This is a genomic window from Pseudomonas vranovensis DSM 16006, from assembly GCF_000425805.1.
Classification (GTDB): domain Bacteria; phylum Pseudomonadota; class Gammaproteobacteria; order Pseudomonadales; family Pseudomonadaceae; genus Aquipseudomonas; species Aquipseudomonas vranovensis.
In genome coordinates this window covers 60,976-223,858 of sequence record NZ_KE384458.1, presented here as the reverse complement: position 1 = coordinate 223,858, position 162,883 = coordinate 60,976, and the positions used below count along the sequence as shown (strand labels likewise).

Below are 162,883 nucleotides of genomic sequence, written 5' to 3'. Positions count from 1 at the left end.
AGCGGCCTGCTGTTGCTGGAGGCCAGCCTGTTGCTGTTGCAAGGGCGACGTGACGACAAGGATCGGCGCTTCTGGAGTGAAGTGGCTGCGGCGGGGTTGACCAGTGTGGCGGCAGGACTGGAACTGCTGGCAGTGGGTACCGGGCAGGCGCTGGCGAATGTCGGGCCGAACAGCGCCACCGCACGGGGGCGCAGATCAGCCTGGGGCGGTATCGGCTGTGGGGGGCGGGGATGGCGGCTGCGGGGGGGTTGGTGAGTATCGGGTGGGATGTGAGTGATAGCGTGGATGCGCTCAATAGAAATTCAGAAGTACAAAGCACCCGTAAGTACCCTTTGGCAGCAACCTACTTTGTTCGAGCTTCCGCCACCTTAGCGCTACTTGCAGGGCAAGGTGGAATTGCCTTTTCCCAAGCAACCGCGTACTTCAATTGGCTTACCATGCAAGCTCGAAGCGGAGGACAGCAAGCATTCTTTTTAACGCTGACACAATGGTCCACACGCTTGGCCGCTAACCAAGCCGCCATGCTCTTGTTGGGCCGTATGACCTGGATGGGTGGAGCGTTTGTACTAGGCGCTACGATTGCACTCCTGATGTTCGATGATAATGCCCTGGAAAAATGGTGTGACCAGTGCTGCTTCAGTCGCACTCCCGAAGCGCAGCGTTATAAAAATGTTAGCGACGAACTCGGCACACTGTTTGCCGCCATCAGCGAGGTGATGTGATGTACTTCTTTGAATGGGGCTGTTGGAAAATGCAATTGGAGCCAGAAGAAGCCCGTAAAGACGATCACAAACTTGAAAAAAAACTGGGGATAAAAAGAGATCTACCTTTTGAGAGTGAGGACGATGAAGAGCAGGTTGCTGCACGCGCCTGCGTTAGCCAGACACCTAAAGCCCGAGGGCCAGTTTATGTGTTTAACGACACAGTGCTTGAAATACGCTCCGGCATGTTTGAAGCGAAGCGCGGCCTTATCAGCATACTCTCATGCGCGCTAATCATTTTTATCACCACCACTACGGCAACCGCAACAGTACACCTCGCAAGGTCAATTAATGAACTTTTAAATAAAAAAATCATCCCTGACATCGGCCTGCTACTTGTATTGCTACTCTACTTTACAATCGCCGCAGTATTTTCTTGGTTCTATTTAAAGTATGGTTTTCGCTTCACTCGCTTGGAAATGTTCACCTCCCGTCATCTACTGATCCGCTTCAACCGCAAAACCCAGCAAGTCTACCTGCATCGCCCCAGCTACTGCGGTGGCATCGTGACCTTGCCCTGGAAAGGCGTGACCTCATCAGGCGCCAGCGAAAAGACTGCAATAGCAGGCGGCATCGGCGTACCCCTATTCCTCTATTGGTCACCGCGCGTCACAGGTACTCTCCATCCCGAAAGCGCCTGGGTCGGCAAGGCCGGCAACAACCAGGCCGAGCTACGCGACGAATGGGAGTTCATCCGTCGCTTCATGGACGAAGGCCCCCAAGGCCTGCCGCGGCCCCGCATCACCTCGCATTTCCCCTGGCCCTGGCAGGCCTTCACCCCTCAGTTCGAAGGGCTCACCCACTATTTTCGTCGTGCCTCCCGAACAACCAAGGTAGGGCTGCTGCTGATCTGCCCTGCCTTCCTGATCATCGGTCTCGGCCATTGGCTAAGCCTGCTGCTGTGCTGGAAACCGCGCTGGCCGAAACTGATCCGCCAGGCCGGGCTGCCTGGAAAACCCATCCCACCGCTGACCACTCTTGCCGATCGCCCCCCGCATATCCAGGAACGCTTGCGGGCTAATGCACACCTATGGGCGATACGCCCAGGCAAACGCCCTGAAAAGAAACTATGTGCACGTCCCAAAAAAACCGAATCCAAATCGAATTGACCAAGGAGGATGAGAACTCTATAAAACTCAAAATACTTGTCGGACATGACTGCCCGCTTCATGGACGTGGCTAAGTCGTCTCGGCACTTCGACCCATAGGATAAATGAATCAATTGACAAAAAATTGCTCGCACCAGTGAGGCCGCCTGAATGAGCAGTAAAATCAATCGATTATCTAAAAGTCTTCGCTTCGGCGGCACCTCTCTCCACCCTCATTACTCAACAGGCGAGCCCCCAGTCGTATACGGCATACGACGTATAAACACCCAATGCAGTGAGCTGGAGACGCTCTCCAACCTAAACAAAATCGACTCATCGCTTATAGTTGGTCAGTTCATTGTTATTGCAGTTATAGATACAATCCTAATGCTCCAGGTCATCGACAACATAACCCCTGAGATAACAATTACAATATTATTGTCTGCGTCGCTGCTCCCACCATTGGGATGTGTTTTTTACTTGCTAGGCGGCAACCACCGCACCCGCAAGGTGTACTACATCTTCCCCGGAAAAAAACACCTGCACATTCTCGACTGGGACCAACTCGAAATCCTCGCCGGCTACATACCCATTGTCAGTGGCACGATCAATACCAGCCGCCATTCTCTCTACCTGATCGGCGTCGACTACGGTCAGAAGACACCCGGAGAGGTTTGCCTCATGTGCGGCAACCTGGGGGTATTCGACGGTGATCGCTCAGCCAAGTCTCTGTTGACCTACCTGCAACTCTTCATGGCCAATGGGCCGCAGGATATACCTGAGCCTCCCCCCTCCAGCCTCGTCTGACTCGCCGGCAAACTACCTTGCGCCGATTTCATGAATGGCGGCACTCGTTTCGCAGCAGCTTGACCAGCACACGAGGCAAGTTGTGGGCCCCCATCATGGTTCCGCTTCGGTTGCTCTGGCTGATCTGGGATGTCTTTCCGGAATGCCTGGCCGAATTCATTCAGTACAACGTGCCCTACACCACCTTCCCCCGCGCTATCGACGAGCTCTGCGGCTTTGCGGAAAAACGCAAGCCCGTCATTCGCGTCAATGGGAAGATTGTCGACCGGTGACCATGGAAAAGTAACTGTATACCTTGCAGTGCCATCTAAAACTCGCGTGCCACTCAGTCTGCTCGACTCTCACGCCCATCCTCAAAAAACGCCTTGCGCCCATCCACCTGGCTCGACGCCCGTGGCAGGTTGGCTGCATCCCCCGTTGGCGTTTCCACGTACCAGTAGCAGTGTTTCGCCGCACGGGTGATCGCAACGTAGGCCAGGCGCAACACTTCATCCTTCTGTGCATTGTCGAAGGCCAACGGGTCGCCAGCGCGCCCCAACCCTGCCTGGCGATAAACCTGGTTCTTGTAGGGCGAACTGGTCAGATGCTGGCAATCACCCAGCATGAATACCGCATCCGCCTGCAAACCCTTGGCACTGTGATAAGTCAGTTGCCGGAAGCGTCGCTGGCTCGCCGGCAACCCGGCCTCATGGTTTACCAGTGGCTGTATATGCTCTGATATCAATGATTTATCGCTACTTTTTCGAAATAACATCATTACCGACTCGCCGCGGCGGTAGTGCTCCATCAACGTCTGGGCCAGGACGGCTTCGTCACGCTCAAGGACTTTGACCGGTATCGCTGCCTCTGCCGCCGGGCCGCAGGCCTTGGCTTTTTTACCGCTGATGGCTGGCGCTGGCTTCACGATGTGCTCGGCCGCGTCGATGATGTGTTGGTGGCTGCGGAAATTGTCGGACAGCATCACCCGGGTATTGCTCGGTGAGATGAACTCCTTGGTGTATTCCATGAAGTACTTGGGCGAGCTGCCACGCCAGCCGTAGATCGACTGCCAGTCATCCCCCACACACAGCAGCGAGGAATGCTGGGCCACCCTGCCGACGTGCATGGCCGGGCCGCGACGGCGGATTTCGCGCAGGCAGGCGCGCAGCCAGGAAACGATCTGTGGCGAGACGTCCTGGAATTCGTCGATCATCAGGTGCGCCAGCGGGCGCAGCAGCGGGTCGGGCAGCAAGCGCAGGTTCTCGGGATTGTTCTCACCGAAGAGAGCGAACATACGGTTGTAGCTCATGATCGGCGGCGACTGCCCGAGCAAGTGCGCCTCCAGCGCCTTCCAGTACAAGCTCAAGGCCTCGAAGAACAGCGCGTCGCTGTCGCCGGCGGGGAAGCTCATGGCGCCTACCGCCTTGTTCACTTCAAGCCCGAGATTCTCGATAAAACCTGCGGCGCCGACGAAGGCGTCAAGCAACGGGGCTGCCGACAGTTCACCCTTGATCTTGTAATCAAAGCCGGGACCGGCGACGGCATCGCCAGCCAGCGAGGTTGTGAGACGTTTGGCCGCTGCATAATTTTCAAGCCAAATCACAGGCTTATCGCAGAAAGCTTGAAACAGGGTGCGCTTTATTACCCACTCAGCCCAAACCGGAAGCTTGGCGCCGGGACGCTTGTATTGCTGGTTTTCACCCGGATCGAAGCCCAGCACGACCCAGGCATCCAGTTCCTTGATATGGCCGTGGAAGTGGAAGCGGCTGCCGTTGATTTCCACCGTCTCGCGGCTTGGCTCGATTCCCTTGATTGGCCAGGCTCCAGCAGAGAACCAGAGGTCTTCGAGGGTATCGCAGAGTTCTTCGTCGCGGCTGGCCGATAGCTGGGTTACCGCCACTCGTTTTTGCACGTCCGGGTGATCGCGATCCAGGGCTTTGAGCTGCAGTGCTTCACGGCGCAGGCTGGCAATCAGTTCGGCAAAGCGAGCGCTGTGTTTGAGCAGGTCGCGGTAGCACAGGTTCAACTGCTGGCGCTGGGCATCGTTGATACGCAGGTCAAAGGGGTTGCTCTCGGCACTGGCTTCACTGCCGCTGGGCATCTCGCTGCCCAGGGTCTCGAACGCGCGCACCTGGCTGAAGCCTGGCAGGCTCCGCACCAATGGCAGGATTCGCGAGTGGAAGGTGCGCACCAGCTCACGGGCCTGGGGCGGGCTGAGTTCCAGTTGCCAAAGGCCGAAGACCTGTACCAGGCGGGCGATGAAATCCTTGCGTGACTCGCGGGTAAAGGTCACCACAGTCATGGCGTCCAGCTCAAAACCCAGGTAATGACGCAACAGCAAGATGCGCAGTACCAGCGAGGTCGACTTGCCAGCACCGGCCCCGGCGATAACGCAGGTGGATGGCGTATCGCTGAAGATCATCTTCCACTGTGCAGCGCTCGGCTGGGCGTGTGCCGGCAAGCGCTGGGCAACGTCACCTTTGAAGCGTTTCTTGAGCTCGCTGGTCAATGGCAGGCGCCAGTCGTCGAACAGGCAGTCGTCCTGTCCCGGCACGCCGTGGCCATCGGGACGTGTGTCACGGATCACCAACACCTGGCGCCCGGCTTCGTAGCCGTCCACCCGCCCTTCTTCATAGCCCTCGCGTAAACCATCGGCATGGCCGGTACGTTGGCCGCTGGCGTGCCCCTGGAACCAGGAGTCACGGTGCTGGGCCTGCAGCCGGCTCAGGCCGCGGCCTAGCACACGCGCTGCCAGGCGTCTTATCCAGGGCAATTGCGCAGGGGGAGTCAACTCCGGGGGTAGCTTGGGACGCTCTTCAGACACACCGACTCCAACACAAATAATCCAGCATGCATGTTCGCTCTAACAGACAAAAATCACCAGCCGAATGCTTGAAGATCAGTCAATTAGACGATGAAGCGTATAAATCACCCTAGCTATTGGTATCTAATAATTAGATCAATATCAGCCGAAATTTACGCTTATTTTCGATTATAGATTCAGCGATGATCGTTCCATCAAACGACTCACCAGGAGAGCCCGTCATGCTGCAACTGCGCCCATTCAAGAGCCTTGGCCACGCCGACCATGGCTGGCTCGATGCCCACCATCACTTCTCTTTTGCCGAGTACTACGACCCGCAACGGATGAACTGGGGCAACCTGCGGGTCTGGAACGACGACCTGATTGCCGCCGGCAGTGGCTTCCCACCGCACCCGCACCGCGACATGGAAATCATCACCTACGTGCGTGAAGGTGCCATCAGCCACCAGGACAACCTGGGCAACAAAGGCCGTACCGAGGCGGGAGATGTACAGGTGATGAGCGCCGGTACCGGCATTACCCATGCCGAGTACAACCTGGAAAACGTCGATACGCGGATCTTCCAGATCTGGATCGTGCCCGAGAAGGTCGGCCAGGCGCCGTCCTGGGGCACTCGGCCCTTCCCCAAGGGCGAGCGCGAAGGCTTCGTGACGTTGGCAAGCGGCCGTGACGGTGATGAAGACAGCCTGCGCATTCGTGCCGATGCACGCCTGGTGGCCGCGACCCTGCTGGCTGGGGAAAGCGCCGAATACCGTTTCGAGGCTGGCCGACGCGGGTACCTGGTGCCTGCCAAGGGGATGGTTGAAGTCAACGGTCTGCGCGCCGAGGCCCGTGACGGGGTGGCGATCGAAGATGAGCAAGTGCTCAGGGTGATGGCGCTGGAAGACAGCGAGATTGTCCTGGTCGATGTAGCTTGAAGCTGATTGCGGGCAAGCCCACTCCCACAGGTAGTGTAGGAGCGGGCTTTGCCCCGCGATGCGCTACCGTTTACGCAATCGCCGCATCCACCAGCGCCTGGGCCTCAGCCACCAGCCGCTGCAGGTGCTCCTCGCTCACAAAGCTTTCCGCATAGATTTTGTAGATATCCTCGGTGCCCGAAGGCCGCGCGGCGAACCAGCCGTTGGCGGTCATCACTTTCAGGCCGCCAATGGCCTGGTTGTTGCCCGGCGCATGACTGAGGATGTGCTCGATCGGCTCGCCGGCCAAGCGGGTGGACTTGACCTGCTCCGGCGCCAGCTTGCTCAGCAATGCCTTTTGCTGTGGGTTGGCCTTGGCCTCGACGCGGGTGGCAAAGGGTTCGCCCAGTTCAGCGGTCAGCTGCGCATAGGCCTGGCTTGGATCGCGGCCGGTGCGCGCGGTGATTTCCGCCGCCAGCAGCGCCGGGATCAGGCCGTCCTTGTCGGTGGTCCAGACGCTGCCGTCCTTGCGCAGGAACGACGCACCGGCGCTCTCTTCGCCACCAAAGCCCAGGCTGCCGTCAAACAGGCCATCGGCGAAGAACTTGAACCCAACCGGTACTTCGTACAGGCGACGGCCCAGACGCGCAGTAACACGGTCGATCAAGCCACTGCTGACCACGGTCTTGCCCACGGCGGCATCGCTGCGCCACTGTGGTCGGTGCTGGAACAGGTAGTCGATGGCCACGGCCAGGTAGTTGTTCGGGGCCAGCAGGCCACTGGGGGTCACGATGCCGTGGCGGTCATGGTCCGGATCGCAGGCAAAGGCCACGTCGAAACGCTCGCGCAAGCCGATCAGGCCTTGCATAGCGTGTGGCGAGGACGGGTCCATACGGATCTGACCGTCCCAGTCGACGCTCATGAAACGGAAAGTCGGATCAACTTCAGTATTGACCACTTCCAGGTTCAGCTTGTAGTGCTCGGCAATCGCCGACCAGTAGCGCACCCCGGCCCCGCCCAGCGGGTCCACGCCCAGGCGCAGGTTGGCGCTGCGGATCACGTCGAAATCGATTACGTTTTCAAGGTCGGCCACGTAATTGCCCACGTAATCGTGGCGATGGGTCGTGCTGGCCGCCAGTGCCTGTTCGTGGTCCATGCGCTTGACGCCGTTCAGGCCCGCAGCCAGCAGTTCGTTGGCCTTGGCTTCGATCCACTTGGTGACGTCGCTGTCGGCCGGACCGCCATTGGGCGGGTTGTACTTGAAGCCACCACTTTGTGGCGGGTTGTGCGACGGCGTGATGACGATACCGTCGGCCAAGCCACTGCTGCGCCCACGGTTGTAGCAGATGATCGCGTGGGACACCGCCGGCGTCGGGGTGTACTCATCGTCTTTCGACAGCATGACCTGAACACCATTGGCCGCCATCACCTGCAGGGCACTGGCCGCCGCCGGGGTCGACAAGGCATGGGTATCGGCGCCGATGAACAGCGGTCCGTCGATCCCTTTGCCCTGGCGGTACAGGCAGATGGCCTGGCTGATTGCCAGCACATGGTGCTCGTTGAAACTCAGGTCCAGCGAGCTGCCCCGGTGCCCTGACGTGCCGAACGCAACCCGCTGGGTGGCGATGCTGACATCGGGCTGGCCGGTGTAGTAGGCGGTCAACAGGCGTGGGATATCCACCAGCACGGAGGCCGGAGCCGGTTTGCCTGCCAAAGGACTGAGCTTCATGCAAAACCTCAAGAAAGGATGTACGGGGTAATAAAATCACGGAGTTTACTGGCACTTTGACCTGCACGCGACGCCAATGCTCCCTGCCCACGCGATTATTTCTGCCGGGGCGCCCACCAAGAGGGGAACATGGCCTGCACCCGGGGCTCGGCGAAGCGGTCGTCGATGAGCATGACCATACCCCTGTCACCGGTGCCACGAATCACCCTGCCGGCAGCCTGAATCACTTTCTGCACCCCAGGGTATAGGTAGGTGTAGTCAAACCCGGCACCGAACAAACGGTTCATTCGCTGTTTGATCTGCTCATTCACCGGGTTGACCTGGGGCAGGCCGAGGGTGGCGACGAAGGCGCCGATCAAGCGCGTACCCGGCAGATCGACGCCCTCGCCAAAAGCACCGCCGAGCACGGCAAACCCCACGCCTCGCCCCTGCACCACAAATCGATCGAGAAATGCCTGGCGCTGCGCTTCATCCATGCCCGATGCCTGGCGCCACTGAGGTATTTCCGGGTGCTCGTTGGCCAATCGATCCGCTACCTGTTGCAAGTACTCGAAGCTGCTGAAAAACGCCAGGTAATTGCCCGGTTCAGCGGCATATTGTGTAGCGATCAATGCAGCAATCGGCGCCAGGGAAGCAGCACGATGCTGAAAACGGGTCGAGACCTGGTTCACCAACTGCACGTTCAACTGTTCGGCCGCAAACGGCGATGCCACCTCCAGCCACCCGGTATCCGCCGGCATGCCCAACAGATCGGCGTAATAGCGCCGGGGCCCCAGGGTCGCGGAAAACAGCGTGGTGCTGCGCGCCGCCGCCATGCGCGGGCCGATCTGCGCGGCCGGCACCACATTGCGCAGGCACAGGGTGGACAGGCTGCGCTTGCCCGGCCCCTCGCGCGTGCTGATGTCGAACAGGAAGTGTGCGTCATACAGCTCGCTTATCCTCACGAACTGCAACGCCTGAAAGAAGAACTGCAGCACCGTCGGGTCGATACCGGCAGGTTGCTGGTTGAGTTGTTCCTGGATCTGGCCGATGCACTGCTGCAGCGCCTTGAGAAACGCCTCAGGCAGCTCATCGACCACCCGATAAGGCACCACCTGCGCCTTGTGCAGCGCATTCCATTGGCGATTGAGACGATCCAGCGTGCTACCGATACCGGCCGGCTTGCTGCGACGCAGGCTCTGCAGTTGCCACTGGTCGAGGCTGGCGCTGTACATCTGCCGCGCCCGCTCCACCAGGTTATGGGCCTCGTCGACCAGCACCGCCAGGCGCCACTGGTTGAGCTGGGCCAGGCCAAACAACAAGGCGCTCTGGTCGAAGTAGTAGTTGTAGTCGGCTACCAGTACATCGACCCAACGCGCCATCTCCTGGCCCAGGTAGTAGGGGCAGACCTGATGCGCCTGGGCAATCTCGCGCACGGCCGCCTTGTCGAGGATGGCCACCGCCTGTGCGACCTGGCGCGCTGCCGGCAAACGATCGTAAAAGCCTTTGGCCAAGGGGCAGGCCTCGCCATGGCAGGCGGTACCGGGAAACTCACAGGCTTTGTCCCGCGCTACCAGCTCCAGGCTGCGCAGTGCAAGATCCGGGGCACTGGCATGGACCTGTTGCAGGGCCTCCAGTGCCAGCGCACGCCCTGGGGTCTTTGCAGTGAGAAAGTATATTTTGTCCAGTTGTTGTGGCACCACGGCCTTGAGCAACGGAAACAGGGTGCCGAGCGTTTTGCCAATGCCCGTGGTGGCCTGGGCCATCAGGCAACGGCCGGTACTGACGGCCTTGTACACGGTTTCGGCGAGTTCTCGCTGGCCACGGCGGAATTGCCCATGGGGAAAGGCCAGCGCTTGCAGTCCGCTGTCGCGCAGGGCCACCCGTTGCGACTGTTGCTCGGCCCAATGCAGGAACCGCGCGCACAGGTCGTTGAAGAACGCCTCCAGGTCCGCGGCGCTGCAGGGTTGCTCGATCACGGTCTGGGTGTCGCTGTCCACATCCAGGTACACCAGCGCCAGGTCGATAGCGGCAAGCTGGCGCTGCTGGCACAACAGCCAGCCATAGACCTTGGCCTGTGCCCAGTGCAGTTGCCGATGGTTGTCGGGCTGCCGGGCAAGGTCGCCACGGTGGGTCTTGATCTCTTCCAGACGATTGAGCCGTGGATCATACCCATCCGCCCTGCCCCGCACCTGCAAGGGACCAAACCGCCCTTCAAGGGTGATTTCTGCCTCATAGTCCAACCCACGCCTGCCCACCACCCGCTGATGGCCGCTGATGCCTTCCTGCGCGGTGGGCGATGGCGTGAAGCGCAGATCCAGATCACCCACCTTGGCGCAGAATTCGCACAGAGCCCGCACCGCCACGCAATAACTCATGGTGACTCAAGCCCCCAGCGTACCTGGCACACCTCGACTGGCAGACCGTGTTCGGCACAGAAGTCTATCCAACGCAGCTGGTTGTCTTGCAAGCGATCACCCGGCCCTTTTACTTCGATCATCCGATAACCCTGTTGCTCGGGCCAGAACTGGATCAGGTCGGGCATGCCGGCACGGTTGGTCTGGATATCGTCGAGCAGGCGGATAAAGCACTGCTTCAAGTGCTGTGCCGGCAGGCAGGCCAAGGCCTGTTCGAGCAAGGTGTCGCTAAGCACTTGCCAATAGACGAAGGGCGATTGCAGGCCCTGCTTGCTGGCGTAATGGCTGCGGATGGTCTGCCGGTAGCGGCCATCGTCCAGCTGGGCCAGGCAGTCGGCGAACAGGCTGGCGCGGCGCACCTGGAACTCGGGGTCGTGCAGGTCTTGAGGCGCGCTTTGGAACGGATGGAAAAATGCCCCCGGCAGAGGCGCAAACACCGCTTCCCAGCACAGCAGGCCGAACAGGCTGTTGAACAGGGTATTTTCCACGTAGTACACCTGACCGCCCTGCGCCTGCAGGTGCAACTGGACCGCTTGCTCCACTCCCAGCACAGCCTGTTCCAGCGGCAACTGCAACTCGATCAGGCCTATGGCCGGCTTGCTTCGCCGCGATTGCGGCGGCCCGCCCAACTTGCGCTGCAAGCGTGGCAGCATCCGCGCCAGGGCCTGGACCTCGAGGGGCCCTGCCGGTTGCCCGGCAACCTCCAGGGCCAGTGCGTGCGCCTGCGGCCATTGCTCGCTGCGCTCAAGCACCCGGATACGCCGAATGCGCGCTTGCGGGTGCTGGCTATGGGGGTAGACCTGCAGAGCCAGGTCCCAGTCCCCCAGGCGTTCGCAATGCTGGCCAAGCTGGAACAATACGCGGGACCGTCGGCGCAGCAGCCAGGGATTGTCGCTGCTCACCGTCTGGATCTGTGCCAGCACCTGGTGTACTGGCGTGCCCTGCTCGAGCAACTCGGCACAGCGATGCAGGGCCAGGGCCATATCGATATCGCTGCGCTTGCGCAGGGCTCGCGAATCGTCACTGAAGGCCACCTGCTCGTAGCGCAGCAGGCCCAGGTCGGCCAGGACGAACTCCGACCAGTCCTGGTACAGGTTGCCGAAAAACAGCAGGCGCAAGCGATCACACAGGGCCTGCAACTGCAGCGTGATGATGGGTTCGGTGAAGCCTGGCAACCAGTCGCGCAAAGGCCGAGGTGACGGCTCCAGTGCCTGCAACTGGGCGTAAAGCTCAGCCTTGGCGGCTCGCGGGCGGGCCAGTTGCACGGCAAATCCGTTGGCGATTTCATCTTTGCGCAGCACCTGGAACAGCTGTTCCAGGCTCAACACGCTATCGTCTGTGACCCAGCCTTTTTCAAGCAGCGGCTGCAACGCCTGCAATGGCGGCCCGATCTCGGCATAGACAAGTTTGCTGGGGCGAAACAGTTCGCCCTTGCGCATCACCATGCGTACCAACAATGCCTGGGAAGCCCGTGGCAAGCAGGAAAACTGCTCGATGAACGCTTGCTCGCTACCCTCAAGCAAATCGGCATAGCGCTGCTCGATCCAGTGGAGCACCTGCTGGAAGTTGGAGAGGTAATAGAACGGCTCGTCGACGGAATGGGCAATCACGGCAAGGCTACTGGCAGGCATCAATGGCACTGGTTATACATACAGACCCCTCCCGTTTGCAACCTGCCTGTCGACCACTGATCGATCCGCGGCCGCCTCACGTCTGCTGGCACGCCCCAGCTGCGCTGCTCAACTACTTTCAATGACACCCGTGAAGCCTGTGCTTCTGCGCTTGATCGTTCCAACCATGGAACACAGAAGCCCGGCGGTGGGGGCTACACCCCTACAAGGAACCCATTAAAGTCGCAGGCTGTTCGCATAAACCACAAGCTTGCGAGGTATTTCAACCTGGTGCCGTACCACTGCTGGAACAGCACCACTATCCGGGGCAACAGACTGATGAACCGAATCATCCCTTGTCGATGGCCACTGGTCCTGGTCAGCCTGGTGTGGGTCTCCACCAGCAGCCTGGCGGACAATTCCCTGGGCCAGCGGGACAATATCAACCTGGACCTGACCCAGCGCCAACATGCCGAACTGGCCATCGCCCCCGGCCTTGCCAGTGGTTCGAGCCTCAATGGCCTGCTGCGCAACTATTACTTCGGCCGCGACAACCATCACACCCCGGCGCGCCGCGACCAGCGCGAATGGGCGCAGGGCATGCTGTTGTCGTTTCGCTCTGGCTACACCGACACCTTGATCGGCATGGGCCTCGATGTGCATGGCTTCAGTGCCGTCAAGCTCGACGGTGGGGGCGGCAGCGGCGGCGCCGGCCTGATGCCGCTGGACAGTTCGGGCCATCTGGAGGATGAGTTTTCGGCCGCCGGGGCCGCCCTGAAGTTTCGCGGCTTCGGCAGCCTGCTCAAGGTCGGTGACCAGTTGCTGGAAAATCCGCTGATTGCCAGCGGCAGCAGCCGTCTGTTCCCCCAGAGTTATCGGGGCGTGACGGCAAAGAATTTCAGTATCGAGCGGCTGATGTTCGATGCCGGTTGGGTAGAGTCGACTCGCTTGCGCAACCAGAGCGGTCACAGCAATTTGCAAAGTGCCTATGGCAACGGCAACCGTGCCGGTGTCGCCCCCGACAGGGAAAGTTCACGCATGACCTGGCTGGGGGCCACCTACGGTGCGGCTCAAACATTGAACCTGACCTGGTACAGCGGTCGCCTCCAGGACCTCTGGGACCAGCACTACCTGGGCCTGAGCCAGACTTTCAGCCTGCAGCACGAACTGCGCCTGACTCCGTACCTGCACTATTTCAAGACCCGCGACCAGGGCAGCAGCCAACTGGGCAGCATAGACAACGATGCCTACAGCGCCGGCCTCACCCTGGCTCGGGCGGGGCAATCGCTCAGCCTGGGGCTGCAGAAAGTCGACGGTCGCACACCATTCGACTTCCTCGCCCAGAACGATCGAACCTTCCTCTACCTGAACAACGCGATGCAGTACGCCGACTTCAACGGCCCCGGGGAAAAATCCTGGAAGCTGCAGTACCAGACCAGCCTGCAGGCCCTGCAGGCGCCGAACCTGCAACTCAGTGTCGGCTATACCCGTGGCGAGGCCGACCTCACCCGGGTCGATCCAGCCAGCCCCGGCTATGGCTACATCTACAACCCCGAAGGCAAGCACGCCAAACATTGGGAACGCGACATCGCCCTGCGCTACGCCGTGCCCGACGGTACGGCCAAAGGCTTGAACCTGACGCTGCGCTGGGCCAGCCATCGCCCGGGCGATGGTTACACCGCCCCAGGCAATACCCGCGGCAACGCCAGTGCCGACGAATACCGAGTGATTCTCGACTACCCCTTCAACCTGCTTTGATCAATACCAGGAATTAAGACCCTACCATGCGTGCAGCCCCCCTACCCGCCCTTGGCCTGCTCTGGCCCTTGATGTGCCTCGACGCCCAGGCCGACAGTGTCACCCTGCCCCCCATGCCGCTGGGCAATACCAGTTTTCTGGACGGAATCTCCCTGCCCGGTACGCTGTTCGAGCTGCCAGTCCAATACAACCGCAGCAACCAGGCCGTCGACGCTGACGGCCACTCGGTGCCGGGCCGCCAGCGGGTGCGCACTGCCACTGTGCTGCCGCACCTGGCCTACATCAGCGAACACCGGATTGCAGGTGCCTACTACGGCGCGGAAATCCTCTTGCCACTGGTGCATCTGGACCTGGATATCGACAACGGGCCTCAAGGCACCCGTACACGCCAGGGCGACCTGGTGGTCAGCCCGTTGCTGCTGCAGTGGGATCCGGTCACGTTGTTCGGCAGGCCCTTCTGGCAACGCTTGAACTTCGTCTTCACGCTGCCCACCGGGGATTACGATAAAAACGCGCAGATCAACACCGGTAGCAATGTCTGGACCTTCAGCCCCCACTACGCCTTCACCTGGCTCGCCAGTGAGCGCCTGGAGTTCAGCGGGCGCCTTCATTACGCCTGGAACAGCCGTAACGACAGCCCGGCCGAACGACTGCAGGCTGATGACATCCAACCGGGTCAAGCCGTACACAGCAACTTTGCAGCCTCCTATGCCGTGGACGATCACTGGCGCGTGGGGCTGGCTGGCTACCACCTCAAGCAGATCAGTGCCGACCGGATCGACGGCCACCGCCAGCAGGACTCCAAGGAACAGGTAGTTGGCATCGGCCCAGGCGTGCGCTACAGCAGCGGTGGCCACAGTGTGTTCGTCAACTATTACAGCGAGTCGGGAGCACGCAACCGTGCCGAGGGCGACCAGTTGACGTTTCGCTACCTGCTGGTCTTCTGAGCCCGCCGCAGTTCCTCGTGCAGCACACTCAAACCCTGCTGCAGGTCACCTTGTTGTCGTGACGGCCATCCCAGGCGCATGTGCTGGCGATAATGACCCTGAAGGCTGAACAACTCACCCGGCGCAATCACCAGACCCTGCTCGAGCAAGCGGTGAAACAACGCCCGGGTATCCAGCGGTGCTTGCGCCTGCGCCCACACCGTTGCGCCCCCGGCCGGCATCTGGAACTTCAGTTGGCCACCGAGCTGCACCTGCATCTGCCGGTGCAGGCACGCCACCGACTCGCGCAGGTACAGGCGCAACTGCTCGAGATGCACATCAATACGTCCCTTGGCATACAAGCGTGCCACTGCTTGCTGGCGCAACGGCGGCAAGCGAAAGCCGCGTGCCAGAAACTCGCGCTGCAACTGCGCCTGGCAGTTGCGCGACAGCAGGTAGGCATAAGGCGCCTCGGCGCCCACCGTGCGTTCGAGCGAGGACATGATCAGCAGCCGCTGGGGATCGACCAATTCGCGCAGGCACTGCCTTGGCCGTTCGAAACACCATTCGGCATCCAGGTCGTTTTCCAGCAGCCACACACCCTGGTGGTCCAATAGCCGGGCGATACCGTGACGCTGCTCGTCGGACATCACACTGCCTTGAGGGCAATTCAGATGCGAGGCCAGCATCACCAGGCGTACCGACTCTGCCGAGAGTACGGCGGCCAGTTGCTCGAGGTCCACTTCGCCCCGATCCCCAAGAGGCAACTCGACAACCTGAAGGCCAGCGGATTGCAGGATCCGCAGCAGCCGCCAGGAGCATGGAGTGGTGACCAGAACCTTGCAGCCGCGCAACTCCAGCGCCGCCACCAGCATGTCGACCAAGGCACGCAAGTCACCCGCCAGGTACACGTCCTCGGCGCTCCAGTACAACTGCGCCGAACGCGTGTAGCGGGCCGCCAATACCGTGCGCAGTTCCAGTTCCCCGCAAGGATGTACGTTTGCCACAGGCCGTGGGTACTGGCGCAACAATTGACGTTCCATACCCAGCAACGTTGCCTCCAGCGAGGGTAACGTCGGCCCTCGGCCGCTACTGAGTACCAGCATCCGCGGACGGTTGGCGTGATGCTGCAGGTCATGCAGCAAGTCCCCTGCTGCACCGGTCCGTATTCCGGTATCCGGGCCGCAGGCAAAATAACCGGACTTGGGCACCGATTGCACCCGCCCTTCATGTTCGAGCAGCGAATAGGCGTACTGGACTGTCGAGATGGATACATTCAGGCGCTGGGCCACGTCACGCAGCGAAGGCAACTTGCAATAGCTGCCCGGCGCCATCTGGGCGATCAGCTCAAGCAGGTACCCATAGACCGCCTGGTAGGCAAAGCGGCTGTGCTTCTCGTGTTTCATCAACGCGCGCCAGGCTGCTCGACCCTGGCCAGGCCCTGCGTCGATGCATGTACCTGCAGATGCCGCAGGTCTGCACCGCGACACTGCAACCCGAGCAACAAACCTTCGGCTACCGCTTCTCGGCGATAGAGCGTCCGCAGGTGCGTCAGCGACAGGCCGCTGATATCCACCAACCATTGCGCCACGGGCTCCGGCGCCGGCTCACCGCGCAGGGCTTTGTGCAAATAGGGCAAGGCCACCAGCATGCCGGGATGACAACGGTTCAGAAACAACTCAAGGCGCCGCCCCTGGGCCACAAAGGGGCTGAACACCAGGCACACCAGTTGCGTGTCGCTCAAACCGTAGTGCTTGAGGGCAAACGCACTGGCCTCGGCACGCCACTGCTTCCACGAATCCCGTTGCCAACGTTCCCGCGCGGCAGCCGGCAAGGTAGCGGGCAGCCTATTGCGCGGTTCAAGGGAACGTACCTGGCACAGATGGTCCTCCATACCCTCGACGTAAGTACTGCTGCACAGGAACTCGGCACGCAGGCCTTGCAGATGCGCCAACAGCATCGGGTTGGCCATGCCGGTACGCGGCGAGGAGAACACCTGGTCGTCCACGCGGTAGCCGAGAAAGCCATCAAGGCGCTCGCCCGGCGAGTCGCGATCCGACACCAGGTCATCGATCGTGACAAAGCGCAGTGCCGGCCGGCTGGGGTCCATCTCCTGAGCCTGTCCCTGCAAGCGCCCGTGCAGTTGATCCAGGTAGCATCTGCGCAACCCGCTCAGCCCTTGCAGCAAGGTACTGGCGCAGGCATGAAGCGGCCGCGCGCCCAATAGCCGGGCCTGGCGCAGCGCCCGTCGGCTCCAGGCCAGAAAGCGCTTGCGATCCGACAACGTGTCGGCACTGATCACCGCATCGACCCCGCCCTCCCAGTACGACGCCAGGTAAGCAAGCTCTGCCAGGTGCAGGTAGCCATGGCTGGCAAAGTTGACGGTGGCCCGCGGGTCATCCAGCACGTGCCCACACAGCAGCCACTCCTGGCGCTCGGCTTGCTGCTGGTCAAGCGAAGGCAGGCGGCGACTGTCAAAGGGCAGTGGCTGTTGATCATCGAACACCAGCAGTTCGATACGCGGGTCGTCGTACAGGAACAAGGCAGAGAAACTACCGTCGAGGTTTGCCCGTGTAGTGGCACTCATGCCGGCCTGCCAGGCGGTGACGATGCGCAGCTGGAAGGTTCCGGGGGAACGGGCAGCGATGCTCAATTGTGCAGCCCTGAGGCAGGCCAGGGCGTGGGTCGATGATCGACTGGCATCAAACACGAACAGAAGACGCATACCCCTTACACGCTCGATACCACCGGCCGACACGATCAATCGCTGAACCAACAACTGCAATGAAGCGCGTTGCGCCTGTGACAAATGCTCAAGCAAGCGCTGCAACACTTGTTGATAGATATATTGCATCGCTTGCTCGTGAATGCTGCCCATAACACCACCTGAATATCAGTAACAGCCGACTGAAAGTTATCGCAACCGCGAACCTTTCAACTAGAACCCTCCCAGAACCCAACCTCGTAGTCCTAGGAAACTTCCCACGCTTGCTTATGGCGTCGAACCTTATTGTTTAGCCGCATGATTCGTCGCAATCGCCTCGCCTCGACCTTACCCACTGCTCTACCTACACTGCGCATGATCATGACTCACTCCCTGAGCACACATATGACCCGCTATTATCGAGCGTTGGCCGATGATTAAAAGATACAGAACAGATTAAAAAACCCGTTCAGTGCCATTCCGCAAGCGACTAACTTACACACAACACCCCACGCGTTTTCGCGCCACTTAAACATAAAGGAAGCCCCTGCTACACACAGATTAAAGTTGTGTTTGAAACTTCCTAAAGCGTGCCGGAAAACGCCCACAAAAAAGCCCGAGCGATACTCGGGCTTCTTTATGGGCGCCTGGCTTCAGGTTCAGCTGCTGGCCAGCTCAAGCACCAATCGACCACCGCAAGGACATTCATCCATGTACCGATGGGCTTCGACCACACGCTCGAACGGATACACCTTGATGATCTGTGGTGTCAGCAGCTTGTCGGCGGTGAACTGGTTGATATCGCGCAGTGCCCGGTGCAACGCTACCTGGTCCTGGCTGATACCCAGTTCCGGCTTGCCGGTAAAGTTGCCGATGCAGTGCACGAAAAACTGAATGTTCTTCTGGAACGCGGCGCAGGCCGGGAAAGGTGTCTGGTTGCCCCCCTGCAGACCGTAGAGCACCAGACTGCCACGCGGCGCCAGGACATCACCGAGCAACGACATCTGCGGGCCACCCAGACCATCGAGGACCATGTCGACACCACGGTTGTCGGTGTACTTGTTGATCTGCATGAGCAGATCCTGCTCCTCGGTGACGATGACTTTATCGGCCCCCAGCGCCAGCAGGTAATCGCGCTCATCGGCCTCCTTGGTCGCGGCGAACACCTTCAGGCCCAGCGCCTTGCCCATCTGCACGAAGGCCGGCCCGGCACAATGGCTTGCGTCGGTCACCAGGGCTGTCTGCCCGGCCTTGGCCCGGGCCAGGTCGACAAAGGCAAAATAGGCGATCAGCAATGGCGTGTAATGCACGCTGGCTTCGATCGGGGTGAGCACCTCGGGGTAACAGGTGACGGCATTGCGCGGCAAGACAATGACTTCTCCGTACACCGGATGGTCATTGGCACTGCAGGCCGGAAAGCTGGCGACCTTGTCGCCCACGGCCAAGTCCTCGACGCCCTCGCCCACCGCCGTGACCACACCCGCCATCTCATGACCCATGCCGGCCGGCAAGCGCGCCTGGGACGGTGCCAGGTTCTGGCGCCAGAGCACGTCGTACCAGCTGATACCAATGGCCTGGACGCGGATCTGGACCTCGCCGGCAGCCGGCTGCGGCTCGGCCTGCTCTTCGATCTTGAGCACCTCGGCCGGGCCGAACTTGTGGAATCGGATCATGCGGGACATCGCAAACCTCGCCTAGTGAAACTCTATTACCCTGAACTCTATCCGGGCTTTTACGGTTAGACCATCAGTGGCCATTAATAGTCAACATGCCTGTCATTGATTGAGGGTAATGCCGCTCGCATCAAATTATGCGGTGCAGGGTAGCAGCCTTTCCCCGTAAGATTCACCCCTGCCCCATCCGTCCAGTGAAGCCGAGCCGATGAACCGTAACGACTTGCGTCGCGTCGACCTGAACCTGCTGATCGTCTTCGAGACCCTGATGCACGAGCGCAGCGTGACCCGTGCTGCAGAAAAACTGTTCCTCGGCCAGCCTGCCATCAGTGCCGCGCTGTCACGCTTGCGCAACCTGTTCGATGATCCGCTGTTCGTACGCACCGGGCGCAGCATGGAGCCCTCCGCGCGGGCGGTGGAAATCTTCGCCCTGCTCTCGCCGGCGCTGGACTCGATCTCCACCGCCGTCAGCCGCGCCGCCGACTTCGATCCTGCCACAAGTACCGCCGTGTTTCGCATCGGCCTATCGGACGATGCCGAGTTCGCCCTGCTGCCGCAGTTGCTCAAGCGGGTGCGCGCCGAAGCCCCGGGAATCGTCCTGGTGGTGCGTCGAGTCAACTACCTGCTGATGCCGGCGCTGCTGGCCAGTGGAGAGATTTCGGTCGGCGTGAGCTGGACCAACGACCTGCCTGCCAACGCCAAGCGCAAGGTGCTACGACGCAGCAAACCCAAGGTGCTGCGTGCCGACAGCATGCCGGGAAGCCTGAGCCTGGACGACTTCTGCGCCCGGCCCCACGCACTGGTGTCGTTTGCCGGCGACCTGGGCGGGTTCATGGACGAGATCCTGGAAAAGCTCGGGCGCAAGCGCCATGTGGTGTTGGCGGTCCCGCAGTTCAACGGCCTGGGCAGCTTGCTGTCGGGCACCGATATCCTCGCTACCGTGCCCGACTACACCGCCGAGGCGCTGACCGCAGCGGGCGGACTGCGCGCAGAAGATCCGCCGCTTGAGGTGCAGAGCTTCGAGTTGCACATGGCATGGCGGGGGTCGCAGGACAACGACCCAGGGGAACGGTGGTTGCGGTCGAGGATTCAGATGTTCTTCGGGGATCCGGAGAGCCTGTAAAAAATAGCTAGCTCGGTCGGAAAGGCCATTTGCATACTCATTGCCGCCCGTGATGCCAACTCAATACACGGAAACTTGGCAGAATCTGACCTTGCGGGCTGCCCCCTGAATCTGTTCGTGAATGTGCGCTGCGACGTCCAAGAGAAAAACCTTGTGCCCGCCGAGCAACGCCTGGAAGAACGCCTCAAGCGCGTCGCGTAGTATGCCCACGCCGGCGCTGACAGATTGTTCGCCGCCAGAGTGATCGAGCATCATGAAATCGCGCGGCGTGCCGGGAACCGAGTTTGCCGGTCAACCTGTTTTGCGCACAGGCCTCGCCGCTCCCGACGAGCTGCAACGCCTTGGCGTCAGGAGTCTGGGGCTGGCTCAAGTGCAGTGCTAGCACCAGCAGCCGTGCAGTAACATACCGTCCTCAACCGAAGAGTGACGTCGGGTCAGTACGAGTCAAGGTCCAAGGTCATCATCTATGCATGGGTCAACACGGAAATACCCTCATGCTGGGATTTATCAGGGATCACCATTCGCGATCGCTCGCATATCCAGTGCAGTTGGGCGCAATAATGGCGGGAAAATGTCCAATTTTCTCTGCCTGAAACTGCCGTTCCAGGGGCAAGTCAAACGGCCCTAGAGCCCTGTCCAAATGTTCTTCGGCAGCGCTGACAACCTTTAGCGACTGAGCGCTATACGAAAAGAGCCTAAAATATGGCCGGATACCATTAATTGATAAGGAAAGCACCATGGCCCTACCTGATACCCTCCGTCTAGCTGTACTCATTGACGCTGACAACGCTAGCTCTTCGGTCGTGATGGAACGCTTAGAAGACGTTTCCTTTGCAGCATCAGTATTTGAAATCGGCAGCTCAAAGAAGGCTGGGTAGACCATCAGTTGGGGAGTGTACAAACGCTGCGGCATCATCAGTAACAGTGTCGAGACCTAAACTATTTTCAAGTGTCAGGCGTAGATTATTCACGAACGCTGTTGGCGCAAACTGCATCAACCCAACAAAGTTTTGGACACTTTGCTTTCGGTCGCCATGGAGTGATGCCAAATCGATTGCAACTTCCATAATCCCAATGCGAGGGAAATCAAGCGACATTCAGGTGTTGCTCCGCGTCTGCCAGTTGCTGTTTACGCGCGCTGTACGCACGGTGATCGCGCGCCAACCAGCAATACACCGTGGGCAGTACAAACAAGGTGAACACGGTACCGACCAACATGCCGCAGACTATAACGACACCCAGGCCGAAGCGGCTGTTGGCACCGGCACCACTGGCAAACAGTAGCGGCGCGACGCCCAAGGTCATCGCCGCCGTGGTCATCAGCACCGGACGCAGTCGAATCTGTGCGGCACGCATGATCGCCGCGGCCCGATCAAGGTTCTCACGCACCTGGATTTCGTTGGCAAACTCCACCATCAAGATGCCGTGCTTGCTGATCAGGCCGATCAAGGTGACCAGTCCGATCTGCGTATAGATGTTAAGCGTGGCCCAGCCCAGCACCAACGGCAGCAGCGCACCGCAGATGGACAACGGCACAGTGACCAGAATGATCAACGGATCGACCAGGCTTTCGTACTGAGCGGCGAGTACCAGGTAGATCACCACCATCGCGGCGAGAAACGCCAACACCAGCGCATTGCCCTCCTGTGCATACTGACGCGACTCCGATAGCCAGTCGTGGCTGAATCCCGCTGGCAACTGCTCGGCGAGCGCTTGCAGAAATGCCACCGCCTGCCCCTGCGATACACCGGGGGCGGGGATAGCCTGCAGGGTGCTGGCGTTCTGTTGGTCGAACTGCAACAGCCGGTTGGGCGCTACGGCCATGTTCAGGCTGACTACGGTAGACAGCGGGACCAACTCGCCGCTATCGGTGCGCACATACTGCCGGGCCAGTGCCTCCGGCGTCAGGCGCTGATCGCGCGTGCTTTGGGGGATCACATCATAGGAACGTCCATACAAGGCAAAGCGGTTGATGTACTGCTCCCCTACCAGTACCGCCAGGGCATCACCTATGTCCTGCATGCCAATGCCCAGGCTCGCGGCCTTGGCGCGGTCGACAGTGACGTTGAGCACCGGGTTGTTGTAGTCGAGGTCACTGTCTACGACGGCAAACAGTCCGCTGCTGCGGGCGTGCTGCTTGAGGGTTTCCATGGTCTGGTAGAGCACCGGGTAGTCCTGTGCGCTGCGCAGCACCATCTGCACCGGCAAACCGCCACTGGACCCCGGCAACGACGCCACCTGAAAGGCAAAGATGCTGCTGCCCTCGACATCGACCAAGGCTTGCTGCAACTGGGCCTGGACCTGATCGGCCGACCGTTCGCGCGCCTGCCACAGGCTCAGGTTGATCCCGCCGAAACTGGCCGCTGGCCCATCGGTACCATTGATGATCCAGGTATCGGTGGTTTCCGGAAGGCTCTTCATGACCTGATCGAGCTTGCTTGCAAAACGCTCGACGTAGTCGAGGTTGGCGTACTGAGGTGACTTGATCGCCGTCAGTACCGCCGCCTGATCCTCTGGCGGCGCCAGCTCGCGTTGCGGCAGCAGGTACAACCACGGCAAGCTCAGGCAGACCAGCAGCACGACCGCACCACTGATCCAGCGCCGTGACAACGAGCGGGCCAGCCCCCGCCCATAAGCAGCGGCCAGGGCTGCGAACAGCCTCGTTGCCAACTGGCCCAAGCGCCCCTCCTGCTGCCCGGCCTGTAACAGCAGCGAACTCATCACCGGCGACAGGGTCAGCGCGACTACGCCGGAAACGATTACCGCCCCCGCCAAGGTAAGGGCAAACTCGCGGAACAGCGTGCCCGTCAGTCCACCGATCAAACCGATGGGGGCATACACAGCCGCCAGCGTCAGCGTCATGGCGATCACCGGCCCGGCGATCTCGCGGGCACCTACCAGCGCGGCAGCCACCGGCGACAGTCCCGCTTCAATGTGACGGTGCACGTTCTCCACTACCACAATCGCATCGTCCACCACCAAGCCGATGGCCAGCACCATCGCCAATAACGTCAGCAGGTTGATACTGAAGCCAAAGAGCAGCATCAGGCCGGTTGCGCCGAGAATCGACAGCGGAATCGCCAGCACCGGAATCGCCACGCTACGCAGGGATCCCAGGCACAGCCAGATCACCAGAACCACGATCAGCACCGCCTCCAGCAACGTCGTCATCACTTCGTCGATCGAGGCCTCGATAAAGCGCGCAGTCTCATAGGCCAAGGCAACCTTCACCCCGGGTGGCAGGGTTTGCTGGATCTGCGGCAGCAACGTGCGGATTCCGTCGACAATCACCAGCGGGTTGCCAGCAGGTGTGGGATACAGCCCCAGGTGAACCGCCGGCTCACCGTTCATCGAAGCGCTGGTGTGGGTGGCCGAGGCACCTAGCTCGACGGTGCCGACATCGCGCAGACGCACGAGCGCAGTCCCGTCGTTGCGAATGATCATGTCGCGGAAGGTCTCGACGCTGGTCAAGTCGGTATCGATGCTTATGTCGGCGAGCACGAACTGGCCGCGCACCTGGCCTGGCGTAGCCTGATAGTTGTTGTGGCGAACCGCTTGCGCGACATCAGCGGCGGTAACACCCCGCCCGGCCATTCGCTCGCTGTCCAGCCACAAGCGCATCGCCAGGTTCTGGCCACCAAATCGCTGTACTTTGGCGACGCCCTCAATGCCCGCCAACTGCGGCTCCACCACGCGCGACAGGTAGTCGCTCAGTTCGGGAATAGACAACGTCTCACTGGCAAATCCGACATAGGCAACAGCGGTGGAGTCGCCTGCAGACAGTTCGACCACAGGATCGTAGGCATCGTCGGGCAGGCGATAGCGCACCTGATTGACCTTGGCCATGGTCTCGGTCAGTGCCTGGGTCGAATCACGGTTCAGGGTCATGCGCAGGGTCACAAGGCTGCGCCCTTGTACCGACGATGACGACAGGTAGTCGATGCCTTCGACCGAAGAAACCGCCTGGGTGATCGGCTGGGTCACAAAGCCCTGCATCAATTCGGCAGAGGCGCCGGGGTACTCGGTGCTGATCGTGATGGTAGAGCTTTCCAGCAACGGGTATTGACGCACCGGCAGCTTGCCCAGGGCGAACAACCCCATGAGGACAATCAAGCTGCTGACCACCAAGGCGAGCACAGGACGACGAACAAAGATGTCAGTGACCTTCACGAGGCGCGCCCCCCGGCCACAGCCTGCAAGCTGTCCTTATCTACCGCTTCGACTGGCATACCATCGCTCAGTTTGAGCTGGCCCGAGACGACGACCTGATCGCCAGCTTTCAACCCCGAGGTGATTTCCACTTGGCCCTTCCAGCGCTCTCCCGTGGTGACCTGGATGCGGCTGACCGTCAGGCTGTGATTATTGCCTTGGGTAGCCAGGAATACGGTTTGTCCGTAGGCGGTATAGGTAACAGCGGTTTCCGGCACAGCCATGACCCTCGTCGGCACCGCTGCGGCAAGACGCACACTGGTGTACATACCGGCCTGCAGCTGGCCGTCCGGATTGGCAAGCGATGCTTGAACCTCGACCGAACGCGACTTGCCGATCATTGGGTCGATGGCATTGACCTGAGCAGACAGCGCGCGCTGGGGTAACGCGTCGACACTCAATGCAACGGCCTGCCCGACGCGAAGATCAGCGGCGGCTTTCTCATGCAGCGTGAAATTCACGTGCAGGTGCCTGGCGTCCACCAGGCTGACGACCGCCTCGCCTGCCTGCACATACTGGCCTTGATGCACGCGGCGAATACCGACCTTCCCTGCAAAGGGTGCGCGGATGGCCTTTTGCGCAATCAACGCGTCGATCTTCTGCAGCTCTCCCCTGGCCATACCAAGGGCCGCCGTGGCGTTGTCGAGCACCTCCTGGGAAACGGCATTTTTCGCCCGCAACTTATGCGAGCGTTGAAACAATGTCCGAGCATTCACCAGCGCAGCCTGCAAGCGCAAGCGCTCGGCTTGCTCCGGCGCGTCGTTGAGCTGTACCAGCAGTTGCCCTGCCTTGACCACTTGTCCGGACTTGAAGGCGATTTGAGTAATGCGCCCCGGTGTTTCTGCCGCTACTTGCACCTGATGGGCCGCCTCCAGCTCTCCTGCGGCAAAAGCCTCGCGAGGAGCCTCCGTGTGCATGACTGTGGCCAGCGCCACTTTGGTCAACGGCCACGCCGTTGCCTGGGTTGAAGCGTCCTTCGCTGGCTGCGCAATGACGATGGCCATTGCGCCTAGCACCGCGACGCCCACACCCACGCCCCACAACATCCGTTTGCCCATGCTTGACTCCATTCGACTGTGGTGTGCTCACCGCACGGCGGGTTGCGCACTGGCGGCGGAAAACTGTTGCAGGAAAGTCCGGGCGAGACTATAAGACCTCAACTTAACTTGAGGTCAACACGCATGGCAGTTGAAAAAAAACTTGATGGCCTGCGCTCGCTCTCGGTCGGCGAAGTAGCCAGGCGCAGCGGCGTTGCGGTCTCTACCCTGCACTTCTACGAATCGAAAGGCCTGATCGCGAGCACACGCAGTGCCGGTAATCAACGGCGTTATCCCGCCCTGGTACTGCGCAGCATCGCTATCATCAAAGTGGCGCAGCGCACCGGCATCCCGCTCGAGGAAATCAAGAGCGCGCTGGGCCGCTACCCCCCGAACAGTAAACTGAGCGCCGCACAATGGCGCGAAATGTCGTCGGCCTGGCGAGATAGCCTCAACGCCAGAATCAGGACACTGGAGGCCTTGCGCGACAGTCTCGACGACTGCATTGGCTGCGGCTGCCTGTCGCTGGAGGATTGCCCGCTGCGCAACCCTGGCGACGCCTTGGGCAAGGAGGGATCGGGACCGAGGATTCTCGAGGGCCCCGGTATTAACTGATGCTGCCTGTAGTGGCCTGGTATACAAGCATCAATGCGAACGCCATCAGCAGAAACGCCGAGGCATAGTCGATGCCTCTCAGCCACGTAGGCGGCAGCCGCCTTACCACGAGTGAACACGTGCCGGCGAGCGTCGCCCACCACAGCGAAGAACCAAGAAACACGCCGACGACGAGCCAAAGCCCCGACGCGCTGTCTGATTGGCCGACACCCAGTCCGGCAAAGAGCGTTACAAAGCCCAGGACCGTCATCGGGTTGGACAAGGTAAGCAGACAGGTTGTCGAATACATACCCCAGACATTTCGCGCACTGGATGGCGCAGCGCTCAGGTCGGCTTTTTTCTGGACCGTTTTCCATGCCAGATAAGCAAAAAAAATCGCCCCCAGCACTCTGAGGTAACCACTGTCGTTGACCAGACTGAGTATTCCGGCGAGTCCAAACAGCGCCGCGACTGCATAAAGAGCGTCTGCGGTCGCCGCCCCCATGCCGGTGAAAAATCCAGCCCTGAATCCACCTTTCAACGTGTTCTGGATACTGAGCAAGCCGATCGGGCCGACCGGAGCGGCGATGGCTAAACCGAGCAACATTCCTTTGAGTAACATGGCGGCGCTCTCGATGGGTGGGTTAAGCTAGTTTCAATGGCTTGCCACCGTGCGATCCATGTCGATTTGACGTTTTTACAGGCACCTTTCTTAACGATTCACTCTTTCTTTTGAAGCCCCCCATGAGCGAACGACCTTTGGACCGCATGGACAAGCGCCTGTTGGCCGAGTTGCAGGTAGATGCCCGGATGAGTTTTGCCGAGTTGGGTCGCCGTGTTGGCTTATCGACACCCGCTACCGCCGAACGCGTGCGCAAACTGGAAGAGCGCGGCGTGTTGCGCGGCTATCGAGCTGAAATCGACAGCCACGCCATTGGATATCCGGTTACCGCGTTCATCCGCCTGTATGTTCCGGCACAAAGCTATGCCAAGGTGCTGTCGGTGCTGGAAGAAATGCCCGAGGTACGCGAAGCTCATCATGTAACCGGGGATGCGTCATTTGTACTCAAGGTTGTCGCGCAATCATTGATTGCGCTGGAAACCATGATTGCGTCATTTGATGCGTTTGGCAGGACTGAAACCTCAGTGGTGCTTTCGACGCGGCTGGCCATTCATGGGTTGCCCGTAGCACTGTAACAGGCTGAGGCAAACCGCCACGCCGCGCCTAGCGGGCCGTGTGCATGGCTTGTTGGTCCGCATGATAGGACGAACGCACCAGCGGCCCAGACGCCACATTCCTGAACCCCATCGCCAAGGCTTGCTCAGCCAACCAGGCAAAGGTGTCCGGGTGCACGAAGCGCTGCACCGGCAGGTGGCTGCGTGACGGCTGCAAATACTGCCCCAGTGTCAGCATGTCGACCTGATGTTCACGCATGCGCAACATCACCTCGATCACTTCGTCATCGCTCTCGCCCAGGCCGAGCATCAGCCCGGACTTGGTCGGCACCGCCGGAACACGTTGCTTGAAGTTCTCCAGCAGGTCCAGCGACCACGCGAAGTCAGACCCCGGCCGCGCCGCCCTGTACAGGCGCGGTACGGTTTCCAGGTTGTGGTTGAACACATCCGGCGGTTCTTGCTCGGTGATCGCCAGGGCCACGTCCATGCGCCCCCGATAGTCAGGCACCAGGGTTTCCAGGCGAATACCCGGCGACCGTGCGCGGATCTCGCGCAGGCAATCGACGAAGTGCCGCGCACCACCGTCGCGCAAGTCGTCGCGGTCCACCGAGGTGATGACTACGTATTTCAGGCCCAGCTCGGCAATGGCAATGGCCAGGTTCCTGGGCTCGTTGACGTCCAATGGCTTGGGGCGGCCGTGGCCGACATCGCAGAACGGGCAACGTCGGGTGCAGATGTCGCCCATGATCATGAAAGTCGCCGTACCACCAGAGAAGCACTCGCCCAGGTTTGGACACGATGCTTCCTCGCAGACGCTGTGCAGTTTGTGCTTGCGCAGCAGCGCCTTGACGCGCGCCACCTCCGGTGAGGTTGCGATCTCCACGCGAATCCACTCGGGCTTGCGCGGCACGTCGTCGGTGGGCAGGATCTTCACCGGGATACGCGCCACTTTCTCCGCACCGCGCAGTTTTATCCCGGCCTCGAGGGGCTGTGGCCGAGGGGTGACAGACAAGGGTTCAGTCATGCTCATGCTCCGGCAGTCAGGTCTTCAGCCACGGTAGTAACGTTGCGCTACGAACGGCGTGCGGGCCACGACCATCGGCACCAGTTTGCCGCGCACCTGGGCAAAGACCTCGGTCTCCAGCGCCGCATACTCGCTCTGCACATAGCCCATCGCCAGTGGCCCCCCGAGACTCGGGCCGAAACCGCCACTGGTCACGCGGCCGATCACCTGTGCGTCGCCATCGACGATCAGCGCACCTTCCCGTACTGGCACCCGCTCCCTGGGCAGCAGGCCGACGCGCTTGCTCAAAACACCGTCGCGTTGCTGGGCAAAAATGCGCTCGGCACCCGGGAAACCACCGGCACGTACGCCATCCACACGCCGGGCCTTGGAAACCGCCCAGGTCAGGCTGGCCTCGACCGGCGTGGTGCAGCGTTCCATGTCATGGCCGTACAGGCACAAACCCGCCTCCAGCCGCAACGAGTCACGGGCACCCAGGCCGATAGCCTCGACCTCGGCCTCGGCAAGCAGCGAACGGGCAAGCATTTGTGCAGCCTCTACCGGCACGGAGATTTCGTAACCATCCTCACCGGTGTAGCCGGAGCGGCTGACGTAGCAGTCGACGCCGAGCAACCGCAGGTTGGCAAATTGCATGAACGTCATGGAACCGACCTGAGGCGCCAGGCGTGCCAGTACCTTGGCTGCCGCCGGCCCCTGCAGGGCGAGCAAGGCACGGTTGTCGAACAGTGACTCGACCTCGCATTGCCCTTCCAACTGCTGCTTCAAGTGGGTCAGGTCCTGGTCCTTGCAAGCGGCGTTCACCACCAGGAACAGCTCGTCGTTGCCCGGGTTGGCGACCATCAGGTCGTCGAGGATGCCGCCTTCGTCGTTGGTGAACAATGCATAGCGCTGCATACCCACCGGCAGGTCGATGATATCGACCGGCACCAACGCTTCCAGGGCCTTGGCAGCGCCTGCCCCCCGCAGGCGGATCTGGCCCATGTGCGAAACATCGAACAAGCCGGCCTGCTCGCGAGTGTGCAGGTGTTCCTTGAGCACGCCCAGCGGGTACTGGACCGGCATCGCGTAGCCTGCGAACGGCACCATGCGCGCGCCCAATTCCAGGTGCAGGTCGTGCAACGGGGTATGTTGTAGTTGTTCTGTGGACATGGATGACTCCTAGCACTCGATAATATTGACCGCCAGCCCGCCGCGGGCGGTCTCTTTGTATTTGCTTTTCATGTCGGCGCCGGTCTGGCGCATGGTGCGGATCACCTTGTCGAGCGAGACAAAGTGCTGGCCGTCCCCGCGCAGGGCCATGCGTGCGGCATTGATGGCCTTGACCGAGCCCATGGCATTGCGCTCGATGCACGGCACCTGGACTAGCCCGCCAATCGGGTCGCAAGTCAGCCCGAGGTTGTGCTCCATACCGATTTCAGCGGCGTTCTCCACTTGCTGCACGGTTCCGCCAAGCACTTCGCACAACGCGCCGGCCGCCATCGAACAGGCCACGCCGACCTCGCCTTGACAGCCAACCTCGGCACCGGATATCGAGGCGTTTTCCTTGTACAGAATACCGATCGCGGCGGCAGTCAGCAGAAAGCGCACCACCCCGTCCTCGTTGGCTCCCGGCACGAAACGCGTGTAGTAATGCAGCACCGCCGGGATGATGCCTGCCGCCCCGTTGGTGGGTGCGGTGACCACCCGCCCGCCACTCGCGTTTTCCTCGTTGACCGCCAGGGCATAGAGGTTGACCCAGTCGAGCACCGAGAGGCTGTCGCGCAGGCCGGCTTCAGGGCTGGCACTCAACTGGCGGTGCAGTGCCGCCGCACGGCGCTTGACCTTGAGCCCGCCAGGCATGGTGCCCTCGGTGCGGCAACCGGCCTTGACGCAGTCCTGCATCACCTGCCAGATGTGCAGCAAACCCTGGCGCGTCTGCTCCGGGGTGCGCCAGGCCGTCTCGTTCTCGGCCATCAACTGGCTGATCGAGAGCCCGTGCTGGGCGCACTGTGCCAAAAGCTCGCGCCCGCTCAGAAAGGGAAAGCGCAACGGCGTGCGGTCCTCGACGATGCGATCTACCCCTGCCGCCGCCTCGTCCACCACAAAGCCGCCGCCTACCGAGTAATACTCGCGACTGCACAGCTGCAGCCCGGCCGCATCGAAGGCACGCAAGACCATGCCATTGGGGTGATAGGGCAAGGGCTTGCGGATCATCGCCAGGTGCTCTTTTTCAACGAACCGTATGCGCCGCTCACCCAGCAGTGACAACATCCCGCTCTCGCGGATCATCCGCAAGCGATCGGCCACCGTTTCGGTCTCGACCGTATCCGGGTACTCACCCTCGAGCCCCAGCAACACCGCCTTGTCACTCCCGTGACCTTTGCCAGTGGCGCCAAGCGAGCCATACAGCTCGGCGCGAACGCCGTGAACCTGGGCCAGCAACCCCTGGTCCCTGAGCCCTTCGACAAAGCGCGCCGCTGCGCGCATCGGGCCGACCGTGTGGGAGCTGGACGGGCCGATGCCCACCTTGAACAGATCAAAAACACTCAGCGACATACGAGCCTCCGCCAGCAGACCCGGGAATCAGGCCGAATACACAGGGAACAACTTGCACAGCTCGGCGACTTGCCGGGCGACCTGGGCCTCGACGTCGGCATCGCCGAGGTGGTCGAGAATGTCGCAGATCCATGTCGCCAGGGCGCGGCACTCCGGCACCTGGAAGCCACGGGTCGTCACCGCTGGGGTACCGATGCGCAGGCCCGACGTCACGAACGGCGACTGTGGGTCGTTGGGGACGGCGTTCTTGTTGACGGTGATGTGCGCACGGCCAAGCGCGGCATCGGCATCCTTGCCGGTAATGCCCTGGCGGATCAGGCTGACCAGGAACAAGTGGTTGTCGGTCCCCCCGGAGACCACGTCATAGCCACGCTGACGGAAAATTTCCGCCATGGCCTGGGCGTTGTTGATGACCTGAAACTGGTATTCCTTGAAGCCGGGATCCAGTGCCTCCTTGAAGCAAACGGCCTTGGCGGCGATCACATGCATCAGCGGCCCACCCTGGCCCCCCGGGAACACCGCTGAGTTGAGCTTCTTCTCCAGTTCAGGGTCGGCCTTGGCCAAAATCAGGCCACCTCGCGGCCCGCGCAGGGTCTTGTGGGTGGTGGTGGTGACGACATCGGCGTAGGGCAGTGGATTGGGGTACAAGCCCGCCGCGACCAGGCCGGCAACGTGGGCCATGTCGACGAACAGGTAGGCACCGACCTTGTCGGCAATCTGGCGAAAGCGTGGAAAATCCAGGGTCTTTGAATAGGCGGAGAAGCCCGCCACGATCATCTTCGGCTTATGCTCGACGGCCAGGCGTTCAACCTCGTCGTAATCGATCAGGCCGTTGGCATCGATACCGTATTGCACCGCGTTGTACAGCTTGCCGGAGGCGCTGACCTTGGCCCCGTGAGTGAGATGCCCGCCATGGGCCAGGCTCATGCCCAGCAGGGTGTCGCCGGCCTGCAGCAAGGCCAGATAGACCGCCGCGTTGGCCTGGGACCCTGAATGGGGCTGGACGTTGGCATAGCCTGCGCCGAACAGCGCCTTGGCACGATCAATGGCCAGCTGTTCAACCACATCGACGTGCTCGCAGCCGCCATAGTAGCGCTTGCCCGGGTAACCTTCGGCGTACTTGTTGGTCAGCTCGGTGCCCTGGGCCTGCATCACTGGCGGGCTGGTGTAGTTTTCCGAAGCGATCAGCTCGATATGGTCCTCCTGGCGTTGTGCCTCGCGGCGGATGGCGCTGGACAGCTCAGGGTCGAAATCGGAGAGGGACAGGCTTTTATGAAACATGTTTTCAGTTCCTTCTTGTTCGGAGGTCAGACAAGGCCCGGACCGCGTCCGGGCCTGTGCGATCAAGCGTCTTGATACATCGACATCGGTGGGCAGGCGCACGCCAGGTTGCGGTCGCCGTAGACGTTGTCCACGCGCCCCACGGGGGGCCAGTACTTGCCCTCGCGCAACGCTGCCTGCGGGTACACCGCCAGCTCCCGGCCATAACGGTGAGGCCATTCGCCGACCAGCTCGCTGGCGGTATGCGGGGCGTTTTTCAGCGGATTGTCGAGCCTGTCCAGGGTGCCGTTTTCCACCGCGCGAATTTCCTCGCGAATGCAGATCATGGCGTCGCAGAAGCGGTCCAGTTCCTCCTTCGACTCGCTCTCGGTCGGCTCGACCATCAAGGTGCCGGCCACCGGGAAAGACATGGTCGGGGCATGGAAGCCAAAATCGATCAGGCGCTTGGCCACGTCCTCGACGCTGATGCCGCTGCTCTCCTTGAGCGGGCGCAGGTCGAGAATGCATTCGTGGGCAACCAGGCCGTTCTCGCCGGTGTAGAGCACCGGGTAGTGCTCCTCCAGGCGCCGGGCGATGTAGTTGGCGCTCAGGATTGCCAGCTGCGACGCGCGCTTGAGCCCTTCCCCGCCCATCATGCGGATGTACATCCAGGTGATCGGCAGGATGCTGGCGCTGCCGTACGGTGCGGCACTGACCGCGCCGTGCTGGCTCTCCATATGCGCGTGCCCCGGCAGGAACGGCGCCAGGTGCGCCTTGACGCCGATCGGGCCAACGCCTGGGCCGCCACCACCGTGGGGAATGCAGAAGGTCTTGTGCAGGTTCAGGTGTGACACGTCGCCCCCAAACTTGCCCGGTGCGCAGAGACCGACCATGGCGTTCATGTTGGCGCCGTCCAGGTACACCTGGCCGCCCTGTTCATGAATGATGTCGCAGATGCGGGTGATACCGTCTTCAAATACGCCGTGGGTCGAGGGATAGGTAATCATCAAGGCCGCCAGCCGAGTGCAGTGCTGCTCGGCCTTGCTTTGCAGGTCTGCCACATCGACGTTGCCGCGCTCATCGCAGTTGACCACCACCACGCGCATGCCCGCCATCTGCGCCGTGGCCGGGTTGGTGCCATGAGCCGATGATGGAATCAGGCAGACATCACGCTGTGCCTCGCCACGACTGGCATGGTAGGCGCGGATCGCCAGGAGGCCCGCGTACTCGCCTTGAGAACCGGCATTGGGCTGCAGGGACATGGCGTCATAACCGGTGGCCGCGCAGAGCATGGCCTCCAGTTCATCGGTCAGTTGGCGATAACCCAGCGACTGCTCGGCCGGGGCGAACGGGTGCAAGGCGCCAAATTCGGGCCAGGTGATCGGGATCATTTCACTGGCGGCGTTGAGCTTCATGGTGCATGAGCCCAGGGCGATCATGCTGCGGTCCAGGGCCAGGTCCTTGTCGGCCAGGCGGCGCAGGTAACGCATCAACTCGGTTTCCGAATGGTAGCGGTTGAACACCTGGTGCTGGAGGAACGGCGTGTCGCGCAGCAGGTGCAATGGCAGGCAATCCCCCGTGTCGGCAGCCAAGTCGGTAAAGTCCGGAAGTGCCAGGCCGGGCATGCTGAAGGCTTGCCACAAGGCCTCGACGGCGCCCTGCTCGCAGGTTTCATCCAGCGACAGGCCAACCCGTTGCGTATCGATCAGCCGCAGGTTCAGCCGTGCGGCATGGGTGGCTGAGAGTACTTCGGCCACAGGGCGTGCGGTGGTCACGCTGACGGTATCGAAGAAGTGCTGCTGTTCGACCCGGTGCCCGAGTTGCTGCAACCCCCGCACCAGAATCGCCGTCAGCCGATGTACACGCCGGGCGATCTGCACCAGGCCTTGCGGGCCGTGATAGACCGCGTACATGCTGGCGATGTTGGCCAGCAGCACCTGCGCGGTGCAGATGTTGCTGGTGGCCTTCTCACGGCGAATGTGTTGCTCGCGGGTTTGCATGGCCAGGCGCAAGGCCGGCTTGCCGAAGCGGTCGATGGACACCCCGACCAGGCGCCCGGGCATGTCACGCTTGAAGCTGTCACGCGTGGCGAAGAACGCCGCGTGCGGGCCGCCAAAGCCAAGCGGAACGCCAAAACGCTGGGCACTGCCCACGACCACGTCGGCACCGAACTCACCCGGTGGCGTCAGCAGGGTCAAGGCCAGCAGGTCAGCGGCCACCGCCACCAACGCGCCGCTTGCATGGGCGCGCTGCACCAACGCACGATGGTCGTCGATAGCCCCGGTACTGGCCGGATACTGCAGCAATAGGCCGAAATAGCCGTCCAGGTGCTGGTTCGCCAGTGTCGAGGCATCGCCAATGACCACCTCGATGCCCAGTGGCTCGGCACGGGTGCGCAGCACATCGAGCGTTTGCGGATGACACTGATGCGAGACGAAAAATGCCGGGGCCTTGCTCTTCGCCAGTCGCTTGCAGAAGGTCATGGCTTCGGCCGCTGCGGTGGCTTCATCAAGCAATGAGGCGTTGGCAATTTCCATACCGGTCAGGTCGCTGATCAGCGTCTGGAAGTTCAACAGCGCCTCCAGTCGGCCCTGGGAAATCTCCGGCTGGTACGGTGTGTACGCGGTGTACCAGGCCGGGTTCTCCAACAGGTTGCGCAGAATCGGCGTTGGTGTGTGGCAAGGGTAATAGCCCTGGCCGATGTGATTGCGAAACAGCAGGTTCTTCGCCGCGATGGCCTTGAGTGAAGCCAGCGCCTCGGCCTCGCCCTGCCCTTTGCACAGCTCGAGCACGCTGCTGCCCTTGATGCTGTCCGGGATCACGCTGTCGATCAGGCCGTCGAGAGTGTCATGGCCGGTCAGCGCCAGCATCGCGTCGATGTCGTCCTCGCGCGGACCGATGTGACGGGCGATGAACTCGTTTTCCGTATTCAGCGGGATGGATACATGCGTCATGTCGGCCCCCTGGCTCAGACGTTGTCGGCCAGGAAACGGTCGTAGCCATCCTGGTCCATCAAGGTGTCGAGGTCGGCAAGGCTGTCCAACTGGATACGGAAGAACCAGCCGTCCTGCATGGGTGAGGCATTGACCAGTTCGGGATCATCGGCCAGGGCCTGGTTGACCGCCACCACGGTACCGGCCAGGGGCATGCTGATGTTGCTGGCGGCCTTCACCGATTCCAGCACCGCGACCTCATTGCCCTCCCCGTACTCGCCCAGGTCCGGCAACTGTACAAACACCACATCACCCAAGGCTTCCTGCGCGTAGGTGGTGATGCCAACGGTCAGTTCGCCATTCAATTCCAGGCGTAGCCATTCATGTTCGGGAGTAAAACGCAGCGTGCTCATGGATCTTCCTCTCTTGTTATCAGGGGCGCCCTGGTGCAGGACTGATTGATAGAAGAGCAAGGGCGATGCCAACTTTATATTTGTCTTATTTTTCAGTGTGTTGCACCTAATCTGCAGGCAATCTGAAACCGTGGTGCTGGAGCGAAACCATTCCGCTTGATGAACCCGGCAGCCAGCCCACACGGGGTGGGCCAATGAAGCCGCGGCGTACGCCCGACTGGAGCACAATCACTCCAGTGGAGCGTATCCAATCCAGGTCGGGCATCAGACCCGGCTGGCGATGCCGTACTTGCGCAAGCGCTGGCCGATGGCCGTGTGGGACGTCTGCAGCCGCACCGCCAGCAACCGGGTCGAGGGATAGGCCGCGTACATCGTCTCCAGCAGCGACTTCTCGAAGTCCTGCACGGCCGCTTCCAGGCTGGTGACTTGCGGGGCATCGGGCTGCAGGTTGTTCAGGGCTGTACCTGCCAGTTCCAGATCATCGCAGTCGATCACCTCCCCCTCACTGATGGCGGCTGCACGGAAAATCACGTTCTGCAACTGACGCACGTTGCCCGCCCAGCGATTGCCCAGCAGCAGTGGATGGGTAGCCAGTGCCAGTCGGCACGGCGAACGCTGTATCTGTGTGCAGGCCTGACGCAGGAAATGCTCGGCCAGCATGAGTATGTCCCGTCCGCGCTCACGCAACGGCGGCACCATCACATTGAGCACGTTGAGGCGGTAATAGAGGTCTTCCCGAAAGGTGCCTTCGACCACCATGCTTTCCAGGTGCCGGTGCGTTGCGCAGACCACCCGTACATTCACCCGCACCTCGCCGCCGCCACCGACCCGGCGAAAGCTGCCGTCACTGAGAAATCGCAGCAACTTGGCCTGCAGGTAGGGAGACATCTCACCGACTTCATCCAGGAACACAGTGCCGCCGTCGGCCAGTTCCAACAGGCCCGGCTTACCGCCACGCTGGGCGCCGGTGAAAGCGCCGGCGGCGTAGCCAAACAACTCGCTCTCGGCCAGGCTCTCCGGCAAGGCCGCGCAGTTCAAAGCCAGGAAGGACGCATCGCGACGCGCGCTCAATGCATGGCAGGCACGCGCCACCAGTTCTTTGCCCGTCCCGGTTTCGCCCTGGATCAACAACGGTGCCTCCAGACTCGCCACTTTGTGCAGGCGCGCCTTGAGTTCCTTGAGCGGTGCCGAGTCGCCCAGCAGCGCCTGCACCCCTTCGGCATGATCGTGCAACAGCGAAGCCAGGCGCTCACCAATGCGGCTTGGCGGATACAGCGTCAGCAGGCCACCCACCAAGGCATCCGCCCCGCCACTGATGGGCGTGGCTTCGAGCAACAGCGCCTGGCCCTGCAAACTCACCTCGCACATGGGCAGGCGAAAGCCCTTGGTAATCAGGGTCTGCGCCAGGTCGGGCTCGGCGAATAGCCTGGACAGCGGCTCTCCAGCCGGCTCGCGGCCCACCAGGCTGACCAGCGTGGGATTGGCCAACAGCACGTGGCCACAAGGGTCCACCGCCAGTACCGGATCACTCATCGCGGCCAACAAAGCGTCCAACTGCAGGTGCCGACGCTGACCGGGGAGAAAGTCTACGAGCTCCACTGCCTGGACTCCGATCACCCGCAGCAAGGCGTCGTTAAGCTCGTCCAGCACAACCTGTGACAACGCGGGTGCATCGATATAGACGTTGGGCGGAATCATCTCCACCGCGTCCAGGTTGAGGTTCCGCGCGCCTAGCAATGCCAGGATCTCCTGGGTGATGCCAACGCGGTCAATGAAAGTGACGTGGATGCGCATGACGACTCCCTCGTGGTGCAAAGACGACGGGGGGACAGCCCGCTTGTGCTGTCCCCCCGAGTGAATTCCTGGATACAGTGATCAATCCGCGTCGTAGGACAACTGCACGCCCTCCGTCTTTTTCTGGCGGATCGACCGGTAGGCCAGGCCGAGGATCACGAACCACACTGGCACGAACACCAATGCTTTGCGGGTGTCGTCTTCCAGCGCCAGCAAGACCAGCATGGCAACGAAGAACACCAGGCAGGCCCAGCTCATGAAGATGCCACCCGGCATCCGGTACTTCGAGGCGCGGTGCAGGTGGTCACGCTGTTTGCGGTACGCCAGGTAAGACAACAGGATCATCGACCAGACACACATGAACAGGATCGCCGACACCGTGGTGATCAGAGTGAAGGCATCGAGCATGTTCGGCACCAGGTAGATCACCAGCGCCCCGACCGACAGGCAGACACAGGAAAAAATCAGGCCATTGGAGGGCACGGCGCGGCTGGACAATGCCTTGAACTTGCCGGGCGCATCACCATCCACCGCCAGGCCGTAGAGCATGCGGCTGGTGGAAAAGACGCCACTGTTTGCCGAAGAGGCGGCAGAGGTAAGCACCACGAAGTTGATGATCCCGGCAGCCGCCGGCAGCCCAGCCAGCACGAACAACTCGACGAAGGGGCTCTTGTTGGCAACGACATCACGCCACGGCGTAACCGCCATGATTGCGATCAGCGCAAATACATAGAAAACGATGATGCGTAGCGGAATCGAGTTGATCGCCCGGGGCAGATTGCGCTCGGGGTTTTTGGTTTCTGCCGCCGTGGTCCCTACCAGTTCGATCCCGGCAAAGGCAAAGATCGCGATCTGGAAACCGGCGAAGAAGCCCATGGCGCCATGGGGAAACATGCCCCCGTCATTCCACAGGTTGGCCAGCGACGCGACGTTGCCAGTCGGCGACTGATAGGCCGCGACCACCATGTAAAGGCCGGTGCAGACCAAGGCACAGATGGCCACGATCTTGATCATGGCAAACCAGAATTCCAGTTCACCGAACATCTTCACCGTCAGCAGGTTGAGCGAAAGCAACAGGCCAACACAACTCAGTGCCGGCAACCATTGCGGGATATCCGGGAACCAGAACTGTGAATAGGCAGAGATCGCGATTACATCGGCAATACCGGTCACTATCCAGCAGAACCAATAGGTCCAGCCGGTGAAAAATCCTGCCCAGGGTCCGAGGAGATCAGCGGAGAAGTCGATGAACGACTTGTAGTTGAGATTGGACAACAGCAACTCGCCCATTGCCCGCATGACAAAGAACAACATGAAGCCGATGACCATGTAGACAAAGATGATCGAGGGCCCAGCCAGGCTGATGGTCTTGCCAGAGCCCATGAACAGGCCGGTACCGATGGCACCGCCGATGGCGATCAGTTGGATATGCCGGTTGGAGAGATTTCGTTGGAGTGCGTGCGCTTCGCTGTCAGGCGGACCCGGTAGTGTTTTTTTCATTAGGCTTTACCTTGCTAGTTTAATTGTTTTTATAACGTCACAAGTTCAAACACCTCAGTCCGTGCGGCTGAGTCCTCATGAAAGAGCAAGGTCTATGCCAAGCGAAAATGCGTGGTTTTATTCGGGGTTGCAGTGATCGGGTGTAATGAAGTCACTCCATGAAAAGTGGATATTCAGGCATCCCAGCGGAGCTGAAGCGTCATAAACCCTGCGCTCGGGGTCACTGTAGCGGTTTCGTTCCAATGGAACGCATTCAGTCCGCCTTGGTTGGGCAGGTGTTGGCTGAGCACGACCGCTGCGCGGCCGATCGCAGGCTATCGCCAGCGACTACGGGGCTTGTAGCCGCTGGCGATAGCGATCAGGCGCGCACCTTGCGCTTGGGCGCACGACTGCGCTGCTCTTTCTCCCACCCTTCGACCAGGCCTACCTGAACATTGGCCGCCGCCAGGGGCTCGCGCCCGCGCACCAGGTCTGCGGCACGTTCGGCGAGCATGATCGTCGGTGCATTGAGGTTGCCATTCGGCTCGCTGGGGAACACCGAAGAATCGATCACCCGCAGCCCCTGCAGGCCACGTACGCGCAGTGAGGAATCGACTACGGCCATGTCATCCTCGCCCATGCGGCAGGAGCCGCAGGGGTGCATGGTGCTTTCCATGTTGGCACGCACGAACGCGTCGATCTGTTCATCGGTCTGTACCTGCGGCCCCGGCGCCAGCTCCTCGCCGCGGAACCGGTCCATGGCCGGCTGGGCGATGATTTCCCGCGTCAGGCGCACGCAGCGGCGGAAGCCCTCGCGATCCTCTTCACTTTCCAGGTAGTTGAAGCGGATTTCCGGGTGCTGATAAGGGTCCGCCGACAGCGCCCGTACATGGCCACGGCTCTTGGGCTTGTTGGGCCCGGTCAGCACCATGAATCCATGCCCCTTGAATGGTTTGTCACCGTCGTAGCGCATGGCTGCCGGCAGGAAGTGAAACTGGATGTCCGGCCAACGCAGCCCCTTGGACGAGCGAATGAACCCACCCGCCTCGAAGTGGTTGCTGGCACCCAGGCCGTCTTTGAACAGCAGCCAGCGCAGACCGATCAGCGCCTTGCCCAGCAGGTTCATCTTGCCGTTGAGCGTCACCGGCTCCTTGCAAGCGTACTGGATGTAGATTTCCGAATGGTCCTGAAGGTTCTCGCCAACCCCGGGCAGGTGGTGGCGTACCTCGATTCCGGCTTTTTCAAGCACCGCTTGCGGACCGATGCCAGAGCGCTGCAACAGATGCGGCGAACCGATCGGCCCGGACGATACCAGCACCTCGCGGTTGCAATAGACCTTGTGGGTCACGCCACCTTCGTCGTACTCCACGCCCACCGCACGCTTGCCGTCGAGGAGAATGCGCCGGGTCATCGCATGGGTGACAACGGTCAGGTTGGGGCGGGACATGGCCGGGCGCAGGTAGGCGTTGGCGGTGGACCAGCGCACACCGTCCTTCACCGTCATATGCATGGCCCCAAAGCCTTCCTGCATGTAGCCATTGCAATCGTCGGTCTTGATATAGCCCGCCTCGGCACCGGCTTCCACCCAGGCGCCGTACAACGGGTTCTGCATGTTGTTGCCGTTGTTGGTGGCCAGCGGCCCCGCGCCGCCGCGATAGTCATCACCACCGAACTTGTAGGTCTCGGCACGCTTGAAATAGGGCAGGCAATTGCGATAGCCCCAGTTTTTCGCGCCCAGGCTCTCCCATTCGTCGAAATCACAGGCGTGGCCACGGATGTAGACCAGGCCGTTGATCGAGGAGGATCCACCGAGCACCTTGCCTCGTGGGCAGTGCAGGCGCCGACCGTCCAGGTGCTGTTCGGCGACGGTCTCGTAGCGCCAGTTGTACTTCTTGGTATTCATCGGTAATGAAAAGGCGCTGGGCATCTGGATCAGCACACTGCGGTCGCTGCCGCCAAATTCCAGGACCAGCACCGAAGTACCGGCGTCCTCGGTCAGGCGGTTGGCCAGAACGCAGCCGGCAGAGCCTGCACCGATGATGATGTAGTCATAATGCTTGTTCATGGTTTTAGTCCTTTGCGCCGAAGCCTGGGGCCTCGATGTTGCGTTCATTGCCCTTGGGATAACCGCCCCAGCCCAGTCGCGTTGCCAGCAGCCGGGTCAGGCCGTAGTGAACCAGCCCCGCCAGCAGGCAGGACGGCAGCGATGCCGTAGCGAAGGTGAAGAAGTTGGTGTAGGCCAGCGTCTGCGGGTTGAACACCACCACGTAGATTGCGAATCCCGCCACCAGCGCCAGCAATGCGATAGGGTTGAACCCCCCGCAGAAACGCACGGGTGATGCGCCTTGCGCGGCATAGACATGGCGCAGGTTCACGCGCTGGTGACGCAGGAAGAAGTAATCGGCAATGCCGATCCCCGCCAGCGCACTGTTCAGCGCAGAGGTCCATACCAGAAAGATGAAGAAGCCGTCGTAGATGCCCGGAAAGCACAGCACGATGATGACCGGAATCACGCAGAACAACCCGATCAGTGCCCCCCAGCGCACGCTGCGCAAGCGCTCCCCTGCCAGTTGTCGCAGGCCGATGACCGCCGTGTAGAGGATATTGACCATACCGGTCAAGTTGGCCAGCGCCAGGAAGCCCAGCGCCACCACGCCGAACCCCACGCCACCGGCCAGGCGCATCCAGGTGGTAGGGTCGCTGCTGCCCAGGGTGGAGGCGGCGAACAGGCTGACGGTTTCGCCCAGTGCAGCGGCGCCGAAGATGCCCACCAGGTTGGGCCAGAACGCAGTACGCTGGTTACTGCACAACCGCGACAGGTTGCCGATGTACGGCCACCAGGAGAACCCGGCTGCGATATTGATTTCCACGGCGATCATGAAGTTGATGCGCTGATCGGCAAAGGGCGGCTGCAATGGCGGCATGGCCAGCAGTTCGGCGAAGCTGAAGCGTTGGGAAATGAAGTACATCAGCGCCAGCATGATCAGGATCAGGCTGGGCGCGATCACTGCGCTCAACCGACGGATCATGTCCGGCCCGCGCATGGCGACCAGCGCCGCAAGGACGATGGCCAGCAAGGCGCCCGCCGTCACCAGCCAGCCGTCGCCGTCAGGCTGGTTGTGCTGCACCAGGGTCTCCAGGTTATCCAGTGCCCGCCCGCACATCAGCCCCAGCACCGCCAGCCAGCCCATGGTCAGCACGACCACAGCCAGTATGTAGACCAGGCGGCTGCCGTTGAGGCCGAACATGCTGCGCAAGTAAGTGAACTGCTCGACACCGTACTTGCCGCACGGCAGGCAGGTGGAAGACGCTGCGAGAATCACGCCGATGATGTTACCGATGACGATCGCACTGATGCCCTGCAAAGGCCCGACAAACAGCGCTGTCGCACCGCCGATCAAAAACACCCAGGTGGCCACAGCCAACGCCGAGTTGGCATAGGCGAAGCCCCAGAAGCCCCACACCCGCTCATTGGGCAGCAACGGCGTATCGCCACGCTCGGCACCGAGGCGAAATTCCTGCTCTCTGGACGGGTTCATGGATGGCCTCCCACAAAGTAGGCACCGGCAACCATCACCAGCGTCAGCAGTGCCAGTGCGACGAAATCGCCGGCACTCAGCGCCCCGGGCCAGTCGGCCCTCCTCTCCAGTTCTTCATAGGCGCGTATGCGCCTGTCCAGGTCTTGCGCACGCTCTACATCCACTTGGCTGTTCATGGGCATCACCTCGATAGGTTCTTGTTCTTGAAATACGATGCATGTGAAAAGCCCGCGCCGCCCGCCAACCATCAGCGGCGCAGGCTTGCCCTGTTCCTCAGGGCAAGGTGATCCAGACCGCCTTGGTCTCCAGCAAGAACTCCAGTTGTTCGGCGCCCATATCCTTGCCATAGCCCGATTGTTTGTAGCCACCGAACGGCATGGAGGGGTCAAGTGTGCTGTGGGCATTGACGTATACGGTTCCGGCACGCAATTGCGGAATCAATCCGTGGACCCTGCCCAGGTCATTGGAGTAAATCGCCGCTGCCAGGCCGAACGCGGAATCGTTGGCCAGGGCCAGGGCCTGTTCCTGACTGTCGAAAGGCATGGTCACCAGCACCGGCCCGAAAATCTCTTCGCGCACGATACGCATGGCGTTGTTGCAGTCAGCAAAGATCGTCGGCTGCACGAAGAAACCAGGGCCCTCGAGCGGTTCACCACCGTAATACAGCTGCGCCCCTTCGGCCTTGCCCAAGGCGATGTAATCCAGCACCCGCTGCTGTTGCTGACGCGACACCATGGGGCTGATGAAGCAGTCCGGGTCCAGGCCCGGGGCAATCTTCAAGGTAGCCGTGTACCTGGCCAGCGCTTCGAGGAACGCCGGATAGATACTGCGCTCGACATAAGCGCGGGTCCCCGCATCGCACACCTGCCCCGAGTTGAAGAATACGCCGTTGGCGACCGCCTCGGCCGCCGCCTCGATATCGGCATCGGCGAAGACGATCACCGGCGACTTGCCACCGAGCTCGAGTGTCAGACGCTTCATCTGATCCATCGCCGCCTTGCCCACCGAGCACCCCACCGGCGTGGAGCCAGTGAAGCTCAGCTTGTCGATGCCCGGATGGCTGGACATCGCCGTGCCCACCACACTGCCGCGCCCGGTAACGATGTTCAGCACGCCATCGGGAATCCCTGCCGCCTGGACCAGCTCGGCGAAGCGCAAGGCGGACAACGAGGTCAACTCAGCCGGTTTGACCACCACCGTGCAGCCGGTCGCCAGGGCCGCACCGAGCTTCCAGGCCATGGTCTGCAACGGGAAGTTCCAGGGCACGATGGCCCCTACCACGCCCACCGCTTCTTTGCGGGTGTAGGCCAGGTAGTTGCCTGGCAGCGAGGGTTCGACGGTACGGCCGTGAATCTTGCTGGCCCAGCCGGCAAAGTAGCGCAGCGTATCGACCGTGCCCTGGATATCCACGGCACGCGCCTGGACGACCGACTTGCCCATGTCGATGGATTCGATCTGTGCAAGTTCCTCGGCATTGGCGTCGATCAGATCAGCCAGTCGATGAATCAGACGTTCACGCTCCAACGGCTTGAGCTGGCTCCAGGGGCCGCCGTCGAACTGCGCGCGGGCGGCACGCACCGCACGGTCGAGGTCTTCGCCGGTGCCCATCGGGATTCGCGCCAGCACACCCTCGGTGGAAGGCTCGATGACCTCGGCACTGGCGCCGTCACTCGCCTCGAGCCAGGCACCGTCGATGAACATGCGCTGGGGCTTGGAGAGAAATCGTTGGGTCGCCTCGGAAACGCCGAAGGCCTGCAGGTAGGCTTTTACCTTGTTGTCCACGGGAATTCTCCGGATCAGCGGGCATTGGCGCGCGCGTGGAAGATGAAACCGATGCTATTCATCAGCAGTTGCGCCGCCAGGATCGAGGTGACCCCCGCCGGATCGTAGGCCGGCGCCACTTCCACCAGGTCCATGCCGACGATCCGGCCCTGGCTGCGTCGGGCCAACGCCTGGATGATTTCCAGCACTTCGTAGTAATAGAAACCGCCATGACTCGGCGTCCCCGTGCCGGGGGCAATGGACGGGTCGAAACCGTCGATGTCGATGGTGATGTAGTAATCACGCCCCTCGGGGATCTTCGCCATCACCCCTTCGCAGCCCAGGCGCCGCACATCGCGCACCGAGAGGATCTGTGACCCGGCTTCGCGGGCAGCATCGTAGTCGTCGCGATTGGAGGAAGACACGTTGCGGATGCCCATCTGGGTCATGCCAACGATATGATCCAGCTCCGAAGCGCGGCGCAGCGGGCTACCGTGGCCGTAGCGGACACCGTGGCGCTCATCGACAAAGTCCAGGTGCGCATCGAAATGCACGATGTGGATCGGCCCGCGACCTTCAAAGGCCTTGATCACCGGGGCGTGGATCGAGTGGTCACCGCCCAGGACCACCGGCATGGCACCTGCCGCGAGGATCTGGCGCACAGCCGCCTCGATATTGGCATTGCTGGTGGCCATGTCGGTGTGAACGATATCGGCATCGCCGACATCGACCATGCGCAACTGGTCATCGGTCAGGTAGGTGGCGTCATCTTCAAAGTCGTAGGCACCGGCATGGCCGAACGAGAACAGCGTCGAGGCCTCGCGGATACCGCGTGGTCCGAAGCGTGCCCCAGATCGCCATTGGGTCCCCATGTCGTTGGGCGCGCCAAGGATCGCCACGTCGGCATCAATGGCTGCCCAATCTGTGCAAATGGGCGACTTGGCGAAGGTGCAATGGCCCACGAAGGGCAGGTTCAGACGGCCGGATTCATAACCGTGCTTTGCCATGTTCGAGTTTCTCCACGTTATTGTTCTGGTCAGGAGACGGGGCGACTGCTCGACCTCCGTTGCAACCACTATGGCGGCAGGCCAGACATGGAAAAATCCGCAAGTGCAGATGCATACATCGGCGAATCCGAAGTATTCGAATGAATGAGGGTTATCGGCAAATCACCCACACTGGTACCCGGTGCATTTTCAGAAACCAGGCATTGCGGTCGACCCATGCGCGTGGTTAGCTTGAAAAAAACAACAAAGCCGGTGCGTTCATATCAGCTGTCACGATGTGATGCCCAGTCGGGAGGCGATGGTGATTCAGCTCCACGATGTCGACCTTAAATTGCTCAGGGTTTTCACCACCATCGTCAGGTGCGGTGGCTTTTCCGCGGCGCAGGCCGCGCTGAATGCCGGTCAGTCGACGATCAGCGAACAGATGACCCACCTGGAAACCCGTTTGGGGGTCAAGCTGTGCCAACGCGGGCGCAGTGGCTTTCGTCTGACCGAGCAAGGCGTGGCCATCCATGAGGCCACCGTGCGCCTGCTTAGCGCGGTCGAGAGCTTCTGCCTGGACGCCGACGTCCTCAAGCAGCACATCAGCGGCAAACTCAACCTGGGCATCATCGACTCCACCCTGACCGACCCCGACTCGCCGTTGCCTCGTACCACCCAGCGCTTTGTCTCGCGCGGCCACGACGCCCACCTGCACATCTACATCGGTGCCCCTGCCGAGCTGGAGGAGCGTGTGCTCGACGGTCGCCTGCACCTGGCCATCGGTCACTTCCCCCTGCGCGTATCGGGGCTGTCCTATCTGCCCCTCTACAACGAAGCCCTGGGACTCTACTGTGGCCGTCGCCATCCGCTGCACGCCAGCAAAGCATCGAACGGCCGCCTGCTCGAAGAAGTTCGCGCCTGCCGTATCGTCGTGCGTGGCTACATGCATGAGTACGATCTGGAGCAACTGGGCATGACCAAGGCCGCGGCCACCGTCGAGAACATCGAGGCGGCGGCGATCCTGATCATCTCCGGTGCGTATATCGGCTTCCTCCCCGTACATTTCGCCGAGCAGTGGGTCAAGACTGGAGAAATGCGCCGCCTGGGCGCCAGCACACTGGACCTGACATCACCGTTCGACGTCATTACCCGTCGCGGCGTAACGCCACCACCGATACTGCGCGCGTTCCTCGAAGACCTGAACGCCTGCACGCAGCAGCCTGGGCACGCCTGAACGCACTGAGCAGTTACACTCAGCTCTACCCTGTGCAGACACGGGCCTTGCAAAGAGGACACAGCATGACCTTCCACCCGTCACTCAGCGGCTCGTCACTGCTGATCCCCTCCCTGCTCGCCATCAGCCTTGCATTGACGGCAGGCTGCTCCAGCAAACCACCCAAGGCCCGCTACCTGGCGGCCAACGCAGGTTCGGCCTGCTACGCCAAAGCCGTGCCCACTGCCGGCGAGGGCGGCCTGGCCTGGGGCAACACCCTGCCCATTGCCCGACAAAAATCGCTCAACAACTGCATACGCTATGCCGGGCGCTCGGGTGGTACGCCACGCACCTGCAAGGTGGTATTGGCCGAGTGCAAGTAAGCGCAGCAGTCGCCAGCGCAATGGTCCTGAAGGCACGACCGCTGCGCGGCCGATCGCAGGCTGGCGCCAGCGGCTACAGCGGTTTGCCGTAACCGCTGCCGAGGTACGAGGCTGCGATAGGCTGCGCAGCAGTCGTGGTTCAGGCAGCTCCATTCCGGTTCCTATCATTCCCAGTGATAGTTACCTTCGCCCCGTTCGATTCGTTGTTAATAGTTACAAATCGCAGAATCCGCCCATTCTCAATAAATTGGCGGATTACCCCATGGAACAGTCACTCAAACCTTTGCGATACCCCCTGGCTCTATTGGCAGTACTGGTGATGAGTGCCTGTGGTCGCACCCCAGAGGCCGTTCAGGCCCCGACGGCGACCAAGGTCAGCGTGGCCAAGGTGCTGGAGCAACCGATCAACGAATGGGACGAGTTCACCGGTCGCCTTGAGGCACCCGAAACGGTAGAAGTGCGGCCACGCGTCTCCGGCCAGGTCGACTTGGTCGCCTTTACCGAAGGCGCCCAGGTCAAGAAAGGCGATCTGCTGTTCCAGATCGACCCGCGCCCATTCCAGGCCGAGGTCCGCCGCCTTGAAGCCCAGTTGCAGCAAGCCCGCGCTACAGCAAGCCGCAGTGAAAACGAAGCACGCCGCGGTGAGCGCTTGCGTACCAGCAACGCCATCTCCGCCGAGCTTGCCGAGTCGCGCACCAGCGCAGCCGCCGAAGCCCGCGCCGGTGTCGCCGCCATCCAGGCCCAATTGGACCTGGCTCGTCTGAACCTCAGCTTTACCCGCGTCACCGCGCCGATCAGTGGCCAGGTCAGCCGCGCCCAGTTCACCGCCGGCAATATCGTCACCGCCGACGTCACCCCACTGACCAGTGTGGTATCCACCGACAAGGTCTACGCCTACTTCGATGCCGACGAGCGCGTATACCTCAAGTACACCCAGCTGGCCCGCGACGGTCAGCGCGGCCAGAGCACCCCGGTGTACCTGGGCCTGTCCAACGAAACCGGCAATCCGCACCTGGGCCAGATGAACTTCGTCGACAACCAGGTCAACCCCAAGACCGGCACCATCCGGGGCCGCGCGGTGTTCGACAACAGCAACGGCGAGTTCACCCCCGGCCTGTATGCGCGCCTCAAGCTGGTGGGCAGCGCCACCTACTCGGCGGTGTTGATCAACGACGAAGCCGTGGGCACCGACCTTGGCAAGAAGTTCGTGCTGGTGATGGACAAAGACAACAACGCCGCCTATCGCGCCGTCGAATTGGGTCCCAAGCTCGAGGGCCTGCGTATCGTGCGCAGCGGCCTGAGCAAAGAGGACCGCATCGTGGTCAAGGGCCTGCAGCGTGTACGCCCAGGCTCACCAGTCGACCCGCAGGACACCCCGATGGCCAGCGAAGCGACCATCGCCGCCCTCGCCCAGCAACGCCAGGCGCTGGAAGCCAGCAACCCGGGCAAACCTGCTGCCCCTGCCACCGTCAAGCTCGCCAGTGCCTCGGCACCGCGCGGTTAAGGAATCGGTCCGATGAATTTTTCCACGTTCTTTATTACCCGGCCGATCTTCGCCGCGGTGCTGTCGCTGCTGATTCTGATTGCCGGCAGCATCTCGCTGTTCCAGCTGCCGATCAGCGAATACCCGGAAGTGGTACCGCCCACCGTTGTCGTGCGGGCCAACTTCCCCGGTGCCAACCCGAAGGTGATCGGCGAAACCGTCGCAGCGCCGTTGGAGCAGGCCATCACCGGCGTTGAGAACATGTTGTACATGTCCTCGCAGTCCACCGCTGACGGCAAGCTGACCCTGACCATCACCTTCGCCCTGGGCACCGACCTGGACAACGCCCAGGTGCAGGTGCAGAACCGCGTGACCCGAACCCAGCCCAAGCTGCCCGAGGAAGTCACCCGTATCGGTATCACCGTCGACAAGGCCTCGCCCGACCTGACCATGGTCGTGCACCTGACCTCGCCCGATAACCGCTACGACATGCTCTACCTGTCCAACTACGCCATTCTCAATATCAAGGACGAACTGGCACGCCTGGGCGGTGTCGGCGATGTGCAACTGTTCGGCATGGGCGATTACTCCCTGCGGGTATGGCTGGACCCGAACAAGACCGCTTCGCGCAACCTCACTGCCAGCGACGTGGTCGCCGCCATCCGCGAGCAGAACCGCCAAGTGGCCGCCGGCCAGCTCGGCGCCCCACCCGCGCCCGGCAGCACCAGCTTCCAGTTGTCGGTGAACACTCAGGGCCGCCTGGTCAGTGAAGAAGAATTCGAGAACATCATCATCCGCTCCGGCGCCGATGGCGAAATTACCCGCCTCAAGGACATCGCCCGGGTCGAATTGGGATCGAGCCAGTACGCCCTGCGCTCCTTGCTCAACAACCAGCCGGCCGTGGCCATCCCGATCTTCCAGCGCCCGGGCTCCAATGCCATCGAGATCTCCGATGAAGTGCGCTCGAAAATGGCCGAGCTGAAGAAGGACTTCCCCGAAGGCATGGACTACAGCATCGTCTATGACCCGACCGTGTTCGTGCGCGGCTCCATCGAGGCGGTGGTCCACACCCTGTTCGAAGCCCTGGTGCTGGTAGTACTGGTAGTGATCCTGTTTCTGCAGACCTGGCGCGCCTCGATCATTCCGCTGGTGGCTGTACCGGTTTCGCTGATCGGTACCTTCGCGGTAATGCACCTGTTCGGTTTCTCTCTCAACGCCCTGTCGCTGTTCGGCCTGGTGCTGGCCATCGGCATCGTGGTGGACGACGCCATCGTGGTAGTGGAAAACGTCGAGCGTAATATCGGCCTGGGGCTAAAACCCCTGGAAGCCACGCAAAAGGCCATGGGCGAAGTGACCGGGCCGATCATCGCCACGGCCCTGGTGCTGTGCGCCGTGTTCGTGCCGGCAGCCTTCATTTCCGGCCTTACCGGGCAGTTCTACAAGCAGTTCGCCCTGACCATCGCCATTTCGACGGTGATCTCGGCCTTCAACTCGCTGACCCTGTCGCCTGCGCTAGCAGCGGTACTGCTCAAGGAACACCACGCGCCCAAGGACCGTTTCTCCCGGATGCTGGAGCGCCTGTTCGGTGGCTGGTTGTTCGGCCCGTTCAACCGCTTCTTCGACCGTGCCAGCCACAGCTATGTCGGCGCCGTCGGCCGGGTCATCCGCAGCAGCGGCATCGCCCTGTTCGTGTACGGCGGCCTGATCGTCATGACCTGGCTGGGCTTCTCTTCGACGCCGACCGGTTTCGTGCCGGCGCAAGACAAGCAGTACCTGGTGGCCTTCGCCCAGTTGCCGGACGCGGCCAGCCTCGACCGCACCGAGGCGGTGATCAAGAAGATGAGCGAGGCTGCCCTGAAGCAACCCGGTGTCGCCGACTCCATCGCATTCCCGGGGCTCTCGATCAATGGGTTCACCAACAGCCCCAACAGCGGCATCGTATTCGTCTCGCTCAAGTCGTTCGACCAGCGCAAGGACCCCAGCCAGTCGGCTGCGGCGATTGCCGCCACACTGAACGCGCAGTACGCCGATATCCAGGAAGCCTATATTGCTATCTTCCCGCCGCCACCCGTACAAGGGCTGGGCACAATCGGTGGTTTCCGCCTGCAGATCGAGGACCGTGGCAACCTGGGTTACGAAGCGCTGTACAAGGAAACCCAGAACATCATCGCCAAGAGCCAAAACGTGCCGGAGCTGGCCGGGTTGTTCACCAGCTACCAGGTCAACGTGCCGCAGGTCGATGCCGCCATCGACCGGGAAAAGGCCAAGACCCATGGTGTGGCCATCAGCGATATCTTCGACACCCTGCAGATCTACCTGGGTTCGCTGTACGCCAACGACTTCAACCGTTTTGGCCGCACCTACCAGGTCAACGTCCAAGCCGAACAGCAGTTCCGTCTCGACGCCGAGCAGATCGGCCAGTTGAAGGTGCGCAACAACCAGGGCGAGATGATCCCGCTGGCGACCTTCATCAAGGTCAGCGATACCTCCGGGCCTGACCGCGTGATGCACTACAACGGCTTTATTACCGCCGAGATCAACGGCGCCGCAGCCCCGGGCTACAGCTCCGGCCAGGCGGAACAGGCCATCGAGAAACTGCTCAAGGAAGAATTGCCCAACGGCATGACCTTTGAATGGACCGAACTGACCTACCAGCAGATCCTGGCCGGCAACACCGCGCTGTTCGTGTTCCCGCTCTGCGTACTACTGGCCTTCCTGGTGCTGGCGGCCCAGTACGAAAGCTGGAGCCTGCCACTGGCAGTGATCCTGATTGTGCCGATGACCCTGCTCTCGGCGATCACTGGGGTGATCCTGTCGGGCGGTGACAACAACATCTTCACCCAGATCGGCCTGATCGTACTGGTGGGGCTGGCGTGCAAGAACGCCATCCTGATCGTCGAGTTTGCCAAGGACAAGCAGGCCGAAGGCCTCGACCCGCTGGCTGCGGTGCTGGAAGCCTGCCGCCTGCGCCTGCGGCCGATCCTGATGACCTCGATTGCCTTCATCATGGGTGTGGTACCGCTGGTGTTCTCCTCCGGTGCCGGTGCCGAAATGCGTCATGCCATGGGTGTGGCGGTGTTCTCCGGGATGATCGGGGTGACCTTCTTCGGCCTGCTGCTGACGCCTGTGTTCTTTGTACTGATCCGCCGTTATGTCGAACGCAGCCAGGCCCGCAAGGCGGCCCGTGTGCTGAAGCTGGAGAGCCACGCATGAACCACCTGAAATTGATGGCACCCAGCCTACTGGTGCTGGCGCTGGCGGCCTGCGCCGTCGGCCCGGACTACAAGACCCCGGACACCGCGGCGGCGCAATTGACCGCTGCCAACGAGCCAAGCGCCAAAACCGCTTTCGACCGCAGCCGCTTTGAAAGCATCTGGTGGAAGCAGTTTGACGACCCGGTGCTCAACCAACTGGTCAGCCAGTCGCTGCAGGGCAACCGGGAACTGCGCGTGGCCTTTGCCCGCCTCAAGGCCGCCCGGGCGATTCGCGACGATGTCAGCAATGACGCCTTGCCCACCGTCACCAGCCGGGCCAGCAGTGAGCTGGGCAAGGGGCAGATTCCGGGCCAGACCGAGGATCGGGTCAATAGCGAGCGCTATGACCTGGGCCTGGACATGGCCTGGGAGCTTGACCTGTTCGGCCGCATCCAGCGCCAGCTGGAGGCCAGTGAGGCCCAGCAGGACGCCGCCCAGGCCGACTTGCAACAACTGCAGGTCAGCCTGATCGCCGAACTGGTGGATGCCTACGGGCAACTGCGCGGTGCGCAACTGCGCGAGAAAATTGCCCTGGCCAACCTCAAGACCCAGCAGGATTCGCGTGGCATCACCGAAACCCTGCGCGATGCAGGAGTAGGCAACGACCTCGACGTGGTGCGTGCCGATGCACGCCTGGCGGAAGTGGAAGCCACCGTACCGCAGTTGCAGGCCGAACAGGTACGCGCACGCAATCGTATCGCTACCTTGCTGGGCCAGCGCCCCGACGCCCTGGGCGTCGACCTGTCGCCCGCGCAGCTACCGGCCATCGCCAAGGCGCTGCCGGTTGGTGATCCGGGCGAGCTGCTCAAGCGCCGCCCCGACATCCGCAGCGCCGAGCGCCAGCTGGCAGCAGCCACCGCCAACATTGGCGTGGCCACCGCCGACCTGTTCCCACGGGTCAGCCTGAGCGGGTTCCTCGGTTTTACCGCCGCCCGTGGCTCGCAACTGGGGTCGTCTGCCGCACAAGCCTGGGCCCTGGGCCCGAGCATTACCTGGGCGGCCTTTGACCTGGGTAGCGTGCGGGCACGCCTGCGCGGCGCCAATGCCGATGCCGAGGGCGCGCTGGCCAACTACGAGCAGCAGGTGCTGCTGGCCCTTGAAGAGTCAGAGAACGCCTTCAGCGACTACAGCAAGCGCCAGCAACGCCTGCTGGCCCTGCTGCGCCAGAGCGAAGCCAGCCGCAAGGCCGCCGACCTTGCCTCGATCCGCTACCGCGAAGGCACTGTGGATTACCTGGTACTGCTCGACGCCGAGCGTGAACGGCTGAGCGCCGAAGATGCACAGGCCCAGGGCGAGGTCGACCTGTACCGCGGCATCGTCGCCATCTACAAGGCCCTGGGTGGTGGCTGGCAGGCTGAAAGCGTCGCTGCCGTGAACTGATTCAACGTCTCCTTTGGTTGGTTTCTGACCGGCCCTTTGCCCCGCCTGCTGCCGCTCGCGGGGCTTTTTTGTGCCAGGGCCCTGTGCTTGGGTCGCCATTGCCGCCAAGCTGTGGCCACACGGTTGGCACCGCTGATTTGACGCCAGCCGCCCACTGACACAAGCTGACACCTTTGTTCGCCGCGTGTCCCGGATCCATCCATGTCGAAACAACGCCAATACGCCCTCGCCAGCCTGGTCCTGCTCGTTATCCTGGGCCTTGGGGGGTATTTCTGGCGTGACGACTCGCCGGCGCCAGCCCCAACACTCAAGCACAGCTATACCAAGGCACTGGCCATGGCCCACAACGGCCAGCCCGGCGCGGCCAGGGTGCTGTATCAACAGCTGGGGCGCAGCGACCTTTCGGCCATTCGCCGTGCAAGCCTGTATGCCGAATTACCCAACTACCCCTCGCCACTGGCGCTGAAGCTGGCCAGCCGCGACGTGCAGCATGACGACCCGTTGGTGCGCCGCGCCGCTATCGCCAGTATTCAGGCGATGCTGCCCGGGGCCCAGCGCAGCCTGGTGCTTGGCCCCATGCTCGACGATGAAGATCAAAGTGTGCGCTTTGCCGTGGTCGATGCCCTGCTGGGCCTCGGCCCGGACGAAATCGGCCTGTACTTCGGCCCGCTGCAGCATGCCCTGGTGCGTTACCAGCAAGCGCTGGCGCAAAAAGCCGACGATACCGCGGCGCAACTTCACCTGGCCCGACTGTACCTTCATGACAACAGCTACCAGGAGGCCGCCGGCGCGTTGGACCGTGCCCTGCAGCTGGACCCTGAAAACCTGCAGGCCCTGGCCACCCAGGTAGAACTGCTGGAGCGCCAGGGGCAGACCGACGCCTCGCGCCAGGTGCTGGCCAAGGCGTTGCAACAACGACCGGACTCCGCCTTCCTGCAGCACGAACTCGGCCGCTGGCTGCTGCGGCACGGCCAGGACGAATATGCCCTGCTGGCGTTCGCCCGCGCCCTGGAGCTTGAACCCGACAACAACGACTACCGCTACACCCTGGCCACCAGCCTGCACCAGCTCGAACAAGTGGATGCCGCGCAGAAGCAGCTGGAAACCATCCTTGTCCACGACCCGGCCAACCGCAAGGCCCGGGTGCTGCTGATCGAGTACTGGAAAGAAACCGGTCAGTTGCAGAATGTCCAGATCCTGCTGGCCCAGCTCGAGCAGTTGAATCCCGATGACCCACTGGTGCAACAGGGCCTGTAGACAGCCCGCAACCATCGGGCATTTCGGTTGAACCCCCTCATCGCCCCTGTGGTCCAGTGATAGTGCAGCGAAATAACCGCAACCGCGGCGGCTGCCTGTGCCCTGTCAAAGGAGATCCCTGTGGCCGATTCAATGCCCTACGGAGAACGAGCGCTGATTCTGGCACCCGCCCAGTTGAGCCGGTTGGCCTTCGACCTGCTCGACAAGGCGGGTATCGAGACCCTGGCCGCGCAAACCATGGACGAACTGGGGTCTGCGCTGGGGCAAGGTGCCGGGCTGGCCATCGTTGCTGACAGTGCCCTGGATGGCAGCACCCAATCCCCCCTGCACCAGTACATTGGCCAGCAACCGGACTGGTCGGATCTGCCCGTGGTCTTGCTGACCGGCCCGAGCGACTCGCAACACCCTCCCGCCCAGGACACCCACAGCGCCCTGGGCAACCTGTTCTTGCTGCCCTGCCCGTTCGACCCCGGCTCGTTGCTGGCCTTGACGCAATCCTCATTGCGCGCCCGTCGCCGCCAATACCAGGCCCGAAGTCACGGGCTGGCGCTGAGTGGCCTGCAAAGCCGGGTGGAAGAACAGTTGCGCCAGCTGCGCGAAGACGAGCAATACCTGCGCCAGGCGCAGAAGATGGAAGCCATCGGCCAGTTGGCCGGTGGCGTTGCCCACGACTTCAACAATCTGCTCACCGGTATTGGCGGTAGCCTGGAGCTGATCGGCAAACGCCTGCAGCAGGGCCGCTTCGATGCGTTGCCCACACTGCTTGAACTGAGCCAACAGGCCGTGCGCCGTGCCGCCAGCATGACCCATAGCCTGCTGGCATTCTCCAGCCGACAGTCGCTCGATGCCCACACGGTGCAACTGCCTGACCTGCTGCACAGCGAGCGGCTCACGTCATTGCTGGGCCAGCACACTACCTTGACGGTCGAGTGCGAACCGCAGTTGTGGCCCGTCCAGGTCGACCCGCTGCAATTGCAAGAGGTCGTCAACAACCTGTTGCAGAACGCCCGCGATGCCATGCCCAACGGCGGCGAATTGACCATCAGGGCCAGCAATCAACACCTCGATGGTACCCAGTTTGGTGGCCACGCCCTGCCCGCCGGTGACTATGTACGCCTGAGCATCGCCGACAATGGCTGCGGCATGCCGCAAAGCACACTGGACCGCGCCTTCGATCCGTTCTACACCACCAAGCCCATCGGCCAGGGCACGGGCCTGGGGCTCTCGATGGTGTACGGCTTCAGTAAACAGTCGCGGGGGCATGTCGCCCTCTTCAGCCAGATTGGCCATGGCACGCGGGTCGACCTCTATCTGCCCCGCCCGGACGAACCGCAGTCTCCAGCAGGCAAGCCCACGCCAGCCCCCTTGGTGAACAAGGAACCGGGCGGCAAGGTACTGATCGTCGAAGACGATGCCACGGTACGCATATTGGTACAGCAGGCCCTTGAGGAACACGGCTACCCCTGTGTTGCTGTGGACACCGCCAATGCAGCCCTGGCGCTGTTGCGCTCCGATGCTGCAGTAATGCTTCTGGTCAGCGATGTCGGCCTGCCGGGCATGAATGGACGGCAACTGGCCGAGATCGCCCGCAAGCTGCGCCCGGGCCTCAGAGTGCTGTTTATCACCGGCTATGCCGAGAACGCCCTCGCCCGGGGCGGTTTTCTGGACCCCGGGATGCAGATGATCAGCAAGCCCTTCGCATTTTCCCAACTGGCAGCCAAGGTCACGCAGATGCTGGGCAAGGTGTCCCCACCATGAGTCAGGCGCAGCCCAAGGAATCGCTGGCTGCGGCCCCGGCCGTAGACCATGTGCGGGTGCTGACGGTAAACGTCCACAAGGGCTTCAGCGCCCTGAATCGTCACTATGTACTGCCCGAACTGCGCGAAGCCGTGCGCAGCGAAGATGCCGACCTGGTGTTTCTCCAGGAAGTGCTCGGCAGCCACCGTCGACATGGGCGCCGTCACCGCAACTGGTCGGATGTACCGCAGTACGAGTTTCTCGCCGACAGCCTATGGCCGGTGTTCGCCTACGGGCGCAATGCGGTGTATCCCGATGGCGAGCACGGCAACGCCCTGCTGTCCAAGTACCCGATCGTGCGCCACAGCAATCTGGACGTGAGTGTCAAAGGCAGTGAGCAACGTGGCTTGCTGCACTCGGTGCTGACACTGCCCGGCGCGATGGAGCTGCACGCCATTTGTGTGCACCTGGGCCTTGACGAACGCCAGCGCCAGCAACAGGTACGCCTGTTGTGTCAGCTGCTCGATAGCCTGCCCCCGACGGCACCGGTCATTGTTGCCGGCGACTTCAACGATTGGCGCCGGCGTGCGGATGCAACCCTGGCAGGCTGCGGCCTGCATGAAGTCTTCACCCAGGCCTATGGTCGCCCGGCCCGCAGCTTTCCAGCCCGTTGGCCGCTGCTGTGCCTGGATCGTATCTACTTGCGCAACGCTCGGGCCCATGCGCCCAAGGTCATGGCCCGCAAACCCTGGACGCACCTGTCCGATCACTTGCCCCTGGCCGTGGAGGTGCGCTGGTGAACGAGCAATGGCGTACCGATAACCAGGTCCGGTTGTTGATCAATGGCGAGGACTATTTCCCCAGTGCCTTCGCCGCCATTGAACAGGCGCGCGAAGAGATCCTGCTGGAAACCTTCATCATTTTCGAAGACAAGGTCGGCCGCCAACTGCAGCAGTTGCTGATCGACGCCGCACGCCGTGGCGTACGGGTACAGATGCTGGTTGACGGCTATGGCACCGCCGACCTCAGTCACGATTACCTCAAGGCCCTGTACGATGCCGGCGTGCAGCTGCTGGCATTCGATCCACGTCCCAAACGCCTGGGCATGCGCACCAACCTGTTCCGTCGCTTGCACCGCAAGATCCTGGTGATCGACGGCGAGGTCGGCTTTGTCGGCGGCATTAACTACAGCGCCGATCACCTGGCCGACTTCGGCCCCATGGCCAAGCAGGACTACGCCGTACAAGTCCGGGGCCCCATCGTGGCCGACTTGCGCCAGGCCACCCTGACGTTGCTGGCCGAATCCGCCCAGTTGCGGCGTCGCAGCCACCGTTGGTGGCAACGCGCCCTGCCCCTGGCCGCCGACAGCACCCAGGCCAGCATGACCTTGAGCATCCGCGACAACCTGGACCACCCCAACGACATCGAGCGCCACTACCTCAAGGCCATTGGCGCCGCGCGCGAGCGCATCATCATTGCCAATGCCTATTTCTTCCCCGGCTATCGCCTGCTGCGCACCCTGCGCAATGCCGCCCGACGCGGCGTCAAGGTCACCCTGGTGCTGCAAGGCATGCCGGACATGCCGCTGGTGCGCCTGTGTTCGCGCCTGCTGTACAACTACCTGCTGCGCGACGGCGTGCGGATCTTCGAGTACTGCGAACGACCGCTGCATGGCAAGGTGGCCGTGATCGACCACCACTGGTCAACGGTGGGCTCAAGTAACCTCGACCCCTTGAGCTTGTCGTTGAACCTCGAGGCCAACCTGATGATCCACGACCAGGCCCTCAATGAGCGTTTGCACGAGCACCTGCAGGAGTTGTGCAGACACCGCTGCAAACCGGTGAGCCTGCAGCGTGTCCTGCGCGGCTACTGGTGGCGTGCGCCACTGATCTTCCTGAGCTTTCACTTTATCCGCCACTTCCCGGCCATGGTCGGCTGGCTACCCGCACACGTGTTGCGCCTCAAGGCCTGGCCAGCCGATCATCAACCCGCAGGCAAGACGACATGAACATGCACGGCAAGCGCTGGCAACTCGCCCGAAAAGCCCTGACCCTGGCGTTCTTCATCCTGGTGCCGGTGTTGCTGTTCTCTTTGCTCAAGAATCTGGACTGGCAGGAAGTGCGCCACGCCCTGGTCGCCTACCGCTGGCAGACACTGGCGTTGGCTGTACTGGTCAGCGCCTGCAGCTTTGCCCTGTTCAGCTGTTTCGATCTGATCGGACGGCGCTACACCGGCCATTCGCTACCGGCGCGCCAGGTACTGCCGCTGGCCTTCGTGTGCTATGCGTTCAACCTCAATCTCAGCGCCTGGGTGGGAGCCATTGCCTTGCGCTACCGCCTGTACTCGCGTCTTGGCCTACCGGTGGCCACCATCACCAGGATTCTCAGCCTGGGGCTTGTCACCAACTGGCTCGGTTATTTCATCCTGGCCGGCGCCTTGTTTGTCTGCGGTTTGCCGCGCTTGCCTGCGGGGCTCGAAATCGGCAGCAACGGCCTGCGCCTGATCGGTGTGCTGTTGCTGGTGCTGGCCGCTGCCTATCTACTGGCCTGCCGCTTTGCACGGCGTCGCACCTGGCAACTGCGCGGCCACGAGATCAGCCTGCCATCGCTGAAGATGGCAGCACTGCAGGCAGTGATGGGCGCCTGCAACTGGGCGCTGATGGCTTGGGTGGTGTACAGCCTGCTCCCGGACAAGGTCGGTTATCCGACGATCCTGGCGGTGTTGTTGATCAGCAGTATCGCTGGGGTGATCACCCATATACCGGCGGGACTGGGTGTACTGGAAACGGTGTTCCTTACCCTGCTGCAAGGCAGCTTCAGCAAGGGTACCCTGCTGGCAGCACTGATCGGCTACCGGGCGGTGTACTTCCTATTGCCGTTGATGGTGGCAGGCCTGGTCTACCTGGTGCTCGAACGCCTGGCCAGTCAGCGCACCCGAGGGGCGCGCTCAGGCAGCACTGGCTGAGCACGCGCGGCGGGGGCCGGCGCTAGCGGCCGATGTCTTCGTCCCAGAGTTCGGGACGGGCGGCAATGAAATCATTCATCATGCTGATGCAGGCCGCATTGTGCTGCACTTCAAGGCTCACGCCCCGGGACTTGAGCAGATCTTCCTCGCCCATGAACGTCTGGTGCTCGCCCACGATCACCCGCTTGATCCCGTACAGCAGGATGGCGCCGCTGCACATCGCACAGGGTGACAAGGTGGTGTACAGAGTTGACTCGGCATACACCGTGGCCGGCTGGCGACCGGCATTCTCCAGGGCATCCATTTCGCCATGCAGGATTGCACTGCCGGATTGCACCCGACGGTTGTGCCCACGGCCGATGATGCGCCCCTTGTGGACGATCACTGAACCGATCGGAATGCCTCCTTCGGCCAGTCCCTGGCGGGCTTCGTCGATTGCCGCCTGCATGAATTCATCCGTTTGCGTTGCCGGGTTGCTCATAGTGGTTCAACTCTCGCGTTCATACGTTGGACGGGTGAAGGCTAGCATAGCGTCCGAGCAATGGCGTCCAGGCCAGTCACTACTATGCTGTAGAGGTTTTCCTCGGTGATCCGGGCGTACCGGGTCCGATCCAGTGAAGGGAGCCTGGTGATGAGCAAGAAAATGCTGGTAGTCCTGACCAATACGGCCAAATACCCGACGCTCAAGCGCCCCACCGGGCTGTGGCTGGGTGAAGCCGTCCATTTCGCCGATACAGTCGAAAAGGCGGGCTACAAGGTCGACTACGTCAGCCCTGCGGGCGGCTATGTCCCCATCGACCCGCACAGTCTGAGCATGGCCCAGGATATCGACTGGTCCTGGTACAACGACAAGGCGTTCATGAATCGCCTGGGCACGACCCTGAGCCCCGGCCAGGTCAAGGCACAGGACTACGTGGCCATCTACTATGCCGGCGGCCATGGCGTGATCTGGGACTTTCCGGAGAACACCGGCCTGCAGGAGCTGGCCCGCAAGATCTTCGAGGCCGGCGGCGTGGTGGCGTCGGTGTGCCACGGCGCTGTCGGGCTGCTCAACATCAAGCTCAGCGACAATACGTTGCTGGTCAAGGACCGCGAAGTGACCGGGTTCTCCAACGTCGAGGAGCAACTGGCCGAGCTCGACAAGGTCGTGCCCTACCTGACCGAAACCGAGCTGGGTGCCCGGGGCGGGCTTTACCGCAAGGCAGAAGATCCCTGGCAGGCCTTTGCCATTGCCGACCAGAAGGAAGGCCGCCTGATCACCGGTCAGAATCCGGCCTCAGGGGGTGCAGTGGCGAACCTGGTGGTCAAAGCGCTGGCAGGGGCAAAGCCCAGCTGACGACAACGCTGCGCTTACAAAGACTACAAGGACCGACAATGGTGCCTACAGGCGGCCCATTGCCTGTGACCTTATGCTCAGGGCTTACACTTTGGCATGAAGGCGAAACGTCCATGGTTCCCCACTCCTACGCCGGCCGCAGTCTGGTCGAATTCCTGATAACGCTGTTGATTGGCCTGGCCCCTGTTGCCTGTGGCTTGCTGGTGCTTGCACTGCAAGTCGAACGCAAGCAGGATGAAACGATCGAAGTCACTGCACGCGAAGCGATTTACGCCATTGATCACGTCATGAGTACGTTGCATGCGGCAAGTAGCCAGGCACTGGCTCTGGCCCAGGAGTCGTGCGACACCGCCCTGCCCGAGTTGCGGCAGACCGCAATCAGGCAGCCCAATGTACGCTCGCTGATGCTGGTAAAGGAAAACCGCGTTTTTTGCAGCACGTTGTACGGCGATTACCAGCGGGTGATCGATCCGGGCAGCTTTCTCGATATGCGCCTGCGCGTAGACCCCAGCGGAGAGGCCACGCCTGACGCCGGCGTGCTGATCTATCGACTGCAGGAATACCCCTACGGCGTGCTGGCGCTGGCCAACCTTCAAGTGTTGCAACGTGAACTGCTGGGCTTCCAGAACGAGGTGGTGCTGAACCTGCAGTTCGGCCCGCAATATGTCTGGGCTACCGGGAACGGCACATTCGAGCAAACACCGAATCATGAAGAAGACACGCTGCAGTTGGTTTCCAAGCAATACCGCTATACCGTGCATGCCGGCTACCCGGACACCTACACCCGACGCTCGATACAACAGGCGGTTACAGCGACTTTGCCCTCGCTGCTGCTGGTTGGCATCATGACCTCTGCCGTTGCCTATTGGGCCATGTTCAGAAGAAAACGAGCCCCTGCACCTCGCCCGCGGTGAGGTACAAAAAAGGCCATTGAGGAAACCCTCAATGGCCTTTTTGTCTATCGGTGACGCTTACTCGGCGTTCAATACACCGCGACGTACCTGGTCGCGTTCGATCGACTCGAACAATGCCTTGAAGTTGCCTTCGCCGAAGCCATCATCGCCCTTGCGTTGAATGAACTCGAAGAATACCGGCCCCATCAGGGTTTCCGAGAAAATCTGCAGCAACAAGCGCTTGTCGTCCGGCTGCGAAGAGCCATCGAGCAGAATACCCCGGGCCTGCAGTTCGCCAACCGGTTCGCCATGACCTGGCAGGCGCCCTTCGAGCATTTCATAGTAGGTTTCCGGCGGCGCCGTCATGAAGCGCATGCCCATCTTCTTCAGCGCATCCCAGCTCTTGAGCAGGTCGTCGGTGAGGAACGCCACGTGCTGGATGCCCTCGCCATTGAACTGCATGAGAAACTCTTCGATCTGCCCGGCGCCCTTGGACGACTCTTCGTTGAGCGGGATACGGATCATGCCGTCTGGTGCAGTCATCGCCTTGGAGGTCAGGCCGGTATATTCGCCCTTGATGTCGAAGTAGCGGATTTCACGGAAGTTGAACAGCTTCTCGTAGAACGCCGCCCAGTAGGCCATGCGCCCGCGGTAGACGTTGTGGGTCAGGTGATCGATGATCTTCAGGCCCGCGCCTACCGGATGACGGTCGACACCTTCGATGAAGTTGAAGTCGATATCGTAGATCGAGCTGCCTTCTTCGAAACGGTCGATCAGGTACAGCGGCGCACCGCCGATGCCCTTGATCGCCGGCAAGCGCAGCTCCATCGGGCCGGTCTCGATCTCCACCGGCTGGGCACCGAGTTCCAGTGCGCGAGCGTAGGCTTGATGAGCGTTGCGAACGCGAAAGGCCATGCCACAAACCGACGGGCCATGTTCGGCGGCAAAGTAGGAGGCGATACTTTTCGGTTCGTTGTTCAGGATCAGGTTGATACCGCCCTGACGGTACAGGTGTACGTCCTTGGAGCGGTGGGTCGCGACCTTGGTAAAGCCCATGATTTGGAAGATCGGCTCAAGGGCGCCAGGGGTGGGCGATGCGAACTCGATGAATTCAAAGCCCATCAGGCCCATCGGGTTTTCAAAAATGTCAGCCATTACTCGTTACCTCATCATCAAAGCGCTAAAAACAGTGATTACTTGCTATCGATGTCGAGCGAAGATGGCGGCGCGCAGGAGATGCCCCTCACACTGCGTGCGAGGTAGTCACCATAGATCAGCTTGAACCCAAGACACTTCATAGGGACCCATTCTCGGCGGGTTGATTCCTCAAGGCGCGAGGAACCTTATTATTGTATGCGTAAGGTGATTCTACAGTGCGTAATATGATTTGTCGCACTTTAAGTTCGATGGCGAGGCCGACGAACGGCTATCCTCTGCACTGGAGTGTTCTTTCAGGTTAGTCGCCATGCCCCTTTCGGTACAACGCCGCCCTCGCCGCCCCTTGCGCATTGCGCTGCCCTGGCTGGTGGGTGCGCTGCCTCTCATCTGCGGCTTGCTGATCATGCACTGGCAGGCCGAGCGAGAACTGCAGAGCCGAAGCGAAAGCAGCGCGCGGCATGCCGTAAACCAGATCGAACGCATCCTCGACGATATCTCTGCCGCGGCCAAAGAGCTGCTCCCCCTGGCCGGCCGGCCATGCCTGGCCGAAAAACTGGCCCTGCGAGACCAGGTAACCCGACGCGCCTTCGTGCGCTCCACCAACCTGGAGTTCAAGGGCGAATTGTATTGCAGCTCGCTGTTCGGCCCTTTCACCGAGCCGGTCAACCCTGCTGACTACACCCAGGGCATGCTCTGGCTGATGAGTGGCAACTCGGTCACCCCTGGGCATCCGCTGCTGGTGTACCGCATCCACGAGGGCGAGCGTGGCGCCATCACCACGGTGGACGGCGAACACTTGCTCAATATCCTGCGTTTGCCGGACATCGATAACCACCTGGTGCTGCAAGTAGGCCGGTACTGGATGGATCGTAGCGGCAAGGTGCAGGACAGCCAGCCCCCCATTGCCGACATTGCACCCGCCGCGCTGACTTCGACGCGCTACCCGTTCTCGATCCACAGTGGCTATGGCCCGGACAAAGTCGGCCAACTGATGCGCAGCGAGTTTCCAGCCCTGCTCGCCTTGCTGGTAATACTCGGTGCCATTGCCGGCGTGACCTGCTTTTGGCAACTGCGCCGCGCCGGCTCGTCGCGGGCAGAGCTGCAGCGGGCCATGGAAGCCAATGAATTTGTACCCTACTTTCAGCCCGTAGTGCGCGGGAGCGACTACCGCTGGGCCGGCGTCGAAGTATTGATGCGCTGGCAGCACCCGCGCGAAGGCCTGGTGCGGCCGGACCTGTTCATCCCCTTTGCCGAGCACAGTGGCCAGATCGTACCCATGACCCGCCAGCTGATGCAAAACACCGCCCGGGCGCTGGCGCCATATGCCGAGCTGCTGGGCGAGGACTTCCATATTGGTATCAACATCACTGCCGACCATTGCCAGGACCTGGCGCTGTACGAAGATTGCCAGGCGTTTCTCGCCACCTTCCCCAAGGGCAAGGTCCATCTCACCCTGGAGCTGACCGAGCGCAAACTGGTCATACCCACCGACGTCACCCGTGTACTGTTCGCCAAGCTGCATGAACTGGGAGTGATGATTGCCCTGGACGACTTCGGCACCGGCCAGTCAAGCCTGGCCTACCTGCGTCAGTTCCAGGTCGACTACCTCAAGATCGACCAGAGTTTCGTTGCCATGATCGGCGTGGACGCTCTGTCGCTACACATTCTGGACAGCATCATCGAGCTGTCGAGCAAGCTGGGCCTGGGGATCGTCGCCGAAGGGGTGGAAAACGAAACACAGCGTGACTACCTGGCCCGGCACAACGTCGACTTCCAGCAAGGCTACCTGTTCGCCCGGCCGATGTCGGCCCGGGACTTCATCCTGGCCCTCGAAGAGCAAGTGCGACAGCACAACATTGCCTCCTGAGGCCGGGGGCTGAGACCATTGGCGGCTGACTGCCCCTCCCTAATTCCTGCTACAGAGGCCCTCGTGTCCAAAGGCATTGTTTCATCGGTTATGGCCTCGTGCCTGTTTGCCGTGATGTACTTCTATACCTCGCTGATGACGCCCCTTGACGGCGAGGAAGTGTTTGGCTGGCGCACCCTGCTCACCCTGCCCTGCCTGACCGTCTTCCTGCTGCTGAGCAAGGACTGGAAACTGGTGACCGGCTTGCTGGCACGCATCCGCGACAATCCCCTGCTGCTGTTGGGCCTGCTGGGCACTTCGTCGATGCTGGGGGTTCAGCTCTGGCTGTTTCTCTGGGCGCCGCTGCACGGGCGCAGCCTTGAAGTATCGCTGGGGTATTTCCTGTTGCCGCTGACCATGGTACTGACCGGTCGCCTGGTCTATGGCGAGCGCCTGTCACACCTGCAAAAAATCGCCGTGGCTTGCGCCGCCACCGGCGTGGGCCACGAGTTGTACCAGCACGGCAGCTTCGCCTGGGAGATCCTGGTGGTCGCCATCGGCTATCCGCTGTATTTCGTCCTGCGACGCAGATGCCGCACCGACCACCTGGGCGGCCTGTGGGCCGACATGTGCCTGCTGGTGCCCGCTGCACTGTACTTCGTCATCCAGGGCCCGATGAGCGCCCAGGACCTGGCCGAACACCCTGCCCTGTACGGCCTGATTCCATTGCTCGGGGTTATCAGCGCCCTGGCGCTGATCTGCTACGTATTGGCCAGCCGCCTGCTGGCGTTCAGCCTGTTCGGCCTGCTCAGCTATGTGGAGCCGGTGCTGCTGGTAGGCGTAGCCCTGTTACTGGGCGAGACCATTGGTCCCGACCAGTGGCTGACCTACTTGCCGATCTGGCTAGCGGTGCTGGTGCTGATCCTCGAAGGCGTCAAGCACCTGCTGCGTCAGCAACGGCGTTCGGCCTGAGGCGCACCTCGCGCACTCGTCTATCCTCCACGGCGACCACCTCCAGTTGCCAGTCATTGCACTGCAAGTTGTCGCCGACCACCGGCAAGCGATCCAGCAAACTCATGACCAGCCCGGCAACGGTCTGGTAGTCCTCGGTGGGCTTGGCCACAAAGCCGATGCGCGCCTGCACCTGACTCAGGTTCAGGGCGCCGCTGACCACATAGCCCTCGCCGTCTTCGACAATTCCCGGACCCTCGATTTCGCTGGCATCGGGCAACTCGCCAGCAATGGACTCAAGGATGTCGGTCATGGTCAGGATGCCGGTGAAATCACCGAACTCGTTGACCACAAACGCGATGTGGGTCGACTGGCCGCGCATCTGCTCCAGGGCATTGAGGATGCTGAAGCTCTCCAGCAGGTTCAGCGGCGTGCGGATCAACGTTTCAAGGTCGGGCTCGTTGCCTGCCAGCAACTCCTTGAGCAACTCCTTCTTGTGTACGAAGCCCAGCGGCTCTTCGATGCGGCCACCGCGAATCACCGGCAGACGCGAATAGGATGAGTGCATCAGCGTCTTGCGAATGATCTCGGGCGGCTGCGCCAGGTCGACGACATCGACTTTGGCGCGCACCGTCATCAGCGTCTTGATCGGCCGCTCGGCCAGGTTGAGCACGCCACTGATCATCACCCGCTCACGGCGATCGAACAGCACCTGTTCCTCTGCGCCCTCGACCAGATCGGCGATCTCCTCACCCACTTCGTCAGCCTCGACACGGCGGCCACCGAGCAAACGCATGACCGCATGGGCAGTGCGCTCACGCATCGGCCGGTGCTGCTGCATGCTGCGCTTGCGCCGGGCACGGGCCAGCTGGTTGAAACTTTCGAGCAGAATCGAGAAGCCGATGGCCGCATACAGGTAGCCCTTGGGAATATGGAAACCCAGGCCTTCGGCAGTCAGGCTGAAACCGATCATCAACAAGAAGCCCAGGCACAGCATGATCACTGTCGGGTGATTGTTGACGAAGCGGGTCAACGGTTTGCTGGCAACAATCATGATGCCGATGGAGAAGATCACCGCGATCATCATGATCGACAGATGCTCGACCATACCCACCGCCGTGATGACCGCGTCCAGCGAGAACACCGCATCCAGCACCACGATCTGCGCCACGATGGGCCAGAACGCCGAATGGCGCGCGCTGCCGCCCGCATGGGCCACATGCCCTTCAAGGCGCTCGTGCAACTCCATGGTGGCCTTGAACAGCAGGAACACACCGCCGAACAGCATGATCAGGTCACGCCCGGAGAAACTCTTGTCGAACACCTCGAACAGCGGCGCGGTCAGGGTCACCATCCAGGAAATACTGGCCAGCAGACCCAGGCGCATGATCAACGCCAGCGACAGGCCGATCACCCGCGCACGGTCGCGCTGATGCGGCGGCAGTTTGTCGGCGAGGATGGCGATGAACACCAGGTTGTCGATACCCAGTACCAGTTCGAGCACAATCAGCGTGGCAAGGCCCAGCCAGGCCGTAGGGTCGGCTAGCCATTCCATGCGCAAGTACTCAGTCGGTCAAACAGGGGGGAAGCGTCACAATGACGGAAGGAAGGCCGGGAAGGCCAGGTACTGGGGGGCTCCGAGAACGAAGTCATATCAACCTGAAATCAATTGGGGGGAGAATCCTATAATTTCAGCAGGCTTTTCACCCAGCGTGAAAATGTTTCAAATTCTGTAGGAAATCGTCCGTCCACCAGGGTGATTTTCTTCAATACCCATCGCCTTTGGGCTATCAGACTGGCCCCCCCCCATACCACGGACCCCTCCCATGAGCCTGATGCTTTCAATGGCCGCCTTTGCCCTGGCCGCCTCCATCTCCCCCGGCCCGGTCAATATCGTTGCCTTGGGCAGCGGCGCCCGGCATGGCCTGCGTGCCAGCCTCAAGCATGTCACCGGCGCTACCCTGGGCTTCAGCCTGCTGTTGCTGCTGACCGGCCTGGGCCTGCACGAGCTGCTGCGCCATTGGCCAGCCTTGGCTCGGGTACTGCACGGCGGCGGAGTGGCGTTTCTGCTGTACATGGCCTGGAAGCTGGCCAGCGACCGAGGCGAACTGGGCAGAAACACCGACGCTGACGCCCCGTCGATGCTCGCCGGCGCGACCTTGCAGTGGCTCAACCCGAAGGCCTGGCTGGCCTGTGTAGCCGGAGTCGGTGCGTATGTCGGAGAAGGTGAGACAACCTTGCTGTGGCAGTTCACGGCGATCTACTTCGTCATCTGCTACCTGTCGATCGCCAGTTGGGCCTGGGCCGGCAGCGTAATCAGCCAATACCTGCGCAACCCTCGTCGGGTACGGTTGTTCAACCGCATGCTGGCCGGGCTGCTGGTGGTGAGTGCGATCTACTTGCTAGTGGGCTGAACGATAGTGCCCCGGCGTCGCTGCCAGGTGGCGCTTGAAAGCACGCTGCAGGTGCGCCTGGTCGGCAAAGCCTGCTTCAAGTGCTACCTCGGCGATCAAGCGTCCGCGCCGCAGCTGTGCGCGGGCGTACTGTACGCGCTGGTCCAGCAGGTAGCCGTGGGGCGTCAGGCCGAATTGCTGCTTGAAGGCCCGGATCAGGTACGAGGTCGACAGGCCTGCTGCCTTGCCGATGTCCTCCAGGCGCAACGGCTGGGTGCAGTGATCACGGATGAACGCGGCAGCGGCCAGCAAACGTGGGTTGCCTTGCGTCGCCCCAGGGCTGCCGGCACTGAACTGCTGGATCAACTCGCCGAAGAAAATCCGCAGCGCCGCAGCTTTGCCGACGTTGCTGCCTTGCTCGTCCAGCAGCGCCTCGAACAATTGGCACAAAGCCTGGTACAGGGCTTGCGAGCGGCTGCTGATTGCCTCGAACGGCTGGAAGCCCAACGCCTGCAACCAACTCAAGTCGAGGTACAGCATCAGGTACGACCAAGGCTCACCGTCAATGGGGTTGCAGGTATGCACGACGCCGGGATTCATCATCACCACAGTGCCTTCCGACACCTGCTGATGGTTTTCACCGCTCACATAAGTGCTGCGTCCGCCAGTGATGGCGCCGATGGAAAAGCCTTCGTGGGAATGCGGCGCATAGCAGACCTTGCGTCCATCCTCGACCCTGCGCGCCTCGATGAACGGCAGCGCCGGGTCACGCCAGAACCGCGAGTGGCTGCTCATCACTGCCCTTCGGCGTCGTGGACCACTACCAGCAACTGGGCCTGTACCTCGCCGAGCGAGCGCAGGCGGTGGGGCGTCTGGGCGTTGAAGTACAGCGCATCGCCGCGTTCGAGGATGACCCGCTCGTTCATGAAATCGACTTCCACCTGCCCTTCATGCACAAACAGGAACTCCTCGCCCAGGTGCTCCTTGAAGGTCGAGTCGCTGAAGTCCCGCGGGGGACTGATGATAAAGGGCAGCAGGCTGCGGCTGCCGATATGACTGGCCAGCACTGCATAGCCTGGGCCCTGGGCGCTGCCCGACAGCGCCTGGCGTTCGCCACAGCGCACCAGGCTGTAGCGCGACTGACCGGGTTCATCCTCGGCAAACAGCTCCTCGACATTGACGCTCAGTGCTCGCGCCAGCTTCAGTGCGGCGGCGATCGAGGGGGTGTTCAGGCCGCGCTCGACCTTGGACAGGTAGCTCTTGGTCATGCCGGACTTTTCGGCCAGCACTTCAAGGGTAATGCCCAGTTTTTTTCTTAATAGTTTCAATCGGATAGACATGCGACGCGATTTTCCCAGTGCCACGGGCAAGTTTTTTCTTGCTAATGACACATTGTGTCATTTAGCCTTGTTTGTGTCATCACGCTGAGCAACCCGCCACCTTCCAAGTAACCGGGCAACCCAGCGCTGACATTTTTCCCACCACCGAGGATATCCCCATGGCCAAGACAATGGCATTGCCCAAGGACCAACTGATCAAGCAGGCCCTCACACAGATGCAAGGCTCGCTTGCCGATAATACGTGGACTGTGCGCGAAAAGCTGGCCCTGACCTGCCGAATTCTGTTCGACAACGGCCACGACTCGGGCCTTGCCGGGCAGATCAGCGCCCGCGGCCCGCAGCCTGGCACCTTCTACACCCAACAACTGGGCCTGGGCTTCGACGAAATCACTGCCAGTAACCTGCTGCTGGTCAACGAAGACCTGGAAGTCCTCGAAGGCAGCGGCATGCCCAACCCGGCCAACCGCTTTCACAGCTGGGTGTACCGGGCACGCGGGGACGTCAACTGCATCATCCACACGCATCCTACCCACGTCGCCGCCCTGTCGATGCTCGAAGTACCGCTGCAGGTGTCGCACATGGACCTGTGCCCGCTCTATGAAGATTGCGCGTTTCTCGAAGCCTGGCCGGGCGTACCCGTGGGCAACGAAGAGGGCGAGATCATCAGCGCGGCCCTGGGCGACAAGCGCGCCATCCTGCTCTCGCACCACGGCCAGCTCTCTACCGGCGCCAGCATCGAGGAGGCCTGCGTCATCGCCCAACTGATCGAACGCGCTGCCAAGCTGCAACTGCTGGCCATGGCCGCCGGCGAGGTCAAACCGATCGAGCCGGCACTCGGTCGCGAAGCCCACGACTGGATCTCGCGCCCTAAACGTCACAGTGCCGCCTTCAACTACTATGCGCGACAGTGCCTGCGAGTGCATGCCGACTGCCTGAACTGATCGTTGCTTTTTTCGCCCTATTTGCCTTACTTGCGGAGTTCATCATGTCCACGACTTTTCACGGCATCATCGGCTACACCATCACCCCGTTCAGCCACGATGGCGAGCAGCTCGACCTGCCCGCGCTGGGTAAATCCATCGACCGCCTGATAGCCGGTGGCGTACATGCCATCGCGCCGCTGGGGAGCACCGGTGAAGGGGCTTACCTCAGCGATCTGGAATGGCAGCAGGTTGCCGAGTTCAGCCTGGCGCACATTGCCAAGCGAGTACCCACCATTGTCAGCGTTTCGGACCTGACCACTGCCGGAGCCATCCGCCGTGCGCGCTTTGCCCAAGCCCACGGCGCCGATGCGGTCATGGTGCTGCCGGCCGCCTACTGGAAGCTCAGCGAAGCCGAGATCATCCAGCACTACCGCGCCATCGGCGCCAGCATCGACGTGCCGATCATGCTCTATAACAACCCGGCCACCAGCGGCACCGACATGTCAGTGGAGCTGATCCTCAAGATCGTGCGCGAAGTCGACAACGTCACCATGGTCAAGGAGAGTACCGGCGACATTCAGCGCATGCACAAGCTGCAGATGCTGGGCGAAGGCCAGGTGCCGTTCTACAACGGCTGCAACCCCCTGGCCCTGGAGGCGTTCGTGGCCGGTGCCAGCGGCTGGTGTACGGCAGCGGCGAACCTGATTCCCGACCTCAACCAGCAGCTGTACCAGGCGGTGCTCCGAAACGACCTGAAAACCGCCAAGGCCGTGTTCTATCGCCAGTTGCCACTGCTGGACTTCATCCTCAAGGGTGGATTGCCCGCCACCATCAAGGCGGGCCTGGCCATGACCGGGCTTGAGGTGGGTGAGCCCCGGCGGCCGGTATTCGCGCTGGATCAGTCCGGGCAGGACTACCTCAAGGCACTGCTGCAAACGTTGCGTTAAGCCCCGGCCCTACCGCGAGGCGGCCATGCGCAGTCGATAATTGCCGGGGCTTTCACCGGTCCACTTCTTGAAGGCCCGGTGAAACGCACTGGATTCCTGAAAGCCGGTGCGCTCGGCGATCTCGGCAATGCTCATGTCAGTCTCGCGCAGGCATTCAAAGGCCGTGGCCCGGCGCACCTCATCCTTGATCTGCTGGAACGAGCGCCCCTCCCGTTCCAGCAACCTGCGAAAGCTGCTGGCGCTCAGGCCCTGGCGCTCGGCCATGGCCACCAGCGTCGGCCACTGTCCCTGCTCGCGTTCGCGCAGATAACGGTACACCTGGGCCACTTGGCCATTCTGGTTGCGATAGCGGATCACCAGCCATTGGGGGGCGCTGCGCAAGAAGGTCTTGAGCCCGGCCAGGTCCTGGATCACCGGCAGACGCAGGTAATCGGCAGCAAACTCGATCTCCGTGCGCCCGGCCCCCAATTGCAGGTTCGGCCCCCACAGCAACGGGTCGTCATCCTGGACCGGACGTTTGTCGGCCAGCGCCGTGCGATCGATCACCAGGCGTTGCCCACCCAACCAGCACAACAGGCTGATCACCAGCGCCAGGAAGGTTTCTTCGGCATACACCCGGGTGACCGGATCGTCGATGTTCGAGCGCAGGCCGATCACTGCCCGCCCGCCCTTGAGCGTCACACTCGCGCGCATGTCCCGCAGGAACAGTGCGAAGTTGCCCAGGCACTGGCGCAAGGCTTTTTCCAGCGTCGGCTCCTGGATCAGGCCCCGGCAGATCAGGGCAAAACTGCCCACCGGCATGCCGTGGCTGTCGAGGTTGAAAAACTCGTCGTTCAGGTCCTGGATCAATAGCAGCCACAGCCGCGCAAAAGCCGACGCCGGCACCCGCACACCGGGCGCACCGAGCACTGCCGGGTCGATGCCGGCTTCACGCAGCAACGCCTCGGCCCGCAGTGGCTGATCGCGCAGGGAATGGAGCATGGAATGGACGAAATAGACCGCGACTGTATCGTTTTCCCGCATGGCGGATTCCGCAAGGGTATGGCAAAAAATACCAGTTTCGCTGAGCAGTTATGGCATAGGCCCGGCTGCAGCCTTTGCCTAGACTCGATGACTACCTGAACCTGGCCCGGTGTGCATTCTGGCAGAGCCTGCCTGTGCCCCGCCACGCTTTCGCCTATGGAGTCGATCATGAATACCCCAGAAATCTACGTCGTCAGCGCTGTGCGCTCGGCAATCGGCAGTTTCGGCGGCACCCTCAAGGACCTGCCGCTGGCTGACCTCGCCAGCACCGTGACCCGCGCCGCCATCGAGCGCGCCGGTGTGGCACCTGAGCAGATCGGCCATGTGGTCATGGGCACCGTGATCCCGACCGAGGCACGCGATGCCTACCTCGCCCGCGTCGCCGCCATGAACGCTGGCATCCCCAAGGAAACCCCGGCCTTCAACGTCAACCGCTTGTGCGGTTCCGGCCTGCAGGCCATCGTTTCGGCAGCCCAGAGCCTGCTGCTGGGTGAAGCCGAAGCCGTGGTCGCCGCGGGCGCCGAATCCATGAGCCGTGGCCCGTACCTGTTGCCCCAGGCTCGCTGGGGGGCGCGCATGGGCGACCTCAAGGGCATCGACTACATGCTCGGTGTGCTGCATGACCCTTTCGCCGGTTTCCACATGGGCATCACCGCCGAGAACGTCGCCGAACGCAATGGCATCACCCGTCAGATGCAGGATGACCTGGCTCTGGTCAGCCAGCAGCGCGCCGCCCGTGCCATCGCCGAGGGCCGCTTCGCCAGCCAGATCGTGCCGATCGATATTCCGGGCCGCAAAGGCACCGTGCGCTTTGAAGTCGACGAGCACGTACGGGGAGAAGTGACTGCCGAGCAACTGGCCGGCATGAAGCCTGCATTCAAGAAAGACGGCACCGTCACCGCCGGCAACGCCAGCGGCCTGAACGATGGCGCCGGCGCCCTGGTGCTGGCCACCGGTGATTTCGTCAAGCGTCACGGCCTGCAGCCACTGGCTCGCCTGGTGGCCTACGCCCACGCCGGCGTCGAACCTGAACTGATGGGCCTGGGCCCGGTACCTGCCACCCGCAAGGTGCTGGAGAAGGCCGGTATCAGCGTTGCCGACCTGGACGTCATCGAATCCAACGAAGCGTTCGCCGCACAAGCCTGCGCCGTCTCCGGCGAGCTGGGCTTCGACCCCGAGAAGGTCAACCCCAACGGTTCCGGCATTTCCCTGGGTCACCCGGTGGGTGCTACCGGCGCGATCATCGCCACCAAGGCCATCCACGAGCTGCAGCGCATTGAAGGCCGCTACGCGCTGGCCACCATGTGCATCGGTGGCGGCCAGGGCATCGCTGTCGTCTTTGAACGCGTCTGAACCAAGGAAATATCACAGTGAGTATTGAAAACATTGCGGTGATCGGCGCGGGCACCATGGGCAACGGGATTGCCCAGGTGTGCGCGGTGGCCGGTTACCAGGTGACCCTGATCGATGTGTCCGACGCTGCGCTGGAGCGCGGCGTGGCCACCCTACGCAAGAACCTAGAACGCCAGGTCAGCAAGCAGACCCTGGTCGCTGAAGACGCCCAGGCGGCTGTAGCGCGAATCCGTACCAGCACCGACTACGCCCAGTTGGCCTCGGCGCAGTTGGTGATCGAAGCGGCGACTGAAAACCTCGACCTCAAGCTGCGCATCCTCAAGCAGATCGCCGAGAGCGTCAGCAGCGAGTGCGTGATCGCCACCAACACCTCGTCGCTGTCGATCACCCAACTGGGCGCGGCCATCGGCAACCCTGAACGCTTCATCGGCGTACACTTCTTCAACCCGGTACCGATGATGGCCCTGGTGGAGATCATTCGCGGCCTGCAGACCAGTGACGCCACCTATGCCAAGGCCCTGGCGCTGACCGAGCAGGTCGGCAAGACGCCGATCACCGCCGGCAACCGGCCAGGCTTCGTGGTCAATCGCATCCTGGTGCCGATGATCAACGAGGCGATCTTCGTGCTGCAGGAAGGCCTGGCCAGCGCCGAGGACATCGACACCGGCATGCGCCTTGGCTGCAACCAGCCAATCGGCCCGCTGGCCCTGGGCGACCTGATCGGCCTGGATACCCTGCTGGCCATCATGGAAGCCTTCCACGAAGGCTACAACGACAGCAAGTACCGCCCTGCCCCCCTGCTCAAGGAAATGGTCGCCGCCGGCTACCTGGGTCGCAAGAGCGGTCGCGGTTTCTACACCTACTGAGGGCCCGACCATGGACGCCGCTTTGCGCTGTACGAACTTCGAAGAGCGGCGTGACAAGGCCTTGGCGCTCTTCGCCGAGAAGGGTTTTGGCCAGGTCAGCATGCGTGAGCTGGCCAGCCACCTGGGCCTGACTGCGGGGTCGTTGTACCACCACTTCCCCAGTAAGCAGGACCTGTTGTACGACCTGATCGAAGAGTTGTACGAAGAGCTGCTCGCCACCCTCAACCAGGGGCGCCGCGCACATCAGCAAACCCTGGCTGAGGTGATTGCCGCACATTGGGCGCTGCATGCCGAGCGCCCCCTGCAGTTTCGCCTGGCCGAGCGGGATCAATGCTGCTTGAGCCCGGATCAGCAGGCGCGCATCGGCCAACTGCGCCAGCAATATGAAACCGCCCTGCTTCGGCTGCTCGTGCCCAAGGCCACCTTGCGTGGCAAGGCACTGGAAGCTACGGCGCATGTCATCGCCAATCTGCTCAACAGCCTGCCCGGTTGGCTGCAAGCCTCAGCGTTGCCGCAAGCCCAGGGCCTGGCCTTGATGGAAAGCATGCTGATGGGCGGGATCGAACGCACGTTACGCGGTGAAAGCCTCAACTCAATGGCCTGAGCCCGCTGCCGCGCTCTCGGGTGCGGGTCATGCATGAGCCCTCGCCCGGCCCTAGCGCAACAGCGCCTGGATCTGATCGCGAAGGGTATCGAGGTCGAACGGCTTGGCCAGGATGGGCGCCTTGAAGGCAATAGGGCTTCCCGATTCGCGGATCTCTGCCGGGTATCCGCTGATGAAGATCACCTTCAGGTCCGGCCGCAACTTCAGGGCAGGCTCGGCGATCTGCACGCCGGAGATTCCGCCCGGCAGGCGAAAATCGGTGACGATCAGGTCCAGGTGCGGTTTGCTGGCGAGGATTTCAAATGCTTGTTCACCGTCCTCGGCCACCAGCACGTGGTAGCCCTCACCCGCCAGGTAATCCCTCAGAACCATACGAATGGTGTCGTCGTCTTCAACGACCAGCACCACATCCTGCGCATCTTCACTCATGCCAACGCCTTGTTTTTCAATAAGTGCCAACTACGACCCCAGCCTCAGGCAGAGGTTGCCTGTTGATGGTCCGCTGCTTGCGGCAGGTCAGTCAATGGCAGGCGAACGGTAAAGGTCGCCCCCTGCCCCTCGATACTGTGTACACCAATGCTGCCGCCATGGGCCAGCACGATCTGCTCGGAGATATACAGCCCCAGGCCCAGCCCCGCACTGCTCTGACTGGACGCCACGCGTTCGAATTGCTGGAAGATGCGCTGCTGGTTCTGCTCGCTGATGCCGATGCCCTGGTCCTTGACCTCGATGCAGGCCATGCCCTGCTGCTCGAACGTACGCACCTGTACCGGGCTTTTCGCCCCGTAGCGCAAGGCATTGGTCAACAGGTTCGCCACCACCTGCTCGATTCGAAACTCGTCCCAGACGCCGCTCAACGCCGCCTCGGCGCTGAAATTGATCGACGACTGGGCGGCGATGGCCTGGGCGGCGAAGTTCTCGATCAGGCCACCGACCAACTGCGACAAGTCGAACAGGCTGGGGCGGATCGAAAGCTTGCCGGTGCGTATCCGTGACACATCGAGCATGTCTTCGATCAAGCGGATCAGGCTGTTGATCTGGCGCTCGTCACGCTCGACCATGGCGCGCATCTTGTCCAGGGTGAACGCATCGGCATTGTCGCGGGCCAGGTGCATCTTGCGCAGCTGGGTCTCCAGGATCAGGCCGTTTAGCGGCGTGCGCACTTCGTGAGAGACGATCGACATGAAGTCATCGCGCATCTGTACCGCGCGCTCAAGTTCCCCGCGGGTAACCTGCAGCTGGGCCAGCAACTGGGCCTGCTCTTCACGGCTGCGCTCTATGGCTTCGAGCTGTTGCTTGAGCGCCTTGCGCTGACGGAACAGGTCGATGAACACTGCCACCTTGCTCTTGACCGCGTGAGGGTCAAGCGGCTTGTGCAAGAAGTCCACCGCCCCGCTTTCATACCCCTTGAAGGCATAGTTCATCTCGCGCCCGGCCGCGCTGACAAACACGATGGGGATGTTCTTGGTCTTCTCCATGCCACGCATCAACTCGGCCAGCTCGAAGCCGTTCATGCCGGGCATCTGTACATCGAGAATGGCCAGGGCGAACTCATGTTCGAGCAGCAACGACAACGCCTGGTCGGCCGATTGCGCCTGATGCACTTCACAGTCGCTACCCTTGACCAAGGCCTCCAGTGCCAGCAGGTTTTCCGGCAAGTCGTCGACGATCAGCAGCTTGGCTTGTATATGACTCAGCATTCAGGGGGCTCCAGCTTGGCGAGCAATTGCCCGATGCCATTCAAAGGCAATATATGGTCAGGACGGTGCAAGGCCAGCGCCGCTTGCGGCATGGTCGCGACCTGGGCTTCCCGGGGGTCCTGGACGATGGTGTGCCCGCCCAGGCGCTTGATGTGCGCAAGCCCTGCGGCACCGTCCTCATTGGCGCCGGTCATCAGCACACCCAGCAGCGCCGGGCCATAGGCGTCGGCGGCGGACTCGAACAACACATCGATCGATGGACGGGAGAAATACACCCGTTCCTCCTGGCTCAGGGAAAAACTGCGGTCCTGCTCCACCGACAGGTGGTAGCCGGGACCGGCGAAATAGATCATGCCCGGGGCCAGCGCCTGCTTGTCCCGGGCTTCGCATACAGGTCGCTTGAGCCTGCGGCTGAACACCTCGGCCAGTTGGCTGTGACGGTCATCGGGCAGGTGCAGCACGCACACCAGCGGAATCCTGAAGCCCTGCGGCAGGCTATGCATCACATGCAGCAAGGCGCTGACGCCGCCAGCCGAGGCGCCCAGGGTAATCGCCTGGATACCGTTCATGATTTGCGGTAAATCCGTTCAGGCTTGACCAACGCCTCGAAGCGGTCGGCGTAGGCGGAAAAGTCCAGCGATTCCTTGCTCCCCAGGACCAGAAAACCCCGGTGGCACAGCGACTCGTGGAACAGGCCGAAGGCGCGATCCTGCAAGGTCTTGTTGAAGTAGATGAGTACGTTTCGACAGGAGATCAACTGGGTTTCGGAAAACACGCTGTCGGTGGCCAGGCTGTGGTCGGCGAAGGTCACGTTGTCGCGCAGGCTGCTGTCGACGATGGCATTGCCATAGGCCGAGGTGTAGTACTCGCTGAAGTCTCGGCGCCCGCCGGCCTTGCGGTAGTTTTCGGCATACGCGTGCATGTTCTGCATCGAATAGATGCCTTGCTTGGCTTTTTCCAGGGAATTGGGATTGATATCGGTGGCATAGATGATGGTGCGCTCCAACAGGCCCTCTTCGCGCAACAGGATCGCCATCGAATAGACCTCCTCGCCCGTGCTGCAGCCGGCGATCCAGATCTTGAGTGACGGCCAGGTGCGCAACAACGGCACCACTTCGCGGCGCAGGGCGAGGAAGTGCTCCGGGTCGCGAAACATCTCGCTGACCGGAATGGTCAGGAACTGCAGCAACTGCATGAACATGCCCGGATCGTGCAGCACCCGCTCCTGCAGCGCCGAGACCGTCTTGCAGTCGAACTGGCGCAGGGCGTGCTGGATCCGGCGCTTGATCGAGGCGCCGGAGTAGTCGCGAAAGTCATAGCTGTACTTGAGGTAGATCGCCTCGATCAACAGCCGTATTTCAATGTCGGTGTTACGTTCGATAGTCAAATTCGCTCCAGTTGCGGCAGCCATACACGGATCAGCGAGAACAGGCGGTCAAGTTCGATGGGCTTGGCCAGGTAGTCGTTGGCCCCCGCTTGCAGGCAACGCTCCTGGTCGTCCTTCATCGCCTTGGCGGTGACCGCGATGATAGGCAACTTGCGCCAGCGCGGGTCCTTGCGTATCAGCCGGGTGGCTTCATAGCCATCCATCTCCGGCATCATCACGTCCATCAGTACCAGGTCGACGTCGGTGTTCTGCTCCAGTCGCTCGATGGCTTCGCGGCCATTGCGGGCGATCTCGACGACAGCGCCTTTGTGCTCCAATGCGCTGGTCAGGGCGAAAATGTTGCGCACATCGTCATCGACCAGCAGCAACTTGCGCCCCTCGAAGACCTTGTCGCGACTGCGTGCAGTCTTGAGCATGCGCTGTCGTTCATGGGACAGCGTCGACTCGACTTTGTGCAAAAACAATGTCACCTCATCGAGCAGGCGCTCCGGCGAACGGGCGCCCTTGATGATGATCGAGCGCGAGTACTTGAGCAGGTCTGCCTCTTCGTCGCGGGTCAGGTTGCGGCCGGTGTAGACAATCACCGGCGGGAACGAGCGGATGTCTTCGGCCGACATGCGCTTGAGCAGCTCGTTGCCGAGCATGTCGGGCAGCTTGAGGTCGATGATCATGCAGTCGTAAATGTTCTCTCGCAGCAGCTCCAGGGCCTGCTGGGCCATGCCCACGGCGGTGATCTCGATGTCGTCGTCGCCGATCAGGCGGGCGATGCTTTCGCGCTGCAAGTCGTCGTCTTCGACCAGCAGAATGTGCTTGAGCTTCTGCGTAAGCTTGGCCTCAAGGCGGGCGAACACCGCCTTGAGCTCGTCGCGGCTGGCGGGCTTGACCGCATACCCGACCGCGCCCATGTGCATGGCCGCCTCCATCCGGTCTTCAACAGAAATGATATGCACCGGTATGTGCCGGGTACTGGCCTTCTCCTTGAGCCGCTGCAGTACCGTCAGGCCCGAGTGGTCCGGGAGGCGCATGTCCAGCAGGATCGCGTCGGGGATGAAGTTGGCAGCCAGCTCGAAGCCTTCGTCGGCCGCCTGGGCGACCAGGCAGCTATACCCCAGTTCATGCGCCAGGTCGAAGAGGATGCGGGCAAAGTTCGGCTCGTCCTCGATCACCAGGATGCAGCGGTTGCTGAAGGGTGCCAGCTCGCGATCATCGGCAAAGGCCGGTGCGCGACGCGGCGCGACGGCCACGCTGACAGGCGCCTGCGGCTCGGGCTCGCTGACCGGCACCAACGGTTGATTGATGATTACTGCCGGGCCCTGGCTGGCCACCGACTCGTAGTGTTCCGGCAGGATCAGGCAGAACACACTGCCCTTGCCTTCGCTGCTGTCGACGCTGATCTGCCCGCCCAGCAACTGGGCCAGGTCGCGGGAAATCGACAACCCCAGGCCTGTACCGCCATAGCGCCGGTTGGTGGTGCCATCGGCCTGATGGAAAGCCTCGAAAATACTCTGTTGCTGGTCGGCGGCGATACCGATGCCGCTGTCGCGTACCGAAAAGACAATCCCGGTGCCCGGCTGTGCGCTGACGGTAAGGCTGACCTGGCCTTTTTCGGTGAACTTCACCGCGTTGGACAACAGGTTCTTGAGAATCTGCTCCAGGCGCTGGCGGTCGGTGTACAAGGTTGCCGGTACCTGCGGCTCGATCACCACCTTGAAACCCAGGCGCTTTTCGCTCGCCAGCGGTGCGAACAAGGTCTGCAAGCCTTCAACCAGACGCGCTACCTGGGTGTTTTGCGGCCTGACTTCAAGCTTGCCGGCCTCGACCTTGGCAATATCGAGGATGTCGTTGATCAAGTTGAGCAGGTCGTTGCCGGCCGAGTAGATAGAATCGGCAAACTTGACTTGTTCTTCACTGAGGTTGCCCTGGCTGTTTTCTGCCAGCAGCTTGGCCAGGATCAGCGAGCTGTTGAGCGGCGTACGCAGTTCGTGGGACATATTGGCCAGGAACTCGGACTTGTACTTGCTCGAACGCTGCAGTTCTTCGGCACGCTCCTGCAGCTCGCCCTGGGCGCGATTGAGCTCGCCGTTCTTGTGATCCAGCGCATCGCGTTGCTGGGCCAGGGCCTCGGTGCGTTCGGCCAATTGCTCGTTGGTCTGCTCAAGCTCTGCCTGCTGGGTCTCCAGATGAGCCTGGGACTCCTTGAGCACCCGCGATTGCTCCTCGAGCTCTTCGTTGGCGGTTTTCAGTTCTTCCTGTTGCACCTGCAGTTCTTCATTGAGCTGCTGGGTTTCCGCCAGCACTTCCTGCAGGCGTTGGCGGTAGCGCGCGCTTTCGATGGAAGTACCGAGGTTGTCGGCGACTCGCTCGAGAAACTCGATGTCGCGCTCCGTCAGGGCGCGCAGGAAACCCAGCTCGACCACGCCGTTGACCTGCCCGTCGTTGCTGGCCGGCATCACCAGCACACTGCGTGGCAGACCTTCTCCCAGGCCCGAGGCAACCTTGAAATAGTCTTCGGGCACGTTGTCCAGGCGCAGCAGGCGACCCTGGCTCACGGCCTGGGCCAACATGCCTTCCTGATGCCCGATCACCTGCTCGCGCTCCTGCTGCTCACGGGAAAGGCCATAGCTGGCCACCCGGCGCAAGCCGCCGTGCTCGTCGCGCACGTAGAGCGCTGCGACCACGCTGCCCAGGTAATTGGCAAAAAAACGCAGGATATTGTTGCCCAGCATCGGCAAGGTCAACTGGCCCAGCACCTGTTCGGCCAATTGGGTCTGGCCACTGCGCAACCAGGCCTGCTGTTCCAGTCGCTGGTTGGCGCGTTGCTGGGCCTCGAGGTTGCTGGAGTAGCTGGCCGACAGTGCCAGCAGGTCCCGACGCCCGAGGAACGCCAGCAAGGCACTGAGGAGGATGACGAAGATCAGGTAGGCGGAAATGGCCACCACCGTGTTGCTGCTGACCTGCTCGTTGCGCGCCACCCGCAACTGGTGCTCCATGGCGATGAAGGCATCGAACTCCTTGCGGATTTCATCGGTGATGCGCTTGCCGCGACCGCTGCGAATCGGCTCGCTGTAGTCGCCGGCCTGGCGACGCAGCGTGATCATGTCGCTGGCAAAGGCATTCCACTCCTGTTGCAGCCCGATCAGCCGGTCCAGCCGGTCCAGCTGTTGCGGGTTGTCCGTCACCAGCTGCTTGAGGCCATTGAGCCCGGACAATACCTGCGGCTTGGCCAGTTCATAGGGTTCCAGGAAGCGCTCTTCACCGGTGATCAGGAAGCCACGCATGCCGGTCTCCATGTCGATCGACAGCTTTACCGCTTCATTGGCGTTGTTGATCACCCGGTCGGTATGTTCAACCCACTGGATGGCCGACAACAGGTAACTGATCACCGCGACGAACACCAGGGCGCTGAGCAGGCCGACCCCCAAAGGCAGTCCGATGTTGCGGCTCAGCAACTTGCGAAAGCTTTGCTGATCTATCGAGGCGGGTTGAGTCATTGCAAAAAGTCCAGGCAAGTGAATCAAACAAAAGAGTGTGGCGGATTTTTCGAGTATTTGTTCTATTTTCCGCGACGCCGGCCGCTGCGGGGCCTTCTTGTCATGAAGTCTAAACAGCTTTGCCACTTCTGGCAGGGCATTTAGCCAGCATTTGAGACCTGTGTACGGCAATCGTTCCCTGCCGGGGCACAGATCGCTATTCTGCAGAACACGCAGGGAACTTCAGGCAACGCCCGGCATACAGACTATGAACACACACCTGCACAGGACCCTTGCCATGCCCTCTCCTACCTCGCCCCTGCTGGTCGTCGAAGACGACGATATCGTGCGCATGCTGATCGTCGAAGTGCTGACAGAGCTGGGTTACGCGGTGATCGAGGCCCAGGACGCCGCCGCCGCCCTGACGATCCTTGAAGACGACGGCCAGTCGCTTGCGCTGATGATGACCGATGTCGGTCTGCCGGACATGGACGGCAAGGCACTGGCGAGCAAGGCGCGCGAAGCCAGGCCGTTGCTGCCGATTCTGTTTGCCAGTGGCTACGCCGAAAATATCCAGGTACCCGAAGGCATGCACCTGATTGGCAAGCCGTTCAGCATTGATCAGTTGCGCGACAAAGTACAAGGCATCCTGTAGAGGCGAGCTTGCCCCGCGACCGCGGTCGCTCAGTGACATCGCATCGCGGGGCAAGCCCGCTCTTACCTGGAATCTGGTTTAATACGCGTTTTTTGCCAAGGCCCTCAGCACTCATGCCCACCCTCAATGTCCTGGTCATCGGCTACGTCTGGCCCGAACCCCGCTCTTCGGCCGCCGGCGGGCACATGATGCAGATCCTTGAAAGCTTTGTGCAGCGTGGCTACCACGTCACGTTCAGCAGCCCGGCGACCGTGGGCGAGCACAAGGCGGACCTCGCAAGCCTTGGCATCGCCGAGCGGGCAATCGCCCTCAACGACAGCAGCTTCGATCGCTTCGTCAGCGAACTGGCGCCGGATGTCGTACTGTTCGACCGCTTCATGATGGAGGAGCAGTTTGGCTGGCGCGTGGAGAAACACTGCCCCAATGCCCTGCGCGTACTGGAAACCTCCGACCTGCAAAGCCTGCGCGATGCCCGCCAGCAACTGCTGCGCCGGCGCTTGATCGAAGGCCTGGACCCGAATGACTTTCGCGCCCTGTTCGCTACGCCCGGCCCCGAGCTGTATCGGCAGATGGCCTCGGCCGACGTCACCCTGCGCGAATTGGCGGCCATTTACCGCAGCGACCTGAGCCTGATGATTTCAGACGTCGAAATCGACCTGCTGATCAACGGCTTCGGTGTACCTGAACACCTGCTGCACTGGTGCCCGCTGATGGTCGACATTCCCGATGAGCCGTGCAAGCCCTACGCCGGGCGCGCCAACTTCCTCAGCATCGGCAATTTCCGCCATGCACCCAACTGGGACGCGGTGCTGTGGATGAAGAACAGCCTCTGGCCAATGATCCGCCGCCGCGTGCCCCAGGCCCAATTGCACATCTATGGTGCCTACACACCGCCCAAAGCGACAGCGCTGCACAAACCGGCCGAAGGGTTCCACATCATGAACTGGGCCGAAGACGCCCTGGAGGTGATGAGCAACGCGCGTATCTGCCTGGCGCCGCTACGCTTCGGAGCCGGTATCAAGGGCAAGCTGACCGATGCCATGCTGTGCGGCACCCCCAGCGTCACCACGCCAATAGGTGCCGAAGCCATGCACGGCGCCCTGCCTTGGCCAGGTGCGGTGGCCAGCACTGCCGAAGGCCTGGCCGAGGCCGCAGCGCAGCTCTACAGCGACGAGTCGCGCTGGCTGCAGGCCCAGCAACAGGGCCTGCAGCTGATCGCTGCGCGCTATGACCGCCGCCAGCACGCCACTGCCCTGGTGGAGCGCATCGAGTACGCACTCGGCGATCTGGACCAGCACCGTCTGTTCAACTTCACCGGGGCCATGCTGCGCCATCACCAGCACAAGAGCACCCAGTACATGGCCCAGTGGATCGAAGCCAAGAACCGCCTGGCTACAGAGGCCGACGCAGCAGGTAAGTGTCCATGATCCAGCCTTTGCGCGCCCGCGCCTGGGCGCGCTGCTCAAGAATCAGTGCCTTGACCTGCTGCAAGGGGCCACTGATGAGGATTTCGTCGGCACTGCCCAGGTAGGCTCCCCAGTAAATGTGCAGCGCCGGATCATCCAGGTCGGCAAATGCGCAGCCCCCATCGAGCATCACCACCAGGTTGTCGATCTGCGCTTGTTCAGGCAGGCGTCGGCCCGGCAACACGGTCAATGGCTCGCCGATGCGGTTCAGCGGGATACGATGGCGCGCAGCCAGGGCCTGGACGCTACTGATGCCGGGGATCACCTCAAGCTCGAATGCCACCCCCCGGGCCTGGACCAGGTCAAGAATGCGCAACGTGCTGTCGTACAGTGTCGGCTCACCCCAGAGCAGAAATGCCCCGCACTCCCCTTCGGCAAGTTCGGTTTCAAGCAGGCGGGCGTAAAGCGCCGCACGCTGCTGGTGCCAGTCATGCACCGCACCGACATAGTCGCTGGCGGCCTCCGCCCGCCGCGGGTCGTCGACCTGTACCACTCGAAACCCTGGCTGGCGGATGTAGTGCTCGAGGATGTTTTTGCGCAGTTGCAGCAGTTCGTCCTTGACCGCGCCCTTGTCGAGGACGAAAAACACCTGAGCACGGTTCAGGGCATCGATGGCTTCTACAGTAATCTGGCGCGGATTGCCCGGCCCGATTCCGATCAATAACAGCTGTTTCATTGCACTCAGCCCATTGTTCGTCCGACCGACATTGTCGGCCGGGCGAACACCTGTAGCAATGTGCGGTTTACCAGATCGAGAAGTTGTAGCTGACGATTACACGAGTCTCATCCATGTCGCGCGCGTACTTCTCGTAGTTGCTACGGAACGTCGAGTTACGCAGGCGCACGCTGACATCCTTGAAGGTGCCGCTCTGTACCTGGTATTTGAACTCGGTATCGCGTTCCCACTCCTTGCCCTCGTCCAGGCTGCCCGGCACCTTGATGTGGTCACCGTTGATGTAACGGGTAAAGAAGGTCAGGCCGGGTACGCCCAGGGCCTTGAAGTCATAGTCGTAGCGCAACTGCCAGGAGCGCTCCTGGGCAGCGGCAAAGTCGTTGACCTGTGCGTAGTTGACCAGGTACGGGTTGCTGCCATCCAGGTACGGCATGGCGTTGTCGCCATACATGCGCTGCCAGCCAGCGCTGACCTTGTGACCGCCCAGGCTGTAGCCGAGCATGCCGCTGAAGGCGCGGTGATCGATGTCGCCCGCCCGCGCATTGCCGATGTCGTCACTCTTGATCAGGCGCAGGTCCGCCGACAGGCTACCGACGTCCAGCGGCTGGCTCGCCACCACACCGAAGAAGTGCTGGCGGTAGATGTTCTCAAGCTTGGCCACCTGGTACTGGGCGCTGAGGCGGTCGTTGAACCTGTAATCGACGCCGGCCATGTCGAAATGATCAGCCGTGATATCGCAGGCATAACGCTTGTTCTTGCAATGCACGCGAATGTCCTGGCGATCGGTGGAATCACGTGCGGTGTATTTGTCCAGGCGAGCCGCATGGAACTTGAGGTTGTTGACCTCTTCGGACGTCAGCATCGCGCCTTGGAACATCGTCGGAAGCAAACGGCCATCGTTGTATTTGAGCAGCGGCAGGTCGGGCAACATCGAGCCGTACTTGAGGACGGTTTTTGAATAACGCAGCTTGCCGGCCACACCCAACTTGGCATATTGATCAACCGAATGACGCGGGTCGCGCCCGCTGGAGGGCAGTAATCCGCTATTGCTGTCGGCCGGGCTGGAGTCGAGTTTGACACCCACCATACCCAGGGCATCGATACCCACGCCCACGGGACCTTGGGTATAACCGGACTGCACATTGAGGATAAAACCCTGTGCCCATTCTTCGCGCTTTGAAGCGCCCTGGCTGGAACTGACATGGCCATCGCGAAAGTCGCGATTGAAATAGACATTGCGCGCTTCGAGTGTGGCACTGCTGTCTTCAAGAAAACCGGCAGCCTGAGTCGAAGTGGCAGCCAACATCGCGAGCAGGCCAGTGAGCCTGCGCCCGGGCGCGAGAGGGGGTGGGGCAAACATGAGAAGCACAATCCGAAAGAGTGACAAAAACAACCGGCAGCCATCCAGATGCCGGTAATGCGGCCAGCGCCAACGAAGGTCAAGGCTGACCGCTCATCATCTCGCAGCCGCTCTGGAACGGGCCATTGGACCATCGTCTAGGGTACAACCCAGCCTGCTGCTTAGTTTGTTCGCGGTAACGCGCGCGCAAATAAGAAAGTTCCATAAAAGCGCAATTAAACGTTAATTGTTTACCCGCTGCTTTGAGACTACTACACTCTTTATTAGTGTGATGTTGTGCCCAACCCGGTGGCGGCTGCGTAATTCAGATTACTCCACGTGTACACGCATGCCGGGCCACTTCAGACATAAAGGAGTGATGACAGTGTCCAGACTTGCAGAGTTTCGTGCTGCCGAAAAAGCGCTTCAAGAACAGATGGCGCAACTGGAGGCGCTGAAGAAGGACGCCGGCCTCAAGCGCGAAATCGAGTTCGAGCGCAAACTAGTCGACCTGATGAAAACCTACGACAAGAGCCTGCGCGATATCATTTCCATCCTCGACCCCAAAGCCACGGCCAAAGGCCCCGCTACTGCGCCCAAGACGCGCCGCGCACGGGTGGTCAAAGTGTATGAAAACCCCCATACCGGCGAGCTGATCGAAACCAAGGGTGGCAACCACCGCGGCCTCAAAGCCTGGAAAGAACAGTACGGCGCCAAGACGGTCGACAGCTGGTTGCGTTCGTGAGGTTACCCTTCACACTTTTTTCACATCGACTCTATCAGGATGGAGGCTGCTAACGGACTAGCGCCCCATACGCCCGCCTCGGCGGGCTTCTAATTCTTGCGCCTCGCCCCACCCGGCGGGGCGCAAACCGTTTGCGCTATCGCATCAGTTCCGTATCATGTCGCCCTGACTGTTTTTTGCTGGCCACGCTGCCAGCTTCTTATGCGGAGTGCCCATGAGCCTGAACCATCTCGACACCCTCCCGGGTGTGACCGCGCAACCGGATGCCGCGACCCAGAACTTCGTCTTCAACCACACCATGCTGCGGGTCAAGGACGTTGCCAAGTCCCTGGACTTCTACACCCGCGTGCTGGGCTTCAGCCTGGTGGAAAAACGCGACTTCCCCGAAGCCGAATTCAGCCTGTACTTTCTGGCCCTGGTCGACAAGGCACAGATTCCTGCCGATGCCGCCAAGCGTACCGAGTGGATGAAGTCGATCCCCGGCATCCTCGAACTGACCCACAACCACGGCAGCGAGAACGATCCGGAATTTGCCTATCACAACGGCAACACCGACCCACGCGGCTTTGGCCATATCTGCATTTCGGTCCCGGACATCCGTGCTGCCTGCGAGCGATTCGAGCAACTGGGCGTGACCTTCCAGAAGCGCCTGAGCGACGGCCGCATGAAGCACCTGGCCTTCATCAAGGACCCGGACGACTACTGGGTCGAGATCATCCAGCCTACCGAGTTCTAAGTACGCTGCACAAAAAACGGCCGGTTATCCCGGCCGTTTCTGTTTCTGTTTCGCGGAGGATGACGTTCGTCGCCCCCAGGCGCCTGCACGCCCTTGCTGTGGTATACCCGAAAGAGCAGCCCAGCCTGCTTACCCTGAGCGAGGATACATTCGATACCACTGCAAGCGAGGTCAGGACGATGAAAACCCTTCAATGCGTGCATCGCAACCATACCATCACCGCCAGCGTCGAAACCCACGACGGCATTCCCACCCCCTTTGCCGCCGGCTGCCTGATCACCGATCCCGAGGGCCACACCAGCCGGCGCCTGCCGCTGCCGCTGAAGATGGCCTTCCTCGCCGATCTTGAGAACGCCCAGCATGCCTCACTGGCCCATGGCAAATGGCTGGTCGACCAGCAACTGGACAACCGTCAGCACCTGTTCTGACTGAATGCCTGCCTGGCCGCCCGAACTACCCGGGGCGGCCATCGGCTGCCGGGTCTTCAGCGCTTGGCGGCTCGATGCCCCATTCGCCATGCAGGTACCAGTCGTCGCCGAGCATTTCGGCAGGATGCATGGTGCGATCGGCACCGTTGCCACACGCCAGCGCGCTGGCTGCACAATAGCGGTCGCAGCCCCAGCAGATGCGCTCGGGATGCCTGGGATTGATTGGAAAGGGCTTGGTCATGGCAAGCGGCCGATTGTTGGATGAGACCAACATACCGCGTTACCGGCAGCTTTCCTTGATGCAGGTCAGCCAGACTCGCTGAAGCCCGGGAAGGTAGCGGATAGCGCCGGATGATCAGGCACAAAAAAAGGACCCGAAGGTCCTTTTTTTGGGGTGCCGCAAGCTTGAAGCAAACCTGCAGCACCAGATATGGAGCGGGAAACGAGACTCGAACTCGCGACCCCGACCTTGGCAAGGTCGTGCTCTACCAACTGAGCTATTCCCGCGTTTTGGTGATAGCCATTCTATAGGATCAACAAATGGCGTCAAGCCTTTGATTCAAAAAACTTTTATGAAGTTGGCCATGGCCGCGCGATCGTTTGCAGCACGCCAGGGAGCGAAACCTCCCACGCCCTTCTCAGATTTCTGCCATTGCCCATGCTGCCCACTCTGATTAGCTTCGCTTCCCCACTGTGCAAGGAAGCTATCATGACCCTATTATTCAGAAACCTGGCGCTCTGCCTGATGCTCATGATCCCGGCAAGCGTGCCGGCATTGGAGCGCCCCAAGCTCACCCTGGCGGTCGGCGGCCACGCGCTCCTCTACAATTTGCCACTGGCGGTCGCACTGCAAAAGGGCTACTTCGAAGAACAAGGACTTGAGCTTGAGGTGGTCGATTTCAGCGCCGGCGTCAAGGCGCTCCAGGCCATGATTGCCGGTGACGCCGAGGTCGTCAGTGGCGCCTACGACCATACCCTGAGGATGCAGGCGCGCGGGCATGCCCTGCGCGCCTTTGTACTGACCGCCGAGGCACCACAGGTGGTCGTGGCAGTCTCTTCCCGGTCCCTGCCCGAGTACTGCACGGCGAGCGACTTGCATGGCAAGAAAATCGGCATCAGCTCCGCAGGCTCCTCGACCCAGATGCTGGCCAACCTGATCCTGGCCAAGGCTGGGGTACGTGCCGATGAGGTTACCTTCGTCGAGGTGGGCGCCTCTGCTGATGCCGCGCAGGCCTTGCACAGCGGCAAGGTCGACGTCATTGCCCACACCGAACCGGTCATCAGCCTGCTGGAAAAACAACACGGCCTTCACATCATCGCCGACACCCGTCACCCCCAGGGGACGCGAGCCCTGTTCGGCGGGCCGATGCCTGCCGGTACGCTATATACAAAGGTCTCTTTCATCGAGGAAAACCCCAGGACCATCCAGGCCTTGACCAATGCGATGGTCAAGGCCTTGCACTGGCTGCGTAGCGCCAGCGCCGAAGATGTCGCCGCCCTGGTGCCAACCGACTACCTGCTCGACGATCCCGACCTGTACAAACAGGCCTATCGGAATATCCAGCCAGCGCTCTCGAGCAACGGGTTGTTTCCCGCACAAGGCCCGGCCCTCACCCGACAAGCCCTGCAAGCCTTTGATCCGACCTTGCGGGAAATGGCGTTGAGCCCTGCCGGCACCTGGACCAACGATTTCGTCAACGCCGCCCTGCAGGCGATGAAGTAATCGGCTGCACGGGAAACCCAGCGCCAAAAACGAAAAAAGCGACCTCAAGGTCGCTTTTTCACCCACAACAATGTGCTACTTCTTTTCCGAACCTTCCCGCAAATGCGGCCAGGCAGCGCGCAGGTAGTGCACCATCGACCACAACGTCAGGCCTGCAGCGATCATCAGCAAGGTGTAGCCCACTACCACCCAGAAACTCAACGTGGCCGGATTGGCCAGCAGAATCACCAGGGCAAGCATCTGCGCAGCCGTTTTCCATTTACCCAGGTTCGACACTGCTACATGCGCCCGCGCACCCAGTTCGGCCATCCACTCACGCAGGGCCGATACCACGATCTCGCGACCGATAATGACCACCGCCGGCAAGGTCAGCCACAGGTTGGCATGATCCTGCACCAGCATTACCAGGGCCACGGCGACCATCAGTTTGTCGGCCACCGGGTCCAGGAATGCGCCAAATGGCGTGCTCTGCTGCAGGCGACGGGCCAGGTAGCCGTCAAGCCAGTCAGTCGCCGCAGCGATGGCGAACACTGTACTTGCTGCCATATAGCTCCAGTGATACGGAACATAAAACAGCAAAATGAAGATCGGAATGAGCAGGACGCGAAGAACGGTAAGCAGATTTGGGATATTCATCGGCACAACTGGCTGCAAAGTGAGCGGGCATTCTACTCGCTATGCAGGTTGGCATAAATCGACTCGGCAAGCTTTTTACTGATTCCCGGTGCTTTGGCGATTTCCTCGATGCTGGCGCGGGACAATTCCTGCAGGCCGCCGAAGTGTTTGAGCAGGTCACGACGCCGTTTTGGCCCCACGCCGGCCACATCCTCAAGGCTTGAGGTCCGCCGGGCCTTACCGCGCCGGGCACGGTGCCCGGTAATGGCAAATCGGTGCGCTTCGTCACGGATCTGCTGGATCAAATGCAGCGCGGGCGAGTCCCCCTTGAGGGTGAACTCATGGGCCACATCATTGAGGTAAAGGGTTTCGAATCCGGCCTTGCGGGTCACGCCCTTGGCCACACCGATCAGAATCAGGTCAGGGACGGCCAGTTCCTGAAGCACTTCCCGAGCCATGTTCAACTGGCCTTTGCCGCCGTCCACCAAGAGCACATCCGGCAGTTTGCCCTCGCCGTCCTTGATTCGCCCGAAACGCCGGGTCAAGGCCTGGTGCATCGCGGCATAGTCATCTCCCGGCGTCACGCCCTCGATATTGAAGCGTCGGTAATCGGACTTCAACGGCCCCTCCGGGCCAAACACCACGCAAGAGGCTACCGTCGCCTCACCGCTGGAATGGCTGATGTCGTAGCACTCCAGGCGTTGCGGGGTTTCATCCAGGTCCAGCACTTTGGCCAGTGCCTCGAAGCGCGAGGCCATGTGTTGACGGTTGGCCAGGCGCGCCATCAGCGCCTGCTCGGCATTGGTCACCGCCAACTGCTGCCAGCGCGCCCGGGTGCCACGCACCCGGTGGCTGATGGTCAGTTCGCGACCGCGCAAGCTTTCGATGGCCGCACTGATAGCCTCGAAGTCTTCATGAACCACGTTGACGATCAGCTCACCCGGCAGGTCGCGCTCGGCGTTGCCGATGTAGTACTGGGACAGGAACGCAGCCATGACCTCGGCCACCTCCTCCTCGATTCCAACCTGGGGAAAGAAGTTCTTGCTGCCCAGTACCCGTCCACCGCGCACACTGATCAGGTGTACACAAGCGCCACCCGGATTGACGAAAGCGGCCACCACGTCCACATCGCCGCTGCCGCCTTCCATGCTCTGCTGGTCCTGGACCCGGCGCAACAAGGCGATCTGGTCGCGTAACTCGGCCGCCCTCTCGAACTCAAGGGCCATGGCGGCCTGCTCCATCTCGGCATTGAGCTCGTTGGTCAACTGGTGACTGCGCCCCTCGAGGAACATCACCGAGTGACGCACATCGATTGCGTATTCCTCGGGCTCCACCAGCCCGACGCACGGCGCCTTGCAGCGTTTGATCTGGTACTGAAGGCATGGCCGCGTTCGATTGCTGTAGTAGCTGTCCTCGCACTGGCGCACGAAAAACGTCTTCTGCAGCAGGCTCAGGCTTTCCCGAATGGCGCCCGCACTGGGGTAAGGGCCGAAGTACTTGCCCTTTTGTTTCTTGGCGCCACGATGAATCCCCAGACGGGGAAATGCACCGTCCGAAAGAAACACATAAGGGTAGGACTTGTCGTCACGCAGCAGGATGTTATAGGGCGGGCGCCATTCCTTGATCAGCGTCTGCTCGAGTAGCAGCGCTTCGGTCTCGTTGGCGGTAATGGTGGTTTCGACCTGCGCGATCCTGCCCACCAGGGCAGCCGTCTTCGGCGCCAGGCCCGTTTTGCGAAAGTAACTGGCCAGGCGCTTCTTGAGGTTTTTGGCCTTGCCGACATACAGCAGCCGGGCGTCGCCGTCGAACATCCGGTAAACGCCCGGGCGACCGCTGCAGGTCGCCAGGAAGGCACTTGAATCGAACACAGGGGTCATGAGCTCAGAGACTGGCGTCAACCATGCCATGGCGGACCGCCAGCAGCGTCAGTTCGACGTCGCTGGTGACCGAGAGTTTTTCGAAGATCCGATAACGGTAAGTATTGACCGTTTTCGGTGACAGACACAGCTTGTCGGAGATGATCTGCACTTTCTGGCAACCGACGATCATCAGGGCGATCTGGATTTCCCGCTCTGACAACGCATCGAAGGGTGAGCCCTGGGGCTGGAACGACTTGAGCGCCAGCTGTTGAGCGATCTGCGGGCTGATGTAGCGCTGGCCGGCAAACACCAGGCGAATGGCCTGGACCATTTCGTCCAGGCCTGCGCCCTTGGTCAGGTATCCAGCGGCGCCGGCCTGGAGCAGGCGCGTGGGAAACGGGTCTTCTTCGCACACGGTGACGGCCACGACTTTCACATCAGGGTGGCTGCGCAACAACTTGCGCGTGGCCTCGAGACCACCGATCCCGGGCATCTTCACATCCATCAGGACCACATCGGGCTTGAGTTCACGCGCGACCTTGAGTGATGCCTCGCCGGAGTCGGCTTCGCCCACCACCTGCAAGTCATCGATATCGGCCAGCATACGGGTGATGCCCGTACGCACCAGATCGTGATCATCGACCACCAGGACCCTAATCAAGCAGACACCTCGCACGACGGCGAAAAATTGGATCCGGCCACCTTAGCAAAAAATCGCGTGGTAGAGCTAACGGAACGCATCTTTGTGCGCCACCCGGCTTCATTTTCCCGACAGCCGCCCGGCCAGGGTGTGCTCGGGTCCACCGATCGGCGCGCAGGCCCTTGGCAGTGGATTGGCGAGGCTGCCCAACAACTGCCGCACCGCTGCCTGGTCAGCCGCAGCCAGGCTGCGAAAACACCCCAGTAAGCGATCTTCTTCAGCGCTCAGGCTGCCTTGCGGTATCGGCGTGCGCACGCCGCTCAACACATACAGGCTGTCGACGCCGCGAGCCGCCACCGCCGCCAGGTAGTCGGCCTTGGGCGTTCGCTCACCGCTTTCGTACTTACCCTGGGCATTGGGTTCCACACCACCGATATCCCCGAATACCCGCTGGGTCATGCCCAGGCGCTCTCGTTCTTCCCTGAGCCGCGATCCGATTCCGTTCATGCGATTTCACTGTCTCCCGTACATCGTCCGAACGGGCCGGCCTCAAACCACACCGGCCCTTGAAGACCGGCACTATGCACGGGTTCACGACAACGACACAAGCCAGCAGCCCCGTGAGAGTGCGCTAATCGACCAGCCTTTGCATGCGCACAAAGCACTCATCTTCGCCCATGGCAACGAAACCTGCGCGTCGGTACAAGCCCTGGGCCGGGTTGCTCTTGAACACCGTCAGACGCACCAGGGGCAAGCGTCGCTCACGAGCCCAATCGACCAATTGCGCCAGCACCTGGGTACCGAGGCCCTGCCTGCGTGCCGACTCGATCAAGTGCAGTTCGCGAATGTACAGGGCCTGGCGATCCTGGCTCAGGCTGCAAAACCCCACCACCCGGTCGTGCTCGACGACCAGCCACTGCTCGCGCCAGCTCCAGGCCTGGTTGAAGGCCTCCTCGATCCAGAGCAGGTCGAACTCGTGGTAGTACGGCAGCATCGCCCGCCGGGTCAGGTCGCGGGCGAAGGGGCAATGCTGATCGGCGGCGGGGGTCAGGATCATCGTTCTTCATTCCATGCTACAGATAGCAGACCGGCGAGGCCGACGGGCCACGCCGCTCCAGTTCATCTTCCAGCCACGCCGCCAGCACCTGCGCATTGTTGTGCTCGGTGTCCTTGCCGGCATAGAGCAAGGTCACCTCACCCTGCTCGGCCATGCCCAGCAGTTTCCACCAATGCTCTGGCCGGGCGGCCAGCTCCTGTCGGTAGCGTTCGGCGAAGCCGGCGAAGTCCACTTCACCGCCATGGAAGGCCTGGCGCAAGGCGGTCGAAGGCGCAACTTCCGGCAGCCACAGTGCCTGCAACTGGGCCTTGCGTTTATTGCGTGGCCATAGCCGATCGACCAGCACGCGCTGTCCGTCATCAGGTGCCAAGGGATCATAGACTCGCTTGCAACGGATCATCGGATTTCTCCCATTCATCCTGTCAGCGTAGAGGCATTTATTGACCGAGGTCACGTCGACGTCATGCACAGTTCTTATGCTGGACGCCTGAGGTAACGTAACCCGGAGTCATCATGACTACCCCGACGCTGACCAGCCACCCAACGCTGGCCACAGCCGATCCACGGCCGCGCCTGCACCACAAGCCCGGCCGAAATACCCTGATCCTGTTCTTCGGCTTACTGCTGGGCGGACTGTTCTATACCGCCTGGAGCCTGTTTCGCGACATCGACGCCACCGGTACGGTGATCACCACCTGGACACCCTTCCTGCTGCTCGGGGTGGCCCTGCTGATCGCCTTGGGCTTTGAGTTCGTCAATGGCTTTCACGACACGGCCAACGCGGTGGCCACGGTGATCTATACCCACTCGCTGCCCGCCTCGGTGGCCGTGGTCTGGTCTGGCTTTTTCAACTTTCTCGGGGTGTTGCTTTCAAGTGGCGCTGTCGCCTTCGGCATCATTGCCCTGCTGCCGGTCGAGCTGATCCTCAAGGTCGGCTCCTCGGCAGGCTTTGCCATGGTGTTCGCCCTGCTGTTGTCGGCCATTATCTGGAACCTGGGCACCTGGTGGCTGGGGCTGCCGGCCTCGTCCTCACATACCCTGATTGGCTCGATCATCGGCGTCGGCGTTGCCAACGCCTTGATGCACGGCCGTGACGGCACCAGCGGTGTGGACTGGTCCCAGGCGGCGAAAGTCGGTTATTCACTGTTGCTCTCGCCTCTGGTGGGCTTTGCCTGCGCCGCGCTGTTGCTGCTGGCGCTGCGCCACCTGGTCAAGCGCCAGGACCTGTACCAGGCGCCCGTGGGCAATACGCCTCCGCCCTGGTGGATTCGCGGCCTGCTGATTCTGACCTGCACCGGGGTGTCGTTTGCCCACGGTTCCAACGATGGCCAGAAAGGCATGGGCCTGATCATGTTGATTCTTGTGGGCACCCTGCCCATGGCCTACGCCCTGAACCGCACCATGCCGGCGGAGCAATCGCTGCAGTTTGCAGCAGTCGCCGAGGTCACCCAGCACGCCTTGCAGCGAAGCGCCCCCCAACTATTGACGGCAGACCCACGCCAGACCTTGAGCGACTTCATTCGCCAGCCCACCGCCAGCCCTGAGCTGGTCCCGGCCCTGGCTGCCCTGGCGGGCTCGATTGGCGAGGAAGTAAAAGGCTACGGTTCCCTCAACCGCGTGCCCGCCGAGGCGATGGCCAACGTGCGCAACGACATGTACCTGACCAGCGAAACCATCCGCCTGATCAACAAACACCAACTGGTCACGTTCACACCCGATACCCAGGACAAGGTGCAACTGTTCAAGCGCCAGCTCGATGACGCCACCCGCTACATTCCACTGTGGGTCAAGATTGCCGTGGCCATTGCCCTGGGCCTGGGCACCATGGTGGGCTGGCGACGGATCGTGGTCACAGTCGGGGAAAAGATCGGCAAGACCCACCTGACCTATGCCCAGGGTGCTTCGGCAGAATTGGTAGCGATGTGTACCATTGGCGTGGCGGACATGTACGGCATGCCCGTCTCGACCACCCATGTGTTGTCATCAGGGGTGGCCGGGACCATGGTTGCCAATGGCTCGGGGCTGCAGATGCGCACCATCGTCAACCTGATGATGGCCTGGGTACTGACCCTGCCTGCGGCGATCGTGATGGCCGGCGGGCTGTACTGGATTCTGCGCCAGGTGTTCTAGCGGCGCCGGAACAGCGGCCTCGGTTCGATGACCGAACGTCCGTACAACACGCTCATCCCGGCCAGGCCCTTCAAGGCATCCTCGGCGCACTTGTCTTCGCGCACCGCAAAGCTGTCGAAGCCGCATTGACGCATATGGCTGAGCTGGTCGCGCAGCACATCGCCCACCGCCCGCAGTTCGCCGTACCAGCCCAGGCGGCTGCGCAGCAGATACGCCTGGCTGTAACCGCGCCCGTCACGAAAGCTTGGAAAATCGATGGCAATCAGCGGCACCTGCGCCAACCACGGCTCCAGCGCTTCGATCTCATCGTCCGGTCCCAGCCACAGGCCGTCGCGGCCGGTGGGCTGTCGCGCTTCACGCTCCAGCCAGTCGGTAAAAGGCAGAATCAGCAAGCCGTCGGGCAGCGGCTGTTCAACGTCGCGCAGCAACTGCCAGCCGTCCTCGGCCAGCAGCTGTGCCTCGCCATTGCGCAAGGCAATCACATTACGCATATGAGCTCCTCCGGGCGCTTGGCGTAGACCCGCTCCTTGAACGGCTCCAGCCCTACCCGGCGCACAGTATCGACGAAGGGCTCGTCCAGCTCGCGATAGGCGCAGTAGGTGGCGATGATCTGCTCGATCACCCGCGGGATCTCGGCGGCGCTGAACGAGGGGCCGATCACCTTGCCCAAGGTACTGTGTTTGCCCTGGGCGCCGCCAAGGGTGACCTGGTACCACTCGCTACCATTCTTGTCGACGCCCAAGATGCCAATATTGCCGATGTGGTGATGGCCACAGGCATTGATGCAGCCCGAGATGTTCAGGCTCAGCTCACCCAGGTCGTGCAGGTAGTCCAGGTCGTCGAAGCAGCGCTGGATCGACTGCGCAATGGGGATCGACTTGGCATTGGCCAACGCGCAGAAGTCTCCACCCGGGCACGCGATGATATCGGTCAACAGGCCAATGTTCGCCGTCCCCAGGCCACGCTCGCAGGCCAACCGCCAGAGCGCGTGCAGGTCTTGCTTGCGCACATCCGGCAGAATGAGGTTCTGCTCATGGGCAATGCGAATCTCGCCAAAACCGAACTGCTCCGACCAGTCCGCCACCGCCTCCATCTGGGCGGCCGTCAGGTCGCCTGGCGGCGAGGCCTCGCCAGGCTTGGTAGAGAGCACCACACTGGCGTAGCCCGGCACCTTGTGTGGCTTGACGCAGCAGGCCACCCAGCGGGCAAAGGCATGGTCCTGGGCGAGGTGGGTTTCATAGTCCAGTGCTTCGTCGACCACGCTGGCGTAGGCTGGTGGCTCGAACGCCGCAGCCACGCGTTGGAACTCATCTTCGGTCAGTTGCGCCGGGCCATCCTTGATGTGCTGCCACTCCTGCTCCACCTCACGGGCAAAGGCTTCGATCCCCAGGGCCTTGACCAAGATCTTGATACGCGCCTTGTACTTGTTGTCGCGGCGGCCGTGGCGGTTGTACACCCGCAGGATGGCCTCGACATATGACAGCAAGTGCTGCCAGGGCAGCCCCTCACGGATCTGCAAGCCCAGGATCGGCGTGCGCCCCAAGCCACCGCCGACCATCACCCGCAGGCACATCTGGCCCCGAGCGTCGCGGTACAGGTACAGGCCGATGTCATGCATCATGATCGCCGCCCGGTCTTCTCGGGCAGAGCAGATGGCGATCTTGAACTTGCGTGGCAGGAACAGGAACTCGGGGTTGATAGTCGACCACTGGCGCAAGATCTCGGCCAGCGGGCGTGGGTCGAGCAGCTCGTCGGCGGCGACTCCGGCGAAGGCCTCGGTGGTGATGTTGCGCACGCAGTTGCCGGAAGTCTGGATGGCATGCATCTCGACCTCGGCAAGGCGTTGGAGAATATCGGGCACCTGGGCCAACTCGATCCAGTTGAACTGGATGTTCTGGCGGGTGGTGAAATGCCCATAGCCGCGGTCGTACTCACCGGCGATCAGCGCCAGAGTACGCATCTGACGCGCGCCAAGAGTGCCGTAGGGAATCGCCACCCGCAGCATATAGGCGTGCTTCTGCAAGTACAGGCCATTTTGCAGGCGCAGGGGCAGGAACTCTTCTTCAGACAGCTCACCGCCCATGAAACGTTGCACCTGATCGCGAAACTGCGCCACGCGCTCGAACACCAGCGCACGGTCATACTCGTCATACTGATACATGGTTCGGACCTCATCACGAAGGCCCTTACTATGGCGTTCGGGTGTACTGAGTTACAGATTCAGGTTTGGGGGATTTATACGGATCAGGGGCCTACAGGTTTTAGAACTGCACATCGAGAATGACGCTGTCCTGATAAGCCCCGGCCGGCGGCGTGGCCTGGTCGGTGTAGAGTTTGGCGTTGTAGTTGAACACCTGGCTGCCATTACCAGTACCGGCACCGGGATTGATGTCGGCGTCAGTACTGGCTCGCCGCGCGCTGGCGAGTTTGCCCCACCGCACATTGCCGGCACTTTTGAAGATGTCGTAGGCCAGGTAGTTGTTGGCCGCCGACTTCATCCGCCGTCGGCCCACCGCGACGTTCTGGCCATCATCCAATCCCACGGTGTAGCTGCTGCCCTTGGTACAGGAAATGTTTACGTTACCGTTGACGGTGCCAAAGCCCGCCACCACCGGGGCGCTGCCAAAGCTGATGTTCGGTGTGGTGATCTGGCAGTCGTTGGTCACTGTCAGGCTGATAGTGAGGTTCATCGTGCCTTCGAGTTTCTGCCGCCCCAGGCAGAGGTTTCCCACACCAATGCCCCAGCAGTAGTCGATATCCCAGTACACCGACAGGGTTTCTTGATAAAGGCCGGCCGCAACGTTGGCTCCGAGCTGCGTCTTCAGGTAGATCGGCACCGACCGCGGCGTGGTCCCGCCCAGCAGCCCCAAGGCATCGATGATGCCGTTGCGGGCGAAGTCATAGGCCAGATTGCGGGTGATGGGGAAGCTGATGCTGTTGTTGGCGTACAAGGTGTACGGGATGACATCGCCGCTCGGCCCGACGAGCCCGGTGGTGTTGCCGACCGGGCTGAACGTGGCGTAGAAGTGGTCATTGTTGCGCAGCAGTGTCAGCAGCGAACCGGTGCATTGCAGGCCGGCATTGGTGGTCGAAGCGGACTGCACTGCACTGAGCACCAGGGAGGAACTGACCGAGCCGAAGCTTGCCGGTGCCGTCGCCACCACTGCGCACAATCCATATGCCTGGGCACTGGTCAACAGGGCCAGGGCCGCCAGCAGGCGTTTCATCGGCATACCAGCGGCCCGATCAGCGGCACCTGCTGCTGATTGCCGTCCATCTTGAACTGCACCCGACAACGACCACCGCTGGCCAGCGCTACCTCAAGACTGTTGTCGGGTGACAGCCCTTCCAGGTAGACCAGCCCGTCCCAGCCCACCACCGCATGTGCGCCACTCTGCTCGTGCCGCACCTGGCTTCCCAACGGCAGGTCGTTGTGGCTGGCATCCACCAACTGGAGACTGGCCGCCACCACATTGTGCATCGGGAATTCCAGCAAATAGCCTGTACCACGACGCACTGCCACTTTCTGTTCGACCTGCTGCACCTGCACGGTGCTGGGCAGCTCCATCGGGTCGATTTCATACTTGCCCCGGTAGTAGCCGCTGCTCCAGGGCACCAGCAAGTGACCGTTCTTGTCGGTACGACCCACCCGTTGGTTTTCGTAGTTCACCGGCACATCGGCAAAGCCGTCGGTGCTGACGACCACAAAGGCATCGTCGATGCGGTTGGCGGCGAACACCCCGGCATCCATCCACACCAGCGAGCCACTGGCATCGGCCCACCGGGTCATGTTGCCGCCGCTACCATATACTCCGGCCTGCAGTTGCACCGACTGCAGGCGCCAGGTCAGGTCGGCCTGTCGGTAGGCCTCGCGGTCGCCATCGGCGTAACCGAGGTTGTAACCCACGCCGCCCTGGCTCGGCACCGCACGACTGTAGTTGACCCGCTGAAGGTTTTCCCCGGCCTGGTTGCGCTCCACACTCATGCTCAGGGTACCGCGCAGGTCGAACGGGATCACCCATTGCGCCTGCACCGCCCACTGGCTATCGCCGATCTCGCGGTTGGCCGACAGATACAGGCTGCTGTTGGCCCACAGCGACTTGCTCCAACTCAGGTTGAGCAACCGGGTGCGACTGTTGTCGCCGGCGCGCACGTCGAAATAACCGGCCCCCAGGCTGCCGTACTGGTCCAGGTTCAGGCTCAGCGTGGCTTGCTCGCTGCGCTGGCTCAGGCGCGCGTAGGGGCTGTCGACCAGCGACAAGTCGGCGTAATCGCCGTGGCGTTGCAGCCGCTGGTAGTTGAAACCCAGGCGCCGGCTGTTGAACTGATACCCCAGGCTCACTTGCTGACCGCTGCGGCTGTCAAGGCTGCTCTGGCTCACCGCGCCGTTGACCACCCCCCAGTTGCCCACCTGCACGTTCGCACCCAGCCCGCCCAGGGCCAGGGACTCGGCCGCCTCGGCATGGCTTTCCAGGGTAATGACGTCGCTGAGCCCATAGCGCAGGCTGGCGGCAGCCACACCCGGGCCATAGGCAAAATCACGGATCGCGTAGTCACGACGCAGGTTGCCGGCGGCCACCGAGAAATCCGCCAGGCCTTTTTGCAGCAATGTGCTGGTGACATAGAACGGCAAGGTGGTCGACACCTGCCGGCCGAGGGCATCGGTAGTCACCACCACCGCCTCCCCTGCACCGTTGATGAACGGCACGTTGGTCAGGGTATAGGGCCCCGGCTGCAGGTCGGCGCTGGCGCTCTTGTAGCCGTTGATGAACAGGTCCACCGATGAAGGCACTGCTGCTTCACCAGCGAAGGCTGGCAGCGGATAGGTGACCAGGTCCGGGCGCACGCCAAAATCGCGTGAAAGCTGCAGGCCGCCCAGCCGCACCGAACTGGTCCAGGGCAAGGCGCCACTGAGCACGTCACCGACTTCCAGCGTCAGCAGACGCACTTCATCGGTGTAGCGCCAGGTGGTGTCGTAGCGGCGAAAGCCTTCCTGGCTGTCGTCGAATTCGTTGCCGCCCAAGGCCTGGCGCCATTGCCCGGTGGTCGACAGCGTACCCCAGCTGTCGAACAGGCGCAGTTCATTCCAGGCGGCCAGGTAGCGGCCGCCATCATCGGTGTCGTTCAGGTACAGGTCATAGTTGAACAACGCGCCGAAGCTGCTTCGCGCTTCGCTTGCCGGTGACAGTTGGCGGTTGCCGATGCGCTGGGTCGGCAGCCAGGCCGCCGGCACCTGCACCACCAGCCGCTGGCCCTGGCTGTCGTAGTCGCTGTGCAGGCCCGGGATACTGTCCAGTGCAACTTCAGTGCCGTGCTCGCCGGGCAGATCGATGCCTGCAGCCCGCAAGTCGACGGTGGCCATGTACAGGCGCCCGGCGCGTTGCTGCACCGGCACCAGCTCAGGGCTGCTCATCTGGTTGACCACCAGTTCCAGGAACAGCGGCGCGTCGGCGACCGCTTCCAGGCTGGCCGGGGGCGGCGGCAGCTCGCCGCCGAACAGCGGCGCACAGCCCAGCACGGTCAAGCCGCAAGCCCTCAGTGCCAGGCGGCGTGTCGCGGCCAGAAGAACACTCACACACAATATCCAACCATTGCCGGGTCCTCCCTGGCCCCTGTTGCGGTGCTACTTGCTGGTGTTCATTGGCCCTGATTCAGGGCTTGCGCCGGTTCCTGTCCGTTGACCCGGCCCTTGAGTACAGTGGCTGCCGTCATCGGCTGCGGTGCCGGCCAGCGCATACTTGCGCCGGGCAGCACGTAGCCCAGCAGGCCATCCACCAGCGGCCGGCTCTGACCGCCCTGCTGCAGCACCACGTCGGTCAGGCGCGCATGCACCGGTCCCGTGTTGCGGATTTCCACATAGGGCTTGCCCTGCACCGATACCTGTCGCCAGCTCAGCGCCGGCTTGCCGACCCCGGCGGCGCCGCGCTGGCCACTGGCATCGGCCTTGCCCCACAAGCCTTCGCCATAGACGAACAGGGGCACCGAATAGCGCATCTGGAAGCGGATTGCCGCTTGGGGTTTGTCGGCGCTGGCCGCAGGCGGCAACGCGGAGGGAATTTCATCGATGATGATGCGGTAGGCCTGCTCCTGGCCTACCGGTGAGGTACCGGTGCGGGTCAGGCGGATCAGTTGCTTTTGCCCCGGCGCAATGTTGGCCACGGGCGGGCTGCCGATGATTTCGCGTTGGGCCTGGTACTGATCGTCGAACTCGCCCTGGCGCCAGGCGAACACCCGTACCTGCAGGTTGGCCGGCTCGTTGCCGCGGTTCTCAAGCCACAAGGCGCCTGCCTTCTGGCCCGCCTCAAGCACCGGGTCGATCGGCCAGATCAACACCGAAGTAGCCGCCTGCAGCGGCACACTGCTGAACAATGCCAGCGCACAGGCCAATCCGTTGATTCGTTTGCGCATACCGTCAGCGCTAGCCCCCATGCCTTGCTCCTTGTTGTTGTAGCGTCCACTTTCCGGGCGTTAAAAGGTCAGTACCACCTGCACCACATCGGTGTAATTGCCGGCGGGCAGGTTGCCAGTCAGTTGGGCCCGGGCGTACACCGGCAGCTTGATGATTGCCGGATTGCTGTAGCTCACCGGTACACCCTGATTGATGCCCAGGCTTTGACTGAAACCGGCATCGCGAAACAGTTGATAGGCCACCAGCGAAGAACCGCTGCTGCGCTTGAGGTTGCGGGTACCGCTGGCGCTGTTCTGGCCGGCATCCACACTCATGCTCAAATTGACCCCGGGCGTGCACTGCAAGGTCACCGTGGTACCGCCGAGCGCAGTGGTCACGCTGCTGGTGGACAGCGCCGAGTAACTGCCGAAATCCAGGCTGCCGTAGTTGCTTGCGCCCCCCTCCACCAGGCAACCGGCGACCACCGTGGCACTGACCTGAAAGGTGCTGGTGAGCGCCGCATCCAGCGGCGAAGTTACGCTGCACAGCAGCAGTGCCAGCAACCTGGGCAACGCCCGGCGCACGGTTCAGAAGCTCAGCTCGACCGCCACCGTGTCGGTGTACACCCCGGCCGGCAGGCCCGGTTTGCCAACGGCCTGGCCGTAAAGGTTCACCGTCTGCGCCACGCCGGTGCTGGTCGGCAGGGTAATCACCCCATCGATAGCCAACAACTGGGTATGACCTGCGTCGGTATAGAAGTCATAAGGCACGTAGTTGCCATTGCCGTCGGCCAGGGCCCGGCTGCCGCCGTCGGACTGGTTGTCATTGGTCCCGGTGCTCACCTTTATCGCCGGTATGGTGCCGCTGGAGCACAAGATGCTCATCGCGCCACCGGCACCGCCCAGCACCTGCGCATTCGCGGTAGTGAACAAGGCTTCCTGGCTGCCGAAATCCAGGGTGCCGAAGTCCTGTCCGGTGGCGCCGCTACCGCCATTGACCTGGCAACTGGCGATCAGCGTCAGGGTGGCGTTGATGTTGCCGGTCACGGTGGCCGCCTGGGCCTGGCTGCACAGCGCCAGGCCGACGCCGGCGAAGATAAAGCGGGAAATATACGGATGCATGAGTCACTCCTTGCGTATTACCAGTCCAGGGTCACCATCAGGGTGTCGCGGTAAATGCCGGCCGGCAGCGCCTTGGGATGGGCAACCAGCGCGCCGTAGATCGGAATCGGTACCTGCGCGCCGCTGCTGACCGAAAAGTTCAGCGTCTGGCCAATGTCGTAGCGGGCCCGCCCGGTAGGGTCGGCAGACAGCTCGTAGGGAATCAGCACCCGGCCATTGCTCAGGCGCCGGGTAGCGCCATCGCCATTGGCGCCGCCATTGATACTCACGGTGAAGGCGCGCACGGCGGGGTTGCAACGTACCTGCAGGGTGCCATCACCCGCCGATTCGTCCAGGTGCGAGCGCAGCGGCGTGGTCCAACTGGGCCCCTGGCTGCCAAAGTCCAGAACCCCGGCACCGGGCGACTCGACCACCCCGGCACCTGGATCGCCGCTGATCTGACAGGCGCTGCTGATCACCAGCCGGGCCTGGATATGCCCGCTCATCGCGGCGAAGGCATCAGGGCTGACCAACAGCAATGGCGCAGCACTCAACAGCAGGAGTCGTTTCATACTGCCAGTTCCTTTAGCAGGCGCCGTTCCTGGCCTTACCAGGTCACGGTGACTTTGAGCAGGTCCGAGTAACCGCCCACGTGCGGTACCTGGGCCAAGCGGTCGATACGCGCGTACAGCGGCAAGTCCACCGAGCCTGAATCCGGTACTCGGGCATGCTGGGCAACATTGACCGGCAAGGGCATTCGCCAGGCCGGATCCTGAAACAAACGGTAGGGAATCGGCCGCGCCGAAGGTTGATCGCTGGCCAGGTAGCGGACTTCACCCACGCCACCGTGCTGACCGCCATCGACCTTCACCTGGTAAGCGGTGTCGGGGTTGCATTCAAGGCGGGGTGGGCGCTGGGCGAGCATCTGGCTACTCAGCGGCCCCTCGGGGTCATCCAGGCGCGCCGCGGCGCCAAAGTCCAGCACGCCCAAGGCCTGGGCGCCGGCATCGCGGGGCTGATGGATCAATACACAGCCACGCTGCACATCCACTTTGACTTCAACCATGAAATCGGCGGCGGCGGCGCGGTCAGCAACGACCAGCACGAGCGACGCGGCCAGAAAGTGTCCCTTCACCTTGTCTTCCTTCGACGCGGGATAAATCTGAAGTTCAGGGTAGCAGTGGACGAAAAACCTGCCAGCGTGCAGAAGAATGTACAAGTCCTGTACACCTTGTCCGGACGGACATTCACGGCCAGACAGCGCTGGCCGTTGCCGGTACGATTGGTTAAATTAGCCCCGCTCGCTCAAGCCGATGCTTGAGTCCGCAGCCCCTCAAGGAGCCCTGATTGTTGACGTTGCTGCCTTCCTGGATACGTTCGCTGCGCCCGTTTCGCAACCGCAGGCTTACCTCGTCACACGACGCCGCCGGGGTTGCCGGGACCGTTCGTCAGCATTTTCGCCAAAAGGCTTCGGCACAGGGATACACCCTGAGTCACGGACAGTTGCAGGTGATTGAACACTTCGCGGCCCAGGCGGCCCTGATCGATAACGGACAGGCCCGCAGCCTGTATCTGCATGGGGCGGTCGGTCGCGGTAAAAGCTGGCTGCTGGACGGCTTCTTCCAGGCCCTGCCCCACACGCACAAACGCCGACTGCACTTTCACGACTTTTTCGCCCGCCTGCACCAGGGCATGTTCGACCATCGTCATCAGGACGACGCCCTGGGCTGCACCCTCGATCAGTTGCTCGATGGGTGCCAGGTCCTGTGCTTCGATGAGTTCCACGTCCACGATATCGGTGATGCGATGCTGATCACCCGCCTGTTCCAGGCATTGTTCGCGCGGCGCATCTTCCTCTTGGTGACCTCCAACTACGCACCTGAAGGCCTGCTGCCCAACCCGCTCTACCACCAGCGATTCAAGCCGGTGATCCGCCTGATCAACAGCCACATGCACGTACTGGAGGTCGGTGGCGAACAGGACTATCGCAGCCTCCCCACCCACGCCAGCCAGCAGCGCTTCACCCAAGGGCACTACCTGTGGCCTGGCAGCCTTGCCCAGCGCCAGGCAATCGGCTTGCCGCCCTTCACTGAGGCACCCATCGATATTCCCGTGGGCAAGCGTGAATTGACCGCCAGGCTAAGCCAGCAAGGCACGGTCGGCTTTGATTTTGCCGAACTCTGCGAACAACCCACGGCGGTGATCGACTACCTGGAATTGGCCAAGCGCTTCGATCACTGGATTATCGACGGCCTGCCACGCCTGGAAGACTGCTCGATTGCAGCGCAGCAACGCTTCATCAACCTGGTGGATGTGCTTTACGACCAGGACAAACACCTGGTGCTAGTCGGCGCCGAGCCACTAGTACAAAGCCTGGGCGGCACAGCGGCCGACCTTGCACGCACTCGCAGCCGCCTGGGGCAGCTCCGCCAGCTACAGGCCTCGGCCTGCCCGACCTGATTACCGGGCAGGCCGAGCAGTTCAGCCGGCCCGGGCGAGACTGGCCATGACCGCTTCGATTTCCCCCAGTACCGCGGGATCATCCAGGGTCGAGGGCGGCGTATAGGGCTGCTGGTCGGCGATCTTGCGCAACACCGCCCGCAGGATCTTGCCGGAGCGGGTCTTGGGCAGGCGCTTGACCACCCGCACCCGGTTGAAACACGCCAGAGCGCCGATCTGCTCGCGCACACTGGCCACCAGCTCGCTCTGCAACGCCGCTTCGCTGATGCCCTGACCATCCTTGAGCACCACCAGTGCCAACGGCACCTGGCCCTTGATCTCGTCGTGCACGCCAATCACCGCGCACTCGGCCACGGCTGGGTGACGGGCAACCAGGTCTTCCATTTCGCCGGTGGACAGGCGATGACCCGAAACGTTGATGACATCGTCGGTGCGCCCCATGATGTAGACGAAGCCGTCTTCATCCAGATAACCGCCATCGCCGGTGTGGTAATAGCCCGGATACGTGGTGAGGTAGGCGTCCAGGTAACGCTGGTGATCGCCCCACAGGGTTTGGCTGCAGCCTGGCGGCAATGGCAGGGCAATCACAATGGAGCCCTGCTGGTTGGCGCCGAGCAGTTGGCCTTCGTCGTCCAGCACGCGCACGTGATACCCCGGCACTGCGCGGTTGCTCGAACCGGGTCGCGCCGCGCAACCGTCCAGCCCGACACAGGGCGCAGTCACCGGCCAGCCGGTTTCGGTCTGCCACCAGTGGTCATGCACAGTCTTGCCGCTGGTGTTCTCCAGCCATTGGTGGGTACTGGAGTCGAGCTTCTCGCCGGCCAGGAACAACTGACGCAGGGAGCTCAAGTCATAGCGGCGCAGCAGTTCGCCTTCAGGGTCTTCCTTGCGGATCGCGCGCATGGCCGTTGGCGCGCAGAACAGCCCATTGACCCGGTACTGCTCCACTACCCGCCAGTAGGCACCGGCATCCGGGGTGCGAATTGGCTTGCCCTCGTAGAACACTGTGGTGCAGCCATTCATCAACGGCCCGTAGACGATCAGTGAATGGCCGACCACCCAGCCCACATCGGAGATGCCCCACCACACATCACCGGCCTGCATGCCATAGATATGGCGCATGGCAAAGCCCAGGGCCACGGCGTTGCCGCCATTCTCGCGCACGATGCCCTTGGGTTTGCCGGTGGTGCCGGAGGTATACATGATGTACAGCGGGTCGGCGGCGGCCAGCTCGACTGGCGCCACCGGGCCGGCCCCGGCCACCGCTGCCTGCCAGTCCAGGTCGCGGCCTTCGACCAGGTTGGCCTGGACCTGTGGGCGTTGCAGCACCAGCACCTGACGCGGTTGGTGCTTGGCCAGCTGCAGTGCGCGATCTACCAGCGGCTTGTATTCGATGACCCGATCGAACTCCAGCCCGCAGGAGGCCGTGAGCAGCAACTTGGGCCGGGCATCGTCGATACGCAGCGCCAGCTCATTGGCGGCAAAGCCGCCGAATACCACCGAATGCACGGCGCCGATACGGGCACAGGCCAGCATCGCCATGGCTGCCTGGGGCACCATGGGCATATAGATGATCACCCCGTCACCCTTCTCCACGCCGAGCGAGCGCAGCAACCCAGCCAGGCGCGCGACTTCGTCGCGCAACTGCGAATACGTGAACGATTGCTGGCTGCCGGTTACCGGCGAGTCATAGATCAGCGCCGTCTGCTCGCCGCGGCCTTGCTCGATCTGATGATCCAGCGCCAGGTAGCAACTGTTCAGGCGCCCGTCGGCGAACCACTGGTGGGTGCCATCGGCGTTTTCACTGAGGGTATTGAGCGGTTTGCGGTACCAGGCCAGGCGATCGGCCTGTTCGGCCCAGAAAGCGGCGGGGTCGGCAATGGAATGGGCGTGGCTGTGCTGATAAGTCATCGTTACTGAACCCTGGGCTTGTTGTTATTAAAAAGGGCGAATAACGATTATGGCCATCAACGGCCTGGGTGCCAGGCGACTTAAGTCTCATCAGACATGCACAAATGTCGCGGCCGAAAAAATCGCGGGGCAAGCCTGCTCCTACCGGGGTAGAAGCGGGTTTGCCCCGCGATAAACCTTCAGGGTCGAATCAACCCGCCAGGCCTACATACACGTTCTGCACATCGTCATTGTCATCAATGGCATGCAGGAACGCCTCGACCTCGGCCATCTGCTCATCGCTCAAACCGCCGACCGGGTTCTTCGGCGTGTAGCCGATCTTGGCCGAGCTCACGGTGAAGCCAAACTCCGGCAGCGCCTTCTGCACGGCATCCAGGTCCGTGGTGTCAGTGATGAACAGGGTCGCCCCTTCTTCTTCACCTTCCTCGAAATCCTGCGCACCGGCTTCGATCGCCGCCATTTCCGGGTCGGCATCAGCGCTGGCCGGGGAAGCCTCGATCAGGCCGACGTGGTTGAAGTCCCAGGCCACCGAACCCGAAGCACCCAGCTGGCCCTTGCGGAACAGCACACGAATCTGCGCCACGGTTCGGTTGACGTTGTCGGTCAGGCATTCGACGATCAGCGGCACCTGATGCGGGGCAAAGCCTTCATAGGTCACCAGGGTGTACTGCACCGCATCGCCATCCAGGCCAGCACCCTTGCGGATCGCCCGTTCCAGGGTCTCGCGGGTCATCGAGGCCTTTTTGGCCTGCTCGATCGCAAGGCGCAAGCGCGGGTTCATGTCCGGGTCAGCGCCGGATTTGGCAGCGATCTGGATCTCTTTGGACAGCTTGCCCATGATCTTGCCCTTGGCGTTGGCTGCTGCTTCTCTATGCTTGGCTTTCCACTGTGCGCCCATCTCGACTCTCTTGTTTCAGGTGCCGGTTCAGGTAGCGACCGGCAAAGTGGGTGCAGTTTATACATCCTCGTTGTGGCAATCGACAAAAAAACTGCTCAGGCCTTGTCGGCTTTGCCCGCCGCCGCGGCAAAGCGGGCCAGGCGTACATCCAGGCGGCGCGGCCGATGGCCGTGGTCTTCGGCCTGCTCCTTGCGACGAATGGCATTGCGCACCATCAACGACCCCAGGTAGCGGATCGGTTCGGGCGGAAAATACCCGAGCGGACCGTTGACCAGCGGTGAGCGAGTCCAGGCGTTGTCCACGCCCATTACCAGCGACGAGAGGATCTGCCCGCCCATGTGGCAGGGGCCCACCCCGCTGCCCGAGTAGCCAAAGCCGTAGAACACATTGCCCTGGGCGCCGAGCGTGCCAAAGAACGGCAAGCCCGTGACGGAGCGGTCGGACGGACCATTCCAGGTGGCTGCCACCGGTACCTGGGCAAGGCTTGGGAAAAACTCGGCGAGGCTGCGGCGCAACAACCCTTCGTAGGGTGAAGGCTGGTCGAACACCGGCAGCATCCGTCCGCCGTAGGCGAAGGTATTGCCGCCCTTGCCGAGCATCAGCCGGCCATCGCTGGTGTTGTGGTAGTAGTGAACGAAAATCCGAGAATCGAGCACGCTGACACCGCTGGTAAGCCCCATCTGCCCCAGCAACTCCGGCCGGGGCTCGGTGATGATCATGTCGCTGGAGACAATCGCCACACTGCGCTCGAACTGCGGGAAGGCTCGCGCCATCCAGGCATTCAGGGCCAGCACCACGCGGTCCGCACGAACGGCGCCGCGGGTGGTTTCCACCACGGCCTGCGGCCCTTCCTGCAGGCCGGTCATGGCAGTGTTTTCATGAATTCGCACGCCCTTGTGCAAGGCAACCCGGCGCAGGCCGCGCACCAGTTTGCCGGGCTGCACCGTGGCAGCGGCCGGCGAGAACCAGCCTTCCAGGTGCTTGGCCGAGCCCGCCATGCGCTGCACCTGCTCCACTGGCAAACGCTGGAAGGAGTTGATGCCCTGGCGCTCAAGTGCGGCGATCACACCGTCGGTGGCGCCCATCTGGGCACGGTTGGTGGCGGTATAGAGGGTACCGTCCAGCCGGTAATCGGCATCGATGCCATGGGCGCGGCAAAAGTCGCCGATGGCATAGATGCTCTGCTCCGACGCCTGCACCAGGCGTACCGCCTCCTGCAGGCCAAACAGTCGTTCGAGGGTGAAGTACTTGGCCGACCACGACAACGCACAACCGCCGTTGCGCCCACTGGCCCCGGCACCGCAGATGTCGGCTTCGATCAGCACGACGTCCAGGGCCGGGTTCTGTTCCTTGAGCATCAGCGCGGTCCACAGCCCTGTGTAGCCACCGCCGACGATGCACACATCGGCACGGGTGTCGGCGGCCAGGGGTGGGCACGCGGGCGCATCTTCCTGATCCAGCGCCTGTTGCAGCCAGAAGGGTCTCATGGTCGGTTTCCTCGAAAGTCTCAGGTACGCAGGGGTTTGATTGCCATGGCGGTGTTGGGCGCGACCGCCGGGGTATGCTCGGCCGAGGCCGGCCGGCTGTTCCAGTGCGGCACCAGTACCAGCGCCGAGAACAGGGCACAGGCGGCAAACACGATGAACACCGTGACGCCGTCAAAGTAGCCCGGCAGCAGGCCACCGAGGATCGCCCCCACCGAACCGCAGCCGTTGACGAAGCCTGCCGCCGTGGCGCCAGCCTTGGCCGTGCCGAAGTCGATGGCAGCGGCGCCGCTGATCATCGAGTCTGGCCCGTACAGGGTCAGGCCCATGACGAACAGCAAGGCCACCACCAACAGCACGCTGCCGCTTTGCATCGCCCCCATGAACAGCGCCAACACCACGGTGAGTACCAGCAGGCTGATGACGCAGGCCGGCATGCGCCGGGCGCCGAAGAGCTTGTCGGAGGCCAGGCCGATCATGATCGGGCCCAACAGACCGGCCAGTTCAAAAGCGGTAGGGATAATCGCCGCACCGACCTTGCCCACCGAGGGCATCTGTTCGAAGACGATGACCGGGCCCCACAACAAGATGGCGTAGCGCGCTGGCTTGAGCATGAAGTACGCAAGGCCCAGGGTCAGCACCGTGCGGTTGCGCAGGATCTCGCGCAGTGGCGCCCACACGCTGCAGATCGTAGTGCCGGGCACCATGCTTTCAGGCTCTGGCTCTACCGCCGGCAGGCCGACGTCTTCAGGCTTGTTGCGCTGGAGGAAAAAGAACAGCACCGCCACCACCGCCACCACCGCGGCACTGGAGAAAAACGCCGCATGCCAGGTGCCGATCAGGGTGTACGCCCACCACCCGGCAAACGGTGAAGCCACCAGGCCGCCGAAGGCATAGCATGAACTCCATAGCCCCAGTACCCGTCCGCGTTGCGACGAGGGGAAGAAGCTGCCGATGTTCTTGCACAGCCCCGCCCAGCCCGTGGACTGCGCCAGGCCCTGGACCAGCATGCAGGTCGCGAAGATCGGAAAGGTGGCGTAGCTGCCCATGACCAGGGCCGCGGCCGCCGAGATGATCAAACCGCCCAGCACCACCACCCGTGGACCGAAGCGGTCGGCAAGCATGCCCCAGGTGAACTGCCCAACCGCATAGGCCGCCAGATAGATGGCGTCGAGGTTGGCCATGGCCATTTTGTCGAGGGTAAAGCTTGGGTCTTCGCCGATGCCGAGCTTGGCCACCGAGAAAGCTTTGCGGGTGAAGTAGAACGCGGCGTAGGCAATCCAGGTGATAGCAAAGATCTGCACGCGCCAACGCTTTATATCTGCACTGTATTTGTTCATGGTGACTCTGACCTCGGAGCTTGAGTGTGCCGGCAGAATTTTTAAAAACGCCTGTGTTTTTCTTGTGTTGCGCACTGCGTGACGACCGGTCAGGGTCGACACCTGGTCAGATGGAACCTGGAGCATGCGGGTATTGTTATACGTTGTCAGCCAGGCCCATGACCCGCTGGTCACTGCAAGAGACGCACCGGGCTGAAAGAGATAGAAACAATTACTGACTGATAAATAAAATCGATTTATCGTATTTCACAAATAAGCTCAGCTTGTAACAGGTGCTGTGATGTCGGTTTCCCACGCTCAGTTGAAAGCCTTCCATGCCGTCGCCCTGCACGGCAGCTTCACCCGCGCCGCCGAACGGTTGTTCCTGACTCAGCCGGCGATCTCCGATCAGGTGCGGAAACTGGAGGAGCGCTTCGGCGTTTTGCTGTTTCACCGCAATAAGCGCTCGGTGCAGTTGACCGACCTGGGCGAGCGCCTGCTGGCCATCACCCAGCGCCTGTTCGTGTGTGAGGCCGAAGCCCACGAACTGCTCCAGGATTCACGCGCGTTGCAGACCGGCACCCTGGTGCTGGCGGTGGATGCGCCGGTACACGTGCTGCCGCAAATTGCCCAGTTCTGCCAGCAGTACCCCGGCATTCACGTCAAGATCGAAACCGGCAACACCGACGAGTCGCTGCTGCGGCTGTTCAACTACCAGGCCGACCTTGCCCTGCTGGGCCGCGATGTGGATGACGAGCGCCTGCTGTGCGTGCCGATGCGCAGCGACCCGATGGTGGCGTTCGTGTCCCATAACCACCCCTGGGCCAGCCGTGGCTCTATCAGCCTGGCTGACCTTGATGACACGCCGATCGTCCTGCGCGAGCCGGGCTCGGTGACCCGCCAGACCCTGGAAGAAGAAATGCAGCGGGCCGGCCTGCGTATCCGCCCGGCGATCCAGGTCGAAGGCCGGGAGGCAGCGCGCGAGGCGGTAGTGGTGGGGATTGGCGTGGGGGTGGTGTCGGCGGCCGAATTCGGTGCCGATGCGCGGGTGTGCGCGTTGCCGATCGTGGATTGTCAGCGGCGGATGACCGAGACATTGGTGTGCTTGCGCGAACAGAGTTCACGGCGCCTTGTGGCGACGTTCTTGCAGATGGTTCGGGACAGTCTTTGAGATCACCATCGCAGGGCAAGCCACCGGTAGGCGTAAGTGCCTAGCCGCAACCTGACAACATTTGATTGGTGATTGTTCGCGGGGCAAGGCCGCTCCTGCAGGAGCGCCCTTGCCCGCGAAAAACCGCTACGCTGCCTCCCTCCCCCGCGCCACCGCCTGGGCCGCCGCCAGCATCGCGCGCAACAACACCGCGCATCCATCGGCCAGGTCCTCGGGTGCGGCATTCTCGATTTCGTTATGGCTGATCCCGCCCTCGCACGGCACGAAAATCATCCCCGCCGGCCCCAGCTCGGCCAGGAAGATCGCGTCATGTCCCGCTCCGCTGACTATATCCATGTGCGACAGCCCCAACCCCTGCGCCGCACTGCGTACCGCCTCCACACAGCCGTGCTCGAAATACAGCGGCGGAAAGTCGGCCGTCGGTGTCAGGGTGTGGCTCAAACCATGCTGTTCGCAGGTACTGGCAATGACATCCTTGACCTGGGCAATCATCGAGTCCAGCCGAGCGGGCTCCAGGTGGCGGAAGTCCAGGGTCATGCGCACCTCGCCCGGAATCACGTTGCGCGACCCTGGATACGCCTGCAGGCAACCCACCGTGCCACAGGCATGGGGCTGGTGTTCCAGGGCCACGCGGTTGACCGCCGCCACCACTGCGCTGGCACCCACCAAGGCGTCCTTGCGCAGGTGCATCGGGGTCGGCCCGGCATGGGCCTCGACACCGCGCAGGGTCAGGTCGAACCACTTCTGCCCAAGCGCTCCCAGTACCACGCCGATGGTCTTGCGCTGGTCCTCAAGGATCGGCCCCTGTTCGATATGCGCCTCGAAATACGCCCCCACCGGATGGCCACTGACCGCGCGCGGCCCGGCATAGCCGATGGCGTTGAGCGCTTCACCGACCGTGATTCCCTCGGCATCGGTCTTGGCCAGGGTATCGGCCAGGGTGAATTTATCGGCAAACACCCCGGACCCCATCATGCACGGCGCAAAGCGCGAGCCCTCCTCGTTGGTCCAGACCACCACTTCAAGCGGTGCCTCGGTTTCAACCTTCAGGTCGTTGAGCGTGCGCATCACCTCTAGCCCGGCCAGCACCCCGAAGCAACCATCGAACTTGCCGCCGGTGGGCTGGGTGTCGATGTGGCTGCCGGTCATCACCGGCGGCAGTTGCGGGTTGCGACCCGGACGGCGAGCAAAGATATTGCCCACGCCGTCGATGCTCACGGTACAGCCCGCCTCCTGGGTCCACTTGACGAACAGGTCGCGGGCCTGGCGGTCCAGGTCGGTCAGCGCCAGGCGGCACACGCCGCCCTTGACCGTGGCGCCCAATTGGGCCAGGTCCATCAGCGACTGCCAGAGCCGCTCACCGTTGATATGACGCAAACTCGATTGCAGGACGTCCTGTGTGCTTTGCATGGGTTACCTCCATCAGGTGCCTGGCCTCTGGGGGCCATGGGCGTTACACAGTGGGTTTGAAACTGGCCGTGCGCGCCGCCTTGAGCGTGCCCAGGGCGAAGTAGATCAAGCCCCCCAGGGCGGAACCGGTGAACCAGCCAAAGTCGTAGAACCAGCTGAACGCCTGGCTTTGCAACGACAGCAGGGTCAGCACCACGGGCACCCCGAAGGCGATGAAGCCGGCGACGTTCCAGGCCGGGTAGACGTCGTCGCGGTACAGGCCGGCCAGGTCCAGGGTTTGCCTGCGGATCAGGAAGTAGTCCACCACCATGATCCCGGCAATCGGCCCCAGCAGGCTCGAATAACCCAGCAGCCAGTTGGAATAGACGCTTTCAAGGCTCACATCGCTGACGATCCAGCCAAGTTTCTTCAGCAACTCGTGGCCCATCAGGAGCAAACCGACAAGGCCAGTCAGCAGTACCGCCTTGGTGCGGCCAATCCACTTGGGAGCCAGGTTCTGGAAGTCATTGGTGGGCGAAACGATGTTCGCGGCGGTGTTGGTCGACAGCGTGGCGATGATGATCAGCGCCATGGCCAGCGCCACCCACATCGGGCTCTGTATGTGGCCGATCAGGTTGACCGGGTCGGAGACCGTCTCGCCTACCAGCGTTTGGGAGGCGGCGGTGAGCACCACACCCAGGGCGGCGAACAGGAACATGGTCAGCGGCAGGCCCAGAATCTGCCCCAGAATCTGGTCCTTCTGGCTCTTGGCGTAGCGGCTGAAGTCGGGAATGTTCAACGACAGGGTAGCCCAGAACCCCACCATCGCCGTCAGCCCGGCGAAGAAGTAGCCATACACACTGGCCCCCTCCGGCCGTTTGGGCGGCTGTGCCATCAACTCGCTGATCGAGACATTGGGCAATGCCCACACCAGCAAGCCGGCGCCGACCAGCACCAGCAGCGGCGCCGACAGGGTTTCGAGCCACTTGATCGACTCGGCGCCACGCAGCACCACCCACAGGTTGAGGCACCAGAACAGCATGAAGCCGATCACCTCGCCGGTACCGCCCAGGGCTTTCCAGTCCGCCGACAGCGAGCCCAGGAACAGGTGGATGGCCAACCCGCCGAACATCGTCTGGATACCGAACCAGCCGCAGGCCACCAGGGCGCGGATCAGGCACGGCACATTGGAGCCGAGGATGCCAAATGAGGAGCGCAGCAACACCGGGAAGGGAATGCCGTACTTGGTGCCTGGAAAGGCGTTGAGCGTCAGCGGGATCAGTACCACGGTGTTGGCCAGCAGGATCGCCAGCAACGCCTCCCCCACCGTCAGCCCGAAGTAGGCAGTGAGCACCCCGCCGAGGGTGTAGGTCGGCACGCAGATCGACATGCCGACCCACAACGCGGTGATGTGCCATTTGTTCCAGGTGCGCTCGTACACCTTGGTCGGGGCGATGTCGTGGTTATAGCGGGGGCTGTCGAGGACGTCGCTGCCGGCCTCGAGTTCATATAAGCCGTCGCGCTCGCTCACTTGCGATCTGGTCTGCTGCATGGCCGCTCCACTGTTGTTGTGTTTTTTGCTCATCGTGACGATGGCTGGAGTACTTGCACGGGCATTGCGGGCAATCACGGGTGCCCATGTGAAATCTTGACCATTTCCACAACCTGTCAAGAACGACAGGACCACTGGTCGTTTTCCCTGCCAACACGAAAATCATTTAAATCTATGTAAATCAACTAGTTAACTTGATTATTAGCTTATTTTTAAATTATTTGCCCTATCCAGAATCGCCGACTAGATTCAATTCCTGACAGCGATGACAGGTTTTGACCTACGCTGTGATGAGTACAAAACCTAGAACCGGCAACAACCGGTCAAGCCTGCGAGGAGCATCTGATGACGCTTTTGATTCGTGGCGCCACCCTGATTACCCATGAGGAAAGTTATCGCGCCGACGTGCTCTGTGCCGACGGAGTGATCAAGGCCATCGGCACCGACCTCGACATTCCCAGCGGTTGCGAGATGCTCGATGGCAGCGGCCAGTACCTGATGCCAGGCGGCATCGACCCCCACACCCACATGCAATTGCCCTTCATGGGTACGGTCGCCAGCGAAGACTTTTTCAGCGGCACTGCCGCAGGGCTTGCCGGCGGCACCACCTCGATCATCGACTTTGTGATCCCCAACCCGCAGCAATCGCTGCTCGAAGCCTTTCACCAGTGGCGCGGCTGGGCGGAAAAGTCGGCCGCCGACTACGGCTTTCACGTGGCCATTACCTGGTGGAGCGAACAGGTGCGCCAGGAGATGGGCGAACTGGTGAGCCAGCACGGTATCAACAGCTTCAAGCACTTCATGGCCTACAAGAACGCGATCATGGCCGCCGACGACACCCTGGTCGCCAGCTTCGAGCGCTGCCTGGAACTGGGCGCGGTGCCCACCGTGCATGCCGAGAACGGCGAGTTGGTCTATCACCTGCAACGCAAGCTGCTGGCCGAGGGCATTACCGGGCCCGAGGCGCATCCGCTGTCGCGCCCTTCGCAAGTGGAGGGCGAGGCGGCCAGCCGCGCCATCCGCATTGCCGAAACCCTGGGCACGCCGGTGTACCTGGTGCATGTGTCCACCCGCGAAGCGCTCGATGAAATCAGCTATGCCCGCGCCAAAGGCCAGCCGGTGTACGGCGAGGTACTGGCCGGGCACCTGCTGCTGGACGACAGTGTCTACCGCCATCCCGACTGGCAGACCGCAGCCGGCTATGTGATGAGTCCACCCTTCCGCCCACGCAAGGACGGCCACCAAGAAGCGCTCTGGGGCGGCCTGCAATCGGGCAACCTGCACACCACCGCCACCGACCACTGCTGCTTCTGTGCCGAGCAGAAAGCCGTCGGACGCGACGACTTCAGCCGCATTCCCAACGGCACCGCCGGCATCGAAGACCGCATGGCTGTGCTCTGGGATGAAGGGGTGAACAGCGGGAAATTGTCGATGCAGGATTTTGTCGCGCTGACCTCCACCAATACCGCGAAGATCTTCAACCTGTTCCCGCGCAAGGGCGCCCTGCGCGTGGGCGCCGATGCCGACCTGGTGCTCTGGGACCCGCAGGGCACCCGGACCATCTCGGCCGCCACCCACCATCAACAGGTGGACTTCAACATCTTCGAAGGCAAGACCGTGCGTGGCATCCCCAGCCACACCATCAGCCAGGGCAAGCTGGTCTGGGCCAATGGCGACCTGCGCGCCGAGCGCGGTGCTGGCAGGTATATCGAGCGGCCGGCATACCCGGCGGTGTTCGACCTGCTGAGCAAGCGAGCCGAGCATTTACGCCCGACTGCCGTTAAGCGTTGATGCATCGCGGGTCAAGCCCGCTCCTACCGGCTAGGAGCGGGCTTGACCCGCGAAAAAACAATAAAAAAAGAGGAACCCACCGTGATCGATTCCCTCAACCATCTCCCCCGACCGACCGCCGACAACGCCACCCTGGCCGAGCACTTCAGCGACCTGGCGCCACCGCTCAACGCCCGCCAGGCCGCCCTGGAAGCCTCGCGCTGCCTGTATTGCTACGACGCACCGTGCGTCAATGCGTGCCCCAGCGATATCGACATTCCCTCGTTTATCCGCAACATTCACCAGGAGAACGTCCAGGGCGCAGCGCAGAAAATTCTCGAGGCCAATATCCTCGGCGGCAGCTGTGCACGGGTCTGCCCGACCGAAATCCTCTGCCAGCAAGCCTGCGTGCGTAACCATCACCAGGAGTGTGCCCCGGTGCTGATCGGCCAGTTGCAGCGCTATGCCCTGGATCACGCCGAGTTTGCCGTACATCCGTTCCAGCGCGCGGCCACTACCGGCAAGCGTATTGCCGTGGTCGGCGCCGGGCCTGCCGGTTTGTCCTGTGCCCATCGCCTGGCCTGGCACGGCCATGACGTGGTGATCTTCGAGGCCCGGCCCAAGGCCGGAGGCCTGAACGAGTACGGCATTGCCAAGTACAAGGTGGTCGACGACTTCGCCCAGCGCGAGGTGGATTTCGTACTGCAGATCGGTGGTATCGAGATCCGTCACGATCAGGTGCTGGGCCAAAACCTCAGCCTGGCCGAACTGCAGCAACAGTTCGATGCGGTGTTCCTCGGCCTTGGATTGAATGCCAGCCGCCAGTTGGGCCTGGCCGACGAAAGTGCCCCAGGCATGGTGGCCGCCACCGACTACATCCGGGAACTGCGCCAGGCCGACGACCTCAGCGCCCTGCCCCTGGCCAACCGCTGCATCGTGCTCGGTGCCGGCAACACCGCTATCGACATGGCCGTGCAGATGGCCCGCCTGGGCGCGCGCGACGTCAACCTGGTGTACCGCCGCGGCATCGAGGACATGGGAGCCACCGAACACGAACAGCACATTGCCAAAGAGAACCAGGTGCGCCTGCTCACCTGGGCCCAGCCCGAACAGGTGTTGCTGGACGATCAGGGCCGGGTATGCGGCATGCGTTTCGCCCGCACACGGCTGGTCGAAGGCCGCCTGCAATCCACCGGCGAAACCTTCGAACTGGCCGCCGATGCAATCTTCAAGGCCATCGGCCAGGCCTTCGACGAGCAGGCCCTGAGCGACACCTGTGCCCAGGCACTGGCCCGCGACGGCGATCGCATCCGCGTTGACGAACACATGCGCACCAGCCTGCCCGGGGTGTATGCCGGCGGCGACTGCACCCACCTTGGCCAGGACCTCACCGTCCAGGCCGTGCAGCACGGCAAGCTGGCCGCCGAGGCCATCCACGCCCAACTGATGCTCAATGTGGAGGCTGCTTAAATGGCTGACCTGTCAATCGAATTCGCTGGTATCAAGGCGCCCAACCCGTTCTGGCTGGCCTCCGCCCCACCCACCGACAAAGCCTACAACGTGGTCCGCGCCTTCCAGGCCGGCTGGGGTGGCGTGGTCTGGAAAACCCTCGGCGAAGACCCGGCCGCCGTCAACGTTTCGTCGCGCTACTCGGCCCACTACGGGATCAACCGCGAGGTCATGGGCATCAACAACATCGAGCTGATCACCGACCGCTCGCTGGAGATCAACCTGCGGGAAATCACCCAGGTGAAGAAGGACTGGCCCGACCGTGCGCTGATCGTGTCATTGATGGTGCCGTGCGTGGAGGAATCCTGGAAAGCCATCCTGCCGCTGGTGGAGGCCACTGGCGCCGACGGCATCGAACTGAACTTCGGTTGCCCCCACGGCATGCCCGAGCGCGGCATGGGCGCGGCGGTCGGCCAAGTGCCGGAATACGTCGAGCAGGTCACCCGCTGGTGCAAGATGCACTGCTCGCTGCCGGTGATCGTCAAGCTCACCCCCAACATCACCGACATCCGCCAGTCGGCCCGTGCCGCGCACCGTGGCGGAGCTGACGCGGTGTCGCTGATCAACACCATCAACTCGATCACCAGCGTCGACCTCGAGCGCATGGTCGCCCTGCCCATCGTCGGTGACATGAGCACCCACGGCGGCTACTGCGGTTCTGCGGTCAAGCCCATTGCCCTGAACATGGTCGCCGAAATTGCCCGCGACCCAGCCACCCGCGGCCTGCCCATCAGCGGCATCGGCGGTATCGGCAGCTGGCGGGATGCGGCCGAGTTCATCGCCCTGGGCTGCGGTTCCGTTCAGGTCTGCACTGCCGCCATGCTCAACGGTTTTCGCATCGTCGAAGACATGAAGGACGGACTCTCGCGCTGGATGGACAGCCAGGGCTACCGCAGCCTGCAAGACTTCAGTGGCCGCGCCGTGGGCCATACCACCGACTGGAAGTACCTGGACATCAACTACCAGGTGATTGCCAAGATCGACCAGGAGGCCTGTATCGGTTGTGGTCGTTGCCACATAGCCTGCGAAGACACCTCGCACCAGGCCATCGCCAACCTCAAGCAGGCCGATGGCAGCCACCGCTACGAGGTGATCGACGCCGAGTGCGTGGGCTGCAACCTGTGCCAGATCACCTGCCCGGTGGAGGACTGCATCGAGATGGTGCCCCAGGACACCGGCAAGCCGTTCCTTGACTGGCTGCACGACCCGCGCAACCCTTATCGCGAAGCCTCCTGACTGGCGAGGAGTCAACCGCCATGCTGTACCGCCTGGGCGCCGATGGATTGGTATTGCTGCATCTGCTGTTCATTGTCTTCGTGCTACTGGGCGGGCTGTTGGTGCTCAAATGGCGCGGCGCCCTGTGGTGGCACCTGCCGGCCATGTGCTGGGGCATCGCCGTGGAGTTCCTGCACCTGCCCTGCCCGCTGACCGACTGGGAAAACGACCTGCGTCAGGCTGCCGGCATGGCGGGTTATGCGGGCGGCTTTGTCGAGCACTACGTCTGGCCGATCATCTACCCTGCCGGGCTGACCCCGGGCATCCAGTGGGTGCTCGGGGGTGTGGTGGTGCTGGTCAATGCCGTGATCTACCTGTGGCTGTTCGTCAGCGCGTGGCGACGATGAACAAGCGCGGGAACGGCAGCAGCACCTTGCCGTCTGCCGCCGCCGGATAGTCGTGCTGCATGGCCTGCAGGTAAAGCTGGAGGAAGTCCGCCTGCTCCTGCTCGCCCAAGGCAGCCAGGTAAGGCCGCAGCGCCGACCCCTTGAACCACTCCACCACTGCCTGGGCACCGCCCATCAACGGGTGGTAATAGGTGGTTCGCCAGACATCCACCTGGCGACAGTGCGGGCTGAGTACATCGTAGTAAAAGGCGGCGCTATGGCGTGGCGGGTGCTTGATCGCGCCGATCTTGTCGGCCCAGGGACCACGGCTGGCGATCTCCCGGGCCTGGCGGTGGGCCGGCTCGTCGAGGTTGTCCGGGGTCTGGATGGCCAGGCTGCCGCCTTCGCTCAGTTGCCTGGCCAGATGCGGATACAACAGCGCGTGATCGGGCAGCCACTGCAACGAAGCGTTGGCCAGGATCACATCCATGCCCTGAGGGGCTGTCCAGGTGCCGATTTCACCCAGCTCGAACTCAATGCCCTGCAACCGCTGGCGGGCGGCAGCGAGCATGTCCCTGGAGCTGTCCAGCCCCGTGACGGCCGCCTCGGGGTAACGCTTGGCCAGCACCTGGGTCGAATTGCCCGGGCCACAACCAAGGTCGATGGCGGTGCGAATGGCCCGTTGCGGCAGTGCTGCCACCAGGTCGCGCACCGGCCGGGTGCGTTCGTTCTCGAAGGTGCTGTATTGCGCGGCTGACCAGGTCATTGCAGGGTCCTTGTTAATCGGTGAGAAATGCGATTGTAGCCCGCCCCTTCCTTGTAAGATAAACGCACTTTCCCACCTCGAACGGACGCCCGCCATGCCCCTGCACATCCGCCCAGCCCGGCGCGAAGACGCTGCCCGCATCCTTGCCTTCATCACTGAACTGGCCGACTACGAACGTGCCCGCCATGAAGTGATCGCCTCGGTAGAAGATGTCGAGCGCACCCTGTTCGACGTCGGCGCCAAGGCCAAGAGCCTGATCTGCGAGCGCGACGGCCAGGCCATTGGCTACGCCGTGTACTTCTACAGCTACTCGACCTGGCTGGGGCGCAACGGTATCTACCTTGAAGACCTGTACATCACGCCGGAACAACGTGGCGGTGGCGCGGGCAAGACCTTGCTGCGCCATATCGCCCAGGAAGCCTGCGACAACGACTGCGGACGCCTGGAGTGGAGCGTACTGGACTGGAACGAGCCAGCGATCCAGTTCTACCGCTCACTGGGTGCGCAGCCCCAGGATGAATGGGTACGCTACCGCCTGGAAGGCGAAGGCCTGAAGGCATTTGCAGGCCAATAAGCCGACGCCTTACGGCTCCAACCCGATCCCGCGCAAAATCACACTGGTCACCGTCTGTACCGCCCGCTCGAACTGCAGGTCGGTCAACGGCTGGTGATCATTGAGCAACCCTACCTGGTGGCTGAAATCCGCATAGTGCTGGGTCGACGCCCAGATCATGTACAACAGCCCCGAAGGCTCCACCGCCAGGATCCGGCCATCCTCGATCCACTGGCGGATCTTGGCCTCTTTCATCTTCGCCCAGCCATACAGCGGATCATCCAGCGCCGCGCCAAGATTCGGCGCACCATGGATGATCTCGTTGGCCCACACCTTGGAGCCATAGGGCCGGGTCCGCGAATGGATCATCTTGGCGCGGATATAGCTCGACAGCACGATGCGCGGATCATCATAGAGTTCGAAGCACAAGGCATCCTGCTTCCACACTTCGAGCAGGCCAAACAGCACCGCCTGGTACAGCTCGGCCTTGGTGCTGAAGTAATAATGCACATTGCTGCGCGGCAACTGCGCCGCCTCGGCGATGTCGGCCATGGCCGTGCCGGCGAAGCCTTTTTCGGCAAAGACCTGCTCGGCCGCCAGGAGGATGTTGTCAACATTGCGTTGACGAATGCTGAGCTTGTGCCGGGTCATGACCAGATCCATTGCGACTGACCCTGCAAGGCTACCACCAGGCTTGGCGGATTCGTGCGGCGCAGGCAAAAAAGTTGTGTTGTAACAGGGATTTTTCCCACGCCGCACACTGGCAATACTGCACGCCTCACTTGCAATCGCCCTTCTCGAGGAGCCCTCCCATGTCCATTCCCCTGCTCGGCCTCGGTACATTCCGTCTCAAGGACCAGGTCGTCATCGACTCGGTCAGCCAGGCACTGGCGCTTGGCTACCGTGCCATCGACACCGCCCAGATCTACGGCAACGAGGCCGAGGTCGGCCACGCCATGGCCGCCAGCGGTATCCCCCGCGACCAGCTATTCCTGACCAGCAAGATCTGGACTGAAAACCTGGGTGCCGACAAGCTGATCCCAAGCCTCAAGGACAGCCTGAGCAAGCTGCGCACCGATTACCTGGACCTGACCCTGATCCACTGGCCGTCACCCCAGGGCGCGGTGCCGGTCGCCGAGTTCATGGGCGCCCTGGAAGAAGCTCGTGCCCAGGGCCTGACCCGCCAGATGGGCGTGTCCAACTTCACCATCGACCTACTGCGCCAGGCCATCGCCGTGGTCGGCAAAGAGGCCATCGCGACCAACCAGATCGAACTGCACCCCTACCTGCAGAACCGCACCCTGGTCGAGTTCATGCACAGCCAGGGCATCGCCGTGACCTCGTACATGACCCTGGGCTACGGCAAGGTCCTGCAGGACCCGGTGATCCTGGAGATCGCCGGGCAGCACAACGCCACCCCGGCGCAGGTGACATTGGCCTGGGCGATGCAATTGGGCTATGCGGTGATCCCATCCTCGACCCGTCGCGAAAACCTGGCCGGCAACCTCAAGGCCCGCGAACTGAAACTTAACGACGAGGACATGGCCCGCATCGCGGCGCTGGACAGTGGACTGCGCTTGACCAACCCCGAAAGCCTGGCACCCGCCTGGGACTAATCGTGGTCGCTGCAGGCCTGTGCGAGTTTCAGGTACTGCAGCGTGTGTTGCTGGCCCGCCGAGTCGACATAGACCATGCGCGCCTTGACCACATCGCAGAGTTCGGTGGCAGGCTCACTCATGTCGAGCACCTGGGCGATGTCCAGTGGCATGCCGTAGTGGTAGACAGCGGTAGGTGAATCAGCTTGGGCGCTGGCGGTCAACAGCAGGCCAAGCCCCATTGCCAGGCTTGATAGAGTTCGCAGGTACATGGCGACGCTCCTGTTCGAGTGCAAGAGGTTCACCGGTGTGCCGGAGAACCCCGACCCTTAAAGTGTGGCGCGCGATTGGCCAGGCGTCGGCCCGGGGGATCAACGGCAACCTGCGGGCCAAATCGGTTAATCTCGGTGTCAGTCAACTGCGCGTGGATTCGCCCCAGCATGGAACTTCATATCAGCCTGAACGGCAGCAAGGGCCTTGCCGAACAACTCTATCGACAACTGCGCGACGGCATCGACAGCGGTCGCCTGACAGCCGGTACCCAGTTGCCGCCCACTCGGCTGCTGGCCGAGCAATTGGGTGTATCGCGCAAGACAGTGGCCGAGGCCTATTCACGCCTCACCTACGACAACCTGCTCAGTGGCAAGGTGGGCAAAGGCACCTTCATCACCCCAGCCCCCACCCACGTACCGGCAGCCGCGTCGTCCATCGCCCTGGCCAGCGCCCAGGCCCTGGAAAAATGGCTGGCCCGGGCCAATCCGCTGGCCGACATGCGCTCGTCGCCGGTGCGCTACGACTTCATCGGTGGTGCATCGAGCAAGGGGCAATTCCCGTTCGACGACTGGCGCCGCTGCAACCAGTACGCCCTGCGCCAGATCCGCACCAGCAGTGCCCGCTACGCAGCCCACCAGGGCCTGCCGGAGCTGCGCGAAGCCATCGCCCGGCACATCGCCTTCGCCCGCGGCGTACGCTGCAGCAGCGCCGATGTGCTGGTGTGCAACGGTGCCCAGCAGGCGCTCGACCTGATCGCCCGGGTGCTGATCGATCCCGGCTGCAAAGTGGCCATGGAGGACCCCGGCTACACCCCGGTGCGCCAGCTGTTCCTGGCCCAGGGCGCCGACCTGCAGTATGTGCCGGTCGACAGCGAGGGCCTGTGCGTCGAGCAGATCGACGACGGCACCCGGTTGATCTACGTGACCCCTTCGCATCAGTTTCCACTGGGCATGCCCATGAGCCAGGCGCGTCGCGAGGCCTTGCTCGCGCGCGCGGCGGCGTTGGGCGCGATCATCATCGAAGACGACTACGACAGCGAGTTCCGCTACGAAGGCAGGCCCACCGACTCGTTGCAGAGCATGGACCGTCACGGCCTGGTGGCCTACGTCGGGACCTTCTCCAAGACGCTGCTGCCGGAGCTGCGCCTGGGCTACACGATTGCACCGCCGGCGTTGCGCGAAGCATTGTGCATTGCCAAGCAACTCACCGACTGGCACACCCCGACGCTGAACCAGTGGGCCCTGGCCCGGTTCATCAGCGAGGGTTCGCTGCTCAAGCACATCCGCCGTGTGCATGAGGTGTACGCCGCGCGCCGGGCACGGATCGTCCAGCGCCTGCAAGGCGACCTTGCGCCCTGGTTCGAGGTGATTCCGGCCACCGCCGGCTATCACCTCAGTGCCCTGGCCAAGGGCGACCTGGACGTGCAGTTCGTTATCGACATGGCGCGCAAGGTCGAGGTCGGGCTGTATGCGCTGGCGCCCTTCCATGCCCAGGCGCCGGTGCGTTCAGGATTGTTGATCGGTTTTGGCGCCATCGAACTGCTGGACATTGACCCGGCCCTGGACTGCTTGCGCGACACGTTGCAACGCCTCGACGGATTGGCCTCCTGACATTCGTCACAATTGGCTATTCGGTCAATGCCTGCGCAGCGCTAAGGTAGTGCCATCGCCGCCTGACGCGGACCTGACTGGAGCAAGCACGATGAGCAACCGTATCGAATGGGCCAAACACGCACCCGAGGCCTATAAAGCCATGGTCGGCCTGGAAATGGCCCTGGGCAAATCGGGGCTGGAGAACTCGCTGCTGGAGCTGATCCGCCTGCGCGCCTCGCAGATCAACGGCTGCGCCTACTGCGTCAACATGCACGCCAACGATGCCCGTAAAGCCGGCGAAACCGAGGCCCGCCTGCAGACCTTGAGCGTCTGGGAAGAAACCGCCTATTTCACCCCCCGCGAACGCGCTGCCCTGGCCTGGACCGAGAGCCTGACCCGCCTGCCCGAGCTGCGCGCACCGGAGCATCAATACCGTGAGCTGCTTGAGCACTTCAGTGAAGCCGAAGTGGCCAACCTGACCCTGGCCGTTGCCACCATCAACGCCTGGAACCGCTTCGGCGTCGGCTTTGCGATGATCCCGAGCTGAGCCGCACGCCCCCTGAAAAACGCCCTGCACTGCAGGGCGTTTTCGTTTGCGGCAAACCGATCAACCCGCCGGCGTCGGCATCACAGGTGGCGTGTATTGCAATGTGGTGCCCAGGAACCACAACAGGAACAGCACCAGCGGAATGTGTACCAGCAACTGCACGAAGGAGAAGCCGATCAGGTCCCGCGCCTTCAGGCCCAGTACTCCCAGCAGCGGCAGCATGTAGAACGGGTTGATCAGGTTCGGCAGCGCCTCGGCGGCGTTGTAGATCTGCACCGCCCAGCCCAGGTGATACTGCAGGTCATTGGCCACCAGCATCACGTACGGCGCCTCGATGATCCACTTGCCGCCACCGGACGGGATGAAGAAGCCCAGCACCGCCGAATAGATGCCCATCAGCAGCGCATAGGTGTCGTGGGAAGCAATCTGCACGAAGAAGGTGGAAATATGGTGGGCCAGGGTTTCGGCATCCACGCCCTTGACCTGGGTAAGAATGGCCGCGATCGAACCGTACAGCGGGAACTGGATCAGCACACCGGTAGTGGTCGGTACCGCGCGGGCCACCGCATCGAGGAAGCTGCGCGGGCGCCAGTGCAGCAAGGCACCGAGCATGATGAACAGCAGGTTGTAGGTGTTGAGCCCGGAAATCGCCGTGATGGCAGGTTTGGTAGCGAACTCGTTGTACAACCAGCCGGCGGCCAGGGCGACCAGCAACAGGGTCAGGATCGGGCTGTATTCCAGCCACTCGCCCGGGCGGGTGCGCTGGGGCGGTGGCGGCGCCGAAAAGCTTGGGTCCACACCGCAGGCCTCGGCGCTGCGGGCACTGGTTGGCCCCGGTGCGGTGGCATAGGCCACCACCAGCGACACCACCACCAGGGCTGCAAGCAGCACACCGGACTGCCAGAGGAAGATGGTCTCGGTGAACGGGATCACCCCGGTGATCGCCAGGATCGACGGCGGCAGGCTGGCCGGGTTGGCCTGCAACTGCGCCGCCGAGGACGACAGGCCCAGGGCCCACACCGCCCCCAGGCCCAGGTAGGCGGCGGCACCGGCGGCGCGGTAGTCCATGTGCAGGTCGGTGCGTCGCGCCAGGGCGCGTACCAGCAGGCCGCCGAACACCAGCGACAGCCCCCAGTTGAGCAACGAGGCGACCATCGAAATCAGCGCCACCCAGCACACCGCCGAACGACCGTTCTTGGGAATGCGTGCCAGGCGGTCGATCAGCTTGACCGCAGGTGGCGAACTGGCCACCACATAACCGCCGATGACCACGAAGGCCATCTGCATGGTGAAGGGAATCAGGCTCCAGAAGCCGTCGCCGAAGGCCTTCGCGGTATCGGTGGGCTTGGCGCCCATGGCCAGGGCGGCAACCGACACCAGCACCACGGCCAGGGCGGCGAACACCCAGGAGTCGGGGAACCAGCGTTCGGCCCAGTTGGAGCAGCGCAGGGCAAAGCGGGCGGAGCGGCTGTCTTGGATATCAGCGGCCACGGGGGGTTTCCTTTTATTGGTTTTATCTGGAACGGCACAAAGCCCCATCGCGGGGCAAACCCGCTCCGGTGGGAGTGGGCTTGCACCGCGATGGGGCCCTGAAAAACGCCTTAGAACGTCATCTCTTTCACATCATCCGGCACGATCAGCTTGCCGGCGGTCTTCTCGACGATCTCTTCAACCGTCACACCTGGTGCGGTTTCGCGCAGGATGAAGGCGCCGTCTTCGATCTCGAGGTAGGCCAGGTCAGTCAGCACCTTGCGGATGCAACCGGCACCGGTCAACGGCAGGCTGCAGCGTGGCAGCAGCTTGGACTCGCCATCCTTGGACGCGTGGGTCATGGTGACGATGATGTTGTCGGCACCGGCCACCAGGTCCATCGCCCCGCCCATGCCCTTGACCAGCTTGCCCGGGATCATCCAGGAGGCGATGTTGCCTTCCACGTCCACTTCAAAGGCGCCGAGCACGGTGAGGTCGACATGACCGCCACGGATCATGGCGAAGGACTCGGCCGAGCTGAAGATCGACGCGCCACGACGGGCGGTCACGGTTTGCTTGCCGGCGTTGATCATGTCGGCGTCCAGCTGCGCTTCGGTAGGGAATTCACCCATGCCCAGCAGGCCGTTTTCCGATTGCAGCATTACATCCATATCGGCCGGGACGTAGTTGGCCACCAGGGTCGGGATGCCGATGCCGAGGTTGACGTAGTAGCCGTCCTTGAGTTCGCGGGCGACGCGCTGGGCCATTTGTTCGCGGGTAAGTGCCATGGTCAGGATCTCTTTGTTGTTCTGTTCGGGGATGGGTCAGGCTTTGAGGGTGCGTTTTTCGATACGCTTCTCGAAGGTGCCGACAATCACCCGGTCGACGTAGATACCCGGGGTGTGGATCTCGGTAGGCAGCAGGACACCCGGTTCGACGATCTCTTCGACCTCGACCACGGTGATCTTGCCGGCGGTGGCGGCCAGCGGGTTGAAGTTCTGTGCGGTGTTGCGGTACACCACGTTGCCGTAGTGGTCGGCCTTCCAGCCCTTGACGATGGCGAAGTCGCCGGTGATGGCTTCTTCAAGGATGTACTTGCGGCCATTGAATTCGCGCACTTCCTTGCCGTCGGCAACCGGGGTGCCGTAGCCGGTGGCGGTGAAAAAGGCCGGGATACCGGCGCCGCCGGCGCGCATCTTCTCGGCCAGGGTGCCCTGGGGGGTCAGTTCCACTTCCAATTCGCCGCTGAGCAGCTGGCGCTCGAACTCGGCGTTCTCGCCCACGTAGGAGGCAACCATCTTGCGGATCTGGTGGTCTTCGAGCAGCACGCCCAGACCGAAGCCGTCGACGCCGCAGTTGTTCGAGACCACGGTCAGGCCCTTGACGCCACGGCGCTTGATCTCGTTGATAAGGTTTTCCGGGATGCCGCACAGGCCAAAACCGCCGGCCAGTACTGTCATGTTGTCGGTCAGGCCTTCGAGGGCCTGTTCATAGGTTGCTACGCGCTTGTCCAGTCCGGCCATGCTGATCCGCCTTTTGTAGTTGTTGAACCGACAGGGGTGTCGGTGAGCGTTTGACGCATCTTCACCCCAATACACTTATTTGTTAATTTTGTTTTTATGATCGTTTGATAAATTTTTCAAAAGAATAGACCACCGCCATGAACGTCAAACAGCTGCGCGCCTTCGTCGCCGTCGCCAAGTACCAGAGCTTTGCCCAGGCCGGTGAACACCTGCACCTGTCGCAGCCAGCCCTGAGCCTGACCATCAAGGCCCTGGAAGACAACCTGGGCGGCGCCCTGCTCAGCCGCACCACCCGCAGCGTCAGCCTGACCCCCGAGGGCGAAGTGCTGCTGCCCCTGGCCCGGCAACTGCTGGCCGACTGGGACAACACCGAAGAACTGCTGCGCCAGCGCTTTACCCTGCAACTGGGCCGAGTGGCCATTGCCGCCATGCCGGCCTATGCCGGCAACCTGCTGCCGGCGGCGCTGAAGGTGTTTCGCCAGCGTTACCCTCGGGTCAACGTCACCGTGCATGACGTGATCAATGAACAGGTGCTGGAACTGGTACGCCACCGGCGCGTCGAACTGGGCATCGGCTTTGAACCTGAGGCCAGCGAACCGCTGGTGTTCAAACCGCTGTACCTTGACCGCTTCGTCGCCGTGGTACCGGCCGACTCGCCCCTGGCACGGCAACAACAGGTGACTTGGCGCGAATTGCTCGCCGAAGACTTCATCGCCCTGCAACGCCCCTCGGCGGTGCGCCTGCTGCTGGAGCAGCACCTGGCCGCCGAGCACGGCAAGTTGGCGGTGGCGTTCGAAAGCCACCAACTGTCGACCATCGGCCGCATGGTTGCCAATGGCCTGGGTGTCAGCGCGGTGCCGGCCTTGTGCATCGGCCAGATGGAAGAACTCGGCGCGCGCTGCGTTACGCTGGTCGAGCCAAGTATCGAACGCCGTATTGGCGTCAGCCTGCTGGCTGACCATAAACTCTCGGCAGCGGCACAGGCGCTGCTTGAAGTGCTGCAACAACATTCCCGACTCCAGGAGGTGACATGCGTACAGTAAAGCTTGCCGACCGGCAGGTGCCAGCCATTGGCCAGGGCACCTGGTACATGGGCGAAGACCCGAGCCAGCGCAGCCGTGAAGTGGCCGCGCTGCAGCAGGGAATCGAGCGCGGCTTGACGCTCATCGACACGGCCGAAATGTATGCCGAAGGCGGCGCCGAACAGGTGGTAGGACAAGCCATCGCCGGGCGCCGCGACCAGGTCTTCGTGGTCAGCAAGGTCTACCCGCACAACGCCAGCCGCGCCGGTGTTCCTGCTGCCTGTGAACGCAGCCTCAAGCGCCTGGGCACCAACTACATCGACCTCTACCTGCTGCACTGGCGCGGCCAGTACCTGCTGGACGAAACCGTCGAGGCGTTCGAGCGCCTGCGTGAGGCCGGCAAGATCGGCCGTTGGGGCGTGTCGAACTTCGATATCGACGACCTGCGCGAACTCCACGAATACAGCAGCCACTGCGCCACCAACCAAGTGCTGTACAACCCGGCCCAGCGTGGCATCGAATTCGACCTGCTGCCTTGGAGCCACAAGCGCCAGCTGCCAACCATGGCCTATTGCCCGCTGGCCCAGGCCGGTCGCCTGCTCAAGCACCCGACCTTGTCCGAGATTGCCGAGCGCCACGGCGCGACACCTGCCCAGGTGAGCCTGGCCTGGGTGACGCGCGAGGACGGCGTGATTGCCATTCCCAAGGCAGTGGACCCTGAGCATGTGCGCCTGAATGCAGCCGCAGCCCATCTGGTGCTGAGCAGCGAAGACCTGCGCGCCATCGACCGCGCCTTCCCGGCGCCGACGCGCAAGCAGCACCTGGCGATGGTTTGAAGCCCCTTGGGGGGTTCGATCCGTAGCCGCTGCCGCCGGGCTGCGATCGGCTGCGTAGCAGTCGCCAGGTAATTCCCACGGCCGCTTCGCGACCGATCGCAGCCTCGCGGCAGCGGCTACAACGCCAGCTCGCCGTTGACGCGCATACGGTTCAATGAAAATCCCGGCTGCGTACGTCGAGCCCCTGCAACAGCGGACTCAGGTCTTCCAGCCGCTGTGCAATCAAATGCCGTACCCCGCTTTCACTCTCGAGCCTTCCGATCACCCGCAACAGCTGCGACCCCACCAGGGCCCGCCGCTGGCGCTCGGCCAGGTCGCGCCAGACCACCACGTTGACGTTGCCAAACTCATCTTCCAGGGTCACGAAGGTCACGCCGCTGGCAGTCCCCGGCCGCTGACGCCCGGTGACCAGCCCTGCCACGCTGACCTTGTCGCCATGCCCGGCCTCCTCCAGCGCCTTTGAACTGCGACAGCCCAACGCATTCAGGCGACGGCGCAGCAAGGTCAGGGGATGCGGCCCAAGGGTGGTGCCGACGCTGGCATAGTCCGCGAACATGTCCTCGCTGACCGAGGGCTGCGGCAACGCCACCGCCGTCTCCTGGACAGGCTCCACCGCGGCGAACAGCGGCAACTGCGCCTGCACCGCCGCCACCTGCCAGCGTGCCTGGTAGCGGTCGCTGGCCAAGGCCCGCAAGGCACCAGCGTCGGCCAGCAGCTCACGGGCGCGGGTATCGAGCTGCGCCCGCTGGCACAGGTCGCCAACATCCCGCCAGCCACGTTCGGTGCGGGCCTGTTCGATACGCCGGGCATCGACTTCACGAAAGCCGCGCACCTGTCGCAGCCCCAGGCGAAGGGCCAAGGCCTGCCCTGCCCCCGGTTCCAGGCTGCAGTCCCAGTCGCTGTGGCAGACATCCACCGGGCGGATCTCGATAGGGTGGCGACGGGCGTCCTGGAGAATCTGGTCAGGGCTGTAGAAGCCCATCGGCCAGCTGTTGATCAGCGCACAGGCAAAGATCGCCGGCTCATGGCACTTGAGCCAGCAACTGGCATAGGTCAGCAAGGCGAAGCTCGCGGCGTGGGACTCGGGAAAACCATAGCTGCCAAAGCCCTTGATCTGCTCGAAGATACGTTCGGCGAACTCGCTGCTGTAGCCGTTGGCACGCATGCCGCTGATCAGCCGCTCGCGGTGCGGCTCAAGGCCACCGTGGCGTTTCCAGGCGGCCATGGCCCGACGCAGTTGGTCGGCCTCGCCCGCCGAGTAGCCACCGGCGACCATCGCCAGCTCCATGACCTGCTCCTGGAACAACGGCACGCCCAGGGTGCGTTTGAACACCTTCTCCAACGCAGGCGATGGATACGACACCGGTTCCAGCTTTTGGCGCCGGCGCAGGTAGGGGTGAACCATGTCGCCCTGGATAGGCCCCGGGCGCACGATCGCCACCTCGATCACCAGGTCGTAGAAATCCTTGGGCTTGAGCCGCGGCAACATGGCCATTTGCGCCCGTGACTCGATCTGGAACACCCCGACGGTGTCGGCGCGGCCGATCATTTCATAGGTCGCGGCACAGTCGGCGGGGACAGTGGCCAGGGTCAGCTCACGGCCACGATGGCGGTACAGCAGGTCGAAACACCGGCGCAAGGCCGTGAGCATGCCCAGGGCGAGAATGTCGACCTTGAGCAGGCCGACCAGGTCCAGGTCGTCCTTGTCCCACTGGATTACCGTACGCCCGTCCATGGCGGCGTTTTCCACCGGCACGAGGCTGTCCAGGGGCTGTTCGGAAATCACAAAGCCGCCGGGGTGCTGGGACAGGTGCCGGGGAAAGCCGATCAGCTCGCCGGTCAGTGCCAGCACCCGCCGCAGCAACAGGCTGTCGGGGTCGAAGCCGGCCTCGCGCAGTTGCTCGGGCGGCGGCAGGCGATCGCTCCAGCGCCCGCAGCACTCGGCCAGGGCGTTGATCTGCGCCACCGGCAAGCCCAGCACCCGGGCGATATCGCGCACGGCACCGGCGGCATGGTAGGTGCTGGCCACGGCCGTCAGGGCCGCGCGATGGCGGCCGTAGCGGCTGAAGACATACTGCAGCACTTCTTCACGGCGCTCATGCTCGAAGTCGACATCGATGTCGGGGGGTTCATCGCGCTCGCGCGACAGAAAGCGCTCGAACAACAGGTGGCTGTGCATTGGGTCCAGCTCGGTGATCCCCAGCACATAGCACACCACCGAGTTGGCCGCCGAGCCCCGCCCCTGGCAGAGGATGCCCTGGCCACGGGCAAACTGGACGATGTCATGCACGGTCAGAAAATAGCGTTCGTAGTTCAGCTCGGCGATCAGTTCGAGCTCATGCTCCAGCGCATTGCGCGCCTTCTCTTCGATGCCCCTGGGCCAGCGCCAGCGCTGCCCCTGCTCGCAGAGGTGGCGCAACCAACGGGTGGCCGTCTGGCCGGCCGGGACCAGTTCGCGGGGGTACTCGTAGCGCAACTGGCTGAGGTCGAAACGGCAGCGGCCGGCAATGCGCAGGGTTTCATCGAGCAAGGCCTGCGGATAGAGCTCGGCCAGCTGCGCCAGGGGGCGCAGGTGACGCTCACCGTTGGCGAACAGGCGCTGCCCGGCCTCGGCCACGGTGCAGTGGTGACGGATGGCGGTCATGCTGTCTTGCAGGGCGCGTCGCCCGCGGGCGTGCATGTGTACATCGCCCGCCGCCACCGCGCGGATCTGCAACGTCTCGGCCAAGGCCTGCAACTGCTGCAGGCGCAGCCCATCGTCGGCGCCACGGTGCAGCTCCACCGCCAGCCACAGGCGCTCGGCGAAACGCTCGCACAACCAGTGACCGGTGGCCAGGTCATCCTCATTGCCATCCGGCACCCACAGGGCCAGCAGCCCCTCCAGCGGCCTGTCGAAATCGTCGCGCAGCAGCTGGTACGCGCCCTTTTGCGCCCGCCGCCGGCCCAGGGTGATCAGCCGGCACAGGTGCTGGTAGCCCGTCAGGTTCTCGGCCAGCAGCACCAGTTTTGGCCCCTGGTGCAGGCGCACTTCGCTGCCGACGATCAGGGCCAGCCCAACGGCCTTGGCCGCCTGCCAGGCCCGCACGATGCCCGCCAGGGTGCATTCGTCGGTAATGGCCAGGGCCTGGTAGCCATGCTGGCGGGCACGCTCGAACAGTTCCCTGGCGCTGGAGGCACCGCGCTGGAAGCTGAAATTCGACAGGCAGTGCAGTTCGGCGTAGGCCTGGGACATGCTCATGCGAACCAGCCCTGCAGCCACAACGGACCGTCTTCACCCAGGTTGCGGTAGGCCCAGGCATACAGCCCGGTCGGGGTCTGCACCCGGTAGTAGTCACGGCGTATATCACCGCCATCCCACCAACCGGACTCGATCCGCTCGGCACCCGTCAGCAGCCGCACCCCCCCCCCCGGCAAGGCCTGGGGTTCGGCCAGCAGCCAGCCCGGACGCGGCGCCGTCGGCGCCGGTGGCAACTGGGTGGCGTTGTCCAGGCGCCAGGCGCACTCGGGGCGATGATCGTCCTGGGCCGCAAGGTTGCGCACCGCGCTATCGCCCAGGCGTGCGCGCAGGCGTTCGCGCAACTGCTCCCAGGGCTGGCTCTGTTGCGGGCGTGGGTCGAACAGTTCGCTGTGCTGCGGCACAAAAGCCGGCAGGTCTTCGGCCAGCAGGCGCAGGTTGCGCACCGGCGCGCCCAGCTGCAGTTGCTCCAGGCGCCCACGGGCCAGCTCGAAGAGCATCTGCGGGTCACGCTCGGCAGCCAGCAGGCCGACGACCACGCAGGTATCGGGGCCTTCGGCGTGCTCCAGGTGCAGGGTGAAGCGCTGCACGCCACTGTCGCGCCCGGCCAGGAACGCGGCCAGGTCGTTGATCAGGCGGCGCAGGGGGAACAGCAAGGCCTGGTGCGACTCCACATCGAAGTTGAGCTCGATACGGGCATCGAAGCGGTCCGGCGGCAGGTAGAATGACAAGGCCATGGGCCGTACCCCCAGCAAGCGGTCCAGGTGCAGTTGCACATCAGCAGCAAAGCGCCGGGCCAGGGCCTGGCGCGGCAACGCCATGACCTGGCCAAGGCGGCGCAGGCCCATGCGCGCAAAGGCGCTGGCCGCCTGCGCCGGCAAACCGATCCGCTCGATAGGCAGTTGCTCAAGGGCCTCGCGGGTTTGCTCGAGGTCGGTCAGCGCCAGGCCGTCATGGCAGTTGGCAAGCATGCGCGCGGCCACCGGGTTGCTGGCCAGCACGATACGGTGGCGAAACCCCAGGGCACTCAGTTCGGCCCGCAGCCGCGCCTCGAACGCAGGCCACGGCCCGAACAGCCCCAGGCTGGACTCGACCTCGAGCAGCAGCACCCGCGGGTAGTGCAGGCTGACCTGTGAGCTGAAACGATAGGCCCAGGCAGCCAGCAGTTGCTGTAGCGGCTCGATGGCGCCCGGATCGTGGTCAACGCAGGTGAAATGCCCCGCCAGCGCCTGGGCCGTGGTCAACGGCTGGCCGGCACGCAGGCCCAGGGCTGCAGCGGCCGGGTTGACCGCCTGCAGCACCCGGCGCTGGGGCGGGCCGCTGAGCAGCACCAGTGGCGTGTCGAGGTCGTCGCGCCCGCGCAGCACGGCGTCGAGTGCCAGCTGCGGCAGCAGGATACAGGCCCAGAGCATGCGCCATCAGCCTCGCCCGGGGCAGGCAATGGGCGTGGCCGGGGCCAACCCGCCCCGGCACTTGAGCACCCGCCACTGGGCCGGGCGTGCATCGACGGCAATGCGCAACGCCGCCGGCGACGGATTGAGCGCCGCCTGCATCGAGCGCAAGGCAAAGGCCAGGGTCTGGCCGCTTTCGGCAGCCACCTGCAAGCGGCGCAAGGCGCGGTCGTCGGGCTTGTGCGGCCAGCACAGCACCGCGCCACAACTGCCCGAGCGCAGGCACTGCTCGGCAGCCCAGAGCACCTCGCCAGGTGGCGCCTGGATCAGGGCAATGTGCTGCAGGTCGACTCCGGCTGCCTGCCAGGCGGGTGCATAGGGCACAAAGGGCGGTGCCACCAGTACCACCCGTTCACCACGGGTGGTCAGCCGCGCCAGGCTCGGCCAGAGCAAGTGCAGCTCGCCACAGCCCTCGGCGGCCAGCAGCACCTCGGTGAGCGCAGCCGCTGGCCAGCCTCCCCCCGGCAGCGCCGCATCCAGCAGCGCATGGCCGGTGGGCTGCAGGCCCTGGGGCTGCGCGTGGGGGCGCCCCTTCCAGACCCGCTGCTGGTCGAGCAAGCCGTCGAGGCTGACCACGGCGCCCATCAGCCGCGCCTCACCAGGCCGCAGAACACGCCCTCGATGACGAAGTCCTGGCCCGGGCCGATGTCGATCGGCGCATAGGCCGGGTTGCGGGGTAGCAGGCGGTAATGCTGGGCGCTGACCCGCTCGAAGCGCTTGATGGTCACCTCACCCTCCAGGCGGGCGACGATGATCTGCCCGTCGCGGGCCTCGGCCTGTTGCTTGATACCGACCAGGTCGCCGTCGAGGATGCCGTCGCCGAGCATCGAGTCGCCGCGCACCTTGAGCAGGTAGTCGGGCGAGCGGCTGAACAGGTGGGCATCGAGCATGAGCTGTTCGTGGATGTCGACGTCGGGGCCTATCGGCCGCCCTGCCGCCACCTGGCCCAATACCGGGATCTCCAGTACCTCGGGGCGGCGCAAGCCACCCGCCAGACGAATGCCACGGGCCTGGTTGGGCGTGACCTCGATATACCCGGCCTCGCACAAGGCCTGGATGTGCTTGCGCGCCACACTGCGCGAGGCAAAACCGAAGGCCGTGGCGATATCGGCCAGGCTCGGCGGCTGGCCGTGGTCGGCGATGCGATCACGAATGAACGTGAGAATGGCGCTGCGTTTGGGCGATAAAATATTCATGGAGTACATTTGTACTCTTTTCGTATCCCGCTGACCAGCCCCCTTGATCGGGTTATGCTGGGCGGCCCTTGCAGCGGACCCCGACATGCTTGAAGCCCTGTTGTTCGACCTCGACGGCACCCTGACCGATACCGACAAACTCCATCTGCTGGCCCTGCAGCAGCTATTGCGCGAAAAAGGCCGGGACTTGACCGAAGCCGAATTCGCCGCCCACGTCAGCGGTCGGGCCAACGCCGACCTGTGCCGCTACCTGTTTCCCGACCGGCCACTCGCCGAGCACCAGGCCTTCGCCGACCTCAAGGAGGCGCGCTTTCGCGCCCTGTCGCCGAGCCTGCAGCCCACCGCCGGGTTGCTGCGCCTGCTTGAACATGCCGAACAGCACGGCATCGGCATGGCCGTGGTTACCAATGCGCCGCGGGCCAATGCCGAGCACATGCTCGAAGCGCTGGCCCTGGGTGGACGTTTCGAGCATGTGCTGGTGGCTGAAGAGCTGGCGCGGGCCAAGCCTGACCCGCTGCCCTACCTCACCGGCCTTGAGCGGCTTGGGGCGCGTGCGGCCCATGCCCTGGCGTTCGAGGACTCGGTGCCGGGCGTGACCGCCGCCAGCGGCGCAGGAATCTTCACCGTGGGGCTGTCTACCAGCCAGTCCGCCGAAGCCCTGCATGCCGCCGGGGCGCAACTGGTGGTGGCGGACTTTGACGATGCGCGGTTATGGGAGTTGATCCAGCCCGCTTCCTCCTAGCGACTGCTATGCAGTCGATCGCAGCGCGTTCCTCGCCAGCGGCTGCGGTTTGCATGTAGCCGCTGGCGACAGCCTGCGATCGGCCGCGCAGCGGACGTACTCCAGTGCATTATTGCTCCCCACCCAACTGCCCCATTTCGGTGCCAACGCACTAGAATGGGCAACCTTCCCCACCCGGCAACCTCCATGGATATCGAGCTGGCCCGTACATTTCTGGAAATCGTCCGCAGCGGCAGCCTGGTCTCCGCCGCCGAACGTTTGCACGTCACCCAGACCGCCATCACCGCCCGGGTGCAGAAGCTCGAACAACAATTGGCCTGCCAGCTGTTCATCCGCAGCCGCAGCGGCGCCAGCCTCACTGCCGATGGCGAGGCATTCGTGGTCTATGCCAATCAGTTGGTGCAGACCTGGGAAGCGGCCCGCCGCGACCTGCCTCTACCCCAGGGTTGCCACCAGGTGCTGCACATCGGTGGCGAAGTGAGCCTGGGCAACCCCATGGTGCTGGGCTGGGTCAGTGCCCTGCACCGGGCGATGCCCAGCCATGCCATTCGCAGCGAAGTCAGCGACGGCGAATCATTGCTGCGCAAAGTGGAAATGGGTGTGCTCGACGCCGTGCTGGTCTATCAGCCCACCTATGGCCCAGGCCTGCAGGTGGAACAACTGATGGAAGAAAAACTGATTCGCGTGCGTCGCAAGGACAGACCCGAACCCTACATCTACATCGACTGGGGCCAGGCCTTTCGCCGCCAGCACGACGCGGCCCTGCCCGAATGCGCGCGCCCAGCCCTGAGCTTCAACCTCGGCCCGCTGGCGCTGCAGTACATCCTCGAACATGGCGGCAGTGGCTACTTCCGTACCCGGGTGGTCCAGGCCTACCTGGACAGCGGCGTGTTCGAGCGGGTACCGCAAGCCCCGGAGTTCACCTACCCCACCTACCTGGTCTACGCCCGCGAGCGCGATAGCCAGGCGCTGCAGCAAGCCATCAGCGTGCTGCAGCAGGTAGTCGCCAGTGAGAGCGATTGGTCACAGCGCTGGGACCCGGTCATCTGAACGCACCGGCGTGCTGAGCACGTACCGCTTGAGCCCGGCGATCAGATCGGTCTGGGTGATGACCCCGACCAGTTGCTCGCCGTCCATCACCGGCAGGCAATGCAGCCCCTGCTCACTGAGCAGCGGAATCAACGCCACGGCAGGTTCATCACTGCGGACCGTGACTACCGGCCGACTCATGATCTGCTCTAGCACGACCTTCGGCTGACGCCCGAACAGCCCGCGCCAGCTGAAGCGGGCCTGGGCCATCGCCGGGCCCACCAGGTCACTCAAGCTCACAATCCCCACCAATCGACGCGTTTCATCCAGCACCGGCAGAGTCTTCAAGTGGTGGCTCGACAGTTGCTGCCAAGCCTCATGCAACGTCGTTTTCGGCGTGGCCTGCTGCACATCGCGTGACATCACCGACGCGGCGGTAATCCCGCCAAGGCTGCGCTGCAAGGCATGCTGTTCAGTGGCCAGAATGATCCGCTCCAGTTCATCGCGGGTCACATCGACAAACTCACCCAGCTCCTCCAGGGCATGGTCCAGGTCCGCCCCGCTGACCCCGACCCGCTCGGCGGGCACGGTATCGGTGGTGTGGTGCAAGTCTTTGCGCGGCGCCGCCGTTTTTGGATAGCGCACCCCCGTCAGGCGGTTGAAGATCACCGCCACGGCCACCAGCACCAGGGCGTTGAGCATGATCGGCTCGAACACCTGGTTACCCATCGAGGCCAGGGATGAATCAGCCAGCACCACACTCACTGCCACCCCACCTCCCGGCGGATGCAGGCAGCGCATCAGGCACATCACCACAATCGCCAGCCCCAACGCCAGGGCCGCCACCCACAGCGCCGAACCTAACCAGTGGTGCAACGCCAGCCCGACCACCGTGGCACAGGCATAACTGCCCAGGAACGGCCAAGGTTGTGCCAGCGCGCCGGAATGCACGGCAAACAACAGCACGGCCGAGGCCGCCAGCGGGCCAAGCAGATGCAGCGCCACCGTCGCACCGAACGCCTGACTGCAAGCCAAGCCGGCGAGCAACAGGCCGAGCAGTGCGCCAACACTTGCACGAACGCATTCTTTGAAGGGGATATTCAGTGGGGCCGGCAGCAGCCGGTGAAGCAGACCGCGGGTAGACATGGGGAAATCGGGTACCTGGCAGTAAAAAAAGCCCGGCCAAAGCGGCTGGGCTGAGTATCGCGAGGGCAATACCTAATGGGCTCCGTCCGTGGAGATGGAATTTTGAAGGGGTCGAGCGTGGCAGGGATTTTGCCGGGGATGGGCCGGGTAGCGGTAATTCAAAAAAATGAAGGCTGAGTGCATTTATTTTGAGGTGTAGCGCCTATGACCGCCCGTTGTCCTCACGATCACGTGCATAGCGCCGGGCAAGCGCAAACGCTGGTAACCAGGACTCACGCCTGATGGTCCAGCTCTCGTACGTCGGCACCAACTGATCAGGTGCATCCAGGGTCCCCAGGTTCACTTCGATCTCATCGGCGGTACGGGCAAAAACGGACGATCCGCACCGAGGGCAGAAATACCGTCCGGCATACTCGTGTGCCTCGCCTTCGATCGCCACGGCATCCTCCGGGAAGATCGCGCTGGCATGAAACAGCGCCCCGTGATGCTTGCGACAATCCAGGCAGTGGCAGATCCCTACCCGGTAAGGGTGCCCGGACGCCACGATGCGTACGTTGCCGCATAGGCAACCCCCGGTGTAGTGGTTCATGCTGACCTCACGCACGGTTGTTATCGGAGCGTGTAAAAATAGCAGCCAATGCTTGAACCCACTGCCCAGAGGCGGATACCCAGATGCCCAATCCCGAAGCCACTCTGCTGCAAAGCTGGCACCACAACGCCCAGCCCTGGATCGACGCTGTGCGCAGCGGCGCCATCGAAAGCCGCCGGCAGGTCACCGACCAGGCCATCCTGCTGGCGGTGCTGGGCCGCCAGCCTGGGCGCGTGCTGGACCTGGGCTGTGGCGAAGGCTGGCTGTTGCGCGCGCTGGCTGACCGCGGCATCGAAGCGGTCGGCGTGGATGGCGATGCCACCTTGGTCGAGGCGGCGCAAGCGGCAGGCTCCCGTCACGTGCAAGTGGCCAGCTATGCTGCGCTGGCCGCAGCAAGCGTGGACATCGGCCACGACTACGACCTGGTTTGCGCCAACTTCGCCCTGCTGCACCAGGACATCATCCCGCTGCTGAGTGCCATGAACGCCCTGCTCGCCCCAGCAGGTACGCTGGTGATCCAGACCCTGCATCCCTGGGCTGTCGCGGCGGGTGATTATCAGGATGGCTGGCGCGAAGAAACCTTTGCCGGGTTCCCGGGACAGTGGCAGCCCATGCCGTGGTACATGCGCACCTTGTCCAGCTGGATCAACGCGCTGGACATGGCCGGCTTCACACTGGGCGCCCTGCAAGAGCCACAACACCCGCAAAGCCCCGTGCCACAGTCACTGCTATTGGTCGCCGAGCGCCGGTAGCCGTTGACGGGGTATTCCCCCCGAAACGGCCACGGCGTTGCGTTGAGCATCTTTTTCATCAATCGGCGCAACGAAGTCGCATCCTGGAACCCCACCCGTCCGGCAATCGTCTCCACCGAGAATTTGCTGTTGGCCAGCAGCCCCGGTGGCGCCTGGGCGGCCAACGGCAGGGTCTGGCAGTTGGCTGACTTCACCCTGGCGGCGGGATACCGACATTTGCAGTGATCAGAAGCGCCAGGTGGCCCCGCCGCCAATGATATGCAGGGCCGCATTGTCATAGGTGCCCGACACCGTGCCGCCCGAGCGGGCCTTGGTCTGCTCGACGTCCATGTCGCCCATCCACACCAGGGTGTAGGCCAGGTGCAGGTCAAGGCCTTCGTCGATCTGGTAGTTGACCCCTGCGGCCAGTCGCCAGGCCTCGCCCATGGGATTGTCGACGGTGCGGTCCTTGTCATCCACCGCCGAACTGTCGTAGCCCAGGCCCATGCTCCAGCGCAGCTTGGGCGTCGCCTGGTACTGCGCACCCAGCGAGGCATGCCAGGTGTCCTTGTACTTGCGATCGGCGGTACGCGAGACCCCGAGTACATCGGCGTCGACCTCCACGCCGATGGCGCCGAACTCGCTCCAGTCCTGCCAGCCGAGGCTGCCGAGCAGCTTCCACTGCGCATCCAGGTCATGGGCGACACTGAACAGCACCGTCTGCGGCACCGACATGTCCAGCTCCAGGCTGTCTACGTCCAGGCGGCGCAGGGCTGCGTTGATGATCAGGTTGTCGACCTTGTGAACGCTGGGGCCGTCCTTGAACTCCAGGTCGACTTTGCTGGTATAGGCCAGGCCCAGCTGCGTACGCTCGTTGAGCTGGTACATCAGGCCGAGGTTGACGCCGACGCCGACGTCGGTGTCCTTGTATTCGAGTTGCCCGTCGGGGCGATCGAGCACGCCGAGCAAGTTGTTGTTGATGGCCGTTTCGTTGCGGTAATAGGCATAAACGATGCGCGGGCCGATACCCACGCTCAGGTCATCGGTGAACTTGTACGCCAGGGTCGGCTGGAACGACACAGCGATGATCGCCGCCTCCTGGTTGAAGTAGCGCCCCGCCCAGTCGTCGTCGTAGTTCAGCGCCAGGCCGAAGTTGCCGTACATGCCAAAGCCGATGGCCGAGCGCTCGTCAATCTGGTGGCTGATAAACAGGCTGGCACCGGGCAGGTACTCGAGGGCGTTGCCGCCTTCGTTGCCAGTAAACTGATTGTTGCTGTCACGGGAAAAGCGCAGGTCGCCAAGAATCACCTGTGCGTTGGCGCTGACCTGGGTGCCCTGCAGCTGGGCGATACCGGCGGGGTTGCTCATCAACACACTGGGGTCGGTGGCCAGCGCCGCGGCGCCGGCATTGGCCAGGCCATTGCCTTCCTGCCCGGCTTCATAAATCAGAATACCGCCAGCCCAGACGTTGCCTGAAGCCAGGCCCAGGCTCAGGGCCAACAGGGTTGTGTAGGGTCGATAAGCGCGAAGCATGGCACGTCCTCTGTGACGATGGGCAAACGAGAGATCAACTCAAGTGCTGGCGAGCCCAATAACGGTCAGCAGAGTAAAAATAGTAGGTCTTTGCAGGTAGTCGAGTATCGACGGCACAAAACGTGTGATGGATGGCCGCTGCGCGCTCAATCGCAGCCTGGCGGCAGCGGCTACAGAGGAAGCGACCACCCCGTCCTTGGGGTGGTCGCCATGACAAGTCACTTGATGAAGCGCACCTGACTGTTGATTTTCTCGATCACCGCGCCCTTGCGTTCGTTGAAGCGCAACGTGTTCTGCTCGAACAAGTTGTTGCCCTTGGTATCGATGGAAATGATCAGCGGGCCGAACTCACGCACACGGTTGACCCACAACGTTTCGGGCATGCCCAGGTCCTGCCACTCGGCCCGCTCGATTTCCTCGACCTGGGTGGCGGCCAGCACTGCACAGCCCCCCGGGAAAACCGCATGCACGGCCTTGTTCTCCAGGCAACCGGTGGTGGTCTCAGGGCCCATGCCACCCTTGCCGACAATCAGCTTGACGCCGGTTTCCTCGATGAATTGCTTCTCGAACTTCTCCATGCGCATGCTAGTGGTCGGCCCGATGGACACCATCTCGAAGCTGCCGTCATCCTTTTTGCGCACGATGGGCCCGGCGTGAAAGATTGCGCCCCCGCGCAAGTCCACGGGCAGTTCGCGCTTGAGCTCGATCAGCCGACGGTGGGCCACGTCGCGGCACGTCACTAACTGGCCGGTCAGGTAGACCACATCACCGACATTGAGGGCCGCCAGGTCTTCGTCCTTGATCGGCGTGGGGTGAATGCCCCCCTGGGCTTTGGTCGCACCCACGTCGGCCCGGCGGTGTCTTCATTTGCCAGGCGCTACCCGGACGTTGAAGTGCAGCTGCAATTGACCGACCGCCCCATCAACCTGCCGGACGATGCCATCGACGTCGCCATCCGCTTTGGCGAACTGCCCGACTCCCGATTGATTGCGCGCAAGATCGCGGCCAATCGCCGGCGGCTGTGCGCGGCGCCGTCGTACTTGCAGGCTCATGGCCACCCGCACACCCCCAAGGACCTCGTGCAGCACAATTGCATCGTGCTACGCCAGAACGACGCGGCGTTTGGCAGTTGGCGGTTGAGCCGGGGCAAACAGACCGAATCGGTCAAGGTAAGAGGCAGTCTCAGTACCAACGACGGCGAGGTGGCGCTGAACTGGGCACTGGATGGCCAGGGGATTCTGATGCGTGCCGAGTGGAACCTGGCCGGCCACCTGCGTTCGGGCCGGCTGGTGGAAGTGCTGGGCGAATATGAAACGCCACCTGCGGACATCTACGCCGTGTACCTGGAGCGCCTCAACCTCTCCGCGAAGGTGTCGCTGTTTGTCGAACACCTCAGAGACTTCTTCCACCGCAACGCCGACGGATCTGCCTGGCCGTGAGCGGCGTTGCCCCCTGGCCTTCCGAGGGCCCGTCAGTGCAATCCATGCCTGCGAAAATTTACTTCAAACGCTTACAATCTGCCGCCCCTCCCACTCATTTGACCGTCCCGTGAGGCTATGACCCTCGATCCCTCGACCCTGTTGACGCTTTCCGTCGCCCTGGCCGCCGCCGCCGCCCTGTACCTGGCAATTGAATGGCGGAGTATTCGCGAGCCTTCGCTGCTGTTCTGGAGCGCGGGCTTTGCCACCATTGCCGTGGGCTCGACACTGGCACTGTTGCGCGGCAGTGGCTTGCTGTTCATCGGCATCTGGTTCGCCAACGGCTTGTTGGTCACGGCGCACTGGTTGTTCTTGCTGGGCGTTGCACGCTTCACCCAGACGCGCCTGTCGCGCGCCTGGTACCTGATCTTCATCGCCTGGCTGGGGTTGCTGCTGTTGCCGGGTGAGCAACCGTGGTCGAAGGTCACGCTGCTGGTCAATTCGCTGCTGGTCGCTGTGCTCGCGCTCAGGGCCAGTTTCTTGCTGCGCCCCCACGGTAAATCCTTGAGCGTGGGCGCCGTCCAGTTGCGCTATGTACTGCTGGCCCATGGGGTCTTCTACCTGATCAAATCCCTGATCGCCATCATCCCGGGCACGCTGATCGACCTCGCCGCATTCCGGGGCGAAATCATCCAGGTTTCGCTGGTCGAAGGCGCCATGGCGATCATGCTGATCGCCCTGTCGATGACCGGTACCGAGCGCCATCGGCGTGAACAGCAGATAGAACAGCTGGCCGCGCGCGATCCATTGACCGCCCTGTTCAATCGCCGCGCCCTGGAGGTACGGGCACCGCGTTTGCTCAAGAATGTCTGCAGCGCCCGCCCCGGCGCCGTGTTGCTGATTGATATCGACAACTTCAAGCTGGTCAACGACCTCTATGGCCATACCGCCGGCGACCGCTTGCTGGTGACGTTGAGCGAGATGATTCGGGCGGTGCTGCCGGAAGACGCGCTCGCCGCCCGCCTGGGTGGCGACGAGTTCATCATCGTCCTCAAGGGTGCATCGAGCGCGCGCATCGAACAGCTGGGCCGCCAGCTGCGCGACCAGTTCCATACCACCACCGCACAGGCATTCGCCACGCCCCTGCCAGTGACGCTGAGCATTGGCGCCAACCTGTTCGACCAACCACCGGCCAGCCTCGAGGGCGTGATCGAGCACAGTGACGCTGCGCTGTACGCCTCCAAGCGCAGTGGACGCAACAGCATCCGCGTAGTCGACCGGACCACGCTGTGATGCCGACCACAAAAATGACATCAAATAGCCATCTTTTGGCGTGAAACAATCGCCCGGTCGCTGTATAAAGCTGCTCCAAGCCAACAACCCCGCAGCCTGAACGGCTGCAGAGACGTGTGAGAACAGCATGCAACCGGGAAGCAGCATTAGCGCCAGGGTCATTTCCGACGCAGTCAATCAACGTGCCGAACGCGCCTTTGGTAAAAGCGCGAAAAATGCAGTCACCGTTGCAAACATTGAACATCACACCGCCAGTGTCGACTACGCCATTCGCACCAGCTACAGCCTGGAGGTCATCTCGCGCCCAGTGCGAGTGAACACCACACCGTTGTCCCAGGAAGGTGCCCGCGCCGCACTCCAGGCCCGGCAAGCCACCTTGATGTCGAACCCGGGCCAGGCGTTTCGCCAGTTGGTCATCGACCACCTCAAGGCCAATCCGCTGCGCATCAGAAAACCGGCAAAGTTCAAGATCGCCAGCGACGATCACTTCTACTACAGCTGGCAGGCCTGCCACGGCTGCGCCGGCGGCGGCAGCATTCATTGCCATAGCTGCCACGGCCGTGGTTCCGTGAGCTGCGGCGGCTGTTACGGTTCCGGTCAGGAGCAGTGCTGGCAATGCAATGCCTCAGGCTGGGTCGGAGGCCCTCGGTACTGCGGCTATTGCGGTGGATCCGGGGTGCACGTGGGCAATCGTTGCAACGCCTGTGCAGGCCGCGGTGGCAGTGGCCACCCATGCCCGGGCTGTGCCGCCGGCGGCAAGGTTGCTTGCTCGCGCTGCCGGGGCACCACCACCGAACAGTGCAGTACGTGCAACCGTGGCTGGATCACCTGCGACACCTGCGATGGCGCGTGCAACCTGACTTACGAGTGGCACTTCGACATTCACGCAAAAACCGAGATCACCTATCACTGGTCCGGCGGCCAGCCCTGGATGTCCGAACACCTGAAGGCGGCAGTCAATGACGAAGCCAACTTCCCGTCGGTGTTCCAGGTCAGTTCGATTTTTACCGGGGACGAGGATGCCTACCGGTTGACGGGCAAAGGCTACGCCAACGGCGCTACGGCCACCGTCACCTACAAGGGGCGCAGTGCGGCGTGCCAGTTCCTCGGCGAAACGGCCGTGCCCGTCGATCTTGGCGGGGTGCTGTCGGGCAACTTCGTCCATGTGCTGCAACGTATGGCCAACCCCAAAAAGTTGCGTGCCGTTCACAAGGCCTCCACTCACACCATCGCCTCGGCGTTGATCAAGGAGGTCGAGCAGGAAGGTGGTGAGGTGAAGGCGTCGACGCCGGTAAAGTCGGGGGTGGTTACCCTGGAACAGGCCGAGCAGTTCCTTGCCCTTCGCGAGCAGGCCAAGCGCTACATTTTCCAGAGTTGGAACACGTTCACGTGGCGCGCGGTAATGCGTCTATCGTGGTCGATCTTCATCTGGCTGAGCCTGTTCTACCTGGGCGTCAACCTGCTCGGCAAGGTTCAGCCCGGGGCTACCCAAGGGGTCATTGCCCTGCTCCGGTTTCCTGCAGAGGTGTTCCACACGCTGCTGCTGCCGTATCGCATTGCGCTGGAACACGGGGGCTGGACCCTGTGGACGTTCATGCTCGCGAGCCTTTTTGCCGGCTCGAGGATCGTTCCCAGGGTATGGCCGAAAATCGACCACTGGCCCGACAGCCTGTGGCTGCGGGCTCCCGTGCTGCTGCTGACAGGGTCGCTGGCACTGGCTGTATTGCTGGCATTGGCACCTACGACCACGTTCTATTTCTTTCCGCCAGGCTGGGTGCCCAGCGCTGCACGGATAAGCCAGGCCATCAGCGGTACTGTTGCGATGATGCCGGCGATGTTCATCACCTCAGTCTGCGTGGCGCTGGTACGGTACAAGCTGGCCAGCAAGCGCTGGGTACACAAGCAGCGCCTCAAGCTGAGCTTCTGAGCAAACAGCCCCCTCTGGCAGGGGGCTTTTTTTGCGCGTGTCGAACGCTCATCCCTTGAGTGCAGCCTCGATGGTGGCAATGTCGATCTTGGTCATGGTCATCATGGCCTCGAACGCACGCTTGGCCGCGGCACGATCAGAATGGGTGTAGGCCGCGGTCAATACACGCGGGGTGATCTGCCACGACAGCCCCCACTTGTCCCGACACCAGCCACAGGCGCTTTCCTCGCCGCCGTTATCGACAATGGACTGCCACAGGCGGTCGGTTTCGGCCTGATCGTCAGTGGCCACCTGGAACGAGAATGCCTCGCTGTGCTTGAACATCGGCCCGCCATTGAGGCCCAGGCAAGGGATCCCCATCACGGTGAATTCGACGGTCAACACATCACCCTGCTTGCCGGCCGGATAGTCGCCCGGGGCCAGGTGAACGGCGCCCACGGCGCTGTCGGGGAAGGTCTTGGCGTAAAACGTTGCAGCCTCTAGGGCGTCGCCTTCGTACCAGAGGCAAATGGTGTTTTTGCTGATCATCCTGGTTCTCCATTCTCTATTTGAAGAAATGGCTGGGGGTCGTGCCGAACTGCTTCTTGAACATGGTGGTGAACGCGCTGGGGCTGTCGTAGCCCAGCTCGGTGGCCACATCGATGATCTTCCCGCCCACCGCGATCCGCTCAAGGGCCAGCAGCAGGCGCGCTTGCTGGCGCCACTGGCCGAAGGTCATGCCGGTTTCCTTGCGAAACAGCCGCTGGATGGTTTTCTCGTCAAGGCTCAACCGCATGCCCCAGTCCGACAAGGTCGATCCGTCGCCTGGGTCATGTAGCAGGGTAGAACAGATGCGCTGCAGGCGCGGGTCGGTCGGTTGAGGCAAGTGCAGGGGCAAGGTTGGCAGTACCTGCAGCTCATCGAGGATCAGGCGCAGCACCCGGGCCTCTCGCGAATCGGCCGCACAGGGCTGGGCGATGTCGACGGAGGCTTTGATCAGCTCGCTGAGCAGCGGTGAAATGCTCACCGTGCGGGTTTCGCCGGGCAGGTCGAGCCGCTCGTCAGGTTGCACGAAAACACTGCGCATCTTCACCTCGCCAATGCAGCGGATCGAATGCACGTACCCCTTGGGCATCCAGATGCCCCGGCTGGGGGGCACCGTCCACTGATGCAGGGCAGAATGCACGACCATCACGCCTTCAATGGCATAGATCAACTGATGCTTCTGGTGGGAATGCGGGGCGATGAAACGGTTCTCCGGGTAGTCGGTGGCACTGCTGCGCACCGCCCAGGGGCCGTCGTCGATCTCTTGCAGAAATACAGCCAGCGGCTTCATCGTCATGCCCTTTTTGCGATAGTAGTTGCCCGAATAGCGTGAGACAGGCAATTCTGCCGCCCCTAGGATAGCGCTGCAACCTTGAATTCCTTGCCTGCGGAAGCCCCAGCATGTCCTCCACCAGCCTCAACCCAGCCGTGGCCAGCGCCTCGGTTGCCCGCCAAGCCAGCCCCTTGGCAATGCGGGTCATCGGTGCCTGCGCCCTCGCCCACCTGATCAACGACTTGATCCAGGCGGTGCTGCCATCGATCTACCCGATCCTCAAGGCCAACTATGGCCTGAACTTCACCCAGATCGGCCTGATCACCCTGACCTTCCAGCTCACCGCCTCGCTGCTGCAGCCCTGGGTGGGCTACCACACCGACCGCCACCCCAAGCCCTGGCTGCTGCCCACCGGCATGGTGTGTACCCTGGTCGGTATCCTGATGTTGGCCTTCGTCGCCAGTTTTTCCGCGATACTGCTCGCGTCGGCGCTGGTAGGCATTGGCTCCTCCACCTTTCACCCGGAGGCTTCTCGCGTGGCGCGCCTGGCCTCGGGTGGTCGATACGGGCTGGCGCAGTCGACCTTCCAGGTCGGGGGTAACGCCGGCAGTGCCTTCGGGCCGTTGCTGGCGGCAGCCATCGTCATTCCCTATGGCCAGGGCCATGTTGCCTGGTTCGGCCTGTTCGCCGTGTTCGCCATTGCCGTGCTGTACGGCCTGAGCCGCTGGTACCGCCATCACCTGGACCTGTTCAAGCTCAAGCAGGGCAGCCAGGCAACCCACGGGTTGTCCAGAGGCCGGGTGACCTTCGCCCTGGTGGTGCTGGCACTGCTGGTGTTCTCCAAGTACTTCTACATGACGAGCCTGACCAGCTATTTCACCTTCTACCTGATCGAGAAGTTCGACGTATCGATTGCCAACTCGCAGCTGTACCTGTTCCTGTTCCTGGGGGCCGTGGCGGCGGGTACCTTCTTTGGTGGGCCGATCGGTGACCGGATCGGGCGCAAGGCGGTGATCTGGTTCTCGATCCTGGGGGCCGCGCCCTTCACCCTGGCGCTACCTTACGTGGACCTGTTCTGGACCGGCGTGCTGAGCATGATCATCGGCTTCATCCTGGCCTCGGCATTCTCGGCCATTGTGGTGTTTGCCCAGGAGCTGGTGCCGGGGAACGTCGGCATGATTGCGGGGGTGTTTTTCGGCCTGATGTTCGGCTTTGGCGGGATGGGTGCCGCGCTGCTGGGAAGCCTGGCGGACAGTCACGGGATCGAGGCGGTGTATCGGTTGTGCGCTTACCTGCCGTTGCTGGGGGTTTTGACGATTCTGCTGCCTTCGACTCAAAAGGGTTGAATGGATCGCGGGGCAAGTCGAGACGTCGCACCGCCGCTCCTACAGGAGCGGGCTTGCCCCGCGATGGCACTCAGAACTTGACCTTGATCCCGATCATGCCTTCGTAGCTGCGGCTGTCTTCACCAAACGCTTTCTGGTAACCCAGCGAACCCGTCACCGTAGTGCGTTCGTTGACCTGATAATCAACGCCCATGTTCAGCTCACCCCATGTACCGCTCATGTCCGTACCAAAGGGGATGTAGCCATCGGCCGAGGAGAACTCCGTCTTGGCTTTGCCTTTGAACTCGTGCCAGACACTTGGGCGGACCCAGGCATTGGTGCGGTGAATCTTGCCTTTGTCGTCTTCGCGGAACCAGTCCTTGTCGATGCGTACACCCATGCGGCCTGTCAGCGAGTCGACGTCGTCAAAGCGCACATCCGAAGCTTCGTCGTGGGTGTCGTCGACCTTGATCTTGCTGACGATCACCTGGGCCTGAGGCTCTACGTGCAGGTCTTTGTCTTTTTCGGCATGGAACGGGTAGCCGGCTTCCAGCGATGCCGTCACTCCACGCGCGCGGGTTTTAAGACCGTCCAGGTCGTTGGGGCTGGTCTTGATGTCGAACTGGTTGAACTGCAGCACACCATCGAGGTACCAGCCTTCAGGGCCAAAGTGGGTCCAGTACCCTCCTACTCCATAGGCGCGCAGCAGGTCATCACCGGCATTGACACCGTCGTTGTGATCGACGCTGCCGGCAATGCGGCCAATGCTCAGCGACAGGCCGGCCTGGTCGGTGCTGCCATCGACGTCGTCGTTGCGGTAAAGGTCGGCCCCCACCTGGAAGGCATGGATGCGGTAGTCGGCACTGGCGCCCTCGCCCAGGTCCTGTTCGCCCTTGCGGTAGATCAACCGGCCCCAGCCCATGCTTGGGCCGTAGGTATCGACGGCTTCATCGGGCAGCGGGTCGGTGGCCAGGCGACGCTCTTCGCCGACACGCTCGTGCAGGGTATCGACCATGGCGTGGCTGTAGTGCAGCAGCATCGAGGGCAGTGCCCGGTACAACGAGGTTTCAGGACGGTAGTTGGGCACCTGTGAACGTGCAGGGATGTTGGGGGCCGGGTTGAACGCAGGGGCGGCCGGGGCGGCCGGATCAGCCGGATCAGCCGGGGTCACAGGGGTTACCGGGGTTACAGGCACCACGGGGTCCACGGGGTCTGCATCCTTGGTCGAACGCAGGTACCAGGCTTCGCCGTTGCTGCCGTCCTGGCTGGCACGGTGCAGGGTGTACTCATAAGGGCCAGCCTTGACCCGGTTGAGCAGGCGGAACGCCTCGGAATCGGTGGTGGCGCCATTGACCGCGTCCACCACCATGATGCCGTTGCCCTGGGTCAGCGCGCCGGGGCCACCGGCGTTCTTGATCATCAGGTTGCTGCTGCCGTCGGCGGTGCCGCCGTCCACCACCAGTTTGTCCGACGGTGAGTTGTCGGTGTAGAGGTAAGTGTTCAAGGCGATAGTGCCGTTGGCACCGTGGTAGTTGTTGACGGTCAGGTTCTTAAAGTTGCCGCCCACCGGGGCGCTGAAGTCGATCAGGCTGGCGTCGTTGCGCAGGGTACCCAGGTTCGATTCACCACTCAGGTTCCAGAGGCTGGTATCGCTGAGGCTGACATTCGAGTCGCTGCCGGCGGCTGTACGTGCCGAACCATTGAGCACCGAACCCGAGACATCGATCCGGGCGTTGCCGGCGCTGGCCAGGGTCTTGCCCACGCCCTGCCACTCTCCGGTGCCCATATCGGGCATGCTGCTGCCGTCGTTGGCCACGGCGCTGTCGACGCTCAGCCATTGGCCGCTGCCGCCGACGATGCTGTCGATCAGGCTGATGTCGGCTACACCGGCTACACCGACGGTGGCGCCGTCGCGGTTGTGCAACACGCTGTTGTCGATGCTTGCCTGGCCCTTGAGGGTGTCGGTGCCCTGGGCATACAGTGCAGCAGCCTGTTCGCCGCTGGCATTGATCACGCTAGTGCTGGCGGTGAGTACGCCGCCGTTCTTGGCCACGGCGCCGTGGGCCAGGTCGCCACGGGTGTTCACACCGACCTGGTCGAGATCGACATGGGCGGTGTTGTTGGCCAGTGCGCCCAGGGCACTTACACCGCTGGTGGTGACCGAGGTGTTGTTGGCGTTGAGCTGTGCGCCGGATTCTGCCTGCAGACCGTGGGATTGCACACCGTGGGTGCTCAAGGTCGAATCGAACAGCTCAAGTTTGGCCTCATCCGCCTGGTACTGGCGGCTGACCAGCGCGCCTGTGGCTTGGTCGCCATGGGTTTCGACGCTGACGTTGCGCGCGATCAGGCTCACCGGCGCGGGCTTGAGCTTGCCGATGCCGGCGTACAGGCCCACCGAATACTGGCCTTGGGTCTGCAGCGAAACGCCATCGAGCAGCATGCTGCCGCCGTCGTCCACGGCGGCGCCGTAGGCCTGGGTGCCGGTGGTGAGTACGCTGGTGCCGTAGACATTCAGTTGCGCACCGGGGTTGCGTGAGGCCAGGGCATGGGGAAAGGTCAGGTTGGAGGAGACCGGCGAACCGTTGCCGGTGGTGGTCACCGAGCCGCCGTACAGGGTGATGGTGGAGCCGGCATCGGCGACCACGCCCATGGCGTTGTCGTCACCGGAGGTAGTGATGCTGAGGTTGCGGGCCACCACGGTCGAGCTGCCGGCGCTCAGGCCGGCCGAGTAGTTGCCTTTGGTATCGATCTTGCCGTTGTTGATCTGCAGGTCGCTCCCGGCCAGGGCGCGTACGCCATAGCTGGTTTTCTGCGTGGTGTTGACCTCGGTGTCGTTGAGGATCAGCGACGAGCCGCTGCCTTCGACCAGCGCGCCAAGGCCCCAGGGACCAGTCACACCGGGGGCGGCGTCGAGGCTGATCTTGCTGCTGTTCACTTCGGCACTGGCACCGTCCTTGACGTAGACGCCGTACGAGCGGGCACCGCCCACATCGATGCTGCTGTGCGCGACATCGGCGCGGGAGCCGCTGCCTTCAACCGAGACACCATGGCTGAAGGTGCCCTGGGTCGACACGGTGCTGCTCTCGACCGTGACCGCGCCGCCGTTCATGGCACGGGCGCCGGAGGTGTAGTCCGTGGCGCTGCCGGCGCCCTTGATGGCCAGGGTGCTGCCGCCCTTGATCGTGACTTTGCTGCTGGCACCGTCGGCGCGAGCACCACCGATGTAGTTGCCGGTGGCGCTGACGCTGGTTCCGTCTGCGTCGATAGTGGCGCCACCGAGGGCATGCAGCATGGCGGTCGTGGTGGTGCTGGTGGCCGCCGAGGTGCTGGCCAGCGTACTGTCTTTGAGCTGGATATGGCCACCGTTTTCGGCCCGGGCGCCACTGGCCGACACCGCGGCCATATTGACCGTGACATCGGTCGCCTCGATCCGGCTGCCAGGCCCTGTGGCCTTGAGGCCATGGCTGGCATTGCCGGCGTTGGGCGCACCACTGGTGCTGATCACGCTGCCCTGGCTCAGGTTGATGGAACCGCCGTCTTGCGCCAGCACAGCGACCGACCCCTTGGACAAAGTACTGACGCTGCCGCCGGCGAAATCGATATGGCTGCCACTGCCAGAGGCCACCAGGCCCTGATTGTTCAGGCCACCGACGTTGCCGCCCATGGTCACGCTGCTGTCACGCAGCGACACCTGGCCTCCACGCTTGGCACTGACGCCGGTCATGTTGCTGACTGTAAGTACATTACTGTTGGCGGCCTTGGGCACCAGGTTGACGGTGACGCCGCTGCCGCTGATCTGGCCGCCATCGGTTGCCAGCAGGCCGGCCTGGCCTGCAGCGTTGGCGGTGGTCAGGGCGCTGTTGTTGACGGTGCCCCGTTCAAAACCCACGTTGCTGCCAGCCCCGGCCTGCACACCAACGGTGCGCGCTGCAGCCAGGTTGACGGTAGCGTCGTCATGGGCGCCAGCGGCGGCAATGCCGATGCCGTCGGCAACCGTCACGCTGATGGGAGCCGGTGCGCCAAGCAGCCGTGCGGCAAACACCCGTGGGGCATCCGCACTGGCCTGCAGGGCGATCTCGAGGATCGACGGGCTGACCATGGCACCGGCTGCCGAAGGCGGGTCGATGTCCATGACCGGGGGTTCGACACCGCTGTCCTCGGCTTCGGCCTCGATCACGTTGAGGCTGAATAGCCCGGCCAGAATCAGGCCGATGGCCTGGCCCAGGCAGGTGCGCTGGAACTTCGGATGGCGTGATGCAGGGCGGGTGAAGGTTTTCATGGCAGCCTCGCGGGCGCTGGAAAGGGTATGCCTGCAGTCTGCGCGGGGGGCGGGGTTGCGAATGTCGGAGCAGCATCCATGGCGTTGTAGGAGTAACTCTCGACAGTCCTGGTCTATGCTTGGGCGGAATCCGCTCCGGAGGTAATCGCACATGAGCACTGTCCTGCTCGTGGACCACCTGCCCATCGTTCGCGACGGGTTGCGGGCCCTGCTCCAACGCACAGGCCACCAGGTGATTGGCGAGGTGGATAACGGCCAGGATGCGTTGCTCAAGTGTCGCCAGTTGCACCCGGACCTGGTGATCATCGAGCTGCTTGTGCCACGCCTGGGCGGGCTGGATTTGCTGCGCCGCCTGCGCGCCAGCCACCAAGGCATCAAGCTGCTGGTGTACAGCGTCCAGGAGGCCAGCCTGTATGCCGCACGCTCGCTGCAGGCCGGGGCCGATGCCTATGTGAGCAAGACCGAGGCACTGCAGGCGCTGGAGCACGCCCTGCAGGCCGTCAGCCACGGGCGCAGCTACTTTCCCCGCGAGGCCACCCGCCAGGAGGCCAGCGAATCCGAAAGCGAGCTGGAGCAGTTGTCCGGCCGCGAACTGACAGTGCTGCAGATGCTCAGCCAGGGCCTCAACAACAAGGACATCGCCGGGCAACTGAGCCTGAGCTACAAGACCGTCAGCACCTACAAGGTGCGCCTGCACCAGAAGCTCAGGGTTGACAGTGACTTCCAGCTACTGGAGGTGGCCCGCAGCCATGGGCTGGTGGCCGGTGACGATGGCGCACGGGTCCAGGGCGCACCAGTCGATCCGCAATTGCTGCACGAGTACGGCCTGTTGCGCGCCCTGCTCGACTCGGCGCCCTACCCCATGTTCGTGCGCGACCTGGAAGGCCACCTGCTGATGTGCAACCGCCGCTACCTGGCCTACACCGGCGAAAGCTTCGAGATGATCCGCGGCACCACCATGGACCAGGCGCGGTGGTTGCCGGCGCCGCTGCGCGAGCGCTCATGGCTGCGCTTTCGCGAAGCCGTGATCCGCGAAGAACCCTTCATGACCGAAGCCGTCATCGAGATCGCGGGGTCGCCCACTGCCATGCACATCTGGTGTACACCGTTTCGTGACGAGGCTGGCACGCTGGTCGCCATGCTCGGCGGCATGCGCGATCTCACCGAACGCGACAGGATGCTCACCACCCTGCGCCAGGAAGGCGCCGAGGCACGGTTTGAAAGCCACCTCAAAAGTACGACGCTGGTGGCGGTCAGTCACGAATTGCAGGCCCTGCTGGCGGGGATGCAGCAAAGCCTGGAGCAGGCGTTGCAACCCGGTGCCGACGCCTCGCAGCCCGGCTTGAGCGCGCTGGCGCAGCAAATTGACGACATGCGCCACAGCCTGGCGAGGATCGATGCAGTCATGACCCTCGACGCCCACGAGAACGAGGCGCAAACCGAGGCCCACAACCTGGGCACCTTGACCGAAGAAATCCTCGCTCCCTGGCGCCAGCGGCTCGCCGCCGCGGGGTGCCTGCTGGACCTCGGCCCCGGCCTGCGCGCCCTGCAAAGCGCGTGGATCGATGCCCTTCATTACCGTCAGTTGCTCGACAGCCTGTTCAGCTATCTGCAACTGGGTACCCTGCCGGCACGAATCGACCTGCACCTGGCGACCAGCATCCAGCCCCGCGGATTGCTGCGGTTGAACCTTGAACTGACGCCCTGGCATGCGCCTCACTCCCACGACACCTCGGCCCTGCTGGCTCATGCCAGCATTCAGCGCCTGTTGCTGCGCTTGCAAGCCAAGGCCCAGGTCGTTGCGGCAGGCGACCGGACGTTCTCATCCTGGCACCTGGAATTGGAACTGCCACAGGCGCTGCCCTTCCTGTAATCACAGAACCGTCACTGACTGGAATGTGAAAATTTCATTAGTTATTTCGCGTTCATGGGTTTTTCTGTGCGTCACATTCTGACACACTGCTGCGAATGATTATCAAAAGTACTCTTATCAGCTTTTGAGTGAGCCTGCTATCACAGGCTCACGGTGCACCTCGGTCCACCTCGCCGCGCCTGCAGCTGAACAGTCACCGCCCCTTCGCGTCGTTACTTGTCATTCACTCTGTGTGGAGAATCCTGCGTGTTTCCTTTTTGGCCCCGTACCCTCGCCGTTGCCATTGCCCTGGCAAGCGCCTCGCCCCTTGCCCTTGCCGAACAAACCGCCCCTGCGGCCACGCCTGCCGAGCAAACCGGCGTCGCTGAATCAATGATCCTCAGCCCACTGGCCATCAGTGCCACAGGCCTGGGCCAGACCACCGAGGGGTCGGGCTCCTACACTACCGGGACCATGCAGACTGCCACCAAGCTGCCGTTGTCGATGCGCGAGACCCCGCAAGCTGTCACCGTGATCACCCGCCAGCGCATGGACGACCAGGCCATGACCAGCGTCAACGACGTGGTCAAGAACACCCCCGGCCTATTCCTCAGCCAGTCCAGCGGCCCGGGGCGCCAGACCTACAGCGCCCGCGGCTTTGACATCGACAACATCATGTACGACGGCCTGCCCAGCTCTTACCAGGGCTGGACGGTGGGCATCCAGCCGAACCTTGCGATGTTCGACCGGGTCGAAGTGATCCGCGGTGCCACCGGCCTTGTCACCGGTAGCGGTAATCCATCGGCAGCCATCAACATGGTGCGCAAGCGCCCCACCGCCGAGCAGCAAGTGACCTTGACCAGCGCGGCTGGCAGCTGGGATGACTACCGTGGCGAGTTCGACGCCTCCAGCCCGTTGAACGAAAGCGGCACCCTGCGCGGCCGTGTGGTGGGTTCCTACCGTGATGCCGACACCTTCCGCGACGGCGAAAACAGCAACCACGGGCTGTTCTACGCCGTGACCGAAGCAGACCTCGGCGAAGACACCACCCTGACCTTCGGCCTCTCGCGCCAGGAAGACCGCACCAACTTCTTCTGGGGTGGCCTGCCCATCGGCACCGATGGGCATCACCTCGACCTGCCGCGTTCGACCAACCCCGGTACCGACTGGGAAGACAAGAAGCAGGACATCAACACGGTGTTCGGCGAGGTCAGGCACCGCTTCGCCAACGACTGGCAACTGCAGGCGTCTGCGTCGCAATCGACGCAAAAAGCGCTGTTCTCCGGTACCTACCTGTCGCGCTACAACGGGCCGCTGGAGCGCACCGCCTGGCAGTCACGCTACGATGAAACCCAGAGCGCCTATGACCTGTTCGCCAGCGGCCCTTTGCAAGCCTTTGGCCGCACCCATGAGGTAGTCGTCGGCGCCAGCAGCCGCGAGTACGACGTCACCACCCACAACTACAGCCCGTACACCCTGGGGTTGCCGCTGGGCGCGCCGAAACCGGACTTCGTGCGTACCACCGACGATCATGAAGTCACCACCCAGAACGGCGTATACCTCACCACCCGCCTGAGCCTTGCCGACCCGCTGACGCTGATCCTGGGCGGGCGCCTGGACTGGTATGACTACGACAACCACACAGGCGACGGCGACTACAAAGTCACCCGCAACGTCACCCGCTACGCCGGCCTGATCTACGACATCAATGACACCTACTCGGTCTACGCCAGCTACACCGACATCTTCACCCCGCAGACCCAGAAGGACATCGGCGGCAAGCTGCTTGAGCCAATCGTGGGCGAGAACTATGAAATCGGCATCAAGGGCGAATACTTCGATGGCGCACTGAACGCCAGCCTTGCGGTATTCCAGGTCGACCAGCTGAACCGCGCCAGCCAGGCGGACGACCAGACCGGCTGCCCGGAAATCACCTGCTACGAAGCCTCCGGCAAAGTCCGCAGCCAAGGCCTGGACCTGGAACTGCAAGGCGCCTTGACCGAGCAATGGCAGGTGGGCGCAGGCTACACCTACACCCGTGCGCGCTACATCAAGGACCAGGACCCTGCCAACGCCCACCAACCCTTCACCACCGACGCCCCTGAACACCTGTTCAAGCTGTCCACGGTCTACCGCTTCCAGGGCCCGCTGGAAAAACTGCGCGTGGGCGGCAACGTCTATTGGCAGAGCCGCATGTACAACGACGTGGCCCTTACCGATGGCAGCTATCGCATTCAGCAAGGCAGCTATGCGGTCACCGACCTGATGGCCGGCTACGAGGTGAACAAACACCTGGACCTGCAACTGAATGCCAACAATGTCTTTGACCGCGTGTACTACTCGGCAATCGGCTCGGACGTGACCTGGGGCAGCACCGACACCTACGGCAACCCGCGCAACTACATGCTGACCGCCAAGTACAAATTCTGAGTTGAGCCAGATCCGGCTGCAGGGATGCAGCCAGTCACGTCATGTTGGCAAACGGTTGACAGCCGGACAGACGTTCACCGCTGACTCGTTCGGTAATGTGGCGGCTCAAAAAGTCGATAAACGCGAGTGTTCTACGATTGGGGATGTCTTTCGGATACACCGCATACAAGTCGACGTGTTCCTCGACAGCGTCGCCCAATACAACTTCCAATTCGCCCTTATCCACGTGCGCCTGGATATCCCATTCGTTCTTGACGATGACCCCTTTGCCTTGCACCGCCCATTGGCGCAGGACAGCGCCATCATTGACCACGCGATCGCCGCTGACCTTCACTGAAGTGCGCACGCCGTCAACAACGAAGTTCCATATCGACAGCGGCGCCCCCGAGCGCAACAACACCAGGCAGTTATGCCTGGCCAGGTCTTGCGGCTGCGTCGGTTTGCCATGTTCAGCCCAGTAGGATGGCGCCGCACAGACCACGCGCCGGCCCTTGACCAATAACCTGGCTTTAAGGCGCGAGTCTTCCAGCGGACCACTGCGAATCGCCACATCGATCTGCTGTTCCAGCAGGTTTTCAATGCCGTCGCTGAACAGCACCGTCACCTGGACCTTGGGATGCAGCTGCATGAACGGATCGAGAATCGGCAACACCCATTGATGGCCGAAATCATTGTTGACGGTAATGCGTATCGGCCCTTGCAGATCACCGCTCGGGGAGATCTCGGCCGCCGCCGTCTCCCAGATAGCGAAGATCTCTCGAGCCGCAGACAACAACCGCTCCCCCTCATGGGTAAACGCCAGCTTGCGGGTGGTGCGCGTAATCAAACGAGCACCCAGGCTGCTTTCCAGCTGCTGAATCACCAGCGTCACCTTGGAGGCAGCGATTGCGTGGGCCCGGGCCACTGCTGAAAAACTGCCCTTGTCTGCGATATCCATCAGTAAGCGCAGCGCAAATAACCTGTCCATTATTTTAAATACTCGAAAAACTTCAACCCGAAAAATCAAGACTCGAATAAAAGTGGCCATTCGAAGGCATCACCCTAGCAATTATTCTGATTTCAAGAAAAGTGTTTTCAAGTTGGCGACGATGATCGCCGCCCCGCGCAACTGCTAGATTGCAGGCATTACCTCTACGAGATGCATGCCATGAAAATCGATTTGAGCGCCAAGACTGCCCTTGTCACCGGTTCCACGGTGGGTATTGGCTTCGCCATCGCCAAGGGCCTTGCCGAGGCTGGTGCAGACGTCATCGTCAACGGCCGAAGCCAGCCTGCGGTAGACGCTGCGGTCGCAGCCATCCAGCAATCCTGTGCGGCTGCAACGGTACGAGACGTGGTAGCCGATGTCGGCAATGCCGACGGGTGCGCGCAGCTGGTTTCGCAGTTGCCGCAGGTGGACATCCTGATCAACAACGTTGGCATCTACGGCCCGCAAGACTTCTTCGACACACCGGACGAGGTCTGGCAGCGCTTTTTCGATGTGAACGTAATGTCCGGCGTGCGCTTGTCCCGTGCCTATGCCCAGGGGATGGTCGAGCGGCAGTGGGGCCGCATTGTGTTCATTTCCTCGGAATCGGCACTGAACATTCCGGCCGACATGATCCACTACGGCTTCACCAAGACGTCCAACCTCTCGGTTTCCCGTGGGCTGGCCAAGCGACTGGCCGGCACCGGCGTCACCGTCAACGCGGTGCTACCCGGCCCGACCTTGTCCGAGGGCGTCGCTGAAATGCTCAAGGACGAAGTGGCCGAGAGCGGCAAGACCCTGGAGGAATGCGCCGCCGCGTTCGTCATGGAGCACCGCCCAAGTTCCATCATTCAACGTGCGGCGACGGTAGAGGAAGTGGCCAACCTGGTGGTCTATGTGGCGTCTACCCAGGCCTCGGCTACCACCGGTGCCGCCTTGCGGGTGGATGGCGGGGTGGTGGATACAGTGGCCTGACGGCACACACAAACACGAGCGCTGCGCGTCCGATCGCAGCCTCGTTCCTCGCCAGCGGCTACCAGACCTCGTAGCCGCTGGCGCCAGCCTGCGATCGGCCGCACAGCGGTCGTCATTTACGCAGCCCTTCAAACAGACCGCTCCCCCAACCACCGATCGAGCCTTGGCCACATCCGCTTGACCGCAGCCGGTCCCGCCACCAGGCTGACATGCCCGCCCGGCAGCAACAGCTCTTCCTTGTCACGCGACCCCACACGCGCTACCAGCGGTTGTGCGCAGTCCGGGGGAACCAGGGAGTCGTACTGCGCAATGATGTGCAACAGCGGCACCTCGATACGCTTCAGATCAACCTCCTTGCCACCAATGCGCATACCCCCTTCGTAAAGCGAATTGTTCTGCCCCAGTTCCTGGTGGATTTGCCGCAAGTACTCACCGGGCAGCGGCAAGGTCTCGTCACTGAACCGCGCCATCATGCGGAAACCCCGGACGTAATCGTCATTCCACAGGTTGTCCCAGAGCCTCGCCTTGCCGGCAATGCGACCTGCAGGACGGTGCAGGTCAATAGCCCTGATGATGGTCTGTGGCGAAACCAGCCCCGTCGCCCCGATCAGCCGCTCGGGCTTGAAGTGACGTTGCTTGGCCAGGGGCATCTTCGTCCAGTCCACGGGCGTGGTGAAGCACACCAGGTTCTTCAACGGCCCACCGGGGTGCAAGGCGGCGTACAGCGTGGCAAGGACACCGCCCATGCAGTAGCCGATCAGCGTGACATCATCGATGCCGGTGTCTTGCTGCACCCGGCGTATGCAATCGGGAATGAAGTCGAGCACATAATGCTCGAGCTTCAGGTGCGCCTCATCCCGGCTCGGCGCATGCCAGTCCATGACGTAAATGTCATAACCCCGCGCAAGCAGGAACTCGATCAGGCTCTGCCCCTTTGCCAGGTCGAAGATCGCCGCCTTGCTGGTCGTCGCCATCACGAACAACAGCGGCACGCGATAGATCTCGTCTGCCGTGGCGTGATAGTGGTACAGGCACAAGGTGCCGCGGCGGTGTACCAGCGTCCTTGGCGTCATGCCAACGGCGGGCGGTGGCGTGCTGAGGTATTCGAGGCCCTTTATACCGCGCTGGACCATCATGCCCAGCTCCGAACGCAACCTGTGCGTCATCGAACTGTCGACGACCTTGTTGTCATGTGGCCGAGTCATCGTCACTTCCTGCCTTGCGTTTACGTTTGGATGCCGGTTTGACCGGCGCCGGGGACGCTTCAACCATGGGGCGTCGCGTCCGTGGCGGGCGAGGTGCAATCGCCGCACTGCGGGATGCCGGAAGCAATTGGTCGAGCTTGTCTTCCACGCGCCGCAAAGCCGTGGCCAGGGCGTCGACTTCGCCGCGACTGGGCAGGTCCATACGCTTGTACAAGCGCTCCAGCGACGTCTGCGACAGGTGCTGCAAGCCGTGGGAGACCCTGGAATAGTGGTCGATCACCAGGCCCACCTCTTTCGCGTCGATGTGACGGGCAGCCAGGGCATTGATGCCGTTTTCAAACCGGGTGATGGCCTCGCGATACAGTTTCAACGGATCCGGTAATGCCATGACGTTTTCCTCGATCAGGGTTTCACAGTGCAGCGTTTCTCTGCGGGCCAGGTTTGGCGTGCGGCCAGCCGGTCAAGTCCGGTAATGGCCTTGCGCCGCAGCATTACCGTGGGCAACAGCCAGGGTCTGATCAGCAGTCGGCAGGCGCTGGCGGTCCTGGGCGCCAGCAAACGCAATAATGCGATCCCCCAGCGCTCGGTGAGCACCCACGAGGTCAAGGTCGAGGTCGCCAGCTCGTCGGCACTGGCACGCAGGCGCGAATGCTTGCGTGGCAGGCTGTCGGCGACCTCGATGGTCCTGTCGGCAGCCGGTTGACGCTTGAACGCCCGGCCCAGTGCCTCGCCGATGCGTTGCAGGGCATCGCGGCTGGCGCCGTTGACCGAGTCGAAATTGAGAAATCCATGAAACTGGCCCCGGTAGTGCAACAGCTCCACCGGCACGTCGGCCGCCCGCAGGCGGGCGGCATAGTCCAGCCCGTCATCGCGGATCGGGTCAAACCCGGCACTGATGATCACCGCCGGTGCCAGGCCGTGCATATCGGGGCTGCGGCGTGGCGAATACCACGGGTCGAGCAGGTCCAGTGTGGCGAGCGAAGGCGCCAGGGTCCGTTCGATCCATTTCACCGCCTGATCGGTCAGCAGGTGTTGGCCGAAGGCGTTCTGCGCATAGGACGGAAACTTCTCCACCAGCTCGGTGGCCGGGTAGACCAGTACTTGCAGGCTCAGCGCCGGGCCGCCACGACGCAGGTTCTCCTGGGCAACGGCAGCACTGAGGTTGCCGCCCGCCGAATCGCCACCAATGGCCAGGCGCGTTGTGTCGATCCCCCATTGCGCGCCGTTCTTGGCCACCCACTCCAACGCCGCCAAGGCATCTGCACGGCCTGCCGACAGGTCGTGCTCCGGCGCCAGGCGATAACGCACCGCGATCACCATGCAATCAGCGGCCAGGGCAATGCTGCGGCAGATGCCGTCGGCAGTGTCCAGGTCGCCAATGATGAACCCACCACCGAAAAACCACATGAATGCCGGCTGCAATGCCTGGGTATTGGCAGGCTTGAAGATGCGCAAGGCGATTTCGCCGCCTGGCCCATCGATCCGTTGTTCGGTGACCGAAGCCACCGGCGGATTCTTCCCCAGCGCAAGCGCCGTCAAGCGCCAGCCCTGGCGCAATCGCGGCAGCGAGTAGTTTTCGGCGGGACGCAGGCGGGTGGAGAAGTTCACTAGCCGCAGAAAGGCCCGAGCCTCTCGGTCGGGCTGATGTGCGCGCAACACGCGAGGCATGCCGATGGCCTGCGGCCCGGAGGGTGCCTCGGGTTCTTGGTTGTTTTTCATTGCCACTCCCTTTGCAGAAACCGGTGTTTCACGCTCGGCAATAGACTACTGAGCGCCTTGGTTTTCTGTGGCTACCCACGATGGGGGGTTGCCTGGGGCGTGCCTGAAAAACCGACACGTGGCCAGTCGTGACTTAATTCTGAAACATCTTGGTAATAAATTGAGCGCTACTGCTGATTTTCATTCCGTCGTAGACCTACTCAAGGATCAAGCGCCTCATGCGTCGAGTTGTATTCAATCAGAAAGGTGGAGTGGGCAAATCCAGTATTGCGTGTAACCTCGCCGCGGTCAGTGCCGCCGAAGGTTATAGAACACTGCTGGTCGATCTCGACCCTCAGGCCAACTCAACGCACTACCTGACCGGCCTCCTCGATAACGACATTCCGTCCGGTATCACCGACTTCTTCAAGCAGACGCTGTCCAGCGGACCCGCCAGCAAAAGATCGCGCGTGACCGTCACCGAAACGGCGTACGACAACCTCCACCTGGTGACCGCCAGCCCAGACCTGACAGACATTCAGCCCAAACTTGAAAGCAAGTTCAAAATCAACAAGCTGCGCAAACTGCTGGTTGACCTTTCGCAGGACTACGAGCGCATCTACATCGATACCCCGCCCTCGCTGAACTTCTACACGTTCAGTGCCCTGGTGGCGGCCGACCGGCTGCTCATTCCCTTCGACTGCGACAGCTTTTCCCGCCAGGCGCTGTACAGCGTGATCGCCCAGGTCGAGGACTTGCGCTTCGACCACAATGAGTCGCTGCTGCTTGAAGGGATCGTGGTGAATCAGTTCTCGGGGCGCACCACCCTGCATCAAACGCTCATTGACCAATTGCTCGCCGAAGGCCTCCCCGTTCTGCCGACCTACCTGAG

Annotated in this window: 142 protein-coding genes, 1 tRNA gene and 1 pseudogene (1 of these 144 cut by a window edge); 62 read left to right on the top strand and 82 right to left on the bottom strand. The window is 62.5% G+C overall.

Features of this window, described 5'->3' with window-relative positions; translation table 11 throughout:
* From H621_RS28825 to H621_RS0125905, 5 genes are all read left to right on the top strand, one after another.
* Nucleotides 1-255: hypothetical protein (locus tag H621_RS28825; protein WP_028946175.1), on the top strand; the 255-nt coding region annotated here is incomplete at its 5' end.
* Between the two features lie 14 nt (nucleotides 256-269).
* On the top strand, nucleotides 270-722 hold the full coding sequence (locus tag H621_RS0125920; RefSeq protein ID WP_156905660.1) for a hypothetical protein: 453 nt from the start codon (nucleotides 270-272) through the stop codon (nucleotides 720-722).
* Nucleotides 722-1,870 carry a DUF6708 domain-containing protein gene (locus tag H621_RS0125915; RefSeq protein WP_036990408.1) on the top strand — a complete coding sequence of 383 codons (1,149 nt, stop codon included), beginning with the start codon at nucleotides 722-724 and terminating at the stop codon, nucleotides 1,868-1,870. The genes H621_RS0125920 and H621_RS0125915 overlap by 1 nt, the downstream gene beginning before the upstream one ends.
* 150 nt (nucleotides 1,871-2,020) lie before the next feature.
* The gene (locus H621_RS0125910; RefSeq protein ID WP_156905659.1) at nucleotides 2,021-2,656 is read left to right on the top strand and encodes a hypothetical protein; all 636 of its coding nucleotides are present in this window, start codon (nucleotides 2,021-2,023) and stop codon (nucleotides 2,654-2,656) included.
* A 95-nt stretch (nucleotides 2,657-2,751) separates the two neighbouring features.
* The gene (locus H621_RS0125905) at nucleotides 2,752-2,928 is read left to right on the top strand and encodes a hypothetical protein (RefSeq protein ID WP_156905658.1); all 177 of its coding nucleotides are present in this window, start codon (nucleotides 2,752-2,754) and stop codon (nucleotides 2,926-2,928) included.
* A gap of 53 nt (nucleotides 2,929-2,981) precedes the next feature.
* Here the strand turns inward: H621_RS0125905 and H621_RS0125900 are convergent, their stop codons facing one another.
* Nucleotides 2,982-5,459 carry a UvrD-helicase domain-containing protein gene (locus H621_RS0125900; RefSeq protein WP_028946170.1) on the bottom strand — a complete coding sequence of 826 codons (2,478 nt, stop codon included), beginning with the start codon at nucleotides 5,457-5,459 and terminating at the stop codon, nucleotides 2,982-2,984.
* 221 nt (nucleotides 5,460-5,680) lie between these two features.
* Here H621_RS0125900 and H621_RS0125895 point away from each other — a divergent pair, with 221 nt between their 5' ends.
* Nucleotides 5,681-6,376, top strand: coding sequence for a pirin family protein (locus tag H621_RS0125895; protein ID WP_028946169.1), 696 nt, complete (start codon nucleotides 5,681-5,683; stop codon nucleotides 6,374-6,376).
* A gap of 70 nt (nucleotides 6,377-6,446) precedes the next feature.
* Here H621_RS0125895 and pgm read toward each other — a convergent pair whose 3' ends face one another.
* The 3 genes from pgm to H621_RS0125880 all read right to left on the bottom strand — a co-directional run bounded on the left by pgm (nucleotide 6,447) and on the right by H621_RS0125880 (nucleotide 12,090).
* Nucleotides 6,447-8,084 (bottom strand): phosphoglucomutase (alpha-D-glucose-1,6-bisphosphate-dependent), encoded by a 1,638-nt coding sequence (gene pgm / locus H621_RS0125890; protein ID WP_028946168.1) that lies wholly within the window; start codon nucleotides 8,082-8,084, stop codon nucleotides 6,447-6,449.
* Between the two features lie 95 nt (nucleotides 8,085-8,179).
* The gene (locus H621_RS0125885) at nucleotides 8,180-10,441 is read right to left on the bottom strand and encodes an ATP-dependent DNA helicase (protein WP_028946167.1); all 2,262 of its coding nucleotides are present in this window, start codon (nucleotides 10,439-10,441) and stop codon (nucleotides 8,180-8,182) included.
* Nucleotides 10,438-12,090: a VRR-NUC domain-containing protein gene (locus H621_RS0125880; RefSeq protein WP_028946166.1), complete on the bottom strand. Its 1,653-nt coding sequence runs from the start codon at nucleotides 12,088-12,090 to the stop codon at nucleotides 10,438-10,440. The genes H621_RS0125885 and H621_RS0125880 overlap by 4 nt, the downstream gene beginning before the upstream one ends.
* 339 nt (nucleotides 12,091-12,429) lie before the next feature.
* On the opposite strand from H621_RS0125880, the gene H621_RS0125875 reads away from it, so the two are divergent.
* A complete protein-coding gene (locus tag H621_RS0125875; RefSeq protein WP_028946165.1) occupies nucleotides 12,430-13,848 on the top strand; it encodes an OprD family outer membrane porin in 1,419 nt (472 codons plus the stop codon).
* A 26-nt stretch (nucleotides 13,849-13,874) separates the two neighbouring features.
* Nucleotides 13,875-14,795, top strand: coding sequence for a SphA family protein (locus tag H621_RS0125870; RefSeq protein WP_028946164.1), 921 nt, complete (start codon nucleotides 13,875-13,877; stop codon nucleotides 14,793-14,795).
* Here the strand turns inward: H621_RS0125870 and H621_RS0125865 are convergent.
* The 3 genes from H621_RS0125865 to H621_RS0125855 form a co-directional block, all read right to left on the bottom strand.
* The gene (locus H621_RS0125865; RefSeq protein WP_028946163.1) at nucleotides 14,777-16,180 is read right to left on the bottom strand and encodes an aminotransferase-like domain-containing protein; all 1,404 of its coding nucleotides are present in this window, start codon (nucleotides 16,178-16,180) and stop codon (nucleotides 14,777-14,779) included. The two genes, H621_RS0125870 and H621_RS0125865, sit on opposite strands and share 19 nt — an antisense overlap.
* Nucleotides 16,180-17,628 (bottom strand): hypothetical protein, encoded by a 1,449-nt coding sequence (locus tag H621_RS27580; protein WP_156905657.1) that lies wholly within the window; start codon nucleotides 17,626-17,628, stop codon nucleotides 16,180-16,182. The genes H621_RS0125865 and H621_RS27580 overlap by 1 nt, the downstream gene beginning before the upstream one ends.
* A gap of 509 nt (nucleotides 17,629-18,137) precedes the next feature.
* Nucleotides 18,138-19,160: a zinc-dependent alcohol dehydrogenase family protein gene (locus H621_RS0125855; RefSeq protein WP_028946162.1), complete on the bottom strand. Its 1,023-nt coding sequence runs from the start codon at nucleotides 19,158-19,160 to the stop codon at nucleotides 18,138-18,140.
* 199 nt (nucleotides 19,161-19,359) lie between these two features.
* Between H621_RS0125855 and H621_RS0125850 the strand changes: the two genes are divergently transcribed.
* The gene (locus H621_RS0125850) at nucleotides 19,360-20,274 is read left to right on the top strand and encodes a LysR family transcriptional regulator (protein WP_028946161.1); all 915 of its coding nucleotides are present in this window, start codon (nucleotides 19,360-19,362) and stop codon (nucleotides 20,272-20,274) included.
* A gap of 60 nt (nucleotides 20,275-20,334) precedes the next feature.
* Here the strand turns inward: H621_RS0125850 and H621_RS0125845 are convergent, their stop codons facing one another.
* From H621_RS0125845 to H621_RS0125830, 4 genes are all read right to left on the bottom strand, one after another.
* On the bottom strand, nucleotides 20,335-20,529 hold the full coding sequence (locus H621_RS0125845) for a hypothetical protein (protein WP_028946160.1): 195 nt from the start codon (nucleotides 20,527-20,529) through the stop codon (nucleotides 20,335-20,337).
* 605 nt (nucleotides 20,530-21,134) lie between these two features.
* Nucleotides 21,135-21,371 (bottom strand): hypothetical protein, encoded by a 237-nt coding sequence (locus H621_RS28625; protein WP_146117342.1) that lies wholly within the window; start codon nucleotides 21,369-21,371, stop codon nucleotides 21,135-21,137.
* Complete coding sequence (locus H621_RS0125835; protein WP_028946159.1) at nucleotides 21,361-24,444, bottom strand: MexW/MexI family multidrug efflux RND transporter permease subunit; 3,084 nt, start codon at nucleotides 24,442-24,444, stop codon at nucleotides 21,361-21,363. The genes H621_RS28625 and H621_RS0125835 overlap by 11 nt, the downstream gene beginning before the upstream one ends.
* Nucleotides 24,441-25,541 (bottom strand): efflux RND transporter periplasmic adaptor subunit, encoded by a 1,101-nt coding sequence (locus H621_RS0125830; protein WP_028946158.1) that lies wholly within the window; start codon nucleotides 25,539-25,541, stop codon nucleotides 24,441-24,443. Before H621_RS0125830 ends, H621_RS0125835 begins: the two co-directional genes overlap by 4 nt.
* Before the next feature lie 123 nt (nucleotides 25,542-25,664).
* Here H621_RS0125830 and soxR point away from each other — a divergent pair, with 123 nt between their 5' ends.
* Nucleotides 25,665-26,135: a redox-sensitive transcriptional activator SoxR gene (gene soxR, locus H621_RS0125825; protein ID WP_036990406.1), complete on the top strand. Its 471-nt coding sequence runs from the start codon at nucleotides 25,665-25,667 to the stop codon at nucleotides 26,133-26,135.
* Here soxR and H621_RS0125820 read toward each other — a convergent pair.
* Nucleotides 26,128-26,736: a LysE family translocator gene (locus tag H621_RS0125820; RefSeq protein WP_028946156.1), complete on the bottom strand. Its 609-nt coding sequence runs from the start codon at nucleotides 26,734-26,736 to the stop codon at nucleotides 26,128-26,130. The two genes, soxR and H621_RS0125820, sit on opposite strands and share 8 nt — an antisense overlap.
* Before the next feature lie 122 nt (nucleotides 26,737-26,858).
* Here H621_RS0125820 and H621_RS0125815 point away from each other — a divergent pair, with 122 nt between their 5' ends.
* Nucleotides 26,859-27,311 carry an Lrp/AsnC family transcriptional regulator gene (locus tag H621_RS0125815; protein WP_036990405.1) on the top strand — a complete coding sequence of 151 codons (453 nt, stop codon included), beginning with the start codon at nucleotides 26,859-26,861 and terminating at the stop codon, nucleotides 27,309-27,311.
* Between the two features lie 28 nt (nucleotides 27,312-27,339).
* Here H621_RS0125815 and lipA read toward each other — a convergent pair whose 3' ends face one another.
* From lipA to speB, 13 genes are all read right to left on the bottom strand, one after another.
* Nucleotides 27,340-28,314, bottom strand: a complete 975-nt coding sequence (lipA, locus tag H621_RS0125810; protein WP_245219130.1) for a lipoyl synthase — start codon at nucleotides 28,312-28,314, stop codon at nucleotides 27,340-27,342.
* Between the two features lie 24 nt (nucleotides 28,315-28,338).
* Nucleotides 28,339-29,463: a glycine cleavage system aminomethyltransferase GcvT gene (gcvT, locus tag H621_RS0125805; RefSeq protein WP_028946153.1), complete on the bottom strand. Its 1,125-nt coding sequence runs from the start codon at nucleotides 29,461-29,463 to the stop codon at nucleotides 28,339-28,341.
* 9 nt (nucleotides 29,464-29,472) lie between these two features.
* Complete coding sequence (locus H621_RS0125800) at nucleotides 29,473-30,849, bottom strand: L-serine ammonia-lyase (RefSeq protein ID WP_028946152.1); 1,377 nt, start codon at nucleotides 30,847-30,849, stop codon at nucleotides 29,473-29,475.
* A 27-nt stretch (nucleotides 30,850-30,876) separates the two neighbouring features.
* Complete coding sequence (glyA, locus tag H621_RS0125795; protein WP_028946151.1) at nucleotides 30,877-32,130, bottom strand: serine hydroxymethyltransferase; 1,254 nt, start codon at nucleotides 32,128-32,130, stop codon at nucleotides 30,877-30,879.
* Nucleotides 32,131-32,192: 62 nt separating this feature from the next.
* On the bottom strand, nucleotides 32,193-35,063 hold the full coding sequence (gcvP, locus tag H621_RS0125790) for an aminomethyl-transferring glycine dehydrogenase (RefSeq protein ID WP_028946150.1): 2,871 nt from the start codon (nucleotides 35,061-35,063) through the stop codon (nucleotides 32,193-32,195).
* A 14-nt stretch (nucleotides 35,064-35,077) separates the two neighbouring features.
* Nucleotides 35,078-35,455 (bottom strand): glycine cleavage system protein GcvH, encoded by a 378-nt coding sequence (gene gcvH / locus H621_RS0125785; protein ID WP_028946149.1) that lies wholly within the window; start codon nucleotides 35,453-35,455, stop codon nucleotides 35,078-35,080.
* 264 nt (nucleotides 35,456-35,719) lie between these two features.
* Complete coding sequence (locus H621_RS0125780) at nucleotides 35,720-37,249, bottom strand: sigma-54-dependent transcriptional regulator (protein WP_028946148.1); 1,530 nt, start codon at nucleotides 37,247-37,249, stop codon at nucleotides 35,720-35,722.
* Nucleotides 37,250-37,330: 81 nt separating this feature from the next.
* Entirely contained in the window at nucleotides 37,331-38,749 is a 1,419-nt protein-coding gene (cycA, locus tag H621_RS0125775) for a D-serine/D-alanine/glycine transporter (RefSeq protein WP_028946147.1), read from the bottom strand.
* Between the two features lie 358 nt (nucleotides 38,750-39,107).
* Nucleotides 39,108-40,793 carry a choline dehydrogenase gene (gene betA, locus H621_RS0125770; protein WP_028946146.1) on the bottom strand — a complete coding sequence of 562 codons (1,686 nt, stop codon included), beginning with the start codon at nucleotides 40,791-40,793 and terminating at the stop codon, nucleotides 39,108-39,110.
* Between the two features lie 4 nt (nucleotides 40,794-40,797).
* Nucleotides 40,798-42,267 carry a cytosine permease gene (locus H621_RS0125765; protein WP_028946145.1) on the bottom strand — a complete coding sequence of 490 codons (1,470 nt, stop codon included), beginning with the start codon at nucleotides 42,265-42,267 and terminating at the stop codon, nucleotides 40,798-40,800.
* Nucleotides 42,264-42,443 carry a hypothetical protein gene (locus H621_RS0125760; protein WP_028946144.1) on the bottom strand — a complete coding sequence of 60 codons (180 nt, stop codon included), beginning with the start codon at nucleotides 42,441-42,443 and terminating at the stop codon, nucleotides 42,264-42,266. Before H621_RS0125760 ends, H621_RS0125765 begins: the two co-directional genes overlap by 4 nt.
* A 97-nt stretch (nucleotides 42,444-42,540) precedes the next feature.
* Nucleotides 42,541-44,049, bottom strand: coding sequence for an aldehyde dehydrogenase family protein (locus H621_RS0125755; protein ID WP_028946143.1), 1,509 nt, complete (start codon nucleotides 44,047-44,049; stop codon nucleotides 42,541-42,543).
* Nucleotides 44,050-44,063: 14 nt separating this feature from the next.
* Entirely contained in the window at nucleotides 44,064-45,035 is a 972-nt protein-coding gene (gene speB / locus H621_RS0125750; protein WP_028946142.1) for an agmatinase, read from the bottom strand.
* 301 nt (nucleotides 45,036-45,336) lie between these two features.
* On the opposite strand from speB, the gene H621_RS0125745 reads away from it, so the two are divergent.
* The 10 genes from H621_RS0125745 to H621_RS0125700 all read left to right on the top strand — a co-directional run bounded on the left by H621_RS0125745 (nucleotide 45,337) and on the right by H621_RS0125700 (nucleotide 58,688).
* Nucleotides 45,337-46,251: a LysR family transcriptional regulator gene (locus H621_RS0125745; RefSeq protein ID WP_028946141.1), complete on the top strand. Its 915-nt coding sequence runs from the start codon at nucleotides 45,337-45,339 to the stop codon at nucleotides 46,249-46,251.
* Nucleotides 46,252-46,316: 65 nt separating this feature from the next.
* Entirely contained in the window at nucleotides 46,317-46,613 is a 297-nt protein-coding gene (locus H621_RS0125740) for a DUF4189 domain-containing protein (RefSeq protein ID WP_028946140.1), read from the top strand.
* A 262-nt stretch (nucleotides 46,614-46,875) separates the two neighbouring features.
* The gene (gene mexE / locus H621_RS0125735) at nucleotides 46,876-48,117 is read left to right on the top strand and encodes a multidrug efflux RND transporter periplasmic adaptor subunit MexE (protein ID WP_028946139.1); all 1,242 of its coding nucleotides are present in this window, start codon (nucleotides 46,876-46,878) and stop codon (nucleotides 48,115-48,117) included.
* A 12-nt stretch (nucleotides 48,118-48,129) separates the two neighbouring features.
* The gene (locus H621_RS0125730) at nucleotides 48,130-51,309 is read left to right on the top strand and encodes an efflux RND transporter permease subunit (protein ID WP_028946138.1); all 3,180 of its coding nucleotides are present in this window, start codon (nucleotides 48,130-48,132) and stop codon (nucleotides 51,307-51,309) included.
* Entirely contained in the window at nucleotides 51,306-52,730 is a 1,425-nt protein-coding gene (locus H621_RS0125725; protein ID WP_028946137.1) for an efflux transporter outer membrane subunit, read from the top strand. Before H621_RS0125730 ends, H621_RS0125725 begins: the two co-directional genes overlap by 4 nt.
* 201 nt (nucleotides 52,731-52,931) lie before the next feature.
* Nucleotides 52,932-53,987 (top strand): tetratricopeptide repeat protein, encoded by a 1,056-nt coding sequence (locus H621_RS0125720; RefSeq protein WP_028946136.1) that lies wholly within the window; start codon nucleotides 52,932-52,934, stop codon nucleotides 53,985-53,987.
* Nucleotides 53,988-54,107: 120 nt separating this feature from the next.
* A complete protein-coding gene (locus tag H621_RS0125715; protein ID WP_028946135.1) occupies nucleotides 54,108-55,745 on the top strand; it encodes an ATP-binding protein in 1,638 nt (545 codons plus the stop codon).
* Nucleotides 55,742-56,524 (top strand): endonuclease/exonuclease/phosphatase family protein, encoded by a 783-nt coding sequence (locus H621_RS0125710; protein WP_036990403.1) that lies wholly within the window; start codon nucleotides 55,742-55,744, stop codon nucleotides 56,522-56,524. The genes H621_RS0125715 and H621_RS0125710 overlap by 4 nt, the downstream gene beginning before the upstream one ends.
* The gene (gene clsB, locus H621_RS0125705; RefSeq protein ID WP_028946133.1) at nucleotides 56,521-57,732 is read left to right on the top strand and encodes a cardiolipin synthase ClsB; all 1,212 of its coding nucleotides are present in this window, start codon (nucleotides 56,521-56,523) and stop codon (nucleotides 57,730-57,732) included. The genes H621_RS0125710 and clsB overlap by 4 nt, the downstream gene beginning before the upstream one ends.
* Nucleotides 57,729-58,688 (top strand): lysylphosphatidylglycerol synthase domain-containing protein, encoded by a 960-nt coding sequence (locus H621_RS0125700; protein WP_028946132.1) that lies wholly within the window; start codon nucleotides 57,729-57,731, stop codon nucleotides 58,686-58,688. The genes clsB and H621_RS0125700 overlap by 4 nt, the downstream gene beginning before the upstream one ends.
* A gap of 22 nt (nucleotides 58,689-58,710) precedes the next feature.
* Here the strand turns inward: H621_RS0125700 and H621_RS0125695 are convergent, their stop codons facing one another.
* Nucleotides 58,711-59,169, bottom strand: coding sequence for a nucleoside deaminase (locus H621_RS0125695; protein ID WP_036990402.1), 459 nt, complete (start codon nucleotides 59,167-59,169; stop codon nucleotides 58,711-58,713).
* A gap of 150 nt (nucleotides 59,170-59,319) precedes the next feature.
* Between H621_RS0125695 and H621_RS0125690 the strand changes: the two genes are divergently transcribed.
* Nucleotides 59,320-60,024, top strand: coding sequence for a type 1 glutamine amidotransferase domain-containing protein (locus H621_RS0125690; protein WP_028946130.1), 705 nt, complete (start codon nucleotides 59,320-59,322; stop codon nucleotides 60,022-60,024).
* A 113-nt stretch (nucleotides 60,025-60,137) separates the two neighbouring features.
* Nucleotides 60,138-60,938 carry a CSS-motif domain-containing protein gene (locus tag H621_RS0125685; protein ID WP_028946129.1) on the top strand — a complete coding sequence of 267 codons (801 nt, stop codon included), beginning with the start codon at nucleotides 60,138-60,140 and terminating at the stop codon, nucleotides 60,936-60,938.
* 57 nt (nucleotides 60,939-60,995) lie between these two features.
* Here H621_RS0125685 and hppD read toward each other — a convergent pair whose 3' ends face one another.
* Nucleotides 60,996-62,072 carry a 4-hydroxyphenylpyruvate dioxygenase gene (gene hppD, locus H621_RS0125680; protein WP_028946128.1) on the bottom strand — a complete coding sequence of 359 codons (1,077 nt, stop codon included), beginning with the start codon at nucleotides 62,070-62,072 and terminating at the stop codon, nucleotides 60,996-60,998.
* Nucleotides 62,073-62,382: 310 nt separating this feature from the next.
* Here hppD and H621_RS0125675 point away from each other — a divergent pair, with 310 nt between their 5' ends.
* Together H621_RS0125675 and rarD are read left to right on the top strand one after the other, a co-directional pair.
* A complete protein-coding gene (locus H621_RS0125675) occupies nucleotides 62,383-63,942 on the top strand; it encodes an EAL domain-containing protein (RefSeq protein ID WP_028946127.1) in 1,560 nt (519 codons plus the stop codon).
* Between the two features lie 63 nt (nucleotides 63,943-64,005).
* Nucleotides 64,006-64,893: an EamA family transporter RarD gene (gene rarD, locus H621_RS0125670; protein ID WP_028946126.1), complete on the top strand. Its 888-nt coding sequence runs from the start codon at nucleotides 64,006-64,008 to the stop codon at nucleotides 64,891-64,893.
* Here rarD and H621_RS0125665 read toward each other — a convergent pair.
* On the bottom strand, nucleotides 64,856-66,427 hold the full coding sequence (locus tag H621_RS0125665; protein ID WP_028946125.1) for a TerC family protein: 1,572 nt from the start codon (nucleotides 66,425-66,427) through the stop codon (nucleotides 64,856-64,858). The two genes, rarD and H621_RS0125665, sit on opposite strands and share 38 nt — an antisense overlap.
* A 271-nt stretch (nucleotides 66,428-66,698) precedes the next feature.
* On the opposite strand from H621_RS0125665, the gene H621_RS0125660 reads away from it, so the two are divergent.
* Nucleotides 66,699-67,286 carry a LysE family translocator gene (locus tag H621_RS0125660; protein WP_028946124.1) on the top strand — a complete coding sequence of 196 codons (588 nt, stop codon included), beginning with the start codon at nucleotides 66,699-66,701 and terminating at the stop codon, nucleotides 67,284-67,286.
* Here the strand turns inward: H621_RS0125660 and H621_RS0125655 are convergent.
* Nucleotides 67,275-68,060, bottom strand: coding sequence for an AraC family transcriptional regulator (locus H621_RS0125655; protein ID WP_028946123.1), 786 nt, complete (start codon nucleotides 68,058-68,060; stop codon nucleotides 67,275-67,277). The genes H621_RS0125660 and H621_RS0125655 overlap by 12 nt on opposite strands.
* A complete protein-coding gene (locus H621_RS0125650) occupies nucleotides 68,060-68,605 on the bottom strand; it encodes a helix-turn-helix domain-containing protein (RefSeq protein WP_028946122.1) in 546 nt (181 codons plus the stop codon). Before H621_RS0125650 ends, H621_RS0125655 begins: the two co-directional genes overlap by 1 nt.
* A gap of 158 nt (nucleotides 68,606-68,763) precedes the next feature.
* Here H621_RS0125650 and H621_RS0125645 point away from each other — a divergent pair, with 158 nt between their 5' ends.
* Together H621_RS0125645 and H621_RS0125640 are read left to right on the top strand one after the other, a co-directional pair.
* Nucleotides 68,764-69,546, top strand: coding sequence for an aldolase (locus H621_RS0125645; RefSeq protein ID WP_028946121.1), 783 nt, complete (start codon nucleotides 68,764-68,766; stop codon nucleotides 69,544-69,546).
* A gap of 44 nt (nucleotides 69,547-69,590) precedes the next feature.
* Nucleotides 69,591-70,475 (top strand): dihydrodipicolinate synthase family protein, encoded by an 885-nt coding sequence (locus tag H621_RS0125640; RefSeq protein WP_167332145.1) that lies wholly within the window; start codon nucleotides 69,591-69,593, stop codon nucleotides 70,473-70,475.
* Between the two features lie 9 nt (nucleotides 70,476-70,484).
* Here H621_RS0125640 and H621_RS0125635 read toward each other — a convergent pair whose 3' ends face one another.
* On the bottom strand, nucleotides 70,485-71,498 hold the full coding sequence (locus H621_RS0125635; protein WP_028946119.1) for an AraC family transcriptional regulator: 1,014 nt from the start codon (nucleotides 71,496-71,498) through the stop codon (nucleotides 70,485-70,487).
* A gap of 168 nt (nucleotides 71,499-71,666) precedes the next feature.
* Here H621_RS0125635 and H621_RS0125630 point away from each other — a divergent pair, with 168 nt between their 5' ends.
* From H621_RS0125630 to H621_RS0125620, 3 genes are read left to right on the top strand one after another with little or no spacing between them, the layout of a single operon-like run.
* Nucleotides 71,667-72,851 (top strand): acetyl-CoA C-acyltransferase family protein, encoded by a 1,185-nt coding sequence (locus H621_RS0125630; protein WP_028946118.1) that lies wholly within the window; start codon nucleotides 71,667-71,669, stop codon nucleotides 72,849-72,851.
* Between the two features lie 17 nt (nucleotides 72,852-72,868).
* The gene (locus H621_RS0125625) at nucleotides 72,869-73,717 is read left to right on the top strand and encodes a 3-hydroxybutyryl-CoA dehydrogenase (protein WP_028946117.1); all 849 of its coding nucleotides are present in this window, start codon (nucleotides 72,869-72,871) and stop codon (nucleotides 73,715-73,717) included.
* Nucleotides 73,718-73,727: 10 nt separating this feature from the next.
* Nucleotides 73,728-74,321 carry a TetR/AcrR family transcriptional regulator gene (locus H621_RS0125620; protein WP_028946116.1) on the top strand — a complete coding sequence of 198 codons (594 nt, stop codon included), beginning with the start codon at nucleotides 73,728-73,730 and terminating at the stop codon, nucleotides 74,319-74,321.
* 51 nt (nucleotides 74,322-74,372) lie between these two features.
* Here the strand turns inward: H621_RS0125620 and H621_RS0125615 are convergent, their stop codons facing one another.
* From H621_RS0125615 to H621_RS0125595, 5 genes are read right to left on the bottom strand one after another with little or no spacing between them, the layout of a single operon-like run.
* Nucleotides 74,373-74,750, bottom strand: coding sequence for a response regulator (locus H621_RS0125615; RefSeq protein ID WP_028946115.1), 378 nt, complete (start codon nucleotides 74,748-74,750; stop codon nucleotides 74,373-74,375).
* A 44-nt stretch (nucleotides 74,751-74,794) separates the two neighbouring features.
* Nucleotides 74,795-76,021 carry a hybrid sensor histidine kinase/response regulator gene (locus H621_RS0125610; RefSeq protein ID WP_028946114.1) on the bottom strand — a complete coding sequence of 409 codons (1,227 nt, stop codon included), beginning with the start codon at nucleotides 76,019-76,021 and terminating at the stop codon, nucleotides 74,795-74,797.
* On the bottom strand, nucleotides 76,015-76,590 hold the full coding sequence (locus H621_RS0125605; RefSeq protein WP_028946113.1) for a chemotaxis protein CheB: 576 nt from the start codon (nucleotides 76,588-76,590) through the stop codon (nucleotides 76,015-76,017). The genes H621_RS0125610 and H621_RS0125605 overlap by 7 nt, the downstream gene beginning before the upstream one ends.
* Nucleotides 76,587-77,408, bottom strand: coding sequence for a CheR family methyltransferase (locus tag H621_RS0125600; RefSeq protein ID WP_028946112.1), 822 nt, complete (start codon nucleotides 77,406-77,408; stop codon nucleotides 76,587-76,589). Before H621_RS0125600 ends, H621_RS0125605 begins: the two co-directional genes overlap by 4 nt.
* Nucleotides 77,405-80,899, bottom strand: coding sequence for a response regulator (locus H621_RS0125595; protein ID WP_028946111.1), 3,495 nt, complete (start codon nucleotides 80,897-80,899; stop codon nucleotides 77,405-77,407). Before H621_RS0125595 ends, H621_RS0125600 begins: the two co-directional genes overlap by 4 nt.
* A 277-nt stretch (nucleotides 80,900-81,176) precedes the next feature.
* Here H621_RS0125595 and H621_RS0125590 point away from each other — a divergent pair, with 277 nt between their 5' ends.
* Together H621_RS0125590 and H621_RS0125585 are read left to right on the top strand one after the other, a co-directional pair.
* Complete coding sequence (locus H621_RS0125590) at nucleotides 81,177-81,533, top strand: response regulator (protein WP_028946110.1); 357 nt, start codon at nucleotides 81,177-81,179, stop codon at nucleotides 81,531-81,533.
* A gap of 113 nt (nucleotides 81,534-81,646) precedes the next feature.
* Nucleotides 81,647-82,960 carry a glycosyltransferase gene (locus H621_RS0125585; RefSeq protein WP_028946109.1) on the top strand — a complete coding sequence of 438 codons (1,314 nt, stop codon included), beginning with the start codon at nucleotides 81,647-81,649 and terminating at the stop codon, nucleotides 82,958-82,960.
* On the opposite strand, the gene cobF is transcribed toward H621_RS0125585, so the two are convergent.
* A complete protein-coding gene (gene cobF / locus H621_RS0125580) occupies nucleotides 82,926-83,675 on the bottom strand; it encodes a precorrin-6A synthase (deacetylating) (RefSeq protein WP_028946108.1) in 750 nt (249 codons plus the stop codon). The two genes, H621_RS0125585 and cobF, sit on opposite strands and share 35 nt — an antisense overlap.
* A gap of 67 nt (nucleotides 83,676-83,742) precedes the next feature.
* Nucleotides 83,743-85,032 carry an OprD family porin gene (locus H621_RS0125575; RefSeq protein WP_028946107.1) on the bottom strand — a complete coding sequence of 430 codons (1,290 nt, stop codon included), beginning with the start codon at nucleotides 85,030-85,032 and terminating at the stop codon, nucleotides 83,743-83,745.
* 364 nt (nucleotides 85,033-85,396) lie between these two features.
* Between H621_RS0125575 and H621_RS0125570 the strand changes: the two genes are divergently transcribed.
* The 3 genes from H621_RS0125570 to H621_RS0125560 all read left to right on the top strand — a co-directional run bounded on the left by H621_RS0125570 (nucleotide 85,397) and on the right by H621_RS0125560 (nucleotide 86,920).
* Nucleotides 85,397-85,756: a histone-like nucleoid-structuring protein, MvaT/MvaU family gene (locus H621_RS0125570; protein ID WP_028946106.1), complete on the top strand. Its 360-nt coding sequence runs from the start codon at nucleotides 85,397-85,399 to the stop codon at nucleotides 85,754-85,756.
* 214 nt (nucleotides 85,757-85,970) lie between these two features.
* Complete coding sequence (gene gloA, locus H621_RS0125565; protein WP_028946105.1) at nucleotides 85,971-86,492, top strand: lactoylglutathione lyase; 522 nt, start codon at nucleotides 85,971-85,973, stop codon at nucleotides 86,490-86,492.
* Nucleotides 86,493-86,671: 179 nt separating this feature from the next.
* Nucleotides 86,672-86,920: a hypothetical protein gene (locus H621_RS0125560; protein ID WP_028946104.1), complete on the top strand. Its 249-nt coding sequence runs from the start codon at nucleotides 86,672-86,674 to the stop codon at nucleotides 86,918-86,920.
* 25 nt (nucleotides 86,921-86,945) lie between these two features.
* Here H621_RS0125560 and H621_RS0125555 read toward each other — a convergent pair whose 3' ends face one another.
* Both H621_RS0125555 and H621_RS0125550 read right to left on the bottom strand, forming a co-directional pair.
* Nucleotides 86,946-87,161 (bottom strand): DUF3079 domain-containing protein, encoded by a 216-nt coding sequence (locus H621_RS0125555; protein ID WP_028946103.1) that lies wholly within the window; start codon nucleotides 87,159-87,161, stop codon nucleotides 86,946-86,948.
* Between the two features lie 190 nt (nucleotides 87,162-87,351).
* Nucleotides 87,352-87,427: transfer RNA gene (locus tag H621_RS0125550), tRNA-Gly, on the bottom strand.
* Nucleotides 87,428-87,629: 202 nt separating this feature from the next.
* Here H621_RS0125550 and H621_RS27575 point away from each other — a divergent pair.
* Nucleotides 87,630-88,643 (top strand): ABC transporter substrate-binding protein, encoded by a 1,014-nt coding sequence (locus tag H621_RS27575; RefSeq protein ID WP_036990401.1) that lies wholly within the window; start codon nucleotides 87,630-87,632, stop codon nucleotides 88,641-88,643.
* Between the two features lie 75 nt (nucleotides 88,644-88,718).
* Here H621_RS27575 and pgsA read toward each other — a convergent pair whose 3' ends face one another.
* The 6 genes from pgsA to H621_RS0125515 form a co-directional block, all read right to left on the bottom strand.
* Nucleotides 88,719-89,279 (bottom strand): CDP-diacylglycerol--glycerol-3-phosphate 3-phosphatidyltransferase, encoded by a 561-nt coding sequence (pgsA, locus tag H621_RS0125540; protein ID WP_028946102.1) that lies wholly within the window; start codon nucleotides 89,277-89,279, stop codon nucleotides 88,719-88,721.
* Nucleotides 89,280-89,311: 32 nt separating this feature from the next.
* Nucleotides 89,312-91,135: an excinuclease ABC subunit UvrC gene (uvrC, locus tag H621_RS0125535; protein ID WP_028946101.1), complete on the bottom strand. Its 1,824-nt coding sequence runs from the start codon at nucleotides 91,133-91,135 to the stop codon at nucleotides 89,312-89,314.
* A 4-nt stretch (nucleotides 91,136-91,139) separates the two neighbouring features.
* On the bottom strand, nucleotides 91,140-91,778 hold the full coding sequence (gene gacA, locus H621_RS0125530) for a response regulator transcription factor GacA (protein ID WP_028946100.1): 639 nt from the start codon (nucleotides 91,776-91,778) through the stop codon (nucleotides 91,140-91,142).
* 99 nt (nucleotides 91,779-91,877) lie between these two features.
* On the bottom strand, nucleotides 91,878-92,264 hold the full coding sequence (locus H621_RS0125525; protein ID WP_028946099.1) for a helix-turn-helix domain-containing protein: 387 nt from the start codon (nucleotides 92,262-92,264) through the stop codon (nucleotides 91,878-91,880).
* Between the two features lie 124 nt (nucleotides 92,265-92,388).
* Nucleotides 92,389-92,814, bottom strand: coding sequence for a GNAT family N-acetyltransferase (locus tag H621_RS0125520; RefSeq protein ID WP_028946098.1), 426 nt, complete (start codon nucleotides 92,812-92,814; stop codon nucleotides 92,389-92,391).
* 16 nt (nucleotides 92,815-92,830) lie between these two features.
* Nucleotides 92,831-93,214 carry a DUF488 domain-containing protein gene (locus H621_RS0125515; protein WP_028946097.1) on the bottom strand — a complete coding sequence of 128 codons (384 nt, stop codon included), beginning with the start codon at nucleotides 93,212-93,214 and terminating at the stop codon, nucleotides 92,831-92,833.
* A gap of 113 nt (nucleotides 93,215-93,327) precedes the next feature.
* On the opposite strand from H621_RS0125515, the gene H621_RS0125510 reads away from it, so the two are divergent.
* The gene (locus H621_RS0125510) at nucleotides 93,328-94,944 is read left to right on the top strand and encodes an inorganic phosphate transporter (RefSeq protein ID WP_028946096.1); all 1,617 of its coding nucleotides are present in this window, start codon (nucleotides 93,328-93,330) and stop codon (nucleotides 94,942-94,944) included.
* On the opposite strand, the gene H621_RS0125505 is transcribed toward H621_RS0125510, so the two are convergent.
* The 9 genes from H621_RS0125505 to H621_RS0125465 form a co-directional block, all read right to left on the bottom strand.
* Complete coding sequence (locus H621_RS0125505) at nucleotides 94,941-95,435, bottom strand: DUF934 domain-containing protein (protein WP_028946095.1); 495 nt, start codon at nucleotides 95,433-95,435, stop codon at nucleotides 94,941-94,943. The genes H621_RS0125510 and H621_RS0125505 overlap by 4 nt on opposite strands.
* A complete protein-coding gene (locus H621_RS0125500) occupies nucleotides 95,423-97,105 on the bottom strand; it encodes a nitrite/sulfite reductase (protein WP_028946094.1) in 1,683 nt (560 codons plus the stop codon). Before H621_RS0125500 ends, H621_RS0125505 begins: the two co-directional genes overlap by 13 nt.
* 100 nt (nucleotides 97,106-97,205) lie before the next feature.
* Nucleotides 97,206-98,171 (bottom strand): Csu type fimbrial protein, encoded by a 966-nt coding sequence (locus H621_RS0125495; protein ID WP_028946093.1) that lies wholly within the window; start codon nucleotides 98,169-98,171, stop codon nucleotides 97,206-97,208.
* On the bottom strand, nucleotides 98,168-100,519 hold the full coding sequence (locus H621_RS0125490) for a fimbria/pilus outer membrane usher protein (RefSeq protein WP_084168046.1): 2,352 nt from the start codon (nucleotides 100,517-100,519) through the stop codon (nucleotides 98,168-98,170). Before H621_RS0125490 ends, H621_RS0125495 begins: the two co-directional genes overlap by 4 nt.
* A 62-nt stretch (nucleotides 100,520-100,581) precedes the next feature.
* Nucleotides 100,582-101,373 carry a fimbrial biogenesis chaperone gene (locus H621_RS0125485; protein WP_371919735.1) on the bottom strand — a complete coding sequence of 264 codons (792 nt, stop codon included), beginning with the start codon at nucleotides 101,371-101,373 and terminating at the stop codon, nucleotides 100,582-100,584.
* Nucleotides 101,374-101,412: 39 nt separating this feature from the next.
* Nucleotides 101,413-101,916, bottom strand: coding sequence for a Csu type fimbrial protein (locus tag H621_RS0125480; RefSeq protein ID WP_051270731.1), 504 nt, complete (start codon nucleotides 101,914-101,916; stop codon nucleotides 101,413-101,415).
* 3 nt (nucleotides 101,917-101,919) lie between these two features.
* The gene (locus H621_RS0125475; RefSeq protein ID WP_028946089.1) at nucleotides 101,920-102,453 is read right to left on the bottom strand and encodes a Csu type fimbrial protein; all 534 of its coding nucleotides are present in this window, start codon (nucleotides 102,451-102,453) and stop codon (nucleotides 101,920-101,922) included.
* Between the two features lie 17 nt (nucleotides 102,454-102,470).
* The gene (locus H621_RS0125470) at nucleotides 102,471-103,004 is read right to left on the bottom strand and encodes a Csu type fimbrial protein (RefSeq protein WP_028946088.1); all 534 of its coding nucleotides are present in this window, start codon (nucleotides 103,002-103,004) and stop codon (nucleotides 102,471-102,473) included.
* A gap of 35 nt (nucleotides 103,005-103,039) precedes the next feature.
* Entirely contained in the window at nucleotides 103,040-103,567 is a 528-nt protein-coding gene (locus tag H621_RS0125465) for a Csu type fimbrial protein (RefSeq protein ID WP_425337442.1), read from the bottom strand.
* A gap of 212 nt (nucleotides 103,568-103,779) precedes the next feature.
* Between H621_RS0125465 and zapE the strand changes: the two genes are divergently transcribed.
* Nucleotides 103,780-104,892, top strand: a complete 1,113-nt coding sequence (gene zapE / locus H621_RS0125460; RefSeq protein WP_051270729.1) for a cell division protein ZapE — start codon at nucleotides 103,780-103,782, stop codon at nucleotides 104,890-104,892.
* Between the two features lie 21 nt (nucleotides 104,893-104,913).
* Here zapE and H621_RS0125455 read toward each other — a convergent pair whose 3' ends face one another.
* The 4 genes from H621_RS0125455 to H621_RS0125440 all read right to left on the bottom strand — a co-directional run bounded on the left by H621_RS0125455 (nucleotide 104,914) and on the right by H621_RS0125440 (nucleotide 110,525).
* Entirely contained in the window at nucleotides 104,914-106,803 is a 1,890-nt protein-coding gene (locus H621_RS0125455; protein ID WP_028946085.1) for a propionyl-CoA synthetase, read from the bottom strand.
* Between the two features lie 190 nt (nucleotides 106,804-106,993).
* Nucleotides 106,994-107,701 carry a YebC/PmpR family DNA-binding transcriptional regulator gene (locus H621_RS0125450; RefSeq protein ID WP_028946084.1) on the bottom strand — a complete coding sequence of 236 codons (708 nt, stop codon included), beginning with the start codon at nucleotides 107,699-107,701 and terminating at the stop codon, nucleotides 106,994-106,996.
* Nucleotides 107,702-107,796: 95 nt separating this feature from the next.
* Nucleotides 107,797-109,188, bottom strand: a complete 1,392-nt coding sequence (locus tag H621_RS0125445; protein WP_028946083.1) for an FAD-dependent oxidoreductase — start codon at nucleotides 109,186-109,188, stop codon at nucleotides 107,797-107,799.
* A gap of 20 nt (nucleotides 109,189-109,208) precedes the next feature.
* The gene (locus H621_RS0125440) at nucleotides 109,209-110,525 is read right to left on the bottom strand and encodes an MFS transporter (RefSeq protein WP_028946082.1); all 1,317 of its coding nucleotides are present in this window, start codon (nucleotides 110,523-110,525) and stop codon (nucleotides 109,209-109,211) included.
* A gap of 280 nt (nucleotides 110,526-110,805) precedes the next feature.
* On the opposite strand from H621_RS0125440, the gene H621_RS0125435 reads away from it, so the two are divergent.
* Nucleotides 110,806-111,675, top strand: a complete 870-nt coding sequence (locus tag H621_RS0125435; protein WP_028946081.1) for a LysR family transcriptional regulator — start codon at nucleotides 110,806-110,808, stop codon at nucleotides 111,673-111,675.
* 126 nt (nucleotides 111,676-111,801) lie between these two features.
* Here H621_RS0125435 and H621_RS0125430 read toward each other — a convergent pair whose 3' ends face one another.
* Entirely contained in the window at nucleotides 111,802-113,085 is a 1,284-nt protein-coding gene (locus H621_RS0125430; protein WP_028946080.1) for a Zn-dependent hydrolase, read from the bottom strand.
* 43 nt (nucleotides 113,086-113,128) lie between these two features.
* Entirely contained in the window at nucleotides 113,129-114,616 is a 1,488-nt protein-coding gene (locus H621_RS0125425; RefSeq protein WP_028946079.1) for an NCS1 family nucleobase:cation symporter-1, read from the bottom strand.
* 345 nt (nucleotides 114,617-114,961) lie between these two features.
* On the opposite strand from H621_RS0125425, the gene hydA reads away from it, so the two are divergent.
* From hydA to H621_RS0125405, 4 genes are all read left to right on the top strand, one after another.
* Nucleotides 114,962-116,407, top strand: a complete 1,446-nt coding sequence (gene hydA, locus H621_RS0125420; protein WP_028946078.1) for a dihydropyrimidinase — start codon at nucleotides 114,962-114,964, stop codon at nucleotides 116,405-116,407.
* Nucleotides 116,408-116,488: 81 nt separating this feature from the next.
* Complete coding sequence (locus H621_RS0125415) at nucleotides 116,489-117,856, top strand: NAD(P)-dependent oxidoreductase (RefSeq protein ID WP_028946077.1); 1,368 nt, start codon at nucleotides 116,489-116,491, stop codon at nucleotides 117,854-117,856.
* Nucleotides 117,857-119,131, top strand: a complete 1,275-nt coding sequence (gene preA, locus H621_RS0125410) for an NAD-dependent dihydropyrimidine dehydrogenase subunit PreA (RefSeq protein WP_028946076.1) — start codon at nucleotides 117,857-117,859, stop codon at nucleotides 119,129-119,131.
* A 20-nt stretch (nucleotides 119,132-119,151) separates the two neighbouring features.
* Nucleotides 119,152-119,517, top strand: coding sequence for a DUF2784 domain-containing protein (locus H621_RS0125405; RefSeq protein ID WP_028946075.1), 366 nt, complete (start codon nucleotides 119,152-119,154; stop codon nucleotides 119,515-119,517).
* Here the strand turns inward: H621_RS0125405 and tam are convergent.
* Nucleotides 119,498-120,262, bottom strand: coding sequence for a trans-aconitate 2-methyltransferase (gene tam, locus H621_RS0125400; RefSeq protein ID WP_028946074.1), 765 nt, complete (start codon nucleotides 120,260-120,262; stop codon nucleotides 119,498-119,500). The two genes, H621_RS0125405 and tam, sit on opposite strands and share 20 nt — an antisense overlap.
* Before the next feature lie 94 nt (nucleotides 120,263-120,356).
* Between tam and H621_RS0125395 the strand changes: the two genes are divergently transcribed.
* Nucleotides 120,357-120,836: a GNAT family N-acetyltransferase gene (locus H621_RS0125395; protein WP_028946073.1), complete on the top strand. Its 480-nt coding sequence runs from the start codon at nucleotides 120,357-120,359 to the stop codon at nucleotides 120,834-120,836.
* Nucleotides 120,837-120,845: 9 nt separating this feature from the next.
* Here H621_RS0125395 and H621_RS0125390 read toward each other — a convergent pair whose 3' ends face one another.
* The gene (locus H621_RS0125390) at nucleotides 120,846-121,466 is read right to left on the bottom strand and encodes a TetR/AcrR family transcriptional regulator (protein ID WP_028946072.1); all 621 of its coding nucleotides are present in this window, start codon (nucleotides 121,464-121,466) and stop codon (nucleotides 120,846-120,848) included.
* A gap of 161 nt (nucleotides 121,467-121,627) precedes the next feature.
* On the opposite strand from H621_RS0125390, the gene dkgB reads away from it, so the two are divergent.
* Nucleotides 121,628-122,431 (top strand): 2,5-didehydrogluconate reductase DkgB, encoded by an 804-nt coding sequence (dkgB, locus tag H621_RS0125385; RefSeq protein WP_028946071.1) that lies wholly within the window; start codon nucleotides 121,628-121,630, stop codon nucleotides 122,429-122,431.
* On the opposite strand, the gene H621_RS0125380 is transcribed toward dkgB, so the two are convergent.
* Nucleotides 122,428-122,682 carry a DUF2790 domain-containing protein gene (locus H621_RS0125380; protein WP_084168045.1) on the bottom strand — a complete coding sequence of 85 codons (255 nt, stop codon included), beginning with the start codon at nucleotides 122,680-122,682 and terminating at the stop codon, nucleotides 122,428-122,430. The genes dkgB and H621_RS0125380 overlap by 4 nt on opposite strands.
* Nucleotides 122,683-122,850: 168 nt before the next feature.
* On the opposite strand from H621_RS0125380, the gene pdxR reads away from it, so the two are divergent.
* Entirely contained in the window at nucleotides 122,851-124,293 is a 1,443-nt protein-coding gene (gene pdxR / locus H621_RS0125375) for a MocR-like pyridoxine biosynthesis transcription factor PdxR (protein ID WP_028946069.1), read from the top strand.
* Nucleotides 124,294-124,384: 91 nt separating this feature from the next.
* Entirely contained in the window at nucleotides 124,385-124,822 is a 438-nt protein-coding gene (locus tag H621_RS0125370) for a carboxymuconolactone decarboxylase family protein (protein ID WP_028946068.1), read from the top strand.
* A gap of 60 nt (nucleotides 124,823-124,882) precedes the next feature.
* Here the strand turns inward: H621_RS0125370 and H621_RS0125365 are convergent, their stop codons facing one another.
* The 3 genes from H621_RS0125365 to H621_RS0125355 form a co-directional block, all read right to left on the bottom strand.
* Entirely contained in the window at nucleotides 124,883-126,361 is a 1,479-nt protein-coding gene (locus H621_RS0125365; protein ID WP_167332144.1) for a short-chain fatty acid transporter, read from the bottom strand.
* Between the two features lie 62 nt (nucleotides 126,362-126,423).
* A complete protein-coding gene (locus H621_RS0125360) occupies nucleotides 126,424-127,080 on the bottom strand; it encodes a CoA transferase subunit B (RefSeq protein WP_028946066.1) in 657 nt (218 codons plus the stop codon).
* Nucleotides 127,081-127,116: 36 nt separating this feature from the next.
* The gene (locus H621_RS0125355) at nucleotides 127,117-127,815 is read right to left on the bottom strand and encodes a CoA transferase subunit A (protein ID WP_028946065.1); all 699 of its coding nucleotides are present in this window, start codon (nucleotides 127,813-127,815) and stop codon (nucleotides 127,117-127,119) included.
* Nucleotides 127,816-127,952: 137 nt separating this feature from the next.
* Between H621_RS0125355 and H621_RS0125350 the strand changes: the two genes are divergently transcribed.
* Together H621_RS0125350 and H621_RS0125345 are read left to right on the top strand one after the other, a co-directional pair.
* Nucleotides 127,953-128,858: a LysR family transcriptional regulator gene (locus tag H621_RS0125350; protein WP_028946064.1), complete on the top strand. Its 906-nt coding sequence runs from the start codon at nucleotides 127,953-127,955 to the stop codon at nucleotides 128,856-128,858.
* Entirely contained in the window at nucleotides 128,846-129,673 is an 828-nt protein-coding gene (locus H621_RS0125345; RefSeq protein WP_028946063.1) for an aldo/keto reductase, read from the top strand. Before H621_RS0125350 ends, H621_RS0125345 begins: the two co-directional genes overlap by 13 nt.
* A 151-nt stretch (nucleotides 129,674-129,824) precedes the next feature.
* Here H621_RS0125345 and H621_RS0125340 read toward each other — a convergent pair whose 3' ends face one another.
* From H621_RS0125340 to lexA, 4 genes are read right to left on the bottom strand one after another with little or no spacing between them, the layout of a single operon-like run.
* Nucleotides 129,825-132,932, bottom strand: a complete 3,108-nt coding sequence (locus tag H621_RS0125340) for an error-prone DNA polymerase (RefSeq protein WP_209420975.1) — start codon at nucleotides 132,930-132,932, stop codon at nucleotides 129,825-129,827.
* Nucleotides 132,908-134,320 (bottom strand): Y-family DNA polymerase, encoded by a 1,413-nt coding sequence (locus H621_RS0125335; RefSeq protein ID WP_028946061.1) that lies wholly within the window; start codon nucleotides 134,318-134,320, stop codon nucleotides 132,908-132,910. Before H621_RS0125335 ends, H621_RS0125340 begins: the two co-directional genes overlap by 25 nt.
* Nucleotides 134,321-134,326: 6 nt before the next feature.
* Entirely contained in the window at nucleotides 134,327-134,944 is a 618-nt protein-coding gene (gene imuA, locus H621_RS0125330) for a translesion DNA synthesis-associated protein ImuA (protein WP_028946060.1), read from the bottom strand.
* A complete protein-coding gene (gene lexA / locus H621_RS0125325; protein WP_028946059.1) occupies nucleotides 134,944-135,564 on the bottom strand; it encodes a transcriptional repressor LexA in 621 nt (206 codons plus the stop codon). Before lexA ends, imuA begins: the two co-directional genes overlap by 1 nt.
* Nucleotides 135,565-135,640: 76 nt before the next feature.
* Between lexA and H621_RS0125320 the strand changes: the two genes are divergently transcribed.
* On the top strand, nucleotides 135,641-136,297 hold the full coding sequence (locus tag H621_RS0125320) for an HAD family hydrolase (RefSeq protein WP_028946058.1): 657 nt from the start codon (nucleotides 135,641-135,643) through the stop codon (nucleotides 136,295-136,297).
* Between the two features lie 186 nt (nucleotides 136,298-136,483).
* Nucleotides 136,484-137,347, top strand: coding sequence for a LysR family transcriptional regulator (locus H621_RS0125315; RefSeq protein ID WP_028946057.1), 864 nt, complete (start codon nucleotides 136,484-136,486; stop codon nucleotides 137,345-137,347).
* Here H621_RS0125315 and H621_RS0125310 read toward each other — a convergent pair.
* Both H621_RS0125310 and H621_RS0125305 read right to left on the bottom strand, forming a co-directional pair.
* Nucleotides 137,321-138,472, bottom strand: a complete 1,152-nt coding sequence (locus H621_RS0125310; protein ID WP_028946056.1) for an HPP family protein — start codon at nucleotides 138,470-138,472, stop codon at nucleotides 137,321-137,323. The two genes, H621_RS0125315 and H621_RS0125310, sit on opposite strands and share 27 nt — an antisense overlap.
* A gap of 202 nt (nucleotides 138,473-138,674) precedes the next feature.
* Nucleotides 138,675-139,061, bottom strand: a complete 387-nt coding sequence (locus H621_RS0125305; RefSeq protein WP_028946055.1) for a GFA family protein — start codon at nucleotides 139,059-139,061, stop codon at nucleotides 138,675-138,677.
* A gap of 83 nt (nucleotides 139,062-139,144) precedes the next feature.
* On the opposite strand from H621_RS0125305, the gene H621_RS0125300 reads away from it, so the two are divergent.
* Together H621_RS0125300 and H621_RS28620 are read left to right on the top strand one after the other, a co-directional pair.
* Nucleotides 139,145-139,813, top strand: a complete 669-nt coding sequence (locus H621_RS0125300; protein WP_028946054.1) for a class I SAM-dependent methyltransferase — start codon at nucleotides 139,145-139,147, stop codon at nucleotides 139,811-139,813.
* 42 nt (nucleotides 139,814-139,855) lie between these two features.
* Nucleotides 139,856-140,038 (top strand): hypothetical protein, encoded by a 183-nt coding sequence (locus tag H621_RS28620; protein WP_028946053.1) that lies wholly within the window; start codon nucleotides 139,856-139,858, stop codon nucleotides 140,036-140,038.
* On the opposite strand, the gene H621_RS0125290 is transcribed toward H621_RS28620, so the two are convergent.
* Nucleotides 140,039-141,325 carry an OmpP1/FadL family transporter gene (locus H621_RS0125290; RefSeq protein ID WP_028946052.1) on the bottom strand — a complete coding sequence of 429 codons (1,287 nt, stop codon included), beginning with the start codon at nucleotides 141,323-141,325 and terminating at the stop codon, nucleotides 140,039-140,041.
* A gap of 218 nt (nucleotides 141,326-141,543) precedes the next feature.
* Nucleotides 141,544-142,170, bottom strand: coding sequence for a L(+)-tartrate dehydratase subunit beta (ttdB, locus tag H621_RS0125285; RefSeq protein WP_245219129.1), 627 nt, complete (start codon nucleotides 142,168-142,170; stop codon nucleotides 141,544-141,546).
* On the opposite strand from ttdB, the pseudogene H621_RS27570 reads away from it, so the two are divergent.
* The 3 genes and pseudogenes from H621_RS27570 to H621_RS0125270 form a co-directional block, all read left to right on the top strand.
* Nucleotides 142,138-142,764: pseudogene (locus H621_RS27570) on the top strand (LysR substrate-binding domain-containing protein); the annotation flags it as partial. The gene ttdB and the pseudogene H621_RS27570 sit on opposite strands and share 33 nt — an antisense overlap.
* A gap of 117 nt (nucleotides 142,765-142,881) precedes the next feature.
* The gene (locus H621_RS0125275; protein ID WP_028946050.1) at nucleotides 142,882-144,036 is read left to right on the top strand and encodes a GGDEF domain-containing protein; all 1,155 of its coding nucleotides are present in this window, start codon (nucleotides 142,882-142,884) and stop codon (nucleotides 144,034-144,036) included.
* A 127-nt stretch (nucleotides 144,037-144,163) separates the two neighbouring features.
* A complete protein-coding gene (locus tag H621_RS0125270; RefSeq protein WP_028946049.1) occupies nucleotides 144,164-145,963 on the top strand; it encodes a DnaJ-like cysteine-rich domain-containing protein in 1,800 nt (599 codons plus the stop codon).
* Nucleotides 145,964-146,011: 48 nt separating this feature from the next.
* On the opposite strand, the gene H621_RS0125265 is transcribed toward H621_RS0125270, so the two are convergent.
* Nucleotides 146,012-146,491, bottom strand: a complete 480-nt coding sequence (locus H621_RS0125265; RefSeq protein WP_028946048.1) for a VOC family protein — start codon at nucleotides 146,489-146,491, stop codon at nucleotides 146,012-146,014.
* 16 nt (nucleotides 146,492-146,507) lie between these two features.
* Complete coding sequence (locus H621_RS0125260; protein ID WP_028946047.1) at nucleotides 146,508-147,278, bottom strand: AraC family transcriptional regulator; 771 nt, start codon at nucleotides 147,276-147,278, stop codon at nucleotides 146,508-146,510.
* 110 nt (nucleotides 147,279-147,388) lie between these two features.
* Between H621_RS0125260 and H621_RS0125255 the strand changes: the two genes are divergently transcribed.
* Nucleotides 147,389-148,606 carry an MFS transporter gene (locus H621_RS0125255; RefSeq protein WP_028946046.1) on the top strand — a complete coding sequence of 406 codons (1,218 nt, stop codon included), beginning with the start codon at nucleotides 147,389-147,391 and terminating at the stop codon, nucleotides 148,604-148,606.
* Between the two features lie 70 nt (nucleotides 148,607-148,676).
* On the opposite strand, the gene H621_RS0125250 is transcribed toward H621_RS0125255, so the two are convergent.
* The gene (locus tag H621_RS0125250) at nucleotides 148,677-152,864 is read right to left on the bottom strand and encodes an autotransporter outer membrane beta-barrel domain-containing protein (protein WP_028946045.1); all 4,188 of its coding nucleotides are present in this window, start codon (nucleotides 152,862-152,864) and stop codon (nucleotides 148,677-148,679) included.
* A gap of 151 nt (nucleotides 152,865-153,015) precedes the next feature.
* Here H621_RS0125250 and H621_RS0125245 point away from each other — a divergent pair, with 151 nt between their 5' ends.
* Both H621_RS0125245 and H621_RS0125240 read left to right on the top strand, forming a co-directional pair.
* Nucleotides 153,016-154,737 (top strand): response regulator, encoded by a 1,722-nt coding sequence (locus H621_RS0125245; RefSeq protein ID WP_028946044.1) that lies wholly within the window; start codon nucleotides 153,016-153,018, stop codon nucleotides 154,735-154,737.
* A gap of 246 nt (nucleotides 154,738-154,983) precedes the next feature.
* Complete coding sequence (locus tag H621_RS0125240; RefSeq protein WP_028946043.1) at nucleotides 154,984-157,146, top strand: TonB-dependent siderophore receptor; 2,163 nt, start codon at nucleotides 154,984-154,986, stop codon at nucleotides 157,144-157,146.
* Nucleotides 157,147-157,180: 34 nt separating this feature from the next.
* On the opposite strand, the gene H621_RS27565 is transcribed toward H621_RS0125240, so the two are convergent.
* Entirely contained in the window at nucleotides 157,181-158,173 is a 993-nt protein-coding gene (locus H621_RS27565; protein WP_209420973.1) for a LysR family transcriptional regulator, read from the bottom strand.
* Nucleotides 158,174-158,293: 120 nt separating this feature from the next.
* Here H621_RS27565 and H621_RS0125230 point away from each other — a divergent pair, with 120 nt between their 5' ends.
* Nucleotides 158,294-159,088: an SDR family NAD(P)-dependent oxidoreductase gene (locus tag H621_RS0125230; protein WP_028946042.1), complete on the top strand. Its 795-nt coding sequence runs from the start codon at nucleotides 158,294-158,296 to the stop codon at nucleotides 159,086-159,088.
* Between the two features lie 128 nt (nucleotides 159,089-159,216).
* On the opposite strand, the gene H621_RS0125225 is transcribed toward H621_RS0125230, so the two are convergent.
* The 3 genes from H621_RS0125225 to H621_RS27560 are packed head-to-tail and all read right to left on the bottom strand — an operon-like array spanning nucleotide 159,217 to nucleotide 162,012.
* Nucleotides 159,217-160,293, bottom strand: coding sequence for an alpha/beta fold hydrolase (locus tag H621_RS0125225; RefSeq protein WP_028946041.1), 1,077 nt, complete (start codon nucleotides 160,291-160,293; stop codon nucleotides 159,217-159,219).
* Nucleotides 160,277-160,681: a hypothetical protein gene (locus H621_RS0125220; RefSeq protein WP_028946040.1), complete on the bottom strand. Its 405-nt coding sequence runs from the start codon at nucleotides 160,679-160,681 to the stop codon at nucleotides 160,277-160,279. The genes H621_RS0125225 and H621_RS0125220 overlap by 17 nt, the downstream gene beginning before the upstream one ends.
* Before the next feature lie 14 nt (nucleotides 160,682-160,695).
* Nucleotides 160,696-162,012 (bottom strand): alpha/beta hydrolase, encoded by a 1,317-nt coding sequence (locus H621_RS27560; RefSeq protein WP_051270725.1) that lies wholly within the window; start codon nucleotides 162,010-162,012, stop codon nucleotides 160,696-160,698.
* Nucleotides 162,013-162,230: 218 nt separating this feature from the next.
* Between H621_RS27560 and H621_RS0125210 the strand changes: the two genes are divergently transcribed.
* On the top strand, nucleotides 162,231-162,883 hold the 5' portion of the coding sequence (locus H621_RS0125210) for a ParA family protein (protein ID WP_028946039.1). The gene runs 121 nt beyond the window's last position; 653 of the gene's 774 nt are visible here — the first part of the coding sequence; the start codon lies at nucleotides 162,231-162,233; its stop codon lies off the right edge, out of view.

Bases quoted from the DNA above. Each gene is read 5' to 3' on its own strand.
- H621_RS0125915 (WP_036990408.1), top strand. From the start codon at position 722: ATGTACTTCTTTGAATGGGGCTGTTGGAAAATGCAATTGGAGCCAGAA.
- H621_RS0125910 (WP_156905659.1), top strand. From the start codon at position 2,021: ATGAGCAGTAAAATCAATCGATTATCTAAAAGTCTTCGCTTCGGCGGC.
- H621_RS0125905 (WP_156905658.1), top strand. From the start codon at position 2,752: ATGGTTCCGCTTCGGTTGCTCTGGCTGATCTGGGATGTCTTTCCGGAA.
- H621_RS0125895 (WP_028946169.1), top strand. From the start codon at position 5,681: ATGCTGCAACTGCGCCCATTCAAGAGCCTTGGCCACGCCGACCATGGC.
- pgm (WP_028946168.1), bottom strand. From the start codon at position 8,084: ATGAAGCTCAGTCCTTTGGCAGGCAAACCGGCTCCGGCCTCCGTGCTG.
- H621_RS0125885 (WP_028946167.1), bottom strand. From the start codon at position 10,441: ATGAGTTATTGCGTGGCGGTGCGGGCTCTGTGCGAATTCTGCGCCAAG.
- H621_RS0125875 (WP_028946165.1), top strand. From the start codon at position 12,430: ATGAACCGAATCATCCCTTGTCGATGGCCACTGGTCCTGGTCAGCCTG.
- H621_RS0125870 (WP_028946164.1), top strand. From the start codon at position 13,875: ATGCGTGCAGCCCCCCTACCCGCCCTTGGCCTGCTCTGGCCCTTGATG.
- H621_RS0125865 (WP_028946163.1), bottom strand. From the start codon at position 16,180: ATGAAACACGAGAAGCACAGCCGCTTTGCCTACCAGGCGGTCTATGGG.
- H621_RS27580 (WP_156905657.1), bottom strand. From the start codon at position 17,628: ATGCAATATATCTATCAACAAGTGTTGCAGCGCTTGCTTGAGCATTTG.
- H621_RS0125855 (WP_028946162.1), bottom strand. From the start codon at position 19,160: ATGTCCCGCATGATCCGATTCCACAAGTTCGGCCCGGCCGAGGTGCTC.
- H621_RS0125850 (WP_028946161.1), top strand. From the start codon at position 19,360: ATGAACCGTAACGACTTGCGTCGCGTCGACCTGAACCTGCTGATCGTC.
- H621_RS0125845 (WP_028946160.1), bottom strand. From the start codon at position 20,529: ATGATGCTCGATCACTCTGGCGGCGAACAATCTGTCAGCGCCGGCGTG.
- H621_RS28625 (WP_146117342.1), bottom strand. From the start codon at position 21,371: ATGTCGCTTGATTTCCCTCGCATTGGGATTATGGAAGTTGCAATCGAT.
- H621_RS0125830 (WP_028946158.1), bottom strand. From the start codon at position 25,541: ATGGGCAAACGGATGTTGTGGGGCGTGGGTGTGGGCGTCGCGGTGCTA.
- soxR (WP_036990406.1), top strand. From the start codon at position 25,665: ATGGCAGTTGAAAAAAAACTTGATGGCCTGCGCTCGCTCTCGGTCGGC.
- H621_RS0125820 (WP_028946156.1), bottom strand. From the start codon at position 26,736: ATGTTACTCAAAGGAATGTTGCTCGGTTTAGCCATCGCCGCTCCGGTC.
- H621_RS0125815 (WP_036990405.1), top strand. From the start codon at position 26,859: ATGAGCGAACGACCTTTGGACCGCATGGACAAGCGCCTGTTGGCCGAG.
- lipA (WP_245219130.1), bottom strand. From the start codon at position 28,314: ATGACTGAACCCTTGTCTGTCACCCCTCGGCCACAGCCCCTCGAGGCC.
- gcvT (WP_028946153.1), bottom strand. From the start codon at position 29,463: ATGTCCACAGAACAACTACAACATACCCCGTTGCACGACCTGCACCTG.
- H621_RS0125800 (WP_028946152.1), bottom strand. From the start codon at position 30,849: ATGTCGCTGAGTGTTTTTGATCTGTTCAAGGTGGGCATCGGCCCGTCC.
- glyA (WP_028946151.1), bottom strand. From the start codon at position 32,130: ATGTTTCATAAAAGCCTGTCCCTCTCCGATTTCGACCCTGAGCTGTCC.
- gcvP (WP_028946150.1), bottom strand. From the start codon at position 35,063: ATGACGCATGTATCCATCCCGCTGAATACGGAAAACGAGTTCATCGCC.
- gcvH (WP_028946149.1), bottom strand. From the start codon at position 35,455: ATGAGCACGCTGCGTTTTACTCCCGAACATGAATGGCTACGCCTGGAA.
- H621_RS0125780 (WP_028946148.1), bottom strand. From the start codon at position 37,249: ATGCGCATCCACGTCACTTTCATTGACCGCGTTGGCATCACCCAGGAG.
- cycA (WP_028946147.1), bottom strand. From the start codon at position 38,749: ATGAAAAAAACACTACCGGGTCCGCCTGACAGCGAAGCGCACGCACTC.
- betA (WP_028946146.1), bottom strand. From the start codon at position 40,793: ATGAACAAGCATTATGACTACATCATCATCGGTGCAGGCTCTGCCGGC.
- H621_RS0125765 (WP_028946145.1), bottom strand. From the start codon at position 42,267: ATGAACCCGTCCAGAGAGCAGGAATTTCGCCTCGGTGCCGAGCGTGGC.
- H621_RS0125760 (WP_028946144.1), bottom strand. From the start codon at position 42,443: ATGAACAGCCAAGTGGATGTAGAGCGTGCGCAAGACCTGGACAGGCGC.
- speB (WP_028946142.1), bottom strand. From the start codon at position 45,035: ATGGCAAAGCACGGTTATGAATCCGGCCGTCTGAACCTGCCCTTCGTG.
- H621_RS0125740 (WP_028946140.1), top strand. From the start codon at position 46,317: ATGACCTTCCACCCGTCACTCAGCGGCTCGTCACTGCTGATCCCCTCC.
- mexE (WP_028946139.1), top strand. From the start codon at position 46,876: ATGGAACAGTCACTCAAACCTTTGCGATACCCCCTGGCTCTATTGGCA.
- H621_RS0125730 (WP_028946138.1), top strand. From the start codon at position 48,130: ATGAATTTTTCCACGTTCTTTATTACCCGGCCGATCTTCGCCGCGGTG.
- H621_RS0125725 (WP_028946137.1), top strand. From the start codon at position 51,306: ATGAACCACCTGAAATTGATGGCACCCAGCCTACTGGTGCTGGCGCTG.
- H621_RS0125720 (WP_028946136.1), top strand. From the start codon at position 52,932: ATGTCGAAACAACGCCAATACGCCCTCGCCAGCCTGGTCCTGCTCGTT.
- H621_RS0125710 (WP_036990403.1), top strand. From the start codon at position 55,742: ATGAGTCAGGCGCAGCCCAAGGAATCGCTGGCTGCGGCCCCGGCCGTA.
- H621_RS0125700 (WP_028946132.1), top strand. From the start codon at position 57,729: ATGAACATGCACGGCAAGCGCTGGCAACTCGCCCGAAAAGCCCTGACC.
- H621_RS0125695 (WP_036990402.1), bottom strand. From the start codon at position 59,169: ATGAGCAACCCGGCAACGCAAACGGATGAATTCATGCAGGCGGCAATC.
- H621_RS0125690 (WP_028946130.1), top strand. From the start codon at position 59,320: ATGAGCAAGAAAATGCTGGTAGTCCTGACCAATACGGCCAAATACCCG.
- H621_RS0125685 (WP_028946129.1), top strand. From the start codon at position 60,138: ATGGTTCCCCACTCCTACGCCGGCCGCAGTCTGGTCGAATTCCTGATA.
- hppD (WP_028946128.1), bottom strand. From the start codon at position 62,072: ATGGCTGACATTTTTGAAAACCCGATGGGCCTGATGGGCTTTGAATTC.
- H621_RS0125675 (WP_028946127.1), top strand. From the start codon at position 62,383: ATGCCCCTTTCGGTACAACGCCGCCCTCGCCGCCCCTTGCGCATTGCG.
- H621_RS0125665 (WP_028946125.1), bottom strand. From the start codon at position 66,427: ATGGAATGGCTAGCCGACCCTACGGCCTGGCTGGGCCTTGCCACGCTG.
- H621_RS0125660 (WP_028946124.1), top strand. From the start codon at position 66,699: ATGAGCCTGATGCTTTCAATGGCCGCCTTTGCCCTGGCCGCCTCCATC.
- H621_RS0125655 (WP_028946123.1), bottom strand. From the start codon at position 68,060: ATGAGCAGCCACTCGCGGTTCTGGCGTGACCCGGCGCTGCCGTTCATC.
- H621_RS0125650 (WP_028946122.1), bottom strand. From the start codon at position 68,605: ATGTCTATCCGATTGAAACTATTAAGAAAAAAACTGGGCATTACCCTT.
- H621_RS0125645 (WP_028946121.1), top strand. From the start codon at position 68,764: ATGGCCAAGACAATGGCATTGCCCAAGGACCAACTGATCAAGCAGGCC.
- H621_RS0125640 (WP_167332145.1), top strand. From the start codon at position 69,591: ATGTCCACGACTTTTCACGGCATCATCGGCTACACCATCACCCCGTTC.
- H621_RS0125635 (WP_028946119.1), bottom strand. From the start codon at position 71,498: ATGCGGGAAAACGATACAGTCGCGGTCTATTTCGTCCATTCCATGCTC.
- H621_RS0125630 (WP_028946118.1), top strand. From the start codon at position 71,667: ATGAATACCCCAGAAATCTACGTCGTCAGCGCTGTGCGCTCGGCAATC.
- H621_RS0125620 (WP_028946116.1), top strand. From the start codon at position 73,728: ATGGACGCCGCTTTGCGCTGTACGAACTTCGAAGAGCGGCGTGACAAG.
- H621_RS0125615 (WP_028946115.1), bottom strand. From the start codon at position 74,750: ATGAGTGAAGATGCGCAGGATGTGGTGCTGGTCGTTGAAGACGACGAC.
- H621_RS0125610 (WP_028946114.1), bottom strand. From the start codon at position 76,021: ATGCTGAGTCATATACAAGCCAAGCTGCTGATCGTCGACGACTTGCCG.
- H621_RS0125605 (WP_028946113.1), bottom strand. From the start codon at position 76,590: ATGAACGGTATCCAGGCGATTACCCTGGGCGCCTCGGCTGGCGGCGTC.
- H621_RS0125595 (WP_028946111.1), bottom strand. From the start codon at position 80,899: ATGACTCAACCCGCCTCGATAGATCAGCAAAGCTTTCGCAAGTTGCTG.
- H621_RS0125590 (WP_028946110.1), top strand. From the start codon at position 81,177: ATGCCCTCTCCTACCTCGCCCCTGCTGGTCGTCGAAGACGACGATATC.
- H621_RS0125585 (WP_028946109.1), top strand. From the start codon at position 81,647: ATGCCCACCCTCAATGTCCTGGTCATCGGCTACGTCTGGCCCGAACCC.
- cobF (WP_028946108.1), bottom strand. From the start codon at position 83,675: ATGAAACAGCTGTTATTGATCGGAATCGGGCCGGGCAATCCGCGCCAG.
- H621_RS0125575 (WP_028946107.1), bottom strand. From the start codon at position 85,032: ATGTTTGCCCCACCCCCTCTCGCGCCCGGGCGCAGGCTCACTGGCCTG.
- gloA (WP_028946105.1), top strand. From the start codon at position 85,971: ATGAGCCTGAACCATCTCGACACCCTCCCGGGTGTGACCGCGCAACCG.
- H621_RS0125560 (WP_028946104.1), top strand. From the start codon at position 86,672: ATGAAAACCCTTCAATGCGTGCATCGCAACCATACCATCACCGCCAGC.
- H621_RS0125555 (WP_028946103.1), bottom strand. From the start codon at position 87,161: ATGACCAAGCCCTTTCCAATCAATCCCAGGCATCCCGAGCGCATCTGC.
- H621_RS27575 (WP_036990401.1), top strand. From the start codon at position 87,630: ATGACCCTATTATTCAGAAACCTGGCGCTCTGCCTGATGCTCATGATC.
- pgsA (WP_028946102.1), bottom strand. From the start codon at position 89,279: ATGAATATCCCAAATCTGCTTACCGTTCTTCGCGTCCTGCTCATTCCG.
- uvrC (WP_028946101.1), bottom strand. From the start codon at position 91,135: ATGACCCCTGTGTTCGATTCAAGTGCCTTCCTGGCGACCTGCAGCGGT.
- H621_RS0125525 (WP_028946099.1), bottom strand. From the start codon at position 92,264: ATGAACGGAATCGGATCGCGGCTCAGGGAAGAACGAGAGCGCCTGGGC.
- H621_RS0125520 (WP_028946098.1), bottom strand. From the start codon at position 92,814: ATGATCCTGACCCCCGCCGCCGATCAGCATTGCCCCTTCGCCCGCGAC.
- H621_RS0125515 (WP_028946097.1), bottom strand. From the start codon at position 93,214: ATGATCCGTTGCAAGCGAGTCTATGATCCCTTGGCACCTGATGACGGA.
- H621_RS0125510 (WP_028946096.1), top strand. From the start codon at position 93,328: ATGACTACCCCGACGCTGACCAGCCACCCAACGCTGGCCACAGCCGAT.
- H621_RS0125505 (WP_028946095.1), bottom strand. From the start codon at position 95,435: ATGCGTAATGTGATTGCCTTGCGCAATGGCGAGGCACAGCTGCTGGCC.
- H621_RS0125500 (WP_028946094.1), bottom strand. From the start codon at position 97,105: ATGTATCAGTATGACGAGTATGACCGTGCGCTGGTGTTCGAGCGCGTG.
- H621_RS0125495 (WP_028946093.1), bottom strand. From the start codon at position 98,171: ATGAAACGCCTGCTGGCGGCCCTGGCCCTGTTGACCAGTGCCCAGGCA.
- H621_RS0125485 (WP_371919735.1), bottom strand. From the start codon at position 101,373: ATGGGGGCTAGCGCTGACGGTATGCGCAAACGAATCAACGGATTGGCC.
- H621_RS0125475 (WP_028946089.1), bottom strand. From the start codon at position 102,453: ATGCATCCGTATATTTCCCGCTTTATCTTCGCCGGCGTCGGCCTGGCG.
- H621_RS0125470 (WP_028946088.1), bottom strand. From the start codon at position 103,004: ATGAAACGACTCCTGCTGTTGAGTGCTGCGCCATTGCTGTTGGTCAGC.
- H621_RS0125455 (WP_028946085.1), bottom strand. From the start codon at position 106,803: ATGACTTATCAGCACAGCCACGCCCATTCCATTGCCGACCCCGCCGCT.
- H621_RS0125450 (WP_028946084.1), bottom strand. From the start codon at position 107,701: ATGGGCGCACAGTGGAAAGCCAAGCATAGAGAAGCAGCAGCCAACGCC.
- H621_RS0125445 (WP_028946083.1), bottom strand. From the start codon at position 109,188: ATGAGACCCTTCTGGCTGCAACAGGCGCTGGATCAGGAAGATGCGCCC.
- H621_RS0125440 (WP_028946082.1), bottom strand. From the start codon at position 110,525: ATGAACAAATACAGTGCAGATATAAAGCGTTGGCGCGTGCAGATCTTT.
- H621_RS0125435 (WP_028946081.1), top strand. From the start codon at position 110,806: ATGTCGGTTTCCCACGCTCAGTTGAAAGCCTTCCATGCCGTCGCCCTG.
- H621_RS0125430 (WP_028946080.1), bottom strand. From the start codon at position 113,085: ATGCAAAGCACACAGGACGTCCTGCAATCGAGTTTGCGTCATATCAAC.
- H621_RS0125425 (WP_028946079.1), bottom strand. From the start codon at position 114,616: ATGCAGCAGACCAGATCGCAAGTGAGCGAGCGCGACGGCTTATATGAA.
- hydA (WP_028946078.1), top strand. From the start codon at position 114,962: ATGACGCTTTTGATTCGTGGCGCCACCCTGATTACCCATGAGGAAAGT.
- preA (WP_028946076.1), top strand. From the start codon at position 117,857: ATGGCTGACCTGTCAATCGAATTCGCTGGTATCAAGGCGCCCAACCCG.
- H621_RS0125405 (WP_028946075.1), top strand. From the start codon at position 119,152: ATGCTGTACCGCCTGGGCGCCGATGGATTGGTATTGCTGCATCTGCTG.
- tam (WP_028946074.1), bottom strand. From the start codon at position 120,262: ATGACCTGGTCAGCCGCGCAATACAGCACCTTCGAGAACGAACGCACC.
- H621_RS0125395 (WP_028946073.1), top strand. From the start codon at position 120,357: ATGCCCCTGCACATCCGCCCAGCCCGGCGCGAAGACGCTGCCCGCATC.
- H621_RS0125390 (WP_028946072.1), bottom strand. From the start codon at position 121,466: ATGACCCGGCACAAGCTCAGCATTCGTCAACGCAATGTTGACAACATC.
- dkgB (WP_028946071.1), top strand. From the start codon at position 121,628: ATGTCCATTCCCCTGCTCGGCCTCGGTACATTCCGTCTCAAGGACCAG.
- H621_RS0125380 (WP_084168045.1), bottom strand. From the start codon at position 122,682: ATGTACCTGCGAACTCTATCAAGCCTGGCAATGGGGCTTGGCCTGCTG.
- pdxR (WP_028946069.1), top strand. From the start codon at position 122,851: ATGGAACTTCATATCAGCCTGAACGGCAGCAAGGGCCTTGCCGAACAA.
- H621_RS0125370 (WP_028946068.1), top strand. From the start codon at position 124,385: ATGAGCAACCGTATCGAATGGGCCAAACACGCACCCGAGGCCTATAAA.
- H621_RS0125365 (WP_167332144.1), bottom strand. From the start codon at position 126,361: ATGGGGCTTTGTGCCGTTCCAGATAAAACCAATAAAAGGAAACCCCCC.
- H621_RS0125360 (WP_028946066.1), bottom strand. From the start codon at position 127,080: ATGGCACTTACCCGCGAACAAATGGCCCAGCGCGTCGCCCGCGAACTC.
- H621_RS0125355 (WP_028946065.1), bottom strand. From the start codon at position 127,815: ATGGCCGGACTGGACAAGCGCGTAGCAACCTATGAACAGGCCCTCGAA.
- H621_RS0125350 (WP_028946064.1), top strand. From the start codon at position 127,953: ATGAACGTCAAACAGCTGCGCGCCTTCGTCGCCGTCGCCAAGTACCAG.
- H621_RS0125345 (WP_028946063.1), top strand. From the start codon at position 128,846: ATGCGTACAGTAAAGCTTGCCGACCGGCAGGTGCCAGCCATTGGCCAG.
- H621_RS0125335 (WP_028946061.1), bottom strand. From the start codon at position 134,320: ATGCTCTGGGCCTGTATCCTGCTGCCGCAGCTGGCACTCGACGCCGTG.
- imuA (WP_028946060.1), bottom strand. From the start codon at position 134,944: ATGGGCGCCGTGGTCAGCCTCGACGGCTTGCTCGACCAGCAGCGGGTC.
- lexA (WP_028946059.1), bottom strand. From the start codon at position 135,564: ATGTACTCCATGAATATTTTATCGCCCAAACGCAGCGCCATTCTCACG.
- H621_RS0125320 (WP_028946058.1), top strand. From the start codon at position 135,641: ATGCTTGAAGCCCTGTTGTTCGACCTCGACGGCACCCTGACCGATACC.
- H621_RS0125315 (WP_028946057.1), top strand. From the start codon at position 136,484: ATGGATATCGAGCTGGCCCGTACATTTCTGGAAATCGTCCGCAGCGGC.
- H621_RS0125310 (WP_028946056.1), bottom strand. From the start codon at position 138,472: ATGTCTACCCGCGGTCTGCTTCACCGGCTGCTGCCGGCCCCACTGAAT.
- H621_RS0125305 (WP_028946055.1), bottom strand. From the start codon at position 139,061: ATGAACCACTACACCGGGGGTTGCCTATGCGGCAACGTACGCATCGTG.
- H621_RS0125300 (WP_028946054.1), top strand. From the start codon at position 139,145: ATGCCCAATCCCGAAGCCACTCTGCTGCAAAGCTGGCACCACAACGCC.
- H621_RS0125290 (WP_028946052.1), bottom strand. From the start codon at position 141,325: ATGCTTCGCGCTTATCGACCCTACACAACCCTGTTGGCCCTGAGCCTG.
- H621_RS0125275 (WP_028946050.1), top strand. From the start codon at position 142,882: ATGACCCTCGATCCCTCGACCCTGTTGACGCTTTCCGTCGCCCTGGCC.
- H621_RS0125270 (WP_028946049.1), top strand. From the start codon at position 144,164: ATGCAACCGGGAAGCAGCATTAGCGCCAGGGTCATTTCCGACGCAGTC.
- H621_RS0125265 (WP_028946048.1), bottom strand. From the start codon at position 146,491: ATGATCAGCAAAAACACCATTTGCCTCTGGTACGAAGGCGACGCCCTA.
- H621_RS0125260 (WP_028946047.1), bottom strand. From the start codon at position 147,278: ATGAAGCCGCTGGCTGTATTTCTGCAAGAGATCGACGACGGCCCCTGG.
- H621_RS0125255 (WP_028946046.1), top strand. From the start codon at position 147,389: ATGTCCTCCACCAGCCTCAACCCAGCCGTGGCCAGCGCCTCGGTTGCC.
- H621_RS0125250 (WP_028946045.1), bottom strand. From the start codon at position 152,864: ATGAAAACCTTCACCCGCCCTGCATCACGCCATCCGAAGTTCCAGCGC.
- H621_RS0125245 (WP_028946044.1), top strand. From the start codon at position 153,016: ATGAGCACTGTCCTGCTCGTGGACCACCTGCCCATCGTTCGCGACGGG.
- H621_RS27565 (WP_209420973.1), bottom strand. From the start codon at position 158,173: ATGGCCACTTTTATTCGAGTCTTGATTTTTCGGGTTGAAGTTTTTCGA.
- H621_RS0125230 (WP_028946042.1), top strand. From the start codon at position 158,294: ATGAAAATCGATTTGAGCGCCAAGACTGCCCTTGTCACCGGTTCCACG.
- H621_RS0125225 (WP_028946041.1), bottom strand. From the start codon at position 160,293: ATGACTCGGCCACATGACAACAAGGTCGTCGACAGTTCGATGACGCAC.
- H621_RS0125220 (WP_028946040.1), bottom strand. From the start codon at position 160,681: ATGGCATTACCGGATCCGTTGAAACTGTATCGCGAGGCCATCACCCGG.
- H621_RS27560 (WP_051270725.1), bottom strand. From the start codon at position 162,012: ATGAAAAACAACCAAGAACCCGAGGCACCCTCCGGGCCGCAGGCCATC.